205 protein-coding genes, 2 tRNA genes and 1 pseudogene (2 of these 208 cut by a window edge) are annotated in these 225,594 nt (G+C 68.2%); 84 read left to right on the top strand and 124 right to left on the bottom strand.

What is annotated here, in order from left to right; translation table 11 throughout:
• Together GVY41_RS04385 and GVY41_RS04380 are read left to right on the top strand one after the other, a co-directional pair.
• A protein-coding gene (locus GVY41_RS04385; protein WP_161343333.1) for a GcvT family protein crosses the window boundary here: on the top strand, positions 1-682 show its end. It extends 1,739 nt beyond the left edge of the window; 682 of the gene's 2,421 nt are visible here — the last part of the coding sequence; its start codon lies off the left edge, out of view; it ends in the stop codon at positions 680-682.
• A 76-nt stretch (positions 683-758) separates the two neighbouring features.
• On the top strand, positions 759-1,346 hold the full coding sequence (locus GVY41_RS04380) for a nucleotidyltransferase family protein (RefSeq protein ID WP_269150476.1): 588 nt from the start codon (positions 759-761) through the stop codon (positions 1,344-1,346).
• Positions 1,347-1,356: 10 nt separating this feature from the next.
• On the opposite strand, the gene GVY41_RS04375 is transcribed toward GVY41_RS04380, so the two are convergent.
• The 5 genes from GVY41_RS04375 to ypfJ form a co-directional block, all read right to left on the bottom strand.
• Positions 1,357-3,585: a Hint domain-containing protein gene (locus GVY41_RS04375; protein WP_161343337.1), complete on the bottom strand. Its 2,229-nt coding sequence runs from the start codon at positions 3,583-3,585 to the stop codon at positions 1,357-1,359.
• 127 nt (positions 3,586-3,712) lie between these two features.
• Positions 3,713-4,531 (bottom strand): Hint domain-containing protein, encoded by an 819-nt coding sequence (locus GVY41_RS04370; RefSeq protein ID WP_161343339.1) that lies wholly within the window; start codon positions 4,529-4,531, stop codon positions 3,713-3,715.
• A 328-nt stretch (positions 4,532-4,859) separates the two neighbouring features.
• Positions 4,860-7,037 carry a Hint domain-containing protein gene (locus GVY41_RS20490; RefSeq protein ID WP_161343341.1) on the bottom strand — a complete coding sequence of 726 codons (2,178 nt, stop codon included), beginning with the start codon at positions 7,035-7,037 and terminating at the stop codon, positions 4,860-4,862.
• A gap of 1,155 nt (positions 7,038-8,192) precedes the next feature.
• A tRNA-Leu gene (locus tag GVY41_RS04360) sits at positions 8,193-8,277 on the bottom strand.
• A gap of 141 nt (positions 8,278-8,418) precedes the next feature.
• On the bottom strand, positions 8,419-9,285 hold the full coding sequence (gene ypfJ, locus GVY41_RS04355; RefSeq protein WP_161343343.1) for a KPN_02809 family neutral zinc metallopeptidase: 867 nt from the start codon (positions 9,283-9,285) through the stop codon (positions 8,419-8,421).
• A 221-nt stretch (positions 9,286-9,506) separates the two neighbouring features.
• Here ypfJ and GVY41_RS04350 point away from each other — a divergent pair, with 221 nt between their 5' ends.
• On the top strand, positions 9,507-10,001 hold the full coding sequence (locus tag GVY41_RS04350; protein WP_161343345.1) for a disulfide bond formation protein B: 495 nt from the start codon (positions 9,507-9,509) through the stop codon (positions 9,999-10,001).
• A gap of 11 nt (positions 10,002-10,012) precedes the next feature.
• Here the strand turns inward: GVY41_RS04350 and GVY41_RS04345 are convergent, their stop codons facing one another.
• Positions 10,013-10,258 (bottom strand): usg protein, encoded by a 246-nt coding sequence (locus GVY41_RS04345; RefSeq protein WP_229725940.1) that lies wholly within the window; start codon positions 10,256-10,258, stop codon positions 10,013-10,015.
• A gap of 270 nt (positions 10,259-10,528) precedes the next feature.
• Between GVY41_RS04345 and gyrA the strand changes: the two genes are divergently transcribed.
• Positions 10,529-13,258 (top strand): DNA gyrase subunit A, encoded by a 2,730-nt coding sequence (gene gyrA / locus GVY41_RS04340; protein ID WP_373283249.1) that lies wholly within the window; start codon positions 10,529-10,531, stop codon positions 13,256-13,258.
• Positions 13,259-13,432: 174 nt separating this feature from the next.
• Positions 13,433-14,197 carry a hypothetical protein gene (locus GVY41_RS04335; RefSeq protein ID WP_161343349.1) on the top strand — a complete coding sequence of 255 codons (765 nt, stop codon included), beginning with the start codon at positions 13,433-13,435 and terminating at the stop codon, positions 14,195-14,197.
• Positions 14,198-14,216: 19 nt separating this feature from the next.
• Here GVY41_RS04335 and GVY41_RS04330 read toward each other — a convergent pair whose 3' ends face one another.
• The 3 genes from GVY41_RS04330 to GVY41_RS04320 all read right to left on the bottom strand — a co-directional run bounded on the left by GVY41_RS04330 (position 14,217) and on the right by GVY41_RS04320 (position 18,204).
• Positions 14,217-15,698, bottom strand: coding sequence for a carboxypeptidase M32 (locus tag GVY41_RS04330; protein WP_161343351.1), 1,482 nt, complete (start codon positions 15,696-15,698; stop codon positions 14,217-14,219).
• Position 15,699: 1 nt separating this feature from the next.
• The gene (gene ctaA, locus GVY41_RS04325) at positions 15,700-16,869 is read right to left on the bottom strand and encodes a heme A synthase (protein ID WP_161343353.1); all 1,170 of its coding nucleotides are present in this window, start codon (positions 16,867-16,869) and stop codon (positions 15,700-15,702) included.
• Between the two features lie 360 nt (positions 16,870-17,229).
• Positions 17,230-18,204 (bottom strand): agmatinase, encoded by a 975-nt coding sequence (locus tag GVY41_RS04320; RefSeq protein ID WP_161343356.1) that lies wholly within the window; start codon positions 18,202-18,204, stop codon positions 17,230-17,232.
• A gap of 151 nt (positions 18,205-18,355) precedes the next feature.
• Here GVY41_RS04320 and GVY41_RS04315 point away from each other — a divergent pair, with 151 nt between their 5' ends.
• Positions 18,356-18,514 carry a YqaE/Pmp3 family membrane protein gene (locus GVY41_RS04315; protein ID WP_161343358.1) on the top strand — a complete coding sequence of 53 codons (159 nt, stop codon included), beginning with the start codon at positions 18,356-18,358 and terminating at the stop codon, positions 18,512-18,514.
• Between the two features lie 2 nt (positions 18,515-18,516).
• On the opposite strand, the gene GVY41_RS04310 is transcribed toward GVY41_RS04315, so the two are convergent.
• Positions 18,517-20,652 (bottom strand): ComEC/Rec2 family competence protein, encoded by a 2,136-nt coding sequence (locus GVY41_RS04310; RefSeq protein ID WP_373283253.1) that lies wholly within the window; start codon positions 20,650-20,652, stop codon positions 18,517-18,519.
• A gap of 155 nt (positions 20,653-20,807) precedes the next feature.
• On the opposite strand from GVY41_RS04310, the gene gltX reads away from it, so the two are divergent.
• On the top strand, positions 20,808-22,226 hold the full coding sequence (gene gltX / locus GVY41_RS04305; RefSeq protein ID WP_161343360.1) for a glutamate--tRNA ligase: 1,419 nt from the start codon (positions 20,808-20,810) through the stop codon (positions 22,224-22,226).
• Positions 22,227-22,303: 77 nt separating this feature from the next.
• A complete protein-coding gene (locus tag GVY41_RS04300; protein WP_161343372.1) occupies positions 22,304-23,599 on the top strand; it encodes a citrate synthase in 1,296 nt (431 codons plus the stop codon).
• A 176-nt stretch (positions 23,600-23,775) separates the two neighbouring features.
• Here the strand turns inward: GVY41_RS04300 and GVY41_RS04295 are convergent, their stop codons facing one another.
• From GVY41_RS04295 to GVY41_RS04255, 9 genes are all read right to left on the bottom strand, one after another.
• A complete protein-coding gene (locus GVY41_RS04295; protein WP_161343374.1) occupies positions 23,776-24,552 on the bottom strand; it encodes an enoyl-CoA hydratase-related protein in 777 nt (258 codons plus the stop codon).
• 66 nt (positions 24,553-24,618) lie between these two features.
• A complete protein-coding gene (locus tag GVY41_RS04290) occupies positions 24,619-25,098 on the bottom strand; it encodes a cytochrome c-type biogenesis protein (RefSeq protein WP_373283247.1) in 480 nt (159 codons plus the stop codon).
• Between the two features lie 5 nt (positions 25,099-25,103).
• Positions 25,104-27,089, bottom strand: a complete 1,986-nt coding sequence (locus tag GVY41_RS04285) for a heme lyase CcmF/NrfE family subunit (protein WP_161343377.1) — start codon at positions 27,087-27,089, stop codon at positions 25,104-25,106.
• A complete protein-coding gene (locus GVY41_RS04280) occupies positions 27,086-27,589 on the bottom strand; it encodes a hypothetical protein (RefSeq protein ID WP_161343380.1) in 504 nt (167 codons plus the stop codon). Before GVY41_RS04280 ends, GVY41_RS04285 begins: the two co-directional genes overlap by 4 nt.
• A gap of 330 nt (positions 27,590-27,919) precedes the next feature.
• Positions 27,920-29,047 carry a FliM/FliN family flagellar motor C-terminal domain-containing protein gene (locus GVY41_RS04275; protein WP_161343383.1) on the bottom strand — a complete coding sequence of 376 codons (1,128 nt, stop codon included), beginning with the start codon at positions 29,045-29,047 and terminating at the stop codon, positions 27,920-27,922.
• Positions 29,048-29,141: 94 nt separating this feature from the next.
• Positions 29,142-31,829, bottom strand: coding sequence for an ATP-binding protein (locus GVY41_RS04270; protein ID WP_161344020.1), 2,688 nt, complete (start codon positions 31,827-31,829; stop codon positions 29,142-29,144).
• Positions 31,830-31,831: 2 nt separating this feature from the next.
• On the bottom strand, positions 31,832-32,131 hold the full coding sequence (locus GVY41_RS04265; RefSeq protein WP_161343386.1) for a hypothetical protein: 300 nt from the start codon (positions 32,129-32,131) through the stop codon (positions 31,832-31,834).
• A gap of 5 nt (positions 32,132-32,136) precedes the next feature.
• On the bottom strand, positions 32,137-32,505 hold the full coding sequence (locus tag GVY41_RS04260; protein WP_161343389.1) for a response regulator transcription factor: 369 nt from the start codon (positions 32,503-32,505) through the stop codon (positions 32,137-32,139).
• A 135-nt stretch (positions 32,506-32,640) separates the two neighbouring features.
• Positions 32,641-33,285, bottom strand: a complete 645-nt coding sequence (locus GVY41_RS04255) for a TetR family transcriptional regulator C-terminal domain-containing protein (protein WP_161343392.1) — start codon at positions 33,283-33,285, stop codon at positions 32,641-32,643.
• Between the two features lie 239 nt (positions 33,286-33,524).
• Between GVY41_RS04255 and aptA the strand changes: the two genes are divergently transcribed.
• Complete coding sequence (gene aptA / locus GVY41_RS04250) at positions 33,525-34,853, top strand: omega-aminotransferase AptA (protein WP_161343394.1); 1,329 nt, start codon at positions 33,525-33,527, stop codon at positions 34,851-34,853.
• Positions 34,854-35,179: 326 nt separating this feature from the next.
• Here aptA and GVY41_RS04245 read toward each other — a convergent pair whose 3' ends face one another.
• Entirely contained in the window at positions 35,180-35,386 is a 207-nt protein-coding gene (locus GVY41_RS04245) for a cold-shock protein (protein ID WP_066812796.1), read from the bottom strand.
• A gap of 494 nt (positions 35,387-35,880) precedes the next feature.
• On the opposite strand from GVY41_RS04245, the gene GVY41_RS04240 reads away from it, so the two are divergent.
• The 9 genes from GVY41_RS04240 to GVY41_RS04200 all read left to right on the top strand — a co-directional run bounded on the left by GVY41_RS04240 (position 35,881) and on the right by GVY41_RS04200 (position 44,089).
• On the top strand, positions 35,881-37,131 hold the full coding sequence (locus GVY41_RS04240; RefSeq protein WP_161343397.1) for a Zn-dependent hydrolase: 1,251 nt from the start codon (positions 35,881-35,883) through the stop codon (positions 37,129-37,131).
• A gap of 81 nt (positions 37,132-37,212) precedes the next feature.
• Positions 37,213-38,664, top strand: coding sequence for a dihydropyrimidinase (gene hydA, locus GVY41_RS04235; RefSeq protein ID WP_161343400.1), 1,452 nt, complete (start codon positions 37,213-37,215; stop codon positions 38,662-38,664).
• Positions 38,665-38,668: 4 nt separating this feature from the next.
• Entirely contained in the window at positions 38,669-39,364 is a 696-nt protein-coding gene (locus GVY41_RS04230; RefSeq protein WP_161343403.1) for an SDR family oxidoreductase, read from the top strand.
• Between the two features lie 8 nt (positions 39,365-39,372).
• Complete coding sequence (locus tag GVY41_RS04225; RefSeq protein WP_249041115.1) at positions 39,373-40,245, top strand: dihydrodipicolinate synthase family protein; 873 nt, start codon at positions 39,373-39,375, stop codon at positions 40,243-40,245.
• Positions 40,242-41,018, top strand: a complete 777-nt coding sequence (locus GVY41_RS04220) for an ABC transporter ATP-binding protein (RefSeq protein WP_161343408.1) — start codon at positions 40,242-40,244, stop codon at positions 41,016-41,018. The genes GVY41_RS04225 and GVY41_RS04220 overlap by 4 nt, the downstream gene beginning before the upstream one ends.
• A complete protein-coding gene (locus tag GVY41_RS04215; RefSeq protein WP_161343410.1) occupies positions 41,008-41,880 on the top strand; it encodes an ABC transporter permease in 873 nt (290 codons plus the stop codon). The genes GVY41_RS04220 and GVY41_RS04215 overlap by 11 nt, the downstream gene beginning before the upstream one ends.
• Entirely contained in the window at positions 41,877-42,728 is an 852-nt protein-coding gene (locus GVY41_RS04210; RefSeq protein WP_161343412.1) for an ABC transporter permease, read from the top strand. Before GVY41_RS04215 ends, GVY41_RS04210 begins: the two co-directional genes overlap by 4 nt.
• 55 nt (positions 42,729-42,783) lie before the next feature.
• On the top strand, positions 42,784-43,764 hold the full coding sequence (locus tag GVY41_RS04205) for an ABC transporter substrate-binding protein (protein ID WP_161343414.1): 981 nt from the start codon (positions 42,784-42,786) through the stop codon (positions 43,762-43,764).
• Between the two features lie 157 nt (positions 43,765-43,921).
• Positions 43,922-44,089: a hypothetical protein gene (locus GVY41_RS04200; protein ID WP_161343416.1), complete on the top strand. Its 168-nt coding sequence runs from the start codon at positions 43,922-43,924 to the stop codon at positions 44,087-44,089.
• 219 nt (positions 44,090-44,308) lie between these two features.
• On the opposite strand, the gene GVY41_RS04195 is transcribed toward GVY41_RS04200, so the two are convergent.
• Positions 44,309-45,442, bottom strand: coding sequence for a mechanosensitive ion channel family protein (locus GVY41_RS04195; protein WP_161343418.1), 1,134 nt, complete (start codon positions 45,440-45,442; stop codon positions 44,309-44,311).
• 148 nt (positions 45,443-45,590) lie between these two features.
• On the opposite strand from GVY41_RS04195, the gene GVY41_RS04190 reads away from it, so the two are divergent.
• Entirely contained in the window at positions 45,591-46,874 is a 1,284-nt protein-coding gene (locus GVY41_RS04190; RefSeq protein WP_161343420.1) for an XRE family transcriptional regulator, read from the top strand.
• Positions 46,875-46,959: 85 nt separating this feature from the next.
• Here GVY41_RS04190 and preA read toward each other — a convergent pair whose 3' ends face one another.
• Positions 46,960-48,261, bottom strand: coding sequence for an NAD-dependent dihydropyrimidine dehydrogenase subunit PreA (gene preA, locus GVY41_RS04185; protein WP_161343422.1), 1,302 nt, complete (start codon positions 48,259-48,261; stop codon positions 46,960-46,962).
• Positions 48,254-49,600, bottom strand: a complete 1,347-nt coding sequence (locus GVY41_RS04180) for an NAD(P)-dependent oxidoreductase (RefSeq protein WP_161343424.1) — start codon at positions 49,598-49,600, stop codon at positions 48,254-48,256. The genes preA and GVY41_RS04180 overlap by 8 nt, the downstream gene beginning before the upstream one ends.
• Before the next feature lie 267 nt (positions 49,601-49,867).
• On the opposite strand from GVY41_RS04180, the gene accB reads away from it, so the two are divergent.
• Genes accB through aat form a run of 3 tightly spaced genes read left to right on the top strand, consistent with a single transcriptional unit; the run spans position 49,868 to position 52,392 of the window.
• Complete coding sequence (gene accB, locus GVY41_RS04175; protein ID WP_161343426.1) at positions 49,868-50,347, top strand: acetyl-CoA carboxylase biotin carboxyl carrier protein; 480 nt, start codon at positions 49,868-49,870, stop codon at positions 50,345-50,347.
• Between the two features lie 13 nt (positions 50,348-50,360).
• Entirely contained in the window at positions 50,361-51,707 is a 1,347-nt protein-coding gene (gene accC / locus GVY41_RS04170) for an acetyl-CoA carboxylase biotin carboxylase subunit (protein WP_161343428.1), read from the top strand.
• Between the two features lie 46 nt (positions 51,708-51,753).
• Complete coding sequence (gene aat / locus GVY41_RS04165) at positions 51,754-52,392, top strand: leucyl/phenylalanyl-tRNA--protein transferase (protein ID WP_161343430.1); 639 nt, start codon at positions 51,754-51,756, stop codon at positions 52,390-52,392.
• Between the two features lies 1 nt (position 52,393).
• Here aat and GVY41_RS04160 read toward each other — a convergent pair whose 3' ends face one another.
• From GVY41_RS04160 to purC, 9 genes are all read right to left on the bottom strand, one after another.
• Complete coding sequence (locus GVY41_RS04160; RefSeq protein WP_229725931.1) at positions 52,394-52,870, bottom strand: DUF2155 domain-containing protein; 477 nt, start codon at positions 52,868-52,870, stop codon at positions 52,394-52,396.
• A complete protein-coding gene (gene mlaD, locus GVY41_RS04155; protein WP_161343432.1) occupies positions 52,867-53,340 on the bottom strand; it encodes an outer membrane lipid asymmetry maintenance protein MlaD in 474 nt (157 codons plus the stop codon). The genes GVY41_RS04160 and mlaD overlap by 4 nt, the downstream gene beginning before the upstream one ends.
• A gap of 4 nt (positions 53,341-53,344) precedes the next feature.
• Positions 53,345-53,719, bottom strand: coding sequence for an NADH:ubiquinone oxidoreductase subunit NDUFA12 (locus GVY41_RS04150; RefSeq protein ID WP_161343434.1), 375 nt, complete (start codon positions 53,717-53,719; stop codon positions 53,345-53,347).
• Positions 53,720-54,038: 319 nt separating this feature from the next.
• The gene (gene clpX / locus GVY41_RS04145; protein WP_161343436.1) at positions 54,039-55,313 is read right to left on the bottom strand and encodes an ATP-dependent Clp protease ATP-binding subunit ClpX; all 1,275 of its coding nucleotides are present in this window, start codon (positions 55,311-55,313) and stop codon (positions 54,039-54,041) included.
• Positions 55,314-55,453: 140 nt separating this feature from the next.
• Positions 55,454-56,083 carry an ATP-dependent Clp protease proteolytic subunit gene (locus GVY41_RS04140; protein WP_161343438.1) on the bottom strand — a complete coding sequence of 210 codons (630 nt, stop codon included), beginning with the start codon at positions 56,081-56,083 and terminating at the stop codon, positions 55,454-55,456.
• A 119-nt stretch (positions 56,084-56,202) separates the two neighbouring features.
• Positions 56,203-56,922 (bottom strand): DUF1194 domain-containing protein, encoded by a 720-nt coding sequence (locus tag GVY41_RS04135; protein WP_161343440.1) that lies wholly within the window; start codon positions 56,920-56,922, stop codon positions 56,203-56,205.
• A gap of 161 nt (positions 56,923-57,083) precedes the next feature.
• The gene (gene purS, locus GVY41_RS04130; protein WP_161343441.1) at positions 57,084-57,323 is read right to left on the bottom strand and encodes a phosphoribosylformylglycinamidine synthase subunit PurS; all 240 of its coding nucleotides are present in this window, start codon (positions 57,321-57,323) and stop codon (positions 57,084-57,086) included.
• Positions 57,324-57,339: 16 nt separating this feature from the next.
• Positions 57,340-57,684: a ribonuclease E inhibitor RraB gene (locus GVY41_RS04125; RefSeq protein ID WP_161343443.1), complete on the bottom strand. Its 345-nt coding sequence runs from the start codon at positions 57,682-57,684 to the stop codon at positions 57,340-57,342.
• 2 nt (positions 57,685-57,686) lie between these two features.
• Positions 57,687-58,451, bottom strand: coding sequence for a phosphoribosylaminoimidazolesuccinocarboxamide synthase (gene purC / locus GVY41_RS04120; RefSeq protein WP_066812867.1), 765 nt, complete (start codon positions 58,449-58,451; stop codon positions 57,687-57,689).
• Positions 58,452-58,686: 235 nt separating this feature from the next.
• On the opposite strand from purC, the gene GVY41_RS04115 reads away from it, so the two are divergent.
• From GVY41_RS04115 to bmt, 3 genes are all read left to right on the top strand, one after another.
• Positions 58,687-59,001 (top strand): DUF1476 domain-containing protein, encoded by a 315-nt coding sequence (locus GVY41_RS04115; RefSeq protein WP_161343445.1) that lies wholly within the window; start codon positions 58,687-58,689, stop codon positions 58,999-59,001.
• Positions 59,002-59,180: 179 nt separating this feature from the next.
• Positions 59,181-61,106: a phosphatidylglycerol lysyltransferase domain-containing protein gene (locus tag GVY41_RS04110; RefSeq protein ID WP_161343447.1), complete on the top strand. Its 1,926-nt coding sequence runs from the start codon at positions 59,181-59,183 to the stop codon at positions 61,104-61,106.
• The gene (gene bmt / locus GVY41_RS04105) at positions 61,103-62,116 is read left to right on the top strand and encodes a betaine--homocysteine S-methyltransferase (protein ID WP_161343449.1); all 1,014 of its coding nucleotides are present in this window, start codon (positions 61,103-61,105) and stop codon (positions 62,114-62,116) included. The genes GVY41_RS04110 and bmt overlap by 4 nt, the downstream gene beginning before the upstream one ends.
• Positions 62,117-62,293: 177 nt before the next feature.
• Here the strand turns inward: bmt and GVY41_RS04100 are convergent, their stop codons facing one another.
• Positions 62,294-63,376, bottom strand: coding sequence for a PA0069 family radical SAM protein (locus GVY41_RS04100; protein ID WP_161343451.1), 1,083 nt, complete (start codon positions 63,374-63,376; stop codon positions 62,294-62,296).
• 166 nt (positions 63,377-63,542) lie between these two features.
• Between GVY41_RS04100 and GVY41_RS04095 the strand changes: the two genes are divergently transcribed.
• The 4 genes from GVY41_RS04095 to GVY41_RS04080 are packed head-to-tail and all read left to right on the top strand — an operon-like array spanning position 63,543 to position 65,696.
• Positions 63,543-64,238, top strand: coding sequence for a corrinoid protein (locus GVY41_RS04095; protein WP_161343453.1), 696 nt, complete (start codon positions 63,543-63,545; stop codon positions 64,236-64,238).
• A gap of 12 nt (positions 64,239-64,250) precedes the next feature.
• Complete coding sequence (locus tag GVY41_RS04090; RefSeq protein ID WP_161343455.1) at positions 64,251-64,820, top strand: ASCH domain-containing protein; 570 nt, start codon at positions 64,251-64,253, stop codon at positions 64,818-64,820.
• A gap of 55 nt (positions 64,821-64,875) precedes the next feature.
• Complete coding sequence (locus tag GVY41_RS04085) at positions 64,876-65,034, top strand: hypothetical protein (RefSeq protein WP_161343458.1); 159 nt, start codon at positions 64,876-64,878, stop codon at positions 65,032-65,034.
• Complete coding sequence (locus GVY41_RS04080) at positions 65,031-65,696, top strand: DUF1638 domain-containing protein (protein ID WP_373283245.1); 666 nt, start codon at positions 65,031-65,033, stop codon at positions 65,694-65,696. The genes GVY41_RS04085 and GVY41_RS04080 overlap by 4 nt, the downstream gene beginning before the upstream one ends.
• Here GVY41_RS04080 and GVY41_RS04075 read toward each other — a convergent pair.
• The 6 genes from GVY41_RS04075 to GVY41_RS04055 form a co-directional block, all read right to left on the bottom strand.
• Positions 65,693-66,874, bottom strand: coding sequence for a vWA domain-containing protein (locus GVY41_RS04075; protein ID WP_161343460.1), 1,182 nt, complete (start codon positions 66,872-66,874; stop codon positions 65,693-65,695). The two genes, GVY41_RS04080 and GVY41_RS04075, sit on opposite strands and share 4 nt — an antisense overlap.
• A 9-nt stretch (positions 66,875-66,883) precedes the next feature.
• Positions 66,884-67,048, bottom strand: coding sequence for a hypothetical protein (locus tag GVY41_RS20070; RefSeq protein WP_163535478.1), 165 nt, complete (start codon positions 67,046-67,048; stop codon positions 66,884-66,886).
• Between the two features lie 25 nt (positions 67,049-67,073).
• Positions 67,074-68,498, bottom strand: a complete 1,425-nt coding sequence (locus tag GVY41_RS04070) for a DUF2927 domain-containing protein (RefSeq protein WP_161343462.1) — start codon at positions 68,496-68,498, stop codon at positions 67,074-67,076.
• On the bottom strand, positions 68,495-68,950 hold the full coding sequence (locus GVY41_RS04065) for a GNAT family N-acetyltransferase (RefSeq protein WP_161343464.1): 456 nt from the start codon (positions 68,948-68,950) through the stop codon (positions 68,495-68,497). The genes GVY41_RS04070 and GVY41_RS04065 overlap by 4 nt, the downstream gene beginning before the upstream one ends.
• A 221-nt stretch (positions 68,951-69,171) precedes the next feature.
• A complete protein-coding gene (locus GVY41_RS04060) occupies positions 69,172-69,627 on the bottom strand; it encodes a DNA polymerase III subunit chi (RefSeq protein ID WP_161343467.1) in 456 nt (151 codons plus the stop codon).
• 6 nt (positions 69,628-69,633) lie between these two features.
• Positions 69,634-71,112: a leucyl aminopeptidase gene (locus GVY41_RS04055; protein WP_161343469.1), complete on the bottom strand. Its 1,479-nt coding sequence runs from the start codon at positions 71,110-71,112 to the stop codon at positions 69,634-69,636.
• A gap of 219 nt (positions 71,113-71,331) precedes the next feature.
• Between GVY41_RS04055 and lptF the strand changes: the two genes are divergently transcribed.
• The 6 genes from lptF (at position 71,332) to rsmA (ending at position 78,971) form a co-directional block, all read left to right on the top strand.
• Positions 71,332-72,468, top strand: a complete 1,137-nt coding sequence (lptF, locus tag GVY41_RS04050; RefSeq protein WP_161343470.1) for an LPS export ABC transporter permease LptF — start codon at positions 71,332-71,334, stop codon at positions 72,466-72,468.
• A complete protein-coding gene (lptG, locus tag GVY41_RS04045; RefSeq protein WP_161343471.1) occupies positions 72,465-73,559 on the top strand; it encodes an LPS export ABC transporter permease LptG in 1,095 nt (364 codons plus the stop codon). The genes lptF and lptG overlap by 4 nt, the downstream gene beginning before the upstream one ends.
• Positions 73,559-75,748, top strand: a complete 2,190-nt coding sequence (locus GVY41_RS04040; protein WP_161343472.1) for an LPS-assembly protein LptD — start codon at positions 73,559-73,561, stop codon at positions 75,746-75,748. The genes lptG and GVY41_RS04040 overlap by 1 nt, the downstream gene beginning before the upstream one ends.
• A 55-nt stretch (positions 75,749-75,803) precedes the next feature.
• Positions 75,804-77,042, top strand: coding sequence for a peptidylprolyl isomerase (locus GVY41_RS04035; protein ID WP_161343473.1), 1,239 nt, complete (start codon positions 75,804-75,806; stop codon positions 77,040-77,042).
• A gap of 2 nt (positions 77,043-77,044) precedes the next feature.
• Positions 77,045-78,025 carry a 4-hydroxythreonine-4-phosphate dehydrogenase PdxA gene (gene pdxA, locus GVY41_RS04030; protein ID WP_161343474.1) on the top strand — a complete coding sequence of 327 codons (981 nt, stop codon included), beginning with the start codon at positions 77,045-77,047 and terminating at the stop codon, positions 78,023-78,025.
• A 103-nt stretch (positions 78,026-78,128) separates the two neighbouring features.
• A complete protein-coding gene (rsmA, locus tag GVY41_RS04025; RefSeq protein WP_161343475.1) occupies positions 78,129-78,971 on the top strand; it encodes a 16S rRNA (adenine(1518)-N(6)/adenine(1519)-N(6))-dimethyltransferase RsmA in 843 nt (280 codons plus the stop codon).
• Between the two features lie 916 nt (positions 78,972-79,887).
• Here the strand turns inward: rsmA and GVY41_RS20680 are convergent.
• From GVY41_RS20680 to speB, 5 genes and pseudogenes are all read right to left on the bottom strand, one after another.
• Positions 79,888-80,149 (bottom strand): annotated as a pseudogene (locus tag GVY41_RS20680) (DUF4167 domain-containing protein); the annotation flags it as partial.
• Positions 80,150-80,438: 289 nt separating this feature from the next.
• Entirely contained in the window at positions 80,439-81,269 is an 831-nt protein-coding gene (gene prmC / locus GVY41_RS04015) for a peptide chain release factor N(5)-glutamine methyltransferase (protein WP_161343476.1), read from the bottom strand.
• Positions 81,270-81,357: 88 nt separating this feature from the next.
• Positions 81,358-82,419 carry a peptide chain release factor 1 gene (gene prfA / locus GVY41_RS04010; RefSeq protein ID WP_161343477.1) on the bottom strand — a complete coding sequence of 354 codons (1,062 nt, stop codon included), beginning with the start codon at positions 82,417-82,419 and terminating at the stop codon, positions 81,358-81,360.
• 45 nt (positions 82,420-82,464) lie between these two features.
• On the bottom strand, positions 82,465-82,896 hold the full coding sequence (locus GVY41_RS04005) for a DUF1499 domain-containing protein (protein WP_161343478.1): 432 nt from the start codon (positions 82,894-82,896) through the stop codon (positions 82,465-82,467).
• Positions 82,893-83,858, bottom strand: a complete 966-nt coding sequence (gene speB / locus GVY41_RS04000) for an agmatinase (RefSeq protein WP_161343479.1) — start codon at positions 83,856-83,858, stop codon at positions 82,893-82,895. Before speB ends, GVY41_RS04005 begins: the two co-directional genes overlap by 4 nt.
• 187 nt (positions 83,859-84,045) lie before the next feature.
• Here speB and GVY41_RS03995 point away from each other — a divergent pair, with 187 nt between their 5' ends.
• Positions 84,046-85,398 (top strand): NAD(P)/FAD-dependent oxidoreductase, encoded by a 1,353-nt coding sequence (locus GVY41_RS03995; protein ID WP_161343480.1) that lies wholly within the window; start codon positions 84,046-84,048, stop codon positions 85,396-85,398.
• Here the strand turns inward: GVY41_RS03995 and GVY41_RS03990 are convergent.
• Positions 85,395-86,558: a M20 aminoacylase family protein gene (locus GVY41_RS03990; protein ID WP_161343481.1), complete on the bottom strand. Its 1,164-nt coding sequence runs from the start codon at positions 86,556-86,558 to the stop codon at positions 85,395-85,397. The two genes, GVY41_RS03995 and GVY41_RS03990, sit on opposite strands and share 4 nt — an antisense overlap.
• Positions 86,559-86,619: 61 nt before the next feature.
• Here GVY41_RS03990 and mazG point away from each other — a divergent pair, with 61 nt between their 5' ends.
• The 4 genes from mazG to GVY41_RS03970 all read left to right on the top strand — a co-directional run bounded on the left by mazG (position 86,620) and on the right by GVY41_RS03970 (position 91,205).
• Complete coding sequence (mazG, locus tag GVY41_RS03985; protein ID WP_161343482.1) at positions 86,620-87,459, top strand: nucleoside triphosphate pyrophosphohydrolase; 840 nt, start codon at positions 86,620-86,622, stop codon at positions 87,457-87,459.
• Between the two features lie 116 nt (positions 87,460-87,575).
• Complete coding sequence (locus GVY41_RS03980) at positions 87,576-88,583, top strand: Fe(3+) ABC transporter substrate-binding protein (RefSeq protein ID WP_161343484.1); 1,008 nt, start codon at positions 87,576-87,578, stop codon at positions 88,581-88,583.
• Positions 88,584-88,691: 108 nt separating this feature from the next.
• Complete coding sequence (locus GVY41_RS03975) at positions 88,692-89,633, top strand: nucleoside hydrolase (protein ID WP_161343486.1); 942 nt, start codon at positions 88,692-88,694, stop codon at positions 89,631-89,633.
• Between the two features lie 135 nt (positions 89,634-89,768).
• Positions 89,769-91,205, top strand: a complete 1,437-nt coding sequence (locus tag GVY41_RS03970; RefSeq protein WP_161343488.1) for a protein adenylyltransferase SelO — start codon at positions 89,769-89,771, stop codon at positions 91,203-91,205.
• A gap of 6 nt (positions 91,206-91,211) precedes the next feature.
• On the opposite strand, the gene GVY41_RS03965 is transcribed toward GVY41_RS03970, so the two are convergent.
• Positions 91,212-91,874, bottom strand: coding sequence for a DUF2238 domain-containing protein (locus GVY41_RS03965; RefSeq protein ID WP_161343490.1), 663 nt, complete (start codon positions 91,872-91,874; stop codon positions 91,212-91,214).
• Positions 91,875-91,926: 52 nt separating this feature from the next.
• On the opposite strand from GVY41_RS03965, the gene GVY41_RS03960 reads away from it, so the two are divergent.
• Entirely contained in the window at positions 91,927-92,649 is a 723-nt protein-coding gene (locus GVY41_RS03960) for an endonuclease/exonuclease/phosphatase family protein (RefSeq protein ID WP_161343492.1), read from the top strand.
• Here GVY41_RS03960 and GVY41_RS03955 read toward each other — a convergent pair.
• Positions 92,618-93,529, bottom strand: coding sequence for a DMT family transporter (locus GVY41_RS03955; protein WP_161343494.1), 912 nt, complete (start codon positions 93,527-93,529; stop codon positions 92,618-92,620). The genes GVY41_RS03960 and GVY41_RS03955 overlap by 32 nt on opposite strands.
• A 197-nt stretch (positions 93,530-93,726) precedes the next feature.
• Here GVY41_RS03955 and GVY41_RS03950 point away from each other — a divergent pair, with 197 nt between their 5' ends.
• Both GVY41_RS03950 and eno read left to right on the top strand, forming a co-directional pair.
• Positions 93,727-94,173 (top strand): Fur family transcriptional regulator, encoded by a 447-nt coding sequence (locus tag GVY41_RS03950; protein WP_161343496.1) that lies wholly within the window; start codon positions 93,727-93,729, stop codon positions 94,171-94,173.
• Positions 94,170-95,447: a phosphopyruvate hydratase gene (eno, locus tag GVY41_RS03945; protein WP_161343498.1), complete on the top strand. Its 1,278-nt coding sequence runs from the start codon at positions 94,170-94,172 to the stop codon at positions 95,445-95,447. Before GVY41_RS03950 ends, eno begins: the two co-directional genes overlap by 4 nt.
• Positions 95,448-95,474: 27 nt before the next feature.
• Here the strand turns inward: eno and GVY41_RS03940 are convergent, their stop codons facing one another.
• A complete protein-coding gene (locus GVY41_RS03940; protein ID WP_161343500.1) occupies positions 95,475-95,891 on the bottom strand; it encodes a globin domain-containing protein in 417 nt (138 codons plus the stop codon).
• A gap of 154 nt (positions 95,892-96,045) precedes the next feature.
• Between GVY41_RS03940 and rarD the strand changes: the two genes are divergently transcribed.
• Entirely contained in the window at positions 96,046-96,951 is a 906-nt protein-coding gene (gene rarD, locus GVY41_RS03935; protein WP_161343502.1) for an EamA family transporter RarD, read from the top strand.
• On the opposite strand, the gene GVY41_RS03930 is transcribed toward rarD, so the two are convergent.
• The gene (locus GVY41_RS03930) at positions 96,932-98,038 is read right to left on the bottom strand and encodes an anhydro-N-acetylmuramic acid kinase (RefSeq protein ID WP_161343504.1); all 1,107 of its coding nucleotides are present in this window, start codon (positions 98,036-98,038) and stop codon (positions 96,932-96,934) included. The genes rarD and GVY41_RS03930 overlap by 20 nt on opposite strands.
• A 102-nt stretch (positions 98,039-98,140) precedes the next feature.
• Here GVY41_RS03930 and tyrS point away from each other — a divergent pair, with 102 nt between their 5' ends.
• On the top strand, positions 98,141-99,391 hold the full coding sequence (gene tyrS / locus GVY41_RS03925) for a tyrosine--tRNA ligase (protein ID WP_161343506.1): 1,251 nt from the start codon (positions 98,141-98,143) through the stop codon (positions 99,389-99,391).
• Between the two features lie 116 nt (positions 99,392-99,507).
• On the opposite strand, the gene GVY41_RS03920 is transcribed toward tyrS, so the two are convergent.
• Positions 99,508-100,119: a peptidylprolyl isomerase gene (locus tag GVY41_RS03920; RefSeq protein ID WP_161343508.1), complete on the bottom strand. Its 612-nt coding sequence runs from the start codon at positions 100,117-100,119 to the stop codon at positions 99,508-99,510.
• A complete protein-coding gene (locus GVY41_RS03915; protein WP_161343510.1) occupies positions 100,109-100,612 on the bottom strand; it encodes a peptidylprolyl isomerase in 504 nt (167 codons plus the stop codon). The genes GVY41_RS03920 and GVY41_RS03915 overlap by 11 nt, the downstream gene beginning before the upstream one ends.
• A 151-nt stretch (positions 100,613-100,763) precedes the next feature.
• Here GVY41_RS03915 and GVY41_RS03910 point away from each other — a divergent pair, with 151 nt between their 5' ends.
• From GVY41_RS03910 to GVY41_RS03900, 3 genes are all read left to right on the top strand, one after another.
• The gene (locus tag GVY41_RS03910) at positions 100,764-101,954 is read left to right on the top strand and encodes a phosphoglycerate kinase (RefSeq protein WP_161343512.1); all 1,191 of its coding nucleotides are present in this window, start codon (positions 100,764-100,766) and stop codon (positions 101,952-101,954) included.
• Positions 101,955-102,134: 180 nt separating this feature from the next.
• Complete coding sequence (locus GVY41_RS03905) at positions 102,135-103,055, top strand: DMT family transporter (RefSeq protein ID WP_161343514.1); 921 nt, start codon at positions 102,135-102,137, stop codon at positions 103,053-103,055.
• A gap of 9 nt (positions 103,056-103,064) precedes the next feature.
• Positions 103,065-103,988: a lysophospholipid acyltransferase family protein gene (locus GVY41_RS03900; protein WP_161343517.1), complete on the top strand. Its 924-nt coding sequence runs from the start codon at positions 103,065-103,067 to the stop codon at positions 103,986-103,988.
• 3 nt (positions 103,989-103,991) lie between these two features.
• On the opposite strand, the gene GVY41_RS03895 is transcribed toward GVY41_RS03900, so the two are convergent.
• Complete coding sequence (locus tag GVY41_RS03895) at positions 103,992-104,855, bottom strand: DUF1223 domain-containing protein (RefSeq protein ID WP_229725930.1); 864 nt, start codon at positions 104,853-104,855, stop codon at positions 103,992-103,994.
• 337 nt (positions 104,856-105,192) lie between these two features.
• On the opposite strand from GVY41_RS03895, the gene acnA reads away from it, so the two are divergent.
• Positions 105,193-107,964 (top strand): aconitate hydratase AcnA, encoded by a 2,772-nt coding sequence (gene acnA / locus GVY41_RS03890; protein WP_161343519.1) that lies wholly within the window; start codon positions 105,193-105,195, stop codon positions 107,962-107,964.
• 533 nt (positions 107,965-108,497) lie between these two features.
• Here the strand turns inward: acnA and GVY41_RS03885 are convergent.
• The 9 genes from GVY41_RS03885 to yajC are packed head-to-tail and all read right to left on the bottom strand — an operon-like array spanning position 108,498 to position 114,695.
• Positions 108,498-109,037, bottom strand: coding sequence for a DsbE family thiol:disulfide interchange protein (locus GVY41_RS03885; RefSeq protein WP_161343521.1), 540 nt, complete (start codon positions 109,035-109,037; stop codon positions 108,498-108,500).
• Positions 109,030-109,191, bottom strand: coding sequence for a heme exporter protein CcmD (ccmD, locus tag GVY41_RS03880; protein WP_188816014.1), 162 nt, complete (start codon positions 109,189-109,191; stop codon positions 109,030-109,032). Before ccmD ends, GVY41_RS03885 begins: the two co-directional genes overlap by 8 nt.
• Positions 109,188-109,916, bottom strand: coding sequence for a heme ABC transporter permease (locus GVY41_RS03875; RefSeq protein WP_161343523.1), 729 nt, complete (start codon positions 109,914-109,916; stop codon positions 109,188-109,190). Before GVY41_RS03875 ends, ccmD begins: the two co-directional genes overlap by 4 nt.
• A 54-nt stretch (positions 109,917-109,970) precedes the next feature.
• A complete protein-coding gene (gene ccmB, locus GVY41_RS03870) occupies positions 109,971-110,627 on the bottom strand; it encodes a heme exporter protein CcmB (protein WP_161343525.1) in 657 nt (218 codons plus the stop codon).
• On the bottom strand, positions 110,624-111,271 hold the full coding sequence (ccmA, locus tag GVY41_RS03865; RefSeq protein ID WP_161343527.1) for a heme ABC exporter ATP-binding protein CcmA: 648 nt from the start codon (positions 111,269-111,271) through the stop codon (positions 110,624-110,626). Before ccmA ends, ccmB begins: the two co-directional genes overlap by 4 nt.
• Before the next feature lie 43 nt (positions 111,272-111,314).
• Entirely contained in the window at positions 111,315-111,683 is a 369-nt protein-coding gene (locus GVY41_RS03860) for an Mth938-like domain-containing protein (protein ID WP_161343529.1), read from the bottom strand.
• Between the two features lies 1 nt (position 111,684).
• Complete coding sequence (secF, locus tag GVY41_RS03855) at positions 111,685-112,662, bottom strand: protein translocase subunit SecF (RefSeq protein ID WP_161343531.1); 978 nt, start codon at positions 112,660-112,662, stop codon at positions 111,685-111,687.
• A 12-nt stretch (positions 112,663-112,674) separates the two neighbouring features.
• Positions 112,675-114,339, bottom strand: a complete 1,665-nt coding sequence (gene secD, locus GVY41_RS03850) for a protein translocase subunit SecD (protein ID WP_161343533.1) — start codon at positions 114,337-114,339, stop codon at positions 112,675-112,677.
• 8 nt (positions 114,340-114,347) lie between these two features.
• The gene (gene yajC / locus GVY41_RS03845) at positions 114,348-114,695 is read right to left on the bottom strand and encodes a preprotein translocase subunit YajC (protein WP_161343535.1); all 348 of its coding nucleotides are present in this window, start codon (positions 114,693-114,695) and stop codon (positions 114,348-114,350) included.
• Between the two features lie 215 nt (positions 114,696-114,910).
• Here yajC and serS point away from each other — a divergent pair, with 215 nt between their 5' ends.
• A complete protein-coding gene (serS, locus tag GVY41_RS03840; RefSeq protein WP_161343537.1) occupies positions 114,911-116,203 on the top strand; it encodes a serine--tRNA ligase in 1,293 nt (430 codons plus the stop codon).
• 140 nt (positions 116,204-116,343) lie between these two features.
• Positions 116,344-117,063, top strand: a complete 720-nt coding sequence (locus GVY41_RS03835) for a hypothetical protein (RefSeq protein ID WP_308421077.1) — start codon at positions 116,344-116,346, stop codon at positions 117,061-117,063.
• A gap of 26 nt (positions 117,064-117,089) precedes the next feature.
• Here GVY41_RS03835 and GVY41_RS03830 read toward each other — a convergent pair whose 3' ends face one another.
• The 5 genes from GVY41_RS03830 to GVY41_RS03810 form a co-directional block, all read right to left on the bottom strand.
• Positions 117,090-118,028, bottom strand: a complete 939-nt coding sequence (locus tag GVY41_RS03830; RefSeq protein WP_161343541.1) for a glycosyltransferase family 8 protein — start codon at positions 118,026-118,028, stop codon at positions 117,090-117,092.
• A 79-nt stretch (positions 118,029-118,107) separates the two neighbouring features.
• Positions 118,108-119,565, bottom strand: coding sequence for a ribosome biogenesis GTPase Der (der, locus tag GVY41_RS03825; RefSeq protein ID WP_161343544.1), 1,458 nt, complete (start codon positions 119,563-119,565; stop codon positions 118,108-118,110).
• A 46-nt stretch (positions 119,566-119,611) separates the two neighbouring features.
• Positions 119,612-120,943, bottom strand: coding sequence for a PQQ-like beta-propeller repeat protein (locus tag GVY41_RS03820; RefSeq protein ID WP_229725929.1), 1,332 nt, complete (start codon positions 120,941-120,943; stop codon positions 119,612-119,614).
• Positions 120,944-121,011: 68 nt separating this feature from the next.
• Positions 121,012-121,668 carry a hypothetical protein gene (locus GVY41_RS03815; protein ID WP_161343546.1) on the bottom strand — a complete coding sequence of 219 codons (657 nt, stop codon included), beginning with the start codon at positions 121,666-121,668 and terminating at the stop codon, positions 121,012-121,014.
• 282 nt (positions 121,669-121,950) lie between these two features.
• Positions 121,951-123,771, bottom strand: coding sequence for an ABCB family ABC transporter ATP-binding protein/permease (locus GVY41_RS03810; RefSeq protein ID WP_161343548.1), 1,821 nt, complete (start codon positions 123,769-123,771; stop codon positions 121,951-121,953).
• Positions 123,772-123,904: 133 nt separating this feature from the next.
• Here GVY41_RS03810 and GVY41_RS03805 point away from each other — a divergent pair, with 133 nt between their 5' ends.
• A complete protein-coding gene (locus GVY41_RS03805; RefSeq protein ID WP_161343550.1) occupies positions 123,905-124,300 on the top strand; it encodes an ArsR/SmtB family transcription factor in 396 nt (131 codons plus the stop codon).
• On the opposite strand, the gene GVY41_RS20170 is transcribed toward GVY41_RS03805, so the two are convergent.
• Complete coding sequence (locus GVY41_RS20170) at positions 124,278-125,828, bottom strand: LysM peptidoglycan-binding domain-containing protein (RefSeq protein ID WP_229725928.1); 1,551 nt, start codon at positions 125,826-125,828, stop codon at positions 124,278-124,280. The genes GVY41_RS03805 and GVY41_RS20170 overlap by 23 nt on opposite strands.
• Before the next feature lie 109 nt (positions 125,829-125,937).
• Here GVY41_RS20170 and GVY41_RS03795 point away from each other — a divergent pair, with 109 nt between their 5' ends.
• Positions 125,938-126,495: an LOG family protein gene (locus tag GVY41_RS03795; protein WP_161343552.1), complete on the top strand. Its 558-nt coding sequence runs from the start codon at positions 125,938-125,940 to the stop codon at positions 126,493-126,495.
• A 15-nt stretch (positions 126,496-126,510) separates the two neighbouring features.
• Here GVY41_RS03795 and GVY41_RS03790 read toward each other — a convergent pair whose 3' ends face one another.
• The 6 genes from GVY41_RS03790 to GVY41_RS03765 all read right to left on the bottom strand — a co-directional run bounded on the left by GVY41_RS03790 (position 126,511) and on the right by GVY41_RS03765 (position 133,325).
• Positions 126,511-126,966 (bottom strand): baeRF12 domain-containing protein, encoded by a 456-nt coding sequence (locus tag GVY41_RS03790; RefSeq protein WP_161343554.1) that lies wholly within the window; start codon positions 126,964-126,966, stop codon positions 126,511-126,513.
• A 153-nt stretch (positions 126,967-127,119) separates the two neighbouring features.
• On the bottom strand, positions 127,120-127,719 hold the full coding sequence (locus GVY41_RS03785; protein WP_161343556.1) for a superoxide dismutase: 600 nt from the start codon (positions 127,717-127,719) through the stop codon (positions 127,120-127,122).
• 106 nt (positions 127,720-127,825) lie between these two features.
• A complete protein-coding gene (locus GVY41_RS03780; RefSeq protein ID WP_161343558.1) occupies positions 127,826-128,386 on the bottom strand; it encodes a sarcosine oxidase subunit gamma in 561 nt (186 codons plus the stop codon).
• Positions 128,379-131,360 (bottom strand): sarcosine oxidase subunit alpha family protein, encoded by a 2,982-nt coding sequence (locus GVY41_RS03775; RefSeq protein ID WP_161343560.1) that lies wholly within the window; start codon positions 131,358-131,360, stop codon positions 128,379-128,381. The genes GVY41_RS03780 and GVY41_RS03775 overlap by 8 nt, the downstream gene beginning before the upstream one ends.
• Positions 131,357-131,680, bottom strand: coding sequence for a sarcosine oxidase subunit delta (locus GVY41_RS03770; protein WP_161343562.1), 324 nt, complete (start codon positions 131,678-131,680; stop codon positions 131,357-131,359). Before GVY41_RS03770 ends, GVY41_RS03775 begins: the two co-directional genes overlap by 4 nt.
• A 397-nt stretch (positions 131,681-132,077) precedes the next feature.
• A complete protein-coding gene (locus tag GVY41_RS03765; protein WP_161343564.1) occupies positions 132,078-133,325 on the bottom strand; it encodes a sarcosine oxidase subunit beta family protein in 1,248 nt (415 codons plus the stop codon).
• Between the two features lie 237 nt (positions 133,326-133,562).
• On the opposite strand from GVY41_RS03765, the gene ccmI reads away from it, so the two are divergent.
• The 3 genes from ccmI to GVY41_RS03750 are packed head-to-tail and all read left to right on the top strand — an operon-like array spanning position 133,563 to position 135,495.
• The gene (ccmI, locus tag GVY41_RS03760; RefSeq protein WP_161343566.1) at positions 133,563-134,783 is read left to right on the top strand and encodes a c-type cytochrome biogenesis protein CcmI; all 1,221 of its coding nucleotides are present in this window, start codon (positions 133,563-133,565) and stop codon (positions 134,781-134,783) included.
• Complete coding sequence (gene ruvX / locus GVY41_RS03755; protein WP_161343568.1) at positions 134,780-135,256, top strand: Holliday junction resolvase RuvX; 477 nt, start codon at positions 134,780-134,782, stop codon at positions 135,254-135,256. The genes ccmI and ruvX overlap by 4 nt, the downstream gene beginning before the upstream one ends.
• Positions 135,253-135,495 (top strand): DUF1289 domain-containing protein, encoded by a 243-nt coding sequence (locus GVY41_RS03750; RefSeq protein ID WP_161343570.1) that lies wholly within the window; start codon positions 135,253-135,255, stop codon positions 135,493-135,495. The genes ruvX and GVY41_RS03750 overlap by 4 nt, the downstream gene beginning before the upstream one ends.
• Here GVY41_RS03750 and GVY41_RS03745 read toward each other — a convergent pair.
• The 4 genes from GVY41_RS03745 to GVY41_RS03730 all read right to left on the bottom strand — a co-directional run bounded on the left by GVY41_RS03745 (position 135,489) and on the right by GVY41_RS03730 (position 140,761).
• Positions 135,489-136,307, bottom strand: coding sequence for a sulfite exporter TauE/SafE family protein (locus GVY41_RS03745; protein ID WP_161343573.1), 819 nt, complete (start codon positions 136,305-136,307; stop codon positions 135,489-135,491). The two genes, GVY41_RS03750 and GVY41_RS03745, sit on opposite strands and share 7 nt — an antisense overlap.
• A gap of 138 nt (positions 136,308-136,445) precedes the next feature.
• The gene (locus GVY41_RS03740) at positions 136,446-138,287 is read right to left on the bottom strand and encodes a TRAP transporter large permease (RefSeq protein WP_161343575.1); all 1,842 of its coding nucleotides are present in this window, start codon (positions 138,285-138,287) and stop codon (positions 136,446-136,448) included.
• Positions 138,284-138,868, bottom strand: a complete 585-nt coding sequence (locus tag GVY41_RS03735) for a TRAP transporter small permease subunit (protein ID WP_161343577.1) — start codon at positions 138,866-138,868, stop codon at positions 138,284-138,286. The genes GVY41_RS03740 and GVY41_RS03735 overlap by 4 nt, the downstream gene beginning before the upstream one ends.
• A 276-nt stretch (positions 138,869-139,144) precedes the next feature.
• Positions 139,145-140,761: an OpgD/OpgG family glucan biosynthesis protein gene (locus GVY41_RS03730; protein WP_229725927.1), complete on the bottom strand. Its 1,617-nt coding sequence runs from the start codon at positions 140,759-140,761 to the stop codon at positions 139,145-139,147.
• A gap of 245 nt (positions 140,762-141,006) precedes the next feature.
• Here GVY41_RS03730 and GVY41_RS03725 point away from each other — a divergent pair, with 245 nt between their 5' ends.
• The 6 genes from GVY41_RS03725 to GVY41_RS03700 all read left to right on the top strand — a co-directional run bounded on the left by GVY41_RS03725 (position 141,007) and on the right by GVY41_RS03700 (position 146,694).
• Positions 141,007-141,840, top strand: a complete 834-nt coding sequence (locus GVY41_RS03725; RefSeq protein WP_161343579.1) for an alpha/beta hydrolase — start codon at positions 141,007-141,009, stop codon at positions 141,838-141,840.
• Between the two features lie 312 nt (positions 141,841-142,152).
• Positions 142,153-143,262 carry an ABC transporter substrate-binding protein gene (locus GVY41_RS03720; RefSeq protein WP_161343581.1) on the top strand — a complete coding sequence of 370 codons (1,110 nt, stop codon included), beginning with the start codon at positions 142,153-142,155 and terminating at the stop codon, positions 143,260-143,262.
• 104 nt (positions 143,263-143,366) lie between these two features.
• Positions 143,367-144,212, top strand: coding sequence for an ABC transporter permease (locus GVY41_RS03715; protein ID WP_373283243.1), 846 nt, complete (start codon positions 143,367-143,369; stop codon positions 144,210-144,212).
• Entirely contained in the window at positions 144,209-144,991 is a 783-nt protein-coding gene (locus tag GVY41_RS03710) for an ABC transporter permease (protein ID WP_161343585.1), read from the top strand. The genes GVY41_RS03715 and GVY41_RS03710 overlap by 4 nt, the downstream gene beginning before the upstream one ends.
• Positions 144,991-146,040, top strand: a complete 1,050-nt coding sequence (locus GVY41_RS03705; protein ID WP_161343587.1) for an ABC transporter ATP-binding protein — start codon at positions 144,991-144,993, stop codon at positions 146,038-146,040. The genes GVY41_RS03710 and GVY41_RS03705 overlap by 1 nt, the downstream gene beginning before the upstream one ends.
• 99 nt (positions 146,041-146,139) lie before the next feature.
• Complete coding sequence (locus GVY41_RS03700) at positions 146,140-146,694, top strand: RBBP9/YdeN family alpha/beta hydrolase (protein ID WP_161343589.1); 555 nt, start codon at positions 146,140-146,142, stop codon at positions 146,692-146,694.
• Between the two features lie 10 nt (positions 146,695-146,704).
• Here the strand turns inward: GVY41_RS03700 and GVY41_RS03695 are convergent, their stop codons facing one another.
• Entirely contained in the window at positions 146,705-147,460 is a 756-nt protein-coding gene (locus GVY41_RS03695; RefSeq protein ID WP_161343591.1) for a DeoR/GlpR family DNA-binding transcription regulator, read from the bottom strand.
• A gap of 298 nt (positions 147,461-147,758) precedes the next feature.
• Here GVY41_RS03695 and GVY41_RS03690 point away from each other — a divergent pair, with 298 nt between their 5' ends.
• Complete coding sequence (locus tag GVY41_RS03690; protein WP_202456070.1) at positions 147,759-149,003, top strand: FAD-dependent oxidoreductase; 1,245 nt, start codon at positions 147,759-147,761, stop codon at positions 149,001-149,003.
• Here GVY41_RS03690 and GVY41_RS03685 read toward each other — a convergent pair.
• The 8 genes from GVY41_RS03685 to GVY41_RS03650 all read right to left on the bottom strand — a co-directional run bounded on the left by GVY41_RS03685 (position 149,000) and on the right by GVY41_RS03650 (position 159,622).
• A complete protein-coding gene (locus GVY41_RS03685; protein ID WP_161343592.1) occupies positions 149,000-150,730 on the bottom strand; it encodes an ABC transporter permease in 1,731 nt (576 codons plus the stop codon). The genes GVY41_RS03690 and GVY41_RS03685 overlap by 4 nt on opposite strands.
• Entirely contained in the window at positions 150,723-151,712 is a 990-nt protein-coding gene (locus GVY41_RS03680; protein WP_161343594.1) for an ABC transporter substrate-binding protein, read from the bottom strand. The genes GVY41_RS03685 and GVY41_RS03680 overlap by 8 nt, the downstream gene beginning before the upstream one ends.
• A gap of 111 nt (positions 151,713-151,823) precedes the next feature.
• Positions 151,824-152,423, bottom strand: coding sequence for a histidine phosphatase family protein (locus GVY41_RS03675; protein ID WP_161343596.1), 600 nt, complete (start codon positions 152,421-152,423; stop codon positions 151,824-151,826).
• Positions 152,420-153,511 carry an MBL fold metallo-hydrolase gene (locus tag GVY41_RS03670; RefSeq protein ID WP_161343598.1) on the bottom strand — a complete coding sequence of 364 codons (1,092 nt, stop codon included), beginning with the start codon at positions 153,509-153,511 and terminating at the stop codon, positions 152,420-152,422. Before GVY41_RS03670 ends, GVY41_RS03675 begins: the two co-directional genes overlap by 4 nt.
• Complete coding sequence (locus GVY41_RS03665) at positions 153,511-154,608, bottom strand: ABC transporter ATP-binding protein (protein ID WP_161343600.1); 1,098 nt, start codon at positions 154,606-154,608, stop codon at positions 153,511-153,513. Before GVY41_RS03665 ends, GVY41_RS03670 begins: the two co-directional genes overlap by 1 nt.
• Positions 154,609-154,759: 151 nt before the next feature.
• Positions 154,760-155,029: a hypothetical protein gene (locus tag GVY41_RS03660; RefSeq protein ID WP_161343602.1), complete on the bottom strand. Its 270-nt coding sequence runs from the start codon at positions 155,027-155,029 to the stop codon at positions 154,760-154,762.
• 310 nt (positions 155,030-155,339) lie between these two features.
• Positions 155,340-158,516, bottom strand: coding sequence for an efflux RND transporter permease subunit (locus GVY41_RS03655; protein WP_161343604.1), 3,177 nt, complete (start codon positions 158,514-158,516; stop codon positions 155,340-155,342).
• Positions 158,513-159,622, bottom strand: coding sequence for an efflux RND transporter periplasmic adaptor subunit (locus GVY41_RS03650; RefSeq protein ID WP_229725926.1), 1,110 nt, complete (start codon positions 159,620-159,622; stop codon positions 158,513-158,515). Before GVY41_RS03650 ends, GVY41_RS03655 begins: the two co-directional genes overlap by 4 nt.
• 345 nt (positions 159,623-159,967) lie before the next feature.
• On the opposite strand from GVY41_RS03650, the gene GVY41_RS03645 reads away from it, so the two are divergent.
• The 4 genes from GVY41_RS03645 to GVY41_RS03630 are packed head-to-tail and all read left to right on the top strand — an operon-like array spanning position 159,968 to position 163,966.
• Positions 159,968-160,675, top strand: coding sequence for a paraquat-inducible protein A (locus tag GVY41_RS03645; protein WP_229725925.1), 708 nt, complete (start codon positions 159,968-159,970; stop codon positions 160,673-160,675).
• Positions 160,672-161,277: a paraquat-inducible protein A gene (locus GVY41_RS03640; protein ID WP_161343608.1), complete on the top strand. Its 606-nt coding sequence runs from the start codon at positions 160,672-160,674 to the stop codon at positions 161,275-161,277. The genes GVY41_RS03645 and GVY41_RS03640 overlap by 4 nt, the downstream gene beginning before the upstream one ends.
• Positions 161,278-161,290: 13 nt before the next feature.
• A complete protein-coding gene (locus tag GVY41_RS03635; protein ID WP_229725924.1) occupies positions 161,291-163,402 on the top strand; it encodes a PqiB family protein in 2,112 nt (703 codons plus the stop codon).
• Between the two features lie 3 nt (positions 163,403-163,405).
• Positions 163,406-163,966, top strand: coding sequence for a PqiC family protein (locus tag GVY41_RS03630; RefSeq protein ID WP_161343610.1), 561 nt, complete (start codon positions 163,406-163,408; stop codon positions 163,964-163,966).
• 5 nt (positions 163,967-163,971) lie between these two features.
• Here the strand turns inward: GVY41_RS03630 and GVY41_RS03625 are convergent.
• From GVY41_RS03625 to GVY41_RS03600, 6 genes are all read right to left on the bottom strand, one after another.
• A tRNA-Val gene (locus tag GVY41_RS03625) sits at positions 163,972-164,047 on the bottom strand.
• 261 nt (positions 164,048-164,308) lie between these two features.
• Positions 164,309-165,088 carry a crotonase/enoyl-CoA hydratase family protein gene (locus GVY41_RS03620; protein ID WP_161344043.1) on the bottom strand — a complete coding sequence of 260 codons (780 nt, stop codon included), beginning with the start codon at positions 165,086-165,088 and terminating at the stop codon, positions 164,309-164,311.
• Positions 165,081-165,950, bottom strand: a complete 870-nt coding sequence (locus GVY41_RS03615) for a hydroxymethylglutaryl-CoA lyase (RefSeq protein ID WP_161343612.1) — start codon at positions 165,948-165,950, stop codon at positions 165,081-165,083. Before GVY41_RS03615 ends, GVY41_RS03620 begins: the two co-directional genes overlap by 8 nt.
• The gene (locus tag GVY41_RS03610) at positions 165,943-166,599 is read right to left on the bottom strand and encodes a glutathione S-transferase family protein (RefSeq protein WP_161343614.1); all 657 of its coding nucleotides are present in this window, start codon (positions 166,597-166,599) and stop codon (positions 165,943-165,945) included. The genes GVY41_RS03615 and GVY41_RS03610 overlap by 8 nt, the downstream gene beginning before the upstream one ends.
• The gene (locus GVY41_RS03605) at positions 166,596-168,557 is read right to left on the bottom strand and encodes an acetyl-CoA carboxylase biotin carboxylase subunit (RefSeq protein ID WP_161343616.1); all 1,962 of its coding nucleotides are present in this window, start codon (positions 168,555-168,557) and stop codon (positions 166,596-166,598) included. Before GVY41_RS03605 ends, GVY41_RS03610 begins: the two co-directional genes overlap by 4 nt.
• Positions 168,558-168,800: 243 nt before the next feature.
• Complete coding sequence (locus GVY41_RS03600) at positions 168,801-170,405, bottom strand: carboxyl transferase domain-containing protein (RefSeq protein ID WP_161343618.1); 1,605 nt, start codon at positions 170,403-170,405, stop codon at positions 168,801-168,803.
• A 148-nt stretch (positions 170,406-170,553) separates the two neighbouring features.
• On the opposite strand from GVY41_RS03600, the gene GVY41_RS03595 reads away from it, so the two are divergent.
• Positions 170,554-171,171 (top strand): OmpW/AlkL family protein, encoded by a 618-nt coding sequence (locus GVY41_RS03595; RefSeq protein ID WP_161343620.1) that lies wholly within the window; start codon positions 170,554-170,556, stop codon positions 171,169-171,171.
• A 68-nt stretch (positions 171,172-171,239) separates the two neighbouring features.
• Here the strand turns inward: GVY41_RS03595 and GVY41_RS03590 are convergent, their stop codons facing one another.
• The 3 genes from GVY41_RS03590 to GVY41_RS03580 form a co-directional block, all read right to left on the bottom strand.
• Entirely contained in the window at positions 171,240-172,403 is a 1,164-nt protein-coding gene (locus GVY41_RS03590; RefSeq protein WP_161343622.1) for an isovaleryl-CoA dehydrogenase, read from the bottom strand.
• Between the two features lie 220 nt (positions 172,404-172,623).
• Positions 172,624-173,829: a DegT/DnrJ/EryC1/StrS family aminotransferase gene (locus GVY41_RS03585; protein WP_229725923.1), complete on the bottom strand. Its 1,206-nt coding sequence runs from the start codon at positions 173,827-173,829 to the stop codon at positions 172,624-172,626.
• A complete protein-coding gene (locus GVY41_RS03580; protein WP_161343626.1) occupies positions 173,826-174,494 on the bottom strand; it encodes an HAD-IA family hydrolase in 669 nt (222 codons plus the stop codon). Before GVY41_RS03580 ends, GVY41_RS03585 begins: the two co-directional genes overlap by 4 nt.
• 121 nt (positions 174,495-174,615) lie before the next feature.
• On the opposite strand from GVY41_RS03580, the gene glmU reads away from it, so the two are divergent.
• From glmU to GVY41_RS03555, 5 genes are all read left to right on the top strand, one after another.
• Positions 174,616-175,965: a bifunctional UDP-N-acetylglucosamine diphosphorylase/glucosamine-1-phosphate N-acetyltransferase GlmU gene (gene glmU / locus GVY41_RS03575; protein ID WP_161343628.1), complete on the top strand. Its 1,350-nt coding sequence runs from the start codon at positions 174,616-174,618 to the stop codon at positions 175,963-175,965.
• Positions 175,966-177,780, top strand: coding sequence for a glutamine--fructose-6-phosphate transaminase (isomerizing) (gene glmS / locus GVY41_RS03570; protein ID WP_161343630.1), 1,815 nt, complete (start codon positions 175,966-175,968; stop codon positions 177,778-177,780).
• Positions 177,777-178,505: a DNA alkylation repair protein gene (locus GVY41_RS03565; protein ID WP_161343632.1), complete on the top strand. Its 729-nt coding sequence runs from the start codon at positions 177,777-177,779 to the stop codon at positions 178,503-178,505. The genes glmS and GVY41_RS03565 overlap by 4 nt, the downstream gene beginning before the upstream one ends.
• Before the next feature lie 155 nt (positions 178,506-178,660).
• Entirely contained in the window at positions 178,661-179,665 is a 1,005-nt protein-coding gene (moaA, locus tag GVY41_RS03560; RefSeq protein ID WP_161343634.1) for a GTP 3',8-cyclase MoaA, read from the top strand.
• Positions 179,662-180,069, top strand: a complete 408-nt coding sequence (locus GVY41_RS03555) for a DUF1810 domain-containing protein (protein ID WP_161343636.1) — start codon at positions 179,662-179,664, stop codon at positions 180,067-180,069. The genes moaA and GVY41_RS03555 overlap by 4 nt, the downstream gene beginning before the upstream one ends.
• Positions 180,070-180,072: 3 nt before the next feature.
• Here GVY41_RS03555 and GVY41_RS03550 read toward each other — a convergent pair whose 3' ends face one another.
• Genes GVY41_RS03550 through GVY41_RS03535 form a run of 4 tightly spaced genes read right to left on the bottom strand, consistent with a single transcriptional unit; the run spans position 180,073 to position 185,633 of the window.
• Complete coding sequence (locus tag GVY41_RS03550; protein WP_161343638.1) at positions 180,073-181,239, bottom strand: M20 aminoacylase family protein; 1,167 nt, start codon at positions 181,237-181,239, stop codon at positions 180,073-180,075.
• A 12-nt stretch (positions 181,240-181,251) separates the two neighbouring features.
• Complete coding sequence (locus GVY41_RS03545; protein ID WP_373283252.1) at positions 181,252-182,592, bottom strand: NAD(P)/FAD-dependent oxidoreductase; 1,341 nt, start codon at positions 182,590-182,592, stop codon at positions 181,252-181,254.
• Positions 182,592-183,758, bottom strand: coding sequence for an acetylornithine deacetylase (gene argE / locus GVY41_RS03540; RefSeq protein ID WP_229725922.1), 1,167 nt, complete (start codon positions 183,756-183,758; stop codon positions 182,592-182,594). Before argE ends, GVY41_RS03545 begins: the two co-directional genes overlap by 1 nt.
• Before the next feature lie 3 nt (positions 183,759-183,761).
• Positions 183,762-185,633: an ABC transporter ATP-binding protein gene (locus GVY41_RS03535; protein ID WP_161343642.1), complete on the bottom strand. Its 1,872-nt coding sequence runs from the start codon at positions 185,631-185,633 to the stop codon at positions 183,762-183,764.
• A gap of 394 nt (positions 185,634-186,027) precedes the next feature.
• Here GVY41_RS03535 and GVY41_RS03530 point away from each other — a divergent pair, with 394 nt between their 5' ends.
• From GVY41_RS03530 to GVY41_RS03520, 3 genes are all read left to right on the top strand, one after another.
• Entirely contained in the window at positions 186,028-187,734 is a 1,707-nt protein-coding gene (locus GVY41_RS03530) for a peptide ABC transporter substrate-binding protein (RefSeq protein WP_161343644.1), read from the top strand.
• 109 nt (positions 187,735-187,843) lie between these two features.
• Positions 187,844-188,851 carry an ABC transporter permease gene (locus GVY41_RS03525; protein WP_161343646.1) on the top strand — a complete coding sequence of 336 codons (1,008 nt, stop codon included), beginning with the start codon at positions 187,844-187,846 and terminating at the stop codon, positions 188,849-188,851.
• Positions 188,844-189,764: an ABC transporter permease gene (locus tag GVY41_RS03520; protein WP_161343648.1), complete on the top strand. Its 921-nt coding sequence runs from the start codon at positions 188,844-188,846 to the stop codon at positions 189,762-189,764. Before GVY41_RS03525 ends, GVY41_RS03520 begins: the two co-directional genes overlap by 8 nt.
• A gap of 26 nt (positions 189,765-189,790) precedes the next feature.
• On the opposite strand, the gene GVY41_RS03515 is transcribed toward GVY41_RS03520, so the two are convergent.
• The 4 genes from GVY41_RS03515 to GVY41_RS03500 form a co-directional block, all read right to left on the bottom strand.
• On the bottom strand, positions 189,791-191,074 hold the full coding sequence (locus GVY41_RS03515; protein ID WP_161344047.1) for a DUF3422 family protein: 1,284 nt from the start codon (positions 191,072-191,074) through the stop codon (positions 189,791-189,793).
• Positions 191,075-191,388: 314 nt separating this feature from the next.
• Positions 191,389-192,822: an NAD(P)(+) transhydrogenase (Re/Si-specific) subunit beta gene (locus GVY41_RS03510; protein WP_161343650.1), complete on the bottom strand. Its 1,434-nt coding sequence runs from the start codon at positions 192,820-192,822 to the stop codon at positions 191,389-191,391.
• A gap of 12 nt (positions 192,823-192,834) precedes the next feature.
• A complete protein-coding gene (locus GVY41_RS03505) occupies positions 192,835-194,406 on the bottom strand; it encodes a Re/Si-specific NAD(P)(+) transhydrogenase subunit alpha (protein ID WP_161343652.1) in 1,572 nt (523 codons plus the stop codon).
• A 138-nt stretch (positions 194,407-194,544) separates the two neighbouring features.
• Positions 194,545-194,994: a methyltransferase family protein gene (locus GVY41_RS03500; RefSeq protein WP_161343654.1), complete on the bottom strand. Its 450-nt coding sequence runs from the start codon at positions 194,992-194,994 to the stop codon at positions 194,545-194,547.
• Positions 194,995-195,198: 204 nt separating this feature from the next.
• Between GVY41_RS03500 and kynU the strand changes: the two genes are divergently transcribed.
• Positions 195,199-196,395 carry a kynureninase gene (gene kynU, locus GVY41_RS03495; protein ID WP_161343656.1) on the top strand — a complete coding sequence of 399 codons (1,197 nt, stop codon included), beginning with the start codon at positions 195,199-195,201 and terminating at the stop codon, positions 196,393-196,395.
• A 121-nt stretch (positions 196,396-196,516) separates the two neighbouring features.
• On the opposite strand, the gene proS is transcribed toward kynU, so the two are convergent.
• Complete coding sequence (gene proS / locus GVY41_RS03490) at positions 196,517-197,854, bottom strand: proline--tRNA ligase (RefSeq protein WP_161343658.1); 1,338 nt, start codon at positions 197,852-197,854, stop codon at positions 196,517-196,519.
• 190 nt (positions 197,855-198,044) lie between these two features.
• On the opposite strand from proS, the gene GVY41_RS03485 reads away from it, so the two are divergent.
• From GVY41_RS03485 to GVY41_RS03470, 4 genes are all read left to right on the top strand, one after another.
• Positions 198,045-199,211 carry an AI-2E family transporter gene (locus GVY41_RS03485; protein ID WP_161343659.1) on the top strand — a complete coding sequence of 389 codons (1,167 nt, stop codon included), beginning with the start codon at positions 198,045-198,047 and terminating at the stop codon, positions 199,209-199,211.
• Entirely contained in the window at positions 199,211-199,882 is a 672-nt protein-coding gene (locus tag GVY41_RS03480) for a P-loop NTPase family protein (protein WP_161343661.1), read from the top strand. The genes GVY41_RS03485 and GVY41_RS03480 overlap by 1 nt, the downstream gene beginning before the upstream one ends.
• A gap of 103 nt (positions 199,883-199,985) precedes the next feature.
• Positions 199,986-202,163, top strand: a complete 2,178-nt coding sequence (locus GVY41_RS03475; protein ID WP_161343662.1) for an RNA degradosome polyphosphate kinase — start codon at positions 199,986-199,988, stop codon at positions 202,161-202,163.
• A gap of 133 nt (positions 202,164-202,296) precedes the next feature.
• Positions 202,297-203,850 carry a Ppx/GppA family phosphatase gene (locus GVY41_RS03470; RefSeq protein ID WP_161343663.1) on the top strand — a complete coding sequence of 518 codons (1,554 nt, stop codon included), beginning with the start codon at positions 202,297-202,299 and terminating at the stop codon, positions 203,848-203,850.
• 8 nt (positions 203,851-203,858) lie between these two features.
• Here GVY41_RS03470 and GVY41_RS03465 read toward each other — a convergent pair whose 3' ends face one another.
• The 6 genes from GVY41_RS03465 to scpA form a co-directional block, all read right to left on the bottom strand.
• Positions 203,859-204,266, bottom strand: coding sequence for an AAA+ family ATPase (locus GVY41_RS03465; RefSeq protein WP_161343664.1), 408 nt, complete (start codon positions 204,264-204,266; stop codon positions 203,859-203,861).
• A 37-nt stretch (positions 204,267-204,303) separates the two neighbouring features.
• Entirely contained in the window at positions 204,304-205,335 is a 1,032-nt protein-coding gene (locus GVY41_RS03460) for an endonuclease/exonuclease/phosphatase family protein (RefSeq protein ID WP_161343665.1), read from the bottom strand.
• 40 nt (positions 205,336-205,375) lie between these two features.
• Complete coding sequence (locus tag GVY41_RS03455) at positions 205,376-206,068, bottom strand: tellurite resistance TerB family protein (protein WP_161343666.1); 693 nt, start codon at positions 206,066-206,068, stop codon at positions 205,376-205,378.
• A gap of 302 nt (positions 206,069-206,370) precedes the next feature.
• A complete protein-coding gene (locus GVY41_RS03450) occupies positions 206,371-206,859 on the bottom strand; it encodes a GNAT family N-acetyltransferase (protein ID WP_161344049.1) in 489 nt (162 codons plus the stop codon).
• A 44-nt stretch (positions 206,860-206,903) separates the two neighbouring features.
• The gene (locus tag GVY41_RS03445) at positions 206,904-207,512 is read right to left on the bottom strand and encodes a VOC family protein (protein ID WP_161343667.1); all 609 of its coding nucleotides are present in this window, start codon (positions 207,510-207,512) and stop codon (positions 206,904-206,906) included.
• A 226-nt stretch (positions 207,513-207,738) separates the two neighbouring features.
• On the bottom strand, positions 207,739-209,883 hold the full coding sequence (scpA, locus tag GVY41_RS03440; protein WP_161343668.1) for a methylmalonyl-CoA mutase: 2,145 nt from the start codon (positions 209,881-209,883) through the stop codon (positions 207,739-207,741).
• Positions 209,884-209,992: 109 nt separating this feature from the next.
• On the opposite strand from scpA, the gene GVY41_RS03435 reads away from it, so the two are divergent.
• Positions 209,993-210,535, top strand: a complete 543-nt coding sequence (locus GVY41_RS03435) for a DUF4174 domain-containing protein (RefSeq protein WP_229725921.1) — start codon at positions 209,993-209,995, stop codon at positions 210,533-210,535.
• A 34-nt stretch (positions 210,536-210,569) separates the two neighbouring features.
• Here GVY41_RS03435 and GVY41_RS03430 read toward each other — a convergent pair whose 3' ends face one another.
• From GVY41_RS03430 to GVY41_RS03390, 9 genes are all read right to left on the bottom strand, one after another.
• Positions 210,570-211,568, bottom strand: coding sequence for a DUF6492 family protein (locus GVY41_RS03430; protein WP_161343670.1), 999 nt, complete (start codon positions 211,566-211,568; stop codon positions 210,570-210,572).
• A 1-nt stretch (position 211,569) separates the two neighbouring features.
• A complete protein-coding gene (locus tag GVY41_RS03425) occupies positions 211,570-213,570 on the bottom strand; it encodes an acetyl-CoA carboxylase biotin carboxylase subunit (RefSeq protein ID WP_161343672.1) in 2,001 nt (666 codons plus the stop codon).
• A gap of 129 nt (positions 213,571-213,699) precedes the next feature.
• Entirely contained in the window at positions 213,700-213,903 is a 204-nt protein-coding gene (locus tag GVY41_RS03420) for a hypothetical protein (RefSeq protein ID WP_161343674.1), read from the bottom strand.
• 180 nt (positions 213,904-214,083) lie between these two features.
• Positions 214,084-214,293, bottom strand: a complete 210-nt coding sequence (locus tag GVY41_RS03415; protein WP_161343676.1) for a hypothetical protein — start codon at positions 214,291-214,293, stop codon at positions 214,084-214,086.
• Between the two features lie 328 nt (positions 214,294-214,621).
• A complete protein-coding gene (locus tag GVY41_RS03410) occupies positions 214,622-215,032 on the bottom strand; it encodes a hypothetical protein (RefSeq protein ID WP_161343678.1) in 411 nt (136 codons plus the stop codon).
• A gap of 99 nt (positions 215,033-215,131) precedes the next feature.
• Positions 215,132-215,263, bottom strand: a complete 132-nt coding sequence (locus GVY41_RS20485) for a hypothetical protein (RefSeq protein WP_161656857.1) — start codon at positions 215,261-215,263, stop codon at positions 215,132-215,134.
• A 211-nt stretch (positions 215,264-215,474) separates the two neighbouring features.
• Positions 215,475-215,843: a DUF6497 family protein gene (locus GVY41_RS03400; RefSeq protein ID WP_161656856.1), complete on the bottom strand. Its 369-nt coding sequence runs from the start codon at positions 215,841-215,843 to the stop codon at positions 215,475-215,477.
• 28 nt (positions 215,844-215,871) lie between these two features.
• Positions 215,872-217,404 (bottom strand): acyl-CoA carboxylase subunit beta, encoded by a 1,533-nt coding sequence (locus tag GVY41_RS03395; RefSeq protein WP_161344055.1) that lies wholly within the window; start codon positions 217,402-217,404, stop codon positions 215,872-215,874.
• A 144-nt stretch (positions 217,405-217,548) separates the two neighbouring features.
• Positions 217,549-219,474, bottom strand: coding sequence for an SLC13 family permease (locus tag GVY41_RS03390; protein WP_308421076.1), 1,926 nt, complete (start codon positions 219,472-219,474; stop codon positions 217,549-217,551).
• Positions 219,475-219,676: 202 nt separating this feature from the next.
• Here GVY41_RS03390 and GVY41_RS03385 point away from each other — a divergent pair, with 202 nt between their 5' ends.
• Together GVY41_RS03385 and aroQ are read left to right on the top strand one after the other, a co-directional pair.
• A complete protein-coding gene (locus GVY41_RS03385; protein WP_161343680.1) occupies positions 219,677-220,927 on the top strand; it encodes an Hsp70 family protein in 1,251 nt (416 codons plus the stop codon).
• 53 nt (positions 220,928-220,980) lie between these two features.
• A complete protein-coding gene (aroQ, locus tag GVY41_RS03380) occupies positions 220,981-221,415 on the top strand; it encodes a type II 3-dehydroquinate dehydratase (RefSeq protein ID WP_161343682.1) in 435 nt (144 codons plus the stop codon).
• Between the two features lie 219 nt (positions 221,416-221,634).
• Here aroQ and GVY41_RS03375 read toward each other — a convergent pair whose 3' ends face one another.
• The 5 genes from GVY41_RS03375 to phnC form a co-directional block, all read right to left on the bottom strand.
• Positions 221,635-222,252: an LbetaH domain-containing protein gene (locus GVY41_RS03375; RefSeq protein WP_161343684.1), complete on the bottom strand. Its 618-nt coding sequence runs from the start codon at positions 222,250-222,252 to the stop codon at positions 221,635-221,637.
• A gap of 79 nt (positions 222,253-222,331) precedes the next feature.
• Positions 222,332-223,663 carry a phosphonate ABC transporter, permease protein PhnE gene (phnE, locus tag GVY41_RS03370; RefSeq protein WP_161343686.1) on the bottom strand — a complete coding sequence of 444 codons (1,332 nt, stop codon included), beginning with the start codon at positions 223,661-223,663 and terminating at the stop codon, positions 222,332-222,334.
• The gene (gene phnE, locus GVY41_RS03365) at positions 223,660-224,526 is read right to left on the bottom strand and encodes a phosphonate ABC transporter, permease protein PhnE (protein ID WP_161343688.1); all 867 of its coding nucleotides are present in this window, start codon (positions 224,524-224,526) and stop codon (positions 223,660-223,662) included. The genes phnE (GVY41_RS03370) and phnE (GVY41_RS03365) overlap by 4 nt, the downstream gene beginning before the upstream one ends.
• Before the next feature lie 76 nt (positions 224,527-224,602).
• A complete protein-coding gene (gene phnD / locus GVY41_RS03360) occupies positions 224,603-225,511 on the bottom strand; it encodes a phosphonate ABC transporter substrate-binding protein (RefSeq protein WP_161343690.1) in 909 nt (302 codons plus the stop codon).
• A 61-nt stretch (positions 225,512-225,572) separates the two neighbouring features.
• Positions 225,573-225,594: the 3' end of a phosphonate ABC transporter ATP-binding protein gene (gene phnC, locus GVY41_RS03355; RefSeq protein WP_373283241.1), read on the bottom strand. It continues 812 nt past the right edge of the window; the window shows 22 of its 834 coding nt (coding positions 813-834); its start codon lies off the right edge, out of view; it ends in the stop codon at positions 225,573-225,575.

Below are 225,594 nucleotides of genomic sequence, written 5' to 3'. Positions count from 1 at the left end.
CTTCCAGATCGCGGGGCCCAAGGCGCGCGAGCTGCTGGACCGCGTCACCCGCGCAGATGTCTCGGCCGCCGCGTTCCGCTTCATGGAGGCGAAGCGCATGGTCGTCGGCATGGCCGACTGTCTCGTGCAGCGGGTCAGCTATACCGGCGATCTGGGGTTCGAGATCTATTGCGACGCAATGGTACAGCGGCAGCTGTGGACGACGTTGTGGGAGGCGGGCCAGGACCTTGGCCTGCGCCCCTTCGGGATGCGGGCGATGATGTCGCTGCGGCTCGACAAGTTCTTTGGCAGCTGGGGCCGCGAGTTCAGCCCCGATTACCTGCCCGGAGAGACCGGCATCGCCCGCTTCATCCGCTGGGACAAGGAATTCATCGGCAAGGCCCCGGCGCTGGCCGAGCGGCAGGTGGGGCCGGGGCGCAAGCTCTGCGCCTTTGTCGTGGAGGCGGTGGATGCCGATGTGGTGGCCTATGAGCCGATCTGGGTGGACGGCGAGGTGCGCGGCTTCTGCACTTCGGGCGGCTATGCCCATGGCTCGGGCGTGTCGGTGGCGCTTGGGTTCCTGCCCACGGAGATGGCGGTGGACGGGCTGGCGGTGGAGATCGAGATCCTGGGTGAGCGGCGCCCGGCCCGGCTGGTGACGGCGCCGCTGTGGGATGCGGACGGGGCGCGGATGCGGGGGTAGTGCCCTTGGCCGGCCGCCGGGGGCGCTGCCCCCGGACCCCCGGGATATTTGCACCAGCAAGAATGGGAACAGGGATTTGGCTGGTCTGGTGATCCTACTCTGTGCGGCAGGCAGCTCTCGGCGGATGCGGGGGGCTGACAAGCTGCTGGAGCTGGTGGGCAGCGTGCCTTTGCTGCGGCGGCAGGCTGTGGCGGCGGCGGCGCAGGGGGTGCGGGTGCTGGTGACGCTGGGGCCGGATCAGCCCTTGCGCGCGGCGGCGCTGGAGCGGCTGGCCGTGGAGCCGCTGGTCGTGCCGGAGGCGGCGGAGGGGATGGCGGCGTCGCTGCGCGCCGGGGCGGCGGCGGCGGAAGGGGCGGCGCTGCTGGTAATGCTGGCGGATATGCCCGAGATCGGGGCCGAGGATCTGGCGGCGGTGATTGCGGCGCATCTTGCCGCGCCCGAAGCGGTGGTCCGGGCGGCGGGCGAGGATGGCACGCCGGGGCACCCGGTCGTGATCCCGGCGCGGTTGCTGGCGGGGCTGACCCGGTTGAGCGGGGATCAGGGCGCGCGGGAGGTGCTGCGGGGCGAGGCGGCGGTGCTTGTGCCCCTGCCCGGCCAGCGCGCATTGACCGATCTCGACACGCCCGAGGATTGGGCGGCATGGCGGGCGCGGACCGGCCTTTAGCTTCGGGGCTTCAGGCCGCCAGCAGCGCCCGCACCTCATGCGCCTTCAGGCTGGGCCGGGCCGAGAGATAGCCGGGGCCGCCCTCGGCCGTGCCGCGGGCAAGCTCCGGGAACAGCTTGAACAGCTCCTCGCGCTGCGGCTCGCCCATACCCTTGAGGGTGCGCGCGCCGGGCTGGAAACTTTCGGTCCAGGCGCCCTCGGCAAGGATGATCTCGTGCCGGGCGAACATGATGTGGATGTAGATGACCGGCGCCGCCTTGCCCCGGGTGATGCCGGGGCGGCCGACGAGATGCACGGCCGCCGCCAGCACCTCGAGATCGCCGAACATCAGCTCGGCCCGTGAGCCGGTCAGCAGCATCCGGTGCTGGGGCGAGACGGTCAGCGCCCGTTCGGGCAGCCCGCGTCCAAGCGCGCCGGCGGCGATATGCACCGGGCGCAGCGAGGGATCGGCGCGCAGGTCGGCGGCGGTCAGCGGGCGGGCGCCCGTCCATTGCACGGGCTGGAAGCCATTGTCGCGGGTCAGGACCAGATCGCCGGGGCGCAGGCTTTCGACGGGCTTCGGGCCCGCGGCGGTGTCGATCATCGTGCCCGGGGTGAAGCAGGGCACGATGACCTCGATATTCTCGAAATGCAGGATGCCGGCCGGGGCGCCGGCCGCATCGAAATACTCGACATATCCGTCCTTGCCGTTCCCGTCGCTGTCGGTTCCGGTATAGGTGATGGTCTTCGATCCGCCGACGGGCTTCGAGCCGGTCAGGTCCAGCGTATCCCAATCATCGCCGCCCGAGCCGCCGCGGATGACGTCGCCGGCGCCGTCACCCGCGCCCGAGATGTAGAAGATGTCGGCATCGTCACCGCCGTCCATCACATCGGCGCCCGCGCCGCCGATCAGGATGTCATTGCCGCTGCCGCCAAGCAGCGTGTCGTCGCCGGTGCCGCCGTCCAGCAGGTCATTGCCGCTGCCGCCGATCAGCAGGTCATCGCCTTCGTCGCCATAGAGGAAATCATCGCCCCCGGCGCCGTCGAGCGTGTCGTTGCCGGCGCCGCCGTGGAAGATGTTGGTATAGGTATCCTCGGGGCTGCTGCCCTGCCCGTCGAAGCCGATCAGCATGTCGTCGAAGGCGGAGCCGTAGATGCCGTCTATGCCCGACAGCGTGTCGCCCTCCGCATGTCCGCCCGAGGCGGCGCCGCCGGGTACGGAGAGGTCGATGGTGACGCCGGCATCCGAGGCGCTGTAATCGGCATAGTCCATGCCCGATCCGCCGTTCAGCACATCGGCCCCGGCGCCGCCTTCGAGGATGTCATCGCCGGCGCCGCCGATCAGGATGTCATCGCCGTCGCCGCCGATCAGCGTGTCATTGCCCTCGCCGCCATCGAGCATGTCATTGCCGGTTCCGCCGTCGAGGTAATCGTCGCCCGCCTCGCCATGGAGCTGGTCATCGCCATAACCGCCGAAGATCGTGTCATTGCCCTCGCCGCCATGGACCACGTCGTCATCGGGGGCCGGGACCGCCCGGAACTGCACATCCGAGACCAGGATCACCTGGCTGCTGCCGCTGCTGCCGCTGTTGTTGTAGTCGATCTCGATCCGCGCCACCGGGCCGGGCACCGTGACCAGCACCGAGCCGTTCTCGTTGCTGGCAAGATCATTGCCATTGCCGGCGGTGATGGTGTTGCCCGAGATCGAGTCATTGCCGGTGGTGGTGAGTGTGACGGGCACCTCGTTGCCATCGGCGTCATAGGCGCGGATGGTGACGACGTCGCGCCAGCTGTCGGCATCGACATCACCGATGCGGAAGCTGACATCCTCGACGCTGTCCGCATAGGGGCTGCCTTCGGTGGCGGAAAATTCCATCTCGACGGTGGCGGTGTTGCCCCTGCCGATGCCGTCGATCCGCACCGCGGAGGTGGGGGAGAAGCTCTCGCCCGGGGCGACATATTGCGTGGCGCCGGTTTCCACCTCGAAGCCGGTGCCGCGGCCGTCATTGGTGTAGCTGACGGTGACGTCGATGCCGCCGGTATCCTGGGTGTAGCCGCCGGTGAGCGAGGTGCCGTCGTCCAGCGCGCTCCAGTTCAGGTCGAGCATGGTGGCGCTGGCCGCCGTTTCGGGGCCCGCGATCACCGTGTCATTGCCACCGCCGGTGTTGATGGTGTCATTGCCCGTGCCAGCGTTGACGGTGTCGCTCTCGCTGGTGCCGGTCCAGGTATCGTTGCCGGAGGTGCCGGTATAGTTCGCCATCGAGAGTGCCTGCCTTCCGTGTCCGACCGGGTTCTCGGCCCGGCTTTATCGCGGAATAGTTGAGGAATTGGGCCGGATCGTGGCCCGGACGGGCCATTCTCGGGACGGCAGGCAGAATGGGATCGGGTCAGGCGGCGCGGGGGCCGGCGCTGCCGGCGGGAGTGCGGCAAGGCTCGGTGCCGAGGCTGGCCCCGGCAAGGGCGCTGCGGCTGGCCTCGGTCAGCGCCAGCATCGCCGCGGGATCAGGGCGCAGGCTCTCGCTCCAGCAGCCTTCGGAGAGGATGGCGTGGTGGCGGTCCAGCAGCAGATGCAGGTAGCGCACCTCTGTCAGCGGAGCCACCTCGATGCCGGGCTGGCCCAGCAGGTCGCGGGCGGGCAGGAACATCTCTTCGGCGCCGCGGTCCGCGCTCGCCGGGCGTTCGGCGAGCAGCAGGTGGTTGGGCGAGAGCAGCAGGTCGCGCGTCGGCAGCCCGGCCCCAAGCGCCCCGGCGCGGACCCGCACCGGGCGCAGCATCGGCAGAAGGCCAAGCGCGCGCCAGCAAAAACCGCGCTGGCCCGACCAGAGCAGCGGCTGCGCGCCGGCATCGCGGGTGATGATCCGGTCGCCGGGGCGCAGGTCTTCGACAGCGACGGGGCCGGCGGCGGTCATGATGCCGGTGCCGGTGGTGAAGCAAGGAATCGCCGCGGCGACCTCGGCCATGTCTTGCGACCAGAGCGCGGCGCCATCGTCATCCACGCCCTCGATGCGGCCAGCGGGGCTGTCACCCTCGTCCAGCACCAGGCGCACCCGGTCCTGCGTGTCGAGGCTGGCGAAGAACTGCGGAACATGCCCGGGTGCCGTCTGCGGCGCGATCGTCAGGTCGATCTGCGGCAGCTCGGCGTGACGACGCAGCAACGGGGCCGCCGTAGCCTTGGACCAGCCCGGCGGGCTGCGCTCTAGGGTCATGCCTGCCTCCTCGACACATGCGCGGGAAGGCCAGACTTGGACCTGACCGCAATGCCACAGAACCGCCTACAGATTGACATTACGTCAATTCCGTGACGGGGACCTAGCGTTATTTGTGACACGGGGGTGCAGGCTGGCGGGACAATACGTTTCCCAAATGGCAACAGATTCAAACACTTCGGGCCGGAAAGCGTGCCCCCGCACCCTCCGGCCCTTGTTGCGTTCCGTCCGTGGGCGGATGCCCCCGAAGCCGGGCGCGCTGCGCCCCTGCCCCGGTCACAGGCGCCCCCCTGCACAAGGGGCGCCCCGCCAGTCTGCGCTGGCCCCCTCAGCGGGCGAGCAGCGCAGCCTCATGCCGTTTCAGCGTGCGCCGGGCGGCAGTGTAGTCGCCCAGGCCCTCGGGGGTGCGCAGTTCGGGGAAGAGATCGAAGATCTCGCCGCGCTGTGCATTGCCGATCCCGGCCAGGGTGTAATTGCCCGGCTGGAAGCTTTCGGTCCAGGTGCCGTTCGCCAGCACCACTTCGTGCTGGTCGAACATGAAGTGGATATAGGTCACGCCAAGGGCATCGACGTTCTGCACGCCCTTGTTGTTCACCAGGTGCTTGGCCGAGACCAGAACCTCATGCTCGTCGAAGTAGAGCGCGGTGCGGTCATTGGCGACCAGCATCCGGTGGTTCGGCGAGACCAGCATGTCGCGTTCCGGCAGGCCATTGCCAAGGCTGCCCTGACGGATCAGCACCGGCTTCATGTGGGTGGCACGCGACAGCTGGCCGTAATCCAGCGTCTTGTGGCCAAGCCAGCGGATTTCCTGAATGCCGTTGTCGCGGGTGATGATCTTGTCACCCACCTTCAGCTCTTCGACCAGACGCTCGCCGCGCGGAGTGGCGACAGCGGTGCCGGGGGTGAAGCAGGGAACGACTTCCTCGATCTCGGTGAACTGCAGCTTGCCGGTGAAGTTGCCATCGGCGTCGAAGTAGTTGACGTAGCCGTCCTTGCCGTTGCCGTTGCTGTCATCGCCGGTGTAGTGGATCGAGAGCGAACCGCCCTCGGTGACGGAACCGCGCAGGTCGAGCACGTCATGGTCGTCGCCGCCGGCGCCGCCATCGATCACGTCGCCGATGCCCTCGCCCGCACCGAAGGTGAAGGTATCGCGGTCATCGCCGCCATAGAGCATGTCGGCACCGGCGCCGCCGATGATGGTGTCGTTGCCGGTGCCACCGTAGATGGTGTCCTCGCCAGCGCCGCCATCCAGGTGGTCGTCATCGGCGCCGCCGTCGATGAAGTCGTTGCCGCCGCCGCCCAGGATGGTGTCGTCGCCGCCATTGCCCCAGAACTCGTTGGTGTAGGTGTCCGAGGGGTGGGTGCCTTCGTGGTCGAAGCCGATCAGCGTGTCGTTGAACTCCGACCCGATCACGCCGTCGATGCCGCCTTCGATCTTGTCGTTTGCGGCATCGCCGCCCGACATCGCCCCGGTCGCAAGGTTGACGTTGACCCCGGCGTTCGATGCCGAATAGTCGATATTGTCCTGGCCGGTGCCGCCGTTGAACGTGTCCGCTCCCGCGCCGCCGATGAAGGTGTCATCGCCATTGCCGCCGCTGAGGTAGTTCTTGCCGCCGCCGCCGATCAGCACGTCATCGCCGTCGCCGCCATAGAGATGGTCGTCATGGTTGCCGCCATCCAGCAGGTCATTGCCGGCGCCGCCTTCCAGCGTGTCGCAGCCATCGCCGCCGATCAGCACATCATCGCCGTCGCCGCCATAGAGCTTGTCATTGCCGGTGCCGCCGTCGAGGTAGTCGTTGCCGGCCTCGCCATAAAGCTTGTCGTCGCCCGACTCGCCATAGACCTCGTCATCGCCGAGACCGGCATAGACGGTATCGTTGCCGGCGCCGGCCTTGACGATGTCGTCGTTCGGGCCCTCGCCCGGCAGGATCGCGTCGTTGTTGTCGATGCGGTCGCCGTCCGGATCGCCGGTGTAGCCGGCGTTGATCAGGTCATTGCCCGAGGTGCCCTCGACGATACCATCCGGAGACACGTCATACTTCGCCAGATCCGCATAGGGGACCTCGGGGTGCGAGTCGTCGCGCGACAGCACCGTGTAGGTCGTGCCGGGAACCAGCGGCGCGTCGCTGACGATGCCGGCGACGTCATTGCCGTCCATCTCGAACACATAGACCGTGATGTTGTCGGCCGGATTGGTCGAACCGGCGGGACGCACGATGTAGCTGTATTCCGGGGTGATCCGGCCATCCGACGAGTCATAATCCTGACCATCGAGGTTGACCGAGTTCTTCAGATCCTGGCTGGTGTCGCCATCGTTGAAATACTTGTCATTGTCCTTCACCACCACGGTCTTGGGCGCAGCGTCGCCGTCGATGGTGAAGGTCATGCCTGCCGGCTTGTGCTCACCCGAGGTGTCGTCGGGGAACAGTTTCTTGCTCGACGGGGTGATATCCGAGATATCCCAAGCCTGGATCGTGTAGTTCGTGTACGAGTGCGAAAATGTCATCGTTTACCCTTCCTGCCTGCGGATCTTGGCGGCGCGGGACACGGGTCCCGATGCAGCCGGCGCATTCGACAAGCCTGCGGCGCCCTGATGCCCGCGAGCCGCCCGTTTCGGGGCCGCCTGTGCCGGGGATCGGTTGGTCGCCATCAGCTTGTCACTCCCTCATTCCTGCCGCGCGGATCACTCCGGTTTGGCGTCTGTCTAAAAGCGCGACGCCGTCACGGGTCCGCGTTCTCGGTGACCACGCCGGACAAGACGCCCGACGCAGCAAGGGATGGCACCGCACTTCGGCAGACCATCCGCGACCGACCCGTCAGGAAGTGATGAAGAGGAACGACAGGCGTGAAGCCAAAGCTGTCGGTGCGCCAGGAACAGAGTTCCGGCACGGGGGCAGATCCGCAGAAGACCCACCTGACAACATGACGTTACGACCTGCGCCTTTCGGCGCCTCACCACTTACCGACCGCCCCCACGGCCGTAGATGCCCCTTTCGGGACACCCTCTGGATACGCCCGAGGCAGGCCGAAACAAAGTGAAAAGTGGCGTAACCATGGCGCTTTGCCGCAGGGGCGCGCATGGTCCTTTGGGTGGACAGGCGGGCTTCAGGGCAAGACCGGCGCCTGGTCGTTTCCAGATCGGAAAAACCGGCAATCCACGAAATCACTATATGAATCAGGCAAATCCGCGGATTTCCCTGCGCGGGACACCCCGTCAGGCGTGTGCTGGTTCGCGCTGCAGTTGCAGTATCGTTTCCGTATCAGCATCACCAGGATGCTGCGCGGCGGCATCCGGGGCGCCCAAAAAAGGCAGAAACATGGCTAATCACCCGAGTTTAGAAAGTGACACCAAAATCACCGAATTGGGAATATTGTTGCCGGATACTCACCGAAACTGCCGTTCGGGCGCCTGCAAGTGATTCGACCTGGACCAAACCGAGCCTCGATTCGGCAAATGCGGCACATTCCGTTAACCGGAGGACGCGCGCCTCGCGCTGCACCGCGGCAGGCCCAGAGTGGAGTGCGGTTCGGTGGAACCGGCAACAATCTGCCTTCTGGCGAGGATTGCAGAAAAACCCTCAACAGTTGCGACGAGGCCGCAGCGGGGCGTCGACGCGCCCGGCATGGGGCGTCTTCTGGCTGGGATTCAGTCGCCTGAAGGTGGTGCGGGTGGTCGGGATCGAACCGACACTCCTTGCGGAACCGGATTTTGAGTCCGGCGCGTCTACCAATTCCACCACACCCGCATGTGGGCCGCCCGTCGCGGCACGTCTTGTCCGGGATCCTGAGCCTGGAGAAGGCCCGGGATTTCCGGCTGCCGTCCTAGCGCAGCGCGCGAGGTCTGGCAAGCACCGCGCATTTGCCGAACGCGCGCAGCGCGCGAGGGCCTACAGGCTGCGCGCGCCGATGGTGTCGCAGGCCTCGATCTGCCCGCTCTCATAGCCGCGGCGGAACCAGTCCTCGCGCTGCTCTGACGTGCCATGCGTGAAGGTGTGCGGCATCGGCACCCGGCCGGCGCTGCGCTGCAAGGTATCGTCGCCGATCTGCCGCGCGGCGTTCATCGCCTCGGCAATGTCGCCGGGCTCGATGCTGCCGAAGCGGGCGCCGGCATGGTTGGCGAAGACGCCCGAGAAACAGTCGGCCTGCAACTCGATCCGCACGGAAATGGCGTTGGATTGCGCTTCGCTGGCCTGCGCGCGCATCTGGTGCGCCTCGCCGAGGATCCCCAGCTCGTTCTGCACATGGTGGGCAACCTCGTGCGCGATCACATAGGCGGCGGCGAAATCGCCCTTGGCCCCCAGCTGCTGCTCCAGCGTGTCGAAGAAGGCGGTGTCGAGATAGACCTTGTTGTCGCCCGGGCAATAGAAAGGCCCGGTCGCGCCCGAGGCGCCGCCGCAGGGGGATTGCGTCACGCCCTTGAACAGCACCAGCGTCGCCGGGTCGTAGGCGATCCCGGTTTCGGCGAAGATGCCCGCCCAGACCTCCTCGGTGTCGGCGAGGGTGACAGAGACGAACTCGCCGACCTGAATGTCGTGCTCGGTCAGCTCGGCGCCCTCTTGCGTCCACTCACCGTCCCCGCTGCCGCCGGTGGTGCCGTTGAGCAAGGGCGTCACGTCCACCCCCAGGACCCAGCCGATCAGCACCACGGCCACAAGGCCGAGCCCGCCGATCTGGATGCCGCCGCCGCCCATGCGGCTGCCGGACCGCCGGCGGTCCTCGATATTGCTGCTGCCGCGCCGTCCTTGCCACCGCATCCTGGTCCGCCCCCCTTGTGATCCCGCGGGCCGAAGCTACCGTCCCGGCGCGGCGCTGCCAATCGCGCAGGTGCAATGCGCGGCGGGTGCTCGCGGTTCCGTGGCCCGCCAAGGTGCAGGGATGCTTGACCTCGCGCCGCCGCCGTGGCCAAAGGAGCGCAGGGGCGAAGCGGCAGAGGCACCATGCAACAGGTCATCGGCAGAACAGCGGAGCGCCGCGCATGAGCGCCCGCCGCATCCTTTTCACCCCGCAACTCTGGGGCCGCAGCCTCTGGGTCGCGCTGGCCGCTGCCGGATCGGCGGGGCTGCTGGCCGGGGCGCTGATGTTCCAGGCGCTTGGCTATGCCCCCTGCCCCATGTGCCTGTGGCAGCGCTGGCCGCATGTGGTGGCCATCGCCATCGGCATCCTTGCGGTCTTCGTGCCGCGCCGGGCGCTGCTGGGACTGGGCGCGCTGGCGGCGGCAACTTCCGGTGCCATCGGCATCTATCACACCGGGGTGGAGCGGGCGTGGTGGGAGGGGCCGTCGAGTTGCACCTCGTCCGGGGTCACCGGCGTGTCGGCGGACGACCTGCTGAACCAGATCATGGCCGCGCCGCTGGTGCGCTGCGATGAGGTGGCGTGGGAGCTTCTGGGCCTGTCGATGGCCAGCTGGAACGTGCTGGCCAGTTTCGCACTGGCCGGAGTCTGGCTTTATGCGGCGTCGAAACGCGCGTGATCCGGGCGCGCCTAATGTATCGTGAACTCCCCCACCACATTGCGCCATGACCCTGGCGCGATAAGCTTGCGGTGGGTGAAGCGCACCGAATGCAGCGGGCCCTCGATCTTGTCCTGCCAGAACTCGATGAAGCGGAACAGCTGCGGATAGTCTGGCGCAAGGTCGTAGTCCTGCCAGATGTAGCTGTTGAGCACATGCCGGTAGTCGGGCATCCGGTAATACAGCTCGGCCGTGGTCAGCCCGTAGCCGCGCAGCATCAGCTCTGTTTCGGGGGCGGGGCCGGACCCGGATTTGGGGCTGGCGAGGCCGGGTTTTGAGGGGGATTGCCTGTGCATGTCATGCCTCCTGACGTTTCTTCTGGATCCAGAGTGCCACGACCTGATTAAAAATCAACGAAAACAATATGTTGTCACTCACATCCGGTGGCTGCTGGCCGGCGCGGTCCCCCGGCATTGCACCCAACGGATGGGATGGGCTATAGTCCCGCGCAACAAGATCTGGACAAGACCAAATAGGCGGACAGCACCGTGAGCGATACCCCGGAGACCCCTGAAACCACGCCCGAAAGCATGGACGACAAGCCGTTCCGCATGGCGCATGACGGCCCGCAGGTCTCCATCGCCGGCGAGATGCGCACGGCCTATCTGGACTATGCGATGAGCGTGATTGTCAGCCGCGCGATCCCCGATCTGCGCGACGGGCTGAAGCCGGTGCACCGGCGCATCCTGTTCGCCATGCACGAGACCGGCAACACCCATGACAAGTCCTACCGCAAGTCGGCGCGCCCGGTCGGCGACACGATGGGGAAATACCATCCCCATGGCGACGCCTCGATCTATGACGCGCTGGTGCGGATGGCGCAGCCGTTTTCCATGTCGCTGAAGCTGCTCGACGGTCAGGGCAATTTCGGCTCGATGGACGGCGATAGCGCCGCGGCCATGCGCTATACCGAAGTGCGGATGGACAAGGCCGCCAGCATGTTGCTGGCCGATATCGAAAAAGACACCGTCGACTATCAGGACAACTATGACGGCAAGGACCGCGAGCCGACGGTGCTGCCGGCGCGGTTCCCGAATATGCTGGTCAATGGCGCGGGCGGCATCGCCGTCGGCATGGCGACCAACATCCCGCCGCACAACCTGGGCGAGGTGATCGACGCGACGCTGGCGCTGATCGAGAACCCGGACCTGACCTCGGAAGGGCTGATGGAGTATATCCCCGCCCCCGACTTTCCCACCGGCGCGCAGATCATGGGCCGGGCCGGCGCGCGCAAGGCCTATATCGAGGGCCGCGGCAGCGTCATCATCCGCGCGAAAACCCGCGTGGAAGAGGTGCGCAAGGACCGCTACGCCATCATCCTCGACGAGATCCCGTATCAGGTGAACAAGGCCACGATGATCGAGAAGATCGCCGACCTTGTGCGCGAGAAGCGGATCGAGGGCATTTCGCACATTGCCGATGAATCCGACCGCGTCGGCGTGCGGGTGGTGATCGAGCTGAAGCGCGATGCAACCCCGGATGTGGTGCTGAATCAGCTGTGGCGCTTCACGCCGATGCAAACCTCGTTCGGCTGCAACATGCTGGCGCTGAACGGCGGCAAGCCCGAACAGCTGACCCTGCGTGACTTCCTGACCCATTTCGTGACCTTCCGCGAGGAAGTCGTCGCCCGCCGCACTGCGTTCGAGCTGCGCAAGGCGCGCGAGCGCAGCCATATCCTCTGCGGCCTCGCCGTGGCGGTGTCGAATGTCGATGAGGTGGTGCGCACCATCCGCGCCAGTGCCGATGCGGCCGAGGCGCGCCAAAAGCTGATGACCCGGCGCTGGCCGGCGCATGACATTGCCGAATACATCCAGCTGATCGACGATCCCAGCCACAAGATGAACGAGGACGGCACCTACAACCTTTCGGAAACGCAAGCCCGCGCCATCCTGGAGCTGCGCCTGCAACGCCTGACCGCGCTTGGCGTGAAGGAAGTCACCGACGAGCTGCAGGAGCTGGCCGCCAAGATCCGCGAATACCTTGAGATTCTCGCCTCGCGCGAGCGGATCATGGCGATCATCTCGGATGAGCTGCGCGACATCCGCGCCCAGTTCGCCGTGCCGCGCCGGACCGAGATCATCGACTGGGCCGGCGACATGGACGATGAGGACCTGATCGAGCGCGAGGACATGGTCGTGACCATCACCTCGGGCGGCTATATCAAGCGCACGCCGCTGGCAGAGTTCCGCAGCCAGCGCCGGGGTGGCAAGGGCCTGTCCTCGATGGCGACCAAGGAAGACGATGTGGTGACCACCCTCTTCGTGGCCAACACCCATACGCAACTCCTGTTCTTCACCACCGACGGCATGGTCTATTCGCTGAAGTGCTGGCGGCTGCCGCTGGCTGGCCGCGTGGGCCGCGGCAAGGCCATCGTCAACATCCTGCCGATCGCGCCCGGTGTCTCCATCGCCGCGCTGATGCCGGTCGATGAGCCCGAGGCGGAATGGGACAACCTTCAGGTGTTCTTCGCCACCTCCGAGGGTGAGGTGCGTCGCAACGCGCTGTCGGACTTTGCCAACGTCAAGCGCAACGGCAAGATCGCGATGAAGCTGCCCGAGGGCGTGTCCCTCGTGAACGCGCGGATCTGCGACACCAATGACGATGTGATGCTGGTCACGGCAATGGGCCGGGCGATCCGCTTCCCGACCACCGAGGTGCGGGTGTTCAAGGGCCGCGATTCCACCGGCGTGCGGGGGATCCGTCTGTCCGAGGGCGACCGCGTGGTCTCGATGTCGGTCATCCGCCACTTCGAGGCGGACCCGGCAGAGCGTGAGGCCTATCTCAAGCAGCGCCGCCTGATGGCGGGCGTGGTCGAGGAGGCCGAGGCGGACGAGGATGAGGAAGCGGTCGAGGCGGGGCAGCTGTCGCCCGAGCGCTATGCCGAAATGTCGGCGGCCGAGGATCTGATCCTGACCATCACAGTGCGCGGCGCCGGCAAGCTGTCCTCCAGCCACGGCTATCCGGTGCGCGGGCGCGGCGGCATCGGCGTGAAGGCGATGGACGGCGCGATGCGGGGCGGGCAGCTGGTCGCCTCGTTCCCGGTCGAGATCACCGATCAGGTGATGCTGGCCACCTCGACCGGCCAGTCGATCCGGGTGCCGGTGGAACAGATCAGCTTCCGCTCGCGGTCCGCCGGCGGGGTCCGGGTGTTCGACACGGCGCCGGGGGAAGAGGTGGTTTCGGTCGCCCGCGTGGCCGATCAGGGCGAGGAAGAGTAAGCCACTCGCCTTGCGAGATTTTGGAAACGTCGTCCCGAGAGGGGCGGCGTTTACCGTTTAACCAATTGACACTTAAGTAATTTCCTTAACGAAACCTTTATGGGACAACGCTTGGCAACAGCCGGGACGACGAGAGACGCACTCTTCCGCCCCCGCCCGCCAAGGAGATGACCCATGAAAACCGCAGCCCTCTGCGCCTGCCTCGCCGCCCCGCTTTGCCTCGCCAGCCCGGCGCTTTCGCAATCCAGCCTCGGCTTCACCCAAGCCGAGGCGCGGGTCGGCGCGGTGTCAGTGGATGGCGAGACATATGCCAATGCCAGCCTCTCCATCGACTTCGCCATCACCGGCCATCACGGGCTGCAATTCGATCTGGGGCTGACCGATCAGGCCACCGGCGCGCTTGGCTCCATCGACGGGCACCTCTATATGGCGCCGGGGCGCGGGTGGAAATACGGGCTGTTCGGCCATATCTCTGACCTTGACGGCGTGGCGGCAACGACGCTGGCGATGGGGGCCGAGGCGATGGTCGACGTCGGACCTTCGACCCGCGCCGAGGCCAAGGCCGGCATCGGCGTGCGCAACCCCGGCAGCTTCGATTTCATCTTTGCCCAAGGCGCGCTGGACCATGCGCTGTCGGACCGGGTGGGCGTCTATGTCGCCGGGATGGTCGCCGAATATGACGAGCCGGGCTTCTCCGCCACCGGATACGAGGGCCGGATCGGCGCACGCTGGCATCTGGCCGCGGCGCCGGTGGTGATCGACGCCTCGATCGGGCGCACGGGGCTTTGGGGCGAGGACAGCCTCAAGGCGGAAACGGTCGCCCGCCTGTCGGTCAGCCTGACACTCGGCGCCGACCGCTCTGCCCGCGCCCCGGCCGCGCGGCAGATGTTCCGCCCGGTCACCCCGCTGGCCCCGCTGCAACTGCGCGGGCTGGAGTGACGCCCGCGCAAAGCCTTGATCACAGCCCGTAGATCGCGCCGAACTTCGCGTCGAGATAGTCGAGCAGCGGCCCCTCGGTCGGCGCGGCGCCGCAGGCGCGGGTGATCACCTCGCGCGGCGCCATCAGCCCGCCATGCTGCTGCACATTCTCCCGCAGCCAGCCGGTCGCCGGGGCCAGATCGCCGCGCGCCAGTTGCGCGTCGAGGTCCGGCACGGCCTTGCGCAGCGCCTGCATCAGGCAGCCGGCATAGACATTGCCAAGGGTGTAGGTGGGGAAATAGCCGAACAGGCCCACCGACCAATGCACATCCTGCAGCAGCCCATGCGCGGGCTTGTCCACCGCCACGCCGAAATCCTGCAGGAAACGGGCATTCCACGCCTCCTCCAGATCGCCCACGTCCAATGATCCGTCGATCAGCTGCCGCTCTATATCGAAGCGCATCATCACATGCAGGTTGTAATGCACCTCATCCGCCTCGGTGCGGATGAAGCCGGGCTGCACGCGGTTGACGATGCCGTGGAAGGCCTCGGGGCTGTCCACGCCGAAGTCGCCGAATTCCTGCTGCATCTGCGCGAAGATCCAGGCCGTGAAGGGGGCAGAGCGGCCAAGCTGGTTCTCATAGATCCGGCTCTGGCTTTCATGCACCCCCATCGACACGCCCTGCCCCAGCGGCGTCAGCGCATACTGCGGCGCGATGCCCTGTTCATAGCAGGCATGGCCGACCTCATGGATGGTGGAATAGAGGCAGTTGAAGGGATCGGTCTCCACCACCCGCGTGGTGATCCGCACATCGGCGCCAGAGCCGGAGCTGAACGGATGCACTGCCAGATCCAGCCGGCCGCGGGTGAAGTCATAGCCGAAGGCCTCGGCCATCTTCCGCGCCAGCCGCAGCTGGCTGTCCTGCGCGAACTCGCCGCGCAGCGGGTCCGGGATCTTGCCCGACCCCAGCACGGCATTGCGCAGGGCGACCAGACGCGGGCGCATCCGGTCGAAGATGGCCGCGATGTCCTCGGCCCGGGTCTCGGGCTCGTAATCTTCCAGCAGCGCGTCATAGGCGGTGGCGGCATCGGTGCCCTCGCACAGCGCCTGCCCCTGCTCGCGCTTCAGCATCACCACCTGCCGCAGGGTCGGCAAGAAGTGCTGCACATCCCCCCGCGCCCGCGCCTCGGCCCAGGTGCCCTGCGCCAGGCTGGTGGTGCGCGCGAGTTCGGCCGCCAGCCGCGCCGGCACGCACTGACTGCGCGAAAAGCTGCGGGCGATCAGCGCCAGCATGCGCGCGCCCTCGGCATCGGCAGCCTCGGATTTCGCCAACCACTCGCCGATGCGCGGATCGGTGCGGCGGGCGTGCAGAACGCTTTCCAGCGCCCCCATCTCATCGGCGCGCTGGCCAGCCGCGCCGCGCGGCATCACCGTCTCCTGATCCCACCCGAGCCGCCCCATCACCTGCGACAGGGCTTCGGTATCTCGTTGGAAGGCGATCAGCTCGGGGAATGCGGTCATATCAGCCTCGCAGCGATTGAACGGTGGGGTATTGCGCGGCATGGCGCAGGCGCAGGATCAGCACGAACAGCACCACGGCGCCCAGCTGATGCGCAAGGCCCAGGGCCAGCGGCGCGGCATGCAGCACGGTGACAATGCCAAGCGCGACCTGAACTGCCATCATAAGCAGCATCATGGTCGCGGCAGAGCGGGTCGCGGCATGGACCGACTTTCGCCCGCGCAGGAAGACGACCACGGCAAAAGCCGCCAGCAGGTAGCCGGCCATGCGGTGAATGAACTGCACGAGGCCTGGATTCTCGAAGAACGCCCGCCAGACCGGGGCGCCGCCGCCCTGCCCGTCCGGCACGTAGAAGGCATCGGCGGGGAAGAAGCTGCCATTCATCAAGGGCCAGGTCGGAAAGCTGCGCCCGGCATCGATCCCGGCGACCAGCGCGCCCAGCAGGATCTGCAGGAAGGCGAAATGCATCAGGCCGGTGGACATGGAGAACAGCTTGGCCTCGCGCACCCGCCGCGCCTGCAGCAGGGCGGCCGGGCTGCGCGCCAGCGTCAGGGAATACCAGGCGATCAACCCGAGGATTACGAAGGCGATGCCCAGATGTGTCGCCAGCCGGTAGGAGGCGACGGTGACCTGCCCCTCCTCCAGCCCCGAGGAAACCATCCACCAGCCGATCGCGCCCTGCAGCCCGCCAAGCCCGCCAAGCGCCAGCAGCCGCATCGTCCAGCCCGCAGGCATCTTGCGCGCTGCCAGCAGGCCGAGGAAGCCCATCGCCCAGACAAGGCCGACGGTGCGCCCCAGCTGTCGGTGGCCCCATTCCCACCAGAAGATCGGCTTGAACTCGGCCAGCGTCATCTGGTGGTTCATCAGCGCGAATTGCGGGCTTTGGCGGTACTTGTCGTATTCCACCGCCCAGTCCGCCTCGGACAGCGGCGGGATCGCCCCAGTGACCGGCTTCCATTCGGTGATCGACAGGCCCGAGTCGGTCAGCCGGGTCAGCCCGCCGACCGCGATCATCGCCACCACCAGCGCGAACAGCAGCGCCAGCCAGACCTGCACCGCGCGGCGGGTGCCGGCGCCGGTTGTGCCCGAGGGCCCGTCGATCATCCCGCCCTGCGGCGCGGCGGGTTTCGCCCCCGCCGCCACATCCTCAAACAGCTTGCGTTGCCCAGCCATGCGCGCCTCCGGTTTCGGGGCGGACAGTAGGTCGCGGTGGGGGGGGCTTCAAGGGGGCGGGTTGAGTGGGGGGAGCGGTGAGCCTCTGAGCGCCCGCTCAGTGGGACGGATGCCGGCCCTGCACACAGCTCGCGTCACCATCCGTGGCGAAGGCCATCGCCTTCGCCACGCAGCTCCATATCCAATTGCACCGGGACGGGCCCCCAAAGGGCCCGGCCAGCGCCCGCCCCGCCCCTGGCGGGCGCTTCTCGCCCACCAGGTCGGGCGCTGTCCTCATCCGGTCTCGTGCTGCCGGTGGCTCCGGTTGAACCGTCGCGCAGCGGGCGGGGGCGAGGCAGTGCCTCACCTTTTCCCGCCCGATCAGGCCGCGGCCTTCGCCTCCACCATCAGGCACAGCAGCTCGAACATCAGGCTCGCCCCCAGCCAGGCGGTGTTCCCCGCGGCATCGAAGGGCGGCGAGACCTCGACCAGATCGGCGGCGACGATGTTCACCCCGCGCAACTCCCGCAGCACCTCGATCGCCTCGCGCGCGATCGGCCCGCCCCATTCCGGCGTGCCGGTGCCGGGCGCGACCGAGGGGTCGACGAAGTCGATATCGTAGGAGAGGTAGGTCTCCCCCTCCCCCGCGATCTCCCGCGCCTCGGCCATCACGTCGGAAATCCCGCGCGCGAACAGCTCCTCGGCGCGCACGATGCGGATGCCGTGGGCCTTGGCAAACTCGATATCCGCATTGTCATAGGTGGTGCCGCGGATGCCGATCTGGATCATCCGCGCAGGGTCCAGCAGCCCCTCCTCCACCGCCACGCGGAACGGGTTGCCATGGGTCAGCACCTTGCCGCCGAAATAGACCGGGTAAAGGTCGGTATGGCTGTCGAAATGGATCAGCCCCAAGGGCGGCTTCCCCTTCACCAGCCCGCGCAGCACCGGCAGCGTGCAGAGGTGATCGCCCCCCGCCGTCAGCGGCCGGATGCCCCGCGCCGCAATCCCGGCATAGAAGGCCTCGAACCGCCCGAGCGTGTCCATGACATCCACAGGGTTCGGGCCCACATCGCCCAGATCGGCGCAGGCGACGGCGTCGAAAGGCCGCACCCCGGTGGCGCCATTCTGGGCCCGCAGCATGGTCGAGGCATCGCGCAGCGCCCGCGGCCCATGCCGCGCGCCCGGCCGGTTCGACACCGCCCCGTCGAAGGGCAGCCCGACGATGCCGATCTCGACCTCTCCCAGCCGCGGATGGTCCGGGCCGACATGCGGCAGGCGCATGAAGGTGGCGACCCCCGCAAAGCGCGGCAGGTCCATGCCGGAAACGGGGCGGAAGAACGGATCGGTCTGGGTCATCGGGGCCTCTGCGCTGGTGGGGCCGGGGGTCGGCCGCGGCGCGATGCTGGCAGCGCGCAGGTCGGGGTGCAAGGGCCCGTGGTCCTGCGGAACCACCCCGCCCCCCGCCGCGTTGCCTCGGCCCAGACCCAGAGCCCGGAGTGACTTGTAAATGGACCTTCTGCGTATCTTGATCGCAATCTTGCTGCCGCCGCTTGGCGTGTTCCTTCAGGTTGGCTTCCGGGGCGCCTTCTGGCTCAACATCCTGCTGACGCTGCTCGGCTACCTCCCCGGTATCATCCACGCGGTCTGGATCATCGCACGCCGCTGAGCCTAGCGGCTGTTCCACAGCCGGTTCCCCGACACCTCGCGGGCGGTGACGATGCGCAGCCCGCCCGCCGGGTCCGGCCAGATGGCGAGCGACCCCGTGCGACGCAGGCGGCGGCGATCCCAGAGGTCGCAATCGGGGGCTTGGGAACGTAGGGCAGGTGAAGGCGCATCTTGCGAAACGGGCTGCGCATTACGCGCCTCCCCCGAACCAACCCGCCCCGCCCCCCACCCCTCGGGTGCATCCCCGGCCAGGATCACCAGCGCGCCGCCGGTGCAGGCGCCTGGCAGCGCCTCGGGCGCGGCCTTGCCGGTCAGCTGCCGGATCGGCACCCCGGCCAACACCGCCTCGCGCGCACCCTTGGGGCCGGTGAAGCCGGGGCGCGCCGCCGCCTGATCCTGCAGGGCCATGTCGCCGTCATCCTCCAGCCAGCTGTCGGCGACATAGCCCGCGCCCCTCGGATGCGACAGCGCCCGCCCTTCCGGCCCCATCAGCCCCAGCAGCGCACCGTCGCTGGAGACCAGCAGCGGCGGGCGCGAAGACCCGGCCCAGAGCAGCGCCGACAGCGCCAGAACCGCGACGCCGCCCCAGCGGGGCGGGCCGCGCGCCAGAACGGCCAGCAGCGACCCCGCAGCCATCAGAGCAAGCACCCCGCCCTGCGGGCTTGGCACCGCGACCACCGCACCATCCAGCCCCGCCACCCAATCCGAAACCCACAGGATCCACAGGCAGCCGATCTCCATCACCCAGAGCGGCAGGCCGGCAAGCCCGAGCGGGGCCAGCACCGCGGCGATCACCCCCGCGGGCATCACCAGCGTGCCCATCACCGGCACGGCGAGCATGTTCGCCAGCAGGCCATATTCGGCCATCCGGTTGAAATGCGCCGCGGCGATCGGCGCCGTCGTCATCCCCGCCGCCAGCGAGGAGACGACCAGCGCCGCGACCGGGCGCAGCAGCGCCGGCACATGGCCCTGCACCGCCTGCCACGGCCCCCAAGCCAGGATCAGCGCAGCAGTGGCGCCGAAGGACATCTGGAACCCGGGCTCGGTCAGGCTCTCGGGCTCGCGCAGCAGCAAGATCACCGCCGACACCGCGAGGGTGCGCAGCGAGATCGCCCGCCGGTCGACCAGCACCGCGATCAGCATCACTGCCGCCATCACATAGGCGCGCTCCGTCGCCACGTTGGGTCCCGCCAGCCACATGTAGGCGGTGGCGGCAAACAGCGCGACCCAGGCTGCCAGCTTCTTCACCGGCAGCCGCAACGCGATTGCCGGCACCAGCGCGAGGCCATAGCGCATGGTGGCAAAGACGAAGCCCGCCAGCATCCCCATATGCAGGCCGGAAATCGAGATGATGTGGAAGAGGTTGGAGGCGCGCATCGAGTCGTTGGTGGCCGAGGTGATCCCGGAGCGGTCGCCGGTCATCAGCGCCGCGGCGAAGGCCCCCGCCTGCCCCTCGATCCGCGCCTGGATCGCGGCCGAGGCGCGCATTCGCGCCCGATGTGCGGCAACCGCCCAGTCATCCTCGGCCGGCGGTTCCAGCACCAGCATCGGCACGCGGGTATAGCCGACCGCGCCGAGCCCCGAGAACCAGGCGAAGCGCTGGAAGTCGAAGCCGCCCGGCAGTGCCGGCCCCTCGGGCGGCGCCAGATGCCCGGTCAGGATCACGGTCAGCCCCGGTTCGGGCGGGGTGTAGCCCTGCTCGCCATGCAGGGCGACGCGCACCTTGGCCGGGGTGCGGTGGGGCGGCACATCGCGCAGCACCACCCGGTCCAGCGTCACCCGCAGATGATCGGAATACGAACGGTCGATGCCGACGATCCGGCCCTCGACGGGCCCGTAATAGCGGAAGGGCAGCACCGGTTCCGCCACGCCATGCCCCCGGGCGCCGGCCAGCAGGAAGCCCCCCAGCATCAGCGCCAGCGCAGCAGCGGGGATCTGCGCGATCTCGGGCCCCCGCAGCCAGCCGAAAAGCGCCGCCAGCAGCGCCAGCAGCAAGGCGGCATAGACCGGCGGGCCAGGCTCTTCTGCCAGCGCGAACCAGGGGCCGATGCCGGAGGACAGGCAGACAGGCACCCAGACGAACAGCCCGCGCCGCGCCGCCGACAGCGCCAGAAACGGCCGGGCGGCCAGCGCGGCCAGCCGGGCGCCGGGGCCCGCAGGCGCCTCGCCATAGGGCGCCTCGGGCAGGTCCGTTGCCGGTGCTGCGATGCGGCCCACCCTTGTTTCCTCGCCCTTCCTTGCCTAGACACCCCTCAAAGGCTAGCCGCCGCATGGTTTCCGAAAGGTTAACACCAATGTCCCCCACCTCGCCGTCCACCCCTCCCGTCGTCACCCGTTTCGCGCCCTCGCCCACCGGCTATCTGCATATCGGCGGCGCGCGCACGGCCCTCTTCAACTGGCTCTACGCCCGGGGCCGCGGCGGCAGGTTCCTGCTGCGGATCGAGGATACCGACCGCGAGCGATCGACCCCCGAAGCCACCGCGGCGATCCTCAAGGGCCTGACCTGGCTGGGCCTCGACTGGGACGGCGAGGCGGTCAGCCAGTTCGCGCGCAAGGACCGCCATGCCGAGGTGGCGCGCGAGATGCTGGCCCGCGGCGCGGCCTACAAATGCTTCTCGACCCAGGACGAGATCGCCGCCTTCCGGGCAGAGGCCGAGGCCGAGAAACGCTCCACCCTGTTCCAGAGCCCGTGGCGCGACACCGACCCGGCGAGCCACCCGGGTGCGCCCTTCGTCATCCGCCTGAAGGCGCCGCGCACCGGCAGCACGGTGATCGCCGATACCGTTCAGGGTGATGTCACCTTCGGCAATGACCAGCTTGATGACATGGTGATGCTGCGGTCCGACGGCACGCCCACCTACATGCTGGCGGTGGTGGTGGACGATCATGACATGGGCGTCACCCATGTGATCCGCGGCGATGATCATCTGACCAATGCCGCGCGGCAGGTGCAGATCTATCACGGCATGGGCTGGGACGTGCCGGTCTTCGCGCATATCCCGCTGATCCACGGGCCCGATGGCAAGAAGCTGTCCAAGCGCCACGGCGCGGTGGGCCTCGAGGAATATCAGGCGATGGGCTACCCCGCGGCGGGGATGCGCAACTACCTGGCGCGGCTTGGCTGGAGCCATGGCGATTCCGAATTTTTCAGCGATGCCGAAGCCCGCGCCTGGTTCGACCTGTCGGGGATCGGCCGGGCGCCGGCGCGGCTGGATTTCAAGAAGCTGGAGAACCTTTGCGGCCAGCACATTGCCGTCGCCGACGATGCTGCACTGCAGGCAGAGATCGAGGCCTATCTGGAGGCTGCTGGCCTGCCCGGGCTCGATGCGGCGCAGCGCACAGGGCTTGTGCGCGCCATGTATTGCCTGAAGGAGCGCGCCAAGACCTTTCCGGAATTGCTGGAAAAGGCCCATTTCGTGCTGGGATCACGGCCCTTCGAACTCGATGCCGCAGCTGCGAAGGCGCTCGATACCGTATCCCGCGGTATACTGACAGAATTGACGCCGCAGCTGCAAAATGCTAGCTGGACGCGCGAGGCGTTGGAGGCCAAAGTGGCCGAGGTCGCCGCCGCTCACGGCATCGGACTGGGCAAGATCGCAGGCCCGCTGCGTGCGGCTCTGGCGGGACGGACAGTCACCCCGAGCGTCTTCGACATGATGCTGGTCATCGGTCAGGACGAAACCGTGGCGCGCCTGTCCGACGCGACGCGCTGAGGCCCGCGCCCTGGCCTCGGAGTTTTTGCGGCAGGCCCCGGCTTGGGCCCGGTCCGCCCATGAGGAGAGGGATTGAGATGGCAGAAACCAAGAGAACGGCGACGCTGAACATCGACGGTCAGACCTATGACCTGCCGGTGATGTCGCCGACCGTTGGCCCCGACGTGCTGGATATCCGCAAGCTCTATGGCCAGGCGGATGTGTTCACCTATGACCCCGGCTTCACCTCGACCGCGTCCTGCGAATCCACCATCACCTATATCGACGGCGACAAGGGCGAGCTCTTGTATCGCGGCTACCCGATCGAGCAGCTGGCCGAGCAATCGCATTTCCTCGAGGTCTGCTACCTGCTGCTCTATGGCGAGTTGCCGGATGCCAAGCAGATGGTCGATTTCGAGACCCGCGTCACGCGCCACACCATGGTGCATGAACAGATGCACAACTTCTTCCGCGGTTTCCGCCGCGATGCGCATCCGATGGCGACGATGGTCGGCGTGGTCGGCGCGATGTCCGCCTTCTACCATGACAGCACCGATATCGGCGATCCGTGGCAGCGCGAGGTCGCCTCGATCCGCCTGATCGCCAAGCTGCCGACCATCGCCGCGATGGCCTACAAGTACTCGATCGGCCAGCCCTTCGTGTACCCCAAGAACAGCCTCGATTACGCGGGCAACTTCCTGCACATGTGCTTCTCGGTTCCGGCCGAGGAGTATGTGGTGAACCCGGTCCTGTCCAAGGCGATGGACCGGATCATGATGCTGCATGCCGATCATGAGCAGAACGCCTCGACCTCGACCGTGCGTCTGGCGGGCTCCTCGGGTGCCAACCCGTTCGCCTGCATCGCCGCCGGCATCGCCTGCCTCTGGGGCCCGGCGCATGGCGGTGCGAACCAGGCTTGCCTGGAAATGCTCAAGGAAATCGGCACCGTCGACCGCATCCCGGAATTCGTCGCCAAGGCGAAGGACAAGGACTCGGGCTTCCGCCTGATGGGCTTTGGCCACCGGGTCTACAAGAACTTCGACCCGCGCGCGACGGTGATGAAGGAAAGCGCCGACGAGGTGCTGGAGCTTCTGGGCGTGCATGACAACCCGCTGCTGCAGGTTGCCAAGGAGCTGGAGCGGATCGCGCTGGAAGACGAGTATTTCATCTCGAAGAAGCTCTACCCGAACGTCGATTTCTACTCGGGCATCATCCTCGAGGCGATGGGCTTCCCGACCTCGATGTTCACCCCGATCTTCGCGCTGTCGCGGACCGTGGGCTGGATCAGCCAGTGGAAAGAGATGATCGGCGACCCGCAGATGAAGATCGGCCGCCCGCGGCAGCTCTATGTCGGCGCGCCGCGGCGGGACTACCCCGAGCTGGAAACGCGCTGAGGCACAGGCCAAGGCTGTAAATGGAAGCGGCCGCCCGAGGGGCGGCCGTTTTGCTGTGTGTAATCTCGATCGCCACGAACCTTGAAACTCCTCATTGCCCGGGACAAGGCGCTTCAGCGCCGCCGGGCAGCGACTGTCCGCCCCCTCGGGCAGGCCCTGCCCAGTGACGGTGGCCGTCAGCGCCCCTTGAACTGGGGGCTGCGCTTTTTCAGGAAGGCCGCCACGCCCTCCAGGAAATCCCCCGTGCGCCCGCACTCGCCCTGCAACCGCGCCTCCAGCGCCAGTTGCTCGTCCAGCGTCAGGTCCGATGCGGCGCGCAGCGCCTGCTTGATGCCGCGGTAGGCGACCCCCGGCCCCGAGGCTAGTTGTGCCGCGCGCGCGCGCCAGACCGCCTCGAACTCGGCCTCCGGCGCCGCCTCCCAGATCATTCCCCAGTCGGCGGCCTTGCGGGCAGGAACGCCCTCGGCGAACAGCATCGCCCCCATCGCCCGCGCAAAGCCCACCTGCCGCGGCAGCCAATGGGTGCCGCCCGCATCCGGCATCAGCCCGATCCGGGTGAAGGCCTGCAGGAACACCGCGCTCTCCGACGCGATCACCACATCGCAGCCAAGCGCAAGGTTCGCCCCTGCCCCCGCCGCCGCCCCGTTCACCGCAGCGAGGGTCGGCACCGGGCAGCCGGTGATTGCCGCCAGCATCGGTTCATATTCGTCCCGCAGCACGCCCTCGAAATCCAGCCCCGCCAGATCGCCGACGCTGGCCAGATCCTGACCCGAGCAAAAGGCCCGCCCGGCGCCTGTCAGCACGATCACGCGGGCGCTTTGCGCCAGAGCCTCAAAGGCGGTGCGGATCTCCACCCGCATGGCGCTGTTCAGCGCGTTCATCACCTCCGGCCGGTTCAGCGTGACAATGCCGATGCCGCCCGCTTCGGTGCAGGTGATCGTCTGGTAGTCCATGGCGGTTCCTCCCTCGCTTTGCGGCAGCTTAACCGCGCGGAAGGATTGGCACAGCAGAACGACGCGTCACTTGTCCAGGATTTCGTCCAGACGCCGCTGTTCCGCCGCGTCCAGCGCCTCGACGGGCGGCTCCACCCCCGGGCGGCGGCCGCGCAGGAAAGAGAAGCCGATCCCCAGCCCCGCCAGCAGCATCACCGGCCCCGCCAGCCACAGGATCAGGTTGCCGCCGCTGGCATCGGGCTGGAACAGCACATATTCGCCATAGCGGGCGGTGACATAGTCCAGCACCGCGCTGTCGCTGTCGCCCGCCACCAGCCGCTCGCGCACCAGGATGCGCAGGTCGCGCGACACCTCGGCATTCGATTCGTCGATGTTTTCCGACTGGCAGACCGGGCAGCGCAGCACCTTGGACAGATCCCGGGCCCGCGCCTCCAGTACCGGGTCGGCCAGCACCTCGTCGGGCTGCACTGCGAAGGCCGGGGCGGGAACCATCGCCGGGACCAGAGGCGCCATCATCAGCGCCAGGATCAGCATCAGGCGTTTCATGTGCCTCACTCCGCAGGGGTGGCTTGCAACGGCGCCGCCGTCTTGCGCGCCCCCGCCGCCACGCGGTAGCGCCGGTCCGACAGGCTCAGGAACCCGCCAAGCGCCATCAGCGCCGAGCCGGCCCAGATCCAGCTGGTGAAGGGCTTGATATAGGTCCGCACCGCCCAACCGCCGCTGTCCTGCCGGTCGCCGATCACCAGATAGACATCACGGAACAGCCCGTTGTCGATATCGGCCTCGGTCGTCGGCATCGCCTGCACCGGATAGACGCGCTTTTCAGGATGCAGCACCGTCTCGATCTCGCCGCCGCGCCGCACCGTCAGCGTCGCCATGGTCGAGCTGTAGTTCGGCCCCTGCACGTCCTCGACCGCATCGAGCGTGATCTCGTAGCCCGCCACCTCGAAGGGCGCGCCGATCTGCGCGACGCGGATATCCTCGATGTCGCCCGCGGTCAGCATCGCCACGCCAATCATGGTGACGCCGAACCCGGCATGGGCCGTGGCCTTGCCCCAATCGGCGCGCGGAAGGCGCGCCAGCCGGCCAAGGCGGGCCGAAACCCCTTGCCGCGCCTGCCCGGTCCGCGTCCACAGATCCACCGCAGCCCCCGCCACCAGCCAGGTGCCAAGCGCCGCCCCGATCGGCCCCACCGCCGTGCGGCTGGTGCCCACCGCATAGGCCAGCAGGCCCACCGCCACCGCAAGCACCAGCGCGCCGCGCAACGGCCAGGCGGCCCGTGCAATGCTGCCGCGCTTCCAGGGCAGCATCGCGCCCACCGGCAGCACCACGGCCAGCACCACCATGAACGGCGTGAAGGCCATGTCGAAAAACGGCGCGCCGACCGACAGCTTGCGCCCCCAGGCCATTTCCGCCACCAGCGGCCAGATCGTCCCCACGAACACCACCAGTGCCGACACCGCCAGCAGGATGTTGTTCACCACCAGCCCCGATTCGCGGCTGACCATCCCGAACACGCCCTTGGCCTGCATCGCCCCCGCCCGCGCTGCATAAAGCGTCAGCGCGCCGCCAAGGAAGATCGCCAGGATCAGCAGGATGAACACCCCCCGCTCGGGATCATTGGCAAAGGCATGGACCGAGGTGATGACGCCCGAGCGCACCAGGAACGTCCCGATCAGCGAGAAGCCGAAAGCCATGATCGCCAGAAGGATCGTCCAGCTTTTCAGCGCCTCGCGCTTTTCGACCACGATGGCCGAATGCAGCAGCGCGCCGGCCAGCAGCCAGGGCATGAAGCTGGCATTCTCGACCGGATCCCAGAACCAGAACCCGCCCCAGCCAAGCTCATAATAGGCCCACCACGAGCCAAGCGCGATGCCGATGGTCAGGAACACCCAGGCCGCCAGCGTCCAGGGCCGCACCCAGCGGGCCCAGGCGGCATCGACCCGCCCCTCGATCAGCGCCGCCACCGCAAAGCTGAACGCCATGCTGAGCCCGACATAGCCGAGGTAGAGGAAGGGAGGATGGAAGGCGAGCCCCGGATCCTGAAGCAGGGGGTTGAGGTCCTTGCCGTTGAAGGGCGGCTGCGCCAGCCGCGCGAAAGGGTTCGAGGTGAACAGGATGAAGGCGATGAACGCCACCCCGATCATCCCCTGCACCGCCAGCACCCGCGCCCGCAGCCGCGGCGGCAACTGCGCGCCAAACCAGCCCGCCGAGGCCCCGAACAGCGCCAGGATCAGTACCCAGAGCAGCATCGAGCCCTCATGGTTGCCCCAGACGCCCGAGATCTTGTAGATCATCGGCTTGTCGGTATGCGAGTTGGCCCAGACCAGCTGCAGCGAGAAATCCGAGGTGACAAAGGCCTGCGTCAGCGCCGCGAAGGAAAACGCGATCAAGAAGAATTGCGCGCTCGCCGCGGGCGCCGCGACCGCCATCCAGCCGCCCCAGCCCTTCTGCGCCCCGACCAGAGGCACGGTCGACTGCAAGATCGCCACGGCGAAAGCCAGTATCAGGGCGAAATGGCCCAGTTCGGTGATCATGCGGGGAACCTCCTCAGGTCTGCGGAACCCTGATCATAGGCCCTGCCGCCGCCGGGGCCAAGGAGGATGCGCGCATGTGCCGCGTGGGGGGACTCTCGCGCCCAGAGGACGCAGACAACGGGCTTGCCGCACCGGATATCCAGACGCCGCCAGTCCCCCACCAGCCGGTATCGCCCGCCGCACCATTCGAAGCTGTCGATATTGCCCATGTCCGGTTCGCTCGTCGCATCTTGCGAACTAACGTCCCGCCGCAAGACCTCGACGACCTCCGCGCCCTTGGGAAACCGTATCGTGCCGCGCCTGTAGCAGTATTGCTCGCCGGATCGGGGTGGCTGGAAGTCCGGATGCTGCTCTGTCAGCACAAACTCCATCTCGAAACGGACTTCTGCCGCATCGTAGAGGATCGCCAGCACGAAGCTGTCCTCCAGGTAGAGGTGCTCAAAGCCCGCAAGCTTCGAGTACGGAGCCCAGCGGTCCTCGGGATCATCCGGAATGGTCAACTCGGGTCCGCCCTCCCACGCTTTGTAGATGCCCCTGTCGGACCTGTCCTCGCGCCATTCGGTCCAGGGCCATCTCTCACGTCAAGGCCCGACTGCGGTGGGTCATCCGTCAAAATTGCCTTCAAACCAGCCGCCGCCCGTGCTGCCGAAGCGACACAGGCGGCTCCGCGAGCTGTCCGCGACCCCGTTTGCAAGTCTCCAAAGGGCGCGAGCTCCGGCGCAGCGGGACGAAACCGCCGTTGACCGCGGCTTCCCTGCTGCTCCGCACCCTGTTGGGGCAGCATGCAAGGCTCCCTCTCTCAACCAGAGCCTGAAGCACATTTGCCCCCCCTACATCCCGCCCATCCGCAGAGGCGGCAGCTCCCCCGCCTCGCCCTCCCCAAGCGCATCCAGACCGAACCCGCCCATGTCCATCGGTGCCATATCCGCCATCGGCATCGCCGTCTCCCCGCCCCCCACCGGATCGTCCCAGGTGGGTGCGTCCATTCCGCCCCAGCCCATCGTCGCCACCGCCGGCGCGCCGCCCGGGCCCGGTGCCGGCGCGCGCTCCTCGCCCTCCTCCACCAGCCGCACGGCGCGGAAGCCGCGGTGCTGGCCCAGGCGGGCGCGGGCCAGCAGCCTGCCCCCGGGGCCCTCGATCCGCAGCTGCTCCAGCGTGTCCTCGGCCAGCGGCAGGGTCGCGCCGGGGCGCAGCGCAAGGATGGCGCCGATGGGCAGGGTCAGGCGGGCCAGCACCGCCTCCACCTGCGCGGGCGCGGACATCACCGCCTGTTCCAGCCGCTCCGGCCAACCGGCGGGCTGCGGGGCCTCGCCCTCCTCCACGGGCACTTCCGCCTCCACGATCCACCCGCGCCCCTCGGCCGGCAGAGCCAGCAGCACCCCGCCCTCGCGCGCGGCGCTGCCAGACCCAAGGTCCAGCACCAGCCGGAACACCCGGTAGCCGGTATCCTCGAGGATCAGCGGCAGCGGCCGCGGGTCTTCGAGGAACGAGCCATAGCGGAAGCCGCCTGCCCAGATCAGCGCCGGATCCCCCACCAGCGCCGCCTCGAAACTTGCAAGCGCTGCGTCGATGAAATCGGCCGAGATCGCGGCATCGGTGCGGGTGGGGCGGCGGGCGGCGGCGTTCGCGGCGGGCGGGCTCGCCGACATCCGGCCCATCATCCGCATTTCCAGCAGCGCCGACAGCACCGGGGGTGACAGCACCATCAGCCCCATCCCCTCGGCCGGACCGTCCAGCACCGCCAGCAGCGCCCGGTCCTCCAGCGCCTCGGGCAGGTCGGAAAGCGTCATCTTGCTTTCGGAAACCGAGACCACGCGCAGCGGCAGCGCCAGCAGCTCCTGCGCGGCGCGGGCAAAGGCCTGGCCGAGCGCCTTTTCGGCCGTCATCGGCGAGACACTGGGCGCGCGGCGCCCCGCCCCGGCCTTGCGGCGCATCACCGTCTGCGTCCCTGCCGTCATCCCTGCGGTTCCTGCCAATCCTCTTGCCCCGGGCGCAGGGGCCGCCAGACCGATCTGTGGCAGATCAGCGTTACCAACAGGTTAGCAGCGCCGCTTACGCCGCCTCGCGCTGCCGCCGGGCGGGCAAGGCCACGCGGAAGGCCGCGCCGCCCTGCCCCGGCACATAGGTGATGGTGCCGCCCAGATTGGCCATGATCTCGCGGCAGATCGCCAGCCCCAGCCCGGCGCCCCCCGCGCGGGTGGTATCGGTCAGCCGCGCGAACTTCTCGAAGACCAGCGATTGTGATCCGGCGGGGATGCCGCTGCCATTGTCGATGAAATCCACCTCGATCTGCCCCCCGCGGCGCCGCACCTTGATCGTCAGCTCCGGCCGCGCCGCATCGCAATATTTCCGGGCGTTGGAGATGAGGTTGATGAACACCTGCACCAGCCGGTCGGTATCGGTGAAGATCGGCATATGCTCGGCCGGCAGGTCGCGGTGGATCACGAAGCGCCGTTCCACCCGCGTCTGCCCCGCCGCCTGCAAGGCCCGGTCGATCAGATCATGCAGGTTCGCCACCTGCACGTTCAGCTGCACCCGGCCATTCTCCAGCACCGACAGGTCCAGAAGGTCATCGAGCAGCCTTGTCAGCCGGATCGTCTCGTCATGGATGATCTCGGCATAGCGGGCCTGATCGGGGCCTTCGAGCCCGCCCTCCATCAGGATTTCCGAGAACGCCCGGATCGAGGTCATCGGCGTGCGCAGCTCATGGCTGATCTGGCTGAGGAACGCATCCTTCTGCACCGACAGCGCCTGCAGCTTTTCGTTCGCCTCGGACAGGGCGCGGGCGGTGCGGGCCAGCTCCTCGGATTTCGCCTCCAGCTGGCTGGAGTACTCCATGATCTGCTGCGCCTCATTCGCCACAGCCATCAGGTCCTGAACGGAAACCGCAGCCCCCGCCGCGAATTGCGCGATCATCGCATGGGCGGTGGCCGCACCGACCGATCCCGCCAGCCGCCGCTCCAGCGCCGCAAAGAACTCGGGCGTGGTGTCGGGCAGGAAGCCGGCCTTGCCCTGCGCGGCGGCCTGCGCCTGAAAGAAGCCCTGCGCCTCGTCCGCGCCCAGGATGCCCTGCGCCATCGCCAGCAGATCCTCGGCCTCGGCGCCGCCGCGCGACCAGCCACGGGTCGGGCCGGAATGGTCGAACACGTTGACGAAGGCCACGCCCTGCAACCGCTCCATCGGCCCCGGGAAGGTCAGCAGCGACACCCCGCAAAACAGGGCCGTGTTCAGCGACAGCGACCAGAAGAGGGCATGCAGCAGCGGGTCGATCCCGGTGATGCCGAACAGCGCCTGCGGGCGCAGCCAGCCGATCCCCAGTGGGCCCTGCAGCATCAGCTCGGCCCCGAACAGCTCGCCCGCCCCGAACGACGGCAGGAACAGCACATAAAGCCAGATCGCGAACCCGGTCAGCAGCCCCGCCGCCGCCCCGACCCGCGTCGCCCCGCGCCAGAACAGCCCGCCCAGCATCGCCGGCAGGATCTGTGCCACGCCGACAAAGCTGATCAGCCCGATCGCCGCCAGCGCCGAAGACCCGCCCGACAGCGCGAAATAGCCGTAGCCAAGCGCCAGCACCCCGGCAATCGACAGCCGCCGCGCATTCAGCACCAGCCCGCGCACATCCCCCGCCCCGCGCGCCCCGCCGGTGCGGAAGCGCAACCACAGCGGCATCACGATATGGTTCGACACCATCGTCGCCAGCGCAATCGCCTCGACGATCACCATCGAGGTGGCAGAGGAGAACCCGCCCAGAAAGGCCAGCATCGCCAGCCCGCCCTGATCGAAGGCGAGCGGCAGCGTCAGCACGAACAGATCCGGGTTCGACCCCTCGGGCAGCACTGCCAGCCCCACCACGGCAATCGGCACCACGAACAGGCTCATGGCGAACAGGTACAGAGGGAAGGCCCAGCTTGCGGTGGCCATGTGCCGCTCATCCGCGTTCTCGACCACCATCACCTGAAACATCCGCGGCAGCGTCAGGATCGCGGCACCAGCCAGGAAGGTCAGCCCCGCCCACCGGCCCGGCTGCATCTGCCAGTCGGAAATCTCCGAAGCCTCGATCCGCGACAGGATATCCGCGGGCCCCGATGCCACGATCCAGACCGTGAACACCCCCACCGCCAGCAGCGCCACCAGCTTCACCACCGCCTCCAGCGCGATGGCGGTGACCACGCCGTTATGCCGCTCATTGGCGTCGAGGTTGCGGGTGCCGAACAGGATGGTGAACAGCGTCAGCCCCGCCGCCACCCAAAACGCGGTGGAATTGCTGTCGCGCATCGCCCAGCCTTCGGGCACCGGCCCGGCGAACACGTTGAAGGACAGCGTCACCGATTGCAGTTGCAGCGCGATATAGGGCGTCGCCGCCACCACGCAGATCAGCGTGACGATCACCCCCAGCAGGTTCGACTTGCCGAAGCGCGACGAGATCAGGTCGGCAATCGAGGTCACCCGCTGCGTGCGCCCGATCCGCACCAGCTTGCGCAGCACCCACCACCAGCCGATCAGCACCAGCGTCGGGCCAAGGTAGATGGTCACGAATTCGAGGCCGGAGCGCGCCGCATAGCCCACCGCGCCATAGAAGGTCCAGGCCGTGCAATAGATCGACAGCGACAGCGTATAGACCAGCGGGGATCGCAGCCATTTCACCCGGCCGCGCTGCGCCTGCCGCTCGGCCCAGAAGGCCACAAGGAACAGCAAGATCACATAGAGCAGGCAAGACGCGACCAGCAGGTTGAAGGGCACCATCAGCGCCGCTCCGCGCCGGGGCCGCGCAGATGCTCGGGGGTCTCGCTGGTTCCATCGTCCAGCGCCGGCGACAGCCGCCGCGCCAGAACCGCCGCGGCGATGATCAGCAGCGCCCAGACGGTGAACAGGTACACGACGCCCGAGGCGGTCTCGCCCCCCGGGGTTTCCGCCGGGCGCCACAGGATCGGCAGCGCGACAAGGAAGCCGCCCACCACCGGCAGCATCCGCGCCGCATCCATCACCCGACGCCGCCGATAGCTGCGGCGCGCAAGGAACAGCGGCGTGCTGCGGGCGGGCATCGCGGCTACAGCCCCGCCAGTTCGCGCACCGTCGCCAGCACCTCGGCATTGGCGAAGGGCTTGGTCAGGAAACGGTCGGCCCCCGCCTGCTCGGCGGCACCCCGGGCGCCGCCCTGGCCCTTGGCGGTCAGCATCAGCACCGGCAGCGCCTGCAGCCCCGGATCGGCGCGCAGATCGGCGAGGATGTCGAAGCCAGAGCGTCCCGGCAGCATCACATCCAGCACCAGCACATCGGGAACGGACGCGCGGATCGCGGTCAGCGCGGTTTCTCCATCGGAATGGGTCGCCACAGCCCAGCCATCGCGCGCCAGAATGAACCGGATCGCCTCGATGATGTTCGGCTCGTCCTCGATCAGCAATACGCGCTTGTCCATGGATGCAGGCTCCCCCTTCCCGCAGGTGACGCTTTGGCCGGGTGCCGCCAGTCCCGTTCCCGTCCCCCGGCGCCGACTATCGCGCGAAACCGCCGCCGCTGTCAAAAGCAACAATCATGCTCAGGGGGGCCGTGCTTACGGCGCCAGCAGCCGCCCGAACAGCGTGTCCAGAAACTTCCCCGCCTCGGGGAACGGGTCCGCACCTTCGGGCCCCAGCACCGCGCGCACCTGCATGTCGAAATCGGCGTAATGCTGGGTCAGCGCCCAGATCGAGAAGATCAGGTGATGCGGATGCACCCCGGCGATTTTGCCGGCCTGCTGCCAGCCGCGGATCACTTCGGCCTTCTCGTCGACCAGATCCTTCAGCTCGCCCTCGATGGCCGCCCGCATCCGCGGCGCGCCCTGCAGGATCTCGTTCGCAAAGAGCCGGCTTTCGCGCGGATAATCCCGCGCCATCTGCAGCTTGCGCCGGACATAGGCCATGATTTCGGCCTCGGGCTCCCCCTCCGGGTCCATCTCGCGCAGCGGGTCGAGCCATGTGTCCATCAGCCCCGACAGAAGCTCGACATGGATCGCTTCCTTGGAGGCGAAGTAATACAGCAGGTTGGGCTTGGACAGCCCCGCCACTTCGGCGATCTGGTCCAGCGTGGCGCCGCGAAAGCCCTGCGCCGAGAACACCTCCAGCGCGGCATCGAGGATGGCGCCGGTATTGCGGCGCTGGATGCGGGTGCGCGGGCGCGCCTCTTCTTCCGGTTCCGGCTGTGCTGCGAACTCGTTCACCCTCGCCTCCCTCACCCCAGCCTCGCGCCGCCGCCCGCGCTTTCATGCGCCGCCGTTTAGGACAGGCCTTGACAGCGCGCAATGCCGGGTTTCCCTTCTTTTGCACGGAAGGGCACCGCGCCACCGGCCCCGTTCTTGACGCGTCCTTCCCCTCTGATAGCCTGCCCTTGACCAAAGGGTCAAAGATTTCCGCCAACATCGGCCCCGGGCTCCAAAGCCCCGGCGCCAAGGAGAGCCCCATGGCGCTGGACCGCAACACCGCCCCGAATGACCTGAACGCCTTCTGGATGCCCTTCACCTCGAACCGGCAGTTCAAGAAGAACCCGCGGATGTTCGTCGGCGCCAAGGACATGCATTACACCACCGCCGATGGCCGCCAGGTGCTGGACGGCACCGCGGGCCTGTGGTGCTGCAACGCCGGCCATTGCCGCCCGCTGATCACCGAGGCGATCAGCCGCCAGGCCGCCGAGATGGACTATGCCCCCGCCTTCCAGATGGGGCACCCGTCGGCGTTCGAACTGGCGAACCGGCTGGTGGACATTGCCCCGGCAGGGATGGAGCATGTGTTCTACTGTAACTCCGGCTCGGAAGCCGTTGATACCGCACTGAAAATCGCCATCGCCTATCACCGGGTCCGCGGCGAGGGCACCCGGACCAGATTGATCGGGCGCGAGCGGGGCTATCACGGGGTCGGTTTCGGCGGGATCTCAGTCGGCGGAATTGTCAACAATCGCAAGTACTTCGGGGCGCTTCTTAATGGAGTGGACCACCTGCCCCACACCCACCTTCCGGCCCAGAACGCCTTCGTCAAAGGCCAGCCCGAACACGGCGCCTATCTGGCGGAAGAGCTGGAGCGCATCGTCGCCTTGCACGGCCCCGAGACCATTGCCGCGGTGATCGTCGAACCGATGGCGGGGTCCACCGGGGTGCTGATGCCGCCGAAGGGCTATCTGGAAAAACTGCGTGAAATCAGCAGCAAGCACGGCATTCTTCTGATATTCGATGAAGTCATCACCGGCTTCGGCCGCCTCGGCGCGCCCTTCGCCAGCCAGTTCTTCAACGTCACCCCCGACATGATCACCTGCGCCAAGGGCTTGACCAATGGCGTGATCCCGATGGGCGCGGTACTGACCACCGCCGGCGTGCACGATGCCTTCATGCAAGGGCCCGAACAGGCGATCGAGCTGTTCCACGGCTATACCTATTCCGGCAACCCGATCGCCAGCGCCGCTGGCATCGCCACGCTGCAAACCTACAAGCAGGAGCGGCTGTTCGAACGCGCGGCGGAACTGGCCCCCTATTGGGAGGAGGCGATCCACAGCCTGGCCGGCAAGCCGCATGTGATCGACATCCGCAACATGGGCCTGATCGGCGCGGTGGAGCTGCAGCCGATCCCCGGGGAACCGACCAAGCGGGCGTTCAACGCCTTCCTCAAGGCCTATGAGAAGGGCATCCTGATCCGCACCACCGGCGACATCATCGCCATGTCGCCGCCGCTGATCATCTCCAAGCCCGAGATCGACACGCTGATCGGCACGCTGGGTGAGGTGCTGGACTCGCTCGACTGAAACGCAAAAGGCGCGCGGTCTGCCCGCGCGCCTTTTCCTTACTTGCCGGTCTTCCGCGTCACCGGCTTGTGCGGCGGGCGGACGGTGCCCGCACCGGGGCCCTTGTTGCTCTGGTTCTGCTTCGGCACCGGCGGTTGCTTGCTGGACATGGGTGTTCTCCTTCACATCGGCCTTGGCCGAGGTCTTGATGTGGGCTGCATCTAGCGAAAGCACAAGCCTTCGCGCCAACGCGCTGCACAAACGAAAACGGAGACGGCCGTAGCCGTCTCCGTTAAAATTCCTGTCCGGCCTGCCGCCCTGTTCAGGCAGCGCGGCCGGTGCGAAGCTTACGCCAGCGCGAGGTTCATCGCCGATTCGCGACCGTCACGGCCGGATTCGATGTCGAAGGTCACAGCCTGGCCTTCGTCGAGCTGACGGATGCCAGCGCGTTCCAGAGCCGAAACGTGCACGAACACGTCACGGTTGCCATTCGCCGGAGCGATGAAGCCGAAACCTTTGGTTGCATTGAACCACTTCACGGTGCCATTGGCCATCGTGATATCTCCTAGTATCTAGTGCGCCACCCGCAGAGTGCGGTGGCTTGGCTCAGTCACATCACAATCGAAAACTGAAGCCGTTAGGAGACAGAAGGTCGAAGAGATAGCGTTTCGCCTGACCTATATGACGGGTTCGGGCCGCGAATACAACCCCTCGCCCGAAGAAAGACCCCGGGGGCGTTTATGGCCTTTGCCCTAAACCGGGCCGGATGCTGCGCGGGAGCGCCGCGAAATCCCGCAGTCTGAAAACACGCCAATGAAGGATGCCGCTGCCCGCGCGGCGCGGTGACGCGGGGGGCCGGTCGCGCCTGCCCCACGGCAGAGATTGCCGTTGATTGTGCGAAGCGGCTGTGTAGCGTGAAACCTGACCAGATGGTCAGACACGGGATTCGTCCCGAAGATGCCAGAAGAAGATGCCAGAACAAGACTGTGGGCCAAGCCCTTGAGGCAACGGGCAGAGACCCGGATGGCCCCGCAGCAGGGAGACTAGGATGCCGGCACCAGCAGAGAACCTGCGGATCGACCCCGCGCGGCTGTGGGACAGCCTGATGGAGATGGCGAAGATCGGCCCCGGGATCGCGGGCGGCAACAACCGCCAGACCCTGACCGATGCCGATGCCGAGGGGCGCGCGCTCTTTGCCCGCTGGTGCGAGGCGGCGGGGCTGACCCTGGGCGTGGACGAGATGGGCACGATGTTCGCCGCCCGCCCCGGCACCGATCCGGGCGCGCTGCCGGTCTATGTGGGCAGCCATCTCGATACCCAGCCGACGGGCGGCAAGTATGACGGGGTGCTGGGGGTTCTGGGCGCGCTGGAAGTGGTGCGCACGATGAACGACCTTGGCATCCAGACCCGGCACCCGGTGGTGGTGACGAACTGGACCAATGAGGAAGGCGCGCGCTTTGCGCCCGCCATGCTCGCCTCGGGCGTGTTCGCCGGGGTGCATTCGCTCGACTACGCCTATGGCCGCCGCGACCCCGAGGGCAAGAGCTTTGGCGAGGAGCTGGTGCGCATCGGCTGGAAGGGCGACGAGCCGGTGGGCGCGCGCAAGATGCATGCCTATTACGAGCTGCATATCGAACAGGGCCCGATCCTGGAGGCCGAGGGCCGCGACATCGGCGTGGTGACGCATTGCCAGGGCCTCTGGTGGCTGGAATTCACGCTCACGGGCCGCGCCGCGCATACCGGGTCGACGCCGATGGGCCTGCGGGTGAATGCCGGCCTCGCGATGGCGCGGATCCTCGAGATGGTGCAGCGCGTAGCGATGGACGCGCAGCCGGGCGCGGTGGGCGGGGTCGGGCAGGTGCAGTTCAGCCCCAACAGTCGCAATGTGCTGCCCGGGTCGGTGGTGTTCACCGTGGATATCCGCAGCCCCGATCAGGCCAAGCTGGACGCGATGCGCGCCGATATCGAGGCGGGTGCGGCGACAATCTGCAAGGCACTTGGCGTGGGCATGGAGGTCGAAGCGGTCGGCCATTTCGACCCGGTGACCTTCGCGCCGGAGCTGGTCGAGGCGGTGCGCGGCGCGGCGGAGAGGCTCGGATACAGCCACATGGACCTGATCTCGGGCGCCGGCCACGATGCCTGCTGGGCCGCCAGGGTCGCCCCCGCGACGATGGTGATGTGCCCCTGCGTCGGCGGCCTGAGCCATAACGAGGCCGAGGAGATTTCGCAGGACTGGGCGGCCAAGGCGACGGATGTGCTGCTGCATGCGGTGCTGGAGACGGCCGATGTCGTGACCTGAGCCAGCGGCGGGGGGCCTTCTGCCCCCCCGCGCCCCCCGAGGATATTTGAGCCAGCAAGAAGAAGCAAAGCGGAGCATGTCATGTCCACACTCATCGCAAACGGCACCGTCGTCACCGCCGACCTCACCTACAAGGCCGATGTGCTGATCGAGGACGGGCAGATCATCGCCATCGGCCATGGGCTGAAGGGGGACGAGGTGCTCGACGCCACCGGCTGCTATGTGATGCCGGGGGGGATCGACCCGCATACGCATCTCGAAATGCCGTTCATGGGCACCTATTCGGCCGATGACTTTGACTCTGGCACGCGGGCGGCGCTGGCGGGGGGGACCACGATGGTGGTGGATTTCGCCCTGCCCGCCCCCGGGCAAGGCCTGCTCGACGCGCTGAAGATGTGGGACAACAAGTCCACCCGCGCGCATTGCGATTACAGCTTCCACATGGCGGTGACCTGGTGGGGAGAGCAGGTCTTTGACGAAATGCAGGCGGTGACGGAACGGGGGATCAACACCTTCAAGCATTTCATGGCCTACAAGGGCGCGCTGATGGTGAATGATGACGAGCTGTTCGCCAGCTTCCGCCGCTGCGCCGATCTGGGCGCGATCCCGATGGTGCATGCCGAGAATGGCGATGTGGTGGCGGAGCTGTCGGCGCGGCTGCTGGCCGAGGGCAATACCGGGCCCGAGGCCCACGCCTACTCCCGCCCGCCGCAGGTGGAGGGCGAGGCGACCAACCGCGCGATCATGATCGCCGACATGGCCGGGGTGCCGCTTTATGTGGTGCATACCTCTTGCGAGGACAGCCATGAGGCGATCCGCCGGGCGCGGATGGCGGGCAAGCGGGTCTGGGGCGAGCCGCTGATCCAGCACCTGACGCTGGATGAGGGCGAGTATTTCAACGCCGACTGGGACCATGCGGCGCGCCGGGTGATGAGCCCGCCGTTCCGGGACAAGCGGCATCAGGATTCGCTCTGGGCGGGCCTGTCCAGCGGCAGCCTGTCGGTGGTGGCGACGGACCATTGCGCCTTCACCACCGCGCAGAAGCGCTTCGGGGTGGGCAATTTCACCCAGATCCCCAATGGGACGGGGGGCCTCGAGGACCGGCTGCCGATGCTGTGGACGGCGGGGGTGAACACCGGCCGGATCACCATGAACGAGTTCGTCGCCGTCACCTCGACCAATATCGCCAAGATCCTGAACATCTACCCGAAGAAGGGCGCGGTGCTGGTCGGGGCGGATGCCGATCTGGTGGTCTGGGACCCGGCGGCGGAGAAGACCATCACCGCGGCCCGCCAGCAATCGGCCATAGATTACAACGTGTTCGAGGGGAAGAGGGTGAAGGGCCTGCCGCGCTTCACCCTCAGCCGCGGGCATGTGGCGGTGACGGAGGGCCGCATGAGTTCCGTTGAGGGCCACGGCAAGTTCGTCGCCCGCCCGCCGATGGGGCCGGTGTCCAAGGCGCTGTCGGCCTGGAAGGACCTGACCGCCCCGCGCCCGGTGCAGCGCAGCGGCATTCCGGCGAGCGGGGTGTGAGAGCATGAAGGTCGCCCTGATCACCGCCGGCGGCTCCGGCATGGGCGCGGCTGCGGCGCGGCGGCTGGCGGCCGAGGGCTATGCGGTCGGCATCCTCTCCTCCTCGGGCAAGGGCGAGGCGCTGGCGGACGAGCTGGGGGGCCTTGGCGTGACGGGCTCGAACCGGGAGCCTGCGGACCTGAAGCGCCTCGTGGATGGCGCGATGGAGCGGTGGGGGCGGGTCGATGTGCTGGTGAACTCGGCGGGGCATGGACCGCGGGGGCCGGTGGCGCAGCTCACCGATGAAGACTGGCTGCTGGGGATGGAGACCTACCTGCTGAACGTCATCCGCGCGGTGCGGCTGGTGACGCCGGTGATGCAGGCGCAAGGATCGGGGGCCATCGTCAACATCTCCTCGGCCTGGGTGTTCGAGCCTGCCGACATGTTCCCCACCTCGGCGGTGTTCCGGGCCGGCCTCGCGACCTACACCAAGCTCTATGCCGACCAGCACGCGGCGGAGGGGATCCGCATCAACAATGTGCTGCCCGGCTGGATCGACAGCCTGCCGCAGACGGATGCCCGCGCGGCCTCTGTCCCGATGAAGCGCTACGGGACCGAGGAGGAGATTGCGGCGACGGTGGCGTTCCTGTGCTCGGAGGGTGCGGGCTACATCACCGGGCAGAACATCCGCGTCGATGGCGGCCTGATGCGGGGGGTGTGAGCTTGAAATTGCACGGACTTTCCGCCTTCCCGATCACGCCGATGGACGGGCGCGGGCATGCCGATGTGCCTGCGCTGGTGCGGCTGGTGGGTGACCTTGCCAGCGCGCGGGTGCAGTCGATTGGCCTTCTGGGCAGCACCGGCAGCTATGCCTACCTCCCCCGCCAGACCCGCGCCGAGGTGACGGCGCTGGCGGTGGAGGCGGCGGGCGCTGTGCCGGTGGTCGTCGGCATCGGTGCGCCGGGGCTGGGGATGGTGCTGGACCATGCGCGGGATGCCGTGGAGGCCGGGGCTTCGGCGCTGCTGCTGGCGCCGGTCAGCTATCAGCCGCTGCGCGAGGAGGAAGTGTTCACGCTCTACCGCATCGTGGCGGCGGAGGCGGGGCTGCCACTCGTCCTATACAACAACCCCGGCACCACGGGCGTCACCTTCTCCCCTGCCCTGATCGCCCGGATCGGGGCGCTGCCGGGGGTGGTGGCGGTGAAGATGCCGCCGAGCGCCGATGCGGCCACCGAGATCCCGGCGCTGCGGGCGGCACTCCCCGCCGATGTGACACTGGGATATAGCGGCGACGCCAAGTTTGCCGGCGCGCTTGCGGCGGGGGCCGAGGCGTGGTTCTCGGTGCTTGGCGGGCTGTTCCCCAAGCCCTGCCTTGACATGCTGGCGGCGGCGGGGGATGCGGAGCGGCTGGCGGCGCTGGACGTGCGGCTTGCGCCGGTCTGGGAGGTGTTCGGGCGGCTGACCAGCTACCGGGTGATCCACGCCGCGGCGGGGCTGATGGGCTATGGTGCCCCGGTGCCGCCGCTGCCGGTGCTGCCCTTGCAGGGCGAAGACCTGGCCGCCGTGGAAGCGGCCCTGACAGAGGCGGGACTGCTGGAATGAGTGTGATCGAGGCGCGCAATGTCGGCCTGACCTTTGCCACCAGCGATGGCCCCGTCCATGCGCTGAAGGATGTGACCCTGTCCATCGGCAAGGGCGAGTTCGTCAGCTTCATCGGCCCCTCCGGCTGCGGCAAGACCACCTTCCTGCGCGCCATCGCGGCGCTGGAGCATCCGACCGAAGGCTCGCTGACCGTCAACGGCATGAGCCCCGATGCGGCGCGGCAGGCCCGGGCCTATGGCTATGTGTTCCAGGCGGCGGGGCTGTACCCTTGGCGCACCATCGCGGGGAATGTGCGGCTGCCGCTGGAGATCATGGGGTTTTCCAAGGCCGAGCAGGCGGAACGGGTGGAGCGGGTGCTGGCGCTGGTGGACCTTGAGGGGTTCGGCAAGAAATTCCCCTGGCAGCTGTCGGGCGGGATGCAGCAGCGGGCCAGCATCGCCCGGGCGCTGGCCTTCGATGCCGATATCCTGCTGATGGACGAGCCCTTCGGCGCGCTGGATGAGATCGTCCGCGACCGGCTGAACGAGGAGTTGCTGGCGCTGTGGGCGCGGACCGGCAAGACCATCGGCTTCGTCACCCACTCGATCCCCGAGGCGGTGTATCTTTCGACCAAGATCGTGGTGATGAGCCCCCGCCCCGGCCGGATCACCGATGTGATCGACAGCCCCCTGCCGCGTGAGCGGCCCTTGGAGATCCGCGACACGCCGGAATTCATCGCCATCGCGCATCGGGTGCGCGAAGGCTTGCGGGCGGGGCATGGGTATGAGGTTTAGGCGCGCCGTCCTGCCGATCCTCACCGTTGTCGCCGCCATCCTCGCGCTCTGGTATGCGGGCGCCGTCCTGATGAACGCCCAATGGGCCCGCGATCAGGCGGCGCGGGCGGGGGTGGAGATCGGGTTCACCGAGATCGTCCGCGACACCATGAGCCAGGAGCGCCCGGTGCTGCCCGCCCCGCATCAGGTGGCCGCCGAGTTCGGCAAGACGGTGTTTGGCACGAAAATCACCTCGAAGCGCAGCCTTGTCTGGCATGGCTGGGTGACGCTGTCGGCCACCGCCGTTGGCTTCGCTCTGGGGTCTGCGGCGGGCATCCTGCTTGCCATCGGCATCGTGCATAGCCGGGCGATGGACCTCAGCGTCATGCCCTGGGCGATTGCCAGCCAGACCATCCCGATCCTGGCGATTGCGCCGATGGTGATCGTGGTGCTGTCCTCGATGGGGGTGACGGGGCTGTTGCCCAAGGCGATCATCTCGGCCTGGCTGTCGTTCTTTCCGGTGGTGGTGGGCATGGTCAAGGGGCTGCGCGCGCCCGATGCGATGCAGCTGGACCAACTGCGCACCTGGGGCGCGAGCCGGGCGCAGACCTTCTGGAAGCTGCGGCTGCCGGCGTCGATGCCCTATCTCTTCGCCTCGCTGAAGGTCTCGGTCGCGGCGAGCCTCGTCGGCGCCATCGTCGGCGAGTTGCCGGCGGGGGCGACGGCGGGGCTTGGGGCGCGGCTGCTGTCGGGCAGCTATTACGGGCAGACGGTGATGATCTGGGCGGCGCTGTTCGGGGCGGCAGTGCTGGCGGCGGCGCTGGTCGGGTTGATTGCCGCCATCGAGCGGGTGGTGCTGCGGCGGATGGGGATGGCGCGATGATCTGGCTGTGGGGATCCCTGGCGCTCTGGGCTGCGGCGACTGCGCTGAACGTGGCGCTGGCGGGGTCATCGCTGGCGCGCAGCCGCATGGTCCGGCTGCTGATCCCGGCGCTGTTCGGGGTGACGCTGCTGGTGCTGTGGGAGGGTCTGGTGCGCGGGCTGGAGGTCAGCCCGGTGATCCTGCCGCCGCCTTCCGCCATCGGCGCGCGGATCGCGGCGGATCTGCCGCTGCTCTGGACCGATTTCGTGCAGACGATCCTGAAGGGCGCCCTGCCCGGCTATGCCATCGGCTGCGGCGCTGCCATCCTGACCGCGATCCTGATCGACCGCTCGCCGTTCCTGCAACGCGGCCTGCTGCCGGTGGGCAATTTCGTCGCAGCGCTGCCGGTGGTGGGCATCGCGCCGATCCTGGTGATGTGGTTCGGCTTCGACTGGCAGTCGAAGGCCGCGGTCGTGGTGGTGATGGTGTTCTTCCCGGTGCTGGTGAACATGGTCGCGGGGCTGGCGGCCACCGACCGGATGCAGCGCGACCTGATGGCGACATGGTCGGCCGGATACTGGCAGGCGCTGATCAAGCTGCGCCTGCCAGCCGCCTTGCCGTTCCTGTTCAACGGCCTGAAGATCGCCACCACGCTGGCGCTGATCGGGGCCATCGTTGCCGAGTTTTTCGGCAGCCCGACCCGCGGCATGGGCTTTCGCATCTCGACTGCGGTCGGCCAGCTTGCGCTGGATCTGGTCTGGGCCGAGATTGCGGTGGCGGCCCTTGCCGGCTCGGCCTTCTACGGGCTGGTGGCGCTGGTGGAGCGGGGGTTGACCTTCTGGCATCCCTCGCAGCGGGCGCGGGTGTAGAATTACAGATGGCCCGGACCAAGAAGCCGGGCTGCATTCCAACGGAGGTGAGACGATGAAAAGACTGATGACAACGGCGCTGTTTGCCGGCTTTGCGGCCAGCGCGGCGCAGGCCGAGGATGTGACGCTGCAGCTCAAATGGGTCACGCAGGCGCAGTTCGCCGGCTATTACGTGGCGCAGGAGAAGGGATTCTACGAGGAAGAGGGCCTGACCGTCACCATCAAGCCGGGCGGCCCCGACATCGCCCCGACGCAGGTGATCGCGGGCGGCGGCGCCGATGTGGTGGTGGACTGGATGCCGTCCGCTTTGGCGGCGCGCGAGAAGGGCCTGCCGCTGGTCAACATCGCGCAGCCGTTCAAGTCCTCGGGCATGATGCTGACCTGCCTGGCCGAAAGCGGCGTGACCGGGCCCGATGACTTCAAGGGCAAGACCCTTGGCGTGTGGTTCTATGGCAACGAATACCCGTTCCTCAGCTGGATGGCGACGCTTGGCATTCCGACGACCGGCGGCGCCGACGGGGTCGAGGTGCTGAAACAGGGCTTCAACGTCGATCCGCTGCTGCAAAAGCAGGCGGCCTGCATCTCGACGATGACCTACAACGAATACTGGCAGGTCATCGACGCCGGCATCGCCGAGAGCGACCTCGTGACCTTCAAGTATGAGGATCAGGGCGTCGCCACGCTGGAGGACGGGCTTTATGTGCTGGAGGAGAACCTCGCCGATCCGGCCTTCGAGGAGAAGATGGTCAAGTTCGTCCGGGCCAGCATGAAGGGCTGGAAATATGCCGAGGAGAACCCGGACGAGGCGGCGATGATCGTGCTCGACAATGACGAGACCGGCGCGCAGACCGAAAGCCACCAGAAACGGATGATGGCCGAGGTCGCCAAGCTGACCGCAGGTTCCACCGGCGCGCTGGACGTGGCGGATTACGAACGCACGGTGGCGACGCTGCTGGCGGGCGGGTCGGACCCGGTGATCTCGGCGGCGCCCGAGGGCGCCTATACGCTGGCGATCACCGACAAGGCGCTGCAGTAGGCTTGACGTCTCAGGAATTGGAGCGGCCCGGGGGCGAACCCCGGGCCGTTTTGCATTGCAATTGACGGGGGTCAAGGCGGGGTGCGCGCGGCCGTGGGATAATTGCCCAAGTCGCGCAGGCAAGCCCGCCGGCGCGCGCCAAGGAAGGGAAACGACGATGACTGCTGCCGTGAAACCTCACTCCGATCCGCGCCGCAGCGCGATGATGGTGCTGATGCTGGCGATTGGCCTGCTCGCCTTGGCCGGCTGCGCCGAGCCGGTCGCGGAATGCGAACCCGGCGTTGCGGATCTTTCCCGCAGTGCCGGGGTGATGCCGCCCTGCTGAGGGGGGATGTCGGAACACAGGGGCGCCCTCTTCTTGCCCGGAATCAAGGCGCTTCAGCGCCGCCGGGCAGCGCCCGTCCGCCCCCTCGGGCGGGCGCTACTCCACGGTTCCGCCTAGAAATTCGGTGGAGTTACGCCGCACCATAAAGTGCCTAGAACGAGCGTAGCAGCGCCCACCCGGCGGACAAGCACTGCCCTCTGACTGTGCGAGCTTGGGTCCCTACCCCCGCGGCCCCTCCTGCCCCCCAGCCCCCGGCCAGGCCAGCAGCGCCGCCGCCGGGCTCGCCGACACCTCTTCCCGTGTCCGCGGCAGCGCGCCCGGCAGTTCCGCCTGAATCCACGCGATCAGCTTCTCGCGCATTTCGCAGCGCAGGTCGAAGGCCCGCGGCGCGTTGCGGGCCGAGATCAGCACCCGCACCTCCATCACCCGCTCGCGGAAATCCGTCACCGCGAGGTTGTAGACCTTGCCATCCCACAAGGGCGAGGCGGCGGCGATCTCCTGCCCCTTGGCGCGGATCTTGTCCACCGGGGCAGAATGGTCCAGATACAGCATCACCGTCCCGATCAGCTCGGCACTGTCGCGGGTCCAGTTCTGGAAGGGCTGCTCGATGAAATAGCTCAGCGGCACCACCAGCCGCCGCCAGTCCCAGATCTTGATCACCACATAGGTCGAGGTGATCTCCTCGACATTGCCCCATTCGCCCTCGACGATCAGCGCATCGTCGATGCGGATCGGCTGGGTGATCGCCAGCTGGATGCCGGCAAAGAGGTTCTTCAGCACCGGCTGCAGCGCGAGGCCCACCACAAGACCGGCCGCCCCGGCCGAGGCCAGCAGCGACACGCCATATTGGCGCACCGCATCGAAGGTCATCAGCGCCGCCGACACCGCGACCAGCACGATCAAGAGGTTCGCCACCCGCATCAGGATCCGGCTTTGCGTCACATGCTTGCGCGCCAGCAGGTTGTCTTCGGCATCGAGCTTGAAGCGCCGCAGGTGGATCGTGGTCCAGATATAAAGCGCCGTTTGCGCGATCCAGGCGACGCAGAGGATCAGCGCGATCACCAGCAAGCGGCGGATCACCCCAGCCTCGCCTTCGGTCAACGGCGCGAGGGCGGTGGCGAAGGCGACGGCGGCAATGACCATCGCCAGCCGCAGCGGCCGCGCGCCCCGCGCCACCAGCGAGCGCCAGAACAGCTCGCGCCCCGCGACCGCGCGGGTCAGCAGGGTGAACAGCGTGCGCCAGGCCAGCATCGCCAGCCCTGCCGCCACCCCCAGGATGATCAGCGTGGCGATCCAGTCGGGCATCCAGCCGGTGGCGCTGTCGGCAAGGTCGGAGAGGGTTTCGGAGGTCATGTCCATGACCCTGATGATAGGGCGCCTCGGTGCCAAGGTCAGGGGCTGACACGCAAATCATGCCGCAACGCGGCAAGTTTCCGCCAGCCGCCCGGTTTTCTTGCGCCGGGCCGCGATTGCTGGCACATCGGAAACGGAGGAACCCCGCATGGCCCGTGCCGCACTCACCGGAACCCGCATCCGCGCGCGGCGGGCGCAACTGGGCCTGAAACAGGCCGAGCTTGCGCGGGCCATCGGCGTGTCGCCGGCCTATCTGAACCTGATCGAGCACAACCGCCGCCCGGTGTCGGACCGGCTGCTGACCGCGCTGGCCGGCACGCTGGAGATCGGGGCAGCGGCGCTGGCCGAGGGGGCCGAGCCGACGCTGTTCGAGGCGCTGCGCGAGGCGGCAGCCGGCGGCGGCGACGGCGCCGAGAGCGAGCGCATCGAGGAATTTGCCGGCCGCTACCCCGGCTGGGCGGCACTGCTGGCCGAGCGGCAGGGGCGCATCCTGGCGCTGGAGCGCACCATCGAGGCGCTCACCGAACGGCTGGCGCATGACCCGCAGCTGTCGGCGAGCCTGCATGAGGTGCTCTCGGCGGTGACCTCGATCCGCTCCACCGCCGCGATCCTGGCCGAGACCGAGGATATCGAGCCCGAATGGCGGGCGCGCTTCCACGGCAACCTGCGCGATGACAGTGAGAGGCTGGCCGATGCCGCCGAGGCGCTGGTGGGCTATCTCGATGCCGGGACCGACCGCGAGACCGGGCTGTCCTCGCCGCAGGAGGAATTCGACGCCTGGCTGGCGGCGCAGGAGTTCCACATCGCCGCCGCCGAGGCGGCCGCCGCGCCCGACCCGACCGTCACCGCGCCGGAACTGGCCTCCTCGGGCTCGCGCGCCTTGGCGCGGGGCTGGCTGGCCCGGGCGCGGGCCGATGCCGAGGCGCTGCCGATGGCGGCCTTCCTGCGCGGGGTGGAGGAGACGGCGGGCGATCCGGGGCTGCTGGCGGCGCGGTTCGGGGTGCCGCCGCTGGCGGTGTTCCGGCGGCTGGCGGGGTTGCCGGGGGCGCATGCGACAGGCCTTGTGCTCTGCGACGGCGCGGGGGCCCTGACCTTCCGCAAGCCGGTGGAGGGTTTCACCCTGCCCCGCTTTGGCGCCGGCTGCCCGATCTGGCCGCTCTATCAGGCGCTCTCGCGCCCCGGCACCGCGATCCGCGCCACGCTGGAAATGGCCGGACGGGTGCCGCGGCGCTTCCTGGCCTATGCCTGGTGCGAGGCCGCCTACCCCGCCGGCTTCGACGGCCCGCAGGTGCTGGAGGCGGGGATGCTGCTGCTGCCGGCCGAGGCGGCGCGGGGGCCGGGCGAGCTGCCGGTGGGCGCCACCTGCCGGATCTGCCCGCGGGCGGACTGCCCGGCGCGGCGGGAGCCGTCGATATTGACGGATGCGGCGTGAGGGTCACCGAAAGAAGCGGGGGGCCTTCCGCCCCCCGCGCCCCCCGAGGATATTTGGAAAAGGCAAAGAGGGGAGAGTGCCCGCCCTACTCCGCCGCCCGCGCCATCGGGTTGTTGGGGTGGCTGGTCCAGTTGGCGTAGCCCGAGACGACCTTCCCCGTGCGCGGATCGACCTCGCCCTGCGGCAGTTCGCGCATGGTGATGCAATTCTCGACCGGGCAGACGTCGAGGCAAAGGTTGCAGGCGACGCATTCCTCGTCCTTCACCGTGAACACGCGGCCAGGCGACATGGCGATCGCCTGATGGCTGGTATCCTCGCAAGCCGCGTAGCAGCGCCCGCAGCTGATGCAGAGATCCTGGTCGATCTGCGCCTTGGTGATGTAGTTGAGGTTCAGGAACTGCCAGTCGGTGACATTGGGCACCGCGCGGCCGACAAGCTCAGCGGTGGAGGTGAATCCCTTGCGGTCCATGTAATCCGACAGGCCCGAGATCATCTCCTGCACGATCTTGAACCCATAGGTCATCGCCGCGGTGCAGACCTGCACATTGCCCGCGCCAAGCGCCATGAACTCTGCCGCGTCGCGCCAGGTGGTGACGCCGCCGATGCCGCTGATCGGCAGGCCGCGGGTTTCGGCACTGCGGGCGATTTCCGCCACCATGTTCAGCGCGATGGGCTTCACCGCCGGGCCGCAATAACCGCCATGGGTGCCCTTGCCGTCGATCATCGGCTCGGGCGCGAAATCGTCGAGGTTGACGGAGGTGATGGAGTTGATGGTGTTGATGAGCGACACCGCATCCGCCCCGCCGCGTTTTGCCGCCTCGGCCGGTTTGCGGATGTCGGAGATGTTGGGGGTCAGCTTGACGATGCAGGGCATGCGGGAGTGCGTCTTCACCCAGCGCGTGACCATCTCGATATATTCGGGCACCTGCCCGACGGCGCTTCCCATGCCGCGCTCGGCCATGCCATGCGGGCAGCCGAAGTTCAGCTCCACCCCGTCGGCGCCGGTATCCTCGATGCGGGCGAGGATGTCCTTCCACGACTCCTCGTCGCAAGGCACCATCAGGCTGATGATCAGCGCGCGGTCCGGCCAGTCGCGCTTGACCGACTTGATCTCGCGCAGGTTCACCTCCAGCGGGCGGTCGGTGATCAGCTCGATATTGTTGATCCCCAGCACCCGGCGGTCGGCGCCGTGGATCACGCCATAGCGCGGGCCGTTGACGTTGACGACGGGGGGGCCTTCCGAGCCGAGGGTCTTCCACACCACGCCGCCCCAGCCCGCCTGAAACGCGCGGCGGACGTTGTATTCCTTGTCGGTCGGCGGCGCGGAGGCGAGCCAGAACGGGTTGGGGGACTTGATGCCGATGAAGGTTGTGGTCAGGTCAGCCATGGTCGGCCCCCATCAGGTAAAGGTGAATGTCCATCGCGGCATCGCGGCCCTCGGCCGCCGCCGCCACGGTCAGATCGTCGCCGCCCTGCGCGCAATCGCCCCCGGCCCAGACACCCGAGATGCTGGTGCGCCCGGCGCCAGTGATGGCGATCTTGCCGCCGTCGATGGCGATGCCCTCCGGCACCGGCTCGAGGGTCTGGCCGATGGCCTTGAACACCTGATCAGCCTTGAGGCGGAAGGTCTGCGGCAGCAGGTGAAGCCCCGTCTCTCGCTCCTCGGTATAGGCGAACTCCACCTCGGCCACCGCGCCGTTGCCGAGGAGGCGCACGGGGGCGGCGTTGCAGATGATGCGCACGCCGTTCTGCGTGGCGTGATCCTGCTCGACCGTGCTGGCGCCCATCGCCGCCTTCGAGCGGCGATAGACCAGCGTCACCGTCTCTGCCCCCAGCAGCCGCGCCTGCACGGCGGCGTCGATGGCGGTCATGCCGCCGCCGATCACCACCACCTCGCGGCCGATGGGCAGGGCGGCGAGGTCCGCCGCCTGCCGCAGCTCGCGGATGAAGTCGGTGGCGGGCAGCACGTGCGCCTTGTCCTCGCCCTCGGCCCGGAGCGCATTGACCCCGCCGAGCCCGAGGCCGAGGAACACCGCGTCATGGCCCGATTGCAGCTCGGCCAGCGTCAGGTCGCGGCCGAGCGCGAGCCCGGGTTTCAGGGTGATGCCGCCGATGCCCATCAGCCAATCGAGTTCCGCCTGCGCGAACCCGCCCGCGGTCTTGTAGGCGGCGATGCCGTATTCGTTCAGCCCACCGCCCTTGGGGCGCGCATCCAGCAAGGTGACATCATGGCCCTTCAGCGCCAGCCTATGCGCCGCCGCCAGACCCGCCGGGCCCGCGCCGACCACCGCCACACGCTTGCCGGTGGGCGCGGCGCGGGTGAAGGGATGCGCGTTCCTTGCCATCAGCGTATCGGTCGCGTGGCGCTGCAGGCGGGCGATTTCCACCGGCTTGCCCTCGGCCGCCTCGCGCACGCAGGCACCCTCGCAGAGGGTTTCGGTGGGGCAGACCCGGGCGCAGATGCCGCCAAGGATGTTCTGCGAGAAGATGGTTCGCGCCGCCGCCTCGGGCGTGCCGGTGGCGATCTGCCGGATGAACAGCGGAATGTCGATCTCGGTCGGACAGGCCGTCACGCAGGGCGCGTCATGGCAGAAGTAGCAGCGATCCGCGGCCACCCGCACTTCATGCGCGTCCAGCGGCGGGGCGATATCGGCGAAATTCGCGGCATAGGCTTGCGGCGGAAGCCGGCCCGGAACGATGCCGGGTGTCAGCTGGCTGTTGGTCAATCGGACCTCCCTGGCTTTGCTTTATCGGGAAAGGCTGGCATAGGTCCTGTTTTTTATCAAATGGTAAAATCAAGCTGCCCCGCCGCCCGGCCCCGCCGCGCAGATCAGCGGCAAATCCGGAAAAATCTGCCCGGATTTTAACCGCGCCACGGCTGCCGGCCCCGGGCAAACTCGCGGCTTTCCTCCCCCCCTGCTCTCGCGTATAACCCCAGCGACCAAGGCGGAGCCCGCGACAGACGGGCGGCACAACACCTTCCGAGGACGGTAATGACCAAACATCCCCATGAAACCGACGTGGCCTTCATCCAGGCGCTGGCGGAACTTCTGAACAAGAACGACCTGACCGAGCTGGCGGTGATGCGCGAATACGGCGAGAATGACAGCCTCGAAGTGCGGGTCGTCAAGCAGGCCCCCGTGGCTGCCGCGGCGCCGGTCTATGCCGCAGCGCCTGCCCCGGCCGCGCTGGCAGCCCCGGCCGCTGCGCCTGCCCCTGCCGAGGATCCGGCGCGCCACCCGGGCGCCGTGGCCTCGCCGATGGTCGGCACCGTGTATCTGGCCGCCGAACCCGGCGCGACGCCCTTCGTGGCGGTGGGCGACGCGGTCAAGGAAGGCCAGACGCTGCTGATCGTCGAGGCGATGAAAACGATGAACCACATCCCGGCGCCGAAATCCGGCACCGTGAAGCGCATTCTTGTCGAGGATGGCAGCGCGGTGGAATACGGCGCCCCGCTGATGATCGTCGAGTAAGGTGACCAGACCGATGTTCGAGAAGATCCTGATCGCCAACCGGGGCGAAATCGCGCTCCGCGTCATCCGGGCCTGCCGCGAGATGGGCATCAAGTCTGTCGCGGTGCATTCCACGGCCGACAGCGACGCCATGCATGTGCGGATGGCCGACGAGTCTGTCTGCATCGGCCCGCCGCCCTCATCCGAAAGCTACCTCTCGGTGCCGGCCATCGTCTCCGCCTGCGAGATCACCGGCGCCGACGCGATCCATCCCGGCTATGGCTTCCTGTCGGAAAACGCCGCCTTCGTGCAGGTGCTGGAAGACCATGACATCGGCTTCATCGGCCCGACGGCCGAGCATATCCGGGTGATGGGCGACAAGATCACCGCCAAGGACACCATGCGCCGGCTTGGCGTGCCTTGCGTTCCGGGATCGGAAGGCGGCGTTGCCACGGTCGAGGAGGCCAAGCGCATCTCGGCCGAGATCGGCTATCCGGTCATCATAAAGGCCACGGCGGGCGGCGGCGGCCGCGGCATGAAGGTTGCGCGCGATGCCGAGGCGCTGGAAGTGGCCTTCCGCACCGCGCGGGCGGAATCCAAGGCGGCCTTCGGCAACGACGAGGTCTATATCGAGAAATACCTGCAGCGCCCCCGCCATATCGAGATCCAGGTCTTCGGCGATGGCAAGGGCAAGGCAGTGCATCTGGGCGAGCGCGACTGTTCCTTGCAGCGCCGCCACCAGAAGGTGTTCGAGGAAGCCCCCGGCCCCGCCATCGACCAGGAAACCCGCGACCGGATCGGCAAGGTCTGCGCCGATGCGGTAGCCGCGATCAACTATATCGGTGCCGGCACCATCGAGTTTCTCTATGAGGACGGCGATTTCTACTTCATCGAGATGAACACCCGCCTGCAGGTGGAACATCCGGTGACCGAGGCGATCTTCGGCGTGGACCTCGTGCGCGAGCAGATCCGCGTGGCCTCGGGGATGCCGATGTCCTTCGAACAGAAGGATCTGATGCTGAACGGCCATGCCATCGAGGTGCGGATCAACGCCGAGAAACTGCCGAACTTCTCGCCCTGCCCCGGCCGGGTGAACGTGTTCCACGCGCCGGGCGGTCTGGGTGTGCGGATGGATTCGGCGCTTTATGCCGGCTACACGATCCCGCCCTATTACGACAGCCTGATCGGCAAACTGATCGTGCATGGCCGCGACCGGCCCGAGGCGCTGGCCAGGCTGAAACGCGCGCTTGGCGAGCTGATCGTCGACGGGGTCGATACCACCGTGCCGCTGTTCCATGCGCTGCTGGAGGAACCTGATATCCTGAAGGGCAATTACTCGATCCATTGGCTGGAACGGTGGCTGGCCGAGACCTTCGCCTGATCGCGGGGCGCCCCGGCGCCCTGCCCCTCCCGTCGGGCCTTGCCCGATGACGGCGGCGCCTTTGCGCGAGGTGCCGCCGCTTCTGATGCTGGAGGTCTATGCCGCCGGCGCCTTCCCGATGGCCGAGCACCGCGACGATCCCACCTTCGGGCTGATCGAGCCACGCATCCGCGGGATCCTGCCGCTCGACGGCTTCCACATCTCGCGCTCGCTGGCCCGGCGGATGCGCCGCGGCAGCTTCACCGCCAGCGCCGATACCGATTTCGCCGAGGTGGTCACTGCCTGCGCGAACCGCGAGGAAACCTGGATCAACCCCGCCCTCATGCGGCTCTACACGGCGCTGCACGCGGCGGGCCATGCCCATTGCATCGCTGTGCGACAAGACGGCGCTCTGGTCGGCGGCGTGTTCGGGGTGGCGGTGGGCGCGGCCTTCTTCGCGGAAAGCATGTTCTCCACCCGCACCGATGCGTCCAAGGCGGCGCTGGTCTGGCTGGTGGACCGGCTGCGCTTCCAAGGCTTCACCCTGCTCGACACCCAGTTCCTGACCCCGCATCTGGCGCGCCTTGGCGGGATCGAACTGCCCCGCGCCGCCTTCCGCAAGCTGCTGGAACCTGCAGTGGCGCAGCGCGCCGTGCGCTTTGGCCCCGCAGGCCCGCTGCCGGACGCGGCGAGCCTCCTGCGCTAGATCAGTCGCTGCAGCCCAGAACCCACACGTCATAGCGCGGATGGTCCAAGGCCCACAGCGCCGGGCTGGCGGCGGTCATCCAGCCGTTGAACACCACCTCGCCGCGGTCGCGGATGGTCAGATGCGCGAAGGCATCCGAGCTGGGATCATTGGTTGGAAAGCGGCAATCGGACAGGCTCACCTCCAGCCGGAACATCGGCTGGGTCTGGCCAGTTTGCAGCGTCACATCGACGCTCTGCCCTGTCACCCGGTCGAGCCCGCGCAGCAGCGCGCCGGGGGCCGAAGTCACGGCGCCGGCCGCCTCGGAATCGACCGAGCTTTCGGGCTGCAGCGCCTCGGGCGTCACCGGCAGCGCCGGCAATTCCTCGATGCCGAACTCCTCCAGCGGCAGCGGCTCACCCTCGCCCTCCTGCGCCTCCAGCGGGCTCGCCAGCAGCAGGGCCGCCAGCAGGGGCCAGGCGAAGCGGCTGCGGTTCACTCCGCCGCCCCTTCGGCAGGCGCGTCATCGCCGCCGCCACCCGCAAAGGCCATCATCAGCGACAGGATGCTGACCGCGCCTTGGGTATCCTCGATCTCGGCCCCGGGCTCGAGGTTGATCGGGCTGCCACCAGGCACCAGCTCGACGAACGACCCGCCAAGCAACCCCTCGGAGGACACCAGAATCGCGCTGTCCTCGGGCATCAGGATATCGTCCCGCACCGCCACCGTCGCATCGGCAAAGAAGGTCGCCGGGTTGAGCGCCAGCGAGGTGACGCTGCCGACCTTCACCCCCGCCAGCCGCACATCGGTGCCGATATCGATGCCCTCGACCGACCGGAAGCTGGCCTTCAGCTCATAGTTCCCCGAAGGCGTGCCAAGGCCGGAGCCAAGCCCCGCATAGATTGCAAAGCCAAGGGCCACGGCCAGCACCGCGGCGCCGGTCAGGATTTCTGCGCGTGTCTCGGACATGGGGCTATTCCGGTTGCCAGGCCTCGTAATCGCGCCGTTCGGCCGGGGCCGCGCGGCGGATCGAGCCGGTGGGAGCATAGGCGGCGGCGGTGCCGGTCAGGTTTTCCACATGCGGCTTTTCCCAGGCCTTGCGCGGCAGCGGCGCATCGACCGGGCTCTCGTCCCAGGTGAAATGCAGCCAGCCATGCCAGTCGGGAGAGACCCGGCTCGCCTCGGATTCGCCGTTGTAGATCACCCAGCGGCGCTTGTCGTCAGCGGTGCGGTAGAAGATGTTGCCCTGATCATCCTCGCCCACCTTCACGCCGCGGCGCGCGGTGAAGATCTGGGTGCCAAGCGTCTGGCCGTTCCACCAGGTCAGCAGGCGAAGCAGGAATTTCATCGGGGACTCTCTCCGCAGGATCAGGCCGCAAACAGGCTGCGTCCCTTATACAAGAGCGCGGGCCGAGGTCCAGAGCCTAGGACAGCGCACGCGGGTCGCCGCCGGCACCCCCCACGAAAGAAGGCGGGGGGCCGTCTGCCCCCCGCGCCCCCCGAGGATATTTTGAAAAGGCAAAAGCGGACGCGGGCGCCCCTCATTCTTGCTGGGGAAAATATCCCGGGGGTCCGGGGGCGGCGCCCCCGGCGCCGGCCAAGGGCGGCACGTAAAAAAGGCGGCCCCTTTTGCAGGACCGCCCTTTCAACACCTTCGAGACACCGGATCAACGCGCCTTGGCGGCTGCCGGTTCCTTCTTGGCTTCAGAATGTATCAGCAGCGGTTTCGCCCCGGCGGTATCCACCGCATCGAGATTCACCACCACCTCTTCGACCGTCGCCAGCCCAGGCAGCTCGAACATGCTGTCGAGCAGGATATCCTCCATGATCGAGCGCAGGCCGCGCGCGCCGGTCTTGCGCTTGATGGCGCGCTTGGCGATCGCCTTCAGCGCATCCTCGGTGAAGGTCAGCTTCACGCCCTCGATGTCGAACAGCCGCTGGTATTGCTTGACCAGCGCGTTCTTCGGCTCGGTCAGGATGGTGACCAGCGCCTCTTCGTCCAGGTCGGTCAGCGTGGCGATCACCGGCAGACGGCCGACGAATTCCGGGATCAGCCCGAATTTCAGCAGATCTTCCGGTTCCAGCTCCATGAACATCTCGCCAACGCCGCGCGCATCGGGATCCTTGACATCGGCGCCAAAGCCCATGCCCGAGCCCTTGTTGCGCTGTGCGATGATCCGCTCCAGCCCGGCAAAGGCGCCGCCACAGATGAACAGGATGTTGGTGGTGTCCACCTGCAGGAACTCCTGCTGGGGATGCTTGCGCCCGCCCTGCGGCGGCACGGAGGCCACGGTGCCCTCCATGATCTTCAGCAGCGCCTGCTGCACGCCCTCGCCCGACACGTCGCGGGTGATCGAGGGATTGTCGGACTTGCGGGTGATCTTGTCGACCTCGTCGATATAGACGATGCCGCGCTGCGCCCGCTCGACGTTGTACTCGCTGGCCTGCAGCAGCTTGAGGATGATGTTCTCCACATCCTCGCCGACATACCCGGCTTCGGTCAACGTGGTCGCATCCGCCATCGTGAACGGCACGTCCAGGATCCGCGCCAGCGTCTGGGCCAGCAGGGTCTTGCCACAGCCGGTCGGGCCGATCAGCAGGATGTTGGACTTCGCCAGCTCGATATCCGCGGATTTCGAGGCATGGTTCAGGCGCTTGTAATGGTTGTGGACCGCCACCGACAGGACGCGCTTGGCATGGATCTGGCCGATCACGTAATCGTCCAGCACCTTGCAGATGTCGCGCGGCGTCGGAACGCCGTCGGTCGCCTTAAGCCCCGAGGTCTTGGTCTCCTCGCGGATGATGTCCATGCACAGTTCGACGCATTCATCGCAGATGAAAACGGTCGGGCCCGCGATCAGCTTGCGCACCTCATGCTGGCTCTTGCCGCAGAATGAGCAGTAGAGGGTATTCTTGCTGTCGCTGCCGGAATTGTTCGCCATCGGTATCCTCTGCGGCCTGCCTTGGGTGTGGCCCCGGCGTTCCCGGGCTGTCCTTTTCCCGAAAGTCTAGGACAGGCCCCTGTTCATCACAATGTCAAAATTCCCGCCGCCCCGGCGCTGGCCGGGCGCGGCGGAGGTGCTTACTTGGCCTCTTCGGCCTTGCCGCGATCGGCGAGGATATCGTCGATCAGGCCCCATTCCTTGGCGTCTTCCGCCGACATGAAGTTGTCCCGCTCCAGCGCGGCCTCGACGGTGGCGAGGTCCTGCCCGGTATGCTTCACGTAGATTTCATTCAGCCGGCGCTTCAGCTTCTCGGTCTCGCGGGCGTGGATCATGATGTCCGTCGCCTGGCCCTGATAGCCGCCCGAGGGCTGGTGCACCATCACCCGGCTGTTGGGCAGGCTGAAGCGCATGCCCTTTTCACCGGCGGTCAGCAGCAAGGACCCCATCGAGGCCGCCTGCCCGATCACCAGGGTCGAGACCTTCGGCTTGATGTATTGCATCGTGTCATAGATCGACAATCCGCTCGTCACCACACCGCCGGGGCTGTTGATATACATGCTGATTTCCTTGGACGGATTTTCCGCCTCAAGGAACAGCAGCTGCGCGCAGATCAGCGTCGACATGCCGTCATGCACCGGACCCGACAGGAAGATGATCCGCTCCTTCAGCAGGCGCGAATAGATGTCATAGGCCCGCTCGCCCCGGCTGGTCTGTTCGACAACCATCGGCACAAGGGTGTTCATGTAAAGATCGATCGGGTCTTTCATCGCGCTCGCCTGCCTCTTGCTTCCCTTGCGGGGACCATACCCACTTGTTCCTTGCCGGAGTCTTAGTTGTCCGGGCGGGGGGCTGCAAGGGGCGGGCCCCAGATGGGTTGGCTGATGGGTCAGCGCGCGGCAACGGCCGGCAACCCGTGCAGGCCCGAGATTTCGAGGATCAGCTTGCGTTTCACCGCATCGGCAAAGGCCGGGGCGGAGTCTGCCGTCACCACGAAGGCGCCCGGCCCGCCGATGATCCGGTCGCGGAACCCCGCCTCGATGCTGCCGCCCTCATCGCCCCAGCCGGCGCTGCAGCCCCGGCAGGCGATAGCCAGCCCGTTGATGGTGATGCCCGCGGCCAGCACCTCGGCCCGCGCCTCTTCGGTGGCCGGCCCGTTGAAATTGCCGGTGCTGTCCGCGGAAAAGTCGATAATGTGCCGCCAGCCCTGAATATCATTCTCCTCGATCAGCGCCTTGCCGAACAGCAGCGCGGCCCCGATGGCATTGCGGCCGAACGCTCGTCGCGGCGGGTCCAGCAGGGCTGCGGCAAAGGCAGCGGCCTCGGCCTCGCCGGCGATCACCATCCAGGGCACCACCACGTCCTGGCTGTCGAACTGGCCCCATTCGACATAGGTGATAGCGATGCTGCCATAGGCGGTGCCGGCAATCGCCGCCAGCACCTCGGGATCGGTCAGCGCCTGCGCATAGCCCTGCCGCTGGAACAGGATCTCCTCGGTGCTGATCGAGCCGGTGGCATCGGCCATCAGCACCAGCTCCAGATCGACCTCCTGCGCGGCGACTGGCGCGGCAAGCAGGGCAAGCACAGGGAAAAGGCGAGCAAGCTGCATCGGCGATCCTCCGGACGGGTCCGGGACTCGAGCTAGGGCCGCTGGCGGCGGGGTAAAGCCTTCCAGAAAACTTCCACGGGGCGCGGAGAGGCGAGAGTTAGAAAATTAGCCTTGGGAGCGGGCGCTTGCGGCCCGATCTTCACAGGTTACATTAACTGCGCTCAGCCGATCTCGATGGTGTATTTCTCGATCACCGTATTCGCCAGCAGCTTCTCGCACATCGCCCTGACCTCGACTTCCGCCGCGGCCTCGTCGGTCGCCGACAGCTCCAGCTCGATCACCTTGCCCTGCCGCACCGCCTCGACCCCCAAAAACCCCAACGAGCCAAGCGCATGGCGCACCGCCTCGCCCTGCGGGTCCAGAACTCCGTCCTTCAGCATCACATGCACGCGCGCTTTCATCCGCCAGCCTTCCTTGTCATTCCGCCGGCAAGACGGCGCAATCCCAGCCGTCATACTGCCAGCCCATTTGGTCCATCGTCTCGATCAGCCCCGCCACCTCGGCATCGAAGGCCGCGGAGGCCACCTCGCGCTCATGCTCGAGGATCAGCCCGTCACCCGCCGCGGTGAAGCGCGCCGTAAACCCGTAGCCCGCCACCGCATCCTTCAGCGCGCCATCGCTGGCGGCCTCTCCCGCAAGGTCCGGGAAGACGTAATGCGACACCTGCCGCACCCGCCGCCCGTCATCGCCCTGCCCGGCCAGCGCCTCGCGGATCATGCGGTTCCGCTCCGCCTGCCCGCGCTGGCGCGCTGCCAGATCCATCGTCAGTTGATCAGCGTCGGCTTGGTCATCGCCGTGGCATTCCCCGGCAGCACGCCAAGCCGGCGCGCCACTTCGGAATAGGCGTCGGTCAGACTGCCCAGATCGCGCCGGAACACGTCCTTGTCGAGCTTCTGCCCGGTCTTCACATCCCAGAGCCGGCAGCTGTCGGGCGAGATTTCATCGGCCACGATCAGCCGCATGAAATCGCCATCCCAGACCCGGCCAAGCTCGATCTTGAAGTCGATCAGCTTGATGCCGACGCCGTAGAACACGCCCGACAGGAAATCGTTGACCCGCAGCGCCAGCGCCACGATGTCATCGAGATCCTGCTGGTTGGCCCAGCCGAAGGCGACGATGTATTCCTCGGAAACCATCGGATCGCCGAGCTCGTCATTCTTGTAGCTGTATTCGACGATCGGCCGCGGCAGCGCCGTGCCCTCTTCCAGCCCCAGCCGCTTCGAGATCGACCCGGCGGCGAAGTTGCGCACGATCACTTCCAACGGGACGATTTCCACCTGGCGGATCAGCTGCTCGCGCATGTTCACGCGGCGGATGAAGTGGTTGGGCACGCCAATATTGGTCAGCCCGGTCATGAAGAACTCCGACAGGCGGTTGTTCAGCACGCCCTTGCCCTCGATCGTCGCCTTTTTCTGGGCGTTGAAGGCGGTCGCGTCATCCTTGAAATACTGGATCAGCGTTCCCGGCTCGGGGCCTTCATACAGGATCTTGGCCTTGCCTTCGTAGATCTTCTTGCGACGCGGTGCCATGGGCGCTTCCTTTGGTCTGCAGTCGAGGGCGGCGCGGACGGGCCGCGCCCCGGCTGGCAGGGGCCACCGGGGTTTACCGGCCCCTATAGGACAAGGCGCCCCCTACCGCAAGATGGCCCGCATCAATCCGCGCAAGCCTGCCCCTGACAGCGCTATCGGCGCAAGCCGGGGGTTGCAGCGAGGCCCCTGCGCGGGCATATGGGGGCGAAGGATCTTGCATCAGGGTGGGGAAGCCATGACCACGTTCGACGATCGGGAAAATGCGTTCGAAAACAAGTTCGCGCATGACGCCGAGCTTCAGTTCAAGGCCGAGGCACGGCGCAACAAGCTGGTGGGCCTCTGGGCGGCCGGACTTCTGGGCAAATCGGGGGCCGAGGCTGCCGCCTATGCCTCGGAAGTGGTGATGGCCGATTTCGAGGAAGCGGGCAACGCCGATGTGGTGCGCAAGCTGTCCGGCGACCTCGGCACCCATGCCGATGAGGCCACGATCCGCGCCAAGATGGCCGAATGCATGGCCGAGGCCAAGCGCCAGCTGATGACCGAAGTCTGAGGGGCGGACCAGCCGCCCTCCGACCTATGTGATTGCCTTGCAAGGCCGCGCGGACCCGCCTCCGCGCGGCCTTTGCTTTGGCTGCGCTGTTGCGCAGCGCGTTAAGCCGCCGTGAACCGCCAGCCGGTAAGTCTGCCCGCAAGGGCGTGGGGCTCGGGGTTCAAGGGCGGGCAGAGGAAATGCGGGACTGGGGACAGGCCGGGCACGAGGGTGCTGCGGCATATGGCGCGCTGACGCCGTGGCGGGGCGCGGTGCGGCATCTGCTGCCGTTGGCGCTGATGGTGCTGTTCGTGCTGGCGCTGCGAGAAAAGGCGGCGGCGCTGGACCTTGCCGCGGTGGGCGCGGCGCTGGCCGGCGTCTCGGCGCTGCAATGGCTGGCGGCGGTGGCCGCGACCGCGATCAGCTTTGCGGCGCTTGCGCAATATGACGTGCTGATCCACCGCCAGCTGGGAACCGCCCTGCCCGAGGCGCAGGTCCGCCACGCCGGGGCCGCCGCCATCGCGCTCAGCCAGACACTTGGCTTTGGCATCGTCACCGGCGCGCTGGTGCGCTGGCGGATGCTGCCGGGGACCAGCCTTGGCCAGGCGACGCGGATCGCCGCGCAGGTGGCGCTGGCCTTTCTGGCGGGATGGGCGGTGGTGACGGCGGCGGCGGTGGCGGTGCTGCCCGTGGCGGTACCGGGCGCACGAGGGATGGCGCTGGCGGTGCTGGCCGGGTTTGGCGCGCTGGCGGCGCTGGCCTTCTGGCAACCGCAGCGGTTTCCGCCCCTGCCGGTCGCGGCCCGCATCGTGGCGCTGGCCGCGCTGGATACCGCCGCCGCCGCTCTGGCGCTGTGGGTGCTGCTGCCCGGCGGCGTGGAGTATGGCGCGGCGCTGCTGCCCGCCTTCCTGCTGGCGCTTGGTGCAGGGCTGATCTCGGGCACTCCGGGCGGCGTCGGTGCCTTCGAACTGGCCCTGCTGTCGCTGCTGCCCGAGCAACCGGCCGAGCCGCTGCTGGCCGCCGTGCTGGCCTGGCGCGCCGTCTATTACGCGCTGCCCGCCGCGCTTGGGGTGCTGGCGATGGCGCGGCCTTCGAGGGCGAGTACCCCGCGGAGGCTGCCGCAGGTGCGGCGCGCCGGCCCGGTCCCGGAGGCTCCACGTGCCGAGACCGGTCTTCTGATGCAAGGCGAGCACGGGCTGCTGCTGGCCCGCGATGGCACCCCCGGCTGGCTGCTGTCCGAGACCGGGCAGACGGTGACAGCGCTGCTGGATCCGGTGGCCCCAGAGGTACTGGCGGATATGCTGGCACAGGTGCGGGCACAGGCGGCGCTGCGGGGTCGCGTGGCCTGCCTCTACAAGATCAGCGCCCGCACCGCAGCGCAGGCGCGCGCCGTCGGCTGGACTGTGCTGCCGGTCGCACAGGAGGCGGTGATCGATCCGGCCGGCTTCGCCTTGGCCGGCCCCGCCCATGCCGGCCTGCGCCGCAAGCTGCGCCATGTCGCCAAGGCGGGGGTCACGGTGACCTCGGTGCCGCCCGGCGGCGCGCTTCCGGTGGCGCAGATGGCCGCGCTCTCGGCGGCTTGGGTCACGGCGCGGGACGGCGAGCGGGGGTTCTCGATGGGCCGCTACACGCCCGGATATGTCGCGGGCCAGCACTGCCTGCTGGCCTGGCAGGCGGGGCGGCTGGTGGCTTTCGTCAGCTTCCACACCACCCGCGGCGAATGGGCGCTGGACCTGATGCGCAACGGTGGCGGGCTTCCCGATGGCACCATGCAGGCGCTGATTGCCGAGGCCATTGCGCAGGCGGCAGAGGCCGGAGTGCCCAGACTGTCCCTCGCCGCGGTGCCGCCGGACCCGGCGCGGCTGCGTGGGCTCGCCGCGCGCATCTGGCGGCTGGCAGCCCGCCACCCCTGCGGCCTCGCGCAGTTCAAGGCGGGCTTCGCACCGCGCTGGCAGACGCTCTACATCGCAGCACCCGGGCCACTGTCCCTCGCCCTCGCCGCGGCCGACATCGCCCGGGCGATCCGGCATCCGCCGCCCCTCCCCGGCACCGAATATGGATTTGCCTCGGCCAGCCCGGCATGGCAAGGATCGGCGATGCCCTGCCCTGAAAGGTTGCCCCGATGACCGACGCGCTTTCCCGCATGCTTGCCAGCCGCGACTGGATCCTGGCCGATGGCGCGACCGGGACCAACCTGTTCAACATGGGCCTCAGCTCGGGCGAGGCGCCGGAGATGTGGAATATCGAGCGCCCGGATGCGATCCGCAGCCTCTATCGCGGCGCGGTGGAGGCGGGGTCGGACCTGTTCCTCACCAACTCCTTCGGCGGCAATGCCAGCCGGCTGAAGCTGCATGGCGCGCAAGGCCAGGTGCACGAGCTGAACCGCATCGCCGCCGCCCTTGGCCGCGAGATCGCCGATGCCGCGGGCCGCGAAGTGGTCGTGGCGGGCTCGGTGGGGCCGACGGGCGAGATCATGCAGCCGATGGGCAGCCTGACCCATGCCATCGCGGTCGAGATGTTCCACGAACAGGCCGAGGGGCTGAAGGCCGGCGGCGCGGATCTGCTGTGGGTGGAGACCATCTCGGCCCCCGAAGAATATGCCGCGGCGGCCGAGGCGGCGGCGCTGGCGGGGATGCCCTGGTGTGGCACCATGAGTTTCGACACCGCGGGCCGCACGATGATGGGCGTCACCTCGGCACAGATGGCGGCGCAGGTCGACAAGCTGCCCAACCCGCCGCTGGCCTTCGGCGCCAATTGCGGGGTCGGCGCGTCGGACCTGTTGCGCACCGTGCTTGGCTTCGTCGCCGCGGGGGCCGGGCGGCCGATCATCGCCAAGGGCAATGCCGGCATCCCGAAATACCATGACGGGCATATCCATTACGACGGCACGCCCGCGCTGATGGGCGAATATGCGGTGCTGGCCCACAACGCCGGCGCCCGGATCATCGGCGGCTGCTGCGGCACGATGCCGGAGCATCTGCGGGCGATGCGGGCGGCGCTGGAGGCTCACCCGACCGGCCCCCGCCCGACGCTGGACGAGATCACCGCCGCGCTTGGCGGGTTTTCGTCGGCGAGCGACGGGACCGGCGACACCTCGGGCGATCCGAAGCGGGAGCGGCGCGGGCGGCGCGGCTGAGCTGACCGGCACGGCCAGCGCCGGGGGCGCTGCCCCCGGACCCCCGGGATATTTCAGCCAGCAAGAAGGGCAAGGGGAGCCAGCCACCCCGGAGCGCCCCTTTTCGCCTTTGCCTTTTCCAAATATCCCCGGGGGTCCGGGGGCAGGAGGCCCCCGGCGCTGGCCGCAGGCACGCCCTCAGAACATCTCCAGTTGATCCCCCACCCGCGGCGGCACCCGGAACGCCCCGCAATCCAGCCGCGGCAGCGCCCCGTCCAGCCCCAGCCGTTTCGCGGCGACCCGGAAGCGCAGCGACAGCAGCTGCGCCTCCACCCCCTCGCCCTTCATCCGGCTGCCAAAGCGCGGGTCGTTGTCACGGCCGCCGCGCATGGCGCGCAGGCGGCTCATCACATGTTCGGCCTGGCCCGGCACGTTGCGGCGCAGCCAGTCGGTGAACAGCGGCGCCACCTCATGCGGCAGGCGCAGCAGGATCCAGGTCGCGGCCCCTGCCCCGGCCTCCTGCACCGCCGCCAGGATCGCCTCGGCCTCGGTATCGGTCAGCACCGGGATCACCGGGGCGATCATGGCGCGGACCGGCACGCCCGCGGCAGCCAGCGCGCGGATCGCGGCCAGGCGGCGGGCGGGGCTCGGCGCCCGCGGCTCCAGCTTGCGGCAGAGACCCTCGTTCAGCGTGGTGATGGAAATGCCGACCTGCGCCAGGCCCATGCTGGCCATCTCGGTAAGGATGTCGATGTCGCGCTCGATCAGCGCGCCCTTGGTGACGATGGCGACCGGGTGGCGGAAGTCGCGCAGCACCTCGAGGATCTGGCGCATGATCCGGTATTTGCCCTCGATCGGCTGGTAGGGGTCGGTATTGGTACCGATGGCGAGGGGGGCCACCTTGTAGCCGGGTTTGGAGAGTTCCCGCGCCAGCACCTCGGGCGCGGTCGGGCGGGCGACCAGTTTCGTCTCGAAGTCCAGCCCCGGCGAGAGGCCCAGATAGCTGTGCGAGGGGCGGGCAAAGCAATAGATGCAGCCATGCTCGCAGCCCCGGTAAGGGTTCAGGGAACGGTCGAAGGGGATGTCGGGCGAGGTGTTGCGGGTCAGCACGGATCGCGGGCGCTCCAGTGCCACCTCGGTCCGGGCCAGCCGCTCCTCCTCGGGGATGTCCCAGCCATCTTGCTCCACCGCGCGGGCATAAGGCTCGAACCGGCCCACCGGGTTGGCGGCGGCGGCACGGGCGCGCAGGCGCAGGGCGGGATCGGCGGGGGGCAGGGTCATGGATCGAACATAGAACATTAAGGGAACATCCGCCAAGATGATTCCGGCGGGATGCCCCGCGTCGGAACCGGCATGGCCAATGTCGCAATCCGCCAATCGGGGCGGCGGCTTTGCCTGCATGACGGACCAAGACGCGGGCCGCGCAAGGCCCGCCGGGAGAGCAGCCATGGCCGACGAAGAGATCATCCTGTCCGAGCTCGACGATGACGAGCTGGTCCTGCAGATGCATGACGACCTCTATGACGGTCTGCGCGAGGAGATCGAGGAATCGGTCGGCATCCTCTTGGAACGCGGCTGGACCCCCTATGACGTGCTGACCAAGGCGCTGGTCGCCGGGATGACCATCGTCGGCGCCGATTTCCGCGACGGCATCCTGTTCGTGCCCGAAGTGCTGCTGGCCGCGAATGCGATGAAGGGCGGCATGGCGATCCTCAAGCCGCTGCTGATCTCCACCGGCGCGCCGCGCGTCGGCAAGATGGTGATCGGCACCGTGAAGGGCGACATCCACGACATCGGCAAGAACCTGGTGGCGATGATGATGGAAGGCGCGGGTTTCGAGGTGCTGGACCTTGGCATCAACAACTCGGTCGAGAAATACCTGGCCGCGCTGGAGGCCGAGCAGCCCGATATCCTTGGCATGTCGGCGCTGCTGACCACCACCATGCCCTACATGAAGGTGGTGATCGACACGCTGGTCGAGAAAGGCCTGCGCGAGGACTATATCGTGCTGGTCGGCGGCGCGCCGCTGAACGAGGAGTTCGGGCGGGCGATCGGCGCCGATGCCTATTGCCGCGATGCCGCCGTGGCGGTGGAGACGGCAAAGACCTTCGTCGCCCGCAAGCACAACCAGCTGGCCGGCTGACGGGACCTGGCCGTGCTGTTCCGTGCGCAAACCCTGCAGCGGATCGCAAAGGGTGAAATCACCGTTGCCTTCCGCCGATGGGCGTTGCCGCGCGCCAAGGCCGGTGGCCGTCAGCGTACGCCGGTGGGCGAGTTGCGGATCGACATGGTCGAGGCGGTCCGCGAGGCCGACATCGGCGAGAGCGATGCGCGCCTTGCCGGCTTTGCCAACCGCGAGGCGCTGCTGGCGGACCCGCTCCTGCAGGGCACCGAGCCGATCTGGCGCATCGCCTTCACCCACGGACCCGATCCGCGCAGCGCGCTGCGCCTGGACGTGCCAGGCGCCGAGGAGGCCGACACGATCCTTGCGCGCCTGGCCGAAACCGCGCGCCGTGCGGAGTTCGATCCGCTGCAACGCCTTGCCGTCATCGCCGCCAACCCCGGACGCCGTGCGCCCGACCTTGCCGCCGAAGCCGGTGTGGAGACGCAGGTGTTCAAGCGCCAGATCCGCTGGTTGAAGGAGCAGGGCCTGACCGAAAGCCTTGCCACAGGCTATCGCCTGAGCCCGCGTGGGCAGGCCGTGCTGGACCGCAGCCGCAGCTAGCCGCGCCTTCTCTTTCGGGTGCGGTGCACCTACATTGCTGCGAAAGGAGGCCGCGATGCCCGTCCATGTCTTCGCCACCATGACCCTGATCGTGATTGCCGCAGCAGGGGCCACACTTGCGATCTGGTCGCTTGCCGGGTTGCCGCTGGCCGTGCTCGGCGTCGCCGCGCTCTGTGCCAGCCTGATCCTTGGCTGGCGCGGCCTGCGCCGGTGACCGCCCTACCGGGCCATGTCTCGGCAGCCCCTGTGCCGCCCGACTCGGTGCTGACCGACACCGGCCTGCCCCCCGCGCGGGTCGGCCGGGTGCTGCTGATCGCCTGCGGGGCGCTGGCGCGGGAAATCCTGGACCTGAAATCCGCGAATGGCTGGGACCATCTGGATCTGACCTGCCTGCCCGCAAACCTGCATCTCTGGCCCGACAGGATCACCGCGGCGGTGGCCGAGGCGGTGGCGAAGCACCGGGCGGACTATGACAAGCTGTTCGTGGTCTATGCCGATTGCGGCACCGGCGGGCTGCTGGCCGCGAAATGCGCCGAGCTGGGGGTGGAGATGGTGGAAGGCCCGCATTGCTACGCCTTCTTCGAGGGCAATGCCGCCTTCGCTGCCCGGGCCGAGGAGGAGATGGGGGCCTTCTACCTCACCGATTTCCTCGTGCGCCAGTTCGACGCCTTCGTCTGGCGGCCCTTGGGTCTCGACCGGCATCCCGAGCTGCGCGGGATGTATTTCGGGAATTATGACCGGCTGGTCTATCAAGCCCAGACCGACGATCCGGTCCTCGATGCCAAGGCGGCGGACTGCGCGGCGCGGCTGGGGCTCCGCTATGTGCGGCGGCTGACGGGCTATGGCGACCTCACCCCCGCGCTGGCGCGGCTCTAACCCAAAGCCTTCATCGCCCGGGTAATCCCGTCCAGCGTCAGCGGGAACATCCGCTCCTCGAACTGCGCCCTGATGATCTGCACCGACTGCGTGTAGCCCCACATCCGCTCTGGCAGCGGGTTCAGCCAGACATGCGCGGGCCAGGCCTCGCGCGCGCGCTTCAGCCAGACCTCGCCGGCCTCGGGGTTCCAATGCTCATTGGCACCGCCCGGATGCAGGATCTCGTAGGGCGACATCGACGCATCGCCGACGATCACGCATTTGTAGTCGGCCCCATAGGTGCGCAGCACCTCCAGCGTCGGGATCTGCGCGTTCCAGCGGCGCTTGTTGTCGCGCCACAGCCCCTCATAGAGGCAGTTGTGGAAGTAATAGGCCTCCAGATGCTTGAACTCGGCCCGCGCCGCCGAGAACAGCTCTTCCACCGCCTGCACATGTGCGTCCATCGACCCGCCGACATCCAGCAGCAGCAGCACCTTCACCGCATTGCGCCGCTCGGGCCGGGTCTTCACATCCAGATAGCCCTGCTCGGCGGTCGAGCGGATGGTGCCCGGCAGGTCCAGCTCCTCATGCGCGCCGTCGCGGGCCCATTTGCGCAGGCGTTTCAGCGCCACCTTGATGTTGCGGGTGCCAAGCTCCACCTGGTCGTCGAAATCGCGGAACTCGCGCTTGTCCCAGACCTTGACCGCGCGCTGGTGGCGGCTGCCCTCCTGGCCGATCCGCACGCCCTCGGGGTTGTAGCCATAGGCGCCGAAGGGCGAGGTTCCGGCAGTGCCGACCCATTTGCTGCCGCCCTGATGGCGGCCCTTCTGTTCCTCCAGCCGCTGGCGCAGCGTCTCCATCAGCTTGTCGAAGCCGCCAAGCGCCGCGATCTCGGCCTTCTCCTCCGGCGTCAGCAGCTTCTCGGCCAGCTTCTCCAGCCATTCGGGCGGCAGGTCCACCGCCTCCAGCACCTGCTCGGCACTGAGCGCCTGCAACCCGGAAAACGCTTCGGAAAAGGCCCGGTCGAAGCGGTCGATATGCCGCTCATCCTTCACCATGATCGCGCGGGCGAGGTAGTAGAAGCCGTCCACGTCATAGGTGACAAGGCCCGCCTGCATCGACTCCAGAAACGCCAGATACTCGCGGACAGAGACCGGAACCCCGTGTCCCCTGAGCCCCTCGAAGAACGGCAGGAACATCGGCGGGCCTCAGGCCAGGCGGTCGAGGAAGATCGCCAGGAACAGCGCCAGCAGCGCGAAGGCGATGCCGAAGGACAGCGCATATTGCGCAATGTCGAAACGGGTGCCCTTGCGCCTGCGCGCCAGCAGCCCGCCCCACAGCGCCCCGATCACGAATCCGGCCAGCACGATCATGCAGTCAGTCCTTTCCTGCGCCGGGTCATTGCGCCGCGGCAGCCATCCGCGCCCGCGGCGACAGCGCCGCGATCTCCGCCACCCGGCGGCGCACCTCAAGCTCTGGCCCGAAGCCATAGCGCGCCCACCCCATCGCGTCCAGCCGCACCTCCCGCGCCTCGGAGGCGCGCCCCAGCAGCTCCAGCGCCTCGGCCCGCAGCAGCATCAGCGTCGCCAGCAGCGCCGCATTCTCGGCCTGCGCCACCACCGGCAGCGAGCGTTCCACGAAGGTCAGCGTATCCTCGGCCTGCCCCGCCGACAGCGCAAAGGCCGCCAGCTGCATGTCCACATGCGCCGCCTGAATCTCCATCCCCGGGCGCGAGCGGTAGATCAGCGCCGCGCGCAGGAAGCCGGTGAACGCGGTCTCCAGATCGCCCGACAGGCTGAGCCGCGCCAGCGCGAACCAGGCAAAGCCGGCGCGGGCATCGGTCCAGCCCGAGGCCTGCGCGATCGCCACCGCCCGCCGCGCCGCCTCCCGCCGCGCCGAGTCGGACGCGCGCGGCCCAAGCGCCCGCTCCACCGCGTCGATCCAGGCCCGCGGCGTGGGATCGGCCGGCGCGCTTTGCGCCGCGCTGCCGCCGCGCGGATTGGCGCGGGCCAGCAGCCCCGGCAGCCGCGCCGCCACCTCGGCCCGGGTCATGCCGCTGGCGAGTTCGGGCGCGTAATAGGTCCGCAGCACCAGCATGTCGAAGCCGGTCAGGACCGCGTGGAAATTGTCGTCGTTGAACACGGTATCGGGCAGGCGGTAGATGTCATTCAGCGGGCCAAGCGCCTGGGCCACCTCTTCATGCAGGCAATCGCGGATCTCCTGCGGCGAGGTGTCATTGGGAACGATCACCGTCGCGCGCTGCCGCACCGTCAGCGTCGCCCAGTCGAGCAGGGCCGAGCGGCGGGCGGCGCGGTACTCATCCCAGCTGCTGACGCGCGGCACCACGAAACAGGCGGCCTCCGGCACCAGCGCCTGCATCTGGGCGCGCGGCAGGAACTCCACCACGATCACATTGCCCTCGGCCGGGGCCGGGCCTGCCACCACGCGCAGCGGGATGCTCGCCTCGGCCCGCAGCCGCGCCGCCAGCTTGTCGATATCGGCGCGGGCGGTGGGTGGCACGCTGCCGGTGACATGCAGCGCGACGGGGCCTTCGAAGCGCGTCAGCACCGGCAACTCCCGCCCGCTCTCCATCTGGAAGCTCAGCTCCAGAAAGTCCCGCGCGATCTGGGCGTTCGGGCGCAGCACCGGCATTGGCCGCGTCGCGCCGAACTGGCGCATCGGCGGCAGCGGTTCGGCATTCGGGAAGCTGACCGGCGTGGCGCGCAGAGAGGACACAGGGGCGCCCGACGGGGCGCATCCGGCCAAAGCCAGTGCAAGAATCAGCGCCGCGCGAAGGCCGGCAAAGGGGGCGGCACTGGTCATGCCGGGCGATTGTAGCGCAGGAACGGCGATTGCACGCCCACCCGGTCATAGAGCTGCCGTGCGGTGGTGTTGCCCTCATTGGTCAGCCAATAGACTGCCGGTGCCCCCAGCCGGTCCGCCTCGGCATAGACCGCCTCGACCAGCGCCCGGCCCACGCCGCTGCCGCGGGTGCCAGGCGCCACATAGAGATCCTGCAGATAGGTCACATGCTCGATCTTCCAGCCACTGCGATGCAGCAGGAACTGCACCAGCCCCACCGCCTGCCCACCCTGCCGCGCGATCATCCCGCGCGGATCATAGACGCCGTCCCCCAGCAGCCGCGCCCAGGTCGAGGCATGGACCTCGGCCGGCAACACCGTGCTGTAGAAGGCCAGATAGGCTGTCCACAGCCGGGACCAGTCCGGTTCATCCTCGGGCATCAGCGGCCGGATCTCGAGCGGGAAGGCGGTCATGTCGGGGGTCCGGTCTGCTGTCACAATCCTGCCCCCGCTTACCGGCTTCCGCGCGGGGGGTCACGGTGATTCTGCGCCGCCCCCCTCACGCCAGCGAGAGCGCGCCACTACCTTTCGAGCGCCCCCTCCGCTTCTTGCTGGCGAAAGTATCCCGGGGGTCCGGGGGCAGCGCCCCCGGCTTTGGCAACGTCCGGGGGCAGCGCCCCGCCTCGGCCAGGCACTCACCGCTCCGCCTTCTTCTCCCAGCCCCCGCCCTCTTCGCTCCAATACTGTGCCGAAGACCCGGCGCCGGTCAGTTCGCGCCACTGCACCCGGGCAGCAGCCAGCGCGGCACCATCGAGCCCGTCGAACAGGATCCACACCCGCTGCAATGCCGCCACCTCCTCGGCCGTCACCGCCGCGCCGCCGATCGCCATCAGCGCCTGCGGATCGTTGGGCAGCCCGCCCGCCGTGGTCAGCAGCACCGGCTGCTCGGCATTATGCGGCCCGCCCGCGAGGCCATGCGGCAGGAAGCCCGCCTCATCCCCCGCCCACAGCGCCGCATCGAGCCGCGACAGCACGCCAGCATCGCTGCCGCGCAGGGTCACGCGCCAGCCCTGCTTCAGCGCGCGGCCAAGGATCGTCTCGGCCGTCTGCTCGAGGGTAGAGCGGGTCAGCTGGTAGAAGAGGGCCGGCATGAGACCTCAGCCCTTGTCGGCCGGCTCATAGCCATCCTGGATCAGCCGGTTCAGCGCCATCACCCCCCAGCCGCTGGCGCCCTTCGGGGCCAGCGCGGTTTCCGACGGCGGCAGCGCCACCCCGGCGATGTCGAGGTGGATCCAGGGCATCCCGTCCTGGATGAACCGCGCCAGGAACTGCGCCGCGGTGATCGCGCCGCCGGGGCGCCCGCCCACGTTCATCATGTCGGCGATGCGGGATTTCAGCTTGGCATCATAGGCCGCGCCCATCGGCATCCGCCAGGCGCCCTCGCCTTCGGCCTTCGCGGCCTTGAGGAAGGCCCCCGCGAAGGCGTCGTTGTTGGAGAAGACGCCGGCATTCTCATGCCCCAGCCCGATGATGATCGCGCCGGTCAGCGTGGCCAGGTCGATCACGCCCGAGGGCTTGAAGCGGTCCTGCGCGTACCAGAGCACATCGGCCAGCACCAACCGCCCTTCCGCATCGGTGTTGATGACCTCGATGGTGTCGCCCTTCATCGAGCGGACCACATCCCCGGGGCGCTGCGCGCGCCCGTCGGGCATGTTCTCGACCAGCCCGACGATCCCGACGACATTGGCCTTCGCCCCGCGCAGCGCCAGCGTGCGCATCACCCCCGCGACCACGCCGGCGCCGCCCATGTCCATCGTCATCTCTTCCATGCCGCCCGCGGGCTTGATGGAAATCCCGCCGGTGTCGAACACCACGCCCTTGCCGACCAGCGCCAGTGGCGGCTCGTCCCCGCCGCCGTTCCACTGCATGACCACGACCTTGGAGGGGCTTTCCGAGCCCATGCCGACGGCGACGAGCGCGCCCATGCCCAGTTTCACCAGCTCCTCTTCCTCGAGGATCTCGACATCGAGCCCAAGCTCGTGCATCGCCGCCAGCCGGGCCGCGAAGTCATAGGTGGTCAGCACGTTGGCCGGTTCGTTGATCAGGTCGCGGGTGAAGAACACGCCCTCGGCCAGCGCCGCCATCGGGCGCGCCTCGGCCGCCACCGCCTCGGGCTTGGCGACCATGAAGGTGACCTCGCCAAGCAGCTTCGGCTCTGCGGTCTTGTGGGCGGTGAAGTCATAGGCCCGCAGCGCAAGGCCAAGCGCGATCTCGGCGGCGCGCGGGTGATTGCCGGCCAGCACCAGCGCGCCCGCCTCGGTCAGGGTCTTGCCGATGGCGGCGCCGGCCTTGCGGGCGTCCTCGACGCTGGCCTTGCGGTCCAGCCGGATCACCTGCACCGCCTCGGCCGCAAGGCCCGCCGGATAGCCAAGATCGGCTCCCTCGCCCGCCTTCAGCTTGCCGAAGGCGGGGCTGGCGGCATAGCGCGACAGCGCCCCCTTCATCGCCCGGTCCAGCCGCTTGGCGCCGGTGTCAAGCGCGCCGCCCTCGGGCAGCAGCACGGCGATGCGCCCGGCATGGCCGGCCAGCGCCTCGACATCGGTTTCGCGAAAATGGATGGCGACGGGTGCGGTCATGGGGCTGCCTTTGCTCTGCGGTCTGAAATCTGGGTGCCTTGGGTGGCGGTCCGGCTTGCCCGGCGGGCGGCCCGGCCGGAGGGGGCGAGGGGCGGCCTCCGGCGGCGGGCGGGGTTTTGCCGGACACTAGCCCGCCCGCCCGGGCTTGGCCAGATACCAGTTTTCCCGGCCCGGCGATTGGGCTAGGGAGGGGCCAGACCAGCGGGGGAGACAGCACAGGTGTCCAGATTCGACAGATACCTGCTGTCGCAACTGCTGACGCTGTTCGGCTTCTTCTCGCTCGTGCTGGTCTCGGTCTACTGGATCAACCAGGCCGTGCGGCTGTTCGAACAGCTGATCGCCGATGGCCAGTCGGCCTGGGTCTTCCTCGAATTCAGCCTGCTGACCTTGCCCAACGTGATCCGCATGGTGCTGCCGGTCTCGGCCTTTGCCGCCGCGGTCTATGTCACCAACCGCCTGTCTGCCGAAAGCGAGCTCGTCGTGATGCAGGCGACCGGATTCTCGCCCTGGCGGCTGGCGCGGCCGGCCCTTGCCTTCGGGCTGATCGTGGCGCTGCTGCTCTCGGTGCTGACGCATGTGCTGGTGCCCGCCAGCCGCACCGGGCTTGCCGAGCGGCGCACCGAGATTGCCGAGAACATCACCGCGCAATTCCTGGTCGATGGCAGTTTCCAGCACCCGGCGGCGGGCATCACGCTTTACATCCGCGAAATCACCCTCAACGGAGAGTTGCTGGACATCTACCTGTCCGATGCGCGGGCCGAGACGCAGACCACCACCTATACCGCCGAACGCGCCCTGCTGATCCGGGCCGAGACCGGGCCCAAGCTGGTGATGTTCGAGGGCATGGCCCAGACCCTGCAGGCCGAGGGCAACCGCCTGTTCGTGACCCGCTTCGACGATTTCACCTATGACATCGGCGCGCTGATCACCGAGGCCGGTACCCGCCGCCGCGATCTGCGCGAATTCTCCACCCAGGCGCTGCTGTTCCCCACCCCCGATCTGATGGAGATCACGCGCCAGCCGCGGGAGGTATTCCTGGCCGAGGGGCATTCGCGCTTTGCCCAACCGCTGACCGCCGCCATCTTCGCGGTGATCGGCTTCTCGGCGCTGTTGACCGGCAGCTTCAGCCGGTTCGGCGTCTGGCGGCAGATCGGGGTGGCGGTGGTTCTGCTGATCGTGGTGCAGATGCTGGCCAATGTCGGGGCGAGCGCCGCGCAGAGCGACGAGGCGCTGTGGCCGCTGGTCTATCTGCCGGTGGTGGTGGGCTCGGCGCTGACGGCGGGCCTGCTGTGGCTGGCCGCCCGGCCGCGGCGGATCGGCGGGCGACGCGGCCCCGTGGCGGAGGCCGCGGCATGACCCTTTCCTTCTATATCGCGCGCCGCTTTGCCACCATGTTCCTGGGCGTCTTCGGCGTGTTCTTCGGGATCATGTTCATGGTGGACATGGTCGAGCAGGTGCGGCGCTTTGAAACAGGCGGCGGGCTTGGGGCGGCGGCCTGGCTGGCGGCGCTGAACGTGCCGGCGGGGCTTTATCACATCTTGCCGCTGGTGGTGATCCTGGCGACCATCGCGCTGTTCCTCGCCCTCGCCCGCTCGTCCGAACTGGTGGTCATCCGTGCCGCCGGCCGATCCGCCCTGCGCACGCTGGTGGCGCCGGTGGTTACCGCGCTGCTGATCGGCGCGCTGGCGGTGGCGGTGATGAACCCCATCGTCGCCGCCACCTCGAAACAGTATGAGGTGCAGGCCTCGCGCTACAAGCTGGGCGAGCAGTCCGTGCTGTCGATCAGCCGCGAGGGGCTGTGGCTGCGCCAGGGCGGGCCCGAGGGCCAATCGGTGATCCGCGCCGACCGCGCCAACCTCGACGGGACAGAGCTGTTCGGTGCGACCTTCCTGTCCTTCGCGCCAGAGGCCGGGCCGACCCTGCGGCTGGAGGCGGAAAGCGCCCGGCTGGCGGATGGCGCCTGGACCTTGCAGAACGTCAAGGAATGGCAGTTGGGAGAGGCCGAGAACCCCGAGCGCGACGCGCAGTTCCATGACACGCTGACCGTGCCGTCCGACCTGACCGCCGACCGCATCCGCGACAGTTTCGGCACCCCCTCCTCGATCCCGATCTGGGACCTGCCGGCCTTCATAGGCGGGCTGGAGGCGGCGGGCTTTTCGGCGCGCAAGCACGCGGTCTGGCTGCAGATGGAACTGGCTCTGCCGCTGCTGCTGGCCGCAATGGTGCTGCTGGGGGCGGGCTTCACCATGCGCCATGCCCGCTTTGGCCGTACTGGCGTGATGGTGCTTTTTGCGATGGGCGCCGGTTTCGCAATTTTCTTCCTGCGCAATTTCGCGCAAGTGTTGGGAGAGAACGGGCAGATTCCGGTGGCGCTTGCCGCCTGGAGCCCGCCAGCCGCGGCGGTGCTGTTCTCGCTTGGGCTGTTGCTGCACCTGGAGGATGGCTGATGCGCCGCGCGTTCAAGGCCCTTGCCGCCACCCTGGCGCTGAGCGTGTCGCCGCTGGCGCTGAGCCTGTCGCCCCTTGCGGTGGCGCAGGCGCAAGGCACCGAGGCCCCCGCCACGCTGGTCGCCGACACCGTGTTCATCGATGCCGAGGGGCGGCTGACGGCGGCCGGCTCGGTCGAGGTGTTCCACGGCAGCGCGCGGATGACCGCCGGCAGCCTGGTCTATGACCCCACCACCGAACGGCTGCAGATCGAGGGGCCGATCACCCTCGTCGAGAATGGCGGCGCGACGATCCTTCTCGCCTCGGCGGCCGAGCTGTCGGCCGACCTGACCGATGGCATCCTCACCGGCGCGCGGATCGTGCTGGACCGCCAGCTGCAGATCGCCGCCGCCGAAATCTCGCGGGTATCAGGCCGCTACAACCGCGCCACGCGGGTGCGCGCCTCGTCCTGCGAGGTCTGCGCCAGCAACCCGATCCCATTGTGGGAGATCCGCGCCAGCCGCGTGGTGCATGACGAGGTGGGCCAGCAGCTCTACTTCGACAATGCCCAGTTCCGGGTGGTCGGCGTGCCGGTGTTCTGGTTCCCGATGCTGCGGATGCCCGACCCGACACTGGACCGCTCGCCCGGGTTCCTGATCCCCAGCATCCGCACCACCACCGGCCTCGGCACCGGGATCAAGCTGCCCTACTTCATCCCGATCGGCGACAGCCGCGACCTGACCGTCATCCCCTATGTCTCGACCAGCGCGACGCGGACGGTGGAACTGCGCTATCGCCAGGCCTTCCGCACCGGCAGCATAGAGATGAACGGCGCCGTCAGCCGCGACGATCTGGAGGACGGCACCCGCGCCTATCTCTACGGCACCGGAAGCTTCGCCCTGCCCCAAGGCTACCGGCTGAATTTCGGGCTGGAGACGGTGTCGGACGAGGCCTATCCCAGCGATTACGGGCTCGACAACAAGGACCGCCTGGAAACGGGGGTGGAGATCACCCGCACCCGGCGCAACGAATATATCATCGGCCGCGTGGTCAATTACCGCTCGCTCCGCGATAGCGAGGACAATTCGACGCTGCCGACGCTGATCAGCGACGTGACCTGGCACCGGCGCTTTGCCCCGGCGCTGATCGGCGGCGAGGGCGGGCTGCGCTTCCAGACCCACAGCCACCGCCGCTGGTCGGACGAGGAGACCGACGCCAATGGCGACGGCGTGGTCGATGGCCGCGATGTCGCCCGCGCCTCGATCCGGGCCGACTGGCGGCGCAACTGGGTGATGGACAACGGCATGCTCTTTGCCGGCCTGACCGAGATCACCGCCGATATCTACCGTATCAGCCAGGATCCGGCCTATGACCGCAACGTCACCCGGGTGATCCCGGCGGCGGCCGTCGAGCTGCGCTGGCCGTTCATGCGTGCCGGCACCGCAGGCGGCGCCTCCTGGGTGGTCGAACCGGTCGTGCAGGTCGGCTGGAGCCCCGAGAGCGCCGCCGATGACGTGGTGCCCAACGAGGATTCCGTGCTGGTGGAGTTCGACGAGGGCAACCTCTTCTCGCTCGACCGCTTCCCCGGCGCCGACGCGCATGAGGCCGGGCTGCGCGCCAACCTTGGCTTTTCCGTCACCCGGCAGGCCAGCGATGGCAGCTCGCTCGGGCTGACGCTGGGGCGGGTGGTGCGGCCCGAGAACCTTGGCCAGTTCAACACCTCCAGCGGCCTCGATGGCGCCACCTCGGACTGGCTGCTGGCCACGCAATATGCCGGGGCCGGCGGGCTGACCGTCACCAACCGCGCGATCTTCGACGATGACCTCGACCTCTCGCGTGAGGAATTGCGGCTGTCCTGGCGCACGGACAGCTATGGCATCGGATCGTCCTATATCTGGCTCGAGGAGGATCTGGCCGAGGCCCGCACCGTTCCGACCTCGGAATGGACGCTGGACGCAGACTGGGCGATCACCGATGCCTGGGCTGCCGCGCTGGAAACCCGCTATGATTTCGAGGCGGAAAGGGCCGCCCGCGCCGGGCTTGGCCTGCAATATGCGACCGAATGCGTCACCTTCGATCTTTCCCTCTCGCGCCGCTTCACATCCTCGACTAGTGTACGCCCCACCACCGATATCGACCTTTCGGTGGTGCTGAACGGCTTCGGCTCGGGCAATCGGGCAGTTGCGGCGCGCCGCAGCTGCGGCGGCTGAGACCCGGCAAGGCGCGGACGGCAACGACAGGATCAGAGCAGGACGGACCCGACCGATGCGCAATTTCCTTACATTTCCGGCCCTCGCGGTTGCGGCCTTCGCTTTTTGTTCGGCCCCGGCCCTTGCGCAGGGCGGACAGTTCGCCGCGCAGGTCTTCGTCAATGACAGCGCGATCACAGATTTCGAGCTGCAGCAGCGCCGCCTGTTCCTGACCCTGCTGAACGCCCCGCCCGAGATGATCGAGGGCGCGCTCGACGCGCTGATCGATGACCGGCTGCGCTCCGACGCCGCCAAGTCGATGGGCATGGAGGCGAATGCCGAGCAGGTGACGGCGGGGATGGAAGAATTCGCCAGCCGCGCCAATCTGACCGCCGAGCAGTTCGTGGCCGAGTTGCAGAAGGCCGGGGTGTCGGCCGAAACCTTCCGCGATTTCGTGGCCGCCGGCATCGTCTGGCGCGACGTGGTGCGCGCCCGCTTTGCCGGCCGCAGCCGCGTCACCGATGCCGAGGTCGAGACCGCGATCACCGAGCAGGGATTTGGCGACGAGATCCCGCAGGGACCGCGCGTGCTGCTGTCCGAGATCATCATCCGCCGCGCCCCCGAAGAGGATGCCCGCGCCCGGATCCTGGCCGAGCGCGTGGCGGTGATCGCCACCACCGAGGCCAGCTTTGACACCGCCGCCCGGCAGTATTCGACGGCCGCGACGCGCGAAGAGGGCGGCCAGCTGGACTGGATGGCGCTGAACAGCCTGCCCGATCAGGTGCGCGGCCGCGTTGCCGCCCTGTCGCCCGGTCAGATTTCCGCCCCGGTTCAGGTCAGCCCCGGCGCCTATGCGATGTTCCTGCTACATGAACGCGCCGATGCGCCCTCCCCGCTGCCCGCGGGCGTCGAGGCGCTGGAATATGCCCAGATCCTGCTGCCCGGCGGGCGCTCCGAGGCCGCGCTGGCCGAGGCGGCGAAGCTCCGCGCCCGGGTGGATACCTGCGATGACCTTTATGGCGTGGCCAGCGGCGTCTCGGCCGACCGGCTGCTGGTGCAGACCCAGCCCTCTTCGGCGCTGCCCGCCGATCTGCGCGCCGAGCTGTCGCGCCTCGATCCCGGCGAGATCTCCACCGCGCTGACTCGCGGCGATGCGCTGATGGTGCTGATGCTGTGCTCGCGCGGGCCGCTGCTCGATACCAAGACCGTGCCGCGCGACCAGGTTCGCGCCCGGCTGCAGAACGAGCGGCTGGTGGCCTTCGCCGAGGCCTATATGGCCGAGCTGCGCGCCGAGGCCTCGATCCGGTACCCGTGAGCATGCCCCGCACCTTGCCGGTGGCCCTGACCTGCGGGGAACCCGCCGGCATCGGCCCCGAGATCGCCGTCAAGGCCTGGGAGCATCTGCGCGCCCGGTTGCCGTTCTTCTGGATCGGCGATCCCGCGCATCTGCCGCAGGGCGCCCCGCATCAGCTGATCGACGCGCCGGAAGATGCTTTCTCGGTCGCCGGCCACGCGCTGCCGGTGCTGGCGCATCCCTTCCCCGCCGCAGCCGTCCCCGGCACGCCGACGCCGCAGAATGCCGCCGCGGTGATCGAAGTGATCGCCCGCGCCGTGCAGCTCGTCGGGCGCGGTCAGGCCGCTGCCGTCTGCACCGCGCCGATCTCCAAGAAGGCGCTGAAGGATGGCGCTGGTTTCGCCCATCCCGGCCATACCGAATACCTTGCGCATCTGGCGGGGGTCGACCGGGTGGTGATGATGCTGGCCTGCCCCGACCTGCGGGTGGTGCCGGTGACGATCCATGTCGCGCTGTCCGAAGTGCCGCGGCTGCTGACCGCCGAGCTGCTGTCGGACACGATCCGCATCACCCATGCCGCGCTGGAGCGGGATTTTGGCATCGAAGGCCCACGCATGGCCGTGGCGGGCCTCAACCCCCATGCCGGCGAGGGCGGCGCCATGGGCTTCGAAGAGATCGACCGCATCGCCCCGGTGATCGCGGCGCTGCGCGCCGAGGGATATGCCGTCTCGGGCCCGCTGCCCGCCGACACCATGTTCCACCCGGCCGCGCGGGCGAAATATGACGCGGCGATCTGCATGTATCACGATCAGGCGCTGATCCCGATCAAGACGCTGGATTTCGCCGGCGGGGTGAACATCACGCTGGGGCTGCCCTTCATCCGCACCTCGCCCGATCATGGCACCGCCTTCGACATCGCGGGCACCGGCGTCGCCGATCCCTCCAGCCTGATCGCGGCGCTGCGGATGGCGACAGACATGGCTGCGGCCCGGGCTTCGGAATGATCGCCCGCGCGCGGGTGGAGAGGCCGGGGGTTTTCCACCCCCGGACCCCCGGAGGATATTTCAGCCAGCAAGAAGTTGCAGGGTTTTCGGGCGGGGCGTTCTGATGGCAACGATCGACGGGTTGCCGCCTTTGCGGGACGTGATTGCCACGCATGAGCTGAGCGCGAAGAAGCAGCTGGGGCAGAACTTCCTGCTGGACCTGAACCTGACCGCCAAGATCGCCCGGCTGGCCGGCGATCTGGCCGGGCATGACGTGCTGGAGGTCGGCCCCGGCCCCGGCGGGCTGACCCGCGGGCTGCTGGCCGAGGGCGCGCGCCATGTGGTCGCGGTGGAAAAGGACGCGCGCTGCCTGCCGGCGCTGGCCGAGATCGCGGCGGCCTATCCCGGGCGGCTGACAGTGCTGCACGGCGACGCTTTGGACATGGACCTTGCGCCGCATCTGACCGCGCCCTGGAAGGTCGCGGCGAACCTGCCCTACAATGTCGGCACCGAGCTTTTGGTGCGCTGGCTGACGCCGCCCGCCTGGCCGCCGGCCTGGTCCAGCCTGACGCTGATGTTCCAGAAGGAAGTCGCCGAGCGGATCGTGGCCAAGCCCGGATCGAAGGCCTACGGGCGGCTGGCGCTGCTGGCGCAGTGGCGCTGCGACGCGCGGATCGTGATGACGCTGCCGCCCGAGGCCTTTACCCCCGCGCCCAAGGTGCATTCGGCGGTGGTGCATCTGACCGCCCTGCCCGCGCCACGCTTTGAAGCCGATGGCGCGGTGCTGAACCGGATCGTGGCGGCGGGCTTCAACCAGCGCCGCAAGATGCTGCGCGTCAGCCTGAAGGGCGTGTCCCCGGGCATCGAGGCCAAGCTCGAGGCGGCCGGCATCCCGCCCACCGCGCGGGCCGAAGAGATCGGGCTGGAGGCGTTCTGCCTGCTGGCGCGGATCGTGGCGGCGGGCTGAGGCGCAGGGAGGCGCTTTCGCCAAACATCGCGCATGGAAAAGGCCCCCGAAAGGGGGCCTTGTCGTTCATATCAGCAGAGCACCGATCACTCGGCCGAGGAGGTATCCTCGGCGCGCGCGCTGCTGTCCTCGGCCGGCTTGGCACGGGGCTTGCGCGGGGCGCGGGGCTTGGGTGCCTTCACGGGTTCCGCCTCGGGCTGCGCCAGACGGGTCAGCTCGCGCCGCACATCCGTCGGCTCGGCGGCTGGCACGGGCTGCGGCTGTTCGGCCTTCGGCTCGGCGGCACGGGGGTCGGCACGCGGCTCGGCTGCGACCTCGCCCTGAGGCTTGGGGCCCCGCGGCGCGCGGCGTTCGCCCTGCGGAGCGCGCTCGCGGCGCGGCTGCTGCGGGCGCATTTCCGGCGTTTCCACCAGGCCGCTGTCTTCACCATCCTCGCGCGGATCGGTCATCGGCTCGGCCGCGCGCTCGCGCTGCGGCCGGTCATTGCGCTGCTCGCCGCGCGGGTCACGGGTCCGGTCCTGCTGGCCGCCCTGGTTGCGGTCCTGCTGACCCCGGTCCTGCTGGTTGCGGTCCTGCTGGTTGCGGTCCTGCTGGTTGCGGTCCTGCTGGTTGCGGTCCTGCTGGTTGCGGTCCTGCTGGTTGCGGTCCTGCTGGTTGCGATCTTGTTGACCCCGGTCCTGCTGGCCACGGTCCTGCTGGCCACGGTCCTGCTGGTTCCTGTCCTGCTGGCCACGATCCTGCTGCTGGCCCCGGTCCTGCCCCCCGGCATCGGCGTAGCGCTCTTGCCCGCCATTGCCATTCTGGCCGCCACCGTTCTGACCACCGTTCTGGCCACCGTGTTGGCCATTCCCGTTCTGGCCCTGCTGCGGCTGCTGCTGGCCCGGGTTATACCCCGGTTGGCCGCCCTGCTGGGCGCGCTGCTCCTGGCCCATCTCGCGCGTCGCCTCGCCCAGCATCCGCGTGTAATGCTCGGCGTGCTGCAGGAAGTTCTGCTCGGCCACGCGGTCATTCGACAGCTGGGCATCGCGCGCCAGCATCAGGTATTTGTCGATGATCTGCTGGGGGGTGCCACGCACCTTGCCCTCGGGTCCCGAACTGTCGAAGACGCGGTTAATGATATTGCCGAGCGTGCGCTGACGGTTCGACTTGGAACGCGAACGGGACTTGGATGATCTCATGTGCTTTCGCTTGTTGCGAGCCTTGGCGGCTTTGTGGACGCGCCATTCGTCTGGCTTTTGCGGCTGACAGCCCCGGCCGGTTTCCCTGCTTCGGCCCGGCGCATCCGAACGTGATGGTTGCGCGGAAGAACGGGCGATGCGGTGGTGGCGGAGCGCGCGGGGGGCCTTGTTGCCCCTCCGTCACAAGGCCTGTGTAAGCATGGCACCGGGCATGAGGCAAGCAGAAACTTGGGAAAAGCGCGCAAAACGCCGTGTTCTTGCGAAGAATGCGACGCATCGCCGCGGAACGTCAGGGCGCCTCGGCGCTGACGACCCGGTCGCGACCGTCCAGATCGGGCAGCACCCGGATCTGGCTGAGCCCCGCCGCCGCGAACAGCGCTGCCACCGCCGCGCCCTGCGCGGGCCCGATCTCGACCAGCAGCCGCCCGCCCGGCGCCAGATGTCCGCCTGCCCCCGCCGCAATGGCGCGGTAGGCGTCCAGCCCGTCACCGCCCGGGGTCAGCGCCAGATGCGGCTCCCAGTCGCGCACCTCGGGGGCCAGCGAGGCCATCTCACACTCGGTGATATAGGGCGGGTTCGACACGATCAGATCGAAGCGCCCCTCCACCCCGGTGAACCAGTCCGAGGCCACGAACTCCACCCGATCCGCCAGCCCCAGATCCGCGGCATTCCCCGCCGCCACCGCCAAAGCCGCCTGCGACAGGTCCGTGCCCCCCCCCCGCGACGCCGGCCGTTCCGCCAGCAGCGTCAACACGATGCACCCAGTGCCGGTGCCAAGGTCCAGCACCCGGGCAAAGGGCCGCTCCAGCGCCGCCGCGATCAGGCATTCCGTCTCGGGCCGCGGGTCGAGCGTGTCGCGCGTCACCCGGAACGCCCGGCCCCAGAACAGCCGGCTTCCGGTGATCTGCGACACCGGCTGCCGCGCCGCCCGCGCCGCCACCGCAAGCTCGAACGCTGCCGCCACTGAGGGGCTCAGCGCTTCCCCAAGGTGCAGCAGCAGCCGATCCGCTCCGATCCCCATCGCGTGCGCCAGCAGCCGCCGCGTATCCCGCGGCGCATCCGCCACCCCCGCCGCGGCAAGCCGCGCCACAGCCGCGCGAAGCGCCTCAGCCCCGGTCACGACCTCGTGCCCTTTGCCTTTTCCCAAATATCCCGGGGGGAGTCTGCGCAGCAGACGGGGGGCAGCGCCCCCCTGCCCGGCCAGCCGCTCACGCCCCCGCCTCCAGCGCCGCCAGCTTCTCGGCCTGATCCTGCGCCACCAGCGCGTCGATGATCTCGGCCAGATCGCCGCCCATGATCCTGTCCAGCGAATAGAGCGTCAGGTTGATGCGGTGGTCGGTCATCCGCCCTTGCGGGAAGTTGTAGGTGCGGATCCGCTCGGACCGGTCGCCAGACCCGACCTGCGCCTTGCGGTCGGCGGCGCGGGCGGTGTCCATCCGGCTCCGCTCCAGATCGTAAAGCCGGGCCCGCAGCACCGCCATCGCATTGGCGCGGTTCTGGTGCTGGGATTTCTCGGAACTGGTCACCACGATGCCCGTCGGGATATGCGTCAGCCGCACCGCCGAATCGGTGGTGTTGACATGCTGGCCGCCGGCGCCGCTGGCGCGCATGGTGTCGATGCGGATGTCGGTTGCCGGGATGTCGATATCCACCTCCTCGGCCTCGGGCAGCACCGCCACCGTCGCCGCCGAGGTATGGATGCGCCCGCCGCTTTCGGTTTCGGGCACCCGCTGCACCCGGTGCACGCCGGATTCGTATTTGAGCCGGGCAAAGACCCCCTCGCCCTCGATCCGCGCCATCGCCTCCTTGACGCCGCCAAGCTCGGTTTCCGACAGTTCCAGCATCTGGAAGCGCCAGCCCTGCGCCTCGGCATGGCGCTGATACATGCGCAAGAGATCCCCGGCGAACAGCGCCGCCTCCTCGCCCCCCGTGCCCGGACGGATCTCGAGGATCGCCGGGCGCGCATCGGCGGCATCGCGCGGCAGCAGCGCCAGGCGCAGGCGGTCCTCCATGCCGGGAATGCGCGCCTTCAGCACCGGGATCTCGTCCTCGGCCAAGGCCCGCATCTCGGGATCGGCCAGCATCGCCTCGGCCTCGGCCAGATCGGTCACCGCCTGCCGCCAGGCGGCGATCTCAGTCACCACCGGCTTCAGTTCGGAATATTCCCGGCTGAGGATGGCAATCTCGGCCGGGCTGGCGCCGGCATTCAGCTTCGCCTCGAGAAACTCGAAGCGGCGGGTGATCTGGTCAAGGGTGTCGGTCGGCAACATGGCGGCCGGTGTAGCGCAAGCGCGACGCGGGGGGAAGCGGCGCCGCTACTCCAGCGCGTCGCGCAGGGCCTGCATCCGCGCGGCGTTGACCCCGAAATCCGACGCCCCGAACCGCGCCCGCGACAGCGCCGCGAAGGTCGCCCCGCGGTCGGCGGCGAGGGTGCGCACGGTGACGTAGTCGGGAAAGCCCAGAAGCCGCGAGCGCGCGATGTAGGTGACGAAGCCGCCCTTCGGCTCCCCCGCCAGCCGCGTCACCCGCGGCATCGCCAGCAGCGCCGCGTCGATGCGCGCGGCAAGGGTGGCGGGGTCTTCGGCGGTCACGATCTCTCCCGGCGGAATCCGCGCGAAGTTCGGGCTGCCGGGGTCGCGCGCGGTCAGCGGGTTCACATGCCAGCGCCCCGGGTCCGAAGGCGCCAGCCGCACCCAGGCCAGCCCGCCAAGCGCCATCAGGACCAGCAGAACAAGGGTGAACCTCATCGCCCGGCCTTGCGCCAGCAATACATCGCCAGCAGCTCATAGGCGACATGCGCCCCGGCAATCGCGGTGGCGCCGGTGGTGTCATAGGGGGGCGAGACCTCGACCACATCCCCCCCGACAAGGTTGATCCCGGCCAGACCCCGCAGCATCGCCGCGGCCTGCCAGCTGTGGAGCCCGCCCCAGACCGGCGTGCCGGTGCCGGGCGCGAAGGCGGGGTCGAGCGCGTCGATGTCGAAGGTGAGGTAGGTGGGATGATCGCCGAGGATGCCGCGGATCTTCTCCACCGCCGCCGCCGGCCCCCGCTCATGGACCTCGCGCGCGTCGATGATGTGCACACCCAGCGTATCGGGGTTGTCGGTGCGGATGCCCACCTGCACCGAGCGCGCGGGATCGATCAGCCCCAGCTTCACCGCCTTGTAGAACATGGTGCCATGGTCGATGCGGGTCATGTCGTCATCCGCCCAGGTGTCGGAATGGGCATCGAAATGCAGCAAGGACAGGGGCCCGAACTTCTCGGCATAGGCCTTGAGGATCGGGAAGGTGATGTAGTGATCGCCGCCAAGGGTGATCGTGCCCGGCCCTGCCGCCAGGATGGTGCGGATATGCGCCGTGAGGGCACCCGGGAAGTCGGCGACCTTGGCGTAATCGAAGGCCAGGTCGCCATAATCGACGATGCTGAACTCGGTCAGCGGATCGAAGCCCCAGCCATAGGGCGGATCGAAGGCCTGCAGGGTGCTCGCCTCGCGGATCGCGCGCGGGCCGAAGCGGGTGCCAGGGCGGTGGGTCACCGCCTGGTCGAAAGGCACGCCGGTGATGGCGAGATCGGCGCCGGCCAAGTCCTTCGTGTAGCGCCTGCGCAGGAAGCTGGTCGCGCCGCCAAAGGCATTCTCGAAGGCGAGCCCGCGGGTTTCGGCGCGCGTGAAGGCCAGATCGACCTGGGTTTTGGCGTCTTCAAGGGCCATGCTGTCCTCCTGTCCGTGGTGCGAAGACCTCGGCCTGCTCGTGGTGCGGAGTCAAGCGGGGAGTTGGAAGCAAGAGGGGGGGCGCTGCCCACATGAACGTTCAGAAGGGGGGCGCTGCCCCCCGGCGGGCCTTGGCAGGCCCGCTCCCCCCGGGATATTTGGAAAAGGCAAAGGGGAAGGGGTGGCGGTGCGACAGTTCTATGAGGCGGCGGCCTATGATCCGGCCTGGCCGGGGAGCCATTGGGCGGGGACGGCGCCTTTGCCGGCGTTCGGGCCGCTTCAGGGCGAGGCGCGGGCGCAGGTGGCGGTGATCGGCGCGGGGTATGCCGGGCTGAATGCGGCTCTGGCGCTGGCGCGCGGGCATGGCATGGACGTGGCGGTGCTGGAGGCGGCGCAGCCGGGCTGGGGCGCCTCGGGGCGCAATGGCGGGTTCTGCTGTCTGGGCGGGGCCAAGCTCGACGATGCGGCCGTGGTCGCGCGGCACGGGATGCAGGGGGCGCGGGACTGGCGGGCCTATCAGCGGCGGGCAATTACCCATGTCGCGGCGCTGCTGGAGGCGGAGGAGATTGACGCGCGCCAGGGGCCGCAGGGCGAGGCGCTGCTGGCGCATTCGCCTGCCGCCTTTGCCGCGCTGCAGGCGGGGGCCGAAGCGGAGGCAGCCCTGCATGGCGCTGCGCCGCGGCTTATCCCGGCGGGCGCGCTGGCGGAGCAGGGGCTGGCCGGGCCGGGCTTCTTTGGCGCGGCGCTTGGGGCGGAGGGATTCCCGCTGGACCCGATGCGCTATGTGCAGGGGCTGGCGCAGGCAGTCTCTGGCGCAGGCGCGCGGATCTGGGGCCAGAGCCCGGTGACGCGGCTGGAGGAGGTAGCGGGCGGCTGGCGGCTGACCACGCCCTCCGGCAGCCTGACCGCGGCCAAGGTGCTGATCGCCGGCAATGGCTATGCGCCCGAGGATCTGCAGCCCTGGCTTTCCGGCCGCACCCTGCCGGTGTTCTCGGCCATTCTTGTCACCCGGCCACTGACTGCGGAGGAGCGCGCGGCGCAGGGGTTCACCTCGCCGCTGATGAGCTATGATTCGCGGCATCTGCTGCATTACTTCCGGCATCTGCCGGCCGATTCTTCAGGGGGCGGCCGCTTCCTCTTCGGGATGCGCGGCGGGCTCTCGGCCCGGCCCAAGGCCGAGGCGGAGACTCTCGCCCGGCTGCGCAAGCATTTCGAGGCGCTGTTTCCGGCGTGGCGCCATGCACAAACCGAAACCGCCTGGTCGGGATTGGCCTGCCTCACCGGCAGCCTCGCACCCTATGTCGGCCCGGTCCCCGGCGCGCCAGGCCTCTTCGCCGCCTTCGGCTGGCATGGCAACGGCGTCGCCGCCGCCTCGCTTGGCGGGGCCGAGGTGGCGCGGCTGATCGTTGGAGCGCCGACGACCCTGCCCGCCCTCCTCACCACGCCCCCACGCCGCTTTCCGTTGCCGAGCCTCCGGCGCCTCGCCCTGCGCGCGGCCTACACCGCCTATGCCCTGCGCGATGGGCCCCTGCCGCGTTAACCCAGCGGCAGCGCCCGTTCCACCAGCCGCGCGAAGAAGCTGGCCCCGACCGGAGCCGCCTCGTCGTTGAAGTCGAAGCCGGCGTGATGCAGCCCCGCCCCCGGCCCGGTGCCGAGGAAGAGATAGGCCCCCGGCCGCGCCTCAAGCATGTAGCTGAAATCCTCGGCGCCCATTTCCTTGGGCGCATCGGCCAGCACTGCCGCCTCGCCGGAAATCTCGCGCGCCACCTCGGCGGCAAAGCCCGCCTGCGCCGCGTGGTTCACCGTCGGCGGATAGCCCCAGTCATACTCCACCCGCGCCGCGACCCCATAGGCCGCCGCGTGGCCCTCGACAATCGCATGGAACCGCGTCTTCGCCAGCGCCCGCACCTCGGGGGTGAAGCTGCGGATGGTGGCGCAGAACCAGGCCTCCTCGGGGATGATGTTGCTGGCGGTGCCGGAGTGGATCTGGGTGACCGAGATCACCAGCTCATCGAGCGCATGCACGTTGCGCGACACCACGGTCTGCAACGCGCCGATCATCCCCACCGCCGCCGGGATCGGGTCCACCGTTTCATGCGGGGTGGCGCCGTGGCCACCCTTGCCGGTCAGGTACACCCAGGCCGTATCCACCGCCGCCATCAGCGCGCCGGGCGCGGTGTGGAAATGGCCGAAGGGCGTGTTGGGGCTGTTGTGGATGCCGTAGACCTCATGGATGTCGAAGCGGTCCATCATCCCGTCTTCCACCATCGCGAGGCCACCGCCGCCATCCTCTTCCGCCGGCTGGAAGATCAGCGCCACCCGGCCCGCAAAGCGCCGCGTTTCCGCCAGGTATTTCGCCGCCCCCAGCAGCATGGTGACATGGCCGTCATGCCCGCAGGCATGCATCCGCCCCGGCACGGTGGAGGCATAGGGCTTGCCCGTCGCCTCCACGATCGGCAGCGCGTCCATGTCGGCGCGCAGGCCCACGGTCGGCCCCGCACCGCTGCCGTTGATTATCGCCACAACGCCGGTGCGCCCGATCCCCTCATGGATCTCATCGACGCCAATCTCGCGCAGCCGCTCCACGATGAAGGCCGCCGTCTCATGGCACTCGAATCCCAGTTCGGGGTGCTGGTGCAGGTGCCGCCGCCAGGCGGTCATCTGGGGGGCGTAATCGGCGATCCGGTTCAGGACGGGCATGGTGGACACTCGCGGGCGGTTTCTGCTAGGCGCAGATGACGCGATCTTGCAGGCATCCGCAATGACACACCCCTCCCAAATTTCCGACGCCCTCGTCCATGACTCCGAGGGCGGGTTGCCGCGCCTGCTAGAAATCATGGCCCAGCTGCGCGACCCGGAAACCGGCTGCCCCTGGGATCTGGTCCAGACCTTCGCCACCATCGCGCCCTATACGATCGAGGAGGCCTATGAGGTGGCGGACGCCATCGAGCGGCAGGCCTGGGCCGAGCTGCAAGGCGAGCTTGGCGACCTGCTTTTGCAGGTGGTCTATCACGCCCAGATCGGCGCCGAGGCGGGGCATTTCGACTTTCACAGCGTCACCAGGGGCGTCGCCGACAAGATGGTCGCCCGCCACCCGCATGTGTTCGGGGACGAATCCCGCGACAAGTCCGCCGATCAGCAGACGGTGGACTGGGAGCGGATCAAGGCCGCCGAGCGCGCCGCCAAGGCCGAGACCGGCGTTCTGGACGGTGTCGCCCCCGGCCTGCCGGCCCTGCTGCGGGCGCTGAAGCTGCAAAAGCGCGCGGCGCGGGTGGGGTTCGACTGGCCCTCGACCACCGAAGTGCTGGACAAGGTCGTCGAAGAGGCGCGCGAGCTGGTCGAGGCGAAGGACAGCCTGACGCAGGACGAGGTGGCCGAGGAGATGGGTGACCTCTTGTTCGTCATGGCCAACCTCGCCCGCCACCTGCAGGTCGATCCCGAGGCCGCCCTGCGCGCCGCCAATGCCAAGTTCATCCGCCGCTTTGCCAGCATCGAGGCGGCGCTGGCCAAGGGCGGCCGCCGCCCCGAGGACAGCACACTGGCGGAAATGGACGCGCTGTGGAATGCGGCCAAGGCGGCCGAAAAGGCGGCGAAGGGCTGAGGCCAGCCCCCGGCTCTGACCGCCACGCAAAATTCATGAGAGCTTCACTCAGGTATTGACCGGCGGCGCGCGTTGCGGCTTAAGCATTCCTGACGCTTTTACTCTGGAGGAATCTCATGTCGTTCCGTCTTGCCCTTCTCGCCACGGCTGCCACTGCAATCGCCGCCCCGGTCCTGGCCGATGAAGTGAATGTCTATTCGCATCGCCAGCCCGAACTGGTGCAGCCGCTGTTCGACGCCTTCACCGCCGAGACCGGCATTCCGGTCAACGTCGCCTTCGTCGACAAGGGCATGGTCGAGCGACTGACCGCCGAGGGAGACCGCTCGCCGGCCGATCTGGTGATGACCGTCGACATCGCCCGCCTGTCGGAAGTGGTGAATGCCGGCGTGACGCAGGCTGTGACCTCGGATGCGCTGAACGCCGCGATCCCCGCCGAACTGCGCGATCCCGAAGGCCACTGGTTCGGCCTGACCAGCCGCGCCCGCATCGTCTATGCCAGCAAGGAGCGCGTCGCCGATGGCGAGGTGACCACCTATGAGGATCTGGCCGATCCGAAATGGCAGGGCCGCATCTGCACCCGCCCCGGCACCAACGACTACAACGTGGCGCTGGCCGCCGCCTATCTCGCCCATCACGGCGAGGAAGAGACCCGTACCTGGCTGGAAGCCGTGAAGGGCAACCTGGCGAAAAAGCCCGAGGGCAATGACCGCGGTCAGGTCAAGTCGATCTGGTCGGGCGAATGCGACATCAGCCTTGGCAACACCTATTACATGGGCCAGATGCTCGCCGATCCCGAGCAGCTGCCTTGGGCGGAGTCGGTGCGCATCGTGTTCCCGACCTTTGCAGAGGGCGGCACCCACCTCAACATCTCGGGCGTGGCGATGACCAAGTCGGCCCCGAACAAGGACGCGGCGCTGCAGCTGATGGAATACCTCGCCTCGGACGCGGCGCAGGAAATCTATGCCGAAACCAACAACGAATTCCCGGTCAAGCCGGGCGTCGCGCGGTCCGAGCTGGTGGCAAGCTGGGGCGAGTTCACCCCCGACACGCTGAGCCTGATCGAGATCGCCAAGCTGCGCCCCGCCGCGCTGAAGCTGATCGAAGAGGTTAACTTCGACGGCTGACCCGTTGAAATTACTGCACAAAGGCGGCCTCCGGGCCGCCTTTTTCATGCGCTCCCTTTACTTCCGCGCCGGCCCTCGTCACCCTGCGCGCGAAATCCCGGAGGACGCATGACCAAACCGCGCAAGATCATCATCGACACCGATCCGGGGCAGGATGACGCCGTGGCGATCTTGCTGGCGCTGGCCAGTCCCGAGCTGGATGTGCTGGGGCTGACCTGCGTCGCCGGCAACGTGCCGCTGCCGCTGACCACCCGCAACGCAAGGGTGATCTGCGAGCTGGCCGGGCGCCCCGAGATGAAGGTCTTCGCCGGCTGCGAGCGCCCGCTGACCCGCCACCTGATCACCGCCGAACATGTGCATGGCAAGAGCGGCCTCGACGGCACCAACCTGCCGGACCCGGCAATGCCGATGGAGGAGGGCCATGCGGTGGATTTCCTGATCGACACGCTGCGCGCGCAGACCCCGGGATCGGTGACGCTCTGCGCGCTCGGCCCGCTCACCAACCTCGCCACCGCCTTCCAGCGCGCGCCCGACATCGCCAGCCGCGTGTGCGAAGTGGTGCTGATGGGGGGCGCGTATTTCGAGGTCGGCAACATCACCCCGGCGGCGGAATTCAACATTCATGTCGACCCGGAAGCCGCTGAAATCGTGTTCAAAAGCGGCGTTCCTCTGGTGGTGATGCCCCTCGACGTGACCCACAAGGCGCTGACTACTCGCGCCCGCGTCGAAGCCTTCCGCGCGCTTGGCACGCCGGTGGGCCATGCCGTCGCCGGCTGGACCGATTTCTTCGAGCGTTTCGACATGGCGAAATACGGCAGCGAGGGCGCGCCGCTGCATGACCCCTGCACCGTCGCCTATCTGCTGCAGCCGGACCTGTTCTCCGGCCGCCATATCAATGTGGAAATCGAGACCCGCGGCGAGTTCACCGCCGGCATGACCGTCGCCGACTGGTGGCGGGTGTCGGGCCGCCAGCCCAATGCGATGTTCATGGGCGATCTGGATGCGGCGGGGTTCTTCGCGCTGCTGACGGAGCGGATTGGTCGGCTGTAGCAAGAGGGGGGCGCTGCCCCCCGTCTCCTTCGGAGACTCCCCCCGGGATATTTTTGCCAGCAAGAATGGGGAAGGGGCGCGGGGTTTTCCACGGCCGGTTCCATGCCCATATCGAGGGGCCAGAGGAGATGTGCGATGACCCTGACCCTGCCTTTCGACAACAGCTATGCCCGGCTGCCCATCCGGTTTCATGTGCGCCAGGCGCCCACGCCGGTGAAGGCGCCGGGGCGGATTGCGGTGAATGTGGGCCTGGCGCGGGCCTTGGACCTCGACCCCGAGGCGCTGGCGTCGGCCGACGGGGTGGCGATGGTCGCGGGTAATCTGGTGCCGGGGGGCGCGGAGCCGCTGGCGCAGGCCTATGCCGGGCACCAGTTCGGCGGCTGGTCGCCGCGACTTGGCGACGGGCGCGCGCTTCTGCTGGGCGAGATCGTCAGCCCGCTCGGGCGGGTCGATCTGCAACTGAAAGGCTCCGGCCCCACCCCCTTCTCGCGCCGCGGCGATGGGCGGGCCTGGCTGGGGCCGGTCCTGCGCGAATATCTGGTGTCGGAGGCGATGGCGGCGCTTGGGGTTCCGACGACGCGGGCGCTGGCGGCGGCCACCACCGGCGAGAGCGTGATCCGCGACGGGCGCGCCCTGCCCGGCGCGGTGCTGCTGCGGGTGGCGGCGAGCCATATCCGCGTCGGCACCTTCCAGTTCTTCGCCGCGCGGCAGGATACCGAGGCGCTGCAGCTGCTGACGGATCACGTGATCGCGCGGCACTATCCCGTTGCCGATGGCCCACTGGCGCTGCTTGATGCCGTGGTGGCAGCGCAGGCGCGGCTGATCGCGGAATGGATGGCGCTTGGCTTCATCCACGGGGTGATGAACACCGACAACATGGCGGTGTCGGGCGAGACCATCGACTATGGCCCCTGCGCCTTCATGGACGAATACCACCCGGACACCGTGTTCTCGTCCATCGACAGCCAGGGCCGCTATGCCTATGCCAACCAGCCGCAGATCGCGGTCTGGAATCTCGCGCAACTGGCCAGCTGCCTGCTGCCGCTGATCGCGGGGTCGGAAGGGTCCGAGGCAGCGGCGGTGGAGGTGGCGACCGCCGCGATCCACCGCTTTGCCGAGATCTATCAGGCTGCGTGGATTGCCAAGTTCGGGGCGAAGCTGGGGCTGACCACCCCCACCGAATCCGACCGGCCGCTGATCGAGGCGCTGCTGACCCGGATGGCGGTGGAGCGCGCCGATTTCACCCGCACTTTCCGCGGGCTCGCCGAGGGGCGGGCGCGGGACGAATTCCTGGACCCCGCCGCCTTCGACACCTGGGCCCCCGGTTGGCAGTCCCGGCTGGCGCAGGACGCGCCGGGGGCCGAGGCGCGGATGGCGGGCGTCAACCCCGCGATCATCCCGCGCAATCACCGGGTGGAGGAGGCGATCGTGGCCGCCACCGCGGGCGACTTCGCCCCGTTCCATGCGCTGAACGCCGCGCTGGCCGCGCCCTATGACGCCGCGCAGGACGATCCCCTGCGCGCCGCGCCCTGGCCCGAGCAGCGGGTGCAGCGCACGTATTGCGGCACCTGAGCGGCGCTATTTGCGCAGGCGCCGGAACAGCTGGCGGTTCTTCTGGATGAACTCGTGGAGCACGCCGGTGAAGCCGCCGAGTTGCCGGCCCTTGAGGAACAGGAACCCCGAGAAGGCGCCGAAGGACCCGCCGATCACATCGACGATCAGGTCCCACATCGTATCGACCAGGCCGGATTTTTGCATGTTCAGCCCGAAGGTCTGGTCCATGAAGAACTCGAAAATCTCCCACAGCGCGCCGATGGTGACGGCGAAGCTGAAGGCGATGAAGGCCATCGCCCAGGCGGGGGCGGCATAGCGGTCGCCCTCGAACATGGTGAACACGAACAGGAAGCCGATCAGCCCGAAGCCAAGCGCCGAGCCGCCATGCAACATCACGTCCCACCAGGCGTAGCGGTTGTAGAAGTCGAAGGCCTCGCCAAGGAAGATCGTCGCATAGATGAAGATCACGATCCCGGCGAAGAACGACATCGGCAGCTGCACCCCGATGCGCCGCACGAACAGGATCGGCGCCAGCGACAAAAGGAACGTCGCCGCCGCGATGAAGGCCAGCGACCAGTTCAGCGTCGCCGCCGCGACGATGAAAGCCAGTGCAAGACTCGCCCATATGAGTTGCACCACATAGGGCTGCCTGCGGAATTTCGCCCTCCAACTGCCGGTCTCGGCCATCTTCTTCCCCTGCCCGCTTTTTCCGGCTGTCGTCCGGTCTTATATCAACGATATGCGCACCCGACTTGCCAGCTACAATATCCGCAAATGCCTTGGCTCCGACCGGCAACGCCTGCCGGGGCGGACCCTTGACGTGATCAACGCCCTGTCCGCCGATGTGGTTGCGCTGCAGGAGGTCGACCGGCGCTATGCGCCGCGGCCCTTCGCGCTGCCCCCGGGCCTGATCGCGGCGCAGACGGATTTTGCGCCCGTGGATGCGGCGCAGTCCCCCGAGAGCCTTGGCTGGCATGGGCAGACGGTGCTGCTGCGCCGGGGGCTGGTGGCTCAGCGCATCGAGCGGCTGGAGCTGCCGGCGCTGGAGCCGCGCGGCGCGCTGGCGGTGGAGGTGGCGGGGGGCGGCGCGCCCTACCGCGTGGTCTGCGTGCATCTGGGGCTGATGCGGCGCTGGCGGCGGTTGCAGCTGGCGGCGATCCGGGAGGCACTGGCAGGCCACGCGGACATGCCTACGGTAATCCTTGGCGATTTCAACGAATGGTCGGTCTCGGGCGGGATGGAGCCCTTGACCGACGCCTTCCACGTCCATGCCCCCGGCCGCAGCTTCCCGGCGAGCCAACCCATTGGCCGGCTGGACCGGGTGGCGCTTGGGATGGGGCTGCACCTCTTGGATGCGGGCGTGCTCGACACGCCGCTGGCGCGCGTTGCCTCGGACCATCTGCCGATCTGGGCCGATGTGCGGATGGACGCTAAAGCGCGACAGCCCGCCGCGGCCGGTTGATCAGCACGATCCCCACCGCCACCAGCACCAGCGCGCCGATCAGCGACAGGCCCACCTGCTCGCCCAGAAGCGCCCAACCCAGCCCGACGCTGAACACCGGGCTGAGGAAGGAAAAGCTGGCGACGCCCGAGACAGGGTAGACCGACAGCAGCCACAGCCAGAACATGAACCCGGCGGAGACCACGGCGACGGCGTGGAAGACCAGCCCGGCGATGTGGACAGGTTGCAACTCGCGGATCAGCGGCCCGAACAGCGGCGCCGCGATCAGCAGCACCGGGGCCGAGACCAGCACCTGCCAGAACAGCTGCATCTCTGGCCGCTCACCCCGCAGCCGGGTCGCGCGGGCCATCAGCGCGGTGGCGGCCCAGCCGATGGCGGCGCCAAGCGCGCAGAGATCCCCCAGAAGGCTTGGCGCCTGCCCCGGGGCGGGTGCGCCTGCCGCCCGGTCGAGCAGCGCCCAACTGACCCCCGCCAGCGCCAGCGCGAGGCCCACCGCCTTGGCCGGGCCGATCCGCTCCCCCGGCATCCACAGATGCGCGCCGATCGCCATCCAGACCGGCATCGAATAGAACAGGATCGCGCTGCGGGTGACGGTGGTCAGGTCCAGCGCCAGGAACAGCAGCAGGAACTCGGCCGAGAAGCACAGGCCGATCAGCAGCCCCGGCACCGCCATCGCGCGGCTCAGCCGCGGCGGGCGGCCGCGCCAGGCCATGAAGGCCCAGAGGCACAGCACTGCGAGGGCCGAGCGCGCCCCGGCAAAGAACACCGGCTGCAACCCCTCGTTCACCAGCTTGATCACCACCTGGTTGATGGCCAGGAACAGCGCGAACCCGGTCAGCGAGACCGCGCCAAACATGTCGATCCGGTCCTTGCGCTGCATGGCGGTCCTCCCCCCGCAGCTCTAGCCCGCCCCGCGCACGGCTGCAAACCCGCCCGCGACATGAGGCTTTGCGCCCGCGACCCCGACCAACCGACTGGCCCCGGCGGCAGGTTTGCGCAAACACCGGGGATGCAGGGCTTTTCGCGCGCGCACAAACCGCGTAAACCCCGGCACAAGAGGCGGTGGAGGCAAGGCGCATGGCCCAGGACAGCGGCGAGAACGGCGCACAGACGATCATCGCCCGCTGCGAGGCGCGGGGCCTGCGGCTGACCGAACAGCGCAAGGTGATCGCGCGGGTGCTGGAAGGCGCCGACGACCACCCCGATGTCGAGGCGCTGTACAACCGCGCCTGCGCCATCGACCCCAAGATCTCTATCGCCACGGTCTACCGCACCGTGAAGCTGTTCGAGGAATCGGGCATCCTCGACCGGCACGAATTCGGCGACGGGCGCGCCCGCTATGAGGACAGCACCCGCGACCACCACGACCACCTGATCGACATGCAGACCGGCGAGGTGATCGAGTTTCTCGATCCCGACATCGAGGAACTGCAAGACAGGATCGCACGCAAACTTGGATACGCGCTGAAGGGCCACCGGCTGGAGCTTTACGGCGTACCACTGACACGGAAGGACAGGACATGAGCACGATCATCGACATCCACGCGCGGGAAATCCTCGACAGTCGCGGCAACCCCACGGTCGAGGTGGATGTGATCCTCGAAGACGGCACCATGGGCCGCGCCGCGGTGCCCTCGGGCGCCTCGACCGGCGCGCATGAGGCGGTGGAAAAGCGCGACGGCGACGCCTCGCGCTACTTCGGCAAGGGCGTGCTGGATGCCGTCGCTGCGGTGAACGGCGAGATCGCCGAGAACCTGGTGGGCGAGGACGCGACCGAGCAGGTGATGCTGGACCGCATGATGATCGAGATGGACGGCACCCCGAACAAGGGCCGCCTCGGCGCGAACGCGATCCTCGGCGTGTCGCTGGCGATTGCCAAGGCGGCCGCCGATTTCACCTCGCAGCCGCTCTATCGCTACGTCGGCGGCACCGCCGCGCGGGTGCTGCCGGTACCGATGATGAACATCATCAACGGCGGCGAACATGCCGACAACCCGATCGACATCCAGGAATTCATGATCATGCCGGTCGCCGCGCATGACATCCGCGGCGCGATCCAGATGGGGTCGGAGGTTTTCCACACGCTGAAGAAAGAACTTTCGGCAGCCGGTCTGTCGACGTCTATCGGCGATGAGGGCGGGTTTGCGCCCAACATTAGCTCCACCCGCGAAGCCCTTGACCTGATTATGAAATCCATCGAGAAGGCTGGCTACAAACCGGGCGAGGATATCTATCTGGCACTGGACTGCGCGGCGACGGAGTACTTCAAGAACGGCTCGTATGTCATGGCAGGGGAAGGAAAAACCTTCTCTGCCGGTGAGAATGTCGACTACCTCGCCGCGCTTTGCGCCGATTACCCGATCATCTCGATCGAAGACGGCTGCTCGGAAGACGACTGGGAGGGCTGGAAGCTGCTGACCGACCGGCTTGGCAACAAGATCCAGCTGGTGGGCGACGACCTGTTCGTCACCAACCCCGAGCGTCTGGCCCGCGGCATCAAGGAAGGCTGCGCCAACTCGCTTCTGGTCAAGGTCAACCAGATCGGCACCCTGACCGAGACGCTGGACGCGGTGAACATGGCCAACCGCGCCCGCTTTACCAGCGTGATGAGCCACCGCTCGGGCGAGACCGAGGACACGATCATCGCCGATCTGGCCGTCGCCACCAATTGCGGGCAGATCAAGACCGGCAGCATGTCGCGGTCGGACCGGCTGGCGAAATACAACCAGCTGATCCGCATCGAGGAAATGCTGGGCGAAACCGCCGAATATGCCGGCCGCAGCATCCTGCGCAGCTAAGCGCAGGGGCCGCGGCCCCCGCTTGCATCAGGCAAGATGCCCGCTGGCGACAAGCTGGCGGGCAACCTCGGCATAGGCGGCGCGCCAGGCGGCCTCGGCCTCGGGCGTGAACTCCGGCCCGAACTCCGCCTGCAACGTTTCGATCAGCGCCTCGCCCATCGGGGCGAAATGCTCGGCCTGCACCCCGAGCGCGGCATGGCCCCGGCCCAGTTCGGCCAGCCGATCGGCCAGCATCTCGGGCGTGTCGAGCGCATCGACGACCAGCCCAAGCGTCGCCATGAACCGCATCCCCTGCCCGGCCAGATCGTCGCGGAACATCGGCCGCAGGTCGGGACGGCGGCGGAAGAACGCCTCGTAGAAGGCCAGCGAGGCGGGTTGCATGGCATGGCGCAAGCGCGCGAACCCGTCTTGGATCTGCGTCTTCTGGGGGTCGGACAGCGGCATGGGGGTTCTCCGGGGTGATGGGGGACGGGGCAAGCCTGCGGGCGGTCCCGCGCGGCTGCCTTGATCCACGTCAATCGCTGCCCACCGCACGGCGATTGTCACCGGCACAAGTTTGCATTGGCGGCGGCCCCGCCCGCTGGTTAGACCCCGGGACATGACCGACACGCCCCTCCCCCCGCCCCGGAACGAAGACAGCCTTGCCGGCTTCGGCTTTGCGCTTGGCGCCTACCTGCTCTGGGGCTTCCTGCCGCTCTACATGAAGGCGCTGGCGCATATCCCGCCGGTCGAGATCATCGCCCACCGGGCGCTGTGGTCGCTGCCGGTGGCGGGTGTCGTGCTGATCGTCTCGCGCCGCACCGCCGACCTGAAGCGCGCCCTGCAAACCCCGCGGATGATCGGGATGGCGGCGGTGACGGCGGCGCTGATCTCGGTCAACTGGGGTATCTACATCTGGGCCATTGTCAACGATCACGCGCTGGACGCCGCGCTTGGCTATTACATCAACCCGCTGTTCAGCATCCTGCTGGGGGCGGTGCTGCTGGGAGAGCGGCCCTCGGGTCTGCAGAAGGCGGCCATTGCCCTTGCGGCCCTCGCGGTCGTCGTGCTGACCGTGCAGCTTGGCAAGCTGCCGGTGGTGGCGATTGCCCTGATGCTGACCTGGGGCGCCTATGCCTACCTGAAGAAGCAGCTGCCCATCGGCCCCAATCAGGGCTTCTTCCTCGAGGTGCTGATGCTGACCCCGCCGGCGCTGATCTGGCTGGGCTGGCTGGCCTATAGCGGCCAGGGGCATTTCCTGGTGGGAACCCCGCTGGACACGGGCCTGCTTCTGGGCTGCGGGCTGGTGACGGCGGTGCCGCTGATCCTTTATGCCAATGGCGCGAAGCGGCTGCGGCTGTCGACCATCGGGATCATGCAATACATCGCGCCGACGATGATCTTCCTGACCGCGGTGTTCGTGTTCGGCGAGCCGTTCGGGCTGGCGCAGGCCACGGGCTTTGCGATGATCTGGGGCGCGCTGGTGCTCTATTCCGTGTCGATGTTCAAGCGCCGGGCCGGCTGATCCGCCCGCCGCCGACCGCCGCCGCAACGCCGGTGGTGGCGGGGCAGCTGGTCGCCATGCCGCGCTGCACCCGGACGGCGAGGAAGGCGAAGGCCTGCGCCTCCAGCATGTCGCCCTCCAGACCCACGGCTTCGACCGGCTGCACCGGGCAGGCCAGCCTGTCGGCCAGCATCGCCATCAGCGTGGCATTGTGCCGCCCACCGCCGCCCACCAGAATTTGGCTCGGCGGGCGCGGGAAATGCTCGGCACCCCGCGCGACGGCAGCGGCGGCGGCGGCGGTGAGGGTGGCTGCGGCATCGGCATCTGAGAGGGCGGCGACGGCCTCCAGCAATCCGGCGAAATCGTTCCGGTCCAGGGACTTCGGAGGCATCTTGTAGAAATACGGGTGCGCTAGGAAGGCCTCGATCACCGCATCGTCCACCACACCCTTGGCTGCCAGCGCCCCGCCCTCGTCCTGCGCAAGCCCGCGCCGCGCCTGCATCAGGTCGTTCACCGGCGCATTGGCGGGGCCGGTGTCGAAGGCCAGCAGCGCGCCCGGCACCTCGGGCCCCGGCAAGGCGGGGTCCGCCCATGTCAGGTTGCCGACACCGCCAAGGTTGAGGAAGGCCAGCGGCTCGGTTGCGCCGATGAACCGCGCACAGGCGAAATGGTAGAACGGCGCCAGCGGCGCGCCCTGCCCGCCAAGCGTCACGTCCGAGGTTCGGAAATCCCACACCACCGGCAGGTCCAGCACCGCCGCCAGCACCGCGCCATTCCCGGCCTGATGGGTGCCCTGCCCGCGCGGATCATGGGCGAGGGTCTGGCCGTGGAAGCCCACCAGATCGGCCCCGTCAAAGCGCGAGAGCAGTTCGGCATGGGCCGTCTCCACCACCTCGGCAGCCTCGGCCACGCCCGCCTCCCCCGGCCAGCGGCCAAGCGCGGCGCGCAGCACGGCGCGCTCGGCGCCGGAATAGGGACGGTAGGCCGCCTTGCCGAACTCATGGATCACATGGCCGTCGGTCAGCACCAGCGCCGCATCGACCCCGTCCAGCGAGGTGCCGGACATGGTGCCAAGCGCCCAGACCGGTTCGTGCCCTACTCGTCCCATACTGCCCCCAATAACGTCTTGGCCGCGGGTCTTTCCCTTTGCCCGCCAGCCCGATATATGCGCGCAGGTGGATGACATCGACAAGCAGAACTGGAACCGGCGATGACCTGGCACCCGAAATCCGATTTCCTCTCGATCATGATCGAGCGGGGCTATCTGGCGGATTGCACCGATATTCAGGCGCTGGATGGCGCGCTGGTGGCGGGTGTGGTGCCGGCCTATATCGGATACGATGCCACCGCCGCCTCGCTGCATGTCGGGCATTTGCTGAACATCATGATGCTGCGCTGGCTGCAGAAATCGGGCGGCAAGCCGATCACGCTGATGGGCGGCGGCACCACCAAGGTGGGTGATCCGTCCTTCCGCGCCGAGGAACGCCCGCTGCTGACGCCGGAAAAGATCGACGAGAACATCGCCGGCATGGGCCAGGTCTTCGCGCGCTACCTCGACTACGGCACCGGGCCCACCGATGCGGTGATGCTGAACAATGCCGAGTGGCTGGATAACCTGAACTATCTCGACTTCCTGCGCGATATCGGGCGGCATTTCAGCGTCAACCGGATGCTGAGCTTCGAGAGCGTCAAGTCGCGGCTGGACCGCGAGCAGTCGCTGTCCTTCCTCGAGTTCAACTACATGATCCTGCAGGCCTATGACTTCCTGGAGCTGAACCGCCGTCATGGCTGCGTGCTGCAGATGGGAGGGTCGGACCAATGGGGCAATATCATCAACGGCATCGACCTGACGCGGCGGGTGCTGGACCATGAAATCTACGGGCTGACCTCGCCGCTTCTGACCACCAGCGACGGTCGCAAGATGGGCAAGTCGGCGGGCGGCGCGGTGTGGCTCAGCTCGGCGATGCTCTCGCCCTATGAGTTCTGGCAGTTCTGGCGCAACACCACCGATGCCGATGTCGGGCGGTTCCTCAAGCTCTATACCGAGCTGCCGGTGGAGGAGTGCGAGCGCCTCGGTGCGCTGCAAGGCTCCGAGATCAACGCGGCCAAGGTGATCCTGGCCAATGAGGTCACGGCCCTGCTGCACGGGGCCGAGGCTGCGGCGGCGGCGGAAGCCACCGCGCGCGAGGTGTTCGAGCATGGCGGCGTGGGCGAGGAGTTACCGACACTGGCGCTGTCGGCGGACGAGGTTGGCGAGGGCATCAGCCTCGCGCAGCTGGTGGTGCGCTCCGGCCTCGCCAAATCCGGCAAGGATGCCAAGCGGCTGATCGCGGAAGGTGGGCTGCGGCTCAATGACGAGGCCGCAACCGATACCGGCCAGATGATCGGCGCCGCCGACCTCGCCGAGCCGCTGAAACTCAGCGCCGGCAAGAAACGCCACGCGCTCGTCACACTGGGCTAAGAAGACCGGGGCCTAAAGCAAAGGGGCGGCTGCCACTCCGGCGCCGCCCCTTTCCATTCTTGCTGGCTGAAATATCCCGGGGGTCCGGGGGCAGCGCCCCCGGCCCTGGCCAAGGGTCACTCGGCCACAGTCACGCTGGCCATGAAGTCCGGATCCGTCACCGACCCGTTGGCCGCCTGATCGCCCTTCTTGATCGCGTCCACGACCTCCATCCCCGACACGACATTGCCGACGACGGTGTATTGGCCGTTCAGGAACTCGCCCGGCGCGAACATGATGAAGAACTGGCTGTTCGCCGAATCCGGGCTTTGCGAGCGGGCCATGCCGACGGTGCCGCGCTCGAAGGTCAGGTCCGAGAACTCTGCCGGAAGATCGGCGCGCGACGATCCGCCCATGCCGGCCATCTGGGTGTTGCCGCCCTGCTTGCCGAATTCCACATCGCCGGTCTGCGCCATGAAGCCGTCGATGACGCGGTGGAACACCACGCCGTCATAGGCGCCCTCGGCGGCAAGCGCGGTGATCTGCTCCACATGCTTCGGCGCCACATCCGGCAGCAGGTCGATGACGATCTGGCCGGTAGTGGAACCGCCGACCTCGACGATCAGGTTCGGGCCCGGGCCATCGGTGGCGGCCTGCGCCAGGGCCGGGCTTTGCGACAGGGCGAAGGCGCCGATGACGGCAAGCCCCGCGGCCATCATGCCGCCGGCGATGAGGCGATCACGCTGCATCGGAGGCCACCTTCACCGAGATCATCGCGTCGGGCTTTGCGGGGGGCTCGCCGCGGGCGATCTTGTCGACGAACTCCATGCCCGAGATCACGCGGCCATAGACGGTGTATTGCCGGTTCAGGAAGTGGTTGTCGCTGAAGTTGATGAAGAACTGGCTGTTGGCCGAGTTCGGGTTCTGCGAACGCGCAGCGCCAAGCGTGCCGCGGTCATGCGGGATGCCGCTGAATTCGGCGGGCAGGTCGGGCAGGTCCGATCCGCCGGTGCCGGCACGGCCGGCATTGCCACCGGGCTTGCCATGTTCCACATCGCCGGTCTGGGCCATGAACCCGTCGATCACGCGGTGGAAGATCACCCCGTCATAGGCACCGGCGCGGGCCAGGGCCTTCATGCGCTCGGCATGCTTGGGCGCGATGTCTGCCAGCAGCTCGATGGCGACGGTGCCGTCCTTGAGCTCTACCAGAATGGTGTTTTCGGGATCCTTGATGTCGGCCATGAATGCCTCCTTTTCCAGTCGGGGGCGACCCTAGACGCGGGTCCGGGGCTTGGGCAAGGGCAAAGGCGCGGCAGCGGTTGACGAAATCGGGAGGATGGGGTTCGGTAGCGCGCGACAGCCGCATGGCGCCCCAACCCCGAGGAGACCGACGATGGCCTGGAAGACGCTGGACGACATGGAGCTGGACGGCAAGGTGGTACTGGTGCGGGTGGATATCAACGTGCCGGTCGAGAATGGCCTCGTGACCGACGCGACGCGGATCGAGAAGATCGTGCCGACGGTGAAGGACATCCTGGCGAAGGGTGGCAAGCCGGTGCTGCTGGCGCATTATGGCCGCCCCAAGGGCAAACCGGTCGCCGAGATGAGCCTGAAGCTGACCCTGCCGGCGCTCGAAGCCGCGCTTGGGCAGAGCGTGACGTTTGCCGAGGATTGCGTCGGCGGTCCGGCGCGTTCGGCAGTCTCGGCCATGAAGCCGGGCGAGGTGCTGCTGCTGGAGAATACCCGCTTCCATGCCGGTGAGGAGGCGAACGACCCGGCAATGGCGGCGGCGCTGGCCGCGCTCGGGCAGGTCTATGTGAATGACGCCTTTTCTGCCGCGCACCGCGCCCATGCCTCGACCGAGGGCATCGCCCGGCTGCTGCCAGCCTGCGCGGGGCGGCTGATGGAGGCAGAGCTGAAGGCGCTGGAGGCGGCGCTTGGCAACCCGGTGCGGCCTGTCGTCGCGGTGGTGGGCGGGGCCAAGGTATCGACCAAGCTCGACCTTCTGGGCAACCTCGTCACCCGCGTCGATCATCTGGTGATCGGCGGCGGCATGGCCAACACCTTCCTGGTGGCGCAGGGCGTCGAGGTCGGCAAGAGCCTTGCCGAACGCGACATGGCCCCGACCGCGCTGGAGATCCTGGAGAAGGCCCGCGAGGCCGGCTGCACCATCCACCTGCCGGTGGATGTGGTGGTGGCGCGCGAGTTCAAGGCCCATGCCGCGAACGAGACGGTGCCGGTGGCCGACTGCCCGGCGGATGCGATGATCCTCGATGCCGGGCCGCAGACGGTCGAGGCGATTTCCGCGGTGTTCGGCCTCTGCCGCACGCTGATCTGGAACGGCCCGCTTGGCGCCTTCGAGATCGCCCCCTTCGATGCCGCGACCAATGCGGCGGCGGCGCGCGCCGCCGAGCTGACCGCGGCGGGAACGCTGGTCTCGGTCGCGGGCGGCGGCGATACCGTGGCGGCGCTGAACAAGGCCGGGGCGGCGGAGGGGTTCACCTATATCTCCACCGCGGGCGGTGCCTTCCTCGAATGGATGGAAGGCAAGGACCTGCCGGGCGTTGCGGCGCTGATGGGCTGAGCAAGCCCGGGGGGCCTCCTGCGCCCCATCACGAAGGAAGCGGGGGGCCTCGGCCCCCCGCGCCCCCCGAGGATATTTGGAAAAGGCAAAGGCAAAGCCGGGCGGACTGTCCGGGGTGGTGCCTGCGCGCGGGGCGAGGTAATCCGGCGGCGCAAGGCGGCCGGGGACGACGGAATGCAGATGAGAGACAAGACGGGCGGCGGGCCTGCCCTGCCCCCCGCGGAAGTGCCGGGATTGTCAGCGGCGACGCGCGGGATCCTGATCATGCTGCTGGGGATCCTGGTCTTCACGCTGATGGACGCGCTGGCCAAGCATCTGAGCGCGACCTATCCCACGATGCAGGTGGTCTGGGCGCGCTATGCCGGGCAGACCGTGCTGGTGCTGGTGCTGCTGGCGCCGCGGCTGGGATCGGTGATCCGCACCCGCGCGCCGGGGCTGCAGGCGTTGCGATCCTTGTTCCAGTTCGGGGCGACGGCGCTGTTCTTCCTGTCGCTGGCGCATATCGGCCTCGCCGAGGCGACGGCGATCATGGATGTGAATCCGGTGCTGATCACCCTTGGCGCGGCACTGTTCCTGGGCGAGCGGATCGGGCCGCGGCGGATGGCAGGGGTGCTGGTGTCGCTGGTGGGGGCGCTTATCATCGTGCGGCCGGGCAGCGGGGTGTTCTCGGTCGCGGCGCTGCTGCCGCTGGCGGCGGCCTTCTGCTATGCCGGGTTCGCGGTGCTGACGCGGCTGACCAGCGCGACCGAGAGCGCCGCGACCTCGATGCTCTATGCCGCGCTTCTGGGAACGGCGGTGACCACGGCGATGCTGCCCTGGATCTGGCAGCCGGTGGCCTGGGGCGATCTGTGGGGCTTCGTGCTGATCGGGGGGATGGGCGCGGTGGGGCAGCTCTGCCTGGTGCGGGCCTTCACGCTGGCAGAGGCGGGGGTGATCGCGCCCTTCGGCTATGCCGGGCTGATCTTCGCCACGCTGTGGGGATTCGTGTTCTTCGGCGCCCTGCCCGACCTCTGGACGGTGGTGGGTGCGCTTGTGATCGTGGGGGCCGGACTTTATGTCTGGCACCGCGAGGCGCAGCTGGCGCGCGCCGCAAGACGCTAGGATCGGGATATGGCAAAGCGCGGCAAGAGCTGGGGCGAGACGGCGGGCGACTGGCTGTCGGACCGCGCCGTGCGCCTGCTGATCGGCGCGGCGCTGCGCCTGCCCTACGCGCGGCGGCTGGCGCTGGTCGGCTGGGCGATGCGCCGGTTGGTGGCGCCGCTGGCGGGGTATCGCGCCCGGGCGCTGGCCAATCTGGCGCATGTGTTCCCCCAGATGCCCTTGGCCGAGCGGAAGCGCATCGCTGCGGGGGTCGCCGAGAATGTCGGGCGCTCGCTGATCGAGAATTACTCGGGCGCCGAGTTTACGGGCCGGATGGCGCAGCTGCCCCTGCAAGGAGCGGGCGTGGCGGCGCTGGAGGCGGCGCGGGCGGCCGGGCAGCCGGTGATCCTGGTCACCGGGCATTTCGGGAATTACGAGGCGGCGCGCGCGGCGCTGGTGGCGCGGGGCTATGACATCGGCGGGCTCTACCGGCCGATGAAGAACAGCTATTTCAACGCCCATTACGTGAAGACGATGGAGTCCTTCGGCGGGCCGGTCTTTGCGCAAGGCAGGCGCGGCACCGCCGGTTTCGTGCGGCATCTGCGCGCCGGCGGCATGCTGGTGCTGCTGTTCGACCAGCATGTGCGCAAGGAGCCGGTGCTGGACTTTCTGGGCCAGCCGGCGCGCACGCCCACGTCGAGCGCGGACCTCGCGCTGCGCTATGGCGCGCTGCTGCTGCCGTTCTATGCGACACGGGGCGAGGACGGGCAGAGCTTCACGGTCGAGCTGGAGGCGCCAGTGCCGCATGGCACGCCCGAAGCCATGATGCAGGCGCTGAATGACGGCCTCGCGGCGCGGGTGCGGGCGCGGCCGGAGCAGTGGTTCTGGTTCCACAATCGCTGGAAGGGCGCTGGCGACGGGCCGGGGAAGAAGCTTCCGCGAAAGGCCCGCTAGCGGTCAGCGAAGGCGGGCAGCGGCGAGGATCGCGCCCGGGCCCTGTTCCTGCACGATCACCACGGCGGCGTCGCTGCCGGGCGCATTGGCGTCGAGCGTCAGCGGCTGGCGGCCATCCCATTCGGCAATCGGCGCCCAATCGGTGACGATGTTGGAATAGCGCACCACGCGCCCGGCATTCTCGCCATGCTCGATATTCACCGTCTCTTCGGCGCGGTAGCGGACCAGCTGCACCACGGCGCCCTGCGGCAGGGGCGGCTGCGCCTCAAGCTTGATGCGCAGCACCTCGCCCTCGCGGGCCAGCGACAGGCGGATCTGGCTCGGCACGGCGTTGTGCTGGTCGATCAGCCCCACCAGCTCCATCGGGCGCAGGCCCACCAGATGCTCGGAGCCCTCGACGATCATCTGCGGGGTGTAGATCGCATGTTCCCCGGCGGCGCGGGCATAGGCCTTCTGGCGCTTGGTGAAGCCGGGCTTGGCGAAGCGGTCGGCCCAGCCGATGTAATCCCAGTAGTCCACATGCAGCGCCAGCGCGATCACGTCATCGCGCCCGGCGATCTCGGCCAGCAGCGCATCGGCGGGCGGGCAGGAGGAGCAGCCCTGCGAGGTGTAAAGCTCGACCACCACCGGGTGATATTCGGTGAAGGCGGTGGGCTGCGGGGCCTGCGCGGCAGTAGCCGAGCGCGGGCCGGGCGGCATCAGGCTGAAGCCCTGGCCGGGCATGTTCGGGAAGCTGCGGAAGAAGCTTTCGATGCCGGTGCCGCTGTCCGGCCCGCTGCGATGCGGAGGATCGATGGCGGTCTGTGCAACCGCTGAAAAGGCAAGCCACAGCCAGAGGCTGCAGGCGGCACTGAACGTCCGACGCATATGAATTTTCCGGTCCCCTTGGTCGCACCTTTGGTAACGACCGGGCGGGGCCAAAGCCAATCAAGGTTTTGAGAGGGTGGCGGAGCGCGGCCGGGCGCGACTTTCGAGCATCACCCTGCCCCGCGGGCCGGCGGCGCAGGGGGGCTTCGCGCCCCCCCGCCCTTCGGACTGGCCGCAGGCTAGGAGGGGGCAGACGGCACCCTCTTCCTTTCAGTCCCGAATTTTTCTGTGCACAGTGGTATACAAACTGCCCCATCCCCCTTGATCCGAACGCGGCGATGCGGCATGACGGGCGCAGCTTAAACCCCGTTCCTCGTCCAGCGAAAGGGAGCCATCCATGCCCATCATCACCGGAAAAGACAGCGCCGGCACACGCCGCACGCTGACCGTCGGCAGCACGTCCGTCGCCTATTACTCGATCCCGGCGGCCGAAGCCGCAGGGCTTGGCTCCTTCGCCAACCTGCCCGCCTCGCTGAAGGTGGTGCTGGAGAACCTGCTGCGCTTCGAGGATGGCGGGTTCACCGTCTCTGTCGACGACATCAAGGCGTTTTCCGAATGGGGCGCGAATGGCGGCAAGAGCACGCGCGAGATCGCCTATCGCCCGGCCCGGGTGCTGATGCAGGACTTCACCGGCGTTCCCGCCGTGGTCGACCTTGCGGCGATGCGCGACGGGATCAAGGCGCTTGGCGGCGATGCCACCAAGATCAACCCGCTGGTGCCCTGCGATCTGGTCATCGACCACTCGGTCATGATCGACGAATTCGGCAACCCGCGCGCCTTCCAGATGAACGTGGACCGCGAGTATGAGCGGAACATGGAGCGTTACCAGTTCCTGAAATGGGGTCAGGGCGCGTTCAACAACTTCCGCGTGGTGCCGCCCGGCACCGGCATCTGCCACCAGGTGAACCTCGAATACCTGTCGCAGACCGTCTGGACCGATACCGACCAGACCGGCGAGATGGTCGCCTATCCCGACACGCTGGTGGGCACCGATTCGCACACCACCATGGTCAACGGCCTTGCGGTCCTTGGCTGGGGCGTCGGCGGGATCGAGGCCGAGGCCGCGATGCTGGGACAGCCGATTTCCATGCTGATCCCCGAGGTCGTAGGCTTCCACGTCACCGGCGCGCTGCGCGAGGGCGTGACCGCGACCGACCTGGTGCTGAAGGTCGTGCAGATGCTGCGCAAGCATGGCGTTGTCGGCAAGTTCGTCGAGTTCTACGGCGAGGGGCTGGACAACATGCCGCTGGCCGACCGGGCGACCATTGCCAATATGGCCCCCGAGTATGGCGCGACCTGCGGCTTCTTCCCGATCGACAACGAGACGCTGCGCTACCTGCGCCAGACCGGCCGCGACGAGGATCGCCTGAAGCTGGTCGAAGCCTATGCCAAGGAAAACGGCTTCTGGCGCCATTCGGATTACGCGCCGATCTATACCTCGACGCTGCAACTGGACATGGGCGAAGTCGTCCCCGCCATCTCGGGCCCCAAGCGCCCGCAGGACCATGTCGCGCTGACCGATGCCTCGCGGGTGTTTGGCGAATACATGCACGGGTTGCGCCCCTCGCTGGAAGTGACTGCCAAGCAGAAGACCGTTCTGGTGGGCGAGGGCGGCAACCCGCCCGCGCAACATGACTCCATCGGCCGTGACTACCTGAAATCGGCCCCGGTCGAGGGCGAGGACTACCAGCTGCGCGACGGCTCTGTCGTGATCGCCTCGATCACCTCCTGCACCAACACCTCGAACCCCTATGTGCTGATCGCGGCCGGCCTTGTCGCCCGCAAGGCCCGCGCCCTTGGCCTGACCCGCAAGCCCTGGGTCAAGACCTCGCTGGCCCCCGGCTCGCAGGTGGTGTCGGAATATCTGAACGCGGCGAACCTGCAGGAGGATCTCGACGCGCTCGGCTTCAACCTTGTCGGCTATGGCTGCACCACCTGCATCGGCAACTCGGGCCCGCTGCAGCCCGAGATTTCCAAGTCGATCAACGACAATGACCTCGTCGCCGTGTCGGTGCTGTCGGGCAACCGCAACTTCGAGGGGCGCATCAGCCCCGATGTGCGCGCCAACTACCTGGCCTCGCCGCCGCTGGTCGTGGCCTATGCCATTGCCGGGGACATGAACATCGACGTGGCCAAGGACCCGCTGGCCCACACGGCCGACGGCAAGCCGGTCTACCTCAAGGACATCTGGCCGACGACCAAGGAAATCGCCGACATGGTGGAAGCCGTGGTCACGCGCGAAATGTTCATCAGCAAATATGCCGATGTCTTCAAGGGCGACGAGAAATGGCAGTCGGTGCAGACGCCCGACAGCGAGACCTATGACTGGCCGCCGACCTCGACCTATATCCAGAACCCGCCCTATTTCCGGAACATGTCGCCGGAAGCCGGCACCATCTCCAACATCCACGGCGCGCGGGTGCTGGCGATACTCGGTGACATGATCACCACCGACCACATCAGCCCGGCCGGTTCCTTCAAGGCGACCACCCCGGCGGGGAAATACCTGACCGACCGTCAGGTCGCGACCAAGGACTTCAACAGCTACGGCTCGCGCCGCGGCAACCATGAAGTGATGATGCGCGGCACCTTCGCCAACATCCGCATCAAGAACGAGATGCTGGACGGGGTCGAAGGCGGCTACTCCAAAGGTCCGGATGGCGAGACCACCTCGATCTACGATGCCGCGATGGCCTATCAGGACGCTGGCGTGCCGCTGGTGATCTTCGGCGGCATCGAGTACGGCGCGGGCTCGTCGCGGGACTGGGCGGCCAAGGGCACCAATCTGCTGGGCGTCAAGGCGGTGATCGCCGAGAGCTTCGAGCGCATCCACCGCTCCAACCTTGTGGGCATGGGCGTGGTGCCGTTCGAGTTCACCGGCGGCGAGAACCGCAAGACGCTGGGGCTGACCGGCGACGAGGTGGTGACCATCGAGGGGCTGGAAGGCAAGATCGTGCCGCTGAGCCTGGTGCCCTGCACCATCACCTATGCCGACGGCACGGTGAAGACCATCCAGCTGAAAAGCCGGATCGATACCGAGGTCGAGATCGTCTATCTCGAGAACGGCGGCGTGCTGCATTACGTGCTGCGGAACCTGGCGAAGAGCTGATCCCGTCTCACTGCGACAGGATGGAAGCGGCCCCTTTGTGGGCCGCTTTCGTCGTTCTGGGGGCCGGTTTACCCGCGCCGGCGGGGCTGCTGGCGGGGGCCGGTGCCGCTCGGTTCGGGCGGAAAAAGGCGAGGCACTGTCTCGCCCCGCCCGTGCGGGACGCATGGTACCGGAGCCATTGGCAGCATGAGACCGAATGAGGGCAGCGCCCGACCTGGCGGGCGAGAAGCGCCCGCCAGGGGGTGATGAGCGATCAGAAACCTTCCAGTGGAAGGTTTCCGCGAAGAACGCCCGCCCCGTGGGCGGGCCGGGAGGGCGGGCGCTGGCCGGGCCCTTTGGGGGGCCGTCCGGTGCAAGATGCGAGGTCGGTCTGTGGCGAAGGCGATGGCCTTCGCCAGATCGGCGCAGGTGCACAATCACGGCGGATCGTTGGACTCCCTCGCCACGCGATGCGGCGCAGCCCCAAATACGAACGGCCCGGAGAAACCCCGGGCCGTTTCGTTTTGCGCAATGAGTTTTCGGTTCGTGCCGCGTCACCCCCCCGCGCGCGCCTTCTCCAGCGCCGGGCGGATCTGGGACTCGATCACCCGCTGCGTCACCGGCCCGGCAAAGCGCAGGATGATGGTTCCCTCACCGTCGATCACATAGGTTTCCGGCACGCCGTACACCCCCCAATCCAGCGCCATGCGGCCGGTGGCATCTGCGCCGATGGCGGCATAGGGGTTGCCAAGCTCCTCAAGGAAGGCCAGCGCCTTGGCGGGTTCGTCCTTGTAGTTGATGCCGTAGATCGCCACCCCCTCCTCGGCCAGCGCCTGAAGATTGGGATGCTCCACCCGGCAGGGCGCGCACCAGCTGGCCCAGTAGTTGACCAGCTTCACCTCGCCGTCGCGCAGGGTGGCATCGGTCGGCAGCGGCCCCATCAGCGGCTCCAGCACCACGGGCGGCGCGGGTTGGCCGGCCAGGGCAGTCGGCAGCTGGGTCGGGTTTTCGCGGTTCATGCCCCAGATGAACATGCCCGCAAGCCCCACGAACAGCAGCGGCGGCAGCATCAGCAGCGGCGAGATTTTAGCCATTCCCGCGGCCCATCCGGCGCTCCTGCGCCTCCAGCGCGCGTTTCACCCTTGCGCCGCGCCACAGCGACAGCAGCACCAGCGCCGCCAGCAGCGCCAGAGTCACGCCATAAGCCGACAGCACCGTGCCGGCATATTTCCCCAGATCGGGCATCATGCCATCCTCTCCCGCGCTTCGAGCGCCTTAAGCCTGCGGGACCGGATCTCGGTCCGGGTCCGGATCAGCACCAATGTCACGAACAGCAGCACAAAGCCCGCGATGCACACGAGCAGCGGATACCAGAACACATCGGCGACATTCTCCTCGGCATCCATCGACAGCGAGGCCTCCTGATGCAGGCCCTGGTTCCAGAAGTTCACCGCATAGCGGCTGAGCAGCGCGAAGACCGAGCCGACAAGGCACAGCACCGAGGTCAGGTCGGCCGCGGTGTCGGGATCATCGATCGCCTCCCACAGCGCGATATAGCCAAGGTAGAACAGGAACAGGATCAGGAACGAGGTCAGCCGCGGATCCCAGGCCCACCAAGTGCCCCACATCGGCTGGCCCCAGATCGCCCCGGTAAAGAGGGCGATCAGCGTCATGGTCATCCCGATCGGCGCCGCAGCCTTGGCGGCCAGCGCCGAGACATGGTGGCGGCGGATGATCCAGATCAACGAGGCGACCAGCATCATCACCCAGGCGTTGATCGCCATCATCGCCGAGGGGACGTGGATATAGATGATCTTGACGGTCGAGCCCTGCTTGTAATCATCGGGCGTGAAGAAGAACCCCCAGATCAGCCCGCCCACCAGCGCAACGACGGCCAGCCCCGTCACCCAGGGCAAGGCCCAGGCCGAGGTCTGCATGAACTTCTTCGGATTGGCGTATTCCCAGATCGACATGGGGATTAGCTACTTTCTCTGGTTGGCGGGCTCAACTGAATATCGCGTGTGGCCCTAGCGCAAGTTGACGCGGATCGCGGCGGCCGAGGCGAAGGGCAACAGCGCGACCGAGGCGGCGGTGATCCCGGCCAGCAGCATCAGCGGCGCGCCGGTCTCCATCCCCTCGGTGCCGCGGCGGACGGTTTCGGCGCCGAAGATCAGGGTGGGCACGTAGAGCGGCAGCACCAGCAACGACAGCAAGAGGCCGCCGCGCTTGAGCCCGACGGTCAGCGCCGCGCCGAAGGTGCCGATCACCGACAAAGCGGGCGTGCCGAGCGCGAGGGACACGGTCAGCCAGAAGAAGCCCTCGCCCTGCAGGTTCAAGAGCACCCCGAACACCGGCGCGGCGACCACCAGCGGCAGGCCGGTCGTCAGCCAATGCGCGGCGGCCTTCATCGTCACCACCGCCTCCAGCGGAATCGGGGCGGTGGCCAGCAGGTCCAGCGAGCCATCCTCGAAATCCAGTGCGAAGATCCGGTCCAGCGACAGAAGGCAGGCCAGCAGCGCGCCGACCCAGAGGATGCCGGGCGCGATCTTTGCCAGCGTGCCGCCCTCGGGGCCGACGCCGAAGGGCACCAGCACGGTGACGATCAGGAAGAACGCAAGGCCCAGGCCGAATCCCCCGCCCGCGCGGATCGCAAGGCGCAGGTCGCGCAGCAGCAGGGCGATCATGCAAAGGCCTCATCGAATTCGCGGCCGCGCCCGCCTGCATTGCCGCCTGCGGTCGAGGGACGGGCCTTGAAAGGGGCAAGGTCCAGCACCTCCGCCTCGGCGATGCCAAGGTCGATATGGGTGGCCATCAGCGCCGCGCCTCCGCCGGCCAGATGCGCCCGCACCGCCTGTGCAAAGAGGGCCACCGAGGCAGCATCGAGCGAGACGGTGGGTTCATCCAGCATCCAGATCGGCCGGCCCGAGACCAAGAGCCGCGCCAGCCCCAGCCGCCGCTTCTGCCCGGCCGACAGCGAGCCCGCCAACCGGCCTTGCAGCGCCTCGAGGTTCATCGCCTCCAGCACCGGGGCGAAACCGCCGGTGCCGTAGATCGCCGCCCAGAAGCTCAGGTTCTCGGTGACTGAAAGCGTCGCCTTCAGCCCGTCGGCATGGCCGGAATAGGCGATGGCATCGGGGGGCATGGAAATGGTGCCAGCGAGGGGCGGTTGCAGCCCCGCCAGCGTGCGCAGCAAGGTGGTCTTGCCGACGCCGTTGGGCCCGCGCAGCACCAGCGCCCGCCCCGGTTGCAAGGTGAAGCTGACACCCTCCAGCACGGGGATGCCCCCACGGCGGATGGCAAGGTCGGTGACGGTCAGGTGCGCGTTCATCGCCCTGCCATAGCCCAACGCGCGGCAGGCGGGAAGTGCGGCATCAGGCCCCGGTCGTGGTGACCGGCAACATCGCCGCGGCAATGCGGCGGCCTTCGGACAGCAGCACGTTGTAGGTGCGCGCGGCGGCGGGGGAGGACATCGGCTCCAGCCCCACGCCCGCCGCCTCCAGCGCCTCGCGCAGGGCGCGCGGCGCATGGGCGACCTCGGACCCCAGCCCAAGAAACAGCACGTCCACCTGCCCCGCCAGCGCCAGCAGCGGCGCGGCGTCGTCCAACCCGCCCCAAGGGGTCACGCCCTCGGGCCGGATCAGGATCGCGCCCTGCCAGACTGCCCCGCCGGCGCGGAAGAAGCCGGGGCCATAGCCCTCGACCGCCGCCGCGCCGCCAAAGCTGGCCTCGTTCAGGCGCATGTCACTTCTCCGAGGTGGCGAACTGGGTGCCGCCGGGGCCATCGGTCGGCTTGGACCAGTCGCGTTTGATCCCCAGCCACAGCACGATGTTCTTGGCCACGAAGACCGAGGAATAGGTGCCGATGACGATGCCGAAGGCGATGGCGAAGACAAAGCCGCGGATCACGTCGCCGCCAAGCGCCAGCAGCGCGATCAGCGCCACCAGCGTGGTGCCAGAGGTCATCACCGTCCGGCTGAGCGTCTCGTTGACCGAAATGTTCATCACCTCGCGCAGCGGCATGGTCTTGAACTTGATCAGGTTCTCGCGCAGCCGGTCGAAGACCACCACCGTGTCGTTGATCGAATAGCCAAGGATGGTCAGCAGCGCCGCGATGATCGACAGGTCGAAGCGGATCTGCAGCAGCGCGAAGATGCCGATGGTGATGACCACGTCATGCACCAGCGCCGCCACGGCGCCGACCGCGAACTGCCATTCGAAGCGCAGCCAGATATAGACCAGGATCGCCCCCGTCGCCGCCATGACCGCCATGATCGCAGTCCAGATCAGCTCGCCCGAGACCTTGGGGCCGACCGATTCGACGGACGGGAACGTGATGGAGGGGTCTACCGTCTGCAGCGCCGCCTCCACTGCCGCGATGGTTTCGGGGGTCACGCTTTCCATGCCCTCCTGCGCCTGCAGGCGGATCATCGCCACGTTGCGGCCCTCGCCGAAGGTGGGGTCGAACACTTCGGTGATCAGCACGTCGCCCTGCGTGACGGGCGCAATGGCGGTGCGGTAGGCACCGATATCCACTTCCTGCGTGCCTTCCGAGCGGATGGTGGTGCCGCCCTGGAAGTCGATGCCGAAGTTCAGGCCCATGATCGCCCAAAGCAGGATCGAGGCAATGACTGCCACGACCGAGGCGCCGAACGTGTAGCGCTGTTGCTTGAAGAAGTCGAAATGCGTGACGTCGGGGACGAGTTTCAGACGGAATGCCATGGTTCTGGTCCCCTATACGATGATGGTTTTCGGCCGGCGCCAGTGGAACCAGGCCGCGACCAGCACCCGCGTGACGAACAGCGCGGTGAAGACCGATGTGATAATGCCGATGGCCAGCGTCACGGCGAAGCCGCGCACCGGGCCGGCACCCACGAAGAACAGGATCGAGGCGACGATGAAGGTGGTGATATTCGCGTCGATGATCGCCGACATCGCCTTTTCATACCCCAGCTCGATGGCGCGGGCCGGGCCCTTGGCCGTCTTCAGCTCTTCCCGGATCCGCTCGAACACCAGCACGTTGGCATCGACCGCCATGCCGATGGTCAGCACGATCCCGGCGATGCCCGGCAGCGTCAGCGTGCCGCCGATCACCGACAGCAGGCCGAAGATCATGCCGATGTTGAAGATCAACGTGACACTGGCGAAGACCCCGAACAGGCCATAGCTTGCCACGACCATCAAGACCACTGCCGCCAGCCCGACCATGCTGGCGATACGGCCGGCGTCGATGCTGTCCTGCCCCAGTTCGGGGCCGACGGTGCGTTCCTCAAGGAAGGTCATCTCGGCCGGCAAGGCCCCTGCGCGCAGCAGCACGGCAAGGTTGGTCGATTCCTCTACACTGAAGCTGCCGGTGATGATGCCCGATCCGCCGGGAATATGGCTCTGGATCTGCGGGGCCGAGATAACCTCGTCATCGAGCACGATGGCGAACAGCTGGCCGATATTCTCGGCCGTGTAATCGCCGAACTTGCGCGCCCCGGTCGGGTTGAAGCGGAAGCTGACCGCGGGGCGGCCGTTCTGGTCGAAATCGGGCCGCGCATCGACCAGCTCCTCGCCCGAGACGACGGGGGATTGCTCCAGCACATAGAACACGCCCTGCTCATCCGCGGCGGGCAACAGCACATTGCCAAGCCCCGGAGAGGCGCTGGCATCCGAACCGCGGCTGATCACCGGCTGGAAGGTCAGCCGCGCGGTGGTGCCGATCAACGCCTTGAGTTCCGCGGCCGAGCCGATGCCGGGAACCTGGATCAACACCCGGTCCTCGCCCTGGCGCTGGATCGTCGGCTCGCGGGTGCCGACCTCGTCGACCCGGCGGCGGACGATTTCCACGCTTTGCTGCATGGTGCGGTCGTCGGTGGCGGTGCGTTCCGCCTCGGTCAGGGCGATGGTCAGGGTATCGCCCGATCCCGTCACCTCAAGGTCGGTCTCCCCGATGCCGGTCAGGCTGACGACCGGGCTGGCCAGCGTCCGCGCCACTTCCACGGCGCGGGCCATCCCCTCGGGCTGCGAGATCTGCACCCGCAGTTCCCCCGGATCCGAGGCCGCGCGGCGCACGGTGCCGACGGTCGCCCGCTCGGCCCGCAGCGCGTCGCGCAGCTCGGGCCAAAGCCCGTCCATCCGGTCCTTGTAGACATCGGCGACCTGGACTTCGGCCAGCAGATGCGCACCCCCCCTCAGGTCCAGCCCCAGATTGACCAGCCCCGAGGGCAGCCAGGACGGCCAGGCATCGCGGGCCGCGACCAGCTCGGGGGTTTCCACCCCAGAGGCCTCGATCTGCGCCACCGCGTCATTATGGGCTTCCACGCGGGCGTAGAACAGGTTGGGCATCGCGGTCAGCAGCCCGAGGCCGACGAGCCCCAGGATGATGACCCGCTTCCAGAGGGGGATGTGCAGCATTCAGGTGCTCAGTTGGTGTTCGCGGCGGTGGAGGCCGGTTCGGTCTTCGACACGACCTGCGCGATGGTGGCGCGCACGATGCGAACCTTCACGCCCTCGGCAATCTCGACTTCCAGCTCGCCATCTTCCTTGACCTTGGAGATCTTGCCGATGATCCCGCCTTGCGTGATCACGGTATCGCCGCGGCGCACCGCCTCGACCATGGCGCGGTGATCCTTCAGCTTCTTTTGCTGCGGGCGGATCAGCAGGAAATACATGATCGCGAAGATCAGGATCAGCGGGATGAACTGGGTGATGGCGCTGGCAGCGCCACCGCCGCCACCGGCGGCCTGGGCAAAGGCGGGAGTCACGAACATCTGTCTTCCTCTGGTGTCGGGGACGGCTTGGCACCGCCCGGCTATCATTGGGGCAAATCTGCCCGGAAAGTCGGCGGCACCCTAGCTGTGCCCCCTGTCCTTGACAAGCACAGGTCACCGCATTTCCCGGTTCAAAACCCCGTGCCGATGGGGCATATGGGGGGCGCCCGGTGCCCCTGCAACGGTCCGGTGCCGACAAACCCAAGGTGATCATCATGCACGACATCCGCGCGATCCGCGAAAACCCCGCAGCCTTCGACGCCGCCCTGTCGCGGCGGGGCCTGTCCGGGCTGTCGTCGCAGGTGCTGGCGCTGGACGAGGCGCGCCGCGCCAAGATCCTGGCTGCCGAAACCGCGCAGGCCGCGCAGAACGCCGCCTCCAGGGATGTGGGCGCCGCCAAGGCCCGCGGCGACGATGCCGAGTTCGAACGCCTGCGCGCGCTGGTGGCCGAGACCAAGGCCGAGATGGCGCAGCTGAACGAGGCCGCCAAGGCCGACGATGCCGCGCTGCGCGATCTGCTGATGAGCCTCCCCAACCTGCCCGCCGCCGATGTGCCGGACGGCGAGGACGAAGCCGGCAATGTCGAGATCCGCCGCGGGGGTACACCGCGCGCCTTCGACTTCACGCCGCTGGAGCATTACCAGCTGCCCGCCGTGCAATCCGGGATGGATTTCGAGACCGCCGCCAAACTTTCCGGCAGCCGCTTCGTCGTGCTGTCGGGCGCGGTGGCGCGGCTGCAACGGGCACTGGCGCAGTTCATGCTCGACACCCACATCACAGATCACGGCCTGACCGAGACCTGGACCCCGGTTCTGGTCAAGCCCGAGATGATGCTGGGCACCGGCCAGCTGCCGAAATTCGGCGAGGACAGCTATGAGACCACAAATGGCTGGTGGCTGGTCCCGACCGCCGAGGTGACGCTGACCAACATCGTGCATGGCGAGACGGTGGCAGAGGCCTCCCTGCCCCGCCGCTACGTCGCACACACCCAGTGCTTCCGGTCGGAAGCTGGCTCGGCGGGCCGCGATACCGCCGGGATGCTGCGCCAGCACCAGTTCGAGAAGGTCGAGATGGTGTCGATCACGAAGCCCGAGGAGTCGGCCGCCGAGCATGACCGCATGACCCGCTGCGCCGAGGCGATCCTGGAGAAGCTGGGCCTGCCCTATCGCACCGTGGTGCTCTGCACCGGCGATATCGGCTTTGGCGCGATCAAGACCCATGACCTCGAGGTCTGGCTGCCGGGGCAGGCTACCTACCGCGAAATCTCGTCGGTCTCCAACTGCGGAGCCTTCCAGGCGCGGCGGATGAATGCGCGGCTGAAGCCGGCCGATGGCGGCAAGCCCGACTTCGTTCATACGCTGAACGGATCGGGCCTTGCGGTGGGCCGCTGCCTGATCGCGGTGCTGGAGAATGGCCAGCAGGCGGACGGGTCCGTCGATCTGCCCGAGGCGCTGCACCCCTGGCTGGGCGGCAAGACCCGGATCACCGCAGAGGGCGGGCTGGCCTGACCCTGCAGTCGATGGCAAACCGCAGGCGCGAGAGTGCCTGCGGGATTGCATCTGCCGGTTGCAAAACGCAAAACTTCCCGCGAAAATCCCGAAGGGCCGTGAACCTAATCACCGGCCCGGCGTTGGGGGGAATGTTGCGTATGAAAGCCATTCTGCTGTTCAGTGCCGCCGTGGCCTTCGTGACCGCGCCCCTGCTGGTGCCGTCCTTCGGCGGCTTTAATCCTGCCGCCTTCCCCTACCCTCCCATCGACCCGCCGGTGCAGCCCGCGGGCTACGCCTTCGGCATCTGGGGTCTGCTCTATGTCTGGCTGCTGGCCCATGCCTGCTTTGGCCTTCTCAAGCGCGCCGACCATCCCGCCTGGGACGGGCCGCGCTGGCCGCTGTTTGCCTCGCTCGGCCTCGGCGCGATCTGGCTGGAGACGGCGGTGACGATGCCGGTGGTGGCCGTCGTGCTGATCTGGGTGATGACCGCCGCCGCGGTGATGGCGCTGCTGCGCACGCCCGCCGCGCCCGACCGCTGGCTGCTGCGCGCCCCGATCGCCGCCTATGCCGGTTGGCTGACCGCTGCGGCGGGGGTGGGCACCGGCGTGGCTCTGACCGGCTATGGCATCTGGTCGCCCGTCGCCGTGGCCTTGGCGATGCTCGCGCTGATCCTGGGGCTGGCGATGGCGGTGCAGCTGCGCAGTCAGGCGCCGGAATATGGGGCGGCCGTCCTCTGGGCGCTGATCGGCGTGCTGGCCGCCAACCTGACCAGCGCGCCCGTGGTGGCCATCGCGGCGCTGGTCGGCGGGGGCATCGTCGCCGCCGCGGTCTGGGCCACGATCAGCCGTGCGCAGACAGGGGTCGGCGCGAGGGGGTAAGCCGCGTCCCTGCCTGCCCGTCCCGGTCAGCCTGCCGAGGTTGGCCCCCCGCCCGCCCGCCCGGGCATCGGCCCTGACGCTGCCAGCCGCGCCAGGCAGGGCCGCTCCACCATCCAGCCAAGCATCAGTCTGCGCAGGTTTTGCGGCAGGCTGCGTCGCCGCCGCGCTGGCGGCAACTTTGCCGCGGCCTGCGCCTGTGCCACGGCATCTTGCTCGAAGCGGTCAAGATGCGGGTCGATGAAATGCCACCAGATCGAACCCAGGGGAACCGCCGCATTCCACGGTTTGCGCGGCGACTTGTAATGGATGATGCGGGGAATGCGCCAGATCAGGCGCCGGGGATCCTCGGAGGTATTGAAGGTCTCGGGCAGGAACCGGATAGCCCCGGCCAACACCCCATTGATCGCCGATTGATCGTGATAGACCATCTGTCCACCCTTGGCCGCGGCGAAACCGAGGCAGCGCGCTGCCAGCCCGTCCCGCCTCCAGACCTCGAGATCCATCAGCAAGAGCCCGGTGTTGACATAGGCGTTCTCGGCGATCCCGTGAAACGCCAGTTCCGCCGGATCCGGCCGCCGCGCCACCACCGCCCCCAGCGGCAGGCCCGCCAGATCCATCTGCCACAGATCGTCGATCGGGCCCGTCGCCACCATGTCGCAGTCCAGATACAGGCAGCGGCTTTCGAGAGGGAACAGGTCCGGGATGAACAGCCGTGCATAGGCCGCGTGAGTGATGTGGCCCTTGGTGCGCAGATGCCCAAACCCCTCGGGTGACAGCGCCAGCACCTCGATCCTGCTCCCGGCCTCGGCCGCGATCACCTGCAGCGCCGCAAGGTTGCGCGTGCTGATCCCCAGATCGACCAGCGCCAGCCGCGCAGCCGGGTTGAAGCGCAGGATCGACGCGAAGAGCGCCCCGACGCCGAGGGCGTAGCGGTCGTCCGAACAGGTCACCACCAACATCGTCATTCTCCCGACTTTGTCGCCCGCCCTATCAGGACTGCCGAGGCACTGCCAGCACCGCCGCCCGGGCCGGGAGTGCCTCCGTTCAGTCCTCGCGCTTCGGCTTGCCGATATGCTTGTTCAGCCGCGACGGGGTGGACCATTTGCGGTCCTTGAACGGGTTCTTGTCGCTCTGGTCGCGGAAGGTCATGCGGATCGGGGTGCCGGGCATGTCGAAACTTTCGCGCAGCCCGTTCACCAGATAGCGCGAATAGCTTTCCGGCAGGTCGTCGGGGCGCGAGCACATCACCACGAAGTTCGGCGGCCGGGTCTTCACTTGCGTCATGTAGCGCAGCTTGATCCGGCGCCCGCCCGGGGCCGGTGGCGGATGCGCCTCGACCATCGCGCCCAGCCACTGGTTCAGCTTGGCGGTGGTGATGCGACGGTTCCACACGTCATGCGCCTTGATGATCGCGTCATGCAGCCGGTCCAGCCCCTTGCCGGTCTTGGCCGACACTGTCACCAGCGGCGCGCCGCGCAGCTGCGGCAGCAGCCGTTCGAACCCGTCGCGCAGCTGGTTGAGCTTGTGCGGCTTGTCCTCCTCAAGGTCCCACTTGTTCGCGGCAATGACCACGGCGCGGCCTTCGCTTTCGGCATAGTCGGCGATGCGCAGGTCCTGCTGCTCGAACGGGATCTCCACGTCCAGCAGCACCACCACCACCTCGGCAAAGCGCACGGCGCGCAGGCCATCGGCGACCGACATCTTTTCCAGCTTGTCCGAGATCTTGGCCTTCTTGCGCATCCCGGCGGTGTCGAAGATCCGCACCGGCGTGCCCATGTAGTCGGTCCCGACCGAGATGGCATCGCGGGTGATCCCGGCTTCGGGGCCGGTCAGCAGCCGATCCTCGCCGAGGATCTTGTTGATCAGGGTGGACTTGCCGGCATTCGGCCGGCCGATCACCGCGATCTGCAGCGGCTTGGCCTTGGTCGGCTTGTAGTTGTACTCGTCATCGCCATCGACCACGTCGACATCGGTTTCGGGCGCGTCGATGCGGGCCTGCTCATCAAAGGCATCGGCCAGCGGGCGCAGGGTGAGGTAGAGGTCATCCATCCCCTCGCCATGCTCGGCCGACAGCCGGATCGGCTCGCCAAGCCCAAGGCTCCAGGCCTCGAGCGCGCCGGCATCGCCTGCCTTGCCCTCGGCCTTGTTGGCGGCCAGAATCACATGGGCGTTCTTCTTGCGCAGGATGTCGGCGAAAATCTCGTCGGTCGGGGTCACGCCCACCCGCGCGTCGATGACGAACAGGCAGATATCGGCATGTTCCACCGCGCGCTCGGTCAGCTTGCGCATCCGGCCCTGCAGGCTTTCGTCGGTGGCCTCCTCCAGCCCTGCCGTGTCGATCACGGTAAAGCGCAGGTCCACCAGCCGCGCCGCGCCTTCGCGCAGGTCACGGGTGACGCCGGGCTGGTCATCGACCAGCGCCAGCTTCTTGCCGACAAGTCGGTTGAACAGCGTCGACTTGCCCACATTGGGCCGTCCGACAATGGCTAGGGTGAAGCTCATGGCCCCTCCGGTAAAACAGAAGAGGCCCGCTTACACCGCTTTCGCGTCAGCGGAAAGCGTGAAGCTGGCCGGATTTGCCCATGACGTAGAGAATTCCGCCCGCAACCGCCGGACCGGCCGCCGCACCGCCCGGAATCTCGGCCTGCGCGACCAGCGCGCCGGTCGAGGGATCATAGCTGCGCAGCACCCCGTCGGTGGAGGCCAGCACCAGCCGCCCGCCGGCCAGGACCGGGCCGTAATGCACATGAATGTCGCGGCGGCGCTTCTCGCGGCGGGTGGGCACGTAATAGGGCAGCTCCACCGCCCAGATTTCCACGCCCGTCGCCGCGTCGAGCCGCATCAGCCGCGACTCGTCGGTGACCAGGAAGATCGACCCGCCCGCGGGGATGACGGCGCTTGCCGCGCCCTCCTCCGCCGTCCAGCGCGCCCGGCCTGCCTCCACGTCCACCGCTGCCAGCCGCCCTGCCGAGGTGCCGGCATAGACGGTGCCGCCCGCCATCACCGGCTCGCCGGTAATGTCCATCACATCGGCATAGCCCATGCCAAGCCGGCGTCCCGGAACCGGGACCGACCATTTGCGCGCCCCATCGGCGCGGCTCACCGCCACCAGCTCGCCGCTGGGGAAGGGGAACACCACGGTGTCACCCTCGACCGCCGGGGCAGAGACGCCCGCGACGCTGCTCGGGGAAGGCAGACCTTGGGTCTTCCACTGCACGCGGCCATCGGCGGCGCGCATCGCCCAACCGACAGAGCTGCGGGTCGACACATAAACCATGCCGCCCGCAACCGCCGGGGCACCGCCCACCGCAGAGTCGAAATCCTGCCGCCAGACGACCGCGCCGCTGGCGGGGTCGAGCGCGACCAGCTCGCCAAAGCCGGTGGTCACGAACAGCTTGCCCTCGCCATAGGCCAGACCGCCGCCGATCACCTTGCTGTTGCCGCGCGTACCGGGGGGCACCACATCGGCAGACCACAGCACCGCACCCGAGGGGCTGGTGGCGCTGACCCGCGCATCGGCATCCAGCGTGAAGATCCGCCCCGCGGCGACCACGGGATCCGCAGTCACCCGCAGGCGCTTGCTGTCACCGCGGCCCACATTGGCGGACCAGATCCGCACCGGCGCCGGGGACAGGGCCACATGGCCAAGGCGGTGGGTGGCCGCGCCGCCGCGCTGGCTCCATTCGGCATTGACCACCGGGGCGGGCAGCGCCAGCGGCGTCGCCGGGGCGCGCTGCGGCTGCGAGGCGACGCCCGACAGCGCATCCTGCGGATCGAGCCGCTCGCCTGTCAGCCGCACCTCCCGCTCGCAGCCGGCAAGGGCCGCCATCACCAGAAGCGCGGCCATGCCGCGGGAAAGACCTGCGATGGAAAGCGTCACTACCCCGTCCTCTTCACGTTCGCCCGTTTCTGCTCGTAAGGCACCGTTGCACCCCCGGAATGTCGCTCTCAGGCCGCCTCGGGTTCCGCACCCAGGGCCACCATCAACTGTGTCGCGCGCCGGCGCAAGCCCGAGGTCACCCCCGGCTCCTGCAGCAGCGCCTGCAGCCGCTCGACCGCGGCCTCGCCCTCGCCCGCCGCCACCAGATCCAGCGCCTGCTGTTCCAGCGCCAGCATCCGGTAGGGCGCGCCGGGCGTCGCCAGCATGTCGAGCGCCGCGCCACGCTCGGATGCCGGCATCTCGGCCCCCGCCGCGATCACCCGCTTGATCAGCGCGAGGTGGCGATAGCTGACCGGCAGCGCATTGTTGGCGGCAATGGCATCCCATCCGGCCAGAGCCGCCGGCACATCGCCCGCCTCCAGCGCAGAGGCCGCCGCCAGGAACCCCTGCAGCGCCGCGCGTTCGGGGCCCGGCGCGGGCACGATCGCCAGCGCCTCGGCCCGCGCCGCCGGCGTTTCCGCCGACATCGCCGCCATCAGCGCATCGCCAAAGGCGCGCGCCTCGGCCTCGGCCTTCGACTTCTGCCATTCGTTCACCGCGGCGCCGACGACGATTCCCACCACCAGCAAGATCCCGATCCACCCATAGCGGCGCATCGCCGCATAAAGCCGGTCGCGGCGGACCTCGTCGGTCACCTCGTCGATGAAGCTGTCGGTATTGCTCACGGGCGGTGCCTCCTCATGGCGCTGTTGGGCCATCTCTTACACGTCAAGGGGCGAGGTTGCCAAGCCCGGGCGGGAGGGGGGGCTCGGCGCAGTCAAAGGGGAGCGCCCGTCCGCCGGGTGGGCGAGCAACATTGGTTCTAGGCGCTTTATGGTGCAACCCCTCCCACCGAATTTCTAGGGCTGGCGTTGAAAGCACCCGCCCGGGGGGGCGGACGGGCGCTGCCCGGCGGCGCCAAGGCGCCTTGTTCCGGGCAAGAAAAGGAAGGAAGGTCCGGAAGCAGCTTACGCCGCCGCGTCTTCGCCCTCGTCCTCCACCTCGGCCGATTGCCGCGCCCACATCGCGGCATAGCGCCCGCCCGCCTCCAGCAGCGCCTCGTGCTTGCCCTGCTCGACGATCTGCCCCGCCTCCAGCACCACGATCTGGTCGGCATCGGCAATCGTCGACAGCCGGTGCGCGATGGTGATGACGGTGCGCCCCTCGCCCATCGCCCGCAGGCTGTCCTGGATGTCGCGCTCCGTCTGGGTGTCCAGCGCGCTTGTCGCCTCGTCCAGAAGCAGGATCGGCGGGTTCTTCAGCAAGGTGCGGGCGATGCCGACCCGCTGCTTCTCGCCGCCCGACAGCTTCAGCCCGCGCTCGCCCACCGTCGTCTCATAGCCCTCGGGCAGCGAGGCGATGAAGTCATGGATCTTCGCCCCCCGCGCCGCCGCCTCGACCTCGGCCCGGCTGGCCGAGGGGCGGCCATAGGCGATATTGTAAAAGACGGTGTCGTTGAACAGCACCGTGTCCTGCGGAACCACCCCGATGGCATCATGCACCGATTGCAGCGTCACATCGCGCAGGTCCTGCCCGTCGATGCGGATCGCGCCGCCGGTCACGTCATAGAACCGGAACAGCAGCCGGCCGATGGTGGACTTGCCCGACCCCGAAGGCCCGACGATCGCCACCGTCTGCCCCGCCGGCACCGTCAGGGTGACGCCCTTCAGGATCGGCCGGCTGGCATCATAGCCGAACATCACCCCGTCCAGTTCCAGCGTCGCCCCCGCCACCTTCAGCGGCTTCGCGCCCGGCTTGTCCGTCACCTCGGCGGGCTGACCCAGCAGGTCGAACATCTCGCCCATGTCGACCAGCGCCTGCCGGATCTCACGATACACCGTGCCAAGGAACCCCAGCGGCATGGTGATCTGCATCATGTAGGCGTTGACCATCACGAAATCGCCGACCGTCAGTGCCCCGCTCTGCACCCCCATCGCCGCCATCACCATCACGATGACAAGGCCGGTGGTGATGATCAGCGATTGCCCGAAGTTCAGCACCGCAAGGCTCTGCCCGGTCTTCACCGCCGCGCCCTCATAGCCCTGCATGGCGGCGTCATAGCGCTGCGCCTCGCGGGTCTCGGCGCCGAAATACTTGACGGTTTCGTAGTTCAGCAGGCTGTCGATGGCCTTCTGGTTGGCATCGGTATCCTGGTCGTTCATCTGCTTGCGGATCTTCACGCGCCATTCGGTGACCTTGAAGGTGAAGGTCACATAGGCCCAGATCGTCACCACCACGACCGCCATGTACCACACGTTGAACACCAGCGCGAAGATGATCGCCACCATCGCCAGTTCCAGGATCAGCGGCCCGACCGAGAACAGCATGAAGCGCAGCAGGAAATCGACGCCCTTCACCCCGCGCTCGATGATCCGGCTGAGGCCCCCGGTCTTGCGGGTGATGTGATAGCGCAGGCTGAGCGCGTGGATATGGGTGAAGGTCTCCAGCGCCAGTTGCCGCAGCGCCCGCTGGCCGACGCGCACGAAGATCGCATCGCGGAGTTCGCCAAAGCCAACCGACATGAGGCGCGCGACGCCATACGCCACCGTCACCCCGATGGCACCGATGGCCAGCAGCGCGCCGTCGCCGGTCTCGCCCGCCAGACTGTCCACCGCGCCCTTGTAGAGGAACGGGATCAGGATCGAGATCACCTTGCCAAGCACCAGCGCCACCAGCGCCAGCACCACGCGCCGCTTCACCCAGCTCTGCCCCTCGGGCCACAGATAGGGCGCCACCCGGCGCATCGTGCGGATACCGCTGGCCTGCTTGCGCGCGGGTTTGTCTGCCATCTTGTCTCTCCTGCCGCCCGGCTTTGCCGCGGCGGCCCTGGCGGATCGCATCTCGTGATCCGCCCGTCGTTGATCTGGGGGCCCGGATACCGTATCTCTCAGGTTACTTCAACGATTCACGAGTAGTTGAAACATGGAGCGTCGCCAAGTTCTCTCCGCGCTGTCGGCGCTGGCCAGCGAGACCCGGCTGGATCTGGTGCGCCTGCTGGTGCCCGCCGGCAAGGAGGGCCTCAGCGCCGGCGACATCGCCCGCCAGCTTGGCATTTCCGCCTCGCGCCTGTCCTTCCACCTTGCGGCACTGGAACAGGCCGGGCTGATCACCGCCCGCAAGGAATCGCGCAACGTGTTCTATGCCGCGGATTTCGCCGGCATCGGCCAGACCTTCGGGTATCTCTTGAACGATTGCTGCCTCGATCACCCCGAGGTGCGGGAATGCTGCCGCTCGCGGCGACCGGCAGGGGTGTGCTCTGGCACCGGCACCACCCCGCCGCTGATCATTCCTGCGGTCAGTCCTGCTCGGGAACCGTGAACACCTGCCCGGGATAGATCAGGTCCGGATCGCGGATCTGCGCCTTGTTCGCCTCGTACACCCGGACATAGGCAAAGCCGTCGCCATAATTGTCGGTGGCGATGGCCCAGAGCGTGAAGCCCGGCTGCACCGTCACCTGGATCAGCTGCGGCGTGGGCAGCGGATCGGCGGCGGCGGTGGCCGGGGCCTCGGCGGCGCCGTCCGCCTCTACCGCCGCCAGAACCGCCGGGGCCTGCGGCACGGCGCCAGTGGCCAGCGCGGCGGGTTCGGCGGGGGCGGCTGCGATCTCGGGCAGCCCTGCGGCCACAGTCTCAGCGGCAGGCTCAGCGGCAATCTCGTCGCTGGCAACCGCAGGCACCGGCCGCGTCGCCTCCATCGCGGCGGCGAGAACCTCGGCCGACTCGCGCTGGAACGGGGTCTCGAAGCGCGAGACGACCTTGCCGGACACATCCACCTCATCGACGCGCAGCGTGTAGATGCCGCCCGCCAGCTCCGGCAGCAGCACCTGCCAGGCACCGTTCGCGGCGATCGGCGCGGAGGCGAAGGCGGCATTGTCCACATAGACCCGCACCTCGCCCGCGCCCCCGGCCCGCCCGGCCAGCGTGACGGCGCCCTCCGCATCATAGCTGATCGAGTCGATCACCACATTGCCGCCCATCCGCGGCGGCGACAGAACCGACAGGCCCGACCCGTCGCTCAGCAGCACGGTCGGCGCCTCGGCGGCGGGTTCGATCGCGGGTTCGGCTTCGGTCGCGGGATCGGCCGCGGGATCGGCCGCGGGATCGGCCGCGGCGCTCGTCCCGGGTGCCACGGCCTCGACCGCGGCCACCTGCCCCACCGCCTCTGCAACCTGCGCCTCCGGCCGCGCCCGCGGCGCCAGCACCACGCTTTGCTGCGAGGTCGTCACCGTGCCCGCGGCATCGGTCACCTGCAGCTTCAACTCGCGCGGCGCGCCGGTCAGCGGCAGGTCGGTCAGGAAGGCGAAATCCCCGCGGGCATTGGCCTCGGCACTCGCCACCTCGGCCCCGTCCGCCATCAGCGCGACGGTCGCCCCCGGCGCGGCATGGCCCGCCACCTGCACCCCGCCCATGGCATCGGCGCGCACGGTGTCGAAGCTGGGCATCGAGGGATCGGCGGGCGGTTCGGGTGTGGCGGCAAGCTCGGGCTCGGGCTCGGGCCCCGGCTCCACGGCGGCAGCGGCCTCCGGTGCCGTCTCTGCCACCACGGCCTCGGGTGTCGGTGCAGGGTCCACGGCCGCGCTCTCGGCTGCCGGGGCCGGCTCGGCAACGGGTGCCCCTGCGACAGGCTCCGGCACCGAGGGCACCGCCGCCAGCGGCTGCGGCTCGACCGCCGCCTCCTCGGCCGGGGGCCGTGCCAGCCCCCACCAGATCACCGCGCCAAGCGCCAGCCCGGCCGCCACGCCGCCGACCACCCGCACAGCGCCCCCCGCCATGCCGCCAGCCGTCGCCATACCGGCCTCTGCGCCGGCGGCATCCCCGACCGCCGCGCCTTGCGTCTTATCCGACATTCCCGCATCCCCGTTGCAGCGGCCCCCCGGCGCGCTTGAGCGAGCATAGCAACGCCGGTATCAGGGGTCAAAGCAACTGCAACCTGCCCAACGCCAAGGATCTTGCCCGATGCCGAAATACACACGTTCCGTCTGCGTCTTCTGCGGCTCGCGTCCCGGCGCCCGCCCGGCCTATACCGCGGCGGCGCAGGGCATGGGGCGGATGCTGGCGGAACGCGGCTGGCGGCTGGTCTATGGCGCGGGCGATGTCGGGCTGATGGGCGAGGTGGCGCGGGCGGCGCAGGCCGCGGGGGGCGAGACCTTCGGGGTGATCCCCGTGCATCTGCTGGGCAAGGAGGTCGGCAAGCGCGACATCAGCACCTTCGTCATCACCGAGACGATGCATGAGCGCAAGAAGGTCATGTACATGAACTCCGACGCGATCGTGGTGCTGCCGGGCGGCGCCGGCACGCTCGACGAGCTGTTCGAGGTCGTCACCTGGCGGCAGATCGGCCTGCACAGCAAACCGATCTACCTGCTGAACACCGAGGGCTACTGGAACCCGCTGCTGGCCATGGCCGAAACCGTCATCGCCGAGGGCTTCGCCGAACGCTCGCTGGCGGGCTACATGGTGCCGGTCGCCAGCCTGGATGAGCTTGAAACCCGCCTGACCGGCGACTTCGGCTGAGCCTGAGGCCGGGGGTTACTTCGCCGCCAGATGATCGGCGACGATCTTCGCGATCTCCGGCGTCGGGTGCCCGGTCAGCGTCTTCGGCAGCTCGGCAATCACCGCGCCCGCCAGCGCCGGCCCCATCGCCGCCCTCAGGCTTCCCAGCATCTGCGGCGGCGCCGCCAGCACCAGCCGCTTCATCTCACCGGCGGCCAGCCGTGTTTCCAGATCGGCGACAAGGTCACGCGCAAACGCCTCTTCCCCCAGCCGGTGGAAATCGGTCTGCTCCATCGCCGAGCCGGGCGCGCCACCGGGGCCGTCCCTGCGCCCCGGCTGATCGGTGCCCTGCTCGCGCGTCGGCGGGTTGTCGATGGCCGCCTTGCCCGCCACGCGCAGCTGCGGCGCCTCGGCCGTGCCGGTATTCTCCAGCAGCAGCGCCTTGGCGCCGTCCGCCACCACCACCCAGGTTCCGGTTGTCAGAAACAGCATCACGATCCTCCGTTTGCAGGGCGCCGCCAACACGCGGCACCCCTTTGATGTAGGGATGTTTTTCGCCCCTGCCCGGCCTTCGGCAAAAATCCGCAAAGCGAACGCAAAAGGCCCGCCAAACGGCGGGCCTTTCTACAAATTCCGTCAGTGCGCTTACATGCGCGAGGCGACGTTTTCCCAGTTCACCAGCTTGTCGAGGAAGTTGGTGAGGTAAGCCGGACGCTTGTTGCGGAAGTCGATGTAATAGGAATGCTCCCACACATCGCAGCCAAGCAGCGCGGTCTGGCCAAAGCACAGCGGGTTCACGCCATTCTCGGTCTTGGTGATCTTCAGGCTGCCATCGGCATCCTTGACCAGCCAGGCCCAACCCGACCCGAACTGGCCCGCGCCGGCGGCGGCGAAGTCTTCCTTGAACTTGGCGACCGACCCGAAGGCCTCGGTCAGCGCAGCTTCAAGATCGCCGGGCATCCCGGTTTCGCCCGGGCCCATCATCTCCCAGAACTGGGCGTGGTTCCAGTGCTGGCTGGCATTGTTGAAGATGCCGTTCTGCGCCACGGCGCCCTTCTGGTAGGTGCCCTTGACGATCTCCTCGACCGTCTTGCCCTCCCATTCGGTGCCGGCGATCAGCTTGTTGCCGTTGTCGACATAGGCCTTGTGGTGGATGTCGTGGTGGTATTCCAGCGTCTCTTTGGACATGCCAAGCGATGCCAGCGCATCATGGGCATAGGGAAGATCGGGAAGGGTGAAAGCCATCTGGTCGGTCCTTTCGCGCGGGGGAGTGTTAAGGTCTATAGAGGCACCCGCCGCCGCGAGGTCAAGGGCAGAGCGCCTGAAAACTCCGCTCTGCGCCCCTTGCCGCCTACCCCGAGAACAGCTCCGACCCCGGCCGCGCGGCGTTTTCCAGCACCCCAAAGGCATAGCTGGCGACCGAGCGGAAGCAGACAAGGCTGTATTCCTCCGGCCCCGATGTCCACAGCGCGGCGGCGATCTGGGCCAGCCTTGTGCGGCGCACTTCATCCGCCTCCAGCGCGGAGAAATCCACCGGGCAGAGCTTCATCAGCACCTCGGCCGCCTTCGGGCCGCTGACCCGGAAACTCGCCCGCGCATCCGACACATCGACCGCCAGTGCATGCTGCCCCGCCAGCGCCGCCGTCAGCTGATCCACCAGCCCCGGCGCCGAGGCATAGGGGCCAACAAGCAGCAGCTCATCCGGCGACATCCAGCAGACGGACCAGTCACCCGCCACGGTGCGCCGCCGCTGCGCCGGCACTGCGCAGCCGGTCGCCGCCAGAACCGCAACCGCCAGTTCGGGGGACTCCAAGTCACCGCGCAGGGTGACCATGCCGACCAGTCCTGCCTCGCGCACAGTTGAGAAACCACTGTAGCTTCGCCCCGCAAGGGCACTGACAGCATTAGACATTCTGCTTCTCCCCGTCCTTGTCGTAGAAGACCTGATCCACGATCCGCGCCTGCACGACCTTCCCGTCATCCACCGGGAAGTCCAGCACCTCGCCCATCCGGCCTGGCCCGTTCAGTACCAGCCCCATGGCAATGCCCTTCTTCAGCACCGGCGAGTGATAGGTCGAGGTGACGCGCCCCTGCGTCCTCTGCTGGCCATTGGCGTTGACGCCCTCGGCCACCGCCAGCGCGCCATCGGGCAGCACCGATCCGTCCAGCGTTTCCAGCCCCACCAGCTTCCAGCGGTTCGGGTCGGCCATATGGCTGCGCTCCTGCGCGCGCTTGCCCAGATAGTCAGCCTTCTTCTTGGAAATCGCCCAGCCAAGGCCCAGATCCTGCGGGATCACCGTGCCGTCGGTTTCATCGCCGATCATGATGAAGCCCTTCTCGGCGCGCAGCACATGCAGCGCCTCGGTGCCGTAGGGCATCGCCCCGAACTCGGCGCCCGCGGCCACGCAAGCCTCCCAGAAGGCAAGGCCCTCCGAGGCCGGCACCGCAACCTCATAGCTCAGCTCGCCCGAGAAGCTGATGCGGAACACCCGCGCGCGGAAGCCGCCAAGCGTGCCCTCCGCATAGGTCATGAACGGCAGCGCCTCGCGGCTGACATCCATGCCGCCGAGTTTTTCCAGCAGCATCCGGGCCTTGGGGCCGACGATGGCGACCTGCGCATATTGCTCGGTCAGGTTGGCGGTATGGACCTTCCAGTCCCACCACTCGCATTGCAGCCAGTCTTCCATATGCGCATGGATCCGGTCGGCGCCCCCCGTCGTCGTGTGGCAGAGCCAGCTGTCTTCCGACATCCGCACCACGACGCCATCGTCGATCAAAAAGCCATTGTCGTTGCACATCAGCCCATAGCGGCACTTGCCCACCGGCAGCGTCGACATCACGCCGGTATAAAGCATGTCGAGGAACCGCCCGGCATCGGCGCCCTTCACCAGGATCTTGCCGAGGGTCGAGGCATCGAGCAGCCCGATATTGCTGCGGGTGTTGATGACCTCGCGGTTGACCGCCTCATGCGCCGTCTCGCCGCTGCGCTTGTAGCAATAGGGGCGGCGCCATTGGCCCACCGGCTCCCAATAGGCGCCCTGCGCCGAATGCCAGTCGTGCATCGGCGTCTGGCGCAGCGGCTGGAAGATCTCGCCCCGCGCCTCGCCGCCGATGGAGCCGAGGCTGATCGGCGTATAGGGCGGGCGGAAGGTGGTGGTGCCGGTTGCGGGGATCTCTTGATGCAATGCATGAGAAAGTACCGCGAGGCCATTGATATTGCTAAGCTTTCCCTGATCTGTTGCCATGCCGAGCGTGGTGTAACGCTTGGTATGCTCCACACTCTCATACCCCTCGCGCGCGGCGAGTTGCACGTCGGAGACTTTCACGTCGTTCTGGTAATCCAGCCACATCTTGGATTTCAGAGCGATTCCAGCCCCTTGCGGCATGATCCACACCGGCAGCATCGGCGCCTCGGCCGGGCCTGTCGCCTGCGGCGCCAGCCCCTCGCCGCCCGCCGCGGCATGGGCGTCGGCCAGCACCGCCGCCGTCTGCAGCGCGCCCGAGGCGGCACCGGCGGTCGCTGCCATCGGTTGCCCGGCATCGCCGGTCGGCGGGCGGGCGGCGTCGGGGCGGAACATCGAGGCGTCCGCGTCCCAGATCAGCTTGCCGCCGCAATGGCTCCAGAGGTGCACCACCGGCGACCAGCCGCCCGACATCGCCACCACGTCGCAGGCGATTTCCTCCAGCACGGCGCCCTCGCCCTGCTGCGCGCAGATCGCAACGCCGGTGACGCGCTTGGCGCCCTTGACCTTGGCAATGCCGCGGCCTTCGAGCACGCGGATGCCGCGGGCGCGGACCTGTGCGGGCAGATCGCCCGTGACCGAGGGCCGCGCGTCGATGACGGCAGCCACAACCAGCCCGGCATCGGCCAGCGCCAGCGCGGTGCGATAGGCGTCGTCGTTGTTGGTGACGACCACGCTGCGGTCGCCGGGGCTGACGGCCCAGTTCACCACGAAGTCGCGCACCGCCGCGGCCAGCATCACACCCGGAATATCGTTGCCGGCAAAGGACAGCGGCCGCTCGATGGCCCCCGTCGCGGCGATGACCTTGCCCGCCCGGATCCGCCACAGCCGGTGGCGAGGCCGACCGTCGCCGGGGGTGTGGTCGGCGACACGCTCATAGGCCAGCGCATAGCCGTGGTCGTAGAGGCCCGACACCATCGTGCGCAGGCGCATCGTGACATTCGCCATGCCTTCAAGGGCTTGCACGGCGTTCTTCACCCAAAGATCCGCCGCCATCCCGTCGATTTCGTCGCCATCCACCGGCGCCCGCCCGCCCCAATGTGCGGTCTGTTCCAGAAGGATCACCCGCTTGCCGGCGCGCGCCGCGGTCAGCGCTGCCGTCAGCCCGGCAATGCCGCCGCCCGCCACCACCAGATCGGCGAAGGCATAGGCCTGCTCGTAGCGGTCGGCATCGGCCTCCTGCGGCACCTTGCCGAGGCCGGCGGACTGGCGGATGAAGGGTTCATACACATGCTTCCAGAACGGCCGCGGCCAGAGGAACATCTTGTAGTAGAAGCCCGCCGGCAGGAAACGCGACAGGTACCCGTTCACCGCGCCGATATCGTAATCGAGGCTCGGCCAGTGGTTCTGGCTGATCGCCGTCAGCCCCTCGAAGGTTTCGGTGGTGGTCACCCGCTGGTTCGGCTCGAAGCGCGGGCCCTGGCCGAGGCCGACCAGCGCATTCGGCTCCTCCGCGCCCGAGGCGACGATGCCGCGCGGGCGGTGATACTTGAAGCTGCGCCCGACCAGCATCTGGTCATTGGCCAGCAAGGACGCCGCCAGCGTGTCGCCGGCAAAGCCGGTCATCGGCTTGCCGTCGAAGCGGAAGGTGACCGGGGCGCGGCGGTCGATCAGCCGCCCGCCGCGAGAGAGACGCGCGCTCATTGTCCTGCCTCCCAGCCGGGCCGGCGGGCCCGGATTGCCTCGATGATAGGCTCGGGCGGGGCCGAGACCTGCGCCGGATAGGTGCCGAACACCTCGAGAGTGGCGGTGCAGCGGGCGGCGAGGAACCACTTGCCGCAGCCATAGGCATGGCGCCAGCGCTCGAAATGCACGCCCTTGGGGTTTTTCCGCGCGAACATGTAGGCCTCGAACTGCTCGTCGCTGTCACCGGGGCCGTAGCGCTTCAGATGCGCCTCGCCGCCGGGGGAGAGCTCGGTTTCCTCGGCACGGATGCCGCAATGGGGGCAGGTGAGGGTCAGCATGTCAGAGGGCCTGTCTGTGGCAGGCGCCGGGGGCTTCGCGCCCCCGGACCCCCGCGGGATATTTGGAAAAGGCAAAGGGGGAAGGAGGGCCAGAACGCCACAAAACGCCTTGTTTTACTGCGTGCATCTCTCGATCCCGACGCAGCGCTCAGACTGGTTCGCAAGTCGAACAAAACAGGACCGAGCGAATGAAGCATTTGCAGAGCATTGAGGTATGGGCGCGTTACCACCGAGACGAGGAGACGCGAACCTTGGCGCGGCGTGCGTTTGATCGCTGCGACGACGACGGCGTTGCGAGCGATGACGTCGTCGCAATGACGGAGTTGCAGACGCAGTTTGAGTGGGAACGACAACGCCCCCGACGTCGAAAGAAGCGGTGAAGTGAGCCCCGAGGCCATCAATGCGCCACCCCGGCCGCGACGCTTTCGTCGATGAAGCGGCCTTCCTTGAAGCGGTCGAGGCCGAACTCGGCGGCGAGGGGCCCGGGCTCGCCCTTGGCGACGAGCTCCGCCATGGCCCAGCCGGAGCCGGGGATGGCCTTGAAGCCGCCGGTGCCCCAGCCGCAATTGACGAAGATGCCGCCGACGGAGGTTTTCGACAGGATCGGCGAGCGGTCGCCGGTCATGTCGACGATGCCGCCCCATTGCCGCAGCATCTTGAGGCGGCTGAGCATCGGGAAGGTCTCGATCAGGGCGCGGGTGGTTTCCTCGACATGCTGCCACGATCCGCGCTGCGTGTAGTTGTTGAAGCCGTCGGTGCCGCCGCCGATCACCATCTCGCCCTTGTCGGACTGGCTCATGTAGCCATGCACGGTGTTGGCCATGACGACGACATCCATGCAGGGCTTGATCGGTTCGGAGACGAGGGCCTGCAGCGCCATCGATTCGATCGGCAGGCGGAAGCCGGACATTTCGGCCAGCACCGAGGAGTGCCCCGCGACGACGATGGCGAGCTTGGCGCAGTCGATGGCGCCGCGGGTGGTGTCGATGCCCTGCACCTGGCCGTTCAGGGTGCGAACGCCGGTGACTTCGCACTGTTGGATGATATCCATGCCCATCGCCGAGCAGGCGCGGGCATAGCCCCACGCCACCGCGTCGTGGCGGGCGGTGCCGCCGCGGGCCTGGTAGAGCGCGCCGAGGACCGGGTAGCGGGGGCCCTCGATATTCATGATCGGCACCAGCTCCTTGACCTTGGCGGGCTCGATCCATTCGGTGGTGACGCCCTGCAGGTTGTTGGCATAGACGGTGCGGCGGTAGCCGCGGACCTCATGGTGGGTCTGCGCCAGCATCAAGAGGCCGCGGGGGCTGAACATGACGTTGTAGTTGAGGTCCTGGCTGAGGTTTTCGTAGAGGCTACGGGCCTTTTCGTAGATCGCGGCCGAGGGGTCCTGCAGGTAGTTGGAGCGGATGATGGTGGTGTTGCGCCCGGTATTGCCGCCCCCGAGCCAGCCCTTCTCGATCACCGCGACATTGCGGATGCCGTGGTTCTTGCCGAGGTAATAGGCGGTGGCGAGGCCGTGGCCGCCGGCGCCGACGATGACCACGTCGTATTTCTTCTTGGGGGCGGGGCTTTTCCACGCTCGCTCCCACCCCGAATGCCAGCGCAGCGCCTCGCGTGCCACGGCGAAAACCGAATATCGCGTCATGTGCTGCCCCTTCTGCCCGGCCGAATCTGCGGGCCACCCTTGCGGGGCGCCCTGCCCGCTTCATCGCCCGCCCTCATCAGTGCGGCAGCGCGGCAAGCGGCGCAATCGGGAAGAAACCGACATGGCTGTGCGGCGGGGCTGCGACAGAACGCGCGCAATGCGGCGGGGCGCTGCGGCAGTTCGGGCTTTTGTGCGGGGCCGCTTGGCCCTACATGGAGGCAGACCTGCGGAGGAAACATGCTGTTCTGGACCCTGACCATCGCGTTGGCCCTTGCCGTGGCGCTGTATCTGGCGCGCGCCTATATGCGCGGCCGCGGCGCCGATGCGCCGGCTGCCGCCTATGACCTGCGGGTGTTCCGCGACCAATTGGCCGAGCTGGACCGCGATCTGGCCCGCGGCGTGCTGGCGCCGGAGGATGCGGAGCGCGCGAAGGCCGAGATTTCGCGGCGGATTCTGGAGGCCGACCGGCAGGCGGCGGCGGCCCCGGCGCGTGCTTCCGGCCCCGGGCCCTATGTTGTGGCGGTGTTCGGGGCGCTGGTGCTGGCGGGGTCGTTCTTCGTGTACCAGAGCCTCGGCGCGCCGGGGTATGGCGACCTGCCGCTGGCGCGGCGGGTGGCGATGTCCGAAGAGGTCTATGCCGCCCGGCTGCCGCAGGACGAGGCCGAGGAGACGGCAGCGCTGAACATGGCCCCTGCCCCCCCGGCCGATCCGCGGATGGCGGAGCTGATGGACAAGCTGCGCAGCGCGGTGGCGTCGCGGCCCAACGATACCGAGGGGCTGGAGCTCTTGGCGCGCAACGAGGCGGCGGTCGGCAATTACCGCGCCGCCTGGGAAGCGCAGCGCCGGCTGATCGCGCTGAAGGGCGATGCGGCGAGCGGCGAGGACCATGCCGCGCTGGCGGAGCTGATGATCCTGGCGGCGGGCGGCGTGGTCAGCCCCGAGGCCGAGGCGGTGCTGGCGCGGGCGCTGGAGCTGGACCCTGCCAATGGCTCTGCGCGCTATTTCCTGGGGCTGATGCTGGCGCAGGCGGGGCGGCCGGACCGCACCTTCACCGTCTGGCGCGGGCTGCTGGAAGAGGGGCCGGAGGATGCGCCCTGGATGCCGCCGATCCGGGCCTCGATTGCCGAGCTGGCCTGGCTGGCGGGCGAGGAAGGCTACACGCCGCCCTCGGCCGAGAGCCGCGGGCCGAGCGAGGACGACATGCAGGCGGCGGCGGACATGACCCCCGAGGACCGCGAGGTGATGATCCGCGGCATGGTCGAGGGGCTGAACGCCCGGCTTGCCGGTGAGGGCGGCACCTCGGACGACTGGGCGCGGCTGATCGGGGCATTGGGGGTTCTGGGCGAGACCGAGCGCGCCTCGGCGATCTGGAACGAGGCGCAGGATATCTTTGCCGCCTCACCCGATGATCTGGAGAAGGTTGCCGCTGCCGCCCGCGCCGCGGGCGTGCTGCAATGATCCACGAGACGATGGCCGAGTTCGCCGCCGCGCTGCCGCCGATGCGGGCGCTGGCGGGGCTCGACCTTGGCACCAAGACCATCGGCGTCGCGGTGTCGGACCGCTTCCGCAGCGTCGCCTCGCCCCTTCACACCATCCGGCGCGAGAAGTTCACGCTCGATGCCGCGGCGGTGCTGAAGATCGCGGCGGAGCGCGAGCTCGGCGGGGTGATCCTGGGGCTGCCGTTCAACATGGACGGCTCGGAAGGCCCGCGCTGCCAGTCCACCCGCGCCTTTGCCCGCAACCTTTCCCGGCTGACGGAGCTGCCGATCGCCTATTGGGACGAGCGCCTGTCCACCGTCGCCGCCGAAAGGGCGCTGCTGGAGGCGGATACGTCGCGGAAACGTCGCGCCGAGGTGATCGACCATGTGGCGGCCGGGTATATCCTGCAAGGAGCGCTGGACCGGCTGGCGCATCTGGGGCGGCACGGATGATGGACGACGTTTGGAAGCGCGACGAGATCGAGAGCCCCTGTGTAAAGCTCTGCGTGATGCACCCGGCCGAAGGGCTGTGCATGGGCTGCTACCGCACGCTTTCCGAAATCGGCGGCTGGAGCGGCATGAGCCCCGAGGCGCGGCGGGCGGTGATTGCAGAGCTGCCGGGCCGCGCTCCGCGGGTGGCTGGCGCACGGCGCGGCGGGCATGAGGGGCGGCTGCGGCGCGAGCGTCAGTAGCCGAGCGCCTTGCGCAGCATGTTCAGCGCCACCGCCGCCAGGAACACCGCGAACACCCGCTTCAGCGGCCTCGGGTCCATCCTGTGCGCCAGCGCGGCGCCCATCGGGGCGGTGATCAGGGTCATGGCGATGGTCAGGGCGAAGGCGGGCATGTTGACGGCGCCGACCGTGTAGGGCGGCGCACCCTCGACCGGGACCAGCAGGAAGGCCGCTGCCGAGGGCAGCGCGATGGTGATGCCGAAGCCCGCCGCGGTGGCGACGGCGCGGTGGATGGGAACATTGTACAGCGTCATCAGCGGCACGCCGAAGCTGCCGCCGCCGATGCCCATAAGCACCGACAGGAAGCCGACCGCCCCCGACAGCGGCGCGCGCACCGCCAGGCCCGGCATCTGCGGCCCCAGCCGCCATTGATCGCGGCCAAGCGCCATATAGAGCGACACGGTCAGCGCCAGCAGCCCGAAGATCGCCTGCAACGCCTGCGTGCGCAACTGCGCCACCACCAGCACCCCGACCAGCGCGCCAACCGCGATGCCCGGCGCCCAGTGCCGCAGGATCTGCCAGTCCACCGCGCCCTTGCGGTTGTGCGACATGACGGACCGGGCCGAGGTGACGATGATGGTGGCCAGCGAGGTGGCCAGGCAGACCTGCATCAGGCCGGGCCCGTCATGGCCAAGGCCGACGAAGATGTAGAAATAGGCCGGCACCAGCACGATGCCGCCGCCCACGCCCAGAAGCCCGGCGACCAGCCCGGCCAGCGCGCCGGTGACGAGCAGCAGCGCCAGCATCGGCAGCAGTGTGGCGAGATCCGGCATGGGGGGCATCCTGTCCTGTTCGCGCCAGACCTAGCGCAAGCGCGGGCGGGGGGAAAGGTGGGGTGCGCCCTTGGGTCCCCCGGCCCAAACGAAACCGGCGACCCTTTCGGGCCGCCGGTCGAGGGAGCCGAGGCCCGCTCAGTTCGCGGGCGCGGGCGCCTGAAGCCCGGGCGGCAGCCCAAGCCCCGGGACCACGGGGGCAGGCGCAGCAGGGGCTGGCGCAGGGGCTGCACCCGGGGCGAGGCCCGGCGGGGTGCCGAGACCGCCGCCGAGGCCACCCGGAGCCGGAGCGGCGCCGGGGGCGCCCAGGCCTCCGCCCAAGCCACCACCACCCAAACCGCCCCCAAGCCCTCCGCCGCCAAGGCCCGGCATCTGCGGCAGGGTGATGGTGACGTTCGAGGTGTCCACCACCGGCCCCTTGTAGTGCATCACCATCCCGGGGAAGGCGATCACCAGCAGGATCATCAGCACCTGGATGAAGATGAAGGGGATCGCGCCGGTATAGATGTCGCGGGTGCGGACAGCCTCGATCTGACGGCCGGTGACCTTGTCGAGATAGCGGGACTTCGGCACGACAGAGCGCAGGTAGAACAGCGCAAAGCCGAAAGGCGGGGTCAGGAACGAGGTCTGCATGTTCATGCCCAGGATCACGCCCAGGAAGACCAGGTCGATCCCGAGATTGTTCGCCGCGGGCACGATCAGCGGCACGATGATGAACGCGAGCTCGAAGAAGTCGAGGAAGAAGCCGAGGAAGAACAGGATCAGGTTCACCGCGAACAGGAAGCCGTATTCGCCCCCAGGAAGCGCGGTCAGCAGATGTTCGACCCAGATATGGCCGTTGACGCCGTAGAAGGTCAGCGAGAATACCCGCGCGCCGATCAGGATGAACAGCACGAAGGCCGACAGCCGCGTGGTGGCAGCGACGGCGTGGTTGATGACCGTGTAGGACAGCCGCCGCTTGAAGAAGGCCAGCACCATGGCGCCGACCGCCCCCATCGCGCCTGCCTCGGTCGGGGTGGCGATGCCGAGGAAGATCGTTCCAAGCACGAGGAACACCAGCGCCAGCGGCGGGATCAGCACCATGATCACCTGCTGCGCCAGCCGGGACATGATGTTCAGGCCCAGCATCTTGTCGGCGAGGGTGAAGGCGTAGATCGCCAGAACCCCGACCACGGCACCCAGAATGTCGGCATTGGTGCCGTGGGTGGGCGAGAGCCAGACATGGGCACCATAGCCGATCGCCATCAGCGCCGCGAAGGCCACCATCAGCGAGGTGACGCCGCGCCCCAGCGTGCGCACCTCGGGCGGCAGCGCCGGGACCGAGGAGGGACGGAAGATCGACAGCATCATGATGTAGAGGATGTAGAGCCCGGTCAGCAGCAGCGCCGGCAGCAGCGCGCCCTTGTACATGTCACCGACCGACCGGCCGAGCTGGTCGGCCAGCACGATCAGCACCAGGCTGGGCGGGATGATCTGCGCCAATGTGCCCGAAGCCGCGATCACTCCGCTGGCGACGCCGCGGTTGTAGCCATAGCGCAGCATGACCGGCAGCGAGATCAGGCCCATGGCGATCACCGAGGCGGCAACGACGCCAGTGGTGGCGGCCAGCAGCGCGCCCACGATGATGACGGCATAGGCGACCCCGCCGCGGACCGGACCGAAGAGCTGGCCCACGGTGTCGAGCAGATCCTCGGCCATGCCGGAGCGTTCGAGGATGATGCCCATCAGGGTGAAGAACGGGATCGCCAGCAAGGTATCGTTCGCCATGACCCCGCCGAAGAAACGGTCAGGGAGCGCGGTGAGCAAGGGCCAGGAGAGGTTGATGTTGCCCCCCGAAAGCGGCGCAAGCTCTACCCCGATGAAGAAGAAGAACAGGCCATTGGCAGCCAGCGAGAAGGCCACCGGATAGCCCATGAGCAGGAAGGCCACCAGCGAGACGAACATGATCGGCGCGAGGTTTTCGGCGATGAAGACCATCATTTCTTGATCTCCTTGATCAGCGCCTCGGCCTCGGCCGCTGCCGCGTCATGCGACGAGATGAAGGGGACGGGATCGGGAATCCGCCCGCGCATCACCGCGATCTTCTTGATGATCTCGGAAATGCCCTGCAGCGCCAGCATCGAGAACCCGGCCAGCAGCAGCGCCTTGGCGGGCCAGATGATCAGGCCGCCGGAATTGGTGGACACCTCGCCCGAGGTATAGGAGCGGGTGGTGTAGGGGATGAGGTAATAGATCATCAGCGCGCAGAACGGCATCAGGAAGACCACATGGCCGAAGAGGTCGATCCAGTGCTGCACCCGGCGCGAGAAGGCACCATAGACGATGTCGATGCGGATATGCTCGTTCTGCTTCAGCGTATAGGCCGCAGCCAGCAGGAACGCCGCGCCGAACAGATACCATTGCAGTTCGAGCCAGGCATTCGACGAGATGTTCATCGTCTTGCGGACCACCGCATTGGCAGCGCTGACCAGCACCGCCACCAGGATCAGCCAGGACACGGCCTTTCCGATGATCTCGTTCACCCGGTCGATGACTGCAGACAGGGCTAGTAAACCACCCATAGCCGTCCTCCCTTGAATTACATTCACCCCCCGCCACGACCCTGTGACGGAATCCTGCCTTCCTATGGCCGAGGCGCAGGAATGCGTCAATCATGACGGGTCGGCAGCAGCCTTGAAAAGAACGGTTTCCGGGGCGTTGGCGGGCGGCGCTGCAAGGGCGCGCAGCCTCGCAGGCGGGGCTGCGGTCTGGCTGCGTTCGGGCATCGCGGGGGCGCTGCCCCCGCACCCCCGGGATATTTGGGCAAAGAAGATGGGGGAGTGCGGGGAGTGGCGCCCTCAGCGGGCGCGGTCGTATTGCGCCGGCTGGACCTGGCCGAGCCAGGTTTCGGTGAGCGGCGCGCCGTTCCGCGACAGATAGGCGCGCATGTCCACCGTCTCGACCCCCGGCGCGGCGATGTCGAAGATCAGGCGCCAGCGGTCGGTGCCCACCACCGGCAGGGTATACGCCTGCACCAGCTCCACCCCTTCGGGCAGGGTGATCTCGGGGGTGACGCCGTCCTGCTGGCCGAGGCCCTTGACTGCGGGGCCCTCGAAATCCAGCACCATCTTCAGGTGCCCCGGCGGGCGCGGATGGCCGGGGATGCCGCCGGCGCCGATGCGTGTGGCGACGGTGCGGGCGAGCGGGGTTTCCACCGGCGCATCGATGCCCCAGTGCATCTTGTAGTCGAACTGCATCTGGCTGCCGGCGACGGGCTGTTCGGCCGGGTTCCAGAAGGCAACGATATTGTCGTAGATCTCGTCATTGGTCGGGATCTCGACCAGTTGCACCGCGCCCGCGCCCCAGCCCGACATCGGCTCGATCCAGACCGCGGGGCGCTTGTCGTAGAAGACCCCGTCATCCTCGTAATTGGCATAGTTGCGGTCACGCTGGATCAGGCCGAATCCCTTGATGTCCTGCCCCAGGAAGCTGGAGGTCACCACGCGGGCCGGGTTGTTGAGCGGGCGCCAGATCTGCTCGCCATTGCCCATGACCATCATCAGCCCGTCGGTGTCATGCACCTCGGGGCGCCAGTCGAAGCCAAGGACGCGGTTGGTTTCGGAATACCAGAACATCGAGGTCAGCGGGCCGATCCCCAGCCGTTCGACCGGCGCGCGGAAGTGGAGGCGGCTGGAGATTTCCATGACCTGGCCCTTGCCCTCGGCATGGGTGGTCTTCATCCGGTAGGCGCCGGTGACGGAAGGGCTGTCCATCAGCGCGTGGATGATGACGTCCGACGAGCCGTCGGCGGGCTCTTCGATGTAGAATTCGGTGAAGCGGGGGAACTCCTCGGGGGTGCCGAGGCCGGTGTCGAGCGCGAGGCCCCGGGCCGAGAGCCCGTATTGGCGCAGCGCGCCATCGGTGCGGAAATAGGCGCCGCCGAGGAAGCTGATCCAGTCGGTCTTGAGGTCCTCGCGCATCAGGCGGAAGCCGGCAAAGCCGGTGCCGTCCGTCAGAGCGCGCGCCGGGCTGTCCTCGGGCATGTCGAAGAAGCGCGGGTCATAGACCACCTCGCGCGACTGGTCGCCCTCGACCACGGCCATCTTCACCGGGCTGCGGAAATAGGTGCCGAGGTGGAAGAACTGCACCGGCATGTCGCCGACCTTGACGGTGGCCTCGGGCCGGAAGGCGATGCGCCAATGCGCGTCATAGTCGATCCGCTCCAGCACGTCGGGCTGCGCGACCCTCGGGGCCTGATAGGGCGCGGCGGCCAGCGCCCTGGCCCGTTCGGCCAGCAGCTCGAAGGAAAACGGCTGCGGCGCGGCGAGGGCCGGGGTGAAGGGGGCAGCGGTTTCGGCCGCCACCGGCGTCACCGTCTCGGCTGTGGCGGCAAGGGGCAGCGCCAGCGCGGCCAGCGCAACAAGGCGCAGCAGGGGCGAGCGGCGGGCGGGCGGGCACGGGGCGGGACGGCGCAAGGCGGAACTCCACGGGAATATCTGTCAGGGGCGCTATGTCGCCTGACATGGCAAAAAAGCAAGGGGCTTCTGCGTTCGGGCGGCGCAGAATGCTGCACGCGCGAGATTTCGCGCGCGCTCTGTCCCGAAACCGGCCGGGTTCTGCCGTTTTTGGGATATTTGCCCGGCGCACGGTGCCTCGCAGGGGTCTTGCGGCGGCGAGGCCGGTTGGCGAAGGTGGCGGCGAACGGGACGGGAGACAGGCGATGCGCGACTGGGATAATGCCTATGCCAACGGGGCGCATATTCCGGATGCGGAGGCGTTTGTGCCACGCTGGCAGGCCGACGCGGCGGCGTTCCGGGAGGGGGCGTTCCGGGAGGGGGCGGGCGTGGAGGGGGCGGGCGGGCAACTCGACATCGCCTATGGCGCGGGCCCGCGGGAACGGCTGGACCTGTTCCTGCCAGAGGGGGAGCCGCGCGGGCTCTGTGTCTTCGTGCATGGCGGCTACTGGAAGGCCTTCGACAAGTCGCTGTGGTCGCATCTGGCGGCGGGGGCGCGGGCGCGGGGATGGGCGGTCGCCCTGCCCTCCTATCCCTTGGCGCCAGAGGCGCGGATTGCCGAGATCACCGCGGCGGTGGCGCGGGCGATCACTGCCGCCGCCGAACTGGTGCCGGGGCCGCTGCGGCTGGCGGGGCATTCGGCGGGCGGGCATCTGGTGGCCCGGATGGCCTGCACGCAGACGCCGCTGCCCGAAGCGGTGGCGGCGCGCGTGCAGCATGTGCTGTCCATCAGCGGCGTGCATGACCTGCGCCCGCTGCTGGCGACGCAGATGAACGCCGTGCTGGGGCTGACGCTGGCCGAGGCGCGGGCCGAGAGCCCTGCCCTTGCCGAGCCGCGCCCCGGCACGGCGGCGACGACCTGGGTCGGCGTCGATGAACGGCCGGAATTCCGCCGCCAGTCGGCGCTGATCGCCAATGCCTGGGCCGGGTTCGACACGGATCTGCGGCTGGTCGAGGTGCCGGGCCACCACCATTTCGACGTGATCGCGGATCTGACATCGCCCGAGAGCGAGCTGACCCAAGCCTTCGTGGGCGCGTAAGGAAGCAGGTGGCAGAATCGGTCCTGATTCGCCAATGCCGCGGTGTCACCCGCATGTTGACCGCGAAGATTCGCCGCCCGGCCCCCTGCGCCAAGTCCTTGACGCGCCACGGCTTCCGCCCGCAATTAAGGCAAATCGCGCCCGGGGTTCTGCTTTCGTTGGCCTGCGAACGAGACTGTTGCCAGACAGCGCGTCCCGCGCTTAGCTGCTGTCACATGATTGACGTATCCGAGAGATAGGCGTCCGGGCATCGGCCCCTCGGTTCGTACCGCGGGGCCCCTCTGATCCAACCGGACCAACAGGGAGTTTGAAATGAAATCGACCGTGAAAGCGTCGGGCGCCTTTGCCCTTGCCGCGCTGCTGGCCTCGACCACGCTGGTCCAGGCGCAGTCGCTGGCCGAGATCGAGACCGCCGCCAAGGCGGAAGGCATGCTGACCACGATCGCGCTGCCGCATTCGTGGTGTGGCTATGGCGACGTGATCGCCGGCTTCAAGGCCAAGTATCCCGAGATCAGCGTGAACGAGCTGAACCCCGATGCCGGTTCGGCCGACGAGCTGGAAGCGGTGCGGGCCAACAAGGACAACAAGGGCCCGCAAGCCCCGGACGTTCTGGATGTCGGCCTGTCCTTCGGTCCGGCCGCCCAGGCTGAAGGCCTGCTGCAGCCCTACAAGGTCGCCACCTGGGACACGATCCCGGAAGATGCCAAGGATGCCGACGGCAACTGGTATGGCGACTATTACGGCGTGATGGCCTTCGTGGTGAACACCGATCTGGTGCCGAACCCGCCGATGTCCTTCGAGGACCTGCTGAAGCCGGAATATGCCGGTCAGGTGGCGCTGGCGGGCGATCCGCGCGCCTCCAACCAGGCGATCCTGGGTGTGCTGGCGGCCGGCATGGCGCGCGGCGCCGAGCCGGGTGCGGAAGCTGCCGAAGCGGGCCTCGCGTTCTTCAAGGAGCTGAACGAGGCCGGGAACTTCGTTCCGGTCATCGGCAAGGCCGGCACCCTCGCCCAGGGAACCACGCCGATCGTCATCGCCTGGGACTACAACGCGCTGTCGTGGCGCGATGGCCTGAACGGCAACCCGCCGGCCGATGTCATCGTGCCGTCGGACGTGACGCTTGCGGGTGTCTATGTGCAGGCGATCAGCGCCTATGCGCCGCAGCCGAACGCCGCCAAGCTGTGGATGGAATACCTCTACAGCGACGAGGGTCAGCTGGGCTGGCTGGCCGGTTACTGCCACCCGATCCGCTTCAACGATCTGGTCGCCAAGGGCGTGGTCCCGCAGGACATGCTGGACAAGCTGCCCCCGGCCGACGCCTACGAGCGCGCGGTGTTCCCGTCGATCGAGGCGGTGAACGCCAACTCCGAAGCGGTCAAGGCTGGCTGGGATTCGGTCGTCGGCGCCAACGTGGTCGAGTGATCCATTGAACCGGGGCGGGCCTGAAAGGGCCCGCCCTGTCCTTGCCTGACACCTCTTCATCAGAATCGCGGGACCGGATGGCCGATCTTTCCTCTGTGCGCCGCATGCTGACCCCGCGATGGCTGGGCGTTGCGCCGTTCTTCCTGTTCGCGCTGATGTTCCTGATCCTGCCGGCGCTGTCGATCGTGTTCGGCGCGTTTCGCGCGCCCGGTGGCGGCTTCACGCTGGACAATGTGGCGGGGCTGAACACGCCGACGATCCGCGGCGCCTATTGGGTGTCGATCCGGCTGAGCTTCTGGTCGGCGCTGCTGGGATGCGCCATCGGTTTCGCCATGGCAGCGGCCATCGTGCTCGGCGGGCTGCCGCGCGGGATCCGCTCGCCGATGCTGACCTTCTCGGGCGTGGCGTCGAACTTCGCCGGCCTGCCGCTGGCCTTTGCCTTCATCGCCACCATCGGCCCGGCGGGGCTGATCACCGTATGGCTGCGCACCGAATTCGGCATCAACCTGCGGGCCGCGACCGGGTTCAACCTGTTCTCGACCACCGGGCTGATCATCACCTACCTGTTCTTCCAGGTGCCGCTGATGATCCTGATCATCACCCCGGCGCTGGACGGGCTGAAGCGCGAATGGCGCGAGGCGGCCTCGATGCTGGGGGCGACCGGCTGGCAATACTGGCGGATGGTGGCGCTGCCGATCCTGCTGCCGTCCCTTCTGGGCACTTTCGCGCTGCTGTTCGCCAATTCCTTCGGCGCGGTCGCCACCGCCTTTGCGCTGGCCGGCCCGCAACTGAACATCGCGCCGATCCTGCTGTTCAGCCAGATCCGCGGCGACGTTCTGGGCAATCCCGGCCTTGGGTATGCGCTGGCCTTTGGCATGATCGTCATTACCGGCGGGGCCAATGCGGCCTATCTGATCCTGCGGGCCCGGGCCGAGAGGTGGCAGAAATGATGCGCTTCATGTCCTGGACGGCGTTCCTGCTGGGATCGCTGATCTTCATCCTGCCGCTGCTGGGGATGACCGAGTTCTCGCTGTCGATGCGGCGCGGGGTCTATTCGCTCGATGCCTACATGTCGGTGCTGTCCGACCCGGTGTTCCGAGCGACCTTTTCCTATTCGGTGATGATGGCGCTGTTCACCATCGTCTTTGGCGTGCTGCTGGTGGTGCCCACCGCCTATTGGGTCCGCCTGAAGATGCCCGAGCTGCGCCCGGTGATCGAGTTCATCACCCTGCTGCCGCTGGTGATCCCGGCGATCGTCATCGTCTTCGGCTATATCCGGCTCTACAACACCTCCAGCTGGCTGCCGCTGACCGGCTCGACCATGGGCACCAACATCCTGCTGATGTTCGGCTATTCGGCGCTGGCCCTGCCCTACATGTACCGCGCTGTCGATACCGGGCTGCGGACCATCGACATCGCCACGCTGACCGAGGCGGCGCAGTCGATGGGCGCGGGCTGGGTGCAGATCTTCGCGCGGGTGATCTTGCCCAACGTGCTGGTGGCGGTGCTGTCGGGAGCGTTCCTGACCTTCGCGGTGGTGATCGGCGAGTTCACCATGGCGGCGTTGCTGAACCGCCCGGCCTTTGGCCCCTACCTGCAGCTGGTCGGCGCCAACAAGGCCTATGAGCCGGCCGCGCTGGCAGTGATCGCCTTTGCCATAACCTGGGCCTGCATGGGCCTGATCCAGCTGGTCACCCGGCTTTCCAAACACACAAGGGCGCAACGCTGATGGCCTTTCTGAAGATTGCGCATCTGGAAAAATCCTTTGGCACGACCCGCGTCGTCAAGGATTTCGACCTCGAGATCGAAAGGGGCGAGTTCGTCTCGCTGCTGGGTCCGTCGGGCTGCGGCAAGACCACGGTGCTGCGAATGGTGGCGGGGTTCGAAACCCCGTCCAGCGGCGCGATCATCGTCGACGGCAAGGACATCGTCGGCCTGCGCCCGAACCAGCGCAATATCGGCATGGTGTTTCAGGCCTATGCGCTGTTCCCGAACCTGACCGTTGCGGAAAACGTGGCTTTCGGGCTGAAGATCAAGGGCACCCCGGCAGAGCAGCGCGACGCGCGGGTGAAGGAGATGCTGGCGATGATCGGCCTGCCCGATCTGGGCGGCCGCTATCCGTTCCAGCTGTCGGGCGGCCAGCAGCAACGCGTGGCACTGGCCCGGGCGCTGGCGGTGCAGCCGCAGGTGCTGCTGCTCGATGAGCCGCTCTCGGCGCTCGATGCCAAGATCCGCGTCAGCCTGCGCACCCAGATCCGCGACATCCAGCGCGAGCTTGGCATCACCACCATCTTCGTCACGCATGATCAGGAAGAGGCGCTGTCGATCTCGGACCGGATCGTGGTGATGAATGGCGGCGTGGCCGAACAGGTCGGCGCGCCGTTCGAGATCTACAACCGCCCCGCCACCCGCTTCGTGGCGCAATTCGTCGGCACGCTGAACCTGATCGAGGCCGATGTGACCCTGCCCGAAACCGGCACCGTGCGGATCGGCACCACCGAGATCAGCCTTGGCCGCCCGCTGAAGCCGGGACGGGTGACGCTGGCCTGCCGGCCCGAGGCTGTCAGCCTTGGCCTGGCCGACGGGCGCCCGCTGGTGCTGCATGCGGAAATCGGCGAGGTACATTTCCTCGGCGCCGTGATCCGGGTGCAGGCCCGCGCCGGGCGCACGACCCTGTCGCTCGACACCTTCAACCGGCCCGACACCCCGCCCCCTGCCGCGGGCGACAAGGTGCAGGTCTCGATCTCGCCCGCCGATCTGCTGGTGCTCGAGGCCTGAGCGCATAAGCGCCGTCACGCAGTCTTGCATACGCGCCTGCGGAACCGCCCCCTGCGCCCCGCGTTCCCGCTGCAGAGCAGGACACAGGGGCGCAGATCCATGACCAAGACACTGATCATCCCGGGCCGTCACGGCGCCGAGGTGGCCCATTGGCAGCACTGGTGGGCCATGCGTGACCCGGCCGCGCTGATCGTGGCGCAAGAGCCTTGGGCCGCCGATGCCCCCGATGCCTGGGAGATGCAGGTCGCCGGCGCGATCCTGGCGCATCCGGGGGCGATTTTGGTCGGGCATGGCTATGGTGCGGTGGTCGCGGCGCGGCTGCTGACCCATTGGCCGCAACTGCAGGTCGCGGGCGCGCTGCTGGTGGCGCCGGCCGACCCTGACTCGGGCCCGTTGCCGGAAGGCCGCATCACCGTCCCCGCCCTGCTGGTCGCCAGCCGCAACGACCCGCATCTGCCCTTCGCCGCCGCCATGCGGCAGGCGCGCCTTTGGGGGGCGGAGCCGGTGGATATCGGTCGCGCCGGACATATCGATACCGAGGCGGGCTTTGGCCCGTGGCCCGAGGGAATGGAACTGCGCGACGGGGTACTGGACGGGCTGCGCGGCGGGCTGGAGCCGGGACCGGCAGCGCCGCGCCTTCTGCGCAGGCGCTAGGCCATCATCATCAACGCCAGGCCACGTTTGCCGCGCGCAGCCGGGCGGCGAGGGCGGGTTCGGGCTCGGCCTCGGTCACCAGCAGATCGACGCGCCGCGCCGGGCAGACCCGGAACGCCGCCTTGCGCCCGAACTTCGAGCCATCGACCAGCAGCACCAGCTGATCGGCATTCTCGATCATCGCCCGCGCCACCTGCGCCTCGTCGAAATCGGTTGTGGTGGCGCCGGATTCGGCGTCGAAGCCCGCCACCGTCAGCACCGCGTGATCGGCCTGAAAACCGGCGATCTGCGCCAGGGCCATCGGCCCGACCGTCTGGTCGTTGCCGGGGTTGAAACTGCCCCCCAGCAGGAAGACCCGGGTGCCGCGATCGGCGGCGGCGAATATCTGGGCGATGCGCAGGGCGTTGGTGATGATGGTGAGGCCGCCGACCGGGGCCAGCGCCTCGGCCGCGATCACCGTGGTCGACCCGGTGTCGATGAACAGCGTGTCCCCCGGCTCGACCAGTTGGCGCAGCTTGTCCGCGATGACCCGCTTGGCGGCGGCATTCTCGGTCATGCGGTCCTGAAAGCTGCCCTCGGTCAGCAGCCGGAGCCGTTTCGCCCCGCCATGCACCTTCTGTACAAGCCCGCCCTCGGCCAGCTGTGCCAGATCGCGGCGGATGGTTTCGGCCGACACCCCGAAGCGGCCCGCAAGATCCTCGACCGACATCTGGCCCTCCTGCCCGATGACATCCGCGATCCCCGCCTGGCGCGCCCTGGGTTTCATGCAGCCTCTCATTGCGTCAAGCGAAGCCGAGGCCGGGGGCGCATGTCAACGAATTTGGCAAGATTATGGCAGCTGAGCTGACCGAAACAGGGCGTTTGTTGACTGAACGGGCAAAGCGTGGCAGATCCGAAAGCGTGCCGATTTGCCCGGATGGCGCCCAAATTTCAGAAAAGAACGCGAATTTGTCCCCCGCCAGCGACCCTGCCCCGCAGCAAGCCAGCCCCCGACACGCGCTGTTGCCGCCGGCCGTATTCGCCCGGCACGGGCAATTGCGGCGCAAATGTGGCGCGGCAGAATCGTGACTGACCTTCCCGGAAATTGCGACGTGGCGGTCATCGGCGCGGGCCCGGCCGGGCTTGCCGCCGCGGCCGAGTTGCGGGCCTGCGGTGCGGGCCGGGTGATCGTGCTGGACCGCGCGCAGGTGCCGGGCGGCGGCGCCCGCCATTGCGACCTGCCAGCCTATGGCTTGCGCGAATTTCTCCGGCCCTTGCGCGGCCCCGCCTATGCAGCGCGGCTTGCGCAGGCCGCCTGGGATTCGGGCGCGCTGATCTTTCCCGGAACCGCAGTCACCGCACTGCACAGCGGCCCGCGGCTGACCGTTTCCACGCCCGGAGGCACGCAGGAGATCGTCGCGCGCCGGGTGCTGGTCTGCACCGGCGCGCGCGAATCCGGCTGGGCCGAGCGGCAGATCGCGGGCAGCGGCGCGGCTGGCGTGCTGACCACGGCCGAGCTGAAGCGGCGGCTGCATCACGGCGGGCGGCTGCCCTTCCAAAGCCCGTTGCTGCTGGGAACCGAGGCGGTCGCGCTCTCGGCGCTGCTAACCTGCCAGGACGCGGGCATCCACCCCGTGGCCGTCGTCGAGCCCTCCTCCCGCGTCATCGCGCGTTGGCCTGCAGGGCTGCTGCCGCGGATCCTGGGCATTCCGCTGCTGCTGAACACCGATCTGGTGGGGATCGAGGGCGAGACCGGCCTGCGCGAGATGGTCCTGCGCGGCCCGGACGGGGCAGAGCGGCGCCTGCAGGCCGATGGCGTGATCCTGACCGGGCGCTACCTGCCCGAGGCAGGGCTGCTGCGCGGGCACCTCGCGCTCGATCCGCGCACGGGCGGGCCCGAGGTCGACCAGTTCGGCCGCTGCTCGGACCCCGGCTATTTCGCCGCGGGGAACCTGCTGCGCCCGGTGGAAACGGCGTCCTGGTGCTGGCGCGAGGGCCGCCGCGCCGCCCGCGCCATCGCTGCCAGCCTGCGCGGGGCCCTGCCGCCGCGTGCGGGCGGGCTGCTGCTGGAGGTCGAGGGGCCGACGCTGAAATATGTGGTGCCGCAACGGCTTGTGACGCGCGGCTGCGGCGAGGGAGCGGCCGATATGCTGCAGCTGCGGGTGACGCGGCCGGTGATGGGCCGGCTGGTGGTGACGCGGGGCGGCGAGGAACTCTGGTCCGGCCGCATCCGCTCCGGCCCCGAGCGGCGGCTGACCCTGCCGATCGGCGGGCTGCCGGTGGGCGAGAGCGGGGTGCTGAGCCTGCGGGTTGACGAGGAGCTGCTCTAGCTGCGCCAGGGCAGCGTGCCCGGCGGCAACCACCCCGCCAGCCGGTCCAGCGCCAGCGCCAGCAGCAGCACGAAGCCGACCGAGGCCGCCGACAGCGCCGCCGCGCCGGTGGAATTGCCCTCGTATTGCAGCGAGAACACCATCACCCCCACCGTCTCGACCCCGCTCGACCACAGCAGCGCCGAGAGGGTCAGCTCGTTGAACGCGGTCAGGAACACCAGCACGGCCCCCGCCACCAGCGAGGGCGCGGCCATCGGCGCGGTGATGCGGGCGATGCGGGTGAGGAGCCCGGCGCCGACGATCCGCGCCGCCTCGTCCAGCGCCGGTTCGGTGCCGGCCATCGCCACGGTCGCGGGACCAAGCACCAGCGGCAGGAAGCGCGCGAGATAGGCCAGCAGCAGGATGGTGGAGGTGCCGTAGATCGAGACCCCGATCCCTGGCAGCGGCGGCAGGAAGACAAGGATATAGGCCAGCGCCAGCACCGTGCCCGGCACCACGAAGGGCGCATCGGTCAGCCACAGCAGCCTGCGCGCGAGCGCATGCCGCCGCTGCGCCGCCATGTAGCCGATGCCGAGGGCGACCACGGCCGAGATCACCGCCGCCGCCAGCGACAGCCATGCGGAATTGGCAAAGGCGCGGCGGATGGTGGCATTGGTCAGCAGCGTGTCGGTGAAGTTGGCGAAGGTCAGCGTCTGCAACGTCAGCGGCACGCCGAGCGCCGGCGACAGCGCCGTTCCCAGCAGCGCCAGCATCGGCAGCACGGCCATGACCAGCAGCACTGCCCACAGCCCCGCCTCTACCGGCAAGCGCCAGCGCCCCAGCTCCAGCGGTTGCAGGGGTCGCCCGCCCCGGTCCACCGGCACCGCGCGGCGCACCAAAGCCGCCCGCAGCAGCAGCGCCGCGCCCGCCAGCGCCACCAGCAGCAGCGCCAGCACCGCCACCTGCCCGATCACCGCCGGGCCGAAACCGTTCAGCCGCTGATAGATCAGCGTCGTCAGCATCGAGAACCGCCCCGGAATCCCCAGCAGCGCCGGCACTCCGAAATTTCCCACCGCCGCCGCAAAGGCCAGGATCGCGCCCGAGGCGGCAGCAGGCGCCACCAGCGGCAGCACCACGCGGGCCAGGATACGCCCGCGCCCGGCGCCGGCAATCCGCGCCGCCTCCACCAGATCTTCAGGGAGAGCCGCCAGCGCCGCGCGCACCGCCAGGAACACCAGCGGCATATGCTCGATCCCCATCAGCGCGATGATGCCGCCGGCAGAATACATCGGGTTGGTCTGGCCCGGCGCCGGGGCAAGGCCAAGGGGGCCAAGGATCGGCGAGGAGGAGCCCATCAGCTCGATCCAGGCCAGCGCCATGATCTGCGAGGGGATCAGCAGCGGCGCGAGGATCAGGAAAGTCATCGCCACCCGCCCCCGCAGCCGCAGCATCCCCATCGCCAGGGCCAACGCCACGCCAAGCACCGCCGAGACCACGACCGACCCGGCCGAGGCATAGACGGTATTGCCAAAGGCGCGGCCCGTGGCGCGCGCCGCCAGCCCGTCGCGGATCAGCCCGAAGGACTCACCTGCGTCATTCGCCCCGAACGCCTCGGCGAACAGCCGCAGCAGCGGCCAGAGCCCCAGGGCCAGCACATAGAGCGCCAGCAGGGCGACGAGCAGATGCTCGCCGCCCCGTCCTGTCAGCATGGGCCAGGCGCGCTTGACCGGCAGGCCCGTGTCAGCCACCGAAGAGATCCGCGAAGGCCTGCTTGGTCGCCTGATCCTCGGTCAGCATCACGCCGGCATCGGCGGGCAGGATGTTCAGCGTATCGACGGCGGGGTAGCCTTCGGGCTGCGCCACACCGGCGAGGATCGGGAAGTAGCCCTGTGCTACCGACTGCTCCTGCGCGGCCTGCGACAGTTGCCAGTCGACGAACACCTTCGCCGCCTCCGGGTTGTCGCTGTCCTTCAGGATCGCGACCGGCTGGGTGATCGAGGACACGCCTTCCTCGGGGAACACGAACTCGACCGGCGAGCCCTTGGCCTTGGCGTTCATCGCCATGTATTCGATGATGATGCCGTAAGCCTTCTCGCCGCGCGCCACGGCCTCGATCACGGTGCCATTGCCCTGCCCGGCCACGGCGCCATTGTCGGCCAGCGTCTCATAATACTCCCAGCCGAATTCCGGCTGCTGCACCATGGTGCCGACATGGATCACCGCCGCACCGGAATAGAGCGGGCTTGGCATGATCAGCGAGGCGGCGGTTTCGGGCGCGGTCAGGTCGGCCCAGGAGGTCGGGGCCGCGTCCACCATCGTGGTGTTGTAGACGATGCCGGTGGTGATCAGCTTGGTGCCGAAGAAGGTCATGTCCGGGTCGATCAGCGCGGTGGGCACTCCCTCGACCGGCGCATCCGTGTAGGCCAGCAGCCGGTCATCGTTCTTCAGCTGGGTCATCGCCACGGCGTCGGCGATCAGCATCACGTCGGCGGGGGTCGATCCGGCGGTGAATTCCGCCTGCAGCTTGCTCATCAGCTCGGTGGTGCCGGTGCGGAACACCTCGACGGTGATCTCGGGGTGGTCCTTGTTGAAGGCCTCGACCACCAGCGCCATCTGGTCATTGGGCTGCGAGGTATAAACGGTGATGGTGCCGGTCGCCTGCGCGAATGCGGGGCCGGTCAGCGCGGTGCCGGCAAGCAGCGCGAGCGCGAGAGAGGTGCGAAGGGTCATGGTCCTGGCCTTTTCATCGGGGATGTCTGGCCGCTTGGTAGACCCCTCGCTTGACAGTCCTGTGACAGTCGGCGGGGAAAGAAACATTCGGGAGTCACATTTGCGACGGGATCATCGCGGGCGATAGGTCGCCAGCAGCGGATCGGCAAGCTCCGCCGCGCCCAGAACCCGCAAGGACCAGTCGGGCGCCTCGCCCTCCTCCTGCTCGCGCTGAAACAGCACCGGCACGGCATTGGCAAAGCGCGGCAGCTCCACCCCGGGGCACAGGAGCGCGCCCAGAACCCGCGCGGTGCCGGAATGGCCGACGACCAGCACCGGGAAGGGCGGCGTGACCGTCGCCAGCGCGGCGGTCACGCGGCTCTGGAACGCGCCCGGCCCCTCACCCCCCGGCGGCACCATGTCGCGGACCAGCGCGGCATAGGGCTGCTCCTCCCAGATGCCCCAGTTGCGCTCTGCCAGCCCCGGCAGCAGCCGCACCGGCAACCCGTGCCGTGCCGCCACCGTCTCGGCGGTGACGCGCGCACGGATCTGCGGCGAGGACCAGATGGCGGCGATCTGCACCCCTGCCAGCAGCTCTGCCGCGGCCTGCGCCTGCGCGAGACCTTCGGCGTTCAGCGGCACATCGGTGGATCCGGCGATGATCCCGGCGCGGTTATGCGCGGTCTCGCCATGGCGCAGGAACAGGAAGGATTGGGCAAAGAGGGGGATCACCAGCGCATCTCCGGCGCCTGGACCAGCGGCAGGTCCGGCAGAGCGGCGGCCAGATCGGCGGCGCGGGGGGCCTCGACAAAGGCAGCCATCGCCAGGCGGGGCTGCACCGAAGCGGCCAGGGCGGCGATGCCGGTCAGGCGCGGATGCACGTTCCAGCGCAGGAAGCGCGCCTTGCTCGAGGCGACGAGCTCCGCCGCGGGCTTGCCGGTCGCCAGATGGCCGGTGAAGACGATTTCCGCTTCACCCGATTTCGCAAACCGCGCGATCAGCTCTGCCGCCAGCCCGGCATCGCCATTGGGCTTGGCGGCGATCATCACGCCCTGCGCCGGGCTGCCGCCCGCCAGCGCCGCGGTGCCCGCCAGCATCCCCGCCAGCGCCCCGGCCCCGCCCGGCACCAGCGCGCCGGGATGGTCGAGCAGCACGGTTGCCACATGGCGATGCGCAGGGCAGAGCGCGACCGGCAGCCCCGCAGCGGCGAAGGCAATCGCCATCTCCAGCCCGCGTCCCCCCGCCGGGGCCGGTAGCAGCAGCGGGCGAGTGGCGGCGAGGGCCAGTAGCTCGGCCATCTGATCGGCCAGCGGCTGATCGGCCGCGCCATAGGAGGCGTCGAAGACCAGCGCCGCGGCGGGGGCCGGCAGTTCGCAGGGGTAGAGCGTGCTCTCGGCGCTCATGTCGCCGGTGTAAAGCAGCCCGCCCGCGCCGCCGATCCGCATCCAGACCGCGCCGGGGGCATGGCCGCAGGGCCCCGTCTCCACCGTCAGCCCCGCCACCTGCACGGTGCCGCGGATCGGCAGATCCTGCGCATGGGCGAGACGCAGGTCATCGGTCAGCGCCCGCACCGGCGCGGTGGCGTAGACCGGCGGGTTGCCCAACTCGGGCGCCAGATCCAGCGCGCCGATATGGTCGGGATGGCCGTGGCTGATCAGGATCGCATCCACCGAGCCGATGCCGGTGATGTCGGGGCGCATCCCGGCATCGGGGCCTTCGCCCAGATCGAGCAGCAGCCGGGCACCGCCCGTCTCCAACTGGAAACAGGCCGGGCCCTTGACGCCGAGGCCGGAAATCGCGCGCAGATGGAAGCCCGTCATCACGCCACCTCGAACGCGGGCTGCAGGGCCATCGGCGCCAGCGCCTCGCGTGGCAGCACCCAACCGCCCGAGAGGGCGAGCGTCACCTCGGCGCCGGGCTCTACCGGGGCCGCGCTGCGCACCTCGATCAGGTCGGCACCCGCCCCCTCCAGATCCACCGACAGCATGTAATCCCCGCCCTCGAAGCGCAGATCGGCGACCCGGCCAGCCAGCCGCGGCTGCCCCGGCGCAAGCTCCAGCGTCAAATCGCGGGCGCGCAGGCACAGCCAGCCGGGGCCTGCGGGCGCGGACCCCGGCACGGCCAGATCACGGCCCATCAGCCGCACCCGCAGGCGCGCACCGTCAGCCCCCAGCACCTCGACCGGCACCGTCCGCCCCTGCCCCACGAAGCGCGCCACCATCGCCGAGGCGGGGCGGGAGAACAATTCCTGCGGCGGGGCGATCTGCTGCATCCGGCCCCTGTCCATCACCGCGACCAGACCCGCCAGCGCCATCGCCTCGTTCTGGTCATGGGTGACGAAGACGAAGGTGGTGCCGGCCTGGCGGTGGATGCGGCGGAATTCGGCCAGCATCGCCTGGCGCAGATGGGCATCCAGATTGGCCAATGGCTCGTCTAGCAGGATCAGCGCGGGCCGCATCGCAAGGCTGCGCGCCAGTGCCACCCGCTGCCGCTGCCCGCCCGACAGCTCATGCGGGCGGCGATCCGCATGACCCTCCAGCCCGACCAGCGTCAGCGCCTCATGGGTCCGCGCCCGCTGCTCGGCCTTGGACAGGCCCCGCAGCCCGAGGCCGAAGGCGATGTTGCCGGCAACGGTCATGTGCGGCCAGAGCGCGTAGGACTGGAACACCATCCCCAGGTCGCGCTGCGCCGGTTCGACGAAGCGCCCCGCCCCGGCCACAGCCCGCCCGCCAAGCGCAATAGTCCCGGCATCGGGCCGCTCCAGCCCCGCGATCAGCCGCAGGACCGTGGTCTTGCCACAGCCCGAGGGGCCGACCAGGGCGAAGAACGCCCCCGCAGGCACGGTGAAGCTGACGCCATCCACGGCGGTGGTGGCGGCGAAATTTCGGGTGACGGATTGGAATACGATCTCTGCCATGGGCTCCGGTCCTTGGGGCCTTCGCGGTAGTCCGGGGAGATGACGGTTTGATGACACGAATCGAATGACCGGCCGCGAGGCCGGTCATTCATGGTCTGGGCCGGTCGGATTGCCCGCGCTCTGGGGCACCGATCGGATCGACGGGTCGACCTCAGTTGGTCGTGGTCGTCGTGGTGGTGTTGCCTTCACCGTCCTGGGCGCCTGCAACCACTGCTGCCGTGGCCGCGAAGACGCCGCCGACGATCAAGAGGTTGGTGGCCGGAAGCGTCAGGCCGGTGACCGCGCCGGGAAGGCCGAGTGCGGGCGCCGGGGTCGGGGTCGGGGTCGGGGTGGTGCCTTCCTGCGCTACCGCCGGGAGGATGGAAGCGGCGGAAATGGCGAGGACGGAGGCGAGGACGGAGGCGAGGATCTTTACGGTCATGGGGAAAACTCCTGCTGCGGGGTACTCCATGCTTACCACATTCTGCTCTGCAGCACAGCCGCAAATCGGTCCAGCTTCCGCATGAAATAAGGGCGGCGTGCGGATTCCTGCCTGCTGGGGCGGCTGATCTTCCCCGAAAACGGCCGGACAGGCAGGACGCGTCCCTTCTCACGCAGCACAAACGCCGGCTCGAAGGCCCGACGAATCCCCGCTGCCGGCAGCACTGGAAACAAGGCGTCCAGAGGGAGCCGCCCGAGGATCGCAGCTGGCGCGAGGCCTTTGACACCCCGGCGCGCTGCCCCTTGAGCCCCTACTCTGCCGGCAGCCGCCCCACCCGCGCCGCCTCGGCCAGCTCCTTGTGCAACCGCGCCTCTTCCGCCGCCTTGGGCTTCGAGAGGCCCGCCAGCAGCAGATAGGCCACCGGCGTCAGGTAGAGCGTGGCGATGGTGGCAAGGCCAAGCCCGCCGACGATGATCCAGCCCAGAACCTCGCGCGCCTCGGCCCCGGCGCCGAAGGCAAAGACCAGCGGCAGCCCGCCCAGGACCGTCGCCACCATCGTCATCATCACCGGACGCAGGCGCACGGTGGAGGCTTCCTCGATGGCCTCGCGGACGGAATGCCCCTCGTCGCGCAGCTGGTTGGCGAATTCCACGATCAGGATACCGTTCTTGGCCATGATCCCGACCAGCAGCACGAGCCCGATCTGACTGTAGACGTTGAGGCTGCCCCCCGTCACCACCATCGCCACCACCGCGCAGGCAAGGCCGAGCGGCACCGTGGCCATCACGATGAAGGCCGACACGAAGCTTTCGAACTGCGCCGCCAGCACCAGCAGCACGATCAGCAGCGCCATCCCGAAGGTGATCAAGAGGCCGCCCGAGGTTTCCCCCAGCGTCGCCGCCTCGGCCAGCGGGATCAGCCGCGCATTCTCGGGCAGCACCTCGGCGGCGAGATCCTGCACCTGCGCCCAGGCATCGCCAAGCGCCAGATCATCGGTCAGGCCCGCCGAGATCGGCACCGACCGCATCTGCCCCTCGCGCCCCAGTTCGGGCGCAACCGCGCGTTCCTCCAGCGTCACGAAGGTGGAGATCGGGATCATCTGCCCGCCCGCCGTGCTGCCGGTGCCGGACTTCACGAAGATCCGCTCCAGATCGCCGGGGTCATTCACCGGGTTCGTGGTCGAGACCATCTTCACGTCATAGCTTTTGTCATCGAGGAACACCGTCGCCACGGTGCGCCCGTCCAGCACCGCCTGCAGCGCCTCGCCCAGACCGTCGATATCCACCCCGAGGTCCGAGGCCCGCGCCCGGTCCACCTCGATGAACAGCTGCGGCTGGGTGGTGTCATAGTCGATGCGCACCTGCCCGAAGGCCGGGGTCTCCTCCATCCGCGCGACCAGAGCATTGGCGGCATCGGCCAGCGTCACATAGCTGTCGCCGACCACTGCGAAGGACAGCCCCTGCCCCGCGCCGCGGATCCCCAGCGAATTGGACTGGATGGCAAACACCCGAACGCCGATCACGCCCTTCAGCCGGTCATTGATCTCGGCCACGATCTCTTGCTGGCTGCGCTCGCGCTCGGCCCAGTCGGCAAGGCTCAGCACCATGAAGCCGCGATTGTCGCGCCCGCCCATGCCGACATTGGCAAAGACGCTGACCACTTCGCCCGAGGCGCGCAGCGGTTCGAGCAGATCCTCGATCTGCCGCACCTTGCCGTCGGTATATTCCAGCGCCACGCCCTGCGGCGCGGTGATGCTGAGCAGCGCCAGCGCCCGGTCTTCGGGCGGGGTCAACTCCTGCCGCAGCGTGGTGAACAGCATGGCGGCGGTCAGCGCGAACAGGGCGGCGATGGCCAGAACCACCATCGGCGCGCCAAGCGCCCAGTGCAGCGAGCGGGCATAGAGGCCGGAGAGCTTCGCCCCGACCCAGCCAAGCGCGCCCTTCGGCGCCGTGCCTTCGGCGGGTTGCGCCTTGAGCAGGCGGCTGGCGAGCACCGGGCAGAGGGTGAGCGCGGTGACCGAGGACAGCAGCACGGCGATGGCGAGGGTGAAGCCGAACTCGCGGAACAGCCCACCGGTCTGGCCGGGCAGGAAGGACAGCGGGATGAACACCGCCGCCAACGTCGTGGTGGTGGCGATCACCGCGAAGAACACCTGCTGGGTGCCCAGAACCGCCGCCGCCCGCGCACCCATGCCCTGGCTGCGGCGGCGCACGATGTTTTCCAGCACCACGATGGCGTCATCGACCACCATCCCCGTCGCCAGCACCAGCGCCAGCAGCGTCAGGATGTTGATCGAGAATCCCACCAGCCACAGCGCCGCCAGCGTGCCGATCAAGGAGACCGGCATGGCGATCACCGGGATCAGCGTTGCCCGCACATCGCGCAGGAAGATGTAGATGATCGCGGTCACGATCAGCACCGACAGGCCAAGCGCGATCTCGACCTCATGGATGGCGCCATTGATGAAGGTGGCGGTGTCCGAGGTGATGAAGATGTCCACATCGGGGGGCAGGATCGCCTTCACATCCTCCACCACCTCGGTGACCGCCTCGGAAATATTCAGCGTGTTGCTTTGCGCCTGCCGCAAGATGCCAAGGCCGATCCCGGTCTGGCCGTTGGCGCGCAGCGTGGTCTCGCCCGGATCGGGGCCAAGCGTGACCTGTGCCACCTCTCCCAGCCTTACATCGGGGGTCAGGTCCAGCGCCTCGAACTCCGCCCCGGTGCTGACGGCCGCCGTTGCCCGCACCAGCAGGCTCTGGCGCTGCGAGCTGAGCGAGCCCGCCGGCGCGTCGAAGGCGACATTCGCCAGCGTCTCGCGCACATCGGCCAGCGTCAGGCCGCGGCTGGCCAGCTGCGCCATGTCGATATCGACGCGGAACACCTGTTCGCGGTCGCCATAGATCTGCAGGTCGGCGACGCCGGGGGCAGACAGCACCCGGTCCTCGACCAGATCCTCCACCAGCTGGGTCAATTCCTGCGGCGAGCGGGTGGCCGAGGTGACCGCGATGCGCATCACCGCCTCGGCATTGGCATCGGCCTTGACCACGCGCGGATCGTCGGCATCGTCGGGCAGGCTGTTGCGGATCCGGGCCACGGCGTCGCGCAGGTCGGTCGCGGCCACGTCGAGATCGACATCGTCGCGGAACTCCACCGTCACCCGGCTTTGCCCGAAGCGCGAGGAGGAGGAGATGGACTTCACCCCCGCCACCCGCCCCGCGGCGCCTTCGACGGCGGCGGTGATCTCGCGGTCGATGGTTTCGGGGGCCGCGCCGTCGAAATTGGTGTTGACGCTGACCACCGGGCGGTCGACGTCGGGCAGCTCGCGCACCTCGGCGCCCATCAGCGCGCCAAGGCCGGCGAGCACGATCAGCGCGTTGAGCACGAAGGCGAGAATCGGGCGGCGCACCAGCAGGGCAGTGCCGGAGCGGGCGACGGCGGCGGCTTCGAGCGCCTCGTCGGCGTCGGATTGGGCCTTTTCGGTGCTCATGTCTCGGGCTCCTGCGCCAGCGTGACGGCGGCGCCCGGGCGCAGCACCTGCACGCCTTCGGTCACCACCAGATCGCCCGGCTCCAGCGCCGCCTCGATCAGCACCGCCTCGGCGTTGCGCTGCAAGATGCGGATGTCGAGCCGCAAGGCCTTGCCGCCCCGCACCGCCCAGACAAAGGCGCCATCCGCGCCCCATTGGATCGCCAGCGGGTCCACGGCCGGATGCGCATCCCCCGTGAAGGCCAGCTCGATCCCGATCGCCATGCCGGCGCGCAGCCGGTCCCCGGTATTCTCGATCGCCGCCTGCACCCGCAGGCTGCGGCTGGTCTGGTCCACCCGGTTGTCGAGCGCGGTGATGCGGCCTTCCAGCCGCGCGCCGGGATCTGCCAGCGGCGCGGCAAAGACCGCGTCGCCGGGTGCCAGCCGGCTGACCACCCGTTCCGGCACCCGGAATTCGACCAACAGGCTGGAGCGGTCCTCGATGCGCGTGATCTCGGTCCCCGAGGGGATCAGGTCACCGATCTCGGCCTCGATGATCCCGACCCAGCCCGAGATGGGGGCGGTCAGCGTGTGGCGTTGCAGGTCGAATTCGGCCTGCCGCAGCTCCAGCTCGGCGCTGCGCAGGGCAAGCTCGGCCTCCTGCACTTGCAGCTCGGTGCCAGACCCGCTTTGCCGCAGCTGGGTCAACCGCGCGAAATCGGTCTGCGCATCACGCAGCAGCAGTTGCGAGCGGTCCAGCGCGATACGGGCGGCCTCGCTGTCGAGTTCCGCGAGCACCGCCCCCTGTTCGACAAAGTCGCCCGAGGCGACGCTGAGCGAAGCCAGCCGCCCCGGCACCTCGGCCGCCAGCACGGCCGCGCGCACGCCGCGGGCGGTGCCGATGGCCGTCACCACATCCGTCATCTCGCGCAAGTCCGGCACCACCGCCACCACGGTCGTCGCGGGGGCGGCGGGCGGCGCGCCTGCCTCACCCTCCGCGTCCGGCGCCGCAATCAGGCCGATGCGCTGCATCGGCTCCAGCACCCCCAGCCCGGTCAGCAAGGGCCGTGCCGCCGGCACGAACAACGCCCACAGCACTAATGCCGCCGCGACAACGGCGCCTGTCATCAGGGCCTGTTTCCAAAGGGGCATCGTCGTCTCCGGTCTGGCTGTTCCCGGCATGTAACGCGGGAGGGCGGGAATTCTGTCGGCGGCAGATGTCGGCGGGAGTAGGCGGAAATTCGGTCTCTCGTGCAAGTCACGATGCAGCAGGTCCCGCTGCAAGTGCAGCCCTGTGCGCCCGGGGCAACCAAAACCCGGGTCAACACTCCGTGAAACGCCGCCCTGGCGGGCACTTGGCCCCGCAGATGCAGGCAAGTGCCGTGACGGCGAGGGCGTGCATCGGCACTGGACCCGGCGTGGATTGGCTCTAAGTTGAGATGGCGCAACAGGTTTCAGTGAGGGGTGGGGCGGGTGTCGGCACATATACATCAGCAACAGCGTCCCTCTGCACCCCGGCCCGACCCGGCGGCGCTGGAGCGTTTGCGCGCCTGCCCGCATTGCGATGCGCTCTACCAGATCGCGCCCGTGGCCCCGCGCGAACGGGCGATCTGCACCCGCTGCGGCGCGGTGCTGATCGCGCCCCGCGCCCGCGCCTTCAGCCGGATCATCGCGCTGGCCGTCACTGCGCTGATCCTGATGGCGGCGGCGATCTTCATGCCGTTCCTCGACCTCTCTGCCTCCGGCATGCACAGCCGCGCCTCGGTGCTGGATGCGGTGCTGGCGTTTTCCGATGGGATGATGTTGCCGCTGTCGGTGGCAGTGGGCGCGCTGATCGTGGTGATCCCGGCGCTGCGGCTGTCGCTGATCGTCTACACGCTGGCCCCGATGATGCGCGGCGGCCCGGCCCTGCCCCGCGCGGCGCAGGCCTTCCGGCTGGCCGATGCGCTGAAGCCCTGGGCGATGGCAGAGATCTTCCTGATCGGCGTCGCCGTCGCGCTGGTCAAGGTTGCCGGTATCGCCACCGTCACCCCCGGCCCGGCCTTCTGGGCGTTTTGCGGGCTGGTGGTGGTGACGGTGCTGCATGATGACGTGATGGACGCCGAATCGGTCTGGCAGGCCATCGAGCGGCGGGAAACTGCACGGCGCAGCGCCGCCGATGCCGCGGCAAGCCGCGCATGACCCCTGCAGCAGTCCCCACCGCCCGCACTGCCGGGCTGATCGGCTGCACCCGCTGCGGCCGGGTCTTCGCGCCGGGCACCGAGCTTTGCACCCGCTGCGGCGCCCCGCTGTCCAGCCGTGATCCGCGGGCGTTGCAGCGGGTCTGGGCCTGGTGGTTCGCAGGGCTCGTCGTCTACATCCCCGCCAATATCTACCCGATGCTGATCACCCGCACCCTCACCTATTCCGGCGAGGGCACGATCCTGGGCGGCGTGGTCGAGTTGCTGGGCCATGGCGATTACTTCGTGGCCTTCGTCATCTTCTTTGCCAGTATCCTGATCCCGGTCGGCAAGTTCATGGCCATCGCCTTTCTGGCCCTGTCGATCCGCAACCACCGCTTTTTGGATGAACACGCGCAGCACCGGCTGCATGCGGTGGTGGAGTTCATCGGGCGCTGGTCGATGATCGACGTGTTCGTGGTGGCGATCCTCGCCTCGCTGGTGCGCTTCGATGCGGTGGCGACCATCAACCCCGGCATCGCGGCGATCAGTTTCGCGCTGTCGGTTGCCTTCACCATGCTGTCGGCGCAAAGTTTTGATCCCCGGGCCATCTGGGACGAATGAGGCGATATCCAAAGTGACCGACCCCGAGATCCCGTCGCCCCAGGGCGAAGTCCCGCAGATGCAGGTGACCCCGGCGCGCAAGCGCTGGTGGCACCAGCTGTCGCCCGTCTGGCTGGTGCCGATCGTGGCGCTGGCGGCGGCGCTTGGTGTCGCCTGGCAAAGCTATGCCGGCCGCGGCGAGTTGGTGACGATCAGCTTCCAGAACGCCTCGGGCATTGAGGCCGGGCAGACGCCGCTGAAGTTCCGCGACGTGACCATCGGCGTGGTCGAGCAGGTGAATTTCGGCGCGGACCTGTCCGAGGTGCTGGTCAACGTCCGCGTGTCCAGGGATGTCGCCCCCTTCATCGACGATGGCGCCGAGTTCTGGGTGGTGCGCCCCGAGGTCAGCGTGCGTGGCGTAACCGGGCTTGATACCGTGCTGTCGGGCGCCTTCATCGCCGGGCGGTGGGATTCCGAGTCCAGCGGTGCGCACAGCCGCTTCACCGGGCTCGAGGTGCCGCCGATGCTGGGCGGACCGGACCAGACCGGCATGGTGGTGGTGCTGCGGCTGCGCGACGGCAACCAGATTTCGGCCGGCGCGCCGATCCTCTACCGGGGGATCGAGGTCGGCGCGGTCGGCGCGCCGCGGCTGTCCGACGATGGCGAGAGCGTGCTGATCGATGCCTTCATCGAGGCACCCTATACCGAACGCCTTACCTCTGCGTCGCGGTTCTGGGATGCGTCGGGCTTCGATGTCTCCATCGGCGCCTCGGGGGTGGAGCTGGACGTGAAAAGCCTCGCCTCGCTGATCGAGGGCGGCATCAGCTTCGACACGGTGGTGTCGGGCGGCGATCCGGTGGATCCCGGCGACAGCTTCGAGGTCTATCCCGACGAGAACACCGCGCGCGACAGCGTCTTCACCTCGGCCAATGATGCCACGCTGCCGGTCTCGGTGGTGTTCGACGGCTCGGTGTCGGGCCTGACGGTGGGCGCCGAGGTGCGCTTTCGCGGACTGAAGGTCGGCGAGGTCACCGACCTTGGCGCCTATGTCGAGGGCGAGGGCACGGCCCGCCGCGTGCGGCTGCGCGCCAATCTGGAGCTGCGGATCGGCAAGCTTGGCCTTGGCGACGAGGCCACCCCCGAGCAGGCGATCGACCTTCTGGGAACCTTCGTGCAGAACAACGGCCTGCGCGCCCGGCTGACCACTGCCAGCATCCTGACCGGCGGGCTGCTGGTCGATCTGGTTGAGCTTCCCGATGCCCGGCCCGCCGAAATCCGCATGGACGCAGAGCCCTATCCGGAATTGCCGACCTCCGAAGCCGCGCTGTCGGATTTCGCCGCCACCTCGCAGGGCGTGTTCGAGCGGATCAACGCGCTGCCGGTCGAGGACCTGATGGAGGCGGCCATCGATGCGCTGGACAGTTTCCGCGCGCTGGCCGCCGATCCTGCCACCCGCCGGGTGCCCGAAGCCGCCGTGGGCCTGCTCGACGATACCCGCGCACTGGTCACCTCGGAAGACGTGGCCGCGATCCCGGCCGAGGTGCGGGCGATTGCCGCCAGCGCCCGCGAGATCCTGGACAAGATCGAGGAGGGCCAGGCGGTCGAGAACCTGATCGCTGCCATCGGCCGCGCCGACCGGGCGCTGACCAGCCTTGAGACGGCGTCGGAGGATTTCCCCGCCATCACCTCCGAGGTCCGCTCCATCGCCGAGAAGGTCGATGGTCTGGCGATGGAGGAGTTGCTGGCCTCGGCTGACCGGCTGATCGACAGCGCTGACGCGCTGATCGGCACCGAGGAGGCGCGCGCCCTGCCCGCCGCCTTCACCGGCGCGCTGGAAGAGATGACGGTGTTCCTCGCCCAGATCCGCGCCGGCGGTGCCATCGAGCGCGCCAACTCTGCGATCAGCGCCGCCGAAGCCGCCGCCAATTCGATCAACGAGGCGGCGCAATCGCTGCCGGACCTCTCGGAGCGTATGTCGGGGCTGGTGGTCAGCGCCGACGGGGTGATCGCGGGGTATGGCGAGCGGTCGCGCTTCAACACGGAACTGATGTCGGTGCTGCGCGATATCCAGTCGGCAGCCGATGCCGTCACCGCGCTGGCACGGACGATCGAACGCAATCCGAACTCTCTGATCCTGGGACGCTGACACATGATGGCCAAACCGCCGATGCTGCTGATCCTTTCGCTGGCCCTTGCCGCCTGCGGCAATGCCCCGCGCTACCTGATCGACCCGCCGGCGCCGCAGATGCGGCTGACCACCGCCGCGCGCACCATCATGCTGCGCGACGTGTCGCTGCCCGAATATGCCGCGGCGTCGGAGATCGCGCTGCAGGGCGAGGATGGCGCGGTGAAGAACGCCCGCCGCGCGCTTTGGGCGGACCTGCCCGAACGCAGCCTGACGCTGGCGCTGGCCCGGCAGCTCGATGCCGCGCTGTCCGCCACCGTGGCGGCGGAACCCTGGCCGCTGGCCGGCCTGCCCGATGCCGAGATCGAGGTGCGGGTGGAACAGAGCCTTGCCGGCGCCGACAACATCTTTCGGCTGCAGGGGCAGTATTACGTGCGCGCGGAGGAGGTGAATGCCGGCCCCGCCTCGGCCCCCTTCGCCATAGCGGTGCCGATGGCGGGCACGGACCCGCAGGACATCGCCGCCGCGCAATCCGCCGCGCTGGCGGAACTGGCCACGATCATCGCGCGCGGGGTGGGCCGGTAGGGGGATGGTGGGTGATGAGAGACTCGAACTCCCGACATCCTCGGTGTAAACGAGGCGCTCTACCAACTGAGCTAATCACCCTTGCGCCGTAAGGCTCGCCCTGTCTAGCGGCGCGGGGCGCGGCGGGCAAGAGGCGGAGTGGCCCCGAATGGCCGAGGCGCACCAAAGGGCAGCGCCCGTCCGCCGGGTGGGCGAGCAACAGGCGTTCTAGGCACTTTATGGTGCGGCCTACCTCCACCGCAGTTCTACGCGGAACAGTTGAGAAGCGCCCACGGGGCGGGCCGGGAGGCGGGCGCTGCCCGGCGGCGCGAAGCGCCTTGTTCCGGGCAAGAAGAGGGCACCCTACCCCCAGCCCGGCTTGCGCCTGTCGAAGAAGGCCGCGATGCCCTCGGCCGCCTCGGGACTTTCCCAGCGGGTGACGAGGGCGGCGATGCTGGCCTCGATCTCGGCGCCGCCGATGGGGGGGCCGAGCCGGCGGGCCAGCGCCTTTGCCTCGGCCACGGCTCCGGGCGCGCAGGCGAGGTAGGGCGCCACCTCGGCCTCCACCGCCGCATCGAGATCCGCGGGCGGCACGGCGCGGGCGGCGAGGCCGAGCGTCACCGCTTCATCAGCGCCAAACAGCCGCGCCGACATGAATACCCGCCGCGCCATCGCTTCGCCCATCCGCGCCAGCACATAGGGGCCGATGGTGGCGGGGATCAGCCCCAGCCGGGTTTCCGTCAGGCCAAAGCGGGCGGTGTCCGCCGCAATGGCCACATCGCAGACCGACATCATGCCGATGCCGCCGCCAAAGGCGTTGCCGTGGATGCGCCCGATCAGCGGCTTGGGGCAGAGGTTCAGCGCGTTCAGCATCATCGCCAGCGCCCGCGCGCCCGCCGCCCGGGTGGGGCCATCGGCAGCGATCTGGGCGCGCATCCAGCCAAGGTCGCCCCCGGCGCAGAAACTGGCCCCCGCGCCCGCCAGCACCACCACCCGCACCGCGGGATCGGCGCCGAGCGCGGTGGCGGCATCGGTCAGTTCCTCGATCATCGCCGCGTCGAGGGCATTATGCTTCTCGGGCCGGTTCAGCGTCAGCCGCGCCACGCCGCGGTCGTCGGTCGTCAGGGTCAGCGTGTCATACATCATCCGTGCTCCCGCCGCGCATCGCGCGGGCCATTGCTGCCGCCTCAAGAACCACACCCATGTCCAGCCCCGTCGGATGCCCCAGCTCCGCCATCCGTGCCGCGACCAGTTCCGTCGCCACATTGCCCTTGGCCCCGGGGGCATAGGGGCAGCCGCCGAGCCCGCCTACCGCTGCGTCGAAGACCCGCAGGCCAAGCTCCAGCGAGACCTCGATATTCGCCAGCGCCCGGCCCGCGGTATCGTGGAAGTGGCCCGCGAGTTGCGCCGCCGGCACCTCTTGCAATACCGCTTGCAGCATCGCGGCCACCGTCTCGGGCCGGCCCTGGCCGATGGTGTCGCCGAGGCTGATCCCGGTGCAGCCCATCTTCAGCAGCGCCGCCGCCACCCGCGCCACCGCCCCCGGCGCGATCGGCCCGTCATAGGGGCAGTCGGTCACGACAGAGACATAGCCGCGCACCGGGATGCCGTCGGCCTTGGCGGCCGCCATCACCGGGGCGAAGCGGTCGAGGCTCTCGGCAATGGTGCAGTTGAGGTTGGCGCGGCTGAATCCCTCGGAGGCGGCAGCGAAGACCGCCACAGCATCGGCGCGGGCGGCGCGGGCGCCTTCATAGCCTTTGAGGTTGGGGGTCAGCGCCGAATAGGCGACGCCGGGGGCGCGGGCGATGCCGGCCAGCACCTCGGCGCCATCTGCCATCTGCGGCACCCACTTTGGCGAGACGAAGCTGGCGACCTCGATCCGCCGGAACCCGGCGCGCGAGAGGCAATCGACCAGCGCGATCTTTTCGGCGGCGGGGATCATCCGGGCTTCGTTCTGCAGGCCGTCGCGGGGGCCCATTTCGAAGATTTCGACGGGATCAGGCATGGGGCATCTCCTCGGGCGGGGGATAGAACGGTGCCATGTAGATCGTGGCGGCCCCGTCGCGGGCGGCGGCGCGCAGGAAGGCGGGGCGGGCCGCGATCCGGTCCAGCCAGCCTGCGACGCGCGGCAGGCGGTCCAGAGTCACGAAGCGTTGCCCGATCAGCGCACCATAGGCGACGGCGATGTCGGCTGCCGAAAAGCCCGAGGGCAGCAGCCAGTCGCCCGCCATCCGCCGCTCGATGCCCTCCAGCGCCTTCTCCAGCCGCTTCGCCTCCAGCCGCATCACGGTGGGGCTGCGCATGGCGGGATCACGCAGGATGATGTGGTGCTGGGTCAGGTTGGCGACGTGGGAGCCGACGGTTTCGGCATAGTGCAGCCCTTCCAGCCAGTCGGGGCGTTCGTCTGGCGTGCCGGTCAGCGCGCCACGGGTCTCGGCGAGGTACTGCACGATCGCGCCGGATTCGCAAAGTGTGCGCCCGTCGATCTCCAGCGCCGGAACCCGGCCGGCGGGGGAGAGCGCGAGGTAGGCGGGATCACGCAAGGATCGGTCGAAGAAGGAATGCGGGACGACCTCGAACTCCAGCCCCAGCTCCTCCAGCATCCACAGCACCCGGAACGACCGGGTCTGCGCGACATGGTGCAGGCGGATCATGCGGCCGCCTCCTTGGGTTCCTCATCCTCCAGCCGCACCAGAGCCGCCCCGGCCTCGACCTGATCTCCGGCAGCGGCGAGCACTTCGGCGACGATGCCAATCCGGGCGGCGGTCAGGGTGTGCTCCATCTTCATCGCTTCCAGGATCGCCAGCCGCTCGCCCTCCGCCACCACCTGCCCCGGCGCCACGAACACCGCCTTGACGAGGCCCGGCATCGGCGAGAGCACGACATTGCCCCCTGCCCCGGCGGCGGCCAGGCGGGCGAGCGGGTCCACGGGTGTGAAGGTGAAGGTGCCGGCGGGGCCGAAGACGGCGATGCCATGGGGCGTGCGGCGGGCGGTGCCGGGGGCCTTGGCGCCGTCGAGCGACCAGGCCCCACCGCGGCGTTCGGCGTGGAGGGTGTGGCCGGGCAGTTCCACCGTAACCCGGTCCGGGCCGTGGGGCTGAAGCGTGGCGGCAATGTCCTCGCCCGCCGCGTGCAGCGTGACCTGCTGGCGCAGCGGGGCCCAGAGGCTGAAGCCCTGCTGCGGGGCGGCGGGCTGGTCCAGCCCCGCCGCCGCCAGTGCCGCCAAGGCGACGACGCCCGGCGGGCAGGCGGGCACCTCGGTCAGCGCCGCCAGATCGCGGGCGATGAGGCCGGTGTCGACATCGCCCGCGGCAAAGCCCGGATGGCGGGCCAGCGCACCGAGGAAGGCGAGGTTGGTGACGGAGCCGGCCACCTCGGTTTCCGCCAGAGCGCGGGAGAGTTGGGCAAGGGCCACGGCACGGGTGGGGCCATGGACGACGAGTTTGGCGATCATCGGGTCATACCAGGGGCTGATCGTATCGCCCGGGCGCACGCCGGTTTCGATCCGGGCGCCGGCCGGAAAGGCCAGATGGTCCAGAGTGCCGGTGGCGGGCAGGAAGCCGGCGGGCACATCCTCGGCATAGAGCCGGGCCTCGAAGGCATGGCCGCTCAGGGGAATGTCCTGCTGGCGCAGAGGCAGCGGCTCGCCCGACGCCACGCGCAGCTGCCATTCGACAAGGTCGATGCCGGTGATGGCTTCGGTCACCGGGTGTTCGACCTGCAGTCGGGTGTTCATCTCCATGAACCAGAAGCGGTCGGGGCGCAGGCCATCCGAGGCATCGACGATGAACTCGATGGTCCCGGCGCCGGAATAGCCGATCGCGGTGGCGGCGCGCACCGCGGCCTCGCCCATGGCGGCGCGCATCTGGGGCGTCATGCCGGGGGCCGGGGCTTCCTCGATCACCTTCTGGTGGCGGCGCTGAAGCGAACAGTCGCGCTCATAGAGGTGGACCGCATGGGTGCCGTCGCCGAAGACCTGCATCTCGATATGGCGGGGCTTTTCGACATATTTCTCGATCAGCACCGCGGAGTTGCCGAAGGCGCCTGCAGCCTCGCGCTGCGCGGAGGCCAGCGCCTCGGCAAAGTCTTCGGGCCGCTCCACCCGGCGCATGCCCTTGCCGCCGCCGCCCGCAACCGCCTTGATCAGCACCGGATAGCCGACGGTATCGGCAGCGCCAGCCAGATGCTCGGGGTCCTGATTGGCGCCGTGATAGCCCGGCACCACCGGCACCCCCGCCTCGGCCATCAGCCGTTTGGCGGCGTCCTTGAGACCCATCGCCCGGATCGCGGCGGCAGAGGGGCCGATGAACACGAGGCCCGCGGCAGTGACGGCATCGACGAATTCGGGATTCTCCGACAGGAAGCCATAGCCCGGGTGGATCGCCTGCGCGCCGGTTTGCAGCGCCGCGGCGATGATCGCCTCGCCGCGCAGGTAGCTGCCCGCCGGGGCCGGGCCGCCGACGGCCACGGCCTCGTCGGCCATCGCCACATGGCGGGAGGCCGCATCGGCGGTGGAATGCACGGCGACGGTGGCCACGCCCATGCGGCGGGCGGTGTCGATCACCCGGCAGGCGATCTCGCCGCGGTTGGCGATCAGGATCTTGGCGAACATCGGCGTCCCTCCTTCGGGCTGGCTGTCGTTTGAAGCCGGGGGGGCCTTCTGGCCCGCCGGTCTTGAAGGAAGCCGGGGGGCCTTCTGCCCCACCGGTCTTGAAGGAAGCCGGGGGGCCTTCTGCCCCACCGGTCTTGAAGGAAGCCGGGGGGCCTTCTGCCCCCCCGGGCCCCCCGAGGATATTTTTCCAGCAAGAAGGCGGCATTTCTTGCTGGGGCAAATATCCCCGCCGGAGGCTCTTTCTTACATCCTGAACAGGCCGAACCGCGTTGGCTCGATCGGCGCGTTCAGCGCGGCGGAGAGCGACAGCGCCAGCACGTCGCGGGTCTTGCGCGGGTCGATGATGCCGTCATCCCAGAGTCGGGCGGAGGCGTAGAGCGGCTGGCTCTGCAGCTCGAACATCTCGGTGGTGGGGCGCTTGAACTCGGCCTCCTCCTCGGCGCTCCACGTGCCGCCCGCGCGCTCGATCCCCTCGCGGCGCACGGTGGCGAGGACGCCCGCCGCCTGCTCGCCCCCCATGACCGAGATGCGGGAGTTCGGCCAGCTCCACAGCAGGCGGGGCGAGTAGGCGCGCCCCGCCATGCCGTAATTGCCGGCGCCGAAGCTGCCGCCGACGAGGCAGGTGATCTTCGGCACATTGGTGGTGGCGACGGCAGTGACCATCTTGGCGCCGTGGCGGGCGATGCCTTCGTTTTCATAGCGGCGGCCGACCATGAAGCCGGTGATGTTCTGCAGGAAGATCAGCGGGATGCAGCGCTGGCTGCAGAGCTCCACGAAATGCGCGCCCTTCACCGCCGCCTCGGAGAACAGCACGCCATTGTTGGCGATTATGCCCACCGGGATGCCGTTGAGGTGGGCGAAGCCTGTCACCAGCGTTTCGCCGAAGCGAGCCTTGAACTCGTCGAAGCGCGAGCCGTCCACCAGCCGCGCGATGACCTCGCGGATGTCATAGGGGGTGCGCAGGTCGGCCGGGACGACGCCGAGGATCTCTTCGGGGTCATAGGCGGGCAGCTCGGGCGATTGCAGCTGCACGGTGGCGGGCTTTGCGCGGTTCAGGTGCAGGACGGCCCGGCGGGCGAGAGCGAGGGCGTGGGTGTCATCCTCGGCGAGGTAGTCGGCGACGCCCGAGAGGCGGGTGTGGACATCGCCGCCGCCCAAGTCTTCCGAGGTGACGATCTCGCCCGTCGCCGCCTTCACCAGCGGCGGGCCGGCGAGGAAGATGGTGCCCTGATCCTTGACGATGATGGTGACGTCGGACATGGCGGGAACATAGGCACCGCCGGCGGTACAGCTGCCCATGACCACGGCGATCTGGGCGATGCCCTTGGCGCTCATCCTGGCCTGGTTGTAGAAGATGCGGCCGAAATGGTCGCGGTCGGGGAAGACCTCGTCCTGGCTGGGCAGGTTGGCACCACCCGAATCCACCAGATAGATGCAGGGCAGATGGTTCTCCTCGGCGATCTCCTGCGCGCGCAGGTGTTTCTTCACCGTCATCGGGTAATAGGTGCCGCCCTTCACGGTGGCATCATTGGCGACGACCATCACCTCCAGCCCATGCACCCGGCCGATGCCGGCGATTACCCCGGCGGCGGGAGCGGCGCCGTCATAGAGGCCATGCGCGGCGGTGGCGCCGATTTCCAGAAACGGGCTGCCGGGGTCGAGCAGGTTCGCCACCCGCTCGCGCGGGGGCATCTTGCCACGGGCGGTGTGGCGGGCGACCGCCTTGGCGCCGCCGCCCATCGCCGCGGTGCGGGCGACCTCGGCCACCGCCTCGATCATTCCCAGATGCGCGGCGCGGTTGGCGCGGAAGGCGTCGGAGCCGGTCAGGGCACGGGTCAGCAGTTTCATGACACTTCCTTCAACATCCTGCGCCGCTGGCCTGCGGCAAAGCGCCCCGGTGCCGCCGGGCGGCGAGTCACAGAACTTGATCCACATCAAGGCCCCGGTCAGGGGCGAGCGTAACGGTGCGCCCTGTGACTGAATAACGGGTAGGCCCATGAAAAAGAACACTCTCGCCCTCGCTCTCGCTGCAGCCCTGACGACGACCGCCCTGCCGGCCCTGGCGCAATCCGCCGGCGAATGGACGCTTGGCGTCGGCCTGGGCTATGTCCAGCCCAAGGATGGGAATGGCGATCTGGCCGGCTTCAAGTCGGACATCGGCAACAACGTCCAGCCGACCATCACCTTTGAATACTTCATCATGGACAATGTCGGGATCGAGGTTCTGGCCGCGACGCCCTTCGAGCATGACGTGAAGCTCGACGGTCTGGGCAAGATCGGGTCCGTCCAGCACCTGCCGCCGACCGTCTCGCTGCAATACCACTTCGCCAATGCCAGCGACATCACGCCCTTCGTCGGCGTGGGCTTCAACTACACGGTGTTCTTCAAGGAGAAGACCAAGGGTGCGCTGGCCGGTAACCGCCTGCAGCTGGAAGACTCGGCCGGGCTCGCGCTGCATGCCGGTCTCGACTACAAGATCAGCGAACGCGGCGCCCTGCGGGCCGACATCCGCTGGATCGACATCGAGAGCAAGGTCAAGCTGAACGGCGACTATATCGGCAAGGCCAAGATCGACCCGGTGGTCATGGGTGTTTCCTACGTTCACAAGTTCTGATCGGCCCTTCGAGCCGGTCTTGAGGAGGTCCGGGCCAGCAATGGCCCGGGCCTTTTGCGCAAGGGCGGTCATGCGGTTTTCGCCATCAGCTCGCGCCCGATCAGCATCCGGCGGATTTCCGAGGTGCCGGCGCCGATCTCCATCAGCTTGGCATCGCGGAAGAGCCGGCTGACGGTGCTGTCATTGAGGAAGCCCGCCCCACCAAGCGCCTGCACCGCCTGATGCGCCTGCACCATCGCCTGTTCGGAGGCATAGAGCACGCAGGCCGCCGCATCCTGCCGCGTGACCTGGCCCTTGTCGCAGGCCTTCGCCACCTCATAGGTATAGGCGCGGGCGGTGTTCATCGCCGTGTACATGTCGGCGATCTTGGCCTGCATCAGCTGGAACTCGCCAATCGGTTTGCCGAATTGCTGGCGTTCATGCAGGTAGGGCATCACCTCATCGAGGCAGGCCGCCATGATGCCGGTGCCGATGCCCGACAGCACCACACGTTCGTAATCCAGCCCCGACATCAGCACGCGCACGCCGCGGCCTTCCTCCCCCAGAACATTCTCGAACGGGATCTCGCAATCCTCGAAGATCAGCTCGCCGGTGTTGGATCCGCGCATCCCCAGCTTGTCGAAATGCGGGCTGGTGGAGAAGCCACGGGTTCCGCGTTCCACAATAAAGGCCGTGATGCCCTTGGCGCCCGCCTCGGGATCGGTCTTGGCATAGACCACAAGCGTATCGGCATCGGGGCCATTGGTGATCCAGTACTTGCTGCCGTTCAGCAGGTAATGGCCGTTGCGCTTCTCGGCCTGCAGCTTCATGCCGACCACGTCGGAGCCGGCCCCCGCCTCCGACATCGCCAGCGCGCCGACATGGGCGCCCGAAATCAGCCCGGGCAGGTATTTGCGGCGTTGTTCGTCGGACCCGTTGAGCTTGATCTGGTTGACGCAGAGGTTGGAATGCGCGCCGTAGGACAGGCTGACCGAGGCGCTGGCCCGGGCGATTTCCTCGGTGGCGATGACATGGGCGAGATAGCCCATCCCGGCCCCGCCGAACTGTTCGGGCACCGTGATCCCCAGCAGGCCCAGATCGCCCATCTCGCGCCACAGATCGGACGGGAAGGTGTTGCCGCGGTCCACCTCGGCGGCCATCGGCTTCACCCGCTCCTGTGCCCAACGGTGAACCATCTCGCGCAAGGCATTCACATCCTCACCCAGATCGAACGTCATCGACGCCATGAACATCTGCAGACCCCTCCCAGAGCGCGCGCCTTATTGAACGCTCGTTCATTAATGCGCGCGAGGGTGAGTCGCGTCAAGTGGGGTGTTGGTTTCCGGCGCGATCAGGCGGCTTGCCGGTGGCAAGCCGACCGCGACGGTTGCCCGGAGGCGCAAGCCGCAGGGCAAGGGGGCGCCGCCTGGTCGGAAGGGTGCCAAATTCTGAAGAAGACCGGACCGCAGACTTCTAGAGAGCCCCCGCCTGCCACACCGCCGACACCTCGGCGCGCAGGATGCGGGCGATCTGGGCGCAATCCTCCACGCTGAAGGTCAGCGGCAGGCGCATGTCGATCAGCCCGGCCAGCACCGCATCGGTGCGCGGCAGGCTCTGCGCCGGAGCATAGCGCCAGCTGTCATAGCGCGAGGTGAAGGCGACCGGCTCGGCGGCACCGAACCATTTCAGCTCCACTCCCCGCGCTGCCGCGCGGGCCAGCAGGTCCTGCACCGCGTCCGGCCGCCAGCCGGGCAGCAGCAGCTGGAAGGAGGAGCCGACATAGGCCTCATGCTCTGGCCGGGGGATCAGCCGCAGGCCGGGCGTGCCCTCCAGCCCCGCCTCCAGCGCCACATAACGCTCGCGCCAGCGGGCGCGGCGGTCCGCCATCAGCGGCAGCTGCGGGCGCAGGATCGCGGCGCGCAGGTTGTCCATGCGGCCCGAGATGTTGGGCGTGTCCCATTTCAGATCGGCAAAAGCCTCGGGCGGCGGCGCGGCGGCGTGGCGGGCATAGAGCATGTAGCTGCCCGACAGCAGCACCGCCCGCGCCATTGCCTCGGCATCATCCGACACGATCAACCCGCCCTCGCCCGAGTTGATATGCTTGTAGGTCTGCGTCGAATAGCAGCCCATAACCCCATGCCTGCCGGACGCCACCCCGCGCCACTCCGCCCCCATGGTATGGGCGCAATCCTCGACCACCAGCACGCCTGCCGCATCGCAGATCTGCATCAGCCGGTCCATGTCGCAGACATGGCCGCGCATGTGCGAGAGCAGCAGAACCTTCGCCCCGGAGCTCGCGGCCTTGGCGGCCAGATCGTCAAGGTCGATGGTCAGGTCTTCCGTCACCTCCACAAACACCGGCTCGGCGCCAAGGCTGGCAATCGCCCCCGGCACCGGCGCAAGGGTGAAGCCGTTGGACAGAACGCGGTCCCCCACCGTCACGCCAACCGCCCGCATCGCGCAGGCCATCGCATAGCCGCCCGAGGCCACCGCGAGGCAGTAGCGCGCGCCGACAAGGGCGGCGAATTCCTGTTCCAGCAGCGACGCCTCGGCCTCCTCCCCCGGCACCACGTTGTAACGGTGCAGGCGGCCATGGCGCATCGCGGCGACGGCGGCTTCGATGCCCTCCTCGGGGATCGGCTCCTGCTGGGTGAAGTTGCCGGTAAAGCGGTCCATCAATGTGCCCCCAGCAGTCGTTCGGCCAGCGCGGGCAGATCCTCATACCGATCCAGCAGCGCCTCGGGCGCCAGCCGGGCAATGCCCGGTCCCTCGGGCCCGAAGGTCACCAGCACCGAAGGCACGCCCGCAGCGGCGGCGGTCTTGCGGTCGGTCTCGGTATCGCCGACCAGCAGCGAGCGCGCCACCTGCCCGCCCGCTTGCGTGACGGCCGCCACATAGGGCGCCGGATCGGGCTTGCGGACCGGCAGCGTATCGGCGCCGATCATCGAGGCGAAGAGATCGCGCACCCCCATCTTCGCCAGCAGCGATTCCGCCAGACCGGCAGGCTTGTTGGTGCAGATGCCGACCGCGAAGCCCTGCATCCGCAACGCCTCCACCGCGTCGATGGCGCCGGGATAGGCGTAGGTATGCACGAGGATGTCGCGGGCGTAATGCTCCAGCAGAGCTGGGTATTGCGTGTCGATCTCCGGATCCTCGGGCCGTCCCAGCCGCGAGAACCCCAGCCGCAGCATCGCCCGCCCGCCGTGGAAAGCGGTCAGCGCATCCGTTTGCGGATCCAACAGATCGCCATGCCCCAGCCCGCGGAAGCAGGCATTCGCCGCCGCCACCAGATCGGCCGAGGTATCGGCCAGCGTGCCGTCCAGATCGAAGATCACCGTGCGCATCTGCCGCTCCTCTGCCCTATCCGAAGATGTAACCTGTGGTAAGGACATGTGAAGCCCCCGCCCCTTGCGGGCCCACCGTGCTTCGGTAAAACGGGCGCGAGCAGAAGAAAAGGTGCATTCCATGGGCGCAGCCCTCATCATCCTGGCCGCGGGCCAGGGCACGCGGATGAATTCCGACCGCCCCAAGGTGCTGCATCCGCTCGGCGGGGTGCCGATCCTGTGGCACGCGATGGCGGCCGGGCAGGCGCTGGATCCTGAGCAGATCGTGATCGTCACCGGCCACGGCGCCGAGGCGGTGGAGGCGTCGGCACGCGGCTATGACGCCGGGGTGGTCTGCGTTCGGCAGGACCAGCAGCTTGGCACCGGCCATGCCGTGGCGCAGGCGATGCCGGCGCTGGCGGGGTTCTCGGGCCGGGCGCTGGTGCTGTATGGCGATACGCCCTTCATCCAGACCGGGACGCTGGAGGCGATGCTGGCCTCCCCCGCCGATCTGGTGGTGCTTGGCTTCACCGCCGCTGACCCGGGCCGCTATGGCCGGCTGGTGGCGGAAGGCGACCGGCTGGAGCGGATCGTGGAGTGGAAGGATGCCTGCGAGGCCGAGCGCGCCATCCCCCTGTGCAACTCTGGCGTGATGTGCGCCGATGCCGACCTGCTGGCCGATCTGGTCGCGGGCCTCGGCAATGACAACGCGGCGGGCGAGTATTACCTGACCGACATCGCCGCTGCCGCCCGCGCCCGCGGGCTCGACGCCCGCATCGTGACCTGCCCCGAGGCCGAGACGCTGGGGATCAATACACGCGCTGAGTTGGCACAGGCCGAAGCCGCCTTCCAGGCCCGGATGCGCGCCGAGGCGATGGAGAATGGCGTGACGATGCAGGCGCCGGACACGGTGTTCTTCAGCTTCGACACGGTGATCGGCCGCGACGCGGTGATCGGCCCCAACGTCTGGTTCGGCCCGCGCGTGACCATCGAATCCGAGGCCGAGATCCGCTCCTTCTGCCATCTCGAAGGCTGCCATGTCAGCCGCGGCGCCACCGTCGGCCCCTTCGCCCGCCTGCGCCCCGGGGCGGAGCTGGCCGAGGATGTGCATGTCGGCAACTTCGTCGAGATCAAGAACGCGGTCCTCGATGAGGGCGTGAAGGTCGGGCACCTGACCTATCTTGGCGATGCCCATGTCGGCGAGCACACCAACATTGGCGCCGGCACGGTGACCTGCAATTACGATGGCGTGTCCAAGCACCGCACCAGGATCGGCGCCCATGCCTTCATCGGGTCCGACACGATGCTGGTGGCGCCGGTGACCGTTGGCGCCCATGCCATGACCGCCAGCGGGTCGGTGATCACCGGCAATGTGCCGGACGGCGCGCTGGCCGTGGGCCGGGCCCGGCAGGAAAACAAGCTGGGGCTGGCGGTGCGCCTGTTCGAGAAACTCAAGACCGAGGCCGCTCGGCGCAAGGGAAAGACCAGATAAATGTGTGGAATTGTTGGGGTTCTGGGCGACCATGAGGTTGCGCCGATCATCGTCGAGGCGCTGAAGCGGCTGGAATATCGCGGCTATGACTCGGCGGGGATCGCCACCGTCTATCAGGGCAAGCTGGAGCGGCGCCGCGCGGTCGGCAAGCTGGTGAACCTGTCGGATCTTCTGGTGCATGAGCCGCTGGCGGGGAAGGCCGGCATCGGCCACACCCGGTGGGCGACCCATGGCGCGGCGACGGTCAGCAATGCGCACCCGCACCGGTCCGGCGGCGTGTCGGTCGTGCATAACGGCATCATCGAGAATTTCCGCGAGCTGCGCGCCGAGCTCGCTGCCGCCGGCCTCGCCGCAGAAACCGAAACCGATACCGAAACCGTGGCGATGCTGACCCGCCTGCACATGGACCGCGGGCTCCCCCCGCGCGAGGCGGCGGTGGCGACGCTTGGCCAGTTGCAGGGGGCCTTTGCCCTGCTGTTCCTGTTCGACGGCGAGGAGGACCTGATGGTCGCCGCCCGCAAGGGCAGCCCGCTGGCGATCGGGCATGGGGATGGTGAGATGTTCGTGGGCTCCGATGCCATCGCGCTGGCCCCGATGACCGACCGCATCACCTATCTGGAAGAGGGCGACCACGCCTTCGTCACCCGCGCCGGGGCGGAGATCTTCGACGCGCAGGGCCGCCGCGCAAACCGCGACATGCAGCGCATTGCCCTTGATGCGACGCGGATCGAGAAGGCCGGCTACAAGCATTTCATGGCGAAGGAGATTGCCGAGCAGCCGGTGGTGTTGGGCGATGCCATCCGCCATTACGTGCAGGGCGGCGCCATCAACCTGCCCGAAAGCCTCGATTTCACATCGGTGGACCGGCTGACGCTGGTCGCTTGCGGCACCGCCAACTATGCCTGCATGGTGGCGAAATACTGGTTCGAGACCCTCGCCGGCCTGCCCTGCGACGTCGATATCGCCAGCGAGTTCCGCTACCGCGAGCCGCCGATGTCGCCCACCTCCATCGCCATCTTCGTCAGCCAGTCGGGCGAGACCGCCGACACGCTGGCCGCGCTGCGCTATGTGCGGGACAAGGTGGCGCAGGTGGTGTCGGTGGTGAACGTCCCCACCTCCTCCATCGCGCGGGAAAGCGATGTGGCGCTGCCGATCCTTGCGGGGATCGAGGTCGGTGTCGCCTCGACCAAGGCCTTCACCTGCCAGCTGACGGTGTTGGCGCTGCTGGCGCTGAAGGCGGCGGCGGATCGGGGGCGGATCGACGCGGGCCAGCTGGCCGCGCATCTGGCCGATCTGGCGCTGCTGCCGGGGCTGCTCAACCAGGCGCTGGCGCGGTCGGATGAGATCGCGGTGCTGGCCGAACGCCTGGCCGAGGCGCAGGACGTGCTGTTCCTGGGCCGCGGCGCGATGTTCCCGCTGGCGATGGAAGGCGCGCTGAAGCTCAAGGAGATCAGCTATATTCATGCCGAGGGCTATGCGAGCGGAGAGCTGAAGCACGGCCCCATCGCGCTGATCGACCGGATGGTGCCGGTGGTGGTGATGGCCCCGCATGACCGGCTGTTCGACAAGACCGTGTCCAACATGCAAGAGGTGATGGCCCGGCACGGGCAGGTGCTGCTGATGACCGACGCCCGCGGCGCCGAGGAGGCGGGGATGGGCACCTGGCGCACGCTGGTGATGCCGACGGTGCCCGACCTCTTCGCGCCGATCCTCTATGCGGTGCCAGCGCAGCTGCTGGCCTATCACACCGCCGTCGCCAAGGGCACCGATGTGGACCAGCCGCGCAATCTGGCGAAATCGGTGACGGTGGAATGAATATGAACGACGCACTCGCCGAATTGGTCGCCGCAGGCGACCCTGCCCGCGCCGAGGCTGCCGCCGCCTATCACAAGACCGCCCGCCGCTATCTTGGCGTGCCGGTCCCGGTGATCGACGAGATGGCCAAGCGCTGGCGCGAGGGGCTGGATGTTCCGGCGCGCTGCGCGCTGGCGGACGGGCTCTGGCAGTCGGACATTCACGAGGCGCGGGTCGCCGCGGCCAAACTGCTGACGCAGGCGCGGATCAAGGAGGATGGCCCGGTCTGGGATCTGATCGCCTCCTGGGTGCCCGACTTCGACGGCTGGGCGATTGCCGACCATGTCTGCAACGCCGGTGGCCGGCGGCTGGTCGCGGACCCGTCGCGGATCGATGAGGTGGAGGGCTGGACCGGGGCCAAGTCGATGTGGGCCCGCCGCGCCGCGCTGGTGATCACCCTGCCCTGGACCAAGCAGAACCACCCCTCGCAGGGGGATCTGGCGATCCGCGAACGGGTGCTGGGATGGGCCGAGGGCTATGCCAAGGACCGCGACTGGTTCATCCAGAAGGCGGTGGCCTGGTGGCTGCGCGACCTGTCCAAGCATGACGCAGACCGGGTGCGGGTCTGGCTGGCGGAGCATGGGGAGCGGCTGAAGCCCTGGGCGGTGCGCGAGGCGATGAAGCATCTGGGGGATGGGGAGTCTGTTGAGCAGAGCCCCGAGCCCGAGCCCACACCCGAAGGCTGAGCCACCGGAGCGAACAGAGGGCAAGCGCCCGCCCGGTGGGGCGGACGGGCGCTGCCCGGCGGCGCTACAGCGCCTTGTTCCGGGCAAGGGAAAGGCTCCCGCCGCCAGCGCAATTCTCCGCACTTGCCCAACCGCCCCGCCCCGCCTACCTTCCCATGATGCAAACCCTCATCGACCCCTTCGCCCGGCCCATCAGCTACCTGCGCGTGTCGGTGACCGATCGCTGCGATTTCCGCTGCACCTATTGCATGGCCGAGCATATGCAGTTCCTGCCGAAAAAGGATCTGCTGACGCTGGAGGAGCTGGACCGCATGTGCTCCACCTTCATCGGGCTTGGCGTGGAAAAGCTGCGGATCACCGGCGGCGAGCCGCTGGTGCGGCGCGATATCCTCACCTTCTTCCGCGCCATGTCGCGGCATCTGGACTCGGGCGCGCTCAAGGAACTGACGCTGACCACCAATGGCAGCCAGCTCGCGCGCTTTGCCGGGGACCTTGCGGCGGCGGGGGTGCGGCGGGTGAATGTCTCACTCGACACGCTGGACGAGACGAAATTCGCCGCCATCACCCGATGGGGCCGGCTGCCGCAGGTGCTGGAGGGGATCCGCGCCGCGACTGCCGCGGGCCTGAAGGTCAAGATCAACGCCGTGGCGCTGAAGGGCTTCAACGAGGAGGAGCTGTTCCGCCTTGTCGACTGGTGCGGCGGCGAGGGCCATGAGCTGACCTTCATCGAAGTGATGCCGATGGGCGAGATGGGCGAGGAGCTGCGGCTGGACCAGTACTGGCCGCTCAAGGACCTGCGCGCGCGCCTTGCCGAACGCTTCACCCTCGTCGATCTGACGGACCGCAGCGGCGGGCCCGCGCGCTATGTGCGACTGGAGCAGACCGGGCAGAAGATCGGCTTCATCACCCCCCTCACCCACAACTTCTGCGAAAGCTGCAACCGGGTGCGGCTGACCTGCACCGGCGAGCTCTACATGTGCCTCGGCCAGGAGGACATGGCCGACCTGCGTGCCCCCCTGCGCGCCAGCCCCGACGATGCGGTGCTGGAGGCGGCGATCCGCGCCGCCATCGCCCGCAAGCCCAAGGGTCATGACTTCGACTATTCCCGCCAGCGCGTCGAGGGGCAGATGACCCGCCACATGAGCCATACCGGCGGGTGAGCCTGGAGCGCTTCCACGCGGCGCAGGAAGATACCTACGCCACGGCCCTGGCCGAGCTGCAGGCCGGGCAGAAGCGCGGCCACTGGATGTGGTTCATCTTCCCGCAACTCGCCAGCCTTGGCCGCTCCGGCACCGCCAAGTTCTACGGCATCGCCGATCTGGCCGTGGCGCGGGCCTACCTCGCCGATCCAGTGCTTGGCCCGCGGCTGATCGCCTGCGCCGAGGCGATGCTGGCGCATCAAGGCCGCAGCGCCGAGGACATCCTCGGCCCCGTCGATGCGATGAAACTGCGCTCCTCTGCCACGCTCTTCGCCCGCGCCGGGGGTTCAGCGTCGTTCGGGCAGATCCTGCAGGCGTTCTATGCCGGCAGCCCCTGCCCACTGACCGAGGCGGCGCTGGCCTGAGCCTCAGGCCGCCGGCATCCGCGCCTCGGCCATGCCGGCATACCAGCTTGATCCGAACGGAATTGCATCGTCATCGAAGTTGTATTGCGGGTGATGCACCATGGCCGTATCGCCATTGCCCAGGAAGATATAGGCCCCGGGGCGTTCGTTCAGCATGAAGCTGAAATCCTCGGCTCCCATCAGCGGCGCGGTGTCGGTATCAACCTGGCCCGCGACCTCTTGCGCGACCTTCACGGCATGGCCCGTCGGCTCCACCGCGTTCACCGTCACGGGATAGCCGCGCTTGTATTGCACGACCGCACTGGCCCCAAGCGCGGTGGCGGTGCCCATGACAATCTCGGACAGGCGCTGTTCCACATAGTCCTGAACTTTCGGATCCATGGTCCGCACCGTGCCCTTCATCACCACCTGCTGCGGGATGACGTTATGGGCGGTGCTGTCCGTCGCCACCGTGCAGACAGAGACCACGACCTGCTTCAGCGGGTCCACCCCGCGCGAGGCGATGGTCTGAAGCGCCACCACGATATGCGCGGCGACGACCGTGGTGTCGATGCAGTCATGCGGTTTCGCGGCATGGCCGCCCTTGCCCGTCACCACGATGTCGAACTGGTCGGCCGCGGCCATGATCGCGCCTGTCCGGATCGCGAAGGTGCCGACCGGGATGCCCGGCATGTTGTGCATCCCGTAAACCTCCTGGATGCCGAAGCGGTCGAGCATCCCGTCCTGCACCATCTCGCGCCCACCGCCGCCGCCCTCTTCGGCGGGCTGGAAGATCAGCGCCACGGTGCCGTCGAAGTTGCGGGTCTCCGCCAGATACTTCGCCGCGCCAAGCAGCATCGCGGTGTGCCCGTCATGGCCGCAGGCATGCATCTTGCCGGGGGTCTTGGAGGCGTAATCCAGCCCCGTCGCCTCGTTGATCGGCAGCGCGTCCATGTCGGCGCGCAGGCCGATCACCCGTCCGGCGCTGTCGGTGCGGCCCCTGATCAGGCCGACGACGCCGGTGCGGCCGATCCCCTCCACCACCTCGTCGCAGCCGAAGTCGCGCAGCAGCTCGGCCACCTTGCCCGCGGTGCGCTGCACGTCGAACATCAGTTCCGGATGCTCATGGAAATCGCGGCGCCAGGCGGTGATTTCCGGCAGCAGTTCGGCGAAGCGGTTCTTGACGGGCATGGGAGGGTCCTTTCAGAGAGAGGGGCCGATGGTGATGGGCGAGCCATCGGCAAAGCGTGACAGGCGGAAGCGGGTCAGATCATGGCCCGGCGCGCGCGCCTGCACCAGATCGGCGACGACCCGGCCGACACCGGGGCCGATGCCGAAGCCATGCCCACTCATCCCCGTGGCGATGGTCAGGCCGGGCACGGCGGCGGCATGGTCGATGACCGGCACCACATCGGGCATGGTGTCGATCATCCCGGCCCAGGCACAGTCGATCCTGACCTCGCCCAAGCAGGGGAAGGCGGCGGCAAATTTGCTGCGGATCTCCTCCACCATACGGACATTGGGCGCCGGGTCCAGCACCCGCAGCGCCTCGAACGGGCCGGGGCGGCTGGCATCCCATTTGCGCGGGGTTGTCCAGGCATCGGGGTAGCCCTTGGGCGCCATCGGCAGGAAGCGGGTGCCGGAGATGTCTGCGCGGATCTGGGGAAGGAAGGCGCGCAGGTGGCGGAAGGCGTCGGGGCCGATGAAGAACTCATGGAACGACCCGGGCGCGAGGGTGTAGCGGCCGTCGCTGCGGCGGCGGAAGGCGAAGCTCTTGTCGGAGGCGGCACCGGCAAACACCTCGGGCAGCACCTGCGTCGCGGCAACGGTGGAGCGGACGGAGAGTTGCGGCAGATGCACGCCATGCGCCCGCGCGAACAGGCCGGACCACGCGCCCCCAGCCAGCACCACCCGGTCGCAGCCGATGCGCCCGGCTTCTGTAACCACGCCCGCGACCCGGCCCGCGGTCATGTCCAGCGCCCGCACCGCGCAGGCCTCGCGGATCACCACCCCCGCCTCGGCCGCCAGCCGCGCCAGCAGCGGCACCGCGGCCCAAGGCTCCGCCTGCCCGTCCGAGGCCGTCCACAGCGCCGAAGTCCAGCCCGCAGAGTTCGGCACCATCGCCTGCATTTCGGTGCGCGAAAGCATCCGCGTGTCGATCCCATGCACGGCGGCATGGGGCAGCCAGCCCTCATACTTCGCCGCCTGCGCCTCGGACCCCGCCAGATACATCACCCCCGCCTGCCGGTAGCCAAGCCCCGGCCCGACCTCGGCCGCCAGATCCTGCCAGATCCGCCGCGCCTCGATCATCATAGGCAGTTCCGCGGGGTCGCGGCCCTGCTGGCGGATCCAGCCCCAGTTGCGGCTGGATTGCTCCCCCGCAATACGGCCCTTGTCGAGCAGCACCACCCTTTGCCCGGCGCGGGCGAGGAACAGCGCGGTCATCACCCCGATGACCCCGCCGCCGATCACCGCCACATCGCAAGCCGCCGGCAAGGGCGCGGCATGGGTCACGGGGCTGTCGGCCCGGATTGGAAAGGGCATCATTCGGAAAGCTGCCCCACCACGCGCTGCATGAAGGCCCATCCGGCCTCGAACTGCGCGACCTCGATGAATTCGTCGGCCTTGTGCGCCTGATCGATATCGCCCGGCCCGCAGACCGCCGCCGACCAGCCGTTTTGCTGGAAATGCCCGGCCTCGGTGCCGTAGCTGACGACATGGCTGGCATTGTCCCCCGTCAGCCGCCGCATCAGCGCCTCGGCCGCGCCGCCCGGTTCGGGGACCAGCGGCGGCACGGTGAAATAGCGGTCGAGCACGATATCCGCCTCGGGGCGCACCGCCTGCATCTCGGCCCGCAGCTCGGCCACCTTCGCCTCGGCGGCAGCCACCCAGTCGTCCAGATCCTCGCCGGGCACCACGCGGAAATCGAGGCCCATGTGGCAATCGCCGGCGGTGATGTTATGCGCGGTGCCGCCCGAGATGGTGCCGACATGCACCGTCGTCCAGGGCGGCACGAAGGCCGCGCCCACCGGCCCCGGGACGCGCTCGCGGTTCTCGGCGTTCTTCTCGTTCGCCCAGACGATCAGCTTCGCCGCCTCCATGATCGCATTGACGCCGGTATGCATGATGGACGAATGCACCTCGAACCCCTTCAGATGCACCTTGAACGCGGTGCCGCCCTTGTGCCCGGTCACGACCTTCATCATCGACGGCTCGCCCACGATCACCGCCTCGGGCCGCGGCAGCGTCGCCGCCATCTCCTCGACCATGCCGCGGCAGCCCTCGCAGCCAAGCTCCTCGTCATAGCTGAGCGCAATCATCAGCGGCCGCTTGATCCCGGCCTTCAGCGCCAGCGGCACCGCCGCCAGCGCCAGCGCGTCAAAGCCCTTCATGTCCACCGCGCCGCGCCCGTAAAGCCGCCCGCCGCGTTCCTCCAGAACCCACGGATCGCTCGACCAGTCCTGCCCGTCCACCGGCACCACATCGGTATGACCCGACAGCACCACCCCGCCCGGCACCTTCGGCCCGATCACCGCATAAAGGCTGGCCTTCGTGCCATCCTCGTTCGGCACACGTTTGCTGCTGACACCGTGGCTTAGCAGATAGCTCTCGACCCAGTCGATCAGCGGCAGGTTGCTGTCGCGGCTGACCGTCGGGAACGACACCAGCTTTGCGAGGATCTCTCGCGGCGACATGTTCTGGGGGGGCATTCTTCAGCCTTTCAGGACAAAATGGCCCGGCTCGACCTCGTCATAGCTCGAGGCGGCGGGAGCGTGGTCCACCGGGAAGATCGGCGAGGGGATCGGTTGGTATTGCACCTCGCCGCGCAGCACGCGGCGGCGGGGGTCGGCGATCGGCACCGCCGACAGCAGCGCCTTGGTATAGGGGTGGCTCGGGTTCTCGAACACCGCAGCGCGCGGGCCCATCTCGACGATGCGGCCCAGATACATCACGCCGACATTGTGGCTGACCCGCTCCACCACCGCCATGTCATGGCTGATGAACAGGAACGACAGCCCAAGGTCGGCCTGCAACTCCATCATCAGGTTCAGCACCTGCGCCTGCACCGATACGTCCAGCGCCGACACCGCCTCATCGGCGATGATCAGCTTGGGGTTCAGCGCCAGCGCCCGGGCAATGGCGATGCGCTGGCGCTGGCCGCCCGACAGCTCATGCGGGAAGCGGCGCAGGAAGCTGCGCGGCAGTTCCACCCGGTCGAAGAGCTGCGCCACCCGGTCCTGCAGTTCCGAGCCCGAGGCGAGGCCATAGTTGCGGATCGGTTCTGCCACCTGCTCGAACAGCCGCATCTGCGGGTTCAGGCTGGCATAGGGATCCTGAAACACCATCTGCATCTCGCGCCGCGCCCGGCGCAGCCCGCGGTCATCGAGCGCCAGAACATCCTGCCCGTCGAGCCAGACCGAGCCCGAGGTCGGCTCCACCAGCCGCAGGATCGACCGCCCGCACGACGATTTGCCGCAGCCCGACTCGCCCACAAGGCTCAGCGTCTCGCCCTGCCGGATCTGGAAGCTGACATCCTCGACCGCATGGACATTGGCCACCAGCCGGCGCAGCAGCCCGCCGCGCACCGGGAAGCGCGTGGTCAGGTGTTTCACATCCAGCAGCACCGGCGCATCCGAGCCATCGGCCCGCATCGCCGCGTCATGCTTCATCGGCGTCATGTCGCCGCCGCTTTGCCGGTCCAGCAGGCGCATCGGTTCGGGGGCGAGCTTGCCGGTCATCTCGCCAAGGCGCGGCACGGCGGCCAGCAGCGCCTTGGTATAGGGATGCTGCGGCGCCTCGAAAATCTCGGTCGCCAGCCCCTCCTCGACCTTCTTGCCGCGATACATCACCACCACGCGGTCGGCCATCTGCGCCACCACCGCCATGTCATGGGTGATGAACATCACCGCGGTGCCCTTGTCGCGCTTCAGCCGGTCGATCAGCGCCAGGATCTCGGCCTGGATGGTCACGTCGAGCGCGGTCGTCGGCTCGTCGCAGATCAGCAGCCGCGGCTCGCAGGCCATCGCCATGGCGATCACCACCCGCTGCCGCATCCCGCCCGACAGCTCATGCGGATACTGCTTCAGCCGCCGCTCGGGTTCCGACATCCGCACCATGCGCAGCAGCTCCAGCGCCCGCGCATCCGCCTCTGCCCGTGTCATGCCCTTGTGGACGCGCAGCCCTTCCGTCAGCTGCCGGCCGATGGTGAAGACCGGGTTCAAGGAGGTCATCGGCTCCTGAAAGATCATCCCGATCTCATTGCCGCGGATCTGGCGCATCAGGTCCGGCTCGGCATTGGCGAGGTCGACCGCCCCGCCCTTCTCGCGCTGGAACATCAGGCTGCCGCCCGCGATCTCGCCGCCCCCGAACTCCACCAGCCGCATCAGCGACAAGGATGACACCGACTTGCCCGACCCGCTTTCGCCGACCACGCAGACGCATTCGCCGGGGGCAATGTCGAAACTGACATCCTCGACCCCCAGCACCGTGCCGTCATTGGTCTCGAACTCCACCCGCAGGTTGCGAATCGCCACCAGCGGCGGGCGCGCATCGCCGGGCGCTACAGAATCGGTCAGATCGAGCATTGTGTGGGCCCCTGTCAGGTGAACCGGAATTGGCCGTCATCGCGGCCTTGCCTGTCACGCTAGCGAGAAGCTGACCAAAAAGTCAAACAGGCGCAGGGGATGACGCCGCGCGAAGGCGGATTGCGGGGGGAAGCGAGGTCAAGGCACAAGCCTCTTGCCTTTTTCCGCGGCTTGTATCGAAAATTGCACGATGTCGGGACAGCCCGTCAGGACTGCCAACAACAAGGACAGGCGAGAAGCCGTGCCACAGAAACAGCCGCCCGGTCACAGGTCCCAGACACGCGCGAAGCGTGCCACCATGGCCGAAGCGGCGGTCCGTTTCCCGATCCTGATCCCGACCTCGACGTGACCCCCGACGCGAAAACGCGCGGATCTACCCAACAAGGAGAGAGAAATGAAACTGATGACGCTTCTACTGGGCGCGGGCGCGACACTCGCCCTCGCACCCGCCGCAATGGCAGAGCGCGGGGCGGATGGTCATGTCAACGTGATCTACTCGCAAGCGCCCTCGATCCTGAACCCCTACCTGTCCTCGGGCACCAAGGATATCGAGGCGGCCAGCCTCATCATCGAACCGCTGATCCGCTATGACGAGACCGGGCAGATCCTGCCCTGGCTGGTGGAAGAGGTTCCGACGCTGGAGAACGGCGGCGTGTCGGAAGACCTGACCACCATCACCTACAAGATCAAGCCGGGCCTGAAATGGTCGGACGGCACCGATTTCACCGCCGAAGATGCGGTGTTCACCGCCGAGTATTGCATGCATCCCGAAGGCGGCTGCGCGCAGCTGGCCAAGTTCGAGGGCGTTGCCTCTGTCACCGCCCCCGATCCGCTGACCGTGGTCGTGACCTTCGAGGCGCCCAAGCCCTTCCCCTATGGCCCGTTCTCGGGCGGGCAGTCGCCGATCATCCAGAAGGCGCAATTCGCGGACTGCCTCGGCGCCCGCGCGCCCGAATGCACCGATGCCAACTTCATGCCGATCGGCACCGGCGGCTTCAAGGTCGATGAATTCCGCCCCAATGACGTGATCACCCTGTCCGCCAACCCCGAGTACCGCGACCCGGCCAAGCCCGCCTTCGCCACCATGACCTTCAAGGGCGGCGGCGATGCGGCAGCGGCGGCCCGCGCGGTTCTGGAAACCGGCGAGTTCGACTATGCCTGGAACACCCAGCTGGCCCCCGAGGTGCTGGAAGAGATGATGAAGGGCGGCAAGGGCACACTCGTCAACGCCTTCGGCACCCTGGTCGAGCGGATCGAGATCAACATGACCGACCCCTCGCCGGATCTGCCGGAAGGCGAGCGTTCGACCGCGATGCACCCGCATCCGATCCTGTCCGACATCCGCGTACGCACGGCCCTGTCGAAAGCCATCGACCGCCAGCTGCTGTCCGACATCGGCTATGGCGAGGCCGGTCGCCCGACCTGCAACCTGGTCCCGGCCCCGGCGATGTTCGCCTCGACCGACAATACCGGCTGCATCCCGCAGGACATGGAAGGCGCCAAGGCGCTGCTCGACGAGGCCGGCTGGACCGACACCGATGGTGACGGCGTGCGCGACAAGGACGGCATGAAATTCTCGATGGTCTACCAGACCTCGACCAACGCCGTGCGCCAGGACTTCCAGGCGATCATCAAGCAGTGGTGGGAAGAGCTTGGCGTCGAGGTCGAGCTGAAGAACGTCGATGGCTCGGTCTTCTTCGGCGGCGATCCCGGCTCGCCCGACACCTTCCAGAAGTTCTATGCAGACGTGGAGATGTACGCGAACAACTTCGACGGCACCGACCCGGAAAGCTACCTCGCCATGTATACCTGCGACAAGGCCCCCAAGCCTGAAACGCAGTGGCAGGGCGAAAACATCAACCGCTTCTGCGACCCGGCCTATGACGCGCTGGTCGCCGAACTCGGCCAGACCGGCGAGCTGGAAAAACGCGGCGAGATTGCCCGCAAGCTCAACGACATGCTGACCAAGGAGAGCATGGTCATCATCCCGCTGGTGGACCGCGGCCGTCTTTCGGCACATGCCAACACGCTTGGCGGCGTGGTGCTGAACACCTGGGACAGCGAGCTGTGGAACGCCGCTGACTGGTACCGCATCAAGTAAGGCGGGCCGTTCGGCCTGAACGCGGCGCCCCGGCCTTCGAACCGGGGCGCCGCTGCACATGGCCTGCCCTCGCTCGATCCCGTGGACCGCTGACCAAAGGCGCCGCCCCATGCTCACCTATACCTTCCGCCGATTGCTGATCGCGATCCCGACACTGCTGTTCATCTCGCTGATCATCTTCCTGCTGCTCGACCTCGCCCCGGGCGACCCGTTGGCGCAGATGCCGCTGACCGTCCCGCCCGAGGTCAAGCAGAAGATGCGCGAGGCGCTCGGCCTCGGCGAACCGATCCATATCCGCTATGCGCTGTGGCTCAAGCAGTTCTTCATCGTCGAGCCCCTGCATATCTTCGACGCCATGTTCGGCACCAATATCGGTGGCGACGCGCAGCGTATCATCTCCTGGCAGACCCGCAGCCCGGTCGCCGACATCATCGCGCAGCGCATCCCGCAGACGCTCTGGGTCGTCGGTCTCGCCTATGTGGTGGGTGTCGCCATCGCGCTGCCCATCGGCATCATCTCGGCCTACAAGCAATACAGCTGGTTCGACCAGATCGGCACCTTCATCTCGATGATCGGCTTCTCGGTGCCGACCTTCTTCACCGGCGTGGTGCTGATCATCATCTTCGCGGTGAACCTGCAATGGTTCCCCTCGATCTACAACACCACCCACAAGGTGACAGACTGGGACAGCTTCGTCTTCCAGCTGCGGCAGATGGCGATGCCGGTCGCGGTGCTGGCGCTCTACAATGCCAGCCAGATCAGCCGGTTCATGCGCGCCTCGATGCTCGACAACTTGCGGCAGGACTATGTGCGCACCGCCCGCGCCAAGGGATTGAAAGAGCGGGTCGTGGTTCTGACCCACGTCCTGCGCAACTCGATGATCCCGGTCGTCACCGTCATCGCGCTTGGCGTGCCCACCATCTTTGGCGGCGCCATCATCACCGAGCAAGTGTTCAAGGTGAACGGGCTTGGCCAGCTGCTGATCACCGCGATCCACGCCAATGACCTGCCGATGGTGCAGACGCTGACCTTCATCTTCGCCATCCTGATCGTGCTGTTCAACCTGGTGGCCGACATCCTCTACGGCATCCTGGACCCGAGGATCCGCTATGACTGATACCAACCTTGTGACCGCCGCCGCGCCCGCCGAGGCGCCCTCGAACCAATGGCGCGATGTCTGGCGCCAGTTCCGCAGCCATCGCGGCGCGATGCTGGGGCTGATCGTGTTCGCGGCCATCCTCGGCAGCGTCATCCTGGGGCCGTTCATCTGGAGCATGGACGCCACCTTCGTGGACATGCGCGCCCGCAATCAGGGCCCGTCGGGCGCCCATCCGCTTGGCACCGACCAGTTGGGGCGCGACATGCTGGCCCGGCTGATGGCCGGCGGCAAGGTCTCCATCGCCGTGGGGATGACGGCGATGGGGCTGTCGATCTTCCTCGGCACGGTGATCGGCATCTCGGCCGGCTTCTTCCGCCGGCTCGATGGCGTCCTGATGCGGCTGACCGACCTGTTCCTGGCGCTGCCGCTGCTGCCGCTGCTGCTGGTCATGGTGATGCTGTTCCGCGAGCCGTTGTCGAAACGCTTCGGCCCCGAGACCGGGATCTTCCTGCTGATCGTGGTCGCCATCGGCGTCACGTCCTGGATGCAGACCGCCCGCATCGTCCGCGGCGAGGTGCTGGCGCTGAAGGAACGCGAGTTCGTGCTGGCGGCGCGGTCCATCGGCACCTCGCCGTTCAAGATGATCGTCCGCCACATCCTGCCCAACGTGCTCAGCCCGATCATGGTCTCGGCGACGCTCGGCATCGCCAGCGCGATCATCACCGAAAGCGCGCTCTCGTTCCTCGGCCTCGGCTTCCCGCCCGATTTCCCGACCTGGGGGCGGCTGCTGTTCGACGCGGTGGACCAGATCCAGCTGTATCCGATGCGGGTGATCCTGCCGGGCATCGCCATCTCGCTGACGGTGCTCAGCGTCAACTATATCGGCGACGGCCTGCGCGACGCGCTCGACCCGCGCATCCGTGGGCGCTGAAACTTGGGCCGGCTTTCGGGCCGGCCCTAATGCATCGCCTTCCTGATCCGCCGCACCATCAGCCAGACCGCGCCCACCACCAACGGCACCAGCGCCGCCGTCAGCAGCGTCTTGGGCAGATGCGCCGCCTCGGCAAAGGGCAGCAGCAGATAGGCCGCAAGGCTCACTGCGTAATAGCTGATCGCCACCACCGACAGCCCCTCGACCGTGTGCTGCAGCCGCAGATGCAGGTCGGCGCGCCTGTCCATGCTCTCCAGCACCCGCTGGTTCTGCGCGGACCGCTCCACATCCACCCGGGTGCGCAGCAATTCCCCGGCCCGCGTTGCCCGCTCTGCCATCTGCACCAGCCGCCGCTCGGCCGATTTCACCGTGCGCATCGCCGGGTCATAGCGGCGCATGAAGAACTCGCCAAAGGTCTGCCGCCCCTCGAAGCGCATCTCGCGCAGCACCTCGATCCGCTGCAGCACGATGGCCTCATAGGCGCCGGTCGCACCAAAGCGGAAGCTGTGCTGCATCGCCAGCCCCTCGAGCTCGGCCGACACCGCCAGCAGCGCGTGCAGGGTCTCCTCCGACGGGCGCGCCTCGTCGGTCATGCCCATCACCAGCGCCGACAGCTGCGGGTCGAGCGCATTCAGCCGCGCCGTCAGCTCGCGCGCCCGCCCCAGCCCCAGCATCGACATGGCGCGGTAGGTCTCCACCTCGCACAGCCGCTGCACGATCCGCCCCACCCGCCGCGCGCCGGTGCCGGGCTTCACGAAGACCGCAAAGCGCATCTGCCCCGCGGCATCGATGCGGAAATCCCCCGCCACCACCGCAGCGCCCTCGATGATCGTCGCGCAGGCAAGGCTCTCAGGGACAAACCACTGGTCCAGCCGGGCGTTGATCTCGGCCGGATCCTCGGGCAGGAACTCCACCCGCACCGTCACCGCCGCCAGCCGCTTGCCCGGCGCCTGCGCCAGCCAGGCGGCCGGGAACACCTCGGCCAGCGCCGGATCGAAGGCCCGCTCCGCCAGCCCCGCGGAAAACGCCGAATAGGTCACGAACTCGGTATGGCTCTCCCATTTCAGGTCATGCCGCCCCAACGTGCTGGAAAAATGCGTGGCCCCCGGCTGCGGATGCACCGCCCCGTGCCGGTCCAGCAGCGCCAGCAGATGCGCAAGGTCGGCGCCGCGGTCGCGGTTCGCGGCATCGACGGGCTGCTTGATCGCCAGATACACCGCCTCGCAGGGCGCCTCTAGCGAGGGGAAGGGCCGCGCATGAAGCTCGTTGGTCAGCGCATAGCGCAGCGGATGGTCTTGCAACGGGGTCATCATCGGCGGATCCTGTTTTCCGCAGACCTACCGCGCCCCGCGCCGATGCCCCCCGGAAAAATCGCCGCGCCCCCCGGCATCCCCTCGCATACTGGCTTTTGTGCAACGCCCGGCGCCAAAGCCGGGGGTTTTCCACCCCCGGACCCCCGGAGGATATTTGGAAAAGGCAAAAGACAAGAGCGCGCACTACTGCCTTTGCCTTTTCCAAATATCCTCGGGGGGTGAAGGGGGGCAGACGGCCCCCCTTCTTCCGCAGCCAGAAACGCAGAACGCCCCGCAACCGCGGGGCGCCCTGCAACCTCAAAGCTGGAACCTCAGTCGATCATCGGCAGCAGCTGGTCCAGCGACTTCTTGGCATCGCCATAGAACATCCGGGTGTTGTCCTTGAAGAACAGCGGGTTCTCGATCCCGGAATACCCCGTGCCCTGCCCGCGCTTGGACACGAACACCTGCTTGGCGCGCCACACTTCCAGCACCGGCATCCCGGCGATAGGCGAGTTCGGATCTTCCTGCGCCGCGGGGTTCACGATGTCATTGGAGCCGATCACGATCACCACGTCGGTCGAGGGGAAATCCTCGTTTATCTCGTCCATCTCCATCACGATGTCATAGGGCACCTTGGCTTCCGCCAGCAGCACGTTCATGTGCCCCGGCAGCCGCCCCGCAACCGGGTGGATGGCAAAGCGCACGGTCTTGCCCGCGGCGCGCAGCTTGCGCGTCAGCTCGCTGACCGATTGCTGCGCCTGCGCCACCGCCATGCCGTAACCCGGCACGATGATGACGCTATCCGCATCGTTCAGCGCCGCCGCCACGCCCTCGGCATCGATCGCCACCTGCTCGCCCGAGATCTCCATCGCCGGCCCCGAGGTTCCCCCAAAGCCGCCCAGGATCACGCTGACGAACGACCGGTTCATCGCCTTGCACATGATGTAGCTGAGGATCGCACCCGAGGAGCCGACCAGCGCCCCCACCACGATCAGCAGGTCATTGCCCAGGCTGAAGCCGATCGCCGCCGCCGCCCAACCGGAATAGGAGTTCAGCATCGACACCACCACCGGCATGTCGGCCCCGCCGATGCCCATGATCAGGTGATAGCCGATGAAGAAGGCCAGCAGCGTCATCAGGATCAGCGACCAGATCCCGGCATCGTTGAAATAGAGCACCCCGAGCAGCACCGAGGCCGCCGCGGCGCCGGCGTTCAGCATATGCCCCCCCGGCAGCTTCTGCGCCGCGGTGTTGACCTTGCCCGCCAGCTTGCCGAAGGCGATCACCGATCCGGTGAAGGTCACAGCCCCGATGAACACGCCGAGGAACACCTCGACCCGCAGGATCGACACCTCGACCGGGGTCTTGTGCGCCAGCACCGCGGCGAAACCCTCCAGCCCGGCCCGCGCCGCCGGATCCATCGCCAGCACCCGGCCAAGCTCGATATCTGCGTTGAAGCCAACGAAGACCGCCGCCAGACCAACCAGCGAATGCATCGCCGCCACCAGCTGCGGCATCGCCGTCATCTGCACCCGCTGCGCCACGACCCAGCCGATGGCACCACCGCCGGCAATCATGATCAGCGACAGCAGCCACAGGCCCGAGCCCGGGCCGATTAGCGTCGCCGCCACGGCCAGCGCCATGCCGGCCATGCCATACCACACCGCGCGTTTCGCACTTTCCTGTCCCGACAGCCCGCCCAGCGACAGGATGAACAGGATCGCCGCAACGACATAGGCGGCGGTTGTGAAGCCGTAATCCATTCCCGTGTCTCCTTACGACTTCTGGAACATGGCAAGCATCCGGCGCGTGACCAGGAAACCGCCAAAGATGTTGATGCCCGCCATGAAGATCGCCAGCGCCGCCAGCAAGATCACCAGGAAGTTGCCCGACCCGATCTGCATCAGCGCCCCCAGGATAATGATCGACGAGATGGCATTGGTGATCGCCATCAGCGGGGTGTGCAGCGAATGGCTGACATTCCAGATCACCTGGAAGCCGATGAACACCGCCAGCACGAACACGATGAAATGCTGCATGAAGCTTGCCGGGGCGACCAGCCCCACCGCCAGCAGCAGCGCGCCGCCGACGGCCAGCAGCGCCACCTGATCGCGGGTCTGCTTCTTGAACGCTGCGGTTTCCGCCGCGCGCTTTTCCTCATGCGTCAGCTCGCGCACCTTCTCCTTCGGCTTCGCGGCGGCAATCGCCGCAATCTTCGGGGGGGGCGGCGGGAAGGTGATCGCGCCGTCATGGGTCACGGTCGCGCCCCGGATCACGTCATCCTCCATGTTCTGGAAGATCGCGCCATCCTTCTTCGGGGTCAGGTCCGTCATCATGTGGCGGATATTGGTGGAATAGAGCGTCGAGGCCTGCGCCGCCATCCGGCTGGGGAAATCGGTATAGCCGACGATGGTCACGCCATTGGGGCTGACGATCTTCTCGTCCGGCACCGTCAGGTCGCAATTGCCGCCGCGCTCGGCGGCAAGGTCGACCACCACCGATCCGGGCTTCATCAGCGCCACCATATCCTCGGTCCACAGCTTCGGCGCGGGCCGGCCGGGGATCAGGGCGGTGGTGATGACGATGTCCATCTCGGGTGCCAGCTCGCGGAACTTCGCCAGCTGCTTTTCGCGGAACTCGGGGCTCGAAGGCGCGGCATAGCCCCCGGTCGCGGCGCCGTCCTGCGTCGGCTCGAACTCCAGGAACACGAAGCTCGCGCCCATCGATTCGATCTGCTCCGACACTTCGGGGCGCACGTCGAAGGCATGGACAATGGCGCCCAGGCTGGTCGCGGTGCCGATCGCGGCAAGCCCGGCAACGCCCGCGCCCACCACCAGCACCTTGGCCGGGGGCACCTTGCCCGCCGCCGTCACCTGCCCGGTGAAGAAGCGGCCGAAGTTGCTGCCCGCCTCGATCACCGCGCGGTAGCCGGCGATATTCGCCATCGAGGACAGCGCGTCCATCTTCTGCGCCCGGCTGATCCGCGGCACCATGTCCATGGCGATGACGGTCGCGCCCTGCGCCTTGGCCTGCTCCAGCAGCTCGGTGTTCTGCGCGGGGTAGAAGAATGAAATCAGCGTTTGGCCGGCGCGCAGCATCTGCACTTCGGCCTCGGACGGCGGGCGCACCTTGGCGAGCACATCCACCGCGGCGAACAGCGCCGCGGCATCTTGCAGCACCGTCACCCCGGCGCCGGCATAGGCGGCGTCGGAAATCCCGGCGCCCTTGCCGGCGCCTGCTTCCACAAAACACTCATGCCCCAGCTTTTGCAGCTGAAGGGCCGAGTCAGGTGTCATCGCGACGCGCGCTTCACCCGGAAATATCTCTTTCGGTGCCCCGATCTTCACTGTCTCTCCCCCAGTCGCTTGGGCCTTTCAGCCTCGGTGGACCTGAATTGGCCGCGAAGTCATAGCATCGCGCAACAAACTATCACAAGCGAAACGCCGCAGTGCAACAACCCGAAACCCGGGTAATGTGCGCACAGGTCACAGCCAGCGCCGCGTCCGGGCGGCGTAATCGGCGAAGTCCGGGCCAAAGGCGGCCCGAAGCCGCGCCTCCTCGCCAAAGATGAAGCGCTTCTGGATCACCGCCATGAACAGTGGCAGCAGCGGCACCGCCAGCGGGGCGTCGCGCAGGACGATCACCCCCGCCAGTACCAGCGCATCGGCAAGGTAGATGGGGTTGCGGCTAAGGCGGAACACCCCGCCGGTGACCAGCGCGCCGGGCTCCCGGTGCGGAATGATCGTGGTGCGCGCCAGAAGCATCTGCGCCGCCGCCGCCAGCATCAGCAGCAGCCCGGCCCCGATCAGCCCCGCGCCGACCGTGCCGCCCGAAGGCCCGAACAGCCGCAGCGGCACCGCGCCAAGCGCCCAGGCCAGCACGGCGAAGCCCGCCAGCCAGATCGGCGGATAGTCGAGGGCCTTGAGCGCGTTCATGAGGTCACTCCGGTGGGCGGGTTCAGGGGCCAGAGTGGCGCAGCGCGCGGCAGGCGCAAGCGGATTGCGGCCGCGGGGCCCGTGATCCGTCATGCGCAAATCATGCGCATGGTATCTGCCTAGGATCTGTATGGGTTCCATACCCGATCCGTCTTGCCTCCCGCGCCCCGCTGCGGCACCGTCAAGCCAACTCCCGGAGGCCCGATGACAACCGATTTCACCGCCACCCGCGCCCTGTTCGACCTGCCCGAGGGCATGATCTACCTCGACGGCAATTCGCTCGGCCCCCTGCCCCGCACCGCCGCAGCGCGGGTCGGCCGCACCGTCACCGAGGAGTGGGGCAAGATGCTGATCACCGGCTGGAACCGCGCCGGCTGGATGGACCAGCCCGCCCGCATCGGCGACCGCATCGCCCGGCTGATCGGCGCGCCAGCCGGGTCAGTGGTGATGGGCGACACGCTGAGTATCAAGGTTTATCAAGCCCTTGCCTCGGCACTGGAGCTGAACCCCGGCCGCCGCGTGGTGCTGTCCGACATCGGCAACTTCCCCTCCGATCTCTATATCGCCGAGGGCCTGCTGCGCACCTTGGGCGAGGCCTACACCCTTCGCACCGTCGCCCCCGAAGATGTGGCAGCGGCCATCGACGACACCGTCGCCGTGCTGCTGCTGACCGAGGTGGACTACCGCACCGGCCGCCGCCACGACATGGCCGCCCTCACCGCCCTTGCCCATGAAGCGGGCGCCCTGACCGTCTGGGACCTCGCCCATTCCGCCGGCGCGGTGCCGCTGGACCTTGTCGGAGCCGGCGCCGATTTCGCCGTCGGCTGCACCTACAAATACCTCAACTCCGGCCCCGGCGGCCCGGCCTTTATCTATGTTTCAGAGGCACTTGCGGACCGCGCCCGCCCCGCCCTCTCCGGCTGGCTCGGCCATGAGGCGCCCTTCGCCTTCGACCCGCGCTACCGCCCCGGCCGCGGCATCGAGCGGATGCGTGTCGGCACCCCGCCGATCCTGCAACTCGCCGCGCTGGAGGCGGCGCTGGACGTCTGGGACATCGCCGACATTCACGATATCCGCGCGAAATCCATCGAACTATCAGAGGCCTTCATCGCCGCCGTCGAAGCTGCCTGCCCCACCCTCACCCTCGCCAGCCCCCGCGACCCAATCCAGCGCGGCAGCCAGGTCAGCTTCCGCCACCCCGAGGGCTACGCGATCATGCAGGCGCTCATCGCCCGCGGCGTCATCGGCGATTTCCGCGCCCCGGACATCCTGCGCTTCGGCCTCACCCCGCTCTATATCGGCCTGCCCGAAGTCCTGCGCGCCGCCGAAATCCTCGCCGAAATCATGGCCGGAGACCTCTGGGACCGCCCCGAATACAAGGCCCGCGCCAGGGTCACCTGACGCGGGCCAAGACCCACTTTGCCATTCTTGCTGGCAAAAATATCCCGGGGGGAGTCGCTGCAAGCGACGGGGGGCGGCGCCCCCCTTCTTCTTCCTTGCCGGGCAAGGCCCTCCTCCGCCGTCAGATCCCCGCGTAAATCTCCACGACCCGCGCCACCGCGGCCTCCGGGCTCATCTCCTCGCTCACGCCGGTGCGGCGCGAGGTCAGTTCCACCTTGTTCGCCGCAAGGCCGCGCGGCCCGACGGTGATCCGCCAGGGCAGGCCGATCAGGTCCATCGTGGCGAATTTCGCCCCCGCCCGCTCGTCGCGGTCGTCATAGAGCGGGTCCAGCCCCTTGGCCTTCAGCGCGCCATAGATCGCCTCGCAGGCGCTATCGGTGCCGGCGTCTCCCTGCTTGAGGTTGACGATGCCCACATGGAACGGGGTCACGCCCTCGGGCCAGATGATGCCCTTGTCGTCATGGCTCGCCTCGATGATCGCTCCCAGCAGGCGCGACACGCCGATACCGTGCGAGCCCATGTGGACGGGCACGCGGGCCCCATCCGGGGTCACCACATTCGCGCCCATCGGCTCGGAATACTTGGTGCCGAAGTAGAAGATCTGCCCGACCTCGATCCCCCGCGCCGACTTGCGCCGCTCCTCGGGGATGGCGTCGAACAGGGCCGCGTCATGGGTCTCGTCGGTGCGGGCGTAGAGCGAGGTGAACTCCTCCATCACCGCCTGGCACTGGGCCTTGTCGTCATAGTCGATCTCGCGCTTGCCCAGGCGGATGTCGGTCACGGCAGAGTCATAGAACACCTCCGACTCGCCGGTGGCCGCCAGCACCAGGAATTCATGCGTGTCGTCGCCGCCGATGGGGCCAGAGTCGGCCCGCATCGGGATCGCCTGCAACCCCATGCGCTCATAGGTGCGCAGGTAGCTGACGAGGTGGCGGTTGTAGGCGTGCAGCGCGTCTTCCTTGGTCAGGTCGAAGTTGTAGCCGTCCTTCATCAGGAACTCGCGCCCCCGCATCACCCCGAAGCGCGGGCGCATCTCGTCGCGGAACTTCCACTGGATGTGATACAGCGTCAGCGGCAGGTCCTTGTAGCTGCCCACATGGCTGCGGAAGATGTCGGTGATCATCTCCTCATTGGTCGGGCCATAGAGCATCTCGCGCTCCTGCCGGTCCTTGATGCGCAGCATTTCCTGGCCGTAATCGTCATAGCGCCCGCTTTCGCGCCACAGGTCGGCCGGTTGCAGGGTGGGCATCAGCAGGGGAATATGCCCGGCGCGGATCTGCTCCTCATGCACGATCTGCTCGATCCGGCGCAGCACCTTGAACCCCAGCGGCAGCCAGGAATAGATCCCCGCCGCCTGCTGCTTGATCATGCCGGCGCGCAGCATGTAGCGATGCGAGACGATCTGCGCCTCGGCGGGATTTTCCTTCAGCACGGGCAGGAAGTAGCGGGAAAGGCGCATTGCGGGAACCTGTGGGTATGGGAGCTTGCACATCGTCTATGCGATACGCATCTGTCAGGCAAGCTGAGGCGACTGTCGGGCGGCCTTTGCACGGGCAAGCCGCTTGCGGTGCGGCGCAGGCTGGGCGATGACTTGGACGCGACACAGACGGCGGCCTCTGGCCCGGCGGAAACTCGGAAGGATGACGACGATGGCGCTGCCGGTCCGGCAACAGATGAAGTACTGGGGCATTGCCGCAGCAGTGTTCCTTGTCGTGCTCTGGGGCCTTGGCAACGTCATCCTGCCCTTCCTCGTCGGCGGGGCCGTGGCCTATTTCATGGATCCGGTCGCCGACCGGCTGGAGCGGACGGGAATGTCCCGCACCGCCGCCACCGCCCTGATCTCGATCGTCGCCGTGGTGGTGTTCGTTCTGGCCGCGCTGCTGGTGATCCCGACGCTGGTGCGGCAGCTGGCGCAGCTGATCAACACCGCGCCGCAGATCCTTGGCCAGTTGCAGACGTTCCTGACGGCCCGCTTCCCCACGATCATGGACAATGAAAGCGTGCTGCGCGAGACGCTGGCCAGCATCGGCGAGATGATCCGCTCGCGCGGGGGGGAACTGGTCACGACGGTGCTGTCCTCGGCCATGGGCGTCGTGAACTTCGTGGTGTTCATCGTCGTGGTGCCGGTCGTGGCCTTCTACATGCTGCTCGATTGGGACAAGATGATCTCGCGGATCGACGGCTGGCTGCCGCGCGACCATGCCCCCACCATCCGCCGCCTCGCCTCCGAGATCGACGCCGTTCTGGCCGGGTTCGTGCGCGGGCAGGTGCTGGTCTGCGTGATCCTTGGCGTCTACTACTCGGTGGCGCTGGCGCTGGCGGGGCTCAACTTCGGGCTGGTGGTCGGCGCGATTGCCGGCTTTTTGACCTTCATCCCCTATGTCGGCGCGCTGGTCGGCGGCGGGCTCGCCATCGGACTCGCGCTGTTCCAGTTCTGGGGCGAGTGGTGGATGATCGCGCTGATCTGGGCGATCTTCCAGTCGGGCCAGTTCGTCGAAGGCAATATTCTGACCCCGAAACTGGTGGGCAACTCGGTGGGCCTGCACCCGGTCTGGCTGCTGTTCGCGCTGTCGGCCTTCGGCACGCTGTTCGGCTTTGCCGGGATGCTGGTCGCGGTGCCGGTCGCAGCGGCGCTTGGGGTGATCGCGCGGTTCCTCATCAACCAGTATACCGAGAGCAAGCTCTATAACGGGCTCGACAGCGTGCCCGAGCCGGATCTGCGGGTCGAGGTCACACTGGCGCCCGAGGCCGAGGCGCGCCTCTCGCCCGAAACCGGCGCCGTGATCCTGCAGCCGCCGGGACGAACGGCCCCCTGATGGCGCAGCAACTGGCCTTCGACCTGCCGCCGCGCCGGTCACTGGGGCGCGGCGATTTCTTCGTGGCCCCCTCGAATGCGCTGGCACTGGCGCAGATCGACGGCTGGCGGGACTGGCCGCAGCGCAAGCTGGTGCTGGTCGGCCCGGAGGGGTCGGGCAAGACCCATCTCGCGCATGTCTGGGCCGCCGAGACCGGAGCCGAAATCGTGCCCGCTGCCGAACTGCCGCTGGCCGATGTGCCGGCGCTGGCCGCAGCCGGGGCCGTTGCGGTCGAGAATGCCGACTGCATCGCCGGATATGACGCGGCCGAGGCGGCGCTCTTCCACCTCCACAACCTCGTGCTCGCCGAGGGCGGGCGGCTGCTGATAACCGCGGCCAACCCGCCCGCGCGCTGGTCGCTGCGCCTGCCCGACCTTGCCAGCCGGATGCAGGGCACCTCGACCGCAATGCTTGATCCGCCGGGGGATGACCTGCTGGCGGCTGTGCTGGTCAAGCTCTTCGCCGACCGGCAGATTGCGGTGCCGCCGGCGCTGATCCCGTTCCTGACGGCACGGATGGACCGCTCTCTGGCCGGCGCCCGCGATCTGGTGGCGCGGCTCGATGCCGCATCGCTGGCCTCGGGCAAGCCGGTCAGCCGGGCACTTGCCGCGAGCCTGTTGGCCGCGGGCTGATCCTCCTCTGGCCGCGCCCCCGCCACCCGCTGGACACTCATCCCCCCTTGCCCCCATAATGGTGCCAACAACATACGCAAAAAGCGCAGCCCGAGCAGCACATATGACCCAAGCCGATTTCCTCAATGCCCCGTTTCCCGCCCCGCAGGCGCTTCCCGCCGCCCGCCGCGACGGGCCGCAGCGGTTTTTCAACCGTGAGCTGAGCTGGCTGGCCTTCAACTGGCGCGTGCTGGACGAGGCGCGCAACCCGCGCGTGCCGCTGCTGGAACGGCTGCGCTTCCTGTCGATCTCGGCCACCAACCTCGACGAGTTCTACACCGTGCGCGTCGCCGGCCTGCGCCAACTGGTGCGCAATGGCGCCAGCCAGCCCTCCGATGACGGCATGACGCCCGCCGAGCAGCTGGTGAAGATCAATGCCGAGGCGCGGCGCCTGATGGCGATGCAGCAGACGGTCTGGACCAAGCTGCGGCGCGAAAACCAGAAGGCCGGCATCTGCCTGATGACCCGCGCCCGGCTGACGGTGCGCGACCGCGCCTTCCTGCACGACTTCTTCGTGAGCCGGGTGTTCCCCGTGCTCTCGCCGCTGGCCATCGACCCGGCGCACCCCTTCCCCTTCATCCCCAATACCGGCTTCTGCCTTGCGCTGGAGCTGCAGCGCGTGTCCGACCGCCGGCCCTTGCAGGCGCTGCTGCCGATCCCGCAGCAGATCGCCCGCTTCATCGCCCTGCCCGCGGGCCGCAAGGGCGAGGCGCGGTTCCTGCCGCTCGAAGAGCTGTTGCTGCTGCATCTCGACAGCCTGTTCCCCGGTTATGCCGATACCGGGCACTGCGCCTTCCGGGTGCTGCGCGACAGCGACCTCGAGGTCGAGGAAGAAGCCGAGGATCTGGTGCGCGAGTTCGAGACCGCGCTGAAGCGCCGCCGCCGCGGCGAGGTCATCCGCCTGAAGATCACCGCCGGCGCGCCCGATACCCTGCGCGCGCTGATCATGGAAGAGCTGGACGTGACACCCGACGAGGTGGTCGAGGTGAAGGGCCTCCTGGGGATGGCCGACCTCAAGGAACTGGTGCTCGACAACCGCCGCGACCTGCAATGGCCGCCCTTCGTGCCGCGCATCCCCGAGCGGGTGCAGGACCATGACGGCGACATCTTTGCCGCGATCCGGCAAAAGGACATGCTGCTGCACCACCCCTATGAAACCTTCGACATGGTCATCCGCTTCCTGCAGCAGGCCGCGGCCGACCCTGACGTGCTGGCGATCAAGCAGACGCTCTACCGCACCAGCCGCGACAGCCCCATCGTCGGCGCGCTGTGCGAGGCGGCAGAAGCCGGCAAGTCGGTCACCGCGCTGGTGGAACTGCGCGCCCGCTTCGACGAGGCCGCCAACATCCGCCAGTCGCGGCGGCTGGAACGGTCGGGGGCGCATGTCGTCTATGGCTTCGTCAACTACAAGACCCATGCCAAGATCAGCACCGTGGTGCGGCGCGAGGGCGATGCCCTGGTGACCTATACCCATTTCGGCACCGGCAACTACCACCCGATCACCGCGCGCATCTATACCGACCTGTCGTTCTTCACCTGCGATCCGGCGCTTGGCCGCGATGCGACCAAGGTGTTCAACTACCTGTCGGGCTATGTGCAGCCTTCGGGGCTCGAAAACCTGTCGATCTCGCCGATCTCGCTCAAGGCGCGGCTGATCGAGATGATCGGGCGCGAGGCAGTCCATGCCCGCGCCGGCCGCCCGGCCGAGATCTGGGCCAAGATGAACAGCCTGATCGAACCCGAGGTGATCGACGCGCTCTATGCCGCCAGCCAGGCCGGGGTGCGGATCAACCTGATCATCCGCGGGATCTGCGGCGTGCGGCCCGGCATCGTGGGCCTGTCCGAGAATATCCGGGTGAAATCCATCGTCGGGCGCTTCCTCGAACACAGCCGCATCGTCTGTTTCGGCAATGGCCACGGCCTGCCCTCGGGCAAGGCGCGGGTGTTCATTTCCTCGGCCGACTGGATGGGCCGCAACCTGAACCGCCGGGTGGAAACGCTGGTCGAGATCAAGAACGCCACCGTCAAGGCGCAGATCGTCAACCAGATCATGGCCGCCAACCTTGCGGACGAGGCGCAAAGCTGGATCCTGCAGCCCGATGGCCGTTTCGTGCGCCCGCTGCCGGACGGCAAGACCGACCTGTTCAGCTGTCACCGTTTCTTCATGGACAACCCCTCTTTGTCCGGCCGCGGCAAGGCCGGGGCAGCGGATGTTCCGCGGCTGGCGCATTCGGCGGATTGAGGCGTGCCCGCCCCCTGACTGCGCGTCGCGCATTGACCTTGCCGCAACGCGGCGGCAAGGTCGCCAGGTGACTCGGGGGGGCCGGCCGCGCGCAGCGGGTGCCCCTCGCTCGACCGAAACTGGGGAAGATCCGATGGATGGCACGACCGAGGCGCCCGGCGATGACTGGGGGCCGTTTGGACGCCCTCTGTTCGAGGACCCATCGGCCCGCGCGCTGAGCCGGGTCGGGGTGGTCGATGTCGGATCGAACTCTGTCCGGATGGTGGTGTTCGACGGCGCCGCCCGCAGCCCCGCCTATTTCTTCAACGAAAAGGTCATGTGCGGGCTGGGTCAGGGCCTGTCCAGCACCGGCCGGCTGAACCCCAAGGGCAGCGAGCGGGCGATGGCCGCGCTCAAGCGTTTCGCGCTGCTGGCCGAAGGGATGAAGATGGCCCCCCTCACCTGCGTTGCGACAGCGGCGGTGCGCGAGGCCGAGGATGGCGCGGAGTTCCAGGCCGAGGTGCTGCGCGAGACCGGGCTACGCCTGCATGTGATCGACGGCGAGGAAGAGGCGCGCCTGTCCGCGCAGGGCGTACTTCTGGGCTGGCCCGAGGCCGAGGGGCTGGTCTGTGACATCGGCGGCAGCTCGATGGAGCTGGCCGAGGTGGCGAATGGCGAGATCGGCCGCCGCGTCACCTCGCCGCTGGGGCCCTTCCGCCTGCAACAGGTCGAAGGCGGGCCCAAGGCGCTCAAGGCCCATATCGCGGCGATCATGTCGGGCCTCAAGGCGCAGATCGGCCGCCAGCATGACCGCATCTACCTTGTCGGCGGCAGTTGGCGCGCCATCGCCCGGCTGGACATGGAACGGCGCAATTATCCGATGACGGTGCTGCACGAATATCGGATGACCCCGGCCTCGCTGCTGGAAACAGTCGAGTGGATCGCCCAGAACGACCTCGGCGTGCTGCGCGCCCGCACCGGCACCTCGGCCGAACGGATGGATCTGGTGCCGCTGGCCTCGCAGGTGCTGGCCGAGTTGATCCGCGCCTTTCGCCCGAAGGAGCTGGACGTGTCGTCCTACGGCATCCGCGAAGGGCTGCTCTACGAACAGATGCCCGACCGCCTGCGCCGCCGCGACCCGCTGATCGAGGCCTGCCGCTTCGCCGAGGCGACACAGGCGCGCCTGCCCGGCTTTGGCCGCAGGCTCTATGATTTCCTGCTGCCGATCTTCGCCAAGGCCCCGCCCGAACGGCTGCGCATCGTCAAGGCGGCCTGCCTGCTGCATGACACCTCATGGCGCACCCACCCCGACTACCGGGCCGAGGCCTGTTTCGACAACGTTACCCGCGCCAACCTTGGCGGGCTTGGCCATCCGGACCGGATCTTCCTCGGCCTCGCGCTGCTGCACCGCTACAAGAACAGCCGCGCCGGCAGCCGGATGGAGCCGATGTTCGCGCTGCTGCCCCCCGAAGACCTGCGCGACGCCGAGATCCTCGGCAAGGCCATGCGCTTTGGTGCCATGTTCTCGATCCAGTCGCCGGATGAGGCGGGCAGCCTGAAGCTCTACCCCAAGAAGAAGCTGCTGGAGCTGGTGCTGAACCCTGCGGACGAGGCGCTGTTCGGCGAGGTGACCGCAGCGCGCTTTGCCTCGCTGGCGACCGCGATGGGGGTCACCACCAAGGTGCGCAGCGCCGGCGCGGCGCCTTAGAGTCAGGGCTAAATCTCGATCTGCTCGCCCGGACCAAGGTCCGGCAGTCCGGGCTGCGGCATCGGACGTTCCGGGTCGCGCTCCGGCGGGGTCTCCGGCTCCGGCGGCAGATCCGGCTTGCGCCGCAGCAGGATATCCCCGTTCGGCAGCTTTTCCGGCATGTGGTAGTGGTCGATATCGCCCACCATCTCGGCCAGCTCGCGCATCATCGGCAGCATGGCGCGGAAGGTCGGCTCCATCTCGCGGAACGCTTGCTCGGCCTCGTCCAGTGCCGGGGCCATCTCGTCCAGCAGGTTCTGCAGCAGCCGGTCGGCGCCCCGCTCCCACAGGCCCCGCTCGTCCGGCGCCTCCTCGGGCAGGGTCTGCGCCGTCAGGGGCGATGCAAGAAGCAGGGCGAGCGTCAGGGCATATTTCATGGGGCCATCCTATGCCAATCCGGGGTAGCCCGGTAGGTCACAGATCAATGTCCAGCGTCACGGGGTAGTGATCCGAGGCGGTCAGCAAGGCTTCGCGCAGCTCCGGAACCTTGTAGATCGCCGGGTCGTCGAACGGGTGCCAGATCCGCCACTTCGGGTGCCGGCTCAGCAACGAGGGAGAGATCATCACGAAATCCAGCATCGCCGAGAAATACTGCCCCTCGGCATCCAGATAGAACCGCGCCGAGGCCGGCCCCGCCGCAGTGGCATGGGCAGAGCGCAGGCGGGCATGGGGGTCATGCAGGCGCAGATCCGCGGGCGCGTCCTCCCCCAGCACGATCTCCACCCCCGAGCGGCCGAACAGCTTTTCGTATTCATCAAGGCCAGGGCCGTCGTTGAAATCCCCCAGCACGATCAGGTTCTCGCAGGCGGTCAGATGTTCCACCACCCGTTGGCGCAGCCAGATGCATTCGGCCAGCTGCTTGCGCCGGTTCTGGATCGCCAGCCGCATCACCTTTTCGGGGGTATCGGCGCCATGCGGGGCCTTGGACTTCACATGCACCCCGATCAGCCGCAGGTCGGTGCCCGCCGTGGTCTGCAGGGCCAGTTCCAAGGGAGGCTTGGAAAAGCGCACCGTGTCCAGCGTCGCGTCGATATCGAGGTCGATCCGGTAGCTGCCATCGAAGCGCGGGGCGGCAAAGCCGGCCTCCGGCGCGCCGGTCTCGCCCATCGGGTCATGGCGGGCGGTCAGGCGGTCCGGATCATACATCAGCGCCAGCTCCTGCTGGGTACCGTTGACGAAGCCGATCACCGCCTTGCGGCAGCGGAGCTCGAACTGGGCGGCAAAGGCCTCCAGCATCGCCACCGTGCTGCGGCGGCGATTGGTGTCGGGCGCCTCGACGATCAGCACCGCATCGGCATCCATCGCGGTGAAGACGAGCCCGAGCGCCTCCAGCTGATCCGCCCGGGTGACATTGTGGCGCGCCGACCAGCCGCCATCGGCCAGCATCCTGCCCTGCACGTCGAAGAGGTTGGCGAACCATTCGACATTGTAGGTCGCGATCCGCATCTGGCCTCCTCCCGCGCGCCTTGCGCGCAAACCGACCCCGTCAGGCGGCGCGCTTGCCGCTGATCTCCTCCCAGGCGCGGTTGATCGCCACCATCCGCGCCTCTGCCAGCTTCACCGCCTCCTCGGGCAGGCCCCGCGCCACCAGCCGGTCAGGATGGCTGTCGCGCACCGCCGCGCGCCAGGCGGCCCGCGCCTCGGCCTTGGTCGCGCCTTGGTCAAGCCCCAGCACCTCCCACGGGTCGCGCTCCGCCCCTTCGACATGCCGCGCGCGCAGCGAGCGGAAGCAGCGCTCATCCAGCCCGAAGATCCGCGCCACCTCGGCCAGGAACGCATCCTCGGCCGGATGATAGCCGCCATCCGACACGGCAATGTGAAAGAGGCCCTCCATCAGATCCTTCAGCGCCGGCGCGCCGGGGCCGAACATCCGCGCGATCTTGGCCGCCCAGGCGTCGAAGCCCGCCACATCCTGCCGCGCGAGGTTGAAGACGCGCGCGGCATGGGCCGTCTCCGATTCGGGGATGGTGAACACCCGGCGGAAGGCCGCGACCTCGTCCCGCGTCACCATGCCATCGGCCTTGGCCATCTTCGCGCCAAGCGCGATCACCGCGATTGTAAAGGCGACAGAGCGTTCCGGGGGCGTTGCGCCGCCCCAGAGCCGGTCCAGAACCGCCGACAGCCCTTCGCCATTGGCGAGGGCCGACAGCGCGTCGGAGATGCGGGTCCAGATCGACATGGGGGTATCATAGCCGCAGTGCAGCGCCGTGTCAGCGCGTCATGGGAGCCGGGGGAGGGTTGGAGGAAATTTCTCGCTAGAACGAAAGTCGCCGCTGGAGTTCGTTCCTTCCTTCCTTGCCCGGAACAAGGCGCTTTAGCGCCGCCGGGCCGCGCCCGTCCGCCCCCTCGGGCGGGCGCGCCCCACCGTCGTGCCTAGAAATCCGGTGGAGTTACGCCGCACCATAAAGTGCCTAGAACGAGCGTTGCAGCGCCCACCCGGCGGACAGGCGCAGCCCTCTGTTACTGCACGCCCAGATTGCCTCACAGCATCTTCTGCATGATCACCAGATCCAGCCAGCGGCCGAACTTGAACCCGACCTCGGGGATCCGCGCCACCTCGGGGTAGCCGACCGCCGCGTGGAAGGCGATGCCGGCGTCATTCTCGGCCGAGACCCCGGCGATCATCGAATGGGCGCCGCCCGCGCGGGCATGGTCCTCCACCGCCGCCATCAGAGCGCGCCCCGCACCGCGGCCCCGCGCCTCTGGCGCCAGGATGATGGTGTGCTCCATCGCGCGGGCATAGCCGTTGCCGCCGCGGAACTGGGCGTAGGTGGCCAGGCCGATCACCCGTCCCGCGGCATCCTCGGCCACGAAGAACTCATGCCCGCCCGCCCGCCGCTCGGCGAAGGTCGCCAGCAACCCGGCCTCGGTCTTCTCGTCGCTGGCGAAGGTCACCGTCGTTTCGCGGACGATGGGGTTCCAGAACCCGAGGATCGCGGGAATGTCGCCCGGGCGCGCCGGGCGCACCATCGGGGCCGAGTCGGGAACGCGGACGGTCTCCGCGGCGGGGGCGGTCATTGCAGCACTTTCACTCCGGACGGGGTTTCAATCTCTGCTGTCAGTCCCACGGTGCCATCCACCACCAGCACCAGCCGCGGATCGGCCAGCGCCAGCAGCCCCGACATCTCGGCGGCCTGCGGATGGCCGATCACCAGCCGCCGCAGCCGACAGCCGGCATCGGGCAGGCGTTCCGACGGATGGCCGCCCGACTGCCACTGGATCAGCGCCGGGAAGCAGTCGTCATAGGGCAGCAGGCCGCTGGCCGGGATCCCCATCCGCCAGCGCAGATCGGCGCGGTCAAGGTCCACCGCCGCCCCTGCCCCCGCCGGCGCCGTGGCCAGCGCCGCCTCCAGATCCCCCGTGCGCGCCACCCAGTTGGTCAGCCGCACCGAGGCGCGGGTGTCGAGCCCGAACCAGCGCGGCCAGGCCGGGCGCGGGGCGGCAGGATCGGGGGCGATCACCTCGAGATAGAGCCCCGGCCCCAGCGAGAGAAGCCGGTTCCAGGTGCCCATATGCGCATGGCGCCCGCCGGGCGCCAGCGCCACGCCAAGCGCCGATTCAATCGCCGCAACCCCTTCTTCGAGCGAGGGCGCGGTCACGGCAAGATGATCAAGCTCCAGCATCGGCAAACCCCTTTCGCACCAGCATAAATGCGGCATCGGCGACCGCAAGTCCCCAGTGGGGTTCACGGAAGGGACGACACGACAGCCGGTACCTCTGCATCGCAGGGCCGATGACCGGAAGGCGCATACGGATCAGGCGGAAAGCCCGGTCATCCCCTGAGGCCTTCACAAACACAAAGGGCGCCGCATCCCGCGGCGCCTTTTGTCGTTCCGGAGGGGACAGGCCCTACTTCCGCGCGGCGCGGATCAGCTTCAGGATATCCTTCGCCGCCGAGGGGATATTGGTCCCCGGCCCGAAGATCGCCTTGACGCCGCGGTCATAGAGATACTGGTAATCCTGCTGCGGAATGACCCCGCCGCAGATCACCAGGATGTCCCCTGCCCCCGCCGCCTGCAGCGCCTCGACCAGCTTCGGCGCCAGCGTCTTGTGGCCCGCGGCCTGGCTGGAGATGCCGATCACATGCACGTCGTTGTCCACCGCGTCCTGCGCCGCCTCTTCCGGCGTCTGGAACAGCGGGCCCACGTCCACGTCAAAGCCGATATCGGCGAAGGCGGTGGCGATCACCTTGGCGCCGCGGTCATGCCCGTCCTGCCCCATCTTCACCACCAGCATCCGCGGGCGGCGGCCCTCTTCCTCGGCAAAGGCCTCCACATCCGCCTGGATCGCGGCAAAGCCCTCGTCGCCGTCATAGGCGGCGCCATAGACGCCCGCGAGCGTCTTCACCTCGGCGCGGTGCCGGCCGAACACGTTCTCCATCGCCATCGAAATCTCTCCCACGCTCGCCCGCGCCCGGGCCGCTGCCACGGCGGCTTCCAGCAGGTTGCCCCCCTCGGCCGCCCGCCGCTCGATCTCGGCCAGTGCGGCCGAGCAGGCGGCCTCGTCCCGGGTCGCGCGGATCTGCTCCAGCCGCGCCACCTGCGAGACGCGCACCGCCACGTTGTCCACGTCGAGGATGTCGATCGGGTCTTCCTTGGCGAGGCGATACTTGTTGACCCCGACGATCACATCCTCGCCGCGGTCGATGGCCGCCTGCCGCCGCGCCGCGCTTTCCTCGATCCGCAGCTTGGGCATCCCGGTGGCGACGGCCTTGGTCATGCCGCCCATCTCCTCCACCTCCTCGATCAGCGCCCAGGCCTTCTCGGCCAGCTCTGCCGTCAGGCTTTCGACGTAATACGACCCCGCCAGCGGATCGACGACATGGGTGATCCCGGTCTCCTCCTGCAAGATCAGCTGGGTGTTGCGCGCGATCCGGGCCGAGAACTCGGTCGGCAGGGCAATCGCCTCATCGAGCGCATTGGTGTGCAGCGACTGGGTGCCGCCAAGCGCCGCCGCCAGCGCCTCGTATGCCGTGCGCACCACGTTGTTGTAGGGGTCCGCCTCCTGCAGCGACACGCCCGAGGTCTGGCAATGGGTGCGCAGCATCAGGCTGCCGGGCTTCTTGGCGCCAAACTCGGTCATGATCCGGTGCCACAGCAGCCGCGCCGCCCTGAGCTTGGCCGCCTCCATGAAGATGTTCATGCCGATGGCAAAGAAGAAGCTCAGCCGTCCGGCAAAGGCATCGACATCCATGCCCCGCTCAATCGCCGCGCGCACATATTCGCGCCCGTCGGCCAGGGTGAACCCCAGCTCCTGCACCAGGTTCGCGCCCGCCTCCTGCATGTGATAGCCGGAAATGGAGATGGAGTTGAACTTGGGCATCTCGGCGGCGGTATATTCGATGATGTCGGCGATCAGCCGCATCGAGGGTTCGGGCGGATAGATATAGGTGTTCCGCACCATGAATTCCTTGAGGATGTCGTTCTGGATCGTGCCCGACAGCTCGGCCCGCGGCACGCCCTGCTCTTCCCCCGTCACGATGAAATTCGCCAGGATCGGGATCACCGCGCCGTTCATGGTCATCGAAACGCTGACCTTTTCCAGCGGGATGCCGTCGAACAGGATCTTCATGTCCTCGACACTATCGATGGCCACCCCTGCCTTGCCGACATCGCCCACCACGCGCGGATGGTCGCTGTCATAGCCCCGGTGCGTCGCCAGATCGAAGGCCACAGACACGCCCTGCTGCCCGGCGGCCAGCGCCTTGCGGTAGAAGGCGTTCGACGCCTCGGCGGTGGAGAAGCCCGCATATTGGCGAATGGTCCAGGGCCGGCCGGCATACATCGTGGCGCGCACACCGCGGGTGAAGGGCGCGAGGCCCGGCATCGAGTTCAGATGCGGCAGCCCCTCGACATCGGCAGCGGTATAGAGCGGCTTGACCGCGATCCCCTCCAGCGTGTCCCAGGCAAGGGTGTCCGGGTCGCGGCCCTTGAGCTCCTTCGCGGCAAGCTGGCGCCAGGCATCCAGATCGGCGGCTTCAGGCTTCTGTGTCATGACATGTCCTCTCTTCCCGGCTCTGCGAACATCATCTGATGCAAGAACCGCGTTTCAATCCTGTCCATCACGCCCCTGCGCCCCTATATCCAAGGGAACAGGAGGATGGATGACCCTTTATCTCACACCGCTTGCTGCCCTCGCCCTTGCGCTGCTGGCCCAACCGGCCACCGCGCAGGACCAGATCCCTGCGCCCCGCGCCGGCATGATCGCCGCGGACAGCACCGCAGCCCCTGCCGATCCGGCGGCAGAGCCTGCGACAGAAGCGCCTACTGCCGCCGTGGACGACTCTGCACCGCTGCCGGCCGAGGGGCTGAGCATCGACGACTTCCGGTGGCAGAAGCGGCTGGTGCTGGTCTTTGCCGACAGCCCCGACAACCCCGGCTTCGCCGACCAGATGCGGATGCTGGCCGAGCAGCCGGACGAACTGGCGATGCGCGACGTCGTGGTGATCTTCGACGCCGACCCCGAGGCCGAGACCGAGATCCGCCAGAAACTGCGCCCCCGCGGCTTCATGCTGGTGCTGATGGACAAGGACGGCCAGATCGCACAGCGCAAGCCCTTCCCCTGGACGGTGCGCGAGATCAGCCGCGCCATCGACAAGATGCCGCTGCGCCAAGAGGAACTGCGCACGCGCCGGCTGACGCCATAGGCGGCACTGGCCCGGTGCAAGGCCGCGCCGCACATCAGCGGTCCTCCCCGAAGATGTCGGCCGCCGTCTCGCCGGGCTTTGTCAGGCCGCAGCGCTGAAGCAGCCGCAGCACCGAATCCTTCTGCGCAGCGGTCAGACGGAAGAAATGCTTGCGGTGCAGCGCCATCATCGCGCGGTTTTCGGTCTCGGACCTGGCGATGACCTCATCCAGCAACTCCGGGCGGATGACTCGGCCCACCGGGCTCGGCGAGGGCGCAAAGCGCGCGAACCAGCCAGGGCTGCCTCCCTCCATCGCGGCGTAGAGCAGCATGAACTCGGTCGATTTCGCGCTGCGCCGGGCGAAGAAGCATTCCAGCAGCCCGACCCGCGCCTCGATCTTGTCCACCGCCGCCACCATCTCCTCGCGTCGGTGCACCGTCGGCGTCAGCGACAGGGGGATCTCAACGCCCTCCGGCAGTTTATAGCGCATCCGCTTGGCAGAGGCCTCCGCCCATTTGCGCATATTGGGGCTCAGCGAGGACATCTCGACCCGCGGCCTGCCCTCGGCATCGACGAAATCCGCCGCGCCGACCGGGCGCAAGAAGAAGTTCTTGGTGTCGAGGATCACGACATGGCTGCCACTGGCCACCCGCGCCGCCAGCAGCTTGCAGGCCTGCTGCAGCAGCCAGCCCGAATTGGACTTCCAGCCATAGATCTTGGGCTTGCGCCCCAGGGCCCGGTCGCGCAGCGGCCGCCAGGCGCAGCGAGGACCCGCAACCCAGGTGCGTTCCAGCCAGGCCAGCGGGCCACGCGGGCGCGTGGTCATCAAGGACGAGGCGGGAAGGATCTCGACTTTCCCCGCCAGCCCTCCCCACTCGCCGCGGATCGCCTCCACCGCCTGCCCGCAGGCCGCCTCGTCCTGATCGCACAGCACCACAAGGATCCGGTTCACGCAGCCCGGATCCAGAAACCGTGCCATCGACCGCGCCTGCAGGCGCAACATCGGCAGCTCGGTGCGGAAGGTGACGGTCAGGAAGTCGAAGGCAGGGGTCATGTCATTCGAACTCCATGATCACTTCGTCCACCCGCAGGCTCGCGCCTGGCGAGGCGGCGACCTTCTTGACGATGCCCTTGCGTTCGGCGCGCAGGATGTTCTCCATCTTCATCGCCTCGACCGTGGCCAGCGCCTGCCCTTCCTGCACCTCATCGCCCTCGGCGACATTGATCTTCACGATCAGCCCCGGCATCGGGCAGAGCAGGAATTTCGAGGTGTCGGGCGGCATCTTCTCGGGCATCAGCGCCGCAAGCTCCGCCTGGCGCGGGCTGCGCACATGCACCTTGAGGTCGGCGCCGCGCAGCCGCAGGCGGAAGCCCTGCGGGATCTTGCCGACCTTCAGCACCAGCGGCGTGCCATCCACATCCAGCCGCGCGAGGCTTTGCCCCGGCACCCAATCCGACGTGACGCGGTGCTGGCTGCCATCCTCGAAGGTCACCGTCGCGCCGTCAGGGTCGGCCGCGATGGTCACCGCATGGCTCTCCCCCTGCAGCGCCACCACCCAGTCGTCGCCGACATGGCGCTCATGGTTGCCAAGCCGGCCGGAAATCCGCGTGCGCCGGATCTCCGCCACCCGGTGCATCGCGGCGGCGGCGGCGGCCACGCGGCGCAGGGTGCCTTCCGTCAGCGTCGCGCCCTGAAAGCCGTCGGGGTACTCCTCGGCGATGAAGGCCGTGGTGATGTTGCCCGAGACAAACCGCGGATGGTCCATCACCGCGCCGACGAAGGGCAGGTTGTGGCCGATCCCCTCGACCTCGAAGGTGTCGAGCGCCAGCCGCATCTCCTCGATGGCCCCGAGGCGCGTCGGCGCCCAGGTGCAGAGCTTTGCGATCATCGGGTCGTAATACATGCTGATCTCGCCGCCCTCGAAGACGCCGGTATCATTGCGCACCACGGCATCGGGCGTGCTGCTTTCCACCGGCGGGCGATAGCGGGTCAGCCGGCCGATGGAGGGCAGAAAGTTGCGATAGGGGTCTTCGGCATAGAGCCGGCTTTCCATCGCCCAGCCGTTGATCTTGAGGTCTTCTTGCTTGAACGGCAGCGGCTCGCCGGCCGCCACGCGGATCATCTGTTCGACCAGATCGACGCCGGTGATCAGCTCGGTGACCGGATGTTCCACCTGCAGACGGGTGTTCATCTCGAGGAAATAGAAATTCCGCGCCCCATCGACGATGAACTCCACCGTCCCGGCGCTGGTATAGCCCACCGCCTTCGCCAGCGCGCAGGCCTGCTCGCCCATCGCCTTGCGGGTCGCCTCGTCGAGGAAGGGGCTCGGCGCCTCTTCGATGACCTTCTGGTTCCGGCGCTGGATGCTGCACTCACGCTCATGCAGGTAGACGCAGTTGCCATGCTGGTCGGCCAGCACCTGGATCTCGATATGCCGGGGCTGGGTCACGAACTTCTCGATGAAGATCCGGTCATCGCCAAAGCTCGCCGCCGCCTCGTTTTTCGAGGACTCGAAGCCTTCCTTGACCTCGCCCTCGCTCCAGGCGATGCGCATCCCCTTGCCGCCACCGCCGGCCGAGGCCTTGATCATCACCGGATAGCCGATCTGGCCCGAAATCTTCACCGCCTCGTCGCCATCCGCGATCAGGCCCATATAGCCCGGCACGGTGGACACCCCCGCCTCCTGCGCCAGCTTCTTCGAGGTGATCTTGTCGCCCATCGCCTCGATCGCCGGGGACGGCGGGCCGATGAACACGACGCCAGCTGCTTCCAAAGCGGCCGCGAAGTTCATGTTCTCGCTCAGGAAGCCGTAGCCCGGATGCACCGCCTCGGCGCCGGTCTGGCGCACGGCGTCCATGATCTTGTCGATCACGATATAGGACTGCGCCGCGGGCGAGGCCCCGATATGCACCGCCTCATCCGCCATCTTCACATGCAGCGCATTGCGGTCCGCATCAGAATAGACGGCGACCGTCTTGATGCCCATCTTGCGGGCGGTCTTGATGACGCGGCAGGCAATCTCGCCCCGGTTGGCGATCAGGATCTTCTTGAACATGGCACTCCCCGTGCGGTGACGTTGCTGCCGCCCGGCAGGGCGCAGGCATGAAAAAGGCCGCCGGGACGTGATGCCCCGGCAGCCTGAAACTGGTGGATAGCGAACCGCGCGCCGGTCAGGCGCGCTGCGTCAGCAGAGGTTGACGTCGTCGCAGAGCGCGCCCGCAGCGCCGCCGATGACCGCGCCCTTGACGGCAGAGCCGCCGGTGAGCGCCGAGCCGACACCACCGATCGAGGCGCCGACGGCGGCACGCTCGAAATCGTTCTCCCCGCAGGACGCCAGAAGGCCGATGGCCAGAACTGCGCCAGTGAGACGGATACGTGTGCTTTGCATGTCGAATGTCCTCCAGGTTGGGAAATGGCTTTCGCAGGCCCAACCCCGGCGGGGACGACATGGTTCCCGAACCCGGTTGCGCCGGAACGGCAAGGACCGCCACACCCAAGGGGCATGACGGTCCTTCCGAAGGCAGGCCGGCCCGCTGCTACATCCGAAGGCGCAGCAGCGGTCGCGGGATCAGTAGGCGCGGCGGCAGATGCCGGCGTCGTCGCAGAGCGCGCCGGCGCCAGCGCCGAGAGCTGCGCCGGTAAGCACGTTGTTGTCGGTCGCATCGGCAATGATCGCGCCCGCAGCGGCGCCGGCCATTGCACGCTGGCCGTCGGTTTGCATGCAGCCGGCGAGTGCCGACAGACAAATTGCAGCGATAATGAATTTCGAATTGCGCATGTTGCTCCGCCTCCAGAACGGGTTGTTATGTCGCAACATTCTAGCGCATCCGACGCGCCCGGAAAGCGAATTTCGCGTGAACCCAGATCATAGGCAGGGAGCCGCCGAAAATCCTGCAGCCTCGGCGAAAAGAGCGGCCCGATCCACAAGGGATCAGGCCGAGAGTCAGGGGAAGGGTTGCAACGAACCTGGGCGCCCACCTGGCTGGAGGCCGGCGCCACATCCCAAACATGCGCCGCGCCCCGCGCCCGATCAACCGCCACGGCGCCGCGTCCCGGGCCATGCGCGGGATGGTGCCAAATGGCTGGGGGGCACGGCGGCATCACGCTTACTCGTCCTCGTCCAGGTCGTCGTAATCGTCGTCCGCGTCGAAACCGAAATCCTCGGCGTCCTCGGCGAAGACCTGCGGGAAGGACGCCTGCGCGATCTTTAGGTTGATCTTCAGCAGCGCGTCATAGCTGGCGGGGTCGAACGGGTCCTCGGCCGGCACCACCTCGCGCCCGAACAGCCAGGACAGGCGGCCGGCATCGAGATTGCCCCGCACGAACGGCTCTTCGCCGAAATGCGCCCAAAGCGCCGCCATGAAGCCGGCATCGGCCTTGCGGTCGGCAAGATTGCGGTCGCGGAAACGCTCGCGCCGGATGATCTTGGTCGGGCCCTTTTTCTTGACGGCCCGGCGAATGACGAACTGGAAGTCGGTGCTGGGAAGACGGCCAGGAAAGCCGCGATGTTTCAGCATGGGATGCTCTCCGCATTATGCGCTCGGCACTGGCCGGCGGGCTGGAGAGCAACCGATTGGGCGGCCGCCGTCACCCGGACGGCGGCCAGCCCGGGATCGTTACTTGTATTTGCCGGTATAGACGGGCTCGGCCGAAACCATCGGCTGCTCGACATAGACGACTTCTTCTTTCTTGGCGCAGGCAGCCACGAACGCCACGAGGGCGACCGCGAGCAAGACTTTTTTCGACATGGTGTTCTCCTGTTTATTGTTATGGTGGGGGCCTCACACTCCCCCGCCTGCCTCATTTCCGCGATACAGGTCACTTGAGACTGACCAGCCGCCATCATATCGCAGGCCGGGGCGCAGCGACAGCCCATCGCATGCAAAACGGCGGAATGTGGCCGCGAAGACTCAGGTGCCGCGCCGCGGCACAGGCAAGAGTCATGGGGCCGGGGTTGCATCAGAACATCTCCCATTCGCAGACATCGCCCGCCGGGCGGTAGGCCTCGAAATACTGCACCGCCTCCGGGTCGGTCTGCCCGAAGGGCAGGTCGCGGTCCGCCAGCGAGATCACCACCTGCGAGGGCTGCGGCCCGATGACCGACAGGCGGGGCAAGGCAAAACTCTCGCACAGCCAGTGCATGTCCTCGGCGGCGGTCTCGAAGGCGACATCCCCGGCAATCGCGGGCGCCAGGAACCGGAACCGCGCCGTCAGCCCCTCTGGCCCCGGCGCGCCATGCACCGTTTCCAGCCAGGTGACCGCCATGCCGGACGGCGTGACGATCTCCTCGGCCCAAGCAGCGGCCCCGGCCAGCATTGCGATGCACATGACGATTCCCCCCCGCACGCCTACCCCCTTAAAGCGGAATGTTGTCGTGCTTTTTCCACGGGTTGGTCAGCTTCTTGCTGCGCAGGCTGGCAAAGGCCCGCGCCACGCGCTTGCGGGTGGACCGCGGCTGGATCACCTCGTCGATGAAGCCCTTCTCGGCCGCCACGAAGGGGTTGGCGAAACGGTCCTCGTAATCCTTCACCCGCGCCGCGATCTTCTCGGGCTCGCCAAGCTCGCTGCGATACAGGATCTCCACCGCGCCCTTGGCCCCCATCACCGCAATCTCGGCCGTCGGCCAGGCATAGTTGAAATCGCCGCGCAGATGCTTGGAGGCCATCACGTCATAGGCCCCGCCATAGGCCTTGCGGGTGATGACCGTCACCTTCGGCACCGTCGCCTCGCCATAGGCGAACAGCAGCTTGGCGCCGTGCTTGATGACGCCGCCATATTCCTGGCCCGTTCCCGGCAGGAAGCCCGGCACATCGACGAAGGTCAGGATCGGCACCTCGAACGCGTCACAGAAGCGCACGAACCGCGCGGCCTTGCGGCTGCTGTCGATATCGAGGCACCCGGCCAGCACCATCGGCTGGTTGGCCACAACGCCCACCGTCTGCCCCTCGATCCGGATGAAGCCGGTGATGATGTTTCCGGCGAAATCCTTCTGGATCTCGTAGAAATCGCCCTCGTCCGCGGTCTTCAGGATCAGCTCGCGCATGTCATAGGGCTGGTTCGGGTTGTCGGGGATCAGCGTGTCGAGGCTGTCCTCGATCCGCCCCGGCTCGTCGAAGAACGGCCGCACCGGCGCCTTCTCGCGGTTGTTCAGCGGCAGGAAGTCGAACAGCCGCCGCACTTCGGCCAGCGCCTCCACGTCATTCTCGAAGGCACCATCGGCGACCGAGGATTTGCGGGTGTGGGTGCTGGCGCCGCCCAGTTCCTCGGCGGTGACGATCTCGTTCGTCACCGTCTTCACCACATCAGGGCCGGTCACGAACATGTAGGACGTGTCCTTCACCATGAAGATGAAGTCGGTCATCGCCGGCGAATAGACCGCGCCGCCCGCGCAGGGGCCCATGATGAGCGAGATTTGCGGCACCACGCCCGAGGCCATGATGTTGCGCTGGAACACGTCGGCATACCCGGCCAGCGACGCAACACCCTCCTGGATCCGCGCCCCGCCGCTGTCGTTGATCCCGATCACCGGCGCACCGTTCTGCATCGCCATATCCATGATCTTGCAGATTTTCTGCGCATGGGTTTCCGACAGTGACCCGCCGAACACCGTGAAATCCTGGCTGAACACATAGACCATGCGGCCGTTGATCGTGCCCCAGCCGGTGACCACGCCATCGCCTGCGGGCCGGTCCTCCTGCATCCCGAAATCGGTGCAGCGGTGGCGCACGAACATGTCGAACTCTTCGAACGAGCCCTCGTCCAGCAGCAGCTCGATCCGCTCGCGCGCGGTCAGCTTGCCCTTGGCGTGCTGCGCGTCGATCCGGCGCTGACCCCCGCCCAGACGGGCGTCGGCGCGGCGGTCTTCCAGCTGTTGCAGGATGTCTTTCATCATGTCCCCCCGGGCGATGGCTGCCTTGCTTGCAGGCATGGCAATTTGGGGCACCCTATACGGGCGCACCTGCAGCACAAAGCCCTTTCCAGAAAATTTGCAAAGCCTTGCCAATGCCCGCAGCGCAAATTGCGAAGTTGCGAACTAGAGCGGCCAGACCCACAGCAGCAGCGGCAGACTGACCACGACCACCAACAGCTCCAGCGGCAGCCCAAGCCGCCAGTAATCGCTGAAGCGGAACCCGCCGGGGCCAAGGATCAGCGTGTTGTTCTGGTGCCCGATCGGGGTCAGGAACGCGCAGGACGAGCCGATGGCCACCGCCATCAGGAAGCTGTCGGGGTTGACCCCCAGGGCCGAGGCGATGCCGATGGCAATCGGGCACAGCACCGCCGCAGTGGCGGCGTTGTTCATCACGTCCGACAGCGTCATCGTCACGATCAGCACCACCGCCAGCGCCGCGACCGCGTTGCCCTGCGCAATCGTCTCCACCAGGAACCGCGACAGCAGATCCGCCGCGCCCGTGGTCTGCATCGCCCCCGCCACCGGGATCAGCGCCGCCAGCAGCACGACCACCGGCCAGTCGATCGAGGTGTAGATCTGCCGCAGCGGCACGGTCTTGGCCAGCATCGTCGCCAGAAGCCCAAGCGCGAACGCCGCCGCCGCCGGCAACAGCCCCAGCGTCACCACCAGCACCGAGACCAACATGATCGCCCCGGCAATCAGCGCCATGCGCTTGTCAGGGATGCGCAGCTCGCGCTCGCCCAAGGGCACGCAGCCACTCTCGTTGATGAAATCCGCCATCACCTCGGCCGGGCCCTGCATCATCAGCAGGTCGCCCGATTGCAGCTTCACCTCGCGCAGCCGCGCCCGCGGCGGTTGATGCGCGCGCGACACCGCCAGCAGGTTGAGCCCGTACCGGGTGCGCAGCTTCAGATCGCTGGCCGAGCGCCCGACGATGGACGAAGAAGGCAGCACCGCCAGCTCTCGCAGCACGATCTCCTCATCCCGCTCACCGGCCGCCTTCTCCTCCGGGGCGTTTTCTTCGGCGGCCGCCGTCTCAGCCCCCTCCTCTGCCGCGGTCTCCTCGGCGACCAGAGCTTCCGCCGGCGCGACGACATCGGCCTCCGCCTCCGCCCCCGCCTCTGTCTCGGCGGCCTCCACCTTTGCCTTCTCCGGCGCGGGCTTTTGCTGCTCCAGCTTGATCCCGAACACCGACAGCGCCTCGGCCAGCGCATTCACGTCGGCCAGCAGCATCAGCACGTCATCCTCGCGGATGATCCGCCCGCCATGCGGCGCAGTCATCCGCACCTCGTTGCGCACGATGGTGGCGATCTGCGCGCCGCTCGCCGCGATCTCGCGCTCGAAGGCGCGCAGGGTCAGCCCCACCGCCTTGCTTTTCGCCGGGATCCGCACCTCGGTCAGGTAGCTGCCGGTATCGAACCCCTCGCCCCCCGCCGGCTTGCGTGCCGGCACCAGCCGCCAGAACAGCGCCAGGAACAGCACCCCCAGCACCGCGACCGCAAGGCCCACGGGGGCAAAGTCGAACATCTCGAACGGCGCCCCCCCCGCCTCGCGCCGGAAGCCCGACACGATCAGGTTGGGCGGCGTGCCGACCAGCGTGGTCATGCCCCCAAGGATGGTGCCAAAGGCCAGCGGCATCAGCACCTGACCCGGGGTCAGGTCGATCCGCCCCGACAGCTGCACCGCGATCGGCATCAGCAGCGCCATCGCGCCCACGTTGTTCATGAAGCCCGACAGCGCCGCCCCAAGCCCGATCAGCGCCACCAGGCTGACGGTGCGCCCGGCATTGCGCGGCAGCACGGACCGCGCCAGCCAGTCCACCGCGCCGGTATTCTGCAGCCCCTGGCTCATCACAAGGATACAGGCCACCGTGATCACCGCCGGATGGCCGAACCCGGCAAAGGCGGCATCGGGCTCGACCAGTCCGGCCAGCACGCAGGCCATCAGCGAGGCCAGCGCCACCACGTCATGCCGGAACCGCCCCCACAGGAACAGCGCCAGTGTGGCCACCAGGATCAGCGTAATCAGAATTTGGGGAAGCGTCATCATGCGGCTTTCGGTCAGGGCTCTGGCGCCAATCGCCCAGAAACTGGAAACGACCAGAGACAGGCAGAAGTTTCAACACTTTGTGTTGCAATCGCCGCCGGGGCCGTTTTGTCCCGCGGCCTGCCCGCCGCGCCTTTACACCGCCGCCCCGCTGCGATAGCCAGCCCGCCTTCACAAGGCAGCGGGCAAAGGCAGGGGTACGGCGATGCAGGCACATTCATGCGGGATCGACTTCGGCACCTCCAACTCCACCCTCGCGCTGGCGGATGCCTCGGGCGCCCGGCTGGTGGCGCTGGAGGGCAACCACGTCACCCTGCCCTCGGCGGTGTTCTGGGATGCCGAGGGCGCGCCCCCGCTCTTCGGCCGCGCCGCCATCGCCGCCTATGTCGAGGGCGAGGATGGCCGGCTGATGCGGGGCCTGAAAAGCACCCTCGGCTCTGCGCTGATCCATGAAAAAACCCGGGTCGGCAACCGCGCCATTGCCTTCACCGATGTTCTGGGCCGCTTCTTTGGCCACCTGCGCGCCCGGCTCGATGCCACGGGGGGCGAGGGCATCGACCGCGCCGTGCTCGGCCGCCCTGTGCATTTCGTCGACGGCGATGCGGCAGGCGATGCCGCCGCGCAGGACGTGCTGGAGGGGCTGGCGCGCAAGATCGGCCTCAGCGAGGTCGCCTTCCAGTACGAACCCATCGCCGCCGCGCTGCATTACGAGCAGGGCATCACCCGCGAGGAGCTGGTGCTGATCGTCGATATCGGCGGCGGCACCTCGGACTTCTCCATCGTCCGGGTCTCGCCGGAACGCTCGCGCAGCGCCGACCGGCAGGCCGATATCCTCGCCAATGACGGGGTCCGCGTCGGCGGGACCGATTTCGACCGGCTGCTGAGCCTGGCCGAAGTGATGCCGCTGCTGGGCTACAACCGGCCCACGAAGACCGGCACCCTGCCCCGCCACTACTTCCTCGACCTCGCCACCTGGCACCGCATCAACGCGCTCTACGCGCAGGGCGTGACCAATGACCTGAAAGCCCTGCGCAAGATCGCGTCGGAACCCGAGCGGCTGGACCGGATGCTGCGCGTCGTCACCACCCGCGCCGGGCACGCGCTGGCGATGGCGGTGGAGGCGGCGAAGATCACGCTGACCAGCACTTCGGAATCCACCGTGCGCATCGCCGACCTCACCGGCGGCCCCGATACGCTGGCAACGCGGGCGGGCTTCGAGACCGCCATCGCCCCGCCGCTGGAACGAGTCTCGGCCGCGATCCGCGCGACACTGGCGCAGGCCGGGCTTCAGCCCGAAGCCATCGGCACCGTCTTCCTCACCGGCGGCTCCAGCAGCCTGCCCGCCCTGCGCGCGGGCGTCGCGGCGATCCTACCCGGCGCCCCCATCGCCAGCGGCGACGATTTCGGCAGCGTCGGCACCGGCCTTGCCCTCGACGCCCGCCGCCGCTTCGGCTGACTTGCGCTGCGCCGCGCTTTCCCCGACAGTCCGGGGCAAGAGCGGAGAGAGACATGCCCGAAATCCTGATCCTGAACGGCCCCAACCTCAACCTTCTGGGCAAGCGCCAGCCCGAGATCTACGGGCATGAAACGCTGGCCGATGTCGAGGCCGCCTGCGCCGTCCTTGCCGAGGCCGCGGGCGCCAGCGTCACCCTGCGCCAGTCCAATTCCGAGGCGCAGCTGATCGACTGGATCCACGAGGCCCGCGGGACGGCCGCCGGGATCGTGATCAACCCCGCCGCCTTCACCCACACTTCGGTGGCGATCTACGACGCGCTGAACACCTTCGAGGGCCCGGTGATCGAGGTGCATATCTCCAATGTCCACAAGCGCGAGAGCTTCCGCCATCATTCCTATGTCAGCCTGCGCGCCGAGGGCGTGATCGCGGGCTGCGGCGTGCAGGGGTATGAGCTGGCGCTGGCAAGGGTGCTGCGGCTGATCGGGTAAGGCGGCGACGATCAAAGCCCCCTCTTCTTGCCCGGAACAAGGCGCTTTAGCGCCGCCGGGCAGCGCCCGTCCGCCCCCCCGGGCGGGCGCTCCTCACGGTTTCGCCTAGAACTTCGGTGGAGGTAGGCCGCACCATAAACCGCCTAGAACTTCTGTTGCTCGCCCACCCGGCGGACGGGCCCCGCCCTCTGTCTGCGCGGTGGCTTCGGCCCCCTGCCCTCACCCCCCATAGGCCTCCAGAAACGCCTCCGCCGGCAGCGCACGGAAATCGTCCAGCGCCGCCCGCAGCCTCTCATGGGGCCAGTCCCACCACGCCAGCGCCAGCAGCCGCTCGGCAACCGCCGGCGTGAACCGCTCGCGCAGCGGCACTGCGGGCACTCCGGCGACGATCATGTAGGGCGCAACGTCCCGCGTCACCACCGCCCCCGCCGCCACGATGGCGCCGTGGCCAATGGTCACCTCGGGCTTGATGATCGCGCCATGCCCGATCCAGGTGTCATGGCCGATCACCGTGCGCCGCGCCCGCCGCCGCTCGAAGAAGGCGGCGTCGGGGGTGGTGTCATCCCAGTACTCGGCGGAGCGATAGAGGAAATGGTGCAGGCTGGCGTTGCCCATCGGATGGTCGGTCGGCCCGATCCGGGTCAGCGCCGCGATATTTGCGAACTTGCCGATGCTGGTGTTGGCGATATCCGCCATCCGGTCGCAATAGCTGTAATCATCGAAGCTGCTGTACGCGACGCGGCTCAGCTTGCCGACCTCGCAGAACCGCCCGAAGCTCGCCTCCACGATCTCGCAGCCTTCGTGGATCAGCGGCTCATGTTCGGACAGTTTCGGCATCGCGTTCCCTTGCGACCGGGGGTTCCCGACCGTTTCACTTTACATACGGCATCTGTATGGCTTCTGCATGGTTTGCAGATCAGCCCTTGATCAGCTTGCGCCGCAGCCAGCCCGAGAAGCTGTCCATCGCCATCACCATCATCACGATCAGCACGATGTAATAGCTGACCTCTTCCCAGTCCTTCTGGGTCTGCATCGCCTGGGTGATGAAGAGGCCGATGCCCCCCCCGGTGATCGCGCCGATGATCGTGGCGCTGCGGGTGTTGGATTCGAAGTAGTAGAGCACCTGGCTCAGCAGCACCGGCGTCACCTGCGGGATCACGCCAAAGCGGTAACGCTGCACGGCATTGGCGCCAGTGGACTTCATGCCCTCGACCTGCTTTTCATCAACGTTTTCCAGCGCTTCCGAGAAGCTTTTGCCAAAGCTGCCGGTGTCGGTCACCAGGATCGCCAGCGCGCCGGTCAGCGGCCCGGGGCCGAAGGCGCGGCTGAGGATGATGGTCCAGATCAGCCCGTCCACGCCCCGTACGAAGTCGAACACCCGCCGCACGGCGAAGCGGACCCAGACCAGCGGCGCGAAGTTCTTGGCCGCAAGGAAGGCCAGCGGCAGTGCAATCAGCGCGCCCCCGAAGGTGCCGAGGAAGGCCATCAGGATCGTCTCGCCAATCGCCCAGAACACGTCGGCATGGCGCCACATCTGGTTGCCCATAAAGTCTTGATACGCCCCGATAATATTGCTCCGCAGCGGATCGAGCTGCGGCCCGGTCAGCAGCGTCCAGACCCCGACATTGTGATAGGGGCTGTCGAGGGTGAACCAGAACAGCTCCCACCCGAAGAAGTAGCGGAACACCTCGTCCTTCGAGCGGGTCACGGTCAGACGGCCCGCCTCGGTGGTGATCGTGACGCGGGCATCCGACACGTTCGCCCAGTCCGGGCTGTCACCGGGGGCAAAGCCCGGGAAGCTGGCGACGATGACGTCATTCACGCGGTTGATGTCGATCTGGCCCTGCCCGGGCAAGTCATAGGTCACGCGGCGGTCCGGCAGGAAGCGGATGACATGGCCATCGCCGAGGTCGATCACCGCATCGTCGATGCCGCCCTCGACCCAGTCGGGGCGCATCCCCTCGGGGTAGCGGCCCTTGGTCTCGCCCTCGACCGCGAAGGCCAGATCGCTGGCGCGGCCGTCACGGGTGACATGGATCTTGTGGCTGTAGCTGTCGGCCACCAGGATGCGCGCATTGTCGAGCCGCGCCCGCTCTGCCAACCCCGCCACGTCGAAGGCGAAGAAGACATAGACGAGATAGGCGAGGATCGCTGCGGGGACCAGCAGGGCCACCCGCCGCTTGCGCCCGATCAGCGCATGGGCCTGGTCCCGCGCCGTGCCGGCGGTGAAGTCTGCGGTCGCGGTCATGGCTGGTTCCCGTGGACGAGCTTGTTGCGGTAGTAGCTGGAGATCTGGTCGAAGAAGACGATGGTCAGGAACAGCAGGATGAAGATCGCGGCCGACACGTCGAAGCGGCCGGTGCCGAAGGTCATCGCGTTGCGCAGCTCATAGCCGATGCCGCCCGCGCCCACGAAGCCAAGGATCGCCGAGGCGCGCACATTGATCTCGAACCGCATCAGCGCATAGCTGAGGTAGTTGGGTGCCACCTGCGGGATCACGCCCAGAAGCATCCGCTGCCACCAGCCCGCGCCCACCGACTGCAGCCCCTCGACCGGCTTCAGATCGACGTTCTCGGAGACCTCGGAGAAGAGCTTGCCAAGCGCGCCGGCCGTGTGCAGCGCGATGGCGATCATCGCCGGCACCGGGCCGCCGCCAAGGATGAAGATCAGCACCAGCGCGATCACGATCTCGGGGAAGGCGCGCAGGATGTCCATGATGCGGCGGAACACCGGGATCAGCCGCGGAAAGGGCGCAAGCCCGCGGGTCGAGAGCAGCGACAGCAGCAGCCCCAAACCGGCCCCCAGCAGGGTCGAAACGGCGGCGATGTTGATGGTCTCGATCAGGGCCGGGAAGAATTCGACCAGATAGCCCGGCAGGTTCGCGCGCTTCTCCCAGGCCTCGGTGACAAGGCTGGCGGGGAAGTCGAACACCTGCGGCAGACCATCAAGAAAGCCGCCCGCGCTGCGCCCTTCGACGATGCGGAAGCCCATGATCATGGCGATGACGAACAGCGCCAGCGTCAGGCCCGAATACATCCGCTTCTGCCGCGTCATCGCCAGATAGCCGGCGCGGGTGGCGTCGAGGGAGGAGGCGGCAGAGAGGTCGGTCATGAGGCGCCCTTCACGGCGAGAGGAAGCGGGCTCCGGGGGCATGGCCCCGGAACCCGCGAAGATCAGCGAAGGCCGATCAGTTGGACTGCGACTGCTGCGCGACGCGCACTTCGATGATGGTCTTGTAGGCGTCATGGGTCACCGGCTCGAAGCCGGCGGTCTCGCCCGCGGCCACGCCATAGGCGCATTGCGGATCCATGTCGTGCAGGCCGGCGGTCAGCTCGGTCATCTTGGTCTTCACGTCCTCGGGCAGCGCGTTGCGCAGGACGATCGGGCCTTCCGGGATCGGGCTCGACTTCCAGATTTCCACGATGTCGTTCATGTCGACGATCCCGGCATCCGAAGACTTGCGCAGCTGGCCCGAGTTGTAGCCATCTTCCCAGGCGCCCTGGCCATCGGCCCAGGTCACGCCGCCATCGACGTCGCCGTTCAGCACCGCGATGATGGTCTGCTCGTGGCCGCCGGTGAAGACGACGTCAGAGAAGAACTCGCCCGGTTCCATCGAGTAGCCGGCGGCGGGGATCTCAACCAGCGGGACCAGGTAGCCCGAGGTCGAGTTCGGATCGCCGAAGCCGAAGGTCTTGTCCTTCATGTCGTCGAGCGAGGTGATGCCCGAGTCGGCGCGCGCGAAGCCGATGGAGTGGTAGGTGAACGAGCCGTCGAGGTTGGTCTTGACCAGAACCGGGGTCACCGCATCGGGGTTTTCCAGATAGACGGCCGCATAGGCCGAGGCACCGAGCCAGGCCATGTCGAGCGTGCCGCCGATCAGGCCCTGGATGACGCCGTTATAGTCGGCGGCGGTGAACAGCTTGGTCGGAACGCCGAGGGCTTCCTCGGTATAGGCACGGAAGCACTCGTTCGAGGCCAGACGGTCCTGGGCGTTCTCGCCACCCAGCAGGCCGATGCGGAATTCGGTGATTTCCTGGGCGGCAGCCGGGGCGACCAGCGCCGAGGTGGCCAGAACGGCAGCAAGGATTTTCTTCATCGTGGTTCTCCGGGTGTGTGAGACCGCCGCCCCCCAACGGGCGCGGCGGGTGGACTGAAACTCAGTTGGTCAGCAGCCGCGCG

The sequence above is a fragment of the Frigidibacter albus genome (assembly GCF_009908165.1).
GTDB classification, from domain to species: Bacteria; Pseudomonadota; Alphaproteobacteria; order Rhodobacterales; family Rhodobacteraceae; genus Frigidibacter; species Frigidibacter albus.
Note: the sequence above shows the minus strand (reverse complement) of the source record. Positions and strands in the feature narration are given on the sequence as shown.

What these genes read in the sequence shown, in the direction of transcription:
- GVY41_RS04375 (WP_161343337.1), bottom strand. Translation starts at nt 3,585, where the DNA reads ATGGCGAACTATACCGGCACCTCCGGCAACGATACCTGGACCGGCACC.
- GVY41_RS04370 (WP_161343339.1), bottom strand. Translation starts at nt 4,531, where the DNA reads ATGACCCTAGAGCGCAGCCCGCCGGGCTGGTCCAAGGCTACGGCGGCC.
- GVY41_RS20490 (WP_161343341.1), bottom strand. Translation starts at nt 7,037, where the DNA reads ATGACATTTTCGCACTCGTACACGAACTACACGATCCAGGCTTGGGAT.
- ypfJ (WP_161343343.1), bottom strand. Translation starts at nt 9,285, where the DNA reads ATGCGGTGGCAAGGACGGCGCGGCAGCAGCAATATCGAGGACCGCCGG.
- GVY41_RS04350 (WP_161343345.1), top strand. Translation starts at nt 9,507, where the DNA reads ATGAGCGCCCGCCGCATCCTTTTCACCCCGCAACTCTGGGGCCGCAGC.
- GVY41_RS04345 (WP_229725940.1), bottom strand. Translation starts at nt 10,258, where the DNA reads ATGCTGCGCGGCTACGGGCTGACCACGGCCGAGCTGTATTACCGGATG.
- GVY41_RS04335 (WP_161343349.1), top strand. Translation starts at nt 13,433, where the DNA reads ATGAAAACCGCAGCCCTCTGCGCCTGCCTCGCCGCCCCGCTTTGCCTC.
- GVY41_RS04330 (WP_161343351.1), bottom strand. Translation starts at nt 15,698, where the DNA reads ATGACCGCATTCCCCGAGCTGATCGCCTTCCAACGAGATACCGAAGCC.
- ctaA (WP_161343353.1), bottom strand. Translation starts at nt 16,869, where the DNA reads ATGGCTGGGCAACGCAAGCTGTTTGAGGATGTGGCGGCGGGGGCGAAA.
- GVY41_RS04320 (WP_161343356.1), bottom strand. Translation starts at nt 18,204, where the DNA reads ATGACCCAGACCGATCCGTTCTTCCGCCCCGTTTCCGGCATGGACCTG.
- GVY41_RS04315 (WP_161343358.1), top strand. Translation starts at nt 18,356, where the DNA reads ATGGACCTTCTGCGTATCTTGATCGCAATCTTGCTGCCGCCGCTTGGC.
- gltX (WP_161343360.1), top strand. Translation starts at nt 20,808, where the DNA reads ATGTCCCCCACCTCGCCGTCCACCCCTCCCGTCGTCACCCGTTTCGCG.
- GVY41_RS04300 (WP_161343372.1), top strand. Translation starts at nt 22,304, where the DNA reads ATGGCAGAAACCAAGAGAACGGCGACGCTGAACATCGACGGTCAGACC.
- GVY41_RS04295 (WP_161343374.1), bottom strand. Translation starts at nt 24,552, where the DNA reads ATGGACTACCAGACGATCACCTGCACCGAAGCGGGCGGCATCGGCATT.
- GVY41_RS04290 (WP_373283247.1), bottom strand. Translation starts at nt 25,098, where the DNA reads ATGAAACGCCTGATGCTGATCCTGGCGCTGATGATGGCGCCTCTGGTC.
- GVY41_RS04285 (WP_161343377.1), bottom strand. Translation starts at nt 27,089, where the DNA reads ATGATCACCGAACTGGGCCATTTCGCCCTGATACTGGCTTTCGCCGTG.
- GVY41_RS04275 (WP_161343383.1), bottom strand. Translation starts at nt 29,047, where the DNA reads ATGACGGCAGGGACGCAGACGGTGATGCGCCGCAAGGCCGGGGCGGGG.
- GVY41_RS04265 (WP_161343386.1), bottom strand. Translation starts at nt 32,131, where the DNA reads ATGCCCGCCCGCAGCACGCCGCTGTTCCTTGCGCGCCGCAGCTATCGG.
- GVY41_RS04260 (WP_161343389.1), bottom strand. Translation starts at nt 32,505, where the DNA reads ATGGACAAGCGCGTATTGCTGATCGAGGACGAGCCGAACATCATCGAG.
- aptA (WP_161343394.1), top strand. Translation starts at nt 33,525, where the DNA reads ATGGCGCTGGACCGCAACACCGCCCCGAATGACCTGAACGCCTTCTGG.
- GVY41_RS04245 (WP_066812796.1), bottom strand. Translation starts at nt 35,386, where the DNA reads ATGGCCAATGGCACCGTGAAGTGGTTCAATGCAACCAAAGGTTTCGGC.
- GVY41_RS04240 (WP_161343397.1), top strand. Translation starts at nt 35,881, where the DNA reads ATGCCGGCACCAGCAGAGAACCTGCGGATCGACCCCGCGCGGCTGTGG.
- hydA (WP_161343400.1), top strand. Translation starts at nt 37,213, where the DNA reads ATGTCCACACTCATCGCAAACGGCACCGTCGTCACCGCCGACCTCACC.
- GVY41_RS04230 (WP_161343403.1), top strand. Translation starts at nt 38,669, where the DNA reads ATGAAGGTCGCCCTGATCACCGCCGGCGGCTCCGGCATGGGCGCGGCT.
- GVY41_RS04220 (WP_161343408.1), top strand. Translation starts at nt 40,242, where the DNA reads ATGAGTGTGATCGAGGCGCGCAATGTCGGCCTGACCTTTGCCACCAGC.
- GVY41_RS04215 (WP_161343410.1), top strand. Translation starts at nt 41,008, where the DNA reads ATGAGGTTTAGGCGCGCCGTCCTGCCGATCCTCACCGTTGTCGCCGCC.
- GVY41_RS04210 (WP_161343412.1), top strand. Translation starts at nt 41,877, where the DNA reads ATGATCTGGCTGTGGGGATCCCTGGCGCTCTGGGCTGCGGCGACTGCG.
- GVY41_RS04205 (WP_161343414.1), top strand. Translation starts at nt 42,784, where the DNA reads ATGAAAAGACTGATGACAACGGCGCTGTTTGCCGGCTTTGCGGCCAGC.
- GVY41_RS04200 (WP_161343416.1), top strand. Translation starts at nt 43,922, where the DNA reads ATGACTGCTGCCGTGAAACCTCACTCCGATCCGCGCCGCAGCGCGATG.
- GVY41_RS04195 (WP_161343418.1), bottom strand. Translation starts at nt 45,442, where the DNA reads ATGACCTCCGAAACCCTCTCCGACCTTGCCGACAGCGCCACCGGCTGG.
- GVY41_RS04190 (WP_161343420.1), top strand. Translation starts at nt 45,591, where the DNA reads ATGGCCCGTGCCGCACTCACCGGAACCCGCATCCGCGCGCGGCGGGCG.
- preA (WP_161343422.1), bottom strand. Translation starts at nt 48,261, where the DNA reads ATGGCTGACCTGACCACAACCTTCATCGGCATCAAGTCCCCCAACCCG.
- accB (WP_161343426.1), top strand. Translation starts at nt 49,868, where the DNA reads ATGACCAAACATCCCCATGAAACCGACGTGGCCTTCATCCAGGCGCTG.
- accC (WP_161343428.1), top strand. Translation starts at nt 50,361, where the DNA reads ATGTTCGAGAAGATCCTGATCGCCAACCGGGGCGAAATCGCGCTCCGC.
- aat (WP_161343430.1), top strand. Translation starts at nt 51,754, where the DNA reads ATGACGGCGGCGCCTTTGCGCGAGGTGCCGCCGCTTCTGATGCTGGAG.
- mlaD (WP_161343432.1), bottom strand. Translation starts at nt 53,340, where the DNA reads ATGTCCGAGACACGCGCAGAAATCCTGACCGGCGCCGCGGTGCTGGCC.
- GVY41_RS04150 (WP_161343434.1), bottom strand. Translation starts at nt 53,719, where the DNA reads ATGAAATTCCTGCTTCGCCTGCTGACCTGGTGGAACGGCCAGACGCTT.
- clpX (WP_161343436.1), bottom strand. Translation starts at nt 55,313, where the DNA reads ATGGCGAACAATTCCGGCAGCGACAGCAAGAATACCCTCTACTGCTCA.
- GVY41_RS04140 (WP_161343438.1), bottom strand. Translation starts at nt 56,083, where the DNA reads ATGAAAGACCCGATCGATCTTTACATGAACACCCTTGTGCCGATGGTT.
- GVY41_RS04135 (WP_161343440.1), bottom strand. Translation starts at nt 56,922, where the DNA reads ATGCAGCTTGCTCGCCTTTTCCCTGTGCTTGCCCTGCTTGCCGCGCCA.
- purS (WP_161343441.1), bottom strand. Translation starts at nt 57,323, where the DNA reads ATGAAAGCGCGCGTGCATGTGATGCTGAAGGACGGAGTTCTGGACCCG.
- GVY41_RS04125 (WP_161343443.1), bottom strand. Translation starts at nt 57,684, where the DNA reads ATGGATCTGGCAGCGCGCCAGCGCGGGCAGGCGGAGCGGAACCGCATG.
- purC (WP_066812867.1), bottom strand. Translation starts at nt 58,451, where the DNA reads ATGGCACCGCGTCGCAAGAAGATCTACGAAGGCAAGGCCAAGATCCTG.
- GVY41_RS04115 (WP_161343445.1), top strand. Translation starts at nt 58,687, where the DNA reads ATGACCACGTTCGACGATCGGGAAAATGCGTTCGAAAACAAGTTCGCG.
- GVY41_RS04110 (WP_161343447.1), top strand. Translation starts at nt 59,181, where the DNA reads ATGCGGGACTGGGGACAGGCCGGGCACGAGGGTGCTGCGGCATATGGC.
- bmt (WP_161343449.1), top strand. Translation starts at nt 61,103, where the DNA reads ATGACCGACGCGCTTTCCCGCATGCTTGCCAGCCGCGACTGGATCCTG.
- GVY41_RS04100 (WP_161343451.1), bottom strand. Translation starts at nt 63,376, where the DNA reads ATGACCCTGCCCCCCGCCGATCCCGCCCTGCGCCTGCGCGCCCGTGCC.
- GVY41_RS04095 (WP_161343453.1), top strand. Translation starts at nt 63,543, where the DNA reads ATGGCCGACGAAGAGATCATCCTGTCCGAGCTCGACGATGACGAGCTG.
- GVY41_RS04085 (WP_161343458.1), top strand. Translation starts at nt 64,876, where the DNA reads ATGCCCGTCCATGTCTTCGCCACCATGACCCTGATCGTGATTGCCGCA.
- GVY41_RS04075 (WP_161343460.1), bottom strand. Translation starts at nt 66,874, where the DNA reads ATGTTCCTGCCGTTCTTCGAGGGGCTCAGGGGACACGGGGTTCCGGTC.
- GVY41_RS20070 (WP_163535478.1), bottom strand. Translation starts at nt 67,048, where the DNA reads ATGATCGTGCTGGCCGGATTCGTGATCGGGGCGCTGTGGGGCGGGCTG.
- GVY41_RS04070 (WP_161343462.1), bottom strand. Translation starts at nt 68,498, where the DNA reads ATGACCAGTGCCGCCCCCTTTGCCGGCCTTCGCGCGGCGCTGATTCTT.
- GVY41_RS04065 (WP_161343464.1), bottom strand. Translation starts at nt 68,950, where the DNA reads ATGACCGCCTTCCCGCTCGAGATCCGGCCGCTGATGCCCGAGGATGAA.
- GVY41_RS04060 (WP_161343467.1), bottom strand. Translation starts at nt 69,627, where the DNA reads ATGCCGGCCCTCTTCTACCAGCTGACCCGCTCTACCCTCGAGCAGACG.
- GVY41_RS04055 (WP_161343469.1), bottom strand. Translation starts at nt 71,112, where the DNA reads ATGACCGCACCCGTCGCCATCCATTTTCGCGAAACCGATGTCGAGGCG.
- lptG (WP_161343471.1), top strand. Translation starts at nt 72,465, where the DNA reads ATGACCCTTTCCTTCTATATCGCGCGCCGCTTTGCCACCATGTTCCTG.
- GVY41_RS04040 (WP_161343472.1), top strand. Translation starts at nt 73,559, where the DNA reads ATGCGCCGCGCGTTCAAGGCCCTTGCCGCCACCCTGGCGCTGAGCGTG.
- GVY41_RS04035 (WP_161343473.1), top strand. Translation starts at nt 75,804, where the DNA reads ATGCGCAATTTCCTTACATTTCCGGCCCTCGCGGTTGCGGCCTTCGCT.
- pdxA (WP_161343474.1), top strand. Translation starts at nt 77,045, where the DNA reads ATGCCCCGCACCTTGCCGGTGGCCCTGACCTGCGGGGAACCCGCCGGC.
- rsmA (WP_161343475.1), top strand. Translation starts at nt 78,129, where the DNA reads ATGGCAACGATCGACGGGTTGCCGCCTTTGCGGGACGTGATTGCCACG.
- prfA (WP_161343477.1), bottom strand. Translation starts at nt 82,419, where the DNA reads ATGTTGCCGACCGACACCCTTGACCAGATCACCCGCCGCTTCGAGTTT.
- GVY41_RS04005 (WP_161343478.1), bottom strand. Translation starts at nt 82,896, where the DNA reads ATGAGGTTCACCCTTGTTCTGCTGGTCCTGATGGCGCTTGGCGGGCTG.
- speB (WP_161343479.1), bottom strand. Translation starts at nt 83,858, where the DNA reads ATGGCCCTTGAAGACGCCAAAACCCAGGTCGATCTGGCCTTCACGCGC.
- GVY41_RS03990 (WP_161343481.1), bottom strand. Translation starts at nt 86,558, where the DNA reads ATGCCCGTCCTGAACCGGATCGCCGATTACGCCCCCCAGATGACCGCC.
- mazG (WP_161343482.1), top strand. Translation starts at nt 86,620, where the DNA reads ATGACACACCCCTCCCAAATTTCCGACGCCCTCGTCCATGACTCCGAG.
- GVY41_RS03980 (WP_161343484.1), top strand. Translation starts at nt 87,576, where the DNA reads ATGTCGTTCCGTCTTGCCCTTCTCGCCACGGCTGCCACTGCAATCGCC.
- GVY41_RS03975 (WP_161343486.1), top strand. Translation starts at nt 88,692, where the DNA reads ATGACCAAACCGCGCAAGATCATCATCGACACCGATCCGGGGCAGGAT.
- GVY41_RS03970 (WP_161343488.1), top strand. Translation starts at nt 89,769, where the DNA reads ATGACCCTGACCCTGCCTTTCGACAACAGCTATGCCCGGCTGCCCATC.
- GVY41_RS03965 (WP_161343490.1), bottom strand. Translation starts at nt 91,874, where the DNA reads ATGGCCGAGACCGGCAGTTGGAGGGCGAAATTCCGCAGGCAGCCCTAT.
- GVY41_RS03960 (WP_161343492.1), top strand. Translation starts at nt 91,927, where the DNA reads ATGCGCACCCGACTTGCCAGCTACAATATCCGCAAATGCCTTGGCTCC.
- GVY41_RS03955 (WP_161343494.1), bottom strand. Translation starts at nt 93,529, where the DNA reads ATGCAGCGCAAGGACCGGATCGACATGTTTGGCGCGGTCTCGCTGACC.
- GVY41_RS03950 (WP_161343496.1), top strand. Translation starts at nt 93,727, where the DNA reads ATGGCCCAGGACAGCGGCGAGAACGGCGCACAGACGATCATCGCCCGC.
- eno (WP_161343498.1), top strand. Translation starts at nt 94,170, where the DNA reads ATGAGCACGATCATCGACATCCACGCGCGGGAAATCCTCGACAGTCGC.
- GVY41_RS03940 (WP_161343500.1), bottom strand. Translation starts at nt 95,891, where the DNA reads ATGCCGCTGTCCGACCCCCAGAAGACGCAGATCCAAGACGGGTTCGCG.
- rarD (WP_161343502.1), top strand. Translation starts at nt 96,046, where the DNA reads ATGACCGACACGCCCCTCCCCCCGCCCCGGAACGAAGACAGCCTTGCC.
- GVY41_RS03930 (WP_161343504.1), bottom strand. Translation starts at nt 98,038, where the DNA reads ATGGGACGAGTAGGGCACGAACCGGTCTGGGCGCTTGGCACCATGTCC.
- tyrS (WP_161343506.1), top strand. Translation starts at nt 98,141, where the DNA reads ATGACCTGGCACCCGAAATCCGATTTCCTCTCGATCATGATCGAGCGG.
- GVY41_RS03920 (WP_161343508.1), bottom strand. Translation starts at nt 100,119, where the DNA reads ATGCAGCGTGATCGCCTCATCGCCGGCGGCATGATGGCCGCGGGGCTT.
- GVY41_RS03915 (WP_161343510.1), bottom strand. Translation starts at nt 100,612, where the DNA reads ATGGCCGACATCAAGGATCCCGAAAACACCATTCTGGTAGAGCTCAAG.
- GVY41_RS03910 (WP_161343512.1), top strand. Translation starts at nt 100,764, where the DNA reads ATGGCCTGGAAGACGCTGGACGACATGGAGCTGGACGGCAAGGTGGTA.
- GVY41_RS03905 (WP_161343514.1), top strand. Translation starts at nt 102,135, where the DNA reads ATGAGAGACAAGACGGGCGGCGGGCCTGCCCTGCCCCCCGCGGAAGTG.
- GVY41_RS03900 (WP_161343517.1), top strand. Translation starts at nt 103,065, where the DNA reads ATGGCAAAGCGCGGCAAGAGCTGGGGCGAGACGGCGGGCGACTGGCTG.
- GVY41_RS03895 (WP_229725930.1), bottom strand. Translation starts at nt 104,855, where the DNA reads ATGCGTCGGACGTTCAGTGCCGCCTGCAGCCTCTGGCTGTGGCTTGCC.
- acnA (WP_161343519.1), top strand. Translation starts at nt 105,193, where the DNA reads ATGCCCATCATCACCGGAAAAGACAGCGCCGGCACACGCCGCACGCTG.
- GVY41_RS03885 (WP_161343521.1), bottom strand. Translation starts at nt 109,037, where the DNA reads ATGGCTAAAATCTCGCCGCTGCTGATGCTGCCGCCGCTGCTGTTCGTG.
- ccmD (WP_188816014.1), bottom strand. Translation starts at nt 109,191, where the DNA reads ATGATGCCCGATCTGGGGAAATATGCCGGCACGGTGCTGTCGGCTTAT.
- GVY41_RS03875 (WP_161343523.1), bottom strand. Translation starts at nt 109,916, where the DNA reads ATGTCGATCTGGGAATACGCCAATCCGAAGAAGTTCATGCAGACCTCG.
- ccmB (WP_161343525.1), bottom strand. Translation starts at nt 110,627, where the DNA reads ATGATCGCCCTGCTGCTGCGCGACCTGCGCCTTGCGATCCGCGCGGGC.
- ccmA (WP_161343527.1), bottom strand. Translation starts at nt 111,271, where the DNA reads ATGAACGCGCACCTGACCGTCACCGACCTTGCCATCCGCCGTGGGGGC.
- GVY41_RS03860 (WP_161343529.1), bottom strand. Translation starts at nt 111,683, where the DNA reads ATGCGCCTGAACGAGGCCAGCTTTGGCGGCGCGGCGGCGGTCGAGGGC.
- secF (WP_161343531.1), bottom strand. Translation starts at nt 112,662, where the DNA reads ATGGCATTCCGTCTGAAACTCGTCCCCGACGTCACGCATTTCGACTTC.
- secD (WP_161343533.1), bottom strand. Translation starts at nt 114,339, where the DNA reads ATGCTGCACATCCCCCTCTGGAAGCGGGTCATCATCCTGGGGCTCGTC.
- yajC (WP_161343535.1), bottom strand. Translation starts at nt 114,695, where the DNA reads ATGTTCGTGACTCCCGCCTTTGCCCAGGCCGCCGGTGGCGGCGGTGGC.
- serS (WP_161343537.1), top strand. Translation starts at nt 114,911, where the DNA reads ATGCACGACATCCGCGCGATCCGCGAAAACCCCGCAGCCTTCGACGCC.
- GVY41_RS03835 (WP_308421077.1), top strand. Translation starts at nt 116,344, where the DNA reads ATGAAAGCCATTCTGCTGTTCAGTGCCGCCGTGGCCTTCGTGACCGCG.
- GVY41_RS03830 (WP_161343541.1), bottom strand. Translation starts at nt 118,028, where the DNA reads ATGACGATGTTGGTGGTGACCTGTTCGGACGACCGCTACGCCCTCGGC.
- der (WP_161343544.1), bottom strand. Translation starts at nt 119,565, where the DNA reads ATGAGCTTCACCCTAGCCATTGTCGGACGGCCCAATGTGGGCAAGTCG.
- GVY41_RS03810 (WP_161343548.1), bottom strand. Translation starts at nt 123,771, where the DNA reads ATGGCAGACAAACCCGCGCGCAAGCAGGCCAGCGGTATCCGCACGATG.
- GVY41_RS03805 (WP_161343550.1), top strand. Translation starts at nt 123,905, where the DNA reads ATGGAGCGTCGCCAAGTTCTCTCCGCGCTGTCGGCGCTGGCCAGCGAG.
- GVY41_RS20170 (WP_229725928.1), bottom strand. Translation starts at nt 125,828, where the DNA reads ATGTCGGATAAGACGCAAGGCGCGGCGGTCGGGGATGCCGCCGGCGCA.
- GVY41_RS03795 (WP_161343552.1), top strand. Translation starts at nt 125,938, where the DNA reads ATGCCGAAATACACACGTTCCGTCTGCGTCTTCTGCGGCTCGCGTCCC.
- GVY41_RS03790 (WP_161343554.1), bottom strand. Translation starts at nt 126,966, where the DNA reads ATGCTGTTTCTGACAACCGGAACCTGGGTGGTGGTGGCGGACGGCGCC.
- GVY41_RS03785 (WP_161343556.1), bottom strand. Translation starts at nt 127,719, where the DNA reads ATGGCTTTCACCCTTCCCGATCTTCCCTATGCCCATGATGCGCTGGCA.
- GVY41_RS03780 (WP_161343558.1), bottom strand. Translation starts at nt 128,386, where the DNA reads ATGTCTAATGCTGTCAGTGCCCTTGCGGGGCGAAGCTACAGTGGTTTC.
- GVY41_RS03775 (WP_161343560.1), bottom strand. Translation starts at nt 131,360, where the DNA reads ATGAGCGCGCGTCTCTCTCGCGGCGGGCGGCTGATCGACCGCCGCGCC.
- GVY41_RS03770 (WP_161343562.1), bottom strand. Translation starts at nt 131,680, where the DNA reads ATGCTGACCCTCACCTGCCCCCATTGCGGCATCCGTGCCGAGGAAACC.
- GVY41_RS03765 (WP_161343564.1), bottom strand. Translation starts at nt 133,325, where the DNA reads ATGACGCGATATTCGGTTTTCGCCGTGGCACGCGAGGCGCTGCGCTGG.
- ccmI (WP_161343566.1), top strand. Translation starts at nt 133,563, where the DNA reads ATGCTGTTCTGGACCCTGACCATCGCGTTGGCCCTTGCCGTGGCGCTG.
- ruvX (WP_161343568.1), top strand. Translation starts at nt 134,780, where the DNA reads ATGATCCACGAGACGATGGCCGAGTTCGCCGCCGCGCTGCCGCCGATG.
- GVY41_RS03750 (WP_161343570.1), top strand. Translation starts at nt 135,253, where the DNA reads ATGATGGACGACGTTTGGAAGCGCGACGAGATCGAGAGCCCCTGTGTA.
- GVY41_RS03745 (WP_161343573.1), bottom strand. Translation starts at nt 136,307, where the DNA reads ATGCCGGATCTCGCCACACTGCTGCCGATGCTGGCGCTGCTGCTCGTC.
- GVY41_RS03740 (WP_161343575.1), bottom strand. Translation starts at nt 138,287, where the DNA reads ATGATGGTCTTCATCGCCGAAAACCTCGCGCCGATCATGTTCGTCTCG.
- GVY41_RS03735 (WP_161343577.1), bottom strand. Translation starts at nt 138,868, where the DNA reads ATGGGTGGTTTACTAGCCCTGTCTGCAGTCATCGACCGGGTGAACGAG.
- GVY41_RS03725 (WP_161343579.1), top strand. Translation starts at nt 141,007, where the DNA reads ATGCGCGACTGGGATAATGCCTATGCCAACGGGGCGCATATTCCGGAT.
- GVY41_RS03720 (WP_161343581.1), top strand. Translation starts at nt 142,153, where the DNA reads ATGAAATCGACCGTGAAAGCGTCGGGCGCCTTTGCCCTTGCCGCGCTG.
- GVY41_RS03715 (WP_373283243.1), top strand. Translation starts at nt 143,367, where the DNA reads ATGCTGACCCCGCGATGGCTGGGCGTTGCGCCGTTCTTCCTGTTCGCG.
- GVY41_RS03710 (WP_161343585.1), top strand. Translation starts at nt 144,209, where the DNA reads ATGATGCGCTTCATGTCCTGGACGGCGTTCCTGCTGGGATCGCTGATC.
- GVY41_RS03705 (WP_161343587.1), top strand. Translation starts at nt 144,991, where the DNA reads ATGGCCTTTCTGAAGATTGCGCATCTGGAAAAATCCTTTGGCACGACC.
- GVY41_RS03700 (WP_161343589.1), top strand. Translation starts at nt 146,140, where the DNA reads ATGACCAAGACACTGATCATCCCGGGCCGTCACGGCGCCGAGGTGGCC.
- GVY41_RS03695 (WP_161343591.1), bottom strand. Translation starts at nt 147,460, where the DNA reads ATGAAACCCAGGGCGCGCCAGGCGGGGATCGCGGATGTCATCGGGCAG.
- GVY41_RS03680 (WP_161343594.1), bottom strand. Translation starts at nt 151,712, where the DNA reads ATGACCCTTCGCACCTCTCTCGCGCTCGCGCTGCTTGCCGGCACCGCG.
- GVY41_RS03670 (WP_161343598.1), bottom strand. Translation starts at nt 153,511, where the DNA reads ATGACGGGCTTCCATCTGCGCGCGATTTCCGGCCTCGGCGTCAAGGGC.
- GVY41_RS03665 (WP_161343600.1), bottom strand. Translation starts at nt 154,608, where the DNA reads ATGGCAGAGATCGTATTCCAATCCGTCACCCGAAATTTCGCCGCCACC.
- GVY41_RS03660 (WP_161343602.1), bottom strand. Translation starts at nt 155,029, where the DNA reads ATGACCGTAAAGATCCTCGCCTCCGTCCTCGCCTCCGTCCTCGCCATT.
- GVY41_RS03655 (WP_161343604.1), bottom strand. Translation starts at nt 158,516, where the DNA reads ATGAGCACCGAAAAGGCCCAATCCGACGCCGACGAGGCGCTCGAAGCC.
- GVY41_RS03650 (WP_229725926.1), bottom strand. Translation starts at nt 159,622, where the DNA reads ATGACAGGCGCCGTTGTCGCGGCGGCATTAGTGCTGTGGGCGTTGTTC.
- GVY41_RS03640 (WP_161343608.1), top strand. Translation starts at nt 160,672, where the DNA reads ATGACCCCTGCAGCAGTCCCCACCGCCCGCACTGCCGGGCTGATCGGC.
- GVY41_RS03630 (WP_161343610.1), top strand. Translation starts at nt 163,406, where the DNA reads ATGATGGCCAAACCGCCGATGCTGCTGATCCTTTCGCTGGCCCTTGCC.
- GVY41_RS03620 (WP_161344043.1), bottom strand. Translation starts at nt 165,088, where the DNA reads ATGTATGACACGCTGACCCTGACGACCGACGACCGCGGCGTGGCGCGG.
- GVY41_RS03615 (WP_161343612.1), bottom strand. Translation starts at nt 165,950, where the DNA reads ATGCCTGATCCCGTCGAAATCTTCGAAATGGGCCCCCGCGACGGCCTG.
- GVY41_RS03610 (WP_161343614.1), bottom strand. Translation starts at nt 166,599, where the DNA reads ATGATCCGCCTGCACCATGTCGCGCAGACCCGGTCGTTCCGGGTGCTG.
- GVY41_RS03605 (WP_161343616.1), bottom strand. Translation starts at nt 168,557, where the DNA reads ATGTTCGCCAAGATCCTGATCGCCAACCGCGGCGAGATCGCCTGCCGG.
- GVY41_RS03600 (WP_161343618.1), bottom strand. Translation starts at nt 170,405, where the DNA reads ATGAAACTGCTGACCCGTGCCCTGACCGGCTCCGACGCCTTCCGCGCC.
- GVY41_RS03595 (WP_161343620.1), top strand. Translation starts at nt 170,554, where the DNA reads ATGAAAAAGAACACTCTCGCCCTCGCTCTCGCTGCAGCCCTGACGACG.
- GVY41_RS03590 (WP_161343622.1), bottom strand. Translation starts at nt 172,403, where the DNA reads ATGTTCATGGCGTCGATGACGTTCGATCTGGGTGAGGATGTGAATGCC.
- GVY41_RS03580 (WP_161343626.1), bottom strand. Translation starts at nt 174,494, where the DNA reads ATGCGCACGGTGATCTTCGATCTGGACGGCACGCTGGCCGATACCTCG.
- glmU (WP_161343628.1), top strand. Translation starts at nt 174,616, where the DNA reads ATGGGCGCAGCCCTCATCATCCTGGCCGCGGGCCAGGGCACGCGGATG.
- glmS (WP_161343630.1), top strand. Translation starts at nt 175,966, where the DNA reads ATGTGTGGAATTGTTGGGGTTCTGGGCGACCATGAGGTTGCGCCGATC.
- GVY41_RS03565 (WP_161343632.1), top strand. Translation starts at nt 177,777, where the DNA reads ATGAATATGAACGACGCACTCGCCGAATTGGTCGCCGCAGGCGACCCT.
- moaA (WP_161343634.1), top strand. Translation starts at nt 178,661, where the DNA reads ATGATGCAAACCCTCATCGACCCCTTCGCCCGGCCCATCAGCTACCTG.
- GVY41_RS03550 (WP_161343638.1), bottom strand. Translation starts at nt 181,239, where the DNA reads ATGCCCGTCAAGAACCGCTTCGCCGAACTGCTGCCGGAAATCACCGCC.
- GVY41_RS03545 (WP_373283252.1), bottom strand. Translation starts at nt 182,592, where the DNA reads ATGCCCTTTCCAATCCGGGCCGACAGCCCCGTGACCCATGCCGCGCCC.
- argE (WP_229725922.1), bottom strand. Translation starts at nt 183,758, where the DNA reads ATGCCCCCCCAGAACATGTCGCCGCGAGAGATCCTCGCAAAGCTGGTG.
- GVY41_RS03535 (WP_161343642.1), bottom strand. Translation starts at nt 185,633, where the DNA reads ATGCTCGATCTGACCGATTCTGTAGCGCCCGGCGATGCGCGCCCGCCG.
- GVY41_RS03530 (WP_161343644.1), top strand. Translation starts at nt 186,028, where the DNA reads ATGAAACTGATGACGCTTCTACTGGGCGCGGGCGCGACACTCGCCCTC.
- GVY41_RS03525 (WP_161343646.1), top strand. Translation starts at nt 187,844, where the DNA reads ATGCTCACCTATACCTTCCGCCGATTGCTGATCGCGATCCCGACACTG.
- GVY41_RS03520 (WP_161343648.1), top strand. Translation starts at nt 188,844, where the DNA reads ATGACTGATACCAACCTTGTGACCGCCGCCGCGCCCGCCGAGGCGCCC.
- GVY41_RS03515 (WP_161344047.1), bottom strand. Translation starts at nt 191,074, where the DNA reads ATGACCCCGTTGCAAGACCATCCGCTGCGCTATGCGCTGACCAACGAG.
- GVY41_RS03510 (WP_161343650.1), bottom strand. Translation starts at nt 192,822, where the DNA reads ATGGATTACGGCTTCACAACCGCCGCCTATGTCGTTGCGGCGATCCTG.
- GVY41_RS03500 (WP_161343654.1), bottom strand. Translation starts at nt 194,994, where the DNA reads ATGAACGCGCTCAAGGCCCTCGACTATCCGCCGATCTGGCTGGCGGGC.
- kynU (WP_161343656.1), top strand. Translation starts at nt 195,199, where the DNA reads ATGACAACCGATTTCACCGCCACCCGCGCCCTGTTCGACCTGCCCGAG.
- proS (WP_161343658.1), bottom strand. Translation starts at nt 197,854, where the DNA reads ATGCGCCTTTCCCGCTACTTCCTGCCCGTGCTGAAGGAAAATCCCGCC.
- GVY41_RS03485 (WP_161343659.1), top strand. Translation starts at nt 198,045, where the DNA reads ATGGCGCTGCCGGTCCGGCAACAGATGAAGTACTGGGGCATTGCCGCA.
- GVY41_RS03480 (WP_161343661.1), top strand. Translation starts at nt 199,211, where the DNA reads ATGGCGCAGCAACTGGCCTTCGACCTGCCGCCGCGCCGGTCACTGGGG.
- GVY41_RS03475 (WP_161343662.1), top strand. Translation starts at nt 199,986, where the DNA reads ATGACCCAAGCCGATTTCCTCAATGCCCCGTTTCCCGCCCCGCAGGCG.
- GVY41_RS03470 (WP_161343663.1), top strand. Translation starts at nt 202,297, where the DNA reads ATGGATGGCACGACCGAGGCGCCCGGCGATGACTGGGGGCCGTTTGGA.
- GVY41_RS03465 (WP_161343664.1), bottom strand. Translation starts at nt 204,266, where the DNA reads ATGAAATATGCCCTGACGCTCGCCCTGCTTCTTGCATCGCCCCTGACG.
- GVY41_RS03460 (WP_161343665.1), bottom strand. Translation starts at nt 205,335, where the DNA reads ATGCGGATCGCGACCTACAATGTCGAATGGTTCGCCAACCTCTTCGAC.
- GVY41_RS03455 (WP_161343666.1), bottom strand. Translation starts at nt 206,068, where the DNA reads ATGTCGATCTGGACCCGCATCTCCGACGCGCTGTCGGCCCTCGCCAAT.
- GVY41_RS03450 (WP_161344049.1), bottom strand. Translation starts at nt 206,859, where the DNA reads ATGGTGCGCCCGGCGCGCCCGGGCGACATTCCCGCGATCCTCGGGTTC.
- GVY41_RS03445 (WP_161343667.1), bottom strand. Translation starts at nt 207,512, where the DNA reads ATGCTGGAGCTTGATCATCTTGCCGTGACCGCGCCCTCGCTCGAAGAA.
- scpA (WP_161343668.1), bottom strand. Translation starts at nt 209,883, where the DNA reads ATGACACAGAAGCCTGAAGCCGCCGATCTGGATGCCTGGCGCCAGCTT.
- GVY41_RS03435 (WP_229725921.1), top strand. Translation starts at nt 209,993, where the DNA reads ATGACCCTTTATCTCACACCGCTTGCTGCCCTCGCCCTTGCGCTGCTG.
- GVY41_RS03430 (WP_161343670.1), bottom strand. Translation starts at nt 211,568, where the DNA reads ATGACCCCTGCCTTCGACTTCCTGACCGTCACCTTCCGCACCGAGCTG.
- GVY41_RS03425 (WP_161343672.1), bottom strand. Translation starts at nt 213,570, where the DNA reads ATGTTCAAGAAGATCCTGATCGCCAACCGGGGCGAGATTGCCTGCCGC.
- GVY41_RS03420 (WP_161343674.1), bottom strand. Translation starts at nt 213,903, where the DNA reads ATGCAAAGCACACGTATCCGTCTCACTGGCGCAGTTCTGGCCATCGGC.
- GVY41_RS03415 (WP_161343676.1), bottom strand. Translation starts at nt 214,293, where the DNA reads ATGCGCAATTCGAAATTCATTATCGCTGCAATTTGTCTGTCGGCACTC.
- GVY41_RS03410 (WP_161343678.1), bottom strand. Translation starts at nt 215,032, where the DNA reads ATGCTGAAACATCGCGGCTTTCCTGGCCGTCTTCCCAGCACCGACTTC.
- GVY41_RS20485 (WP_161656857.1), bottom strand. Translation starts at nt 215,263, where the DNA reads ATGTCGAAAAAAGTCTTGCTCGCGGTCGCCCTCGTGGCGTTCGTGGCT.
- GVY41_RS03400 (WP_161656856.1), bottom strand. Translation starts at nt 215,843, where the DNA reads ATGTGCATCGCAATGCTGGCCGGGGCCGCTGCTTGGGCCGAGGAGATC.
- GVY41_RS03395 (WP_161344055.1), bottom strand. Translation starts at nt 217,404, where the DNA reads ATGAAAGACATCCTGCAACAGCTGGAAGACCGCCGCGCCGACGCCCGT.
- GVY41_RS03390 (WP_308421076.1), bottom strand. Translation starts at nt 219,474, where the DNA reads ATGATGACGCTTCCCCAAATTCTGATTACGCTGATCCTGGTGGCCACA.
- GVY41_RS03385 (WP_161343680.1), top strand. Translation starts at nt 219,677, where the DNA reads ATGCAGGCACATTCATGCGGGATCGACTTCGGCACCTCCAACTCCACC.
- aroQ (WP_161343682.1), top strand. Translation starts at nt 220,981, where the DNA reads ATGCCCGAAATCCTGATCCTGAACGGCCCCAACCTCAACCTTCTGGGC.
- GVY41_RS03375 (WP_161343684.1), bottom strand. Translation starts at nt 222,252, where the DNA reads ATGCCGAAACTGTCCGAACATGAGCCGCTGATCCACGAAGGCTGCGAG.
- phnE (WP_161343686.1), bottom strand. Translation starts at nt 223,663, where the DNA reads ATGACCGCGACCGCAGACTTCACCGCCGGCACGGCGCGGGACCAGGCC.
- phnE (WP_161343688.1), bottom strand. Translation starts at nt 224,526, where the DNA reads ATGACCGACCTCTCTGCCGCCTCCTCCCTCGACGCCACCCGCGCCGGC.
- phnD (WP_161343690.1), bottom strand. Translation starts at nt 225,511, where the DNA reads ATGAAGAAAATCCTTGCTGCCGTTCTGGCCACCTCGGCGCTGGTCGCC.